This is a genomic window from Enterobacter sp. 301B (assembly GCF_003850715.1).
GTDB classification, from domain to species: domain Bacteria; phylum Pseudomonadota; class Gammaproteobacteria; order Enterobacterales; family Enterobacteriaceae; genus Enterobacter; species Enterobacter intestinihominis.
The window spans coordinates 1-230,686 of the sequence record NZ_PQTC01000002.1; the positions used below are offsets into that span (position 1 = coordinate 1).

At 55.6% G+C, this 230,686-nt stretch carries 205 protein-coding genes, 8 tRNA genes and 1 pseudogene (1 of these 214 cut by a window edge); 89 read left to right on the forward strand and 125 right to left on the reverse strand.

Annotation, left to right across the window (positions count from 1 at the left end):
• Window positions 1-590: 590 nt before the first annotated feature.
• The 4 genes from C3451_RS24480 (at window position 591) to C3451_RS02415 (ending at window position 5,700) form a co-directional block, all read left to right on the forward strand.
• Window positions 591-1,877, forward strand: a complete 1,287-nt coding sequence (locus C3451_RS24480; RefSeq protein ID WP_233161964.1) for a YadA C-terminal domain-containing protein — start codon at window positions 591-593, stop codon at window positions 1,875-1,877.
• 206 nt (window positions 1,878-2,083) lie between these two features.
• The gene (locus C3451_RS02405) at window positions 2,084-2,527 is read left to right on the forward strand and encodes a hypothetical protein (RefSeq protein ID WP_022648666.1); all 444 of its coding nucleotides are present in this window, start codon (window positions 2,084-2,086) and stop codon (window positions 2,525-2,527) included.
• 311 nt (window positions 2,528-2,838) lie between these two features.
• Window positions 2,839-4,215: a diaminobutyrate--2-oxoglutarate transaminase gene (locus C3451_RS02410; RefSeq protein WP_063139296.1), complete on the forward strand. Its 1,377-nt coding sequence runs from the start codon at window positions 2,839-2,841 to the stop codon at window positions 4,213-4,215.
• 18 nt (window positions 4,216-4,233) lie between these two features.
• On the forward strand, window positions 4,234-5,700 hold the full coding sequence (locus C3451_RS02415; RefSeq protein WP_038416407.1) for an aspartate aminotransferase family protein: 1,467 nt from the start codon (window positions 4,234-4,236) through the stop codon (window positions 5,698-5,700).
• A gap of 52 nt (window positions 5,701-5,752) precedes the next feature.
• Here C3451_RS02415 and C3451_RS02420 read toward each other — a convergent pair whose 3' ends face one another.
• The 3 genes from C3451_RS02420 to C3451_RS02430 are packed head-to-tail and all read right to left on the reverse strand — an operon-like array spanning window position 5,753 to window position 9,521.
• Window positions 5,753-7,942 carry a polysaccharide biosynthesis tyrosine autokinase gene (locus tag C3451_RS02420; protein ID WP_045620882.1) on the reverse strand — a complete coding sequence of 730 codons (2,190 nt, stop codon included), beginning with the start codon at window positions 7,940-7,942 and terminating at the stop codon, window positions 5,753-5,755.
• Window positions 7,942-8,391: a phosphotyrosine protein phosphatase gene (locus tag C3451_RS02425; RefSeq protein ID WP_022648670.1), complete on the reverse strand. Its 450-nt coding sequence runs from the start codon at window positions 8,389-8,391 to the stop codon at window positions 7,942-7,944. The genes C3451_RS02420 and C3451_RS02425 overlap by 1 nt, the downstream gene beginning before the upstream one ends.
• The gene (locus C3451_RS02430; protein ID WP_022648671.1) at window positions 8,391-9,521 is read right to left on the reverse strand and encodes a polysaccharide export protein; all 1,131 of its coding nucleotides are present in this window, start codon (window positions 9,519-9,521) and stop codon (window positions 8,391-8,393) included. Before C3451_RS02430 ends, C3451_RS02425 begins: the two co-directional genes overlap by 1 nt.
• Before the next feature lie 455 nt (window positions 9,522-9,976).
• On the opposite strand from C3451_RS02430, the gene C3451_RS02435 reads away from it, so the two are divergent.
• Window positions 9,977-10,309, forward strand: coding sequence for an RcnB family protein (locus tag C3451_RS02435; protein ID WP_022648672.1), 333 nt, complete (start codon window positions 9,977-9,979; stop codon window positions 10,307-10,309).
• On the forward strand, window positions 10,260-10,736 hold the full coding sequence (locus C3451_RS02440) for a GNAT family N-acetyltransferase (protein ID WP_045620917.1): 477 nt from the start codon (window positions 10,260-10,262) through the stop codon (window positions 10,734-10,736). The genes C3451_RS02435 and C3451_RS02440 overlap by 50 nt, the downstream gene beginning before the upstream one ends.
• An 89-nt stretch (window positions 10,737-10,825) precedes the next feature.
• Here C3451_RS02440 and apbC read toward each other — a convergent pair whose 3' ends face one another.
• Window positions 10,826-11,935 (reverse strand): iron-sulfur cluster carrier protein ApbC, encoded by a 1,110-nt coding sequence (gene apbC / locus C3451_RS02445; RefSeq protein ID WP_022648674.1) that lies wholly within the window; start codon window positions 11,933-11,935, stop codon window positions 10,826-10,828.
• A 137-nt stretch (window positions 11,936-12,072) separates the two neighbouring features.
• On the opposite strand from apbC, the gene metG reads away from it, so the two are divergent.
• Entirely contained in the window at window positions 12,073-14,106 is a 2,034-nt protein-coding gene (gene metG, locus C3451_RS02450; protein WP_045620883.1) for a methionine--tRNA ligase, read from the forward strand.
• Window positions 14,107-14,214: 108 nt separating this feature from the next.
• On the opposite strand, the gene C3451_RS02455 is transcribed toward metG, so the two are convergent.
• The 3 genes from C3451_RS02455 to C3451_RS02465 are packed head-to-tail and all read right to left on the reverse strand — an operon-like array spanning window position 14,215 to window position 17,130.
• Window positions 14,215-14,685: a DUF1456 family protein gene (locus C3451_RS02455; RefSeq protein WP_015572337.1), complete on the reverse strand. Its 471-nt coding sequence runs from the start codon at window positions 14,683-14,685 to the stop codon at window positions 14,215-14,217.
• A 46-nt stretch (window positions 14,686-14,731) separates the two neighbouring features.
• The gene (btsR, locus tag C3451_RS02460) at window positions 14,732-15,451 is read right to left on the reverse strand and encodes a two-component system response regulator BtsR (RefSeq protein WP_022648676.1); all 720 of its coding nucleotides are present in this window, start codon (window positions 15,449-15,451) and stop codon (window positions 14,732-14,734) included.
• On the reverse strand, window positions 15,445-17,130 hold the full coding sequence (locus C3451_RS02465; RefSeq protein WP_003859271.1) for a sensor histidine kinase: 1,686 nt from the start codon (window positions 17,128-17,130) through the stop codon (window positions 15,445-15,447). Before C3451_RS02465 ends, btsR begins: the two co-directional genes overlap by 7 nt.
• Before the next feature lie 218 nt (window positions 17,131-17,348).
• Here C3451_RS02465 and mlrA point away from each other — a divergent pair, with 218 nt between their 5' ends.
• Both mlrA and C3451_RS02475 read left to right on the forward strand, forming a co-directional pair.
• On the forward strand, window positions 17,349-18,089 hold the full coding sequence (gene mlrA / locus C3451_RS02470) for an HTH-type transcriptional regulator MlrA (RefSeq protein ID WP_022648677.1): 741 nt from the start codon (window positions 17,349-17,351) through the stop codon (window positions 18,087-18,089).
• Window positions 18,090-18,157: 68 nt separating this feature from the next.
• Window positions 18,158-18,271 carry a protein YohO gene (locus tag C3451_RS02475; RefSeq protein WP_022648678.1) on the forward strand — a complete coding sequence of 38 codons (114 nt, stop codon included), beginning with the start codon at window positions 18,158-18,160 and terminating at the stop codon, window positions 18,269-18,271.
• Here C3451_RS02475 and C3451_RS02480 read toward each other — a convergent pair.
• The 5 genes from C3451_RS02480 to bglX all read right to left on the reverse strand — a co-directional run bounded on the left by C3451_RS02480 (window position 18,246) and on the right by bglX (window position 24,431).
• On the reverse strand, window positions 18,246-18,983 hold the full coding sequence (locus tag C3451_RS02480; RefSeq protein ID WP_045620884.1) for an ABC transporter permease: 738 nt from the start codon (window positions 18,981-18,983) through the stop codon (window positions 18,246-18,248). The genes C3451_RS02475 and C3451_RS02480 overlap by 26 nt on opposite strands.
• On the reverse strand, window positions 18,967-19,917 hold the full coding sequence (locus tag C3451_RS02485) for an ABC transporter ATP-binding protein (protein WP_045620885.1): 951 nt from the start codon (window positions 19,915-19,917) through the stop codon (window positions 18,967-18,969). Before C3451_RS02485 ends, C3451_RS02480 begins: the two co-directional genes overlap by 17 nt.
• Entirely contained in the window at window positions 19,910-21,067 is a 1,158-nt protein-coding gene (locus tag C3451_RS02490) for an ABC transporter permease (protein WP_045620886.1), read from the reverse strand. Before C3451_RS02490 ends, C3451_RS02485 begins: the two co-directional genes overlap by 8 nt.
• Before the next feature lie 12 nt (window positions 21,068-21,079).
• Window positions 21,080-21,997: an ABC transporter substrate-binding protein gene (locus tag C3451_RS02495; protein ID WP_045620887.1), complete on the reverse strand. Its 918-nt coding sequence runs from the start codon at window positions 21,995-21,997 to the stop codon at window positions 21,080-21,082.
• 136 nt (window positions 21,998-22,133) lie between these two features.
• The gene (gene bglX, locus C3451_RS02500) at window positions 22,134-24,431 is read right to left on the reverse strand and encodes a beta-glucosidase BglX (protein ID WP_045620888.1); all 2,298 of its coding nucleotides are present in this window, start codon (window positions 24,429-24,431) and stop codon (window positions 22,134-22,136) included.
• A gap of 189 nt (window positions 24,432-24,620) precedes the next feature.
• On the opposite strand from bglX, the gene dld reads away from it, so the two are divergent.
• Both dld and C3451_RS02510 read left to right on the forward strand, forming a co-directional pair.
• Entirely contained in the window at window positions 24,621-26,378 is a 1,758-nt protein-coding gene (dld, locus tag C3451_RS02505) for a D-lactate dehydrogenase (RefSeq protein ID WP_124304226.1), read from the forward strand.
• Window positions 26,379-26,480: 102 nt separating this feature from the next.
• Window positions 26,481-27,035, forward strand: coding sequence for a GNAT family N-acetyltransferase (locus tag C3451_RS02510; protein WP_022648685.1), 555 nt, complete (start codon window positions 26,481-26,483; stop codon window positions 27,033-27,035).
• A 105-nt stretch (window positions 27,036-27,140) separates the two neighbouring features.
• On the opposite strand, the gene pbpG is transcribed toward C3451_RS02510, so the two are convergent.
• Both pbpG and C3451_RS02520 read right to left on the reverse strand, forming a co-directional pair.
• Window positions 27,141-28,064 carry a D-alanyl-D-alanine endopeptidase gene (pbpG, locus tag C3451_RS02515; RefSeq protein ID WP_006811291.1) on the reverse strand — a complete coding sequence of 308 codons (924 nt, stop codon included), beginning with the start codon at window positions 28,062-28,064 and terminating at the stop codon, window positions 27,141-27,143.
• A 167-nt stretch (window positions 28,065-28,231) separates the two neighbouring features.
• Entirely contained in the window at window positions 28,232-28,819 is a 588-nt protein-coding gene (locus C3451_RS02520; RefSeq protein WP_003859296.1) for a Yip1 family protein, read from the reverse strand.
• Window positions 28,820-28,976: 157 nt separating this feature from the next.
• Between C3451_RS02520 and C3451_RS02525 the strand changes: the two genes are divergently transcribed.
• Window positions 28,977-29,549, forward strand: coding sequence for a DedA family protein (locus tag C3451_RS02525; protein ID WP_022648686.1), 573 nt, complete (start codon window positions 28,977-28,979; stop codon window positions 29,547-29,549).
• Between the two features lie 101 nt (window positions 29,550-29,650).
• On the opposite strand, the gene C3451_RS02530 is transcribed toward C3451_RS02525, so the two are convergent.
• From C3451_RS02530 to dusC, 3 genes are all read right to left on the reverse strand, one after another.
• On the reverse strand, window positions 29,651-30,415 hold the full coding sequence (locus tag C3451_RS02530) for an SDR family oxidoreductase (protein ID WP_022648687.1): 765 nt from the start codon (window positions 30,413-30,415) through the stop codon (window positions 29,651-29,653).
• 50 nt (window positions 30,416-30,465) lie between these two features.
• Complete coding sequence (mdtQ, locus tag C3451_RS02535) at window positions 30,466-31,884, reverse strand: multidrug resistance outer membrane protein MdtQ (protein WP_045308653.1); 1,419 nt, start codon at window positions 31,882-31,884, stop codon at window positions 30,466-30,468.
• Window positions 31,885-32,218: 334 nt separating this feature from the next.
• Entirely contained in the window at window positions 32,219-33,154 is a 936-nt protein-coding gene (dusC, locus tag C3451_RS02545) for a tRNA dihydrouridine(16) synthase DusC (RefSeq protein WP_022648689.1), read from the reverse strand.
• Between the two features lie 168 nt (window positions 33,155-33,322).
• Here dusC and C3451_RS02550 point away from each other — a divergent pair, with 168 nt between their 5' ends.
• From C3451_RS02550 to sanA, 4 genes are all read left to right on the forward strand, one after another.
• Window positions 33,323-33,718 carry a CidA/LrgA family protein gene (locus C3451_RS02550; protein WP_022648690.1) on the forward strand — a complete coding sequence of 132 codons (396 nt, stop codon included), beginning with the start codon at window positions 33,323-33,325 and terminating at the stop codon, window positions 33,716-33,718.
• Window positions 33,715-34,410: a CidB/LrgB family autolysis modulator gene (locus tag C3451_RS02555; RefSeq protein WP_022648691.1), complete on the forward strand. Its 696-nt coding sequence runs from the start codon at window positions 33,715-33,717 to the stop codon at window positions 34,408-34,410. Before C3451_RS02550 ends, C3451_RS02555 begins: the two co-directional genes overlap by 4 nt.
• A gap of 128 nt (window positions 34,411-34,538) precedes the next feature.
• Window positions 34,539-35,423: a cytidine deaminase gene (cdd, locus tag C3451_RS02560; RefSeq protein WP_022648692.1), complete on the forward strand. Its 885-nt coding sequence runs from the start codon at window positions 34,539-34,541 to the stop codon at window positions 35,421-35,423.
• 127 nt (window positions 35,424-35,550) lie between these two features.
• Window positions 35,551-36,261 carry an outer membrane permeability protein SanA gene (gene sanA, locus C3451_RS02565; protein ID WP_022648693.1) on the forward strand — a complete coding sequence of 237 codons (711 nt, stop codon included), beginning with the start codon at window positions 35,551-35,553 and terminating at the stop codon, window positions 36,259-36,261.
• A gap of 127 nt (window positions 36,262-36,388) precedes the next feature.
• Here the strand turns inward: sanA and mglC are convergent, their stop codons facing one another.
• From mglC to C3451_RS02600, 7 genes are all read right to left on the reverse strand, one after another.
• Complete coding sequence (gene mglC / locus C3451_RS02570) at window positions 36,389-37,399, reverse strand: galactose/methyl galactoside ABC transporter permease MglC (RefSeq protein ID WP_022648694.1); 1,011 nt, start codon at window positions 37,397-37,399, stop codon at window positions 36,389-36,391.
• A gap of 15 nt (window positions 37,400-37,414) precedes the next feature.
• Complete coding sequence (gene mglA, locus C3451_RS02575; protein WP_003859320.1) at window positions 37,415-38,935, reverse strand: galactose/methyl galactoside ABC transporter ATP-binding protein MglA; 1,521 nt, start codon at window positions 38,933-38,935, stop codon at window positions 37,415-37,417.
• A 79-nt stretch (window positions 38,936-39,014) separates the two neighbouring features.
• Window positions 39,015-40,013 carry a galactose/glucose ABC transporter substrate-binding protein MglB gene (mglB, locus tag C3451_RS02580; protein WP_022648695.1) on the reverse strand — a complete coding sequence of 333 codons (999 nt, stop codon included), beginning with the start codon at window positions 40,011-40,013 and terminating at the stop codon, window positions 39,015-39,017.
• Window positions 40,014-40,308: 295 nt separating this feature from the next.
• A complete protein-coding gene (gene galS, locus C3451_RS02585) occupies window positions 40,309-41,331 on the reverse strand; it encodes an HTH-type transcriptional regulator GalS (RefSeq protein ID WP_003859324.1) in 1,023 nt (340 codons plus the stop codon).
• A gap of 155 nt (window positions 41,332-41,486) precedes the next feature.
• A complete protein-coding gene (gene yeiB, locus C3451_RS02590; RefSeq protein WP_045620890.1) occupies window positions 41,487-42,644 on the reverse strand; it encodes a DUF418 domain-containing protein YeiB in 1,158 nt (385 codons plus the stop codon).
• A gap of 18 nt (window positions 42,645-42,662) precedes the next feature.
• Window positions 42,663-43,331 (reverse strand): GTP cyclohydrolase I FolE, encoded by a 669-nt coding sequence (gene folE, locus C3451_RS02595; RefSeq protein ID WP_017383384.1) that lies wholly within the window; start codon window positions 43,329-43,331, stop codon window positions 42,663-42,665.
• A 102-nt stretch (window positions 43,332-43,433) separates the two neighbouring features.
• Window positions 43,434-44,582, reverse strand: a complete 1,149-nt coding sequence (locus tag C3451_RS02600) for a YbfB/YjiJ family MFS transporter (RefSeq protein ID WP_045620891.1) — start codon at window positions 44,580-44,582, stop codon at window positions 43,434-43,436.
• A 137-nt stretch (window positions 44,583-44,719) separates the two neighbouring features.
• On the opposite strand from C3451_RS02600, the gene fghA reads away from it, so the two are divergent.
• Together fghA and C3451_RS02610 are read left to right on the forward strand one after the other, a co-directional pair.
• Entirely contained in the window at window positions 44,720-45,547 is an 828-nt protein-coding gene (gene fghA / locus C3451_RS02605) for an S-formylglutathione hydrolase (protein ID WP_045308654.1), read from the forward strand.
• Window positions 45,548-45,808: 261 nt separating this feature from the next.
• Window positions 45,809-47,794: a ligand-gated channel protein gene (locus C3451_RS02610; RefSeq protein WP_032623906.1), complete on the forward strand. Its 1,986-nt coding sequence runs from the start codon at window positions 45,809-45,811 to the stop codon at window positions 47,792-47,794.
• Window positions 47,795-47,848: 54 nt separating this feature from the next.
• Here C3451_RS02610 and C3451_RS02615 read toward each other — a convergent pair whose 3' ends face one another.
• Together C3451_RS02615 and yieE are read right to left on the reverse strand one after the other, a co-directional pair.
• A complete protein-coding gene (locus tag C3451_RS02615) occupies window positions 47,849-49,318 on the reverse strand; it encodes an amino acid permease (protein WP_022648700.1) in 1,470 nt (489 codons plus the stop codon).
• A 170-nt stretch (window positions 49,319-49,488) separates the two neighbouring features.
• Window positions 49,489-50,355: a DNA-binding transcriptional regulator YeiE gene (gene yieE / locus C3451_RS02620; protein ID WP_003859337.1), complete on the reverse strand. Its 867-nt coding sequence runs from the start codon at window positions 50,353-50,355 to the stop codon at window positions 49,489-49,491.
• Window positions 50,356-50,452: 97 nt separating this feature from the next.
• On the opposite strand from yieE, the gene C3451_RS02625 reads away from it, so the two are divergent.
• Both C3451_RS02625 and nfo read left to right on the forward strand, forming a co-directional pair.
• Window positions 50,453-51,499 (forward strand): YeiH family protein, encoded by a 1,047-nt coding sequence (locus tag C3451_RS02625; protein ID WP_022648702.1) that lies wholly within the window; start codon window positions 50,453-50,455, stop codon window positions 51,497-51,499.
• Window positions 51,500-51,563: 64 nt separating this feature from the next.
• On the forward strand, window positions 51,564-52,421 hold the full coding sequence (nfo, locus tag C3451_RS02630) for a deoxyribonuclease IV (RefSeq protein WP_023300589.1): 858 nt from the start codon (window positions 51,564-51,566) through the stop codon (window positions 52,419-52,421).
• A gap of 74 nt (window positions 52,422-52,495) precedes the next feature.
• Here nfo and fruA read toward each other — a convergent pair whose 3' ends face one another.
• Genes fruA through fruB form a run of 3 tightly spaced genes read right to left on the reverse strand, consistent with a single transcriptional unit; the run spans window position 52,496 to window position 56,266 of the window.
• Window positions 52,496-54,181, reverse strand: coding sequence for a PTS fructose transporter subunit IIBC (gene fruA, locus C3451_RS02635; protein WP_022648704.1), 1,686 nt, complete (start codon window positions 54,179-54,181; stop codon window positions 52,496-52,498).
• Window positions 54,182-54,197: 16 nt separating this feature from the next.
• Complete coding sequence (gene fruK, locus C3451_RS02640) at window positions 54,198-55,136, reverse strand: 1-phosphofructokinase (protein WP_006811313.1); 939 nt, start codon at window positions 55,134-55,136, stop codon at window positions 54,198-54,200.
• On the reverse strand, window positions 55,136-56,266 hold the full coding sequence (gene fruB, locus C3451_RS02645) for a fused PTS fructose transporter subunit IIA/HPr protein (RefSeq protein ID WP_045620892.1): 1,131 nt from the start codon (window positions 56,264-56,266) through the stop codon (window positions 55,136-55,138). The genes fruK and fruB overlap by 1 nt, the downstream gene beginning before the upstream one ends.
• 75 nt (window positions 56,267-56,341) lie before the next feature.
• Between fruB and C3451_RS24245 the strand changes: the two genes are divergently transcribed.
• Together C3451_RS24245 and setB are read left to right on the forward strand one after the other, a co-directional pair.
• Complete coding sequence (locus C3451_RS24245; RefSeq protein ID WP_139152663.1) at window positions 56,342-56,521, forward strand: hypothetical protein; 180 nt, start codon at window positions 56,342-56,344, stop codon at window positions 56,519-56,521.
• 103 nt (window positions 56,522-56,624) lie between these two features.
• Window positions 56,625-57,806, forward strand: a complete 1,182-nt coding sequence (setB, locus tag C3451_RS02650) for a sugar efflux transporter SetB (protein WP_032622475.1) — start codon at window positions 56,625-56,627, stop codon at window positions 57,804-57,806.
• Here the strand turns inward: setB and C3451_RS02655 are convergent.
• On the reverse strand, window positions 57,803-58,057 hold the full coding sequence (locus C3451_RS02655) for a YkgJ family cysteine cluster protein (protein ID WP_032622476.1): 255 nt from the start codon (window positions 58,055-58,057) through the stop codon (window positions 57,803-57,805). The genes setB and C3451_RS02655 overlap by 4 nt on opposite strands.
• Window positions 58,058-58,221: 164 nt before the next feature.
• On the opposite strand from C3451_RS02655, the gene yeiP reads away from it, so the two are divergent.
• Window positions 58,222-58,794 carry an elongation factor P-like protein YeiP gene (gene yeiP / locus C3451_RS02660; RefSeq protein WP_003859355.1) on the forward strand — a complete coding sequence of 191 codons (573 nt, stop codon included), beginning with the start codon at window positions 58,222-58,224 and terminating at the stop codon, window positions 58,792-58,794.
• A gap of 116 nt (window positions 58,795-58,910) precedes the next feature.
• Here the strand turns inward: yeiP and uxuA are convergent, their stop codons facing one another.
• Complete coding sequence (uxuA, locus tag C3451_RS02665; protein ID WP_022648722.1) at window positions 58,911-60,101, reverse strand: mannonate dehydratase; 1,191 nt, start codon at window positions 60,099-60,101, stop codon at window positions 58,911-58,913.
• 205 nt (window positions 60,102-60,306) lie between these two features.
• On the opposite strand from uxuA, the gene C3451_RS02670 reads away from it, so the two are divergent.
• The 9 genes from C3451_RS02670 to yejF all read left to right on the forward strand — a co-directional run bounded on the left by C3451_RS02670 (window position 60,307) and on the right by yejF (window position 71,897).
• Window positions 60,307-61,773 carry a fructuronate reductase gene (locus C3451_RS02670; RefSeq protein WP_045620893.1) on the forward strand — a complete coding sequence of 489 codons (1,467 nt, stop codon included), beginning with the start codon at window positions 60,307-60,309 and terminating at the stop codon, window positions 61,771-61,773.
• 123 nt (window positions 61,774-61,896) lie between these two features.
• Window positions 61,897-62,883: a GTP-binding protein gene (locus C3451_RS02675; protein ID WP_045308657.1), complete on the forward strand. Its 987-nt coding sequence runs from the start codon at window positions 61,897-61,899 to the stop codon at window positions 62,881-62,883.
• Between the two features lie 33 nt (window positions 62,884-62,916).
• Window positions 62,917-63,621 carry a phosphatase PAP2 family protein gene (locus C3451_RS02680; RefSeq protein ID WP_045620894.1) on the forward strand — a complete coding sequence of 235 codons (705 nt, stop codon included), beginning with the start codon at window positions 62,917-62,919 and terminating at the stop codon, window positions 63,619-63,621.
• Window positions 63,622-64,045: 424 nt separating this feature from the next.
• A complete protein-coding gene (gene mepS, locus C3451_RS02685; protein ID WP_003859364.1) occupies window positions 64,046-64,615 on the forward strand; it encodes a bifunctional murein DD-endopeptidase/murein LD-carboxypeptidase in 570 nt (189 codons plus the stop codon).
• A 127-nt stretch (window positions 64,616-64,742) separates the two neighbouring features.
• Window positions 64,743-66,296, forward strand: coding sequence for a cyclic di-GMP phosphodiesterase (locus C3451_RS02690; protein ID WP_045620895.1), 1,554 nt, complete (start codon window positions 64,743-64,745; stop codon window positions 66,294-66,296).
• Between the two features lie 75 nt (window positions 66,297-66,371).
• Window positions 66,372-68,177, forward strand: a complete 1,806-nt coding sequence (locus C3451_RS02695; RefSeq protein ID WP_063139295.1) for an extracellular solute-binding protein — start codon at window positions 66,372-66,374, stop codon at window positions 68,175-68,177.
• A gap of 9 nt (window positions 68,178-68,186) precedes the next feature.
• Window positions 68,187-69,281: a microcin C ABC transporter permease YejB gene (locus C3451_RS02700; protein ID WP_003859369.1), complete on the forward strand. Its 1,095-nt coding sequence runs from the start codon at window positions 68,187-68,189 to the stop codon at window positions 69,279-69,281.
• Window positions 69,281-70,306: a microcin C ABC transporter permease gene (locus tag C3451_RS02705; RefSeq protein ID WP_023306620.1), complete on the forward strand. Its 1,026-nt coding sequence runs from the start codon at window positions 69,281-69,283 to the stop codon at window positions 70,304-70,306. The genes C3451_RS02700 and C3451_RS02705 overlap by 1 nt, the downstream gene beginning before the upstream one ends.
• Before the next feature lies 1 nt (window position 70,307).
• The gene (gene yejF, locus C3451_RS02710; protein WP_045620897.1) at window positions 70,308-71,897 is read left to right on the forward strand and encodes a microcin C ABC transporter ATP-binding protein YejF; all 1,590 of its coding nucleotides are present in this window, start codon (window positions 70,308-70,310) and stop codon (window positions 71,895-71,897) included.
• A gap of 3 nt (window positions 71,898-71,900) precedes the next feature.
• On the opposite strand, the gene C3451_RS02715 is transcribed toward yejF, so the two are convergent.
• From C3451_RS02715 to rsuA, 3 genes are all read right to left on the reverse strand, one after another.
• Window positions 71,901-72,245 (reverse strand): YejG family protein, encoded by a 345-nt coding sequence (locus C3451_RS02715; RefSeq protein WP_003859372.1) that lies wholly within the window; start codon window positions 72,243-72,245, stop codon window positions 71,901-71,903.
• A gap of 276 nt (window positions 72,246-72,521) precedes the next feature.
• A complete protein-coding gene (locus C3451_RS02720; RefSeq protein ID WP_022648730.1) occupies window positions 72,522-73,721 on the reverse strand; it encodes a Bcr/CflA family multidrug efflux MFS transporter in 1,200 nt (399 codons plus the stop codon).
• 15 nt (window positions 73,722-73,736) lie between these two features.
• A complete protein-coding gene (rsuA, locus tag C3451_RS02725) occupies window positions 73,737-74,444 on the reverse strand; it encodes a 16S rRNA pseudouridine(516) synthase RsuA (RefSeq protein WP_022648731.1) in 708 nt (235 codons plus the stop codon).
• Window positions 74,445-74,595: 151 nt separating this feature from the next.
• Between rsuA and C3451_RS02730 the strand changes: the two genes are divergently transcribed.
• Window positions 74,596-76,356 carry a DEAD/DEAH box helicase gene (locus C3451_RS02730; RefSeq protein ID WP_063139294.1) on the forward strand — a complete coding sequence of 587 codons (1,761 nt, stop codon included), beginning with the start codon at window positions 74,596-74,598 and terminating at the stop codon, window positions 76,354-76,356.
• A 125-nt stretch (window positions 76,357-76,481) separates the two neighbouring features.
• Window positions 76,482-76,766 (forward strand): 50S ribosomal protein L25, encoded by a 285-nt coding sequence (rplY, locus tag C3451_RS02735; protein ID WP_022648733.1) that lies wholly within the window; start codon window positions 76,482-76,484, stop codon window positions 76,764-76,766.
• 51 nt (window positions 76,767-76,817) lie between these two features.
• Here rplY and yejK read toward each other — a convergent pair whose 3' ends face one another.
• Window positions 76,818-77,825, reverse strand: a complete 1,008-nt coding sequence (gene yejK, locus C3451_RS02740) for a nucleoid-associated protein YejK (RefSeq protein ID WP_017693031.1) — start codon at window positions 77,823-77,825, stop codon at window positions 76,818-76,820.
• Between the two features lie 134 nt (window positions 77,826-77,959).
• Here yejK and C3451_RS02745 point away from each other — a divergent pair, with 134 nt between their 5' ends.
• The 3 genes from C3451_RS02745 to C3451_RS02755 all read left to right on the forward strand — a co-directional run bounded on the left by C3451_RS02745 (window position 77,960) and on the right by C3451_RS02755 (window position 80,117).
• The gene (locus C3451_RS02745) at window positions 77,960-78,187 is read left to right on the forward strand and encodes a YejL family protein (RefSeq protein ID WP_001135586.1); all 228 of its coding nucleotides are present in this window, start codon (window positions 77,960-77,962) and stop codon (window positions 78,185-78,187) included.
• A 19-nt stretch (window positions 78,188-78,206) separates the two neighbouring features.
• Window positions 78,207-79,967, forward strand: coding sequence for an LPS biosynthesis-modulating metalloenzyme YejM (gene yejM / locus C3451_RS02750; RefSeq protein WP_022648735.1), 1,761 nt, complete (start codon window positions 78,207-78,209; stop codon window positions 79,965-79,967).
• Between the two features lie 73 nt (window positions 79,968-80,040).
• Window positions 80,041-80,117, forward strand: a tRNA-Pro gene (locus C3451_RS02755).
• A gap of 66 nt (window positions 80,118-80,183) precedes the next feature.
• Here the strand turns inward: C3451_RS02755 and C3451_RS02760 are convergent.
• Entirely contained in the window at window positions 80,184-80,444 is a 261-nt protein-coding gene (locus C3451_RS02760) for a DUF2534 family protein (protein WP_006811332.1), read from the reverse strand.
• Between the two features lie 202 nt (window positions 80,445-80,646).
• On the opposite strand from C3451_RS02760, the gene eco reads away from it, so the two are divergent.
• A complete protein-coding gene (gene eco, locus C3451_RS02765; RefSeq protein ID WP_032622478.1) occupies window positions 80,647-81,156 on the forward strand; it encodes a serine protease inhibitor ecotin in 510 nt (169 codons plus the stop codon).
• A 134-nt stretch (window positions 81,157-81,290) separates the two neighbouring features.
• Here eco and mqo read toward each other — a convergent pair whose 3' ends face one another.
• Entirely contained in the window at window positions 81,291-82,940 is a 1,650-nt protein-coding gene (gene mqo, locus C3451_RS02770) for a malate dehydrogenase (quinone) (RefSeq protein ID WP_032622479.1), read from the reverse strand.
• Between the two features lie 187 nt (window positions 82,941-83,127).
• Here mqo and C3451_RS02775 point away from each other — a divergent pair, with 187 nt between their 5' ends.
• Entirely contained in the window at window positions 83,128-84,423 is a 1,296-nt protein-coding gene (locus C3451_RS02775) for a SulP family inorganic anion transporter (RefSeq protein ID WP_032624810.1), read from the forward strand.
• Here C3451_RS02775 and mgtE read toward each other — a convergent pair.
• The 6 genes and pseudogenes from mgtE to C3451_RS02805 all read right to left on the reverse strand — a co-directional run.
• On the reverse strand, window positions 84,386-85,822 hold the full coding sequence (gene mgtE, locus C3451_RS02780) for a magnesium transporter (protein ID WP_124304227.1): 1,437 nt from the start codon (window positions 85,820-85,822) through the stop codon (window positions 84,386-84,388). The two genes, C3451_RS02775 and mgtE, sit on opposite strands and share 38 nt — an antisense overlap.
• A 140-nt stretch (window positions 85,823-85,962) precedes the next feature.
• Window positions 85,963-87,606 (reverse strand): multidrug ABC transporter permease/ATP-binding protein, encoded by a 1,644-nt coding sequence (locus C3451_RS02785; RefSeq protein ID WP_003859392.1) that lies wholly within the window; start codon window positions 87,604-87,606, stop codon window positions 85,963-85,965.
• Between the two features lie 76 nt (window positions 87,607-87,682).
• Entirely contained in the window at window positions 87,683-88,333 is a 651-nt protein-coding gene (alkB, locus tag C3451_RS02790) for a DNA oxidative demethylase AlkB (protein ID WP_023300603.1), read from the reverse strand.
• Window positions 88,333-89,391: a bifunctional DNA-binding transcriptional regulator/O6-methylguanine-DNA methyltransferase Ada gene (gene ada, locus C3451_RS02795; RefSeq protein WP_045620898.1), complete on the reverse strand. Its 1,059-nt coding sequence runs from the start codon at window positions 89,389-89,391 to the stop codon at window positions 88,333-88,335. The genes alkB and ada overlap by 1 nt, the downstream gene beginning before the upstream one ends.
• Before the next feature lie 72 nt (window positions 89,392-89,463).
• Window positions 89,464-90,519 (reverse strand): FAD:protein FMN transferase ApbE, encoded by a 1,056-nt coding sequence (gene apbE / locus C3451_RS02800; protein WP_045620899.1) that lies wholly within the window; start codon window positions 90,517-90,519, stop codon window positions 89,464-89,466.
• Between the two features lie 114 nt (window positions 90,520-90,633).
• A pseudogene (locus C3451_RS02805) lies at window positions 90,634-90,921 on the reverse strand (porin); the annotation flags it as partial.
• A 138-nt stretch (window positions 90,922-91,059) separates the two neighbouring features.
• On the opposite strand from C3451_RS02805, the gene rcsD reads away from it, so the two are divergent.
• The gene (gene rcsD, locus C3451_RS02810; RefSeq protein ID WP_124304228.1) at window positions 91,060-93,732 is read left to right on the forward strand and encodes a phosphotransferase RcsD; all 2,673 of its coding nucleotides are present in this window, start codon (window positions 91,060-91,062) and stop codon (window positions 93,730-93,732) included.
• Window positions 93,733-93,748: 16 nt separating this feature from the next.
• Entirely contained in the window at window positions 93,749-94,399 is a 651-nt protein-coding gene (rcsB, locus tag C3451_RS02815; RefSeq protein WP_003859405.1) for a response regulator transcription factor RcsB, read from the forward strand.
• A gap of 111 nt (window positions 94,400-94,510) precedes the next feature.
• Here the strand turns inward: rcsB and rcsC are convergent, their stop codons facing one another.
• Window positions 94,511-97,357 (reverse strand): two-component system sensor histidine kinase RcsC, encoded by a 2,847-nt coding sequence (gene rcsC / locus C3451_RS02820; RefSeq protein ID WP_023300607.1) that lies wholly within the window; start codon window positions 97,355-97,357, stop codon window positions 94,511-94,513.
• 134 nt (window positions 97,358-97,491) lie between these two features.
• On the reverse strand, window positions 97,492-100,128 hold the full coding sequence (gyrA, locus tag C3451_RS02825; RefSeq protein ID WP_023300608.1) for a DNA topoisomerase (ATP-hydrolyzing) subunit A: 2,637 nt from the start codon (window positions 100,126-100,128) through the stop codon (window positions 97,492-97,494).
• A gap of 146 nt (window positions 100,129-100,274) precedes the next feature.
• Here gyrA and ubiG point away from each other — a divergent pair, with 146 nt between their 5' ends.
• The 4 genes from ubiG (at window position 100,275) to yfaE (ending at window position 105,131) form a co-directional block, all read left to right on the forward strand.
• Window positions 100,275-101,003 carry a bifunctional 2-polyprenyl-6-hydroxyphenol methylase/3-demethylubiquinol 3-O-methyltransferase UbiG gene (gene ubiG, locus C3451_RS02830; protein ID WP_045620901.1) on the forward strand — a complete coding sequence of 243 codons (729 nt, stop codon included), beginning with the start codon at window positions 100,275-100,277 and terminating at the stop codon, window positions 101,001-101,003.
• Window positions 101,004-101,352: 349 nt separating this feature from the next.
• Entirely contained in the window at window positions 101,353-103,638 is a 2,286-nt protein-coding gene (gene nrdA / locus C3451_RS02835; protein ID WP_023300610.1) for a class 1a ribonucleoside-diphosphate reductase subunit alpha, read from the forward strand.
• A 108-nt stretch (window positions 103,639-103,746) separates the two neighbouring features.
• On the forward strand, window positions 103,747-104,877 hold the full coding sequence (gene nrdB / locus C3451_RS02840; protein WP_022648802.1) for a class Ia ribonucleoside-diphosphate reductase subunit beta: 1,131 nt from the start codon (window positions 103,747-103,749) through the stop codon (window positions 104,875-104,877).
• Window positions 104,877-105,131, forward strand: a complete 255-nt coding sequence (gene yfaE / locus C3451_RS02845; RefSeq protein ID WP_003859419.1) for a class I ribonucleotide reductase maintenance protein YfaE — start codon at window positions 104,877-104,879, stop codon at window positions 105,129-105,131. The genes nrdB and yfaE overlap by 1 nt, the downstream gene beginning before the upstream one ends.
• Before the next feature lie 542 nt (window positions 105,132-105,673).
• On the opposite strand, the gene glpQ is transcribed toward yfaE, so the two are convergent.
• Window positions 105,674-106,732, reverse strand: a complete 1,059-nt coding sequence (glpQ, locus tag C3451_RS02850; RefSeq protein WP_045620902.1) for a glycerophosphodiester phosphodiesterase — start codon at window positions 106,730-106,732, stop codon at window positions 105,674-105,676.
• An 11-nt stretch (window positions 106,733-106,743) separates the two neighbouring features.
• Window positions 106,744-108,096, reverse strand: a complete 1,353-nt coding sequence (glpT, locus tag C3451_RS02855) for a glycerol-3-phosphate transporter (RefSeq protein WP_022648804.1) — start codon at window positions 108,094-108,096, stop codon at window positions 106,744-106,746.
• 250 nt (window positions 108,097-108,346) lie between these two features.
• On the opposite strand from glpT, the gene glpA reads away from it, so the two are divergent.
• Genes glpA through glpC form a run of 3 tightly spaced genes read left to right on the forward strand, consistent with a single transcriptional unit; the run spans window position 108,347 to window position 112,369 of the window.
• Window positions 108,347-109,975, forward strand: coding sequence for an anaerobic glycerol-3-phosphate dehydrogenase subunit A (glpA, locus tag C3451_RS02860; protein WP_045620903.1), 1,629 nt, complete (start codon window positions 108,347-108,349; stop codon window positions 109,973-109,975).
• Window positions 109,965-111,182, forward strand: a complete 1,218-nt coding sequence (glpB, locus tag C3451_RS02865; RefSeq protein WP_045620904.1) for a glycerol-3-phosphate dehydrogenase subunit GlpB — start codon at window positions 109,965-109,967, stop codon at window positions 111,180-111,182. The genes glpA and glpB overlap by 11 nt, the downstream gene beginning before the upstream one ends.
• Window positions 111,179-112,369: an anaerobic glycerol-3-phosphate dehydrogenase subunit GlpC gene (gene glpC, locus C3451_RS02870; protein WP_045620905.1), complete on the forward strand. Its 1,191-nt coding sequence runs from the start codon at window positions 111,179-111,181 to the stop codon at window positions 112,367-112,369. The genes glpB and glpC overlap by 4 nt, the downstream gene beginning before the upstream one ends.
• A 31-nt stretch (window positions 112,370-112,400) precedes the next feature.
• Here glpC and C3451_RS02875 read toward each other — a convergent pair whose 3' ends face one another.
• The 4 genes from C3451_RS02875 to tctD all read right to left on the reverse strand — a co-directional run bounded on the left by C3451_RS02875 (window position 112,401) and on the right by tctD (window position 116,434).
• Window positions 112,401-113,600: a nicotinamide mononucleotide deamidase-related protein YfaY gene (locus tag C3451_RS02875; protein ID WP_124304229.1), complete on the reverse strand. Its 1,200-nt coding sequence runs from the start codon at window positions 113,598-113,600 to the stop codon at window positions 112,401-112,403.
• A gap of 94 nt (window positions 113,601-113,694) precedes the next feature.
• Window positions 113,695-114,234: a YfaZ family outer membrane protein gene (locus tag C3451_RS02880; RefSeq protein ID WP_022648809.1), complete on the reverse strand. Its 540-nt coding sequence runs from the start codon at window positions 114,232-114,234 to the stop codon at window positions 113,695-113,697.
• A gap of 129 nt (window positions 114,235-114,363) precedes the next feature.
• The gene (locus tag C3451_RS02885; protein ID WP_023306632.1) at window positions 114,364-115,773 is read right to left on the reverse strand and encodes a sensor histidine kinase; all 1,410 of its coding nucleotides are present in this window, start codon (window positions 115,771-115,773) and stop codon (window positions 114,364-114,366) included.
• A complete protein-coding gene (tctD, locus tag C3451_RS02890; protein WP_045620906.1) occupies window positions 115,760-116,434 on the reverse strand; it encodes a transcriptional regulator TctD in 675 nt (224 codons plus the stop codon). The genes C3451_RS02885 and tctD overlap by 14 nt, the downstream gene beginning before the upstream one ends.
• Window positions 116,435-116,586: 152 nt before the next feature.
• On the opposite strand from tctD, the gene C3451_RS02895 reads away from it, so the two are divergent.
• Genes C3451_RS02895 through C3451_RS02905 form a run of 3 tightly spaced genes read left to right on the forward strand, consistent with a single transcriptional unit; the run spans window position 116,587 to window position 119,536 of the window.
• On the forward strand, window positions 116,587-117,567 hold the full coding sequence (locus C3451_RS02895; protein WP_038416442.1) for a tripartite tricarboxylate transporter substrate binding protein: 981 nt from the start codon (window positions 116,587-116,589) through the stop codon (window positions 117,565-117,567).
• An 11-nt stretch (window positions 117,568-117,578) separates the two neighbouring features.
• Entirely contained in the window at window positions 117,579-118,010 is a 432-nt protein-coding gene (locus C3451_RS02900) for a tripartite tricarboxylate transporter TctB family protein (RefSeq protein ID WP_022648813.1), read from the forward strand.
• An 11-nt stretch (window positions 118,011-118,021) separates the two neighbouring features.
• The gene (locus C3451_RS02905; RefSeq protein WP_022648814.1) at window positions 118,022-119,536 is read left to right on the forward strand and encodes a tripartite tricarboxylate transporter permease; all 1,515 of its coding nucleotides are present in this window, start codon (window positions 118,022-118,024) and stop codon (window positions 119,534-119,536) included.
• On the opposite strand, the gene menE is transcribed toward C3451_RS02905, so the two are convergent.
• The 8 genes from menE to C3451_RS02945 all read right to left on the reverse strand — a co-directional run bounded on the left by menE (window position 119,537) and on the right by C3451_RS02945 (window position 127,448).
• Window positions 119,537-120,898, reverse strand: coding sequence for an o-succinylbenzoate--CoA ligase (gene menE / locus C3451_RS02910; RefSeq protein WP_022648815.1), 1,362 nt, complete (start codon window positions 120,896-120,898; stop codon window positions 119,537-119,539).
• Window positions 120,895-121,860 (reverse strand): o-succinylbenzoate synthase, encoded by a 966-nt coding sequence (gene menC / locus C3451_RS02915; RefSeq protein ID WP_045620907.1) that lies wholly within the window; start codon window positions 121,858-121,860, stop codon window positions 120,895-120,897. Before menC ends, menE begins: the two co-directional genes overlap by 4 nt.
• Entirely contained in the window at window positions 121,860-122,717 is an 858-nt protein-coding gene (menB, locus tag C3451_RS02920; protein WP_014832749.1) for a 1,4-dihydroxy-2-naphthoyl-CoA synthase, read from the reverse strand. The genes menC and menB overlap by 1 nt, the downstream gene beginning before the upstream one ends.
• Entirely contained in the window at window positions 122,714-123,490 is a 777-nt protein-coding gene (gene menH, locus C3451_RS02925) for a 2-succinyl-6-hydroxy-2,4-cyclohexadiene-1-carboxylate synthase (RefSeq protein WP_045620908.1), read from the reverse strand. Before menH ends, menB begins: the two co-directional genes overlap by 4 nt.
• A complete protein-coding gene (gene menD / locus C3451_RS02930; RefSeq protein WP_022648819.1) occupies window positions 123,487-125,157 on the reverse strand; it encodes a 2-succinyl-5-enolpyruvyl-6-hydroxy-3-cyclohexene-1-carboxylic-acid synthase in 1,671 nt (556 codons plus the stop codon). Before menD ends, menH begins: the two co-directional genes overlap by 4 nt.
• A gap of 88 nt (window positions 125,158-125,245) precedes the next feature.
• Window positions 125,246-126,541: an isochorismate synthase MenF gene (gene menF, locus C3451_RS02935; RefSeq protein ID WP_045620909.1), complete on the reverse strand. Its 1,296-nt coding sequence runs from the start codon at window positions 126,539-126,541 to the stop codon at window positions 125,246-125,248.
• Window positions 126,542-126,627: 86 nt separating this feature from the next.
• Complete coding sequence (gene elaB / locus C3451_RS02940; RefSeq protein WP_022648821.1) at window positions 126,628-126,933, reverse strand: stress response protein ElaB; 306 nt, start codon at window positions 126,931-126,933, stop codon at window positions 126,628-126,630.
• Between the two features lie 50 nt (window positions 126,934-126,983).
• Window positions 126,984-127,448, reverse strand: coding sequence for a GNAT family N-acetyltransferase (locus C3451_RS02945; RefSeq protein WP_038416448.1), 465 nt, complete (start codon window positions 127,446-127,448; stop codon window positions 126,984-126,986).
• A 71-nt stretch (window positions 127,449-127,519) separates the two neighbouring features.
• Between C3451_RS02945 and rbn the strand changes: the two genes are divergently transcribed.
• Together rbn and C3451_RS02955 are read left to right on the forward strand one after the other, a co-directional pair.
• Window positions 127,520-128,437: a ribonuclease BN gene (gene rbn / locus C3451_RS02950; RefSeq protein ID WP_124304230.1), complete on the forward strand. Its 918-nt coding sequence runs from the start codon at window positions 127,520-127,522 to the stop codon at window positions 128,435-128,437.
• Between the two features lie 64 nt (window positions 128,438-128,501).
• The gene (locus tag C3451_RS02955) at window positions 128,502-129,506 is read left to right on the forward strand and encodes a chemotaxis protein (RefSeq protein WP_023306639.1); all 1,005 of its coding nucleotides are present in this window, start codon (window positions 128,502-128,504) and stop codon (window positions 129,504-129,506) included.
• 99 nt (window positions 129,507-129,605) lie between these two features.
• On the opposite strand, the gene nuoN is transcribed toward C3451_RS02955, so the two are convergent.
• The 14 genes from nuoN to lrhA form a co-directional block, all read right to left on the reverse strand.
• Window positions 129,606-131,063: an NADH-quinone oxidoreductase subunit NuoN gene (nuoN, locus tag C3451_RS02960; protein WP_022648825.1), complete on the reverse strand. Its 1,458-nt coding sequence runs from the start codon at window positions 131,061-131,063 to the stop codon at window positions 129,606-129,608.
• Window positions 131,064-131,069: 6 nt separating this feature from the next.
• Window positions 131,070-132,599 (reverse strand): NADH-quinone oxidoreductase subunit M, encoded by a 1,530-nt coding sequence (nuoM, locus tag C3451_RS02965; protein ID WP_045620910.1) that lies wholly within the window; start codon window positions 132,597-132,599, stop codon window positions 131,070-131,072.
• A gap of 160 nt (window positions 132,600-132,759) precedes the next feature.
• The gene (gene nuoL / locus C3451_RS02970) at window positions 132,760-134,601 is read right to left on the reverse strand and encodes an NADH-quinone oxidoreductase subunit L (RefSeq protein ID WP_022648827.1); all 1,842 of its coding nucleotides are present in this window, start codon (window positions 134,599-134,601) and stop codon (window positions 132,760-132,762) included.
• Window positions 134,598-134,900: an NADH-quinone oxidoreductase subunit NuoK gene (nuoK, locus tag C3451_RS02975; RefSeq protein ID WP_006176506.1), complete on the reverse strand. Its 303-nt coding sequence runs from the start codon at window positions 134,898-134,900 to the stop codon at window positions 134,598-134,600. The genes nuoL and nuoK overlap by 4 nt, the downstream gene beginning before the upstream one ends.
• On the reverse strand, window positions 134,897-135,451 hold the full coding sequence (gene nuoJ, locus C3451_RS02980; RefSeq protein WP_006176507.1) for an NADH-quinone oxidoreductase subunit J: 555 nt from the start codon (window positions 135,449-135,451) through the stop codon (window positions 134,897-134,899). The genes nuoK and nuoJ overlap by 4 nt, the downstream gene beginning before the upstream one ends.
• Before the next feature lie 10 nt (window positions 135,452-135,461).
• Window positions 135,462-136,004, reverse strand: a complete 543-nt coding sequence (gene nuoI / locus C3451_RS02985; protein ID WP_003861491.1) for an NADH-quinone oxidoreductase subunit NuoI — start codon at window positions 136,002-136,004, stop codon at window positions 135,462-135,464.
• A 14-nt stretch (window positions 136,005-136,018) separates the two neighbouring features.
• On the reverse strand, window positions 136,019-136,996 hold the full coding sequence (gene nuoH / locus C3451_RS02990) for an NADH-quinone oxidoreductase subunit NuoH (RefSeq protein ID WP_022648828.1): 978 nt from the start codon (window positions 136,994-136,996) through the stop codon (window positions 136,019-136,021).
• Entirely contained in the window at window positions 136,993-139,716 is a 2,724-nt protein-coding gene (gene nuoG / locus C3451_RS02995) for an NADH-quinone oxidoreductase subunit NuoG (RefSeq protein ID WP_045620912.1), read from the reverse strand. The genes nuoH and nuoG overlap by 4 nt, the downstream gene beginning before the upstream one ends.
• 54 nt (window positions 139,717-139,770) lie before the next feature.
• The gene (gene nuoF, locus C3451_RS03000) at window positions 139,771-141,108 is read right to left on the reverse strand and encodes an NADH-quinone oxidoreductase subunit NuoF (protein ID WP_006811381.1); all 1,338 of its coding nucleotides are present in this window, start codon (window positions 141,106-141,108) and stop codon (window positions 139,771-139,773) included.
• Window positions 141,105-141,605: an NADH-quinone oxidoreductase subunit NuoE gene (nuoE, locus tag C3451_RS03005; protein WP_006176513.1), complete on the reverse strand. Its 501-nt coding sequence runs from the start codon at window positions 141,603-141,605 to the stop codon at window positions 141,105-141,107. Before nuoE ends, nuoF begins: the two co-directional genes overlap by 4 nt.
• A gap of 2 nt (window positions 141,606-141,607) precedes the next feature.
• Entirely contained in the window at window positions 141,608-143,410 is a 1,803-nt protein-coding gene (gene nuoC, locus C3451_RS03010; RefSeq protein ID WP_003861484.1) for an NADH-quinone oxidoreductase subunit C/D, read from the reverse strand.
• An 89-nt stretch (window positions 143,411-143,499) separates the two neighbouring features.
• A complete protein-coding gene (gene nuoB / locus C3451_RS03015; RefSeq protein WP_003861482.1) occupies window positions 143,500-144,174 on the reverse strand; it encodes an NADH-quinone oxidoreductase subunit NuoB in 675 nt (224 codons plus the stop codon).
• Between the two features lie 15 nt (window positions 144,175-144,189).
• Window positions 144,190-144,630 carry an NADH-quinone oxidoreductase subunit NuoA gene (gene nuoA, locus C3451_RS03020; RefSeq protein WP_045620913.1) on the reverse strand — a complete coding sequence of 147 codons (441 nt, stop codon included), beginning with the start codon at window positions 144,628-144,630 and terminating at the stop codon, window positions 144,190-144,192.
• 631 nt (window positions 144,631-145,261) lie between these two features.
• Window positions 145,262-146,200: a transcriptional regulator LrhA gene (gene lrhA, locus C3451_RS03025; protein ID WP_045620914.1), complete on the reverse strand. Its 939-nt coding sequence runs from the start codon at window positions 146,198-146,200 to the stop codon at window positions 145,262-145,264.
• A 936-nt stretch (window positions 146,201-147,136) separates the two neighbouring features.
• On the opposite strand from lrhA, the gene alaA reads away from it, so the two are divergent.
• Both alaA and yfbR read left to right on the forward strand, forming a co-directional pair.
• Window positions 147,137-148,351 carry an alanine transaminase AlaA gene (alaA, locus tag C3451_RS03030; RefSeq protein ID WP_022648831.1) on the forward strand — a complete coding sequence of 405 codons (1,215 nt, stop codon included), beginning with the start codon at window positions 147,137-147,139 and terminating at the stop codon, window positions 148,349-148,351.
• 117 nt (window positions 148,352-148,468) lie between these two features.
• The gene (yfbR, locus tag C3451_RS03035; protein WP_022648832.1) at window positions 148,469-149,068 is read left to right on the forward strand and encodes a 5'-deoxynucleotidase; all 600 of its coding nucleotides are present in this window, start codon (window positions 148,469-148,471) and stop codon (window positions 149,066-149,068) included.
• An 82-nt stretch (window positions 149,069-149,150) separates the two neighbouring features.
• Here the strand turns inward: yfbR and C3451_RS03040 are convergent, their stop codons facing one another.
• The 4 genes from C3451_RS03040 to yfbV all read right to left on the reverse strand — a co-directional run bounded on the left by C3451_RS03040 (window position 149,151) and on the right by yfbV (window position 152,772).
• Window positions 149,151-150,983 (reverse strand): SLC13 family permease, encoded by a 1,833-nt coding sequence (locus tag C3451_RS03040; protein ID WP_022648833.1) that lies wholly within the window; start codon window positions 150,981-150,983, stop codon window positions 149,151-149,153.
• 75 nt (window positions 150,984-151,058) lie between these two features.
• Window positions 151,059-151,718, reverse strand: a complete 660-nt coding sequence (locus C3451_RS03045; protein WP_032623857.1) for a sugar phosphatase — start codon at window positions 151,716-151,718, stop codon at window positions 151,059-151,061.
• An 11-nt stretch (window positions 151,719-151,729) separates the two neighbouring features.
• On the reverse strand, window positions 151,730-152,224 hold the full coding sequence (locus tag C3451_RS03050) for a YfbU family protein (protein WP_008502874.1): 495 nt from the start codon (window positions 152,222-152,224) through the stop codon (window positions 151,730-151,732).
• 92 nt (window positions 152,225-152,316) lie between these two features.
• Window positions 152,317-152,772, reverse strand: a complete 456-nt coding sequence (gene yfbV / locus C3451_RS03055) for a terminus macrodomain insulation protein YfbV (protein ID WP_003861459.1) — start codon at window positions 152,770-152,772, stop codon at window positions 152,317-152,319.
• A gap of 335 nt (window positions 152,773-153,107) precedes the next feature.
• Between yfbV and ackA the strand changes: the two genes are divergently transcribed.
• Both ackA and pta read left to right on the forward strand, forming a co-directional pair.
• Entirely contained in the window at window positions 153,108-154,310 is a 1,203-nt protein-coding gene (gene ackA / locus C3451_RS03060; protein WP_022648835.1) for an acetate kinase, read from the forward strand.
• A 75-nt stretch (window positions 154,311-154,385) separates the two neighbouring features.
• Window positions 154,386-156,527 (forward strand): phosphate acetyltransferase, encoded by a 2,142-nt coding sequence (gene pta / locus C3451_RS03065; RefSeq protein WP_022648836.1) that lies wholly within the window; start codon window positions 154,386-154,388, stop codon window positions 156,525-156,527.
• 111 nt (window positions 156,528-156,638) lie between these two features.
• On the opposite strand, the gene C3451_RS03070 is transcribed toward pta, so the two are convergent.
• From C3451_RS03070 to C3451_RS03090, 5 genes are all read right to left on the reverse strand, one after another.
• Window positions 156,639-157,592 carry a transketolase family protein gene (locus C3451_RS03070; RefSeq protein WP_032623856.1) on the reverse strand — a complete coding sequence of 318 codons (954 nt, stop codon included), beginning with the start codon at window positions 157,590-157,592 and terminating at the stop codon, window positions 156,639-156,641.
• A complete protein-coding gene (locus tag C3451_RS03075; protein ID WP_032623854.1) occupies window positions 157,585-158,415 on the reverse strand; it encodes a transketolase in 831 nt (276 codons plus the stop codon). The genes C3451_RS03070 and C3451_RS03075 overlap by 8 nt, the downstream gene beginning before the upstream one ends.
• Window positions 158,412-159,803: a PTS ascorbate transporter subunit IIC gene (locus tag C3451_RS03080; RefSeq protein WP_045621138.1), complete on the reverse strand. Its 1,392-nt coding sequence runs from the start codon at window positions 159,801-159,803 to the stop codon at window positions 158,412-158,414. The genes C3451_RS03075 and C3451_RS03080 overlap by 4 nt, the downstream gene beginning before the upstream one ends.
• A gap of 21 nt (window positions 159,804-159,824) precedes the next feature.
• Window positions 159,825-160,097 (reverse strand): PTS sugar transporter subunit IIB, encoded by a 273-nt coding sequence (locus tag C3451_RS03085; protein WP_003861447.1) that lies wholly within the window; start codon window positions 160,095-160,097, stop codon window positions 159,825-159,827.
• Between the two features lie 79 nt (window positions 160,098-160,176).
• A complete protein-coding gene (locus C3451_RS03090; RefSeq protein WP_045621140.1) occupies window positions 160,177-160,620 on the reverse strand; it encodes a PTS sugar transporter subunit IIA in 444 nt (147 codons plus the stop codon).
• A gap of 236 nt (window positions 160,621-160,856) precedes the next feature.
• On the opposite strand from C3451_RS03090, the gene C3451_RS03095 reads away from it, so the two are divergent.
• Window positions 160,857-161,876 carry a LacI family DNA-binding transcriptional regulator gene (locus C3451_RS03095; protein WP_003861441.1) on the forward strand — a complete coding sequence of 340 codons (1,020 nt, stop codon included), beginning with the start codon at window positions 160,857-160,859 and terminating at the stop codon, window positions 161,874-161,876.
• A gap of 3 nt (window positions 161,877-161,879) precedes the next feature.
• Here C3451_RS03095 and yfcD read toward each other — a convergent pair whose 3' ends face one another.
• Genes yfcD through yfcF form a run of 3 tightly spaced genes read right to left on the reverse strand, consistent with a single transcriptional unit; the run spans window position 161,880 to window position 163,753 of the window.
• Window positions 161,880-162,446 carry an NUDIX hydrolase YfcD gene (yfcD, locus tag C3451_RS03100; protein WP_006811396.1) on the reverse strand — a complete coding sequence of 189 codons (567 nt, stop codon included), beginning with the start codon at window positions 162,444-162,446 and terminating at the stop codon, window positions 161,880-161,882.
• Between the two features lie 55 nt (window positions 162,447-162,501).
• On the reverse strand, window positions 162,502-163,053 hold the full coding sequence (yfcE, locus tag C3451_RS03105; protein WP_045621141.1) for a phosphodiesterase: 552 nt from the start codon (window positions 163,051-163,053) through the stop codon (window positions 162,502-162,504).
• Window positions 163,054-163,108: 55 nt separating this feature from the next.
• A complete protein-coding gene (yfcF, locus tag C3451_RS03110; RefSeq protein WP_045621142.1) occupies window positions 163,109-163,753 on the reverse strand; it encodes a glutathione transferase in 645 nt (214 codons plus the stop codon).
• 140 nt (window positions 163,754-163,893) lie between these two features.
• On the opposite strand from yfcF, the gene yfcG reads away from it, so the two are divergent.
• From yfcG to C3451_RS03130, 4 genes are all read left to right on the forward strand, one after another.
• Window positions 163,894-164,523: a GSH-dependent disulfide bond oxidoreductase gene (gene yfcG, locus C3451_RS03115; protein WP_038416454.1), complete on the forward strand. Its 630-nt coding sequence runs from the start codon at window positions 163,894-163,896 to the stop codon at window positions 164,521-164,523.
• Between the two features lie 75 nt (window positions 164,524-164,598).
• Complete coding sequence (folX, locus tag C3451_RS03120; protein ID WP_038416456.1) at window positions 164,599-164,967, forward strand: dihydroneopterin triphosphate 2'-epimerase; 369 nt, start codon at window positions 164,599-164,601, stop codon at window positions 164,965-164,967.
• A 13-nt stretch (window positions 164,968-164,980) separates the two neighbouring features.
• The gene (locus C3451_RS03125) at window positions 164,981-165,874 is read left to right on the forward strand and encodes a TIGR01777 family oxidoreductase (RefSeq protein WP_023300635.1); all 894 of its coding nucleotides are present in this window, start codon (window positions 164,981-164,983) and stop codon (window positions 165,872-165,874) included.
• 44 nt (window positions 165,875-165,918) lie between these two features.
• The gene (locus C3451_RS03130) at window positions 165,919-166,428 is read left to right on the forward strand and encodes a GNAT family N-acetyltransferase (protein ID WP_045621145.1); all 510 of its coding nucleotides are present in this window, start codon (window positions 165,919-165,921) and stop codon (window positions 166,426-166,428) included.
• 140 nt (window positions 166,429-166,568) lie between these two features.
• On the opposite strand, the gene hisP is transcribed toward C3451_RS03130, so the two are convergent.
• The 15 genes from hisP to pdxB all read right to left on the reverse strand — a co-directional run bounded on the left by hisP (window position 166,569) and on the right by pdxB (window position 180,664).
• The gene (hisP, locus tag C3451_RS03135; RefSeq protein ID WP_003861426.1) at window positions 166,569-167,342 is read right to left on the reverse strand and encodes a histidine ABC transporter ATP-binding protein HisP; all 774 of its coding nucleotides are present in this window, start codon (window positions 167,340-167,342) and stop codon (window positions 166,569-166,571) included.
• Between the two features lie 9 nt (window positions 167,343-167,351).
• Window positions 167,352-168,065, reverse strand: a complete 714-nt coding sequence (locus C3451_RS03140; RefSeq protein ID WP_003861424.1) for an ABC transporter permease — start codon at window positions 168,063-168,065, stop codon at window positions 167,352-167,354.
• On the reverse strand, window positions 168,062-168,748 hold the full coding sequence (locus C3451_RS03145; protein WP_006811404.1) for a histidine ABC transporter permease HisQ: 687 nt from the start codon (window positions 168,746-168,748) through the stop codon (window positions 168,062-168,064). Before C3451_RS03145 ends, C3451_RS03140 begins: the two co-directional genes overlap by 4 nt.
• Window positions 168,749-168,836: 88 nt before the next feature.
• A complete protein-coding gene (hisJ, locus tag C3451_RS03150) occupies window positions 168,837-169,619 on the reverse strand; it encodes a histidine ABC transporter substrate-binding protein HisJ (protein WP_124304231.1) in 783 nt (260 codons plus the stop codon).
• Window positions 169,620-169,845: 226 nt separating this feature from the next.
• On the reverse strand, window positions 169,846-170,628 hold the full coding sequence (gene argT, locus C3451_RS03155) for a lysine/arginine/ornithine ABC transporter substrate-binding protein ArgT (RefSeq protein ID WP_015572255.1): 783 nt from the start codon (window positions 170,626-170,628) through the stop codon (window positions 169,846-169,848).
• 290 nt (window positions 170,629-170,918) lie between these two features.
• Window positions 170,919-171,488 carry a UbiX family flavin prenyltransferase gene (locus C3451_RS03160; protein ID WP_015572254.1) on the reverse strand — a complete coding sequence of 190 codons (570 nt, stop codon included), beginning with the start codon at window positions 171,486-171,488 and terminating at the stop codon, window positions 170,919-170,921.
• An 89-nt stretch (window positions 171,489-171,577) separates the two neighbouring features.
• Window positions 171,578-173,095 (reverse strand): amidophosphoribosyltransferase, encoded by a 1,518-nt coding sequence (gene purF, locus C3451_RS03165; protein WP_006811407.1) that lies wholly within the window; start codon window positions 173,093-173,095, stop codon window positions 171,578-171,580.
• 33 nt (window positions 173,096-173,128) lie between these two features.
• A complete protein-coding gene (gene cvpA, locus C3451_RS03170; protein WP_000262116.1) occupies window positions 173,129-173,617 on the reverse strand; it encodes a colicin V production protein in 489 nt (162 codons plus the stop codon).
• Between the two features lie 254 nt (window positions 173,618-173,871).
• Complete coding sequence (gene dedD / locus C3451_RS03175; protein ID WP_023300639.1) at window positions 173,872-174,558, reverse strand: cell division protein DedD; 687 nt, start codon at window positions 174,556-174,558, stop codon at window positions 173,872-173,874.
• Window positions 174,548-175,816: a bifunctional tetrahydrofolate synthase/dihydrofolate synthase gene (folC, locus tag C3451_RS03180; protein ID WP_045621146.1), complete on the reverse strand. Its 1,269-nt coding sequence runs from the start codon at window positions 175,814-175,816 to the stop codon at window positions 174,548-174,550. The genes dedD and folC overlap by 11 nt, the downstream gene beginning before the upstream one ends.
• 70 nt (window positions 175,817-175,886) lie before the next feature.
• The gene (accD, locus tag C3451_RS03185; protein WP_022648854.1) at window positions 175,887-176,792 is read right to left on the reverse strand and encodes an acetyl-CoA carboxylase, carboxyltransferase subunit beta; all 906 of its coding nucleotides are present in this window, start codon (window positions 176,790-176,792) and stop codon (window positions 175,887-175,889) included.
• Between the two features lie 154 nt (window positions 176,793-176,946).
• Window positions 176,947-177,606 carry a DedA family protein gene (locus tag C3451_RS03190; protein WP_006811410.1) on the reverse strand — a complete coding sequence of 220 codons (660 nt, stop codon included), beginning with the start codon at window positions 177,604-177,606 and terminating at the stop codon, window positions 176,947-176,949.
• 28 nt (window positions 177,607-177,634) lie between these two features.
• Entirely contained in the window at window positions 177,635-178,447 is an 813-nt protein-coding gene (gene truA / locus C3451_RS03195) for a tRNA pseudouridine(38-40) synthase TruA (RefSeq protein ID WP_001286071.1), read from the reverse strand.
• On the reverse strand, window positions 178,447-179,460 hold the full coding sequence (locus tag C3451_RS03200; protein ID WP_023306649.1) for an aspartate-semialdehyde dehydrogenase: 1,014 nt from the start codon (window positions 179,458-179,460) through the stop codon (window positions 178,447-178,449). Before C3451_RS03200 ends, truA begins: the two co-directional genes overlap by 1 nt.
• 67 nt (window positions 179,461-179,527) lie before the next feature.
• On the reverse strand, window positions 179,528-180,664 hold the full coding sequence (gene pdxB, locus C3451_RS03205) for a 4-phosphoerythronate dehydrogenase PdxB (RefSeq protein WP_124304232.1): 1,137 nt from the start codon (window positions 180,662-180,664) through the stop codon (window positions 179,528-179,530).
• 111 nt (window positions 180,665-180,775) lie between these two features.
• Between pdxB and flk the strand changes: the two genes are divergently transcribed.
• On the forward strand, window positions 180,776-181,780 hold the full coding sequence (flk, locus tag C3451_RS03210) for a flagella biosynthesis regulator Flk (RefSeq protein ID WP_045621148.1): 1,005 nt from the start codon (window positions 180,776-180,778) through the stop codon (window positions 181,778-181,780).
• Window positions 181,781-181,864: 84 nt separating this feature from the next.
• Here the strand turns inward: flk and C3451_RS03215 are convergent, their stop codons facing one another.
• Both C3451_RS03215 and fabB read right to left on the reverse strand, forming a co-directional pair.
• Window positions 181,865-183,043, reverse strand: coding sequence for an MFS transporter (locus C3451_RS03215; protein WP_045621150.1), 1,179 nt, complete (start codon window positions 183,041-183,043; stop codon window positions 181,865-181,867).
• Window positions 183,044-183,111: 68 nt separating this feature from the next.
• Complete coding sequence (gene fabB / locus C3451_RS03220) at window positions 183,112-184,329, reverse strand: beta-ketoacyl-ACP synthase I (RefSeq protein WP_022648859.1); 1,218 nt, start codon at window positions 184,327-184,329, stop codon at window positions 183,112-183,114.
• A 158-nt stretch (window positions 184,330-184,487) separates the two neighbouring features.
• On the opposite strand from fabB, the gene mnmC reads away from it, so the two are divergent.
• Entirely contained in the window at window positions 184,488-186,485 is a 1,998-nt protein-coding gene (gene mnmC / locus C3451_RS03225) for a bifunctional tRNA (5-methylaminomethyl-2-thiouridine)(34)-methyltransferase MnmD/FAD-dependent 5-carboxymethylaminomethyl-2-thiouridine(34) oxidoreductase MnmC (RefSeq protein ID WP_045621151.1), read from the forward strand.
• Window positions 186,486-186,550: 65 nt separating this feature from the next.
• On the opposite strand, the gene C3451_RS03230 is transcribed toward mnmC, so the two are convergent.
• From C3451_RS03230 to prmB, 6 genes are read right to left on the reverse strand one after another with little or no spacing between them, the layout of a single operon-like run.
• The gene (locus C3451_RS03230; protein ID WP_022648861.1) at window positions 186,551-186,826 is read right to left on the reverse strand and encodes a YfcL family protein; all 276 of its coding nucleotides are present in this window, start codon (window positions 186,824-186,826) and stop codon (window positions 186,551-186,553) included.
• A gap of 13 nt (window positions 186,827-186,839) precedes the next feature.
• Window positions 186,840-187,385 (reverse strand): elongation factor P hydroxylase, encoded by a 546-nt coding sequence (locus C3451_RS03235; RefSeq protein ID WP_045621153.1) that lies wholly within the window; start codon window positions 187,383-187,385, stop codon window positions 186,840-186,842.
• Window positions 187,385-188,194, reverse strand: coding sequence for a sulfite exporter TauE/SafE family protein (locus C3451_RS03240; RefSeq protein ID WP_022648863.1), 810 nt, complete (start codon window positions 188,192-188,194; stop codon window positions 187,385-187,387). The genes C3451_RS03235 and C3451_RS03240 overlap by 1 nt, the downstream gene beginning before the upstream one ends.
• The gene (gene mepA / locus C3451_RS03245; protein ID WP_045621155.1) at window positions 188,194-189,018 is read right to left on the reverse strand and encodes a penicillin-insensitive murein endopeptidase; all 825 of its coding nucleotides are present in this window, start codon (window positions 189,016-189,018) and stop codon (window positions 188,194-188,196) included. The genes C3451_RS03240 and mepA overlap by 1 nt, the downstream gene beginning before the upstream one ends.
• Before the next feature lie 2 nt (window positions 189,019-189,020).
• On the reverse strand, window positions 189,021-190,106 hold the full coding sequence (aroC, locus tag C3451_RS03250; protein ID WP_045621156.1) for a chorismate synthase: 1,086 nt from the start codon (window positions 190,104-190,106) through the stop codon (window positions 189,021-189,023).
• Between the two features lie 60 nt (window positions 190,107-190,166).
• Window positions 190,167-191,099, reverse strand: coding sequence for a 50S ribosomal protein L3 N(5)-glutamine methyltransferase (prmB, locus tag C3451_RS03255; RefSeq protein WP_022648865.1), 933 nt, complete (start codon window positions 191,097-191,099; stop codon window positions 190,167-190,169).
• 145 nt (window positions 191,100-191,244) lie between these two features.
• Here prmB and smrB point away from each other — a divergent pair, with 145 nt between their 5' ends.
• Window positions 191,245-191,796 carry an endonuclease SmrB gene (gene smrB / locus C3451_RS03260; RefSeq protein WP_022648866.1) on the forward strand — a complete coding sequence of 184 codons (552 nt, stop codon included), beginning with the start codon at window positions 191,245-191,247 and terminating at the stop codon, window positions 191,794-191,796.
• Between the two features lie 46 nt (window positions 191,797-191,842).
• Here the strand turns inward: smrB and sixA are convergent, their stop codons facing one another.
• From sixA to C3451_RS03280, 4 genes are all read right to left on the reverse strand, one after another.
• Window positions 191,843-192,328: a phosphohistidine phosphatase SixA gene (sixA, locus tag C3451_RS03265; RefSeq protein ID WP_045621158.1), complete on the reverse strand. Its 486-nt coding sequence runs from the start codon at window positions 192,326-192,328 to the stop codon at window positions 191,843-191,845.
• A 209-nt stretch (window positions 192,329-192,537) separates the two neighbouring features.
• The gene (fadJ, locus tag C3451_RS03270; RefSeq protein ID WP_022648867.1) at window positions 192,538-194,685 is read right to left on the reverse strand and encodes a fatty acid oxidation complex subunit alpha FadJ; all 2,148 of its coding nucleotides are present in this window, start codon (window positions 194,683-194,685) and stop codon (window positions 192,538-192,540) included.
• Window positions 194,685-195,995, reverse strand: coding sequence for an acetyl-CoA C-acyltransferase FadI (gene fadI / locus C3451_RS03275; protein WP_023300649.1), 1,311 nt, complete (start codon window positions 195,993-195,995; stop codon window positions 194,685-194,687). The genes fadJ and fadI overlap by 1 nt, the downstream gene beginning before the upstream one ends.
• Before the next feature lie 237 nt (window positions 195,996-196,232).
• The gene (locus tag C3451_RS03280; RefSeq protein WP_022648869.1) at window positions 196,233-196,517 is read right to left on the reverse strand and encodes a YfcZ/YiiS family protein; all 285 of its coding nucleotides are present in this window, start codon (window positions 196,515-196,517) and stop codon (window positions 196,233-196,235) included.
• A gap of 372 nt (window positions 196,518-196,889) precedes the next feature.
• On the opposite strand from C3451_RS03280, the gene fadL reads away from it, so the two are divergent.
• Window positions 196,890-198,173 carry a long-chain fatty acid transporter FadL gene (fadL, locus tag C3451_RS03285; protein WP_022648870.1) on the forward strand — a complete coding sequence of 428 codons (1,284 nt, stop codon included), beginning with the start codon at window positions 196,890-196,892 and terminating at the stop codon, window positions 198,171-198,173.
• 44 nt (window positions 198,174-198,217) lie between these two features.
• On the opposite strand, the gene mlaA is transcribed toward fadL, so the two are convergent.
• On the reverse strand, window positions 198,218-198,970 hold the full coding sequence (gene mlaA / locus C3451_RS03290) for a phospholipid-binding lipoprotein MlaA (protein ID WP_022648871.1): 753 nt from the start codon (window positions 198,968-198,970) through the stop codon (window positions 198,218-198,220).
• A 315-nt stretch (window positions 198,971-199,285) separates the two neighbouring features.
• On the opposite strand from mlaA, the gene C3451_RS03295 reads away from it, so the two are divergent.
• The 4 genes from C3451_RS03295 to ypdK all read left to right on the forward strand — a co-directional run bounded on the left by C3451_RS03295 (window position 199,286) and on the right by ypdK (window position 201,962).
• Complete coding sequence (locus C3451_RS03295; protein ID WP_022648872.1) at window positions 199,286-200,215, forward strand: formate/nitrite transporter family protein; 930 nt, start codon at window positions 199,286-199,288, stop codon at window positions 200,213-200,215.
• A 75-nt stretch (window positions 200,216-200,290) separates the two neighbouring features.
• Window positions 200,291-200,362 (forward strand) — tRNA-Arg (locus tag C3451_RS03300).
• Window positions 200,363-200,610: 248 nt separating this feature from the next.
• Window positions 200,611-201,531: a kdo(2)-lipid IV(A) palmitoleoyltransferase gene (gene lpxP, locus C3451_RS03305; RefSeq protein WP_169806241.1), complete on the forward strand. Its 921-nt coding sequence runs from the start codon at window positions 200,611-200,613 to the stop codon at window positions 201,529-201,531.
• Between the two features lie 359 nt (window positions 201,532-201,890).
• Window positions 201,891-201,962, forward strand: a complete 72-nt coding sequence (gene ypdK, locus C3451_RS03310; protein WP_099458937.1) for a membrane protein YpdK — start codon at window positions 201,891-201,893, stop codon at window positions 201,960-201,962.
• Between the two features lie 57 nt (window positions 201,963-202,019).
• Here the strand turns inward: ypdK and alaC are convergent, their stop codons facing one another.
• Complete coding sequence (gene alaC / locus C3451_RS03315; protein ID WP_023300650.1) at window positions 202,020-203,255, reverse strand: alanine transaminase; 1,236 nt, start codon at window positions 203,253-203,255, stop codon at window positions 202,020-202,022.
• A 386-nt stretch (window positions 203,256-203,641) separates the two neighbouring features.
• Between alaC and C3451_RS03320 the strand changes: the two genes are divergently transcribed.
• A complete protein-coding gene (locus C3451_RS03320; protein WP_022648926.1) occupies window positions 203,642-205,339 on the forward strand; it encodes a sensor histidine kinase in 1,698 nt (565 codons plus the stop codon).
• 13 nt (window positions 205,340-205,352) lie between these two features.
• Entirely contained in the window at window positions 205,353-206,084 is a 732-nt protein-coding gene (locus C3451_RS03325) for a LytTR family DNA-binding domain-containing protein (protein ID WP_023306659.1), read from the forward strand.
• Between the two features lie 35 nt (window positions 206,085-206,119).
• Here C3451_RS03325 and glk read toward each other — a convergent pair whose 3' ends face one another.
• Window positions 206,120-207,085, reverse strand: coding sequence for a glucokinase (gene glk, locus C3451_RS03330; RefSeq protein ID WP_045621161.1), 966 nt, complete (start codon window positions 207,083-207,085; stop codon window positions 206,120-206,122).
• A gap of 205 nt (window positions 207,086-207,290) precedes the next feature.
• Here glk and C3451_RS03335 point away from each other — a divergent pair, with 205 nt between their 5' ends.
• The gene (locus tag C3451_RS03335; protein ID WP_022648929.1) at window positions 207,291-208,526 is read left to right on the forward strand and encodes an ion channel protein; all 1,236 of its coding nucleotides are present in this window, start codon (window positions 207,291-207,293) and stop codon (window positions 208,524-208,526) included.
• Here C3451_RS03335 and ipdC read toward each other — a convergent pair whose 3' ends face one another.
• Window positions 208,527-210,185: an indolepyruvate decarboxylase gene (gene ipdC, locus C3451_RS03340; protein ID WP_045621163.1), complete on the reverse strand. Its 1,659-nt coding sequence runs from the start codon at window positions 210,183-210,185 to the stop codon at window positions 208,527-208,529.
• A gap of 186 nt (window positions 210,186-210,371) precedes the next feature.
• Here ipdC and mgrA point away from each other — a divergent pair, with 186 nt between their 5' ends.
• Both mgrA and ypeC read left to right on the forward strand, forming a co-directional pair.
• Entirely contained in the window at window positions 210,372-211,370 is a 999-nt protein-coding gene (mgrA, locus tag C3451_RS03345; protein ID WP_023300655.1) for an L-glyceraldehyde 3-phosphate reductase, read from the forward strand.
• Between the two features lie 126 nt (window positions 211,371-211,496).
• On the forward strand, window positions 211,497-211,844 hold the full coding sequence (gene ypeC, locus C3451_RS03350; RefSeq protein WP_022648932.1) for a DUF2502 domain-containing protein YpeC: 348 nt from the start codon (window positions 211,497-211,499) through the stop codon (window positions 211,842-211,844).
• A gap of 33 nt (window positions 211,845-211,877) precedes the next feature.
• Here the strand turns inward: ypeC and C3451_RS03355 are convergent, their stop codons facing one another.
• Window positions 211,878-213,116 (reverse strand): Nramp family divalent metal transporter, encoded by a 1,239-nt coding sequence (locus C3451_RS03355; protein WP_032623830.1) that lies wholly within the window; start codon window positions 213,114-213,116, stop codon window positions 211,878-211,880.
• Between the two features lie 345 nt (window positions 213,117-213,461).
• Here C3451_RS03355 and nupC point away from each other — a divergent pair, with 345 nt between their 5' ends.
• Complete coding sequence (gene nupC, locus C3451_RS03360) at window positions 213,462-214,649, forward strand: nucleoside permease NupC (RefSeq protein WP_022648934.1); 1,188 nt, start codon at window positions 213,462-213,464, stop codon at window positions 214,647-214,649.
• A gap of 44 nt (window positions 214,650-214,693) precedes the next feature.
• Here nupC and C3451_RS03365 read toward each other — a convergent pair whose 3' ends face one another.
• The 3 genes from C3451_RS03365 to C3451_RS03375 all read right to left on the reverse strand — a co-directional run bounded on the left by C3451_RS03365 (window position 214,694) and on the right by C3451_RS03375 (window position 217,286).
• Window positions 214,694-216,883: an EAL domain-containing protein gene (locus C3451_RS03365; protein WP_022648935.1), complete on the reverse strand. Its 2,190-nt coding sequence runs from the start codon at window positions 216,881-216,883 to the stop codon at window positions 214,694-214,696.
• Between the two features lie 210 nt (window positions 216,884-217,093).
• A tRNA-Ala gene (locus C3451_RS03370) sits at window positions 217,094-217,169 on the reverse strand.
• A 41-nt stretch (window positions 217,170-217,210) separates the two neighbouring features.
• Window positions 217,211-217,286, reverse strand: a tRNA-Ala gene (locus C3451_RS03375).
• Window positions 217,287-217,503: 217 nt separating this feature from the next.
• On the opposite strand from C3451_RS03375, the gene C3451_RS03380 reads away from it, so the two are divergent.
• Together C3451_RS03380 and C3451_RS03385 are read left to right on the forward strand one after the other, a co-directional pair.
• Complete coding sequence (locus C3451_RS03380) at window positions 217,504-217,866, forward strand: YfeC-like transcriptional regulator (RefSeq protein WP_022648936.1); 363 nt, start codon at window positions 217,504-217,506, stop codon at window positions 217,864-217,866.
• A 1-nt stretch (window position 217,867) separates the two neighbouring features.
• Window positions 217,868-218,254 carry a YfeC-like transcriptional regulator gene (locus C3451_RS03385; protein ID WP_045621165.1) on the forward strand — a complete coding sequence of 129 codons (387 nt, stop codon included), beginning with the start codon at window positions 217,868-217,870 and terminating at the stop codon, window positions 218,252-218,254.
• 51 nt (window positions 218,255-218,305) lie between these two features.
• Here C3451_RS03385 and gltX read toward each other — a convergent pair whose 3' ends face one another.
• Window positions 218,306-219,721, reverse strand: coding sequence for a glutamate--tRNA ligase (gltX, locus tag C3451_RS03390; protein WP_124304233.1), 1,416 nt, complete (start codon window positions 219,719-219,721; stop codon window positions 218,306-218,308).
• Window positions 219,722-219,979: 258 nt separating this feature from the next.
• Between gltX and C3451_RS03395 the strand changes: the two genes are divergently transcribed.
• The 5 genes from C3451_RS03395 (at window position 219,980) to C3451_RS03415 (ending at window position 220,836) form a co-directional block, all read left to right on the forward strand.
• Window positions 219,980-220,055, forward strand: a tRNA-Val gene (locus C3451_RS03395).
• Window positions 220,056-220,096: 41 nt separating this feature from the next.
• Window positions 220,097-220,172, forward strand: a tRNA-Val gene (locus tag C3451_RS03400).
• 29 nt (window positions 220,173-220,201) lie between these two features.
• Window positions 220,202-220,277 (forward strand) — tRNA-Val (locus C3451_RS03405).
• A gap of 4 nt (window positions 220,278-220,281) precedes the next feature.
• Window positions 220,282-220,357, forward strand: a tRNA-Lys gene (locus tag C3451_RS03410).
• Window positions 220,358-220,494: 137 nt separating this feature from the next.
• A complete protein-coding gene (locus C3451_RS03415; protein ID WP_022648939.1) occupies window positions 220,495-220,836 on the forward strand; it encodes a FlxA-like family protein in 342 nt (113 codons plus the stop codon).
• On the opposite strand, the gene C3451_RS03420 is transcribed toward C3451_RS03415, so the two are convergent.
• A complete protein-coding gene (locus tag C3451_RS03420) occupies window positions 220,827-221,768 on the reverse strand; it encodes a LysR family transcriptional regulator (protein ID WP_045621169.1) in 942 nt (313 codons plus the stop codon). The two genes, C3451_RS03415 and C3451_RS03420, sit on opposite strands and share 10 nt — an antisense overlap.
• Window positions 221,769-221,857: 89 nt before the next feature.
• On the opposite strand from C3451_RS03420, the gene C3451_RS03425 reads away from it, so the two are divergent.
• Window positions 221,858-222,853: a bile acid:sodium symporter family protein gene (locus C3451_RS03425; RefSeq protein ID WP_022648941.1), complete on the forward strand. Its 996-nt coding sequence runs from the start codon at window positions 221,858-221,860 to the stop codon at window positions 222,851-222,853.
• Here C3451_RS03425 and C3451_RS03430 read toward each other — a convergent pair.
• The 3 genes from C3451_RS03430 to zipA form a co-directional block, all read right to left on the reverse strand.
• Window positions 222,850-223,065, reverse strand: coding sequence for a DUF3820 family protein (locus tag C3451_RS03430; RefSeq protein WP_003861328.1), 216 nt, complete (start codon window positions 223,063-223,065; stop codon window positions 222,850-222,852). The genes C3451_RS03425 and C3451_RS03430 overlap by 4 nt on opposite strands.
• 1 nt (window position 223,066) lies before the next feature.
• Window positions 223,067-225,082, reverse strand: a complete 2,016-nt coding sequence (gene ligA, locus C3451_RS03435; protein WP_032623825.1) for an NAD-dependent DNA ligase LigA — start codon at window positions 225,080-225,082, stop codon at window positions 223,067-223,069.
• A gap of 68 nt (window positions 225,083-225,150) precedes the next feature.
• Window positions 225,151-226,146: a cell division protein ZipA gene (gene zipA / locus C3451_RS03440; protein WP_022648943.1), complete on the reverse strand. Its 996-nt coding sequence runs from the start codon at window positions 226,144-226,146 to the stop codon at window positions 225,151-225,153.
• A 229-nt stretch (window positions 226,147-226,375) separates the two neighbouring features.
• Here zipA and cysZ point away from each other — a divergent pair, with 229 nt between their 5' ends.
• The 5 genes from cysZ to crr form a co-directional block, all read left to right on the forward strand.
• Entirely contained in the window at window positions 226,376-227,137 is a 762-nt protein-coding gene (cysZ, locus tag C3451_RS03450; RefSeq protein WP_022648944.1) for a sulfate transporter CysZ, read from the forward strand.
• 163 nt (window positions 227,138-227,300) lie between these two features.
• Complete coding sequence (gene cysK / locus C3451_RS03455; protein WP_006811453.1) at window positions 227,301-228,272, forward strand: cysteine synthase A; 972 nt, start codon at window positions 227,301-227,303, stop codon at window positions 228,270-228,272.
• A 317-nt stretch (window positions 228,273-228,589) separates the two neighbouring features.
• Window positions 228,590-228,847 carry a phosphocarrier protein Hpr gene (gene ptsH / locus C3451_RS03470; protein ID WP_000487600.1) on the forward strand — a complete coding sequence of 86 codons (258 nt, stop codon included), beginning with the start codon at window positions 228,590-228,592 and terminating at the stop codon, window positions 228,845-228,847.
• 45 nt (window positions 228,848-228,892) lie between these two features.
• Window positions 228,893-230,620: a phosphoenolpyruvate-protein phosphotransferase PtsI gene (gene ptsI / locus C3451_RS03475; protein WP_022648945.1), complete on the forward strand. Its 1,728-nt coding sequence runs from the start codon at window positions 228,893-228,895 to the stop codon at window positions 230,618-230,620.
• A 43-nt stretch (window positions 230,621-230,663) separates the two neighbouring features.
• Window positions 230,664-230,686 carry the beginning of a PTS glucose transporter subunit IIA gene (gene crr, locus C3451_RS03480; RefSeq protein WP_022648946.1) on the forward strand. Its footprint extends 481 nt past the window's final position, so only the first 23 of its 504 coding nucleotides appear in the window; the start codon lies at window positions 230,664-230,666; its stop codon lies beyond the right edge, outside the window.

Consider the following 230,686-nt stretch of genomic DNA (forward strand, 5'->3'; position numbering starts at 1 on the left):
CTTTAATTGCTTACCTATACGAATAAAACAAGTTTTATTCGAGTAAGTCAAAATCAAAAACATATTTACAAAGAGTAATAAGTAACTCCTGAAGTATTTATGAATTTGTAAGCTTTGCTTACTTTCATTCATTGCTCTCCTGTGTGAATATTCTCTTTTAATATTTAATTATAGCAACACTTGAAAAGGTCTTGGTGCCAGATTTTGTTACTTTTTTTACATTTTATTAAAAAATAGCACTTTTTGTTAAAAGTCTTATATTAACCCGTTTTTCCTCATTCATAATGCTTACTTTCAGCTTCAATTGAAGTTAATTTCATATGAAAGTTATGAATTATGATTCAAAGTATACATTTAAAAAATCCATTGAATGAACTTGAAATATAATTTCATTTATAAACATCAACTTATACATCTAGAAACACAGTGTCTATACAACCCCTTGTTTTGTAATGCTTAAATGCCTTTAATATCACATCCAACCATTTAAGCTATATGTGCTAACTGTGATTTAGATCAACATTCCCAAACGTAAACTATTTATAGTTCAGCACAGTTACCACTTAATTAAATTAATGCGAGTCTTTCAAATGAAATGTATTAACAAATCAGTAATGGCTATTACTGTTTTTGGCATCCTGTTATCTAGTGTTGTTAAAGCTGCTACACCCGCTAGTGATGTAGTTCTTTCCAGTGGTCAGGATCTGGAAACAGCACATAGTAATTTGCAAGGTCAAGTTGATGGTCTATCGAATGATATTGCTGATGTGTATTTTAACAAAATCCCTGCAATCAATCAGGTAAATAGTCAACAAGATACAGCTATTAATACTGCTTCCTCTGCTGCTTCTACTGCACAAGATACGGCGGATCAGGCTAAAACATTAGCTGATAAAAACGCTTCCCATATTGCGGCTTCTGATACTGTTGTAATTGAGCAAGGTAAACGCCTTACCACTGTTGAAGGTAATCAGGCTAGTGATCACGTTGAAATCCTGCGTAATGCACAAACAGCAAATAGTGCATTAACTACTGCAACAGCTAATACTTCTGCTATTGATAACGTCAACAGTGACTTACAAGGGGCTAAACAGCTTCTTGCTGATAAAGCACAGATTGCGCAAGATACAGCTAATCAAGCCGATACAAACGCTAACACTGCTCTTATCATGGCTGGTAATAACTCTACCCGCCTTACAGCATTAGAAAACGCTCCTAAGCCGACTAACGGCGTAGATGGTAAAGATGGTGTTGATGGTAAAAACGGGATCGATGGTAAAGATGGTGCTACAGGTGCGCAAGGTTTAAAAGGTGACGCAGGCGCACAAGGTATAGCTGGGAAAGATGGTGCTCCAGGTGTTAAGGGTGAGAAAGGAGATAAAGGAGATTCCATCAAAGGTGATAAGGGCGACACTGGCGCTAAAGGTGATAAAGGGGATGCAGGTAAAGCTGGCTCTAACGGAATCACAACTACCATCACTAAGAAAGAAGTTGATACTAAAACTATCAATCTGGTTAAGTCACTCAATACCCAAACTACAGCACAAGCTAAAGATCTGAAAGCTGCTCAACAAGTGTTCGCACAAGCGCAAGCTAACACTAACTCTCAATTCAAGAGCCTGAAAGATGAAGTTGATAGCAATAAGAAAGAAGCCCGTTCAGGTGCTGCTAGCGCTGTAGCTATCGCCTCTATGCCTCAAGTAGAGAAAGAACAGGCTGTCATGTTCTCTGCTGGTGTAGGTAGCTTTAAAGACGAGCAAGCTGTTAGTGTGGGTGCATCCTTCCACGTTGGTAGCAACACCATCGTTAAAGCTGGCGTAAGCGATTCTACAAATAATGATCTTGCTATGGGCGCAGGCATCGGGATTGGCTTTTAAGAAAAACACGTAACTCGACTACATTCATAATAGAGGAAGCTTTTCAGGGCGACAGTACTTCGCTGATGGAAAGTATGATGATGGCCAATAACATGCTCAAACACATTTTTATTTCAGCTGCCCTGTATCTATTGCTTATTTCGGTCGGGGTCTGGATCGGCATTATGTACGTTTCTTATTATTTGTGTCGTTTTTAAGGTGATAAAATGAAAAAATCAATGATGCTAGTGTTAAGCGCTGCCGTACTTGCTGGGTGTATTTCGCCTGCACACGCCATTAGCGCACACTATCGTGCTCAGTTAGAGCGCTCGGGATGCACGCAAATTAGCGCTGGCGATGGATCTTGCGATATCAGCAAAACCAAAGCGGAAAACGCGGCACAACACGAACCAACGGCATCCGTTCACGATCCTCTTCGCGAAGCCTCGTTCTCGTCGGATACGGTTAACGCTACCCTTTCTAACGGCTTTTTTAGCGCTACCGTGAACGGCAAAAAAGCCAGCGTTAAACGTCTGAATGCGAATTTCTATGAGATCCATGGTAACGGTTTTGTGATATCGATAAGCCTGGATGAAAACGGTATTACGGACGCGTCATGGAATAAAACAAAGGGACGTGAACACGGCGTTTTACGCGTTACCCAAAAATAAACAGTCTAAGGAGGCTCTCCGCCTCCTTTTAGCCTGCCAGGCGCACAATTTGCCACACTCTTTCATCTGATTTTACAATGCTGACAATCCATATATAAACCACTGTTTTTATTGAGAATAAACTGCATACTTTTGCCGGAAAATGAGGTTATCCCCTCCCCTGTGCCCTGTGTCACAAAACAGTAAACAAATTAACCATTGAGCCCGGTGACAAAAGGCTCTATATTGGCGGCGTTTTTTTCAGGCCCCATCTGTTTTTTAACTTTTTATTCAATCGTTGCTCATAATGAAGCGGCGGTTGTAGGAGTGATATGATGACGGATAAAGTCCGTATTGACACCGTAGATGCCCACAAAAGCAACGAAACCTATCTGGCCCGTCAGGCCGAGTTTGAATCTAACGTCAGGAGTTATCCGCGCAAACTGCCTTTAGCGATCACGAAAGCAGAAGGCGTGTGGATCACCGATGCAGATAATAAAGAATACCTTGACTGTTTAGCAGGCGCAGGCACCCTCGCGCTTGGCCACAATCATCCTGATGTGCTGAAAAGCATCCAAAATGTCATTACCAACGGCTTGCCGTTACATACCCTGGATCTGACTACGCCGTTGAAAGACGCGTTTTCAGAATACCTCCTCTCTCTGTTGCCTGGTCAGGGCAAAGAGTACTGTCTGCAATTCACTGGCCCGTCCGGGGCTGACGCCGTTGAAGCGGCGCTGAAGCTGGCGAAAAAAGTAACCGGTCGCAGCGGTATCATCAGTTTCTCTGGTGGTTACCACGGTATGACCCACGGTGCACTGTCCGTCACCGGTAACCTGTCTCCGAAAGAAGCGGTTGACGGTATGATGCCAGAAGTCCAGTTCATGCCTTACCCACACGAGTACCGCTGCCCACTGGGTATCGGTGGTGAAGCGGGCGTGAAGGCGCTGACCTACTACTTCGATAACCTGATCAACGACGTTGAAAGCGGCGTGCGTAAACCTGCCGCGGTGATCCTGGAAGCTGTTCAGGGCGAAGGCGGCGTGAACCCGGCTCCGGCTGAGTGGTTGCAGCGCATCCGTAAAGTGACTCAGGAACACGGCATTCTGCTGATCCTCGACGAAGTTCAGGCTGGCTTTGCCCGTACCGGTAAATTCTTTGCCTTCGAACACGCAGGCATTGAGCCTGACATCATCGTGATGTCCAAAGCAGTTGGCGGCGGTCTGCCACTGGCTGTGCTCGGTATCAAGAAGCAGTTCGATGCGTGGGCGCCTGGTCACCACACCGGTACCTTCCGCGGCAACCAGCTGGCGATGGCAACCGGTCTGACGACGCTGAAGATCCTGAAAGACCAGAATATCGCGGGCAAAGTTGCCGCACAAGGCGAATGGCTGAAAGGCCAGCTGAAAGAGATGGCGAAACGCTATCCGGTTATCGGCCACGTTCGCGGTCTGGGCATGATGATCGGTATTGAAATCGTTAAGCCACATGAAGCCGCCGACCACATGGGTTGCTTCCCGGGCGATGGCGAGCTGTCTGCACTGATCCAGAAGAAGTGCTTCGAAGCAGGCCTGATTCTGGAGCGTGGCGGCCGTAACGGTATCGTTCTGCGTCTGCTGCCGTCACTGCTGATCAGCGATGACGAGCTGAAAGTCTTCCTGGATAAATTCGAGCAGGCACTGCTTGCTGCGGGCGTTCGCCCGGCGTAACCGGAGTTGTTGATTACGATGTCTGATTCAAACCCAATTTTGTTCTCCTCTGCCCAGAGCATTGAAGCTTACCAGCAGGCGATTGAACAAAGCACTCAGGCTGTGATGCAGTGGCTGAAACAGCCTGAGATGTACCAGGGCAAAACGGTCGCCGAGCTGCGCGACCGTATTAAGCTGGATTTCAACCCGAAAGGGCTGGGCAACGAAGCGGCGATTGAACGCGCCGTGGAGTTCTTCCTGAAAGACAGTTTGTCCGTTCATCACCCGCAGTGCGTGGCGCACCTGCACTGCCCAAGCCTGGTCGTAAGCCAGGCGGCGGAAGTGCTAATTAACGCCACCAACCAGAGTATGGACTCCTGGGATCAAAGCCCGTCCGCAACCATTATTGAGATCAAGCTGATCGAATGGCTGCGTACCCGCGTGGGTTATCAGGCTGGCGACGCAGGCGTCTTCACCAGCGGCGGCACCCAGAGTAACCTGATGGGCCTGATGCTGGCGCGTGATGCGTTCTTCGCGCGTCAAGGCCACTCGGTACAGCAGGACGGTCTGGTGGGCGATCTGCGCAAAATTCGCGTGCTGTGCTCTGAAAACGCCCACTTCTCCGTGCAGAAAAACATGGCGCTGATGGGCCTGGGCTACCAGTCCGTGGTGCAGGTGAAAACTGATGAATTCTCCCGCATGGATCTCACCGATCTGGCGGCGAAAATCGAACAGTGCAACGCGAACGGCGAACAGATCCTGGCGATTGTGGCCACGGCCGGCACGACGGATGCGGGTGCTATCGATCCGCTGCGTGCCATTGCCGAGCTGGCTGCGAAACAGAATATCTGGGTACACGTTGATGCGGCCTGGGGCGGCGCGCTGCTGATGTCTGAGCAGTATCGTCACTACCTGGACGGCATCGAGCTGGTGGATTCCGTGACGCTGGACTTCCACAAGCAGTTCTTCCAGACCATCAGCTGCGGTGCCTTCTTGCTGAAAGAAGCACGTCATTATGAGCTGATGCGCTATCAGGCGGCTTACCTGAACTCTGAGTTCGATGAAGAAGCGGGCGTGCCTAACCTGGTTTCCAAATCTCTGCAAACCACCCGTCGTTTCGACGCGCTGAAACTGTGGATGAGCCTGGAAGCGCTGGGTCAGGAGCAATATGCGGCAATTATCGATCACGGCGTGACGCTGGCACAGCAGGTTGCGGCTTACGTAAAAGAGCAGTCTGCTCTGGAACTGGTTATGCAACCCCAGCTGGCAAGCGTGCTGTTCCGCTTCCGTCCGCAGACCCAGATGGATGACGCCGGTATCGCCCTGCTGAACCAGAAAATTGGCGATGCGCTGCTGGAATCCGGCCGCGCAAACGTCGGGGTGACCGAGCATAACGGCGTCACCTGCCTGAAGCTGACCCTGCTGAACCCAACCGTGACGCTGGAGGACGTTAAAGTCCTGCTGTCTCTGGTTGAGCGTACCGCGCAGGAAGTGATGGCGAAGTAATGCTTTTCCCTCTCCCATCCGGGAGAGGGTTTATTATCCCGTCCTGACGCCCCTATCCTTTTTTCCTCGAAGCATAACCGTAGTCATACTGGCTGTACCCCGAGCTGTAAAACAGCGCTGCGGATTTAACAATATCGTTGAGGATTGTGCCGCTGACCTTCACGCCAACGTGCTGTAGACGTTTAACGGTATTCTCCATCTCTTTCACGCTGGTTTTATCGTAACGGGCAACCATTAGCGTTGTTCCGGCTGCTCTGGCAACCAGCGCAGCATCATTGACGGCAAGAACTGGGGGTGTATCGATGATGACAATGTCATATTGCTCGTTAACCCAGGACATGATGTCAATGAACCGTTCGCTTAACAGCATTTCTAACGGACGCAGGGGTTCCGGGCCGCAGGTGATGACGTCAATTCCCCCTTTTTCAGCATGCTGAATGACCTCCCCAAAGTCGCGCTTCCCTTCCAGCAGGCAGGATAATCCGTGGCGGTTCTCCAGGCCAAAAATATTATGCACATAACCCTGGCGCATATCCGCATCAATAAACAGCGCCCGCTGACCGCTCTGCCCGGCAATGGCCGCCAGGTTCGTCGCCACCAGTGTTTTTCCGCAGTCCTGCGTGGGGCCAGAAATCATCACAATGCGATTCTCAGCCTCCATCATGGTGAAATGCAGACTGGTTCGCAGCCCGCGTACCGCTTCAACAAACATATCAGCAGGTCGATCGACTGGCAGGAAAGGTACATCCGAGGTTTTGTGTGTCCAGCGACGAGAAAACGGATTTTTTCTGCGCAAATGCGTTTTACTCCACAGCCACTGTGAACGTGGTAACGTCGCCAGAACCAGCATCCCCTGCGCTTCCAGCTGTTCGGAAAGCGTGATCCCACGTTTGAACGCCTGACGTACCAGTACGGTCCCCATTGAAAGGATGAGCCCGAACAGCACGCCAAGCGCAATGATTAGCGCTTTTCGCGGTTTTATCGGATCCGGGAGTGTAACCGCCTCATCAATGATCCTCACGTTCCCGACAGCGCTGGAGCGGGAAATATTCAGCTCCTGCTGACGCGTCAATAGCTGTAAATAAATCGTGCGGCCCGACTCAACATCGCGGCTCAGGCGTAAAATCTCCTGCTGCGTGGAGGGCATCGAGGACACACGGTTATTAAGACGATCCCGTTCCCGCACAAGGGTTTGTCTTTTTTCATGCAATGCACGGTAGGTAGGGTGACTCTTTTTAAAGAGCTGGGAAATTTCTGCCTCCCGGAACGTCAGCTCATTTAGCTGATTCTCAACGTTCACAACCTGATCCAGGACGGATTTTGCCTCTAAAGACAGATCCACAGAGTCGCGCTGCGCCCGGTAGGCATTCAGCCGCGCTTCAGCCTGATCCAGGTCCGCTCTGATTTTCGGTAACTGCTCCTGTAAAAAATCCAGACTACGCGAATCCTGAGCCTCCTGGCGCGCGATATTTTGCTGAAGATAATTTTCAGCAATCGCATTCAGCACCCGGGCGATTTTGTCAGGATCTTCACCCGTCAGGGTTAAGGTCACAATACCGCTCTGTTTCTCCGATTCCACGACCGTCAGACGCTTCTTCAGCGTGTTGATCGTCTCCAGGCGCGTCAACGACTTAAGCGAAAACTGTGTGCCTGGCGTCGCCTCAATCGAGGTCACCCGCAGCACGATCCCTTGCGTAACCAGCGTTTTACCCACCTGGCCGTCTGCCTCAATGTTTTCGCCCGTCAGGTGATACCTTCCCGCTTCCTGTACGGTCAGCGTGAGTTCTTGCGCTTTGCCCTCCACCTGCGGGATCTGGAGTTCGCCTAACGTTATGTTGCCCTGCCCACGCCCTTGCAGACGCTGCCAGAGACGCCCCACCACAGGCAAAACGCGCTGCTTTGCCTGATACGTCAGATCTAATTTGTCGACGGTCTCGCCGAGGATCATGCGAGATTTCAACAGTAAAATTTCAGGGGCAACATCCGGCGAAATATCGGTGCCCAGCTGGCTCAAGCCTTTGAGCAGGCCGTTATCCTGTTTGCTTTCTATTTGCACCATAGCATCCGCCTGATAAACAGGTGGCGTAACCCAGGCATAGAGGCCCGCGCATAAAGTGAAAAGGAAAGTCACGCACAATATCATCGTGCGGTGGTCGATCATTTCGCCGAGCAAACGAACGAGATCGATTTCATTTTGTTCGGGTGCCCCTGCACCATAATTGTCTGTTGTGTAAGACGACATTAATGCTTTATTCCTTTCTGTCCTAAACGACGTGCCCATTCCTGGCTGGCTTTACCCAATAGCCCGAACACATATTCAAACGCTTCACGGCTTTTACGATAGGGGTCTGGGATATCCTGCGGCTCCAGCCACTGCCCAAAAAGCAGCGACTTCCCCCTGTTTTCCGGTGCCATGGCTGCAATGAAGCGAAGATGTTCCGGCTCCATAACCAGGATGAGATCGGATCCCTGCATCAGCCTGCGTGTCAGCCTGCGCGCCACATGACCGTCGAGGGAGATCCCATGCCGCCAGGCCACGTCCTGGGCGCACTCATCCGCCGGATACCCCTCAAGGCCGAGTATTCCCGCCGAGGTGATGTGTCTGTCGGGCAAGTGCTGGCGCAAAAGCCGTTCTCCAATCGGAGAACGGCAGACATTTCCGGTACATACCACGAGTATTGATTCGAACATTATTGCGGCCACGATCTGATATAACGAACCGTTTCGGTGAGGTCATGCACCCCGCTGATTGTCGGAACAAGCTGTGTTATTACGCGATTCCAGCGGGAGAGTGGAGCAGTGGTGACATAGACAATGTCGTAAGGCTCAAGCTGAAACTCGGTGCCCAGCACCATGGCCGAAGCGTCTTTTGCATTCAGTTGATAGATATTCGCAATTTTCCCGGACTCGCGTACCGAGCGGATAACAAAAATACCCGTCGCATCAGCCATATTCTGGTCCAGGCCACCGGCATTGCCGAGCGCTTCGGCCAACGTCATGCCGCTGCGATCCATCTTCAGCGTGCTCTGTTTAACAACTTCGCCCATCACGAATACTTTCAGCGCATCGTTGCGGGGAATAAACAAGATGTCGCCAGGGTTGAGCAGCTTATTCTGGGTTAAATCGCCATGCTGCATCAGGGCATAAAGGGAAATTCGGGAATCCTGACCGTTGTGAGTCAGCACCACGTTCCGCCAGTCCGCATCAGCAGTAAGCCCACCTGCGGCATTAACGGCATCCATAACCGTCAGCGGAATGTTGGTGATGGCCTGCTGGCCAGATTTCGCCACTTCTCCCGTAACGTAGGCTTTTTGCGAACGGAAAGCGGCAACGCTGACGTCGACCTGGGGGCTTTCAATGACGTTATCCAGCCGCGCAGTGATCTCCTCGCGCACTCTGGAAACCGTTTTTCCCGCCACGTGCAGTTTACCCACGTAAGGATAAAAGAGCGTGCCATCGGCATTGACCCAGTTTCCCGTATCGCTTGCGCTACGATACTGTCCCGCGGGCGTAGTCAGCTCCGGGTGATCCCAGACGGTGACCGTCAGGATGTCACCGATTCCAATACGGTATTCCCAGTTTTTGACCTGCTCATCAAGATTAGGATTTGCCTGAGATTTAGCTGCTGCGGGACGTAGTTTCTCAATTAATCCGGGCGTAAGTGGATAAATTTCGATTTGTTTATCTAAACTATTATTGAGATCAGCCGGCGCAATTATTTTTTTGCCTGCGGAACTTAACGTTTGGCCGGGAGAAATTACGCACCCCGCCAACTGACTTATTGCTAAGAATATTACAGATAATGCTGTTGTGTTTTTCATTTATATATACTTATCATCCCTGCTCGTAGCGAACGCCCGACGGGGCGCAGCCCTGCGCTAACCCACGCTTGAAATAAGTTTCTTTTCAAGGGAATACTAAAACGTAATCTAAAAGTGAAGACACGAATTGCCCGATCTGTGACGGGCAATTAATTAAAATATAATCTTCCTGAAAATCTTAAAGCCTGTGGCAAAAAAAAGCACGATCTACAGTTTATAAAATTACGGCAACAATGTATTTTCAGAATTAATTCAGCAAAACGATAGTTACAATGAATTATTCCCGTCAGCACGCATTCATATCAAAAATACTCACAACCGCTGGCACTACACAAAACCGTTCACTTTTGTTACATTTTTTTTCAAACACACCCTGTTTTGATACTTAAAATGGGCTGTCTGCCGCACTGTCCCCCGCAGACAAGCGTATCCGTAACGATATCACTGGAGAAAAAATGGCTAAGCGTAAATTGGTGCTTCTGGGTGTATTACTGTCTCTGGCGGGCTCCGCATTCGCAGCCCCGCAAACGGCCGCCGCGCCTTCCGGCATTAAGGCTTATGAAGAACAGGAGTTCATCGCCGACTTCACCAAATTTAAGATTGGCGATACCGCGCCCGCGCAGTATCAGACGCCAGAGTACACCATCAAACAGTACCAGCTACGTAACCTTCCCGCGCCCGATGCCGGTACGCACTGGACCTACATGGGTGAAAATTATGTTCTGATTGGCGATGCTGATGGCAAAATCTACAAAGCCTATAACGGAGATATTTTCTATCACCGCTGATACGATGATCCGGCCCTGGCAGGAGGACGACCGGCCATTTCTGCGCACGCTGTACCTGCATGCACGACGCGTGGCCTGGCCATGGCTGGACAATTCTGAATGGCAGCTTGAGGATTTTGACGCCGCAACGCGTGACGAGCAGATCTGGGTTGCGATTCACGACGGTCACCGGGTAGGTTTTGCCTCCGTCTGGGAAAATGATAACTTTTTGCACAATCTGTTTGTCGACCCGCTGTATCAGCGTCTGGGAGTTGGCCGTTTGTTACTGGAACAAGTACAGAGGACGTTTACCAGTACAGGCGCGCTGAAGTGTCTGGTGAAGAATGAGCGGGCGGTTGCGTTTTACCAGCGCCACGGCTGGCACATTGAGGCGACGGGGGATTCTCCGGAAGGAGAGTATTATTTGATGCACTATCGGCTTGGGTAAAGTCAGGTGGCGCTACGCTTACCTGACCTACAAAATCGAGGTAGGCCGGGTAAGGCGAAGCCGCCACCCGGCACTGACGCGCAGAGGCGTTACACCGCGCGGAAGGCGATCTCGCTCGGGATCACTTCCCCCTGCCAGTACAGTTGCGCCGCAACGCGCCCCGCCAGCTGACGATAGATTTCCGTGAATTCGCTATCAGGACGGCTGACCACCGTCGGCTTACCGCTATCCAGATCTTCACGCAGTGTGATATGCAACGGCAGTTGCCCCAGCAGCTGGGTGTGATATTGCGCCGCCAGCTTCTCCGCACCGCCGGTACCGAAGATCGGCTCATGGTGTCCACAGTTGCTGCAAATGTGCATGCTCATGTTTTCGACGATGCCGAGTACCGGCACCTCCACCTTCTCGAACATCACGATGCCTTTTTTGGCGTCGATCAGCGCGATATCCTGCGGCGTGGTGACCACGACGGCGCCGGTGACCGGAATGTTCTGCGCCAGCGTCAGCTGGATATCACCGGTGCCCGGCGGCATGTCCAGCACCAGATAATCGAGGTCAGGCCACATTGTCTCCTGCAACATTTGCAGCAACGCTTTGCTGGCCATCGGGCCGCGCCAGACCATTGCGTTATCGTCCGTGACCAGGTAACCAATGGAGTTGGTCGCCAGACCGTGCGCCACGATCGGCGCCATGTGGGTACCGTCCGGCGAAGTTGGACGCTGGTTTTCAGCCCCCAGCATGTTCGGAATGGACGGGCCATAAATATCCGCATCCAGAATGCCGACTTTCGCCCCTTCTGCCGCCAGAGCAAGCGCCAGGTTCACGGCGGTCGACGATTTACCCACCCCACCCTTGCCAGAACTGACGGCGATGATGTTCTTCACGCCGTTAACGCCCGGCTGATTTTTCACGCGCTTGAGCGTGGCGATGCTGTGGCTTAGCTTCCAGTCAATTGCTTTTGCGCCAGTAATGCGCAGCAGCTCAGAACTGGTTTGCTCTTTCAGGGCATCAAAGGCGCTGGTCCAGACGAACGGCATCTGCAGCTCAATGTGCAGCGTATCGTCCAGCCATGCGACATGATGAAGCGCTTTCAGCGTCGTGAGATTGTGCTTCAGGGTTGGATGCTGAAAATTAGCCAGCGTCCCGGCGACCATTGCTCGTAAGGCTTCCGGTGATTTGGCCTGGGATTGAGAACTCATCCCGACTCCTTTGTTCTTGTGAATAAGACCTTAGATGAACAAGTTTACCTGAAAGGCCGTGGTTTGTGCTTACTTAATAATGCCCCTTTTGGTAATATCGAAAACCCTTTTCACAGTTAAAAGAAGTAATGCCTACTATGACTCAAGTCGCGAAAAAAATTCTGGTAACGTGCGCCCTGCCGTACGCCAACGGCTCAATCCACCTCGGCCACATGCTGGAGCATATCCAGGCTGATGTCTGGGTCCGTTACCAGCGAATGCGCGGCCACGAGGTTAATTTCATCTGTGCGGACGATGCCCACGGCACCCCAATCATGCTGAAAGCGCAGCAGCTGGGAATTTCCCCGGAACAGATGATCGCCGAAATGAGTCAGGAGCATCAGACCGATTTTGCTGGCTTTGACATCAGCTATGACAACTATCACTCCACGCACAGCGACGAGAACCGCGAGCTGTCAGAGCTGATCTACACCCGTCTGAAAGAGAACGGTTTCATTAAAAACCGCACCATCTCTCAGCTGTACGATCCGGAAAAAGGCATGTTCCTGCCGGACCGTTTCGTCAAAGGCACCTGTCCGAAATGTAAATCCCCGGACCAGTACGGCGATAACTGCGAAGTGTGTGGCGCGACCTACAGCCCGACCGAGCTTATCGAGCCGAAATCCGTGGTTTCCGGCGCCACGCCGGTGATGCGTGACTCCGAGCACTTCTTCTTCGACCTGCCGTCGTTCAGCGAAATGCTGCAGGCGTGGACCCGCAGTGGCGCGCTGCAGGAGCAGGTGGCGAACAAGATGCAGGAGTGGTTTGAATCCGGTCTGCAGCAGTGGGATATCTCCCGCGATGCGCCATACTTCGGCTTCGAAATCCCGAACGCGCCGGGCAAATATTTCTACGTCTGGCTGGATGCGCCAATCGGCTACATGGGCTCCTTCAAGAACCTGTGTGACAAGCGCGGCGATACCCTAAGCTTCGACGAGTACTGGAAGAAAGATTCCACCGCCGAGCTGTACCACTTCATCGGCAAAGACATCGTTTACTTCCACAGCCTGTTCTGGCCAGCGATGCTGGAAGGCAGCAATTTCCGCAAGCCGACTAACCTGTTCGTACACGGCTACGTAACGGTCAACGGTGCGAAGATGTCCAAATCTCGCGGGACGTTTATTAAGGCCAGCACCTGGCTGAACCACTTCGATGCGGATAGCCTGCGCTACTACTACACCGCGAAGCTCTCTTCCCGCATCGACGATATCGACCTGAATCTGGAAGATTTCGTGCAGCGCGTGAACGCGGACATCGTCAACAAGGTGGTGAACCTGGCGTCCCGTAACGCAGGTTTTATCGCTAAACGCTTTGACGGCGTGCTCTCTGCCGAACTGGCCGATCCTGAGCTGTATAAAACCTTCACCGACGCCGCCGCTGCGGTTGGCGAAGCCTGGGAAAGCCGTGAATTTGGTAAAGCCATTCGCGAAATCATGGCGCTGGCAGACGTGGCCAACCGATATGTCGACGAGCAGGCACCATGGGTGGTGGCGAAACAGGAAGGCCGCGACGCCGACTTGCAGGCGATCTGCACCATGGGTCTGAACATGTTCCGCGTGCTGATGACCTGGCTTAAGCCGGTTCTGCCGCAGCTGGCAGCCCGCGCGGAAGCATTCCTGAACACCGAACTGACCTGGGATGCCATCCAGCAGCCGCTGCTCGACCACAAGGTGAACACCTTCAAGGCACTGTATAACCGCATCGAGATGAAACAGGTTGACGCGCTGGTGGAAGCATCAAAAGAAGAGGTGAAAGCGGCTGCCGCGCCGGTGACCGGCCCGCTGGCGGACGATCCGATTCAGGAGACCATCACCTTTGATGATTTCGCCAAAGTCGACCTGCGCGTGGCGCTGATCGAAAACGCGGAATTCGTTGAAGGTTCTGACAAACTGCTGCGTCTGACGCTGGATCTGGGCGGCGAGAAACGTAACGTCTTCTCCGGCATTCGTTCCGCGTACCCTGATCCGCAGGTGCTGATCGGTCGTCAGACCGTGATGGTGGCAAACCTGGCGCCGCGTAAAATGCGCTTCGGCATCTCTGAAGGGATGGTGATGGCCGCAGGCCCGGGCGGAAAAGACATCTTCCTGTTAAGCCCTGACGAAGGCGCGAAGCCGGGTCAGCAGGTGAAGTAATAAAAAAGCCGGATGAGAATCCGGCTTTTTTTTGCCCGGCGGCGCTACGCTTGCACGGGCCAACGAGTTTTTAGGCCGGGTATGGCGAGGCCGCCACCCGGCTAAAAATCACCCCTTCTGGTTATGCACCCGCTGCGTCAACCCACGCAGGAAATAACGCAGAAACTGATCCCCACACTCGCGGTAATTTTTATGATCCGGCGCGCGCATCATGGCGGTGATTTCCGGCATCGACACGCGAAATTTCTGCTCGGTCATGATCGCCAGAATGTCGTCAGTTTTCAGGGAGAACGCAATACGCAGCTTTTTCAGCACCGTGTTGTTATTCACCCGACGCTCCAGCGCCAGCTCAGGCGCAGATTCATCTTTGCCGCGCTTGTCGTAGATCAGGCCGTTCAGGAAGCCCGACAGAATGATGTCCGGGCAGCGAACAAAACCCTCTTCATCTTCTTTAGTCATCCAGGTGTCGAACCCGGCGGACGTGGATTCCATGTCGGAGAGCGCAAGAATGCGCACCATGTCATTATTGTTCGCTTTCAGGGTGTAGCGCAGGCTACGAAGAATATCGTTACTTAGCATAGAGCCTTCGAATGTCGATGATGCAATGGCGCGCAGTGTACCAGTTTTACAGCCCTATCGCCTCTTTCAAACTTTTCAGATAGCGACGACTGACGGGCACGGTTTGCCCTGCACGTAGCACCAGTTCGGCCTGGCCGTTATCTTCCAGGCGGATCTCCTTCAGGTGCGCCATGTTCACCAGATACTGTCGATGACAGCGGATCAGCGGCGTGCGGCTCTCCAGCGTGCGTAACGTAAGCTCGGTAAAGCCTTCGTTGCCTTCAGCGCTGGTGACGTATACCCCGCTCAGACGACTGCTGACAAAGGCAACGTCGTCCATTTGCAGGAGGTAAATCCGGCTGTGCCCGGTACAGGGGATAAACTTCAGGGGCTGCTGATGCTCCGGCAGCAGCGTCACGTCCTGCGCGGTACGCTCCTGGCGCAGACGGGTCAGGGTCTTTTCAAGGCGTTTCTCTTCAATCGGTTTCAGCAGATAATCAAACGCGTGCTCTTCAAACGCCTTTACCGCGTACTCATCAAAGGCCGTCAGAAAGACGATATAGGGGCGGTGCTCCGGGTCGAGCATGCCGACCATCTCCAGACCGCTGATGCGCGGCATCTGAATATCGAGGAACAGCACGTCCGGGCGCAGTTTATGCACAGCACCGATGCCTTCAATGGCATTGGCGCATTCCCCCACGACCTCAATATCACTCTGCTCCTGCAACAGGACACGCAGGTTTTCCCGTGCTAACGGCTCATCATCAACAATCAGCACTCTTAACATGCGTTCTCCTCCAGCGGCAATCGTAAGGTAATTCGGGTATAGCGGTCTGGCTCACAGGCGACGGTGATACCGCAGTCATCACCAAAATGTGCGCGCAGGCGCTTATCCACCAGGCTCATGCCCAGACCGCCTGACGCGGAGGCTTCATACAGCCCCGCGTTATCTTCAATATCCAGCACCAGATGGTGGTTAAAACGGGAAGCGGAAATCATGATTTCTCCGGTTCCCAGCAGCTGCGACGTCCCATGCTTAATGGCGTTCTCCACAATCGGTTGCAGGGTAAAGGCCGGAAGATGCTGATACGCCAGCTCATCCGGGACGGATAACGACACCTGTAATCGTGACTGGAAGCGCGCTTTTTCAATTTGCAGATAGGCGTTTACATGCTCAATCTCGTCCGCGAGGGTGACGATCTCCGAGGGACGCTTCAGGTTTTTGCGGAAAAATGTCGACAGAAATTGCACCAGCTGCGCGGCCTGATCGCTGTCGCGGCGGATCACCGCCTTCAGCGTGTTGAGCGCGTTAAACAGGAAATGCGGATTCACCTGAGCGTGCAGGAGCTTAATTTCTGACTGCGTCAGCAGCGCTTTTTGCCGTTCATACTGCCCCGCCAGGATTTGCGCCGAAAGCAGCTGGGCGATACCCTCCCCCAGCGTGCGGTTGATGGAGCTGAACAGGCGATTTTTGGCTTCGTAAAGCTTAATGGTGCCCATGACGCGCTGGTTTTCGCCCCGCAGGGGAATAACCAGCGTAGAGCCAAGTTTGCACTGCGGATGCAGGGAACAGCGGTACGGCACTTCATTCCCGTCGGCATACACCACTTCACCCGTTTCAATAGCGCGCAAAGTGTAGGCCGAGGAGATCGGCTTACCAGGAAGATGGTGGTCGTCCCCGGTACCGGTAAACGCCAGCAACTTTTCGCGATCGGTAATCGCCACGGCCCCGATATCCAGCTCTTTATACAGCACCTGCGCCACCTTCATGCTGTTCTCCTCGTTGAATCCCTGCCGCAGGATCCCTTCCGTCGACGCCGCAACTTTTAATGCGGTGGCAGAAAATGCCGAGGTGTATTTTTCGAACATGGCGCGTTTGTCGAGCAGAATGCGCATAAACAGCGCCGCACCTACGGTATTGGTGACCATCATCGGTGCGGCAATGCTGCTGACCAGATGTAACGCATCGTCAAACGGGCGCGCGATCAGCAGGATGATCGCCATCTGCGCCATTTCCGCCACGAAGGTGATCGCCCCGGCGGTAAGGGGACTGAACACTTTATCCGGCCGTCCGCGCTTAATCATATAGCTGTGGACGAGACCACCGAGCAGCCCTTCGACAATGGTGGAGATCATGCAGCTTAGTGCCGTCATACCGCCCATCGAATAGCGGTGCAGGCCGCCGGTTAATCCCACCAGACCGCCCACGACCGGGCCTCCGAGCAGCCCGCCCATTACCGCGCCAATGGCGCGCGTATTGGCGATGGAATCTTCAATATGGAGACCAAACCAGGTCCCCATAATGCAGAATATGGAAAATACGACGTAGCAGAGGAATTTGTGCGGCAGACGGACGGTGACCTGCATCAGCGGAATGAACAGGCGCGTTTTGCTCATCAACCAGGCGATGACAAGAAACACGCACATCTGCTGAAGCAACAGCAGCACCAGATTAAACTCGTACATACTCACAAACCGCACATTCTAAAAACGCGTAACATACACTGATGGCGGTTAACTTTCTTTGAAACGTGCCAAAAAAGCGATAAATCGTGTCCGTCATCACACCTTTTGCCGGAGATAACCTGTCTTTCGTATAATTTGTACAAAAAAGAATCAAATCTTCCTGGTTCCGCAAAGTGGGTCTACAGTTAAGCTGGGGACGCGCAAGCCTGGGGGCGAAAATGGCGCTTTACACGATAGGTGAGGTGGCACTCCTGTGTGATATCAATCCCGTTACGCTACGGGCGTGGCAGCGACGGTATGGATTGCTTAAGCCGCAAAGAACGGACGGCGGGCACCGCCTGTTTAACGATGCGGATATTGACCGGATCCGCGAGATCAAAAGCTGGATCGACAATGGCGTACAGGTAGGCAAGGTGAAGTCGCTTCTGAGCCAGGACGATCCTGATACGCAGCATCTCTGGCGCGAGCAGCAGGAAACGCTGCTGAGGCTGTTGCAGACCGGCAATTTACAGCGTCTGCGCGGCTGGATCAAAGAACAGGGTCGAGACTACCCCGCGCAAACCCTGATCACCCATCTTTTTATTCCCCTACGGCGTCGGCTTCAGTGTCAGCAAACCACCTTACAGGCACTGCTCAGTATGCTTGATGGCGTGCTGATTAACTATATTTCCGTCTGTCTTGCCTCAGCGCGGAATAAAAACAGCAAAGATGCGCTGGTGATCGGCTGGAACGTCCACGATACCACCCGGCTGTGGCTCGAAGCCTGGATTGCCACCCAGCAGGGCTGGCGCGTTGACGTGCTTGCACACTCCCTGGCACAGCTCAGGCCGGAACTGTTTGAGGGGCAGACGCTGCTGGTCTGGTGTGGCGAAGTCCCCTCCGCTTCCCAGCAGCAGCTCCTGACGGAATGGCGCGAACATGGTTATCCCGTTTACTCGCTGGGGCCAAATGCGTTGTAACGCATTTAATGGTTCATTAACAGCTGCGCTTCACCGTATAATTGTTCCGTTAACAACAGGAGCACATGATGAAGGCAACGAAACTGGCCGTAATTACCCTTTTTGCACTGATGGCCGTCAGCGGTATCGGTGGCGTTATGCTTGCAGGTTACTCGTTTATTGTTCGCGGCGGTGTTGGCTGAGGTATCCGGCCAGGCGTTCAAACAGGCGATCCACCACAATCGCCGCCAGCGCAACCAGAACCGCCCCCTGAATAATATAAGCCGTGTTAAACCCGCTTAACCCAATAATGATTGGCGTCCCCAGCGTATTGACCCCGACCGTCGACGCGATGGTTGCCGTACCAATGTTGATGATCACGGACGTCCGCACACCGGCAATAATCACCGGTGCGGCCAGCGGCAGTTCAACCTTCAGTAGCCGCTGCCAGGCGCTCATTCCCATCCCTTCCGCTACGCTCAGCACCGATGCAGGCACCGCCGCAATGCCCGCCAGCGTCCCTTGCAGAATGGGCAACACGCCGTACAAGATCAGCGCAATGATGGCAGGCTCCTGCCCAAAACCGATCGCCGGCACGGCAATCGCCAGCACGGCCACCGGCGGAAAGGTCTGCCCCGTTGCGGCGATGGTCTCCACCAGCGGACGGAACTCCCTGCCCGCAGGCCGCGTCACCGCAATACCGGCACCTGTGCCCAGCACGATGGCAATCACGCTTGACGCCGCTACCAGCCAGAAGTGCGCCAGGGTGAGATTAACAAAGCTCTCCTGCTGGTACACCGGGCGCGGCAGCCCGGGAATAAGCGCATCAAACAGCGCCGCGCTGTGCGGCATCAGGTAGAGTAAGGCGATAAACAGCCCTGTCAGCCAGAGTAACGGATCACGGACCCACTTCACGCGTCACCTCCCCCGCCAGCAGATCGCGAAAATGGATCGTCCCGCATGGCGTACCCTGCCCGTCCGCAACGGGTAACACCTCACACTGCTGGGCGACAAACGCCGAAAGGGCATCGCGCAGGCTCATCCCGTCATGCAGCGGTTCACCACCGATTTGCGCATCCTGCGGACGCAGATAGTCCCTGACGGTGCGCAGCGAGAGCAGCCTGACACCCAGCTCACTGCGGCCAAAGAACTCACGCACAAAATCGTTTGCCGGCGACGTTAACAGCTCAAGCGGCGTACCCTGCTGGACGACTTCGCCGTGATCCATCAGTACCAGACGATCGGCCAGCCGCAGTGCTTCGTCGATATCATGCGTCACCAGCACGATGGTGCGCCCGAGAATACGGTGGATGCGGCTCATCTCGGCCTGAAGTGCGCCGCGGGTGACCGGATCCAGCGCGCCGAAGGGCTCATCCATCAGCAGTACCTGCGGGTTAGCGGCCAGCGCGCGCGCCACCCCGACCCGCTGCTGTTGTCCGCCGGAAAGCTGGTGCGGGTAGCGGTCGCGAAGCGACGCGTCCAGGCCCAGCAACGCCATCAACTCGTCGACACGCTCATTGATCTTCCCCCGGGACCATTTTTCCAGCTGTGGCACGGTGGCAATGTTCTGCGCCACCGTCCAGTGGGGAAACAGGCCGATGGACTGAATGGCGTAGCCCATACGCCGCCGCAGCTCCAGCACCGGCAGGCTGCGGATCTCCTCTCCGGCAAAGCGAATCGTCCCGCTGTCGTGCTCCACCAGCCGATTGATCATCTTCAGCGTCGTCGATTTTCCCGACCCCGACGTCCCGATCAATACCGAGAACGCCCCCTCGGCAAAATGCAGATTGAGATGGCTTGCCGCCGGACGGCACGCAAAGGTTTTACTCACATCATGAAATTCAATCATTGGCTCTTCTCCTGAGCAGCGCGAGCCACAGGGCAAACAGGGCATCCAGAACGACCGCCAGCGCAATCGTGGGCACAACGCCCAGCAACACCAGATCCAGCGCGCTGCTGAGCAGCCCCTGGAACACCAGCGCCCCAAAGCCGCCCGCCCCGATCAGCGCGGCAATTACCGCCATCCCAACGGTTTGCACCGTCACCACCCGCAGGCTGCGAACCAGCAGCGGAAGCGCAAGCGGCAGCTGTATTTTCCAGAAACACTGGCGCGCACTCATCCCCATCGCATGGGCGCTTTCCAGCACGTCGGGCGGAACCTGGCTTAAGCCCGCCACCACGCCGCGCACCAGTGGCAGCAGCGCATACAACACAAGGGCAATCAGCGCCGGGGTCAGCCCGGTTCCGGCAATGCCTGCCGCGGCCAACGCAGGGAAGGATTTAACCAGACCGGCGAGGGGGGCAATCAGCAGGCCAAACAGGGCAACGGAGGGGATGGTCTGAATAACGTTGAGCACGGTAAAGACGGCACCCTGGCGGCTGGGATGTCGGTAGCACCACATGCCCAGCGGCACGCCCAGCAGCAGCGCCGGGACCAGCGTCCCGAACAGGATCGTCAGATGTTGCGCCAGCGCGTTGTCAAACACCTCCTGACGGTTGACGTACTCTTTTAACAGCGAGAGTTGATTCAGCTCGCCGCTGAAGAGGATCAGCAGGGGAATCACCCAGAATTGCGCGTTCAGCAGCCAGCGCCACACAGGTATCGGCGTCAGGCGGCGAATGGCATCGCTACAGGCCAGCAGGCAGAGTGCCAGCCACAGCCACAGGCCGCTGCCAATCGACGTGCGCGCCAGCGGGCTTTCAACCGAGGCCATCTGCGTTGCCGCCTGTCCTGCGCTCCAGAACAGTACGATAAACAGCGCTTCGCTGAGCAGAAGCGTCAGCCACAGCGCGGTTCGCCCCGGCCAGAAGGCTAAGACTACGGTACTCGCCAGCGCCGCGCCCAGCAGCAGCGGCGTAAATGCCCAGATCTGCCACAGCGCGCGCGGTTCGCCCGACACCAGACGGTTTGGCGCGACATTCACAAAAGGTAACGCGACCGCCACGATGGCCACACAGACCAACAGCAGCAGGACGCGGTTATGACATTTTATTGGCACAGCCTTATCCCGTTACTTCACAAGCCCTTGTTGTTTCAGGAAGTCGGCAGCCACTTTTTTGGCATCCAGCCCCTCTACGGCAATGCTGGCATTCAGCTGTTGCAGCGTTTTCGCATCCAGTTTTTCAAACACCGGTTTGAGCCAATCGTCGATATCCGGGTAGGCTTTCAGCACCGCCTCGCGCACGACCGGGGTTGGGGCGTAAATTGGCTGAACGCCTTTCGGGTCGGTCAGGGTTTGCAGACCAAGTGCCGCGACCGGGCCGTCGGTGCCGTAAGCCATCGCCGCGTTGACGCCGGAGGTTTGCTGCGCCGCCGCCTTAATGGTCACCGCCGTGTCGCCGCCCGCCAGAGAGAGCAGCTGTGCCTGATCGAGCTTGAAATCATAAGCTTTTTCAAACGCTGGCAGGGCATCAGCGCGCTCGATAAACTCTGCCGAGGCCGCGAGCTTAAACTCGCCCTTCTCTTTCAGGTAGCGGCTGAGATCGTCAAGCGAGGTGAGCTTGCCTTTCTCGGCGATATCTTTGCGCACCGCGATGGTCCAGGTGTTGTTGGCCGGTGCCGGTGTAAGCCAGACCAGCTTATTTTTTTCCGCGTCCAGCTTTTTGACTTTTTCGTACCCGGCTTTGGCATTTTTCCAGGCCGGATCGTTTTCATCCTTGAAGAAGAATGCCCCGTTGCCGGTGTATTCCGGGTAGATATCCAGCTCGCCGGAAGTGATAGCACCGCGCACGACAGGCGTGGTGCCAAGCTGCACTTTATTGACCGTTTTCACGCCGTGGCTTTCGAGCACCTGCAAAATGATATTGCCGAGCAACGCGCCCTCGGTATCAATTTTGGAACCCACCTTAACCGGCTCAGCGGCCTGTAACGGCAGGCTCAGCGCCGCCAGAAGCACCGCCGACCCTGTTATCCCCTTAATAATCGTCATTCTGCTTTCCTCATTATTTTGTGGCCTTTTTCATAGGCTTGAGAGAAAAGCGTAGCTTAAAACAGTGAATTTAACCGTTTTTCGTACCAGATGAGAGGCATCCCCCGCCAGGCGGGGGATAGGGAGAAAGGTAAGATTATTGCAGTTCAAACTCGGCTTTGTTCACGCGGGCGGAATCCACGCCGATGAAGACGTTGAATTTGCCAGGCTCGGCATCGTATTTCATCTGCTGATTCCAGAACTTCAGCGCATTTACGTCAATCGGGAAGCTGACCGTTTTGGTTTCGCCCGGTTTCAGGTTGACCTTTTCGAAGCCGCGCAGCTGTTTCACCGGACGGCTCATGGAGGCCGTGACATCCTGAACGTACATCTGGATCACCGTCGCGCCTTCGCGTTTGCCGCTGTTGGTCACTTCCACGCTGGCGGTCACTTTGCCGTCACGCTTCAGGGTCGGCGCCGACATTTTCACGTCAGAGACCTTAAACGTGGTGTAGCTCAGGCCATAGCCAAACGGATAGAGCGGGCCGTTAGCCTCGTCGAAGTAACGGGACGTGTACTTGTTCGGCTTGTCGGCGTTGTACGGACGACCAGTGTTCAGGTGGCTGTAGTAAACCGGGATCTGCCCGACGGAGCGCGGGAAGGACATCGGCAGCTTGCCGGACGGGTTGTAATCGCCAAACAGCACGTCGGCAATGGCGTTACCGCCTTCGGTACCGGCGAACCAGGTTTCCAGAATGGCGTCAGCCTGCTGGTCTTCTTTCACCAGCGCCAGCGGACGCCCGTTCATCAGCACCAGCACCAGCGGCTTGCCGGTGGCTTTCAGGGCCGCGATCAGGTCACGCTGGCTTTGCGGGATCGTGATGTCGGTCCGGCTGGAGGCTTCGTGCGCCATCCCCTGCGCTTCACCCACCACGGCGACCACCACGTCGGACTGCTTCGCGGCGTTAACCGCTTCGTCGATCATCTCTTTCGGCGTGCGTGGATCCACCTTCACCGCTTCCTCATACTGGTTGAGGAAGGTCACGATGTCTTTATCGTCGGTGACGTTTGCGCCTTTGGCGTAAACCACTTTTGCATTATCACCCACAGCGCTCTTAATGCCTGTCAGCACGGTAACGGACTGATCCGCCACGCCTGCGGCGGACCAGCTGCCCATGACGTCACGCTTGCTGTCGGCCAGCGGACCGACCACGGCAATGGTGCCGGATTTTTTCAGCGGCAGCGTGTCGAGACGGTTTTTCAGCAGCACCAGGCTTTCGCGCGCCACTTCGCGGGCTTCTTTGCGGTGCAGGCGGCTTTCAGCATTGGTGTCTGCCGGGTCAGACTCCTTCGGCCCCAGATGGCTGTAAGGATCGTTAAACAGCCCCATGTCATATTTCACGTTCAGCACGTGGCGAGCGGCATCGTCCAGCTCCGCCATCGTCACCTTGCCGCTCTTCACCAGCCCCGGCAGGTATTTGCTGTAGTATTCGTCGCTCATGCTCATGTTGATGCCGGACTTGAGTGCCACGCGTACCGCATCTTCCGGGTCAGACGCTGTGCCGTGCTTGATCAGCTCTTTAATCGCCCCGTGATCCGAAACGGTGATGCCCTTGAAGCCCCACTGGTCGCGCAGCACATCTTTCAGCAGCCACGAATCGGAGGTGGCAGGCGTGCCGTTGAGAGAGTTCAACGCCACCATCACCGCGCCGCTGCCCGCGTCCAGCCCCGCTTTGTACGGCGGCATATAGTCGTTAAACAGGCGCTGCGGGCTCATGTCCACGGTGTTGTACTCTTTGCCGCCTTCCACCGCGCCATAGGCGGCGAAGTGCTTGACGCTGGTCATCACCGAGTAACGATCTGCCGGACTTTTGCCCTGCATCGCTTCCACCATGGTTTTGCCCATCGTGGCGGTTAAATAAGTATCTTCCCCAAAGCCCTCCGAAGCACGGCCCCAGCGCGGATCGCGGGAGACGTCTACCATCGGCGCCCAGGTCATGTTCAGGCCGTCGTCTGCGGCTTCATATGCTGATACGCGCCCGACGGTTTTCACCGCATCGAGGTTAAAGGAGGACGCTAAGCCGAGGCTAATCGGGAAGACGGTACGCTGGCCGTGCACCACGTCGTAGGCGAAGAACAGCGGAATTTTCAGGCGGCTCAGTTCCATCACCTGATCCTGCATTTTGCGGATATCCTGGCGGGTAACGGTGTTAAAAATGGCTCCTACCTGCCCGTCTTTGATCATCTCGCGAATGGCTTCTTTCGGGTTATCCGGGCCGACGCTGATCAGGCGCAGCTGGCCGATTTTCTCATCGACCGTCATCTTTTTGAGTAAATCCGTGACAAAGGCGTCGCGGGCTTCAGGCGTGAGCGGGTGATTACCAAACAAATCCTCTGCCAGCGCAGGTTGCAGCGCCAGGCTGACGGCGACACCTACATAACATAGCCATTTCATGTTGTTATTCTCTCTCATCAATAACCGCGGGAAGCACCCGGCCAGACCGTGCGAAAAGCGCAGTGTGCCACAAAGCCTGAAAACCTTGCAGGGTTATTCTCTGATTTTTCTCATGAATACCCGACCGCTCAACGGCTAATCGCGCTATGCTTTACAGCGAGAAATTTGCCCCACCACAAGGAGTGGAAGATGTCTTCTGTTCGAACTAACGATAACACTACTTTTATTAACGAACTGTCGCGCCTGGTTGGTCACTCTCACCTGCTTACCGACCCGGCCAAAACCGCCCGCTACCGTAAGGGCTTTCGCTCCGGCCAGGGCGACGCGCTGGCGGTGGTCTTCCCCGGAACGTTGCTCGAACTGTGGCGCGTGCTCAGCGCCTGCGTTGCGGCAGACAAGATTATTTTAATGCAGGCTGCTAACACCGGCCTGACTGAAGGCTCCACGCCGAACGGCAACGATTACGATCGTGACATCGTGATTATCAGCACCCTGCGCCTCGACAAACTGCACCTGCTGGACAAGGGTGAACAGGTACTCGCCTTCCCCGGCACCACGCTCTACTCGCTGGAAAAGGCGCTTAAGCCGCTGGGTCGCGAACCGCACTCGGTGATCGGCTCTTCGTGCATTGGTGCCTCGGTGATCGGCGGGATCTGCAATAACTCCGGCGGCTCGCTGGTGCAGCGCGGCCCGGCCTACACGGAGATGTCGCTGTTTGCCCGTATCGATGAAAACGGCAAGCTGACGCTGGTTAACCATTTGGGGATCGATCTGGGTGTAACGCCAGAGCAGATCCTCAGCAAACTTGACGATGACCGCGTGAAGGACGAAGACGTTCAGCACGATGGCCGTCACGCGCATGACCACGATTACATCACCCGCGTGCGCGATATCAATGCCGATACGCCAGCGCGCTATAACGCCGATCCGGATCGCCTGTTTGAATCCTCCGGCTGCGCGGGCAAGCTGGCCGTTTTTGCGGTGCGCCTCGATACCTTCCCGGCAGAGAAAAAGCAGCAGGTGTTTTACATTGGCACCAATCAGCCGGAGGTGCTGACGGAGATCCGCCGTCATATTCTGGCCGAGTTCACTCACCTGCCGGTGGCGGGCGAGTATATGCACCGGGACATTTATGACATCGCTGAGCGCTACGGCAAAGATACCTTCCTGATGATCGACAAGCTCGGCACCGACAAAATGCCGTTCTTCTTCACCATGAAGGGCCGCACCGACGCGATGCTGGAGAAAGTATCGCTGTTCAAACCGCACCTCACCGACCGCTTTATGCAGAAACTGGGCAACGCCTTCCCGGCGCATTTACCGGAGCGGATGAAGACCTGGCGCGATAAGTATGAGCACCACCTGCTGCTGAAAATGGCCGGGGACGGAATTGCCGAAGCGCAGAGCTGGCTCACCGAGTTCTTCAAAACTGCCGACGGGGATTTCTTCGCCTGCACGCCGGAAGAAGGCAGCAAAGCCTTCCTGCACCGCTTCGCCGCGGCGGGTGCGGCTATCCGTTATCAGGCTGTGCATTCCGAAGAGGTAGAGGATATTCTGGCGCTGGATATTGCCCTGCGTCGCAACGATACCGAGTGGTTTGAACATCTGCCGCCGGAGATTGACAGCAAGCTGGTGCACAAGCTCTATTACGGCCACTTCATGTGCTATGTCTTCCACCAGGATTACATCGTCAAAAAAGGGGTGGATGCGCATGCGTTGAAAGAGCAGATGCTGGCGTTGCTGCACGAGCGTGGCGCGCAATATCCTGCCGAGCACAACGTGGGGCATTTGTACAAAGCGCCGGAGACGCTTAAACAGTTTTATCGCAAAAATGACCCTACAAACAGTATGAACCCCGGCATTGGTAAGACAACGCGGAAGAAATACTGGAAAGAGAGTGCCGAAACAGAGGAGCACAATACGCAAGCCTCTGATGAACGCCTATAGCCAAATTTAAGAGATTGTTAAGCTCTCCTCAATCGTACTAGAGTATCTGCCTGTTGCCAGAGAAACGTTTCTCTGGCTTTCCAAACAAGGAGCGGGCAGAACATGTCGGCTGTAGAGATTTTACCCGAAACTGAAATCGAGGTGCGCGACGCCCTTCCTGACGATGCACATGCCATCTCGGCGATATACGCCTGGCATGTGCTTCATGGCCGTGCGTCCTTCGAGGAAGTTCCCCCCACCGTCGATGAGATGCGTCAGCGGATGAAGAGTGTGACCGACAGCGGTTTACCGTGGCTGGTTGCGCTGTATCGCGGCATTGTCGTCGGCTACTGCTACGCCACGTTTTATCGTCCACGTCAGGCCTACCGGTACACCCTTGAGGAATCCATCTATGTGGATGCCAGCACCACCGGGCGCGGGTTTGGCTCGGCGCTGATGGATGCCCTGATTGCACGGTGTGAGCAAGGTCCCTGGCGGCAGATGATTGCTGTGGTCGGTGACGGAAACAATAATGCGGGATCGTTACGGCTGCATAAAAAACATGGCTTCGAGGTTGTCGGTCAACTGCGCAGCGTGGGGTATAAGAAGGGCGACTGGCGGGATACGTTGATCATGCAGCGTCCACTCAACGATGGTGACTGGACGCTGCCGGAGTAGGCGCTTTCGCCCGGTGGCGCTCCGCTTACCGGGCCTACGTATCGGGGCCGCTTTAGGGCCGTAGGCCGGGTAAGGCGAAGCCGCCACCCGGCACAGACAGGCGACTCAGTCGTTCTGCGCCGTCGCCATCTGTTCCGCTTTCTGCTTTTTATACGCCAGCGCTGAAGCCGGCACCGGCTGCACTTTCCCGGTTTCAATCCAGGTGCGCAGGCGGCTGGCATCCGCAAAGTGGGTATATTTGCCGAAGGCATCCATCACCACCAGCGCCACTGGTTTACCGTTAAACACGGTGCGCATCACCAGGCAGTGCCCTGCCGCATTGGTAAATCCGGTCTTGGTTAACTGAATATTCCAGTTATCGCGATACACCAGATGGTTAGTGTTGCGGAACGGCAGCGTATACGCCGGGTTCGAGAATGTCGCCATCTCCTCACGCGTGGTGCTGAGCTGACCAATCAGCGGGTATTGCTTACTGGCGATCAGCAGCTTGGTTAAATCACGCGCCGTCGAGACGTTATGGATCGACAGACCGGTTGGCTCCACGAAATGGGTATTTTTCATCCCCAGCGCTTTGGCTTTGGCATTCATCGCGCGGATAAACGCGTCGTAACCGCCAGGATAATGGTGGGCAAGGCTCGCCGCCGCGCGGTTCTCTGAGGACATCAGCGCCAACAGCAGCATATTTTTACGGCTGATTTCACTGTTCAGACGCACGCGAGAGTAGATCCCTTTCATCTCTGGCGTGTGGCTGATATCCACTTTTAGCTTTTCGTCCAGCGGCAGTCGTGCATCAAGCACCACCATCGCGGTCATGACTTTGGTTATGGAAGCGATCGGGCGCACCAGATCCGGGTGACTGGCGTAGATCACCTTGTTGGTATTCAGGTCAACGATCATCGCGCTGCCGGACGCAATCTGGGGTTGCGCAGCAGCGGTGGCAACTGCGGGCGTTTTGGCGATGGCTGGCGCGGTAGCGGAGACGCCCAACAGTAGCGCAAGACTAAGGAGTGACACTCGAAATTTCAGCATGATGAGACTTCTGATAATGATTCACGCACGTTATGACGTACACCGCCTGTGTCGACGGATAAACACAGGCTGGCTTCGGCATCATAGCGGTCACCGTGCGTTGTCGCCAGCGGAGAATCATAACCAGATGCTGCATTGCTGGCATTTACGCCAGCAATGCAGGGGACTTAAAAGAGACGGTATCCATAACCCCAAAGAATAACTGTCAGGGCCAGTAGCGCCTCAAGGACCAGCACGCCGATGGCAAGCGTAGAGCTGGAGAAGCTCAGGCCCTCTTCTTTATTGATGTTGAGGAAGGTTGGCACTCCTACATACAGCAGATAACCGGTGTAAAAGAGGGCAACCGTACCGATCAGCGCGCACAGCCAGACCAGTGGATAGAGCGCAACAATACCGCTTAAGAACAGCGGGGTCGCGACGTATCCGGCGAAGACCATACAGTGTGCCAGCGACGGGCGCTGCGGATAGTTGCGCGCCATCCAGTGGATGACCCGCCCCATTACCGCCACCCCGGCCAGCATCAGGCCATAAAACAGAATGGCCAGGTACAGTCCGGTAAACCAGGAAAGCTGAACCACGGTGCCGTCACCAAAGTTCCAGCCTATTTGCGTAGTACCAATAAACGCGCAGACCACCGGCACCGCTGCCATCAGCAGGACGTGGTGGGTGTAGTGATGCGCGACCGTTTCGTTCTCGTTACGGATGACCTGCATTTCACGATCGGGATGGGAGAAAAGTCCCCAGACATGGTTCATAACGCCCCCTTGTTGTCGGCCCGTCAGCGATAGCTAAAGTATAATGCAGGCTTTAGATTATTTTATGTACAGTGGGAAATTTCCGTTGATTGCCGCGTGGTTGATGGATGGGGTATATGATTAACGCAGGCACAGTAAGGGAGACGACATTTACTTAATGGATATCAACGGTCTTATTGAACAATATGGATACGCCGCGCTGGTCATCGGCAGCGTGGCAGAGGGTGAAACTATCACGCTGCTGGGCGGAGTGGCCGCACATCAGGGATTGCTGAAATTCCCGCTGGTGGTCGCCGCCGTCGCACTGGGCGGTATGATTGGCGACCAGCTGCTCTACTTTCTGGGTCTGCGCTTTGGTCCGACGCTTTTACAACGTTTTGCTAAGCATCAAAAGAAAATTCGTCGTGCTCAGCGGCTTATCCAGCGGCATCCCTATATGTTTGTGATTGGCACCCGCTTTATGTATGGCTTTCGCATCATTGGGCCAATACTGATTGGCGCGAGCCGCTTACCGCCGAAAATTTTCCTGCCGCTGAACATTATCGGGGCGATTGCCTGGGCGCTGATTTTTACCACGCTTGGCTACGTGGGTGGCGAAGTGATAGGCCCGTGGCTGCATAATCTCGATCAGCATCTTAAACACTGGGCCTGGCTGATCCTGGTTGTTGCGGTGGTGATTGGGGTACGGCTGTGGCTCAAGCATCGTGAAAAGCGGCGGGATGAAGAGTGAGTGCGGCCTGCTGCCCCTCACCCTACCCCTCTCCCCAAAGGGGAGAGGGAACTCTATACACCCTCTCCCCTTTGGGGAGAGGGCTGGGGTGAGGGGAATGTTTATTCTGCTGGCTTAAACTGCGGATTCGCCAGCATAAAACCGCCGTCGACGATAAACGACTGCCCGGTGGTGTAGCTGGCGTCGCTGTCACACAGCCACGCCACCAGGCTGGCTATTTCTTTGGTATGCCCTGGCCGTGCCAGCGGGATTTCCGGCATTGAACCTTCTTTCACTTCGCTGTCGTCCATATCATTCATCGGCGTGGCGATCGCACCAGGCGCAACGGCGTTCACCAGAATCTTATGTTTAACCAGCTCCAGCGCCATCGATTTTGTTAACCCGCCCAGGGCATGTTTGGCCGCCGTATAGGCGCTGGCGTCCGGCAATGGTGTATGTTCATGCACCGAGGTGATGTTCACGATCCGCCCCCCTTCTCCCTGCTTCACCATCTGACGCGCCGCGATTTGCGAGCAGAGAAACGCGCCGTCCACGTCAACGGTAAATATGTGCCGCCAGTCGTCAAACGACAGGTCCAGAAATGGCGCTTTGTTCATCGCCCCGGCATTGTTTACCAGCACATCCAGCCGCCCGAAACGCGTAATCAGGGTTTCAATGGCCTTTGCGCCTTCCGGCAAATTGCTTAAGTCGAGCTGGATGGCCTCGGCACGCTGCCCGCGCGCTTCAATTTCACGGCAGGTTGCCAGCGCCCCTTCCTCATCTGAATGCCAGGTCACCCCGATATCAAACCCGCGTTCGGCCAGCATCAGGGCCGTCGTTTTGCCAATTCCTGAATCCGATGCGGTAACAATTGCGACTCGCGTCATACTCACCTCCTGAAAATCTGCAAAGAGGTAAGTATAGATAATGCGCGATTTTAGCTGTGATGATATCCGCCACCCAGCGCGGAGGTGAGCTGGAGCGTGGCATCCACGTACTGACCTTTCAGCATCAACCCGGCAATACGCTCTTTGAGCGCCGGAATTTTTGCTTCACTCACCCGCGAGCCGGCAATGATCCCCGCGCTGAAGCGCGCCTGTGCCAGCGCAACGACGCGCGCCGCATCTTTTTCGATCTGCTGCTGGTGCTGATTTTTGGCGGTCAGGGTTTCTACTTCGCTGGCCGTCCGGGCAACCTGGTTTACGGCGTCCACTACGGCCTTGTTGTAGTTCGCCACGGAAAGGTTGTTTTGCGCCTGGGCGATATCCAGGTTCGCATTTAACCGACCGCTGTCAAAAATTGGCAGCGTCAGACCCGCGGTTACGCCCATTTGCTGAGCAGATGAGCGGAACAGGTCGCTAAGGTGCAATGCATCCTGCTGCAAGAACGCCATCAAATTGATGTCAGGGTAGAACGCGGCTCTGGCGGCATCCACTTCGCTCATGGACGCTTCGATATACCAGTGCGCCTCCTGCAAATCCGGGCGGCGAGCCAGCAGCTCATAACCGAGCGTTGACGGCAGCGACGCCTCTGCGTCAGGTAAGGCATGCCGGGCGAGCGTGACTGAAGGGGTATTGGTCAATGCATTCAGACGCGCCTCAATGGCCTTCATTTTGCCGTGCACGTCAGCGAGCTGTTCATCGGTTTTGCTGGCATTGATATCTGTTTCAACGCCTTCCACCGAGGAGGTAATGCCGTGCTGATAAAGCTCACGATCGGCACCGATGATATTTTCCTGCTCCCGTTTGATCTGCGCGAGCACGTCACCCACCGCGGCCTCGGTCTGCCAGTCCCAGTACAGCCGCGCGACGCTGCTGGCGAGCAGCTGTCGGGTCTGCTCCAGCTCCGCTTTTTGCGCATTCACTTTACCGATGCGGGCCTCAATTTGGGCGCGGTTTTTACCCCATAAATCCAGATCCCATCCGGCCGTCAGACCAAAGGTGCCGTTGGTGTACCAGGGTCCGGTTGTCCCCGCCGCCGGGTCAGTCAGGGCGAATGGCCCCATCAGCCCCTCTGCCGACATCTTTTGCCGTTCCACATCTGCGGAAAAATCCATTTGTGGACCATCAGCAGCGACAGCGGCTTTCGCCTGTGCTTCTGCCAGGGTGATGCGTTGCCGGGCAATTTGCATATCCGGTGCATCCGCCAGCGCTTTAGCAATCAGCGCGTTAAGCTGAGGGTCATTAAAATCTTTCCACCATTCGTTTTTTGGCCAGTCGGCATGACTTAGTTGGGTATTTACAGCAGCGGCGGCGGCTTGCGTTTTCACTGGAGACACCGTGGCATGTTCCGGCGCGCAGGCGGACAGCATAAAAATAAGGGGAGCACTCAGAGATAAAGTAAGAGAACGTTTCATTACGCCATAAACTCAAAAAAAATAAAGGCGCAACTTACGCTTACTGACGTTCCGTTTTTTAGTAACGCGTGGCAATCCGCATATTGTTATACATTTTCATATCCGGAAATTTATTCCCCAAGCGAATGATTTAATTTCACCTATTCATACCAATTATGAATTGACTGCTACACTTACTGACGACAGACATACGCAGGAGAGGCGAATGAAAATATTATTGTGGGTTATTTTGATTATATTTCTGATAGGGCTGCTGGTGGTAACCGGTGTATTCAAAATGATTTTCTGATACGTTTGCCCGGCTCCGCGCCGGGCAAACGTATTCACACTTCGCTCAGTGCTTCGACTGGATCACACGGGCAATATCCGCCGACGTCTGTAGCGTACGGATCTCCTGAAATAATCCCAGCGCGTCGTCGTACTCTTTCCGTAAATAACTCAGCCACTGCTTAATGCGCGCGACGTGATACAACCCGGTATCGCCCTGCTTTTCCAGCCGCGTGTATTTTTGCAGGAGTTTCACCACATCCGCCCACGGCATCCGCGGCTCATTGTATTTCACCACCCGGCTGAGGTTCGGCACGTTCAGCGCACCGCGGCCAATCATCACGGCATTACAGCCGGTCTCTTTGAGGCAGGCCTGCGCGCTCTCATAATCCCAGATTTCGCCGTTAGCAATCACCGGAATAGTAAGCCGTTTGCGGATCTCGCCAATCGCCTGCCAGTTAATGCGCTCGGCTTTATAACCATCCTCTTTGGTTCGCCCGTGCACCACCAGCTCGGTGGCGCCCGCCTGCTGCACCGCGTCGGCAATTTCAAACTGCTTGTCGCCGCTGTCCCATCCCAGACGCACTTTGACCGTCACCGGCAGATGCGATGGCACCGCCTCACGCATGGCCTTTGCGCCGCGATAAATCAATTCCGGATCTTTGAGTAACGTCGCCCCGCCGCCGCTGCCGTTGACCAGCTTTGACGGACAGCCGCAGTTAAGATCGACACCGTACGAGCCAAGCGCTACCGCGCGGGCGGCGTTTTCCGCCAGCCACTCAGGATACTGGCCGAGCAGCTGGACGCGCACCAGCGTACCGGAGGGGGTGCGGCTCTGACGATGCAATTCCGGACAGAGACGATAAAATGATTTTTCTGGCAGCAACATATCGACCACGCGCAAAAACTCCGTCACGCAGAGATCGTAATCGTTCACCTCGGTAAGCAGCTCGCGCACGAGAGAGTCGAGCACGCCTTCCATCGGGGCCAGTAAAACACGCATTCTGAGTACCTGTGAAAAAAGACGCGCTATAGTAGCTGCTCTCTATGTATGTTGAAAGCCCGGCGTTCCATTCAGGAATGTCTGGTATGCCCAAAATTCATGATGTGATCCGTGGCACATTTTCAGGTTTAATTGTATGATGAATACGTCTCAGCAAGGACTTTCACCATGAGCAAATCACTGAATACTATCTGGCAATACCTTCGCGCCTTCGTCCTGATTTATGCCTGCCTGTACGCCGGCATTTTTATCGCGTCGCTGCTGCCTATTACCATCCCCGGCAGCATTATCGGCATGTTGATCCTGTTTGTGCTGCTGGCATTACAGGTGCTGCCCGCGAAATGGGTCAACCCGGGGTGCTTCGTTCTCATTCGCTATATGGCCCTGCTTTTTGTGCCTATCGGCGTTGGGGTTATGCAGTATTACGATGTGCTTAAGGCGCAGTTCGGCCCGATAGTGGTCTCCTGCGCCATCAGTACGCTGGTGGTTTTCCTGGTTGTCAGCTGGAGCTCACACATTGTGCATGGCGAACGTAAGGTCATCGGGGAGAAAACAAAAAAATGATGGCGAATATCTGGTGGTCCCTGCCGTTAACTCTGGTGGTGTTCTTTGCTGCGCGTAAGCTTGCGGTTCGTTTCAAAATGCCGTTGCTCAACCCGCTGCTGGTCGCCATGGTGGTGATTATTCCTTTTCTGCTGCTCACCGGCATTTCTTATGAACGTTACTTCGCCGGGAGCAAGATCCTCAACGATTTGTTGCAGCCTGCCGTGGTGGCGCTGGCGTTTCCTTTATATGAGCAACTGCATCAGATCCGCGCGCGCTGGAAATCCATCATTACCATCTGCTTTGTGGGTAGCCTTGTTGCGATGATCACTGGTACCTCGGTGGCCTTATTGATGGGCGCATCGCCGCAGATCGCCGCCTCTATCCTGCCTAAATCCGTTACTACGCCGATTGCCATGGCCGTGGGCGGCAGCATCGGCGGCATTCCGGCCATCAGCGCCGTGTGCGTGATTTTCGTCGGTATCCTGGGCGCGGTGTTTGGTCATACGCTGCTGAATATCATGAAAATCCGGACCAAAGCGGCGCGCGGTCTGGCGATGGGTACCGCCTCGCACGCGCTGGGCACCGCACGCTGCGCGGAGCTGGATTATCAGGAAGGGGCATTCAGCTCGCTGGCGCTGGTGATCTGCGGGATTATAACCTCCCTGCTTGCGCCGTTTATCTTCCCGATTATTCTGGCAGTAATGGGCTAAAATTTGCGATGCGTCGCGCAAATTTCATTTTCATTTCATAAGTTGCATACATAATGAGATTTGGATCACATATAAAGGCCGTACGGCTCCGTACACTACCGATCCATTAACCTTGATGAGGCAACGTCATGCATCCACGTTTTCAAGCTGCTTTCTCTCAGCTTGCAGAGAATTTGCAATCAGCCCTGGCTCCGGTTCTGGCGGATGCGCATTTCCCCGCCCTGCTGACGGCAGATCAGGTCACGACGCTTAAACAGGCAACGGGGCTGGACGAAGACGCGCTGGCTTTCGCCCTGCTTCCGCTGGCGGCTGCTTGCGCCCGCGCTGACCTTTCCCATTTTAACGTAGGCGCAATTGCGCGCGGCGTGAGCGGGACCTGGTACTTCGGCGGGAACATGGAATTTCTCGGTGCGACCATGCAGCAAACCGTTCATGCGGAGCAGAGTGCCATCAGTCACGCCTGGCTGCGCGGCGAAAAGGCCCTGCGCGCCATCACCGTCAACTATACCCCTTGCGGCCACTGCCGCCAGTTTATGAATGAGCTGAACAGCGGTCTTGAACTGCGTATCAACCTGCCGGGACGCGCGCCGCATACGCTGGGTGATTACCTGCCGGATGCTTTTGGCCCTAAAGATCTTGAGATCAAAACCCTGCTGATGGACGAGCAGGACCACGGTTACGCGCTCTCAGGGGATGCGCTCAGCGAAGCGGCCATTGCCGCCGCCAATAAAAGCCACACGCCATACAGCAAATCACCAAGCGGCGTCGCCCTTCAGTGCCGCGACGGCCGCATCTTCACCGGCAGCTATGCAGAGAACGCCGCGTTTAACCCGACGCTGCCTCCGCTCCAGGGCGCCCTGAACCTGCTCAGCCTGAACGGGTATGACTACCCGGATATTCAGCGCGCGATCCTCGCTGAAAAGGCCGATGCACCGCTGATCCAGTGGGACGCGACCGCAGCCACGCTGAAAGCGCTGGGCTGTTCAACCATCGACCGCGTGCTGCTGGCATAATCTGTTCGGCGGGCAAATTTGCCCGCCAGTCTGACGAAAAACCCCTCAGTTGAATCGCTGTTTCTTGCGCTAACCAGGCGGGTACAGTAGCCTGAGGGAAATTTCATCATCGGTAAGAGCCATCTGCATGTTAAAGCGCGTGTTTTACAGCCTGTCTGTCCTGGTCGGCATACTGCTGTTGATCGTGCTGGGTCTCGACCGCTGGATGAGCTGGAAAACAGCTCCCTACATTTTTGATGACCTACAGGACCTCCCCTACCGCCAGGTTGGCGTGGTGCTTGGCACCGCCAAGTATTACCGCACCGGCGTCATCAATCAGTATTACCGGTATCGTATTCAGGGCGCACTGAACGCCTATAACAGCGGCAAGGTGAACTATCTGCTGTTAAGCGGCGATAACGCCCTGCAAAGCTATAACGAGCCGGTGACGATGCGCAAAGATTTGATTGCCGCAGGCGTCGACCCGGCCGATATCGTGCTCGACTACGCCGGGTTCCGCACGCTTGATTCCATCGTGCGTACCCGCAAGGTGTTCGACACCAACGATTTCATCATCATCACCCAGCGTTTCCACTGCGAGCGGGCGTTGTTTATCGCCCTGCATATGGGGATCCAGGCCCAGTGCTACGCCGTGCCGTCGCCAAAGGATATGTTGAGCGTGCGCGTACGCGAGTTTGGCGCCCGTTTTGGCGCGCTGGCTGACCTGTATCTGTTCAAACGTGAACCGCGCTTTTTAGGCCCGCTGGTGCCGATCCCAACGATGCACGAAGTGCCTGAAAATGCGCAAGGTTATCCGGCGGTGACGCCGGAGCAGCTGCTGGAAATGCAGAAGAAGTAATAACTGACGTCGGGTGGCGGCTTCGCCTTACCCGACCTACGATCGCGATTTTGTAGGCCCGATAAGCGTCGCGCCACCGGGCAAAAAAAGGCCCGCTACGTGAGCGGGCCTTTCCATTCTGAAGAACTTATTTCTTACGCGCGTACTTCAGTGAATCCAGGGCAACCGCGAAGATAATGATCGCGCCCTTGATGATGTACTGCCAGTACGGGTTCACGCCGATGTAGGTCAGGCCGTAGTTGATCACGGTGAAGATGATCACACCGGTCACCACGCCCAGCACGGTACCCACGCCGCCGCTGAAGGAGACGCCGCCGACCACGCAGGCCGCAATCGCATCCAGCTCGTACATAAAACCGAGGTTGTTGGTGGCAGAGCCGATACGGCCTGCTTCCAGCATTCCGCCGAAGGCGTAGAACACACCGGACAGGGCATAAATCATCAGCAGGTTCAGAGCCACGTTGACGCCGGAGACTTTCGCCGCTTCCGGGTTGCCGCCGATAGCAAAGATGTTTTTACCGAAGCGGGTTTTGTTCCACAGGATCCAGACGAACGCCACCGCAATCAGCGCATAGAAGGTGATATAGGAGAGACGGAAGCTGCCCAGCGCAACAAACCCCTGCGTGAAGGTCGAGAAGCCGCTTTCGAAGCCAGAGATTGGAGACGCGCCGACGAAATCGTAGTACAGGGAGTTGATACCATAAACGATGATCATCGTGCCAAGCGTGGTGATGAATGGCGTCACGTTCAGGTAAGCAATGATGATGCCGTTAATCAGGCCAATTACCGCGCCGATGGCGCATACGATCAGGATCACCACGAAAATCGGCATGGTCGCCATCTCCGGGAACACCTTGTTGGCGTTTTCCATCGACTGCAACAGGGTTGCCGCAATAACCGCCGCCAGACCCACCTGGCGCCCTGCCGAAAGGTCTGTCCCCTGGGTAACGATGAGCCCAGCCACGCCCAGCGCGATGATAATACGTACGGAAGACTGGGTCAGAATATTACTTAAGTTCAGCAGACTTAAGAACGTTGGGTCCTGGAAAATAATTATCGCCAGCAAGACTAAAAGAACAACGTAAATACCGCCTTCTTTCAGATAAGTGAGAAAACTTTTTTTATTTAACGCACTCATGAGGAGCCCCTGATCTTAAAGGTGCAAAGACGCAAGACGCAAAATTTCGTTTTGCGTTGTCGTTTTGGTTTCAACAATACCGGCAACGAGACCATTGCTCATAACCAGAATACGGTCTGTGATCCCTAACAATTCCGGCATTTCGGAAGAAATAATAATGATCCCTTTATCTTTTTTCGCCAGCTCTGCGATCAGCTGGTAAATCTCGAATTTTGCACCCACGTCGATACCGCGCGTAGGTTCATCCAGCATCAGTATTTCAGGCTGGGTTAATAGCCAGCGACCAATAATGACTTTCTGCTGGTTCCCTCCCGAGAGTGAGCCAATTTGCGTGCGGTGGCCCGGCGTTTTCACGCGCATGGAGTCAATCACCCATTGGGTATCGCTCTTCATGCGGGAATTATCCAGCAACCCGACCTTGTTTTTGTAATTGCGAATATTAGAAATTAACGAGTTAAAGTTAATATCAAGATAAGCGTAAATACCGGTGGAACGCCGCTCTTCCGTCACCAGCGCAAAACCATTATTAATGGCTTCATTGGCGTTGTGGTTGTTGATTTTCTTACCGTGCAGGGTAATGGTGCCCTCGGCTTTCTCACGGATACCAAACAGGGTTTCCACGATATCGGTGCGCTTAGCGCCCACCAGCCCTGCGATACCAAGGATCTCGCCCTTGTGCAAATCGAAAGAGACATCGCGGATGGACGGCTGACGCAGTGAGGTCAGGTTACGCACCTCCAGAATCACTTCGCCCGGCTTGTTTTCTTTATCCGGGAAGCGCTGGTTCAATGAACGGCCAACCATCATGGCGATGATCTTGTCCATGTCCAGCCCTTCCAGCGGCTGGGTGGCAATCCACTGGCCATCGCGCAGGATGGTAATTTCATCGCACAGCTGGAAGATCTCTTCCATTTTATGTGAGATATAGACAATGCCGCAGCCGCGATCTTTCAGCTTACGGATGATGGTAAAAAGGTGGTTAACCTCTTTTTCCGTTAATGACGATGTCGGTTCATCCATGATCACGATTTTCGCATCATAGGAGAACGCTTTGGCAATTTCGATCATCTGCATCTGGGAAACGGATAATGTCCCGACGCGTGCGCGCGGGTCAATATCAATATCCAGCTCATCGAAAATGGCTTTGGTGTCGCGATACATTTTATCCTGATCGACAAAGACACCTTTGGTTGGATAGCGGCCCAACCACATATTATCCATAACTGAACGTTGTAGAACCAGGTTTAATTCCTGGTGTACCATCGAGATACCGTTCTCCAGCGCTTCTTTCGCTGAATGGAAGTCGATCTCTTTTCCCTGAAAAAGAATGCTGCCAGAATCTTTTTGATAGATCCCAAAAAGGCATTTTAATAATGTTGATTTACCCGCACCGTTTTCACCCATTAACGCATGAATAGAGTGAGGACGAACTTTTAAATTAACATTATCGAGCGCCTTAACACCGGGGAATGACTTGTTAACACCGGTCATTTCCAACAAGTATTCACCGGACGACTGAGTAGTTGTGCTGACCATAATTATACCTTGTTGGCCTCGCATATCGCGTTATAAAAGGGCGCAACGAATTGCGCCCAGTGAAGACAATTCAGATAACTTATTTACCGATAAACTCAGCCAGGTTGGACTGGTCTACGCCCACGTAAGGAACGCGAACGATTTTGTTTTCAATTTTCCAGCTGGTGCCGTCAGCAGCGCCTTTACCATCAGCGAGGTTTTTCGCCAGATCGAAGGTGGCTTTCGCCTGGTTGTTAGCATCGTTCAGCACGGTACCGGCCATTGCGCCAGATTTCACCAGCGCCAGCGCTTCTGGCAGGGCATCCACACCGAATACAGGAATGGCGGATTTGTTGTGTGCTTTCAGCGCTTCAACTGCACCCATTGCCATTGCATCGTTGTTGGCGATGACCACTTCAATTTTGTTGGCGTTCGGGCCAGAGAGCCACGCATCCATCTTATCTTTCGCCTGAGCGGTGTCCCACATTGCGGTGTCTAACGCCAGCTGCTGGGTTTTCAGGCCCTTGTCGTTCAGCTCTTTAATAACGTAGGTGGTACGTGCTTCAGCATCCGGATGGCCCGGTTCGCCTTTCAGCAGAACGAACTGAATCTGACCATCTTTGTTCATATCCCAGTTTGGGTTCGCCGCCCAGTGTTTCGCAATCAGATCGCCCTGGATAATCCCGGACTCTTTGGAGTCAGTACCCACGTAATACGCTTTATCGTAGCTGTCCAGCGCTTTACGGGAAGGCTCTTTGTTGAAGAAGACAATCGGCACGTTCTGGCCGCGTGCTTTCTCGATCACCGTACCTGCCGCAGCCGGGTCAACCAGGTTAATAGCCAGCGCTTTCACGCCTTTTGCCAGAAGAACGTCAATCTGATCGTTCTGTTTAGACTGGTCATTCTGGGAGTCATTCATCAGCAGCTGCACGTCTGGCGCTGATTTAGCATCTTTTTCAATTGCTTTACGCACAACGGACATGAAGTTGTCGTCGTATTTATAGATAGTCACGCCAATACGGGTATCCGCTGCGTGTGCTGCTGCGCCAAAAAGCATGCTTGCCATGACAGCAGACAGAGTCAACACCTTCTTATTCATGGTATCTCCGGTTTTTTTTATGCAGGGTAGTTCTTGTGAAAAACGGTCGGCGGGCAGATGTTAATAAAACGTTACTGATCGCCGAAGTTCACTTATAAAATGTCCAGCTTCCGTGTTCGGTAACGCTCCAGAAATGCGTTTTATTCGTTGTTTGAGGCTTTCTGGTAACGGTAAAAGTGAATAATCACCGTTACATTGTGTTTCAGCCCCTAAAACGCTGACATCATAGACAGCGGCTTGTTAAGATACTGTGAATTTACTCACAGATTGAAAACGGTTACATCACGTGATGTTATCAGTTAGTGATCGGAGCCACAGTTTGTCGGATAGCGACCGAATGGCGGCGTACTAAAGTCGGCATAAAACAATGCGTTGCGTCAGGATCTAACAGCCCTGCCGCCCCCTGTAACGCCAGCTCTGTTGCCAGTTTCGCCATCGACGCAATGGGGTAACGCACCGTTGTCAGCTGCGGATCGGTGTAACGGGCAATTGGGATATCATCAAAACCGATCAGCGATAAATGCTGCGGCACCGCAATGCCATTATCTTTCAGCGCGGTAAGCGCACCTGCCGCCATGCTGTCGTTATAGGCAAACACGGCGGTCAGCTGAAGGTTACGCCCCAGCAGTTCAACCATTGCCGCTTCACCGCCCTGCATGTCCGGCGAACCGGTACCTACCCAGCTCTCCAGCGGCGCAATGCCCTGCTCTTTCAGGGCGTTTTGCCAGCCCTCACGGCGCATCATGTCGTCTTCAATACCGTGGCTGGAAGCCAGATAACCAATGCGCTGATGGCCGTTGCTGATGAGCATCCGCGTCGCCATCATCGCGCCGCTGATGTTATCCAGACCGACGCAGCGATGCGCATAACCGGGGACGATACGGTTGATCAGCACCATACCGGGGATCTGCTCCATAAACCCGGCCAGCTCTTCATCGCTCAGGGCTTTTGAGTGCACAATCAGGGCGTTACAGCGCTGGCGGATCAGTACCTCAATGGCATAACGCTCTTTTTCAGCCTCGTGATAGCTGTTGCCAATCAGCACATATTTCTGGTGCTGCTGAGCAACGACGTCCACCGCTTTGACCAGCGCGCCGAAGAAGGCGTCCGACACGTCCATCACCACGACGCCAATGGTATCGCTGACCTGCGTCGCCAGCGCCTGAGCATTGGCGTTTGGCCGGTACCCCAGCTGGGTCACGGCTTTCATTACGGTTTCACGCGTTTCAGGGCTGACCAGCGCACTGTTGTTCAGCACGCGGGAGACAGTAGCAACAGAAACACCCGCCTGGCGGGCGACGTCACGAATGGTGATCATATTCACCACCCTTAAAAGGATTGCAGCAACTCACAGACACCCCCTGTGTTTAGCAAGGTGGCTATTTTGGCAGCGAGAGAGAGGAGACTACGTGAAGAAGCTCACACAGATGAAAACGCTTACATCCGTTTTGTTAATGATTGTGATCCAGATCGTTATCTGGATGTATTACGCAATGACACGCCCGACGCAAGGGCGGTTAACCGTCGCCATACCCACTCCAGCGGGCCCTGGCGGAAAAAACGCAGCCAGATAACTGAAAACACCACGTTAACAATCCAGACCGGAATAACAAACGCCAGCAGCGTCAGGCGGTCGAATTTCATAAACAGGCCGAATCGGTAGAAAAGCGTGGTGCATATCAGCGTTTGCAGGATGTAATTGCTTAACGCCATCCGTCCAACGCAGGCCACCGCACTGACGATCCACAGGCGAGAAAGCCGGGGCCAGAAGCCATAGATCAGCGCCGCATAGCCAATGGTCTGGAACGGCGCGCTCAGCTCTCGCGGCACCTGCAACAGGAAGGCGCACCAGCGGTAATCCCACTGAAGATGCCACTGTACGATCACCGCCGGAAGGTTAATCATCACGCCGAGCAGTACCAGGCCAGCGCCTGTGAGACGATAGTGTCGCAGGCTAAATTCTCCTTTCAGCCAGCCGGTGCGCATCAGGGCTGCGCCCATCAGCATCATCCCCGCCAGCTGCCAGCCGTATTGCGCCCCCAGCGCCAGCAGGTTATCGCCGAGCATATCGGCCCGGTTGCCGATCGCTTCTATGCCGCCTTTCAGCTTCCAGAACTGCTCATATTGCAGATTGGCCGCATCCGGGATCCACGAACGACTGGTGGAAGCATCGGCAATCATGCCAAGCAGCAATAACACGGTCAGTCCCATGACATAGAGCATCACGCCAGTGTTAAAGAGGCTTTTTACACCGGGCGCGTCGCGGATCAGCCGCCAGCAAATCAGGCCCACCAGACCATACGCGAGCAGAATATCGCCGTCCCAGAAAAGCAGCCCGTGAATAAAACCGAGGATAACCAGCAGCGTTAAACGCGACTGGATCCAGCGCGTACCGCGTTTGAGGAGAAGCTGAAGTCCCGCGCCAAACAGAAGCGCAAAGAGGGTCAGAAATTTAACCTGTGCGAAGAGATCAAGGATTGCCCACGTCCAGGCGTCGCTGCGCGTGATGTCGCCATACCATGCAGGGTTCAGATAGGCGGCCTTCGGCAGACCGAAGGCGCTGATATTCAGCAGCAGGATACCGAGAATGGCGACGCCGCGAACAAAATCGAGCGTGACGTTTCGCTCCATGGTCCCTGCCCTGTCTGATTAGTTGTGGTGGCGCACGGCGCGCAGAAACTCCTGGCGGGTGTTCTGGCTCGATTTGAACAGGCCGCCCAGCGAGGTGGTGGTAGTCGCGCTGGTTGCATCACGCACGCCACGTGCTTTCACGCAGTAGTGAACCGCGTCGATAGACACCGCCACGTTGTTAGTCCCCAACAGGGTTTGCAGTGCGGTCAGGATCTGCTGCGTCAGACGCTCCTGCACCTGAGGACGCTGGGCAAAGAACTGCACGATGCGGTTGATCTTGGACAGGCCAATGACCGTATCTTTTGGAATATAGGCCACCGTCGCTTTACCATCGATGGTCACAAAGTGATGCTCGCAGGTGCTGGTCAGCGTGATATCGCGTACCGTCACCATCTCATCGACCTTCATCTTGTTTTCAATGACGGTGATTTTCGGGAAGTTCGCGTAATCCAGGCCGGAGAAAATTTCGTCGACGTACATTTTCGCGATGCGGTGCGGCGTCTCCATCAGGCTGTCGTCGCTCAGATCGAGATTCAGCAGTTGCATGATCTCCGTCATATGGCCGGCGATCAGACTCTTGCGGGTAACATTGTCCAGCTCCTGCACGGGCGGGCGCAGTGGCGTTTCAAGACCGCGCGCAACCAGCGCTTCATGGACAAGGGCTGCTTCTTTACTGAGTGATGACATTCTTTTCTCCTGCAGGTGTGGCGTCTTTTGCCCTCGTTGTGGCAAAAGTGTGCGCTCATTGTGCGTGAGGCGACGCACATAATCCAGTATTCACGTCGATAATTATTGCAATTGCTGTTGCCTTTCAGCCTGACGGTTCCAGACTAACGCTCCGCCAGCGAACAGCGCAATCCCCGCCAGCCCCAGCGCAGGTTCCAGCCGGTGCGTGAGCCAGGTCGAGAGTGCCGACGTGACCGGACCAATCAGCTGACCAATGGCATACCCGGTGGTGAGCAGTCCCGCCATATAACGCGTATGATCTGGCGCCAGCTCGCGACCGTACAGAAGAGAGAGCTGCACGGCGCAGAGGAACCCGCCGCCCACCAGCAGCCCACCCGTCAGCAAGCCGCCAATGCCCGGCAGCAGCCAGGCCGCCAGCACGCCTATCCCCTGTAACCAGAGAACAATCGCCAGCCTGCGGTTAGCGCTTGATGTATGCCGCAGGGCAATACTGATCGCAATCCCCACCACCGAGGCGGCGCCAAATATTGGCCAGACAAACTGGGCAAACAGGCTGCCGGGGAAACGCACCGCCGCCATTTGCGACAGGAAGGTCGCGGGGAGGATATAGCCGAATCCTGCCAGACTGTAGCTCCAGACCAGACGCCTGAGATCCGCGGTCAACAACAGCGGCTCAGGCGCGGTACCGGGGCGATGAAGCTGGCCCGCGCGCGGCAGATAGCGCGCCACCAGCGCAATCAGCACCAGCGCCAGTACGCCGTAGATTTGCCATGCCGCGCCGGCAGACAGGGAGCTCGCCTGAATATAGACCGCCAGCAGGCCACTCAGGGCGATGCCTGCCCCGGGTCCGGCAAAGACGGCTGCACTAAGCCCCGGCTTGCCCAGCTGCCCCAGCCGCTCGTTGGTCCAGGCGGCAATCAGCACCATCGACCAGCCGCTCATGCAGCCGATTACAAAGCGCAGCAGACCGTGAACGACGGCATTATCTGCCGCCGCAGAGAGCAGCGTCAGCGCCACCGCGCCAGTGATGCCAAGCCAGAGACGCGTTTCAACGAAGCGATGAGCGCGCATAGCATCCCATGCCCCCACCAGATAGCCCAGGTAGTTCATTGCCGCCACCAGCCCCGCGCTGGTGAGCGTGAGTTGCCCGGCGGTAATCATCAGCGGCACCTGAGGCGTGAAGGCGAAGCGCCCTATCCCCATCGCCACGACCAGAACCACAAATCCGCTGAGCGCGATACGCAGCGCCATGATCGCTCCAATTGTTAAAGAAAAGTAAATTTATGATGCAACATCTCGCCGTCCTGCGAAAGTGAAAGTTGCTCACAGGTCAATGAAAACTCTGTATTATGCGTTTTATGAATAGTCTTTCGGATAAGGAGCACTGCATGGAACTGCTCGAAGAGCATCGTTGTTTTGAAGGTCGACAGCAGCGCTGGCGGCACGACTCCACCACGCTGAACTGTGCTATGACGTTCAGCATTTTCCTGCCCCCTGCGGACAATCCACCGGTCTTGTACTGGCTTTCAGGCCTGACCTGCAACGACGAAAACTTCACCACCAAAGCGGGTGCCCAGCGTATTGCTGCCGAACTGGGCATTGCGCTGGTGATGCCAGATACCAGCCCGCGTGGCGAGGACGTGGCCGACGATGCCGGATACGATTTGGGTAAAGGCGCCGGGTTCTATCTCAACGCCACGGAACAACCCTGGGCGAGCCATTACCGCATGTATGACTACATTCGCGATGAACTGCCTGCCCTGGTGCACTCTCAGTTCGCGGTCAGCGAGCGCTGCGCGATAAGCGGACATTCGATGGGTGGCCACGGGGCGCTGATAATGGCGCTGAAAAATCCGGGGAAATACACCAGCGTGTCCGCATTTGCGCCGATTGTGAACCCAACGCAGGTGCCGTGGGGGCAAAAAGCCTTCACGCACTATCTGGGTGAGGATGCAGAGAAATGGCAGGAATGGGACAGCTGTGCGCTGTTGCTGGCAAGCCAGCCAGAAGACGCTATCCCGATGCTGGTGGATCAGGGTGATGCCGATCAGTTCCTCGCCGGGCAGTTACAGCCTGCGGTGCTGGCGGAAGCCGCGCGCCAGAAGGACTGGCCGCTGACGCTGCGCATACAGCCGGGATACGATCACAGCTATTACTTTATGGCGTCCTTTATTGAAGATCATCTTCGCTTCCATGCGACACATTTGTTCGCGTAAATACAGCTGTTTGCCCGATAGCCTCTCGCCTGTCGGGCCTTTCCCCTCATTTACATAATCCTATCCGCTTGAATCCAGCCTGTTTTCCGTCGCCCTCACTCAAACACAAATGATTTCAATTATCATTTGTGTTTACAATTCTACATTCTTTTGTACAATTCCAGGCTCTTCTCCATCTCAAAGAGTTCTTACAAGACAAAAACATACAGTTCTCAGGGTTATCCCGATGGAGTTTTTTTCATTTTTATACGGAATGTACAAATGACAATACCACGCATTAAGCTCCTGGCCGTCGCCATTGGCGCTGCCACATGTTCCCCCTTCGTTCACGCAGCCGATCAGGATACCGTTGTCGTTACCGCGACGGGTTTTGAACAAAAGATCCAGAATGCCCCCGCCTCCATCTCTGTGATTTCAAAACAGCAGATTGAAGATAAAGCCTACCGTGATGTTACCGATGCCCTGAGAGATGTCCCGGGCGTCGTCGTCACCGGCGGTGGAAGTAGCAGTGATATCAGTATTCGCGGCATGGCCTCTCAGTACACCCTGTTCCTGGTGAACGGCAAACGCGTCAGTACGCGAAGCACCCGCCCAAACAGCGACAACTCGGGTATTGAACAAGGCTGGCTGCCGCCGCTGGAGTCCATTGAGCGCATCGAGGTCATCCGCGGCCCGATGTCCTCGCTTTACGGCTCCGATGCTATGGGTGGCGTCATTAACGTCATTACCAAAAAAGTCTCGAACACCAAAGCCTGGACCGGTTCGTTGCATGGCGATGCAACCTTCCAGGAAAATCATGACTCCGGCGATATCTTCCAGACCAACGCCTACGCCTCTGGTCCCCTGATTGACGGGCTGCTGGGTGCAAAAGTGACGGGGCTGTTGTCACGCCGCGCAGAAGATAAAATCGTGAACGGCTATAACGAGCAGAAAATGCGTAACGGTGGCATTACGCTGAACTTCACGCCGGACGAGAAGAACGATTTCGATCTCGACTTTGCTCGCGAGCTTCAGGACAGAAACAGCACCCCGGGGATGTCGAAAGCAGCTGAAACCTGCCGGGGAACAACCTGTACGCCAAATACCAAAAGCGACTCGCGCTATGAGCACACGACCTACTCGTTAACCCACAGTGGTTATTACGACGACTTCAATACCACCAGCTATATCCAGCAGGAAGAGACCAATAATCCAGGTCGCAAAATGCGTTCCTACAACACCACCTTTAACAACCAGAACCAGATCTTCCTCGGCGATCATACGTTGACCCTCGGCGGGCAGTACCGCTATGAGAAACTGCGCGACAACGGTAATCAGCTGGAAGCTGCTGACGGCCTGAACAAACTGACGCGCTGGAGCTGGGCCCTGTTTGCCGAAGATGAATGGTCAATGACGGAAAGCTTTACGTTGACCGGCGGCCTGCGTATGGACAAAGACCAAAACTACGGGACGAACTGGACGCCGCGCGGTTACGGCGTATGGCACCTGGCCGATCAGTGGACGTTGAAAGGCGGGGTTTCTGCTGGCTATCGTGCGCCGGATCTGCGTCAGTCGTCTGCCAGCTGGGGCCAGGTGACAGGTGGCGGCCGTCTTGACGGTATCATCGTCGGCAACCCGGATCTGAAACCCGAGAAGAGCCTGAGCGAAGAGCTCGCCCTGCTCTGGGATAACAACGATAACCTTAATGCCGGTGTGACGCTGTTTAATACCGACTTCAAGGATAAAATTACGGAAGTTCGCCGCTGTAACAGCAGCGCCGATCCCGCCTGTACGATTGGCGATCATAGCTATGATTTCGTCAGCGATCGCGTCAACGTGGACAAAGCCAATATGCGCGGTGTGGAGTCCTCCTTCGGCTGGAAAATCACGCGCGATGTGAACTGGACTGCAAACTACACCTATACGGAATCCGAGCAGAAGAGCGGCCAGTTCTCCGGCAAGCCACTGAACAAAATGCCAAAACACATGTTCAACACCACCCTGGACTGGCAGGCGACGCCCGACGTCGGCTTCTGGAGCCGTCTGAACCTGCGCGGTAAAACGTCTGAGTACCTGAGCCGCACGTCTATGTCTCAGGGCACACCGTCCTACACTCAGGTGGATGTCGGTATGCGCTACAACGCCAACAAAAACCTGCTGGTTACTGCCGGTGTATATAACATGCTCGATAAGCAGATTGACTACGATACGTATGACACCGTGCTGGATGGCCGTCGCTATACCGTTGGCATGACTTACAGCTTCTGATCTGCCCATAAAAAAGCCCGCTCGATTGAGCGGGCTAAAAGAGAGGAAGTGCGGTTATTGTTTAAATCGTTCCGGGAAATCCATTTCACTGTAGCGAACGAAGCGCGTTCCTTTCGTCAGTTTGTAGCCAAACCAGATGATCAGGAACAGCGGAATGCCAATATAGGTGGCCGTGACGGCGCCCCAGTCAATGGTGTCCGCAAGGAAGGCCTCATAGTTTTGGCCCAGGGTAATGATCAGGCACAGAACGAAGGCGAAGATCGGCCCCAGCGGGAAGAACCCTGACCGGTACGGCAGGTTATTCAGATCATGACCCTGCTTGACGTACCCGCGACGGAAACGGTAGTGGCTGATGGCAATGCCCAGCCAGGCAATGAAGCCCGTCATACCAGAGGTGTTAAGCAGCCACAGGTAGACCGTCTGGTTGCCGAACATGGAGGTCAGGAAACAGAGACCCGCAATCACCGTGGTCGCATACAGCGCGTTGCGTGGCACGCCACCGCGAGACAGTTTCGAGAAAATACGCGGCGCTTTACCGTCGCAGGCCAGGGTGTAGAGCATGCGGGTAGAGGCGTACATCCCGGAGTTACCCGCAGACAGTACCGCCGTCAGGATCACCGCGTTCATCACCGCCGCCGCAGAGAGCAGACCCGCGTGCTGGAAGACCAGGGTGAACGGGCTGACGCTGATGTCTTTCACATCGTTACGCAGCAGGCTTGGGTCGGTATACGGAATGATCAGGCTGATAATCAGGATCGCGAACACATAGAACAGCAGGATACGCCAGAACACCTGACGCACCGCGCGCGGGATGGTCTTCTCCGGGTTTTCGGATTCACCGGCCGCAATGCCAATCAGTTCGGTGCCCTGGAAGGAGAAGCCGACAATCATCGCCACGCCAATCATCGCCGAGAAGCCCCCGGCAAACGGCGCATCGCCTATTGTCCAGTTACTCCAGCCCGCCGGTTCGGCCCCTTTGAAAATACCAACGATCATCGCCACACCGACGACGATAAAGATGATGACGGTTGCCACTTTAATCAAAGAGAACCAGTATTCCGCTTCGCCGAAACCGCGCACGGAGATGTAGTTCAGCAGGAAGATGACCGCCAGGAACAGGGCGCTCCAGATCCAGCCGGGCGTGTCCGGGAACCACCAGGTCATCACCAGCTGTGCCGCGACCAGGTCAACGGCGATGGTCACCGCCCAGTTGTACCAGTAGTTCCAGCCCAGCGCGAAGCCGAAGCCTTCCTCAACGTATTTTTGTCCGTAGGTCGAAAACGAACCAGACACCGGCATGTATGCCGCCAGTTCGCCCAGGCTGGTCATCAGGAAGTAGACCATCAGGCCAATCAGGATATAAGAGAATAATGCCCCACCCGGGCCGGCTGCCGAAATTGTTGCGCCAGAGGCAACGAAAAGACCCGTACCGATGGAGCCGCCAATGGCGATCATCGTCAGGTGACGCGCCTTAAGTGCGCGACGTAGCGCGGGCGCTTCTGTGGTTTTAGTTTCTGAAACCATGTGAAAATGCTGTCCATTCAATAAATGAGGCGCGATTGTAGCAGACGATCTGCGTTGCTTCCGGCAGAAATGCTCAGTTATAAGAGAGCTTCATGACTCGGCCAGGATTATAAGTAAAGCATAATTTTTCCCTCTCCCCTTTGGGGAGAGGGCCAGGGTGAGGGGCGCTTTTACATCTCGCAATAGCGCAGAAAACGCTGGAGCGAGCTGGAAAGGTGTTTCTGACGATGGTGGATGCACCACAGCGTGCGCACCAGCTTCGGCAGCGGAACGGGGATCTCAACCAGAGAGCCGGTTTCCAGCTGTTCGGCGATCACCCGTCGGGAAAGACAGCTAATGCCCAGGCCATGACGTACGGCATGCTTAATGGCCTCGGAGTTACCTAACTCCATCCCTAGCTGGAACTGCGGCAGATGGGACAGCAGTAGATAATCGACAATCTCACGCGTGCCGGAGCCCTGCTCTCGCAGGATCCACTGCGCCTGCGCCAGACGCTCCAGCGTAACCTCGCCCTGTAGTAAAGAAGAGGCCGGGGAAGCAAACACCACCAGCTCATCCTCAAGCCAGGGCTCCGCAATGATATCGACGTTGTGGCACGGCCCTTCGATAAGACCGATGTCCACGCGGAAATCAATCACCGCGTTAATCACGTCCTGGCTGTTGCCGACGCTCATCTCCAGCGGCAGGGTCGGAAAATCCCGGCGGTAGCGGGCGATCACTTCCGGCAGGATGTAGTTACCGATCGTGCTGCTGGCGTAGACGCGAATAGCGCCGTTGTCCTCGCGGAACAGCTGTTCGATCTCCGTTGCCTGCTCAAGCAAGGCCAGGGCACGCGGATACAGCAGGCGGCCATGTTCGTTCACCACCAGTCGCTTTCCTACCCTGTCGAAAAGCTGGACGCCCAGTTGCCCTTCAAGATCGGTCAAGGCCGCGCTAACGGCGGACTGCGAGAGCGCCAGCATTTGTGACGCCTGGGTTGTCGAGCCGCTTTTCAGCACCTCGGCAAAAACTTCCAGCTGACGCAATGTAATGTGCATGGTTGCTTACCACTTATAAAGATTGATTATAAATATATAATCAATTTTATTTTTAAGCCAGAGCGCCGTAACCTTTAGCCAGACAAAGGAGAAGGTTATGTCAGAAATCACCTTACAACATCATCGTACAGTGTGGCACTTCGTGCCGGGTCTCGCGCTCAGCGCCGTGGTTACCGGCGTGGCCTTATGGGGTGGCAGTATACCGGCAGTTGCCGGTGCAGGGTTCAGCGCCCTGACGCTGGCCATTCTGCTCGGCATGGTGGTCGGGAACACCGTTTACCCGCATATCTGGAAATCCTGCGACGGCGGCGTGATTTTCGCCAAGCAGCATTTATTACGTCTCGGGATCATCCTTTATGGCTTCCGTCTCACCTTTTCGCAGATTGCGGATGTGGGTGTCAGCGGGATTGCCATCGACGTCCTGACCCTTTCGAGCACCTTTTTACTGGCGTGCTTTATCGGCCAGAAGATCTTTGGACTGGACAAACAGACCAGCTGGCTGATCGGTGCGGGTAGCAGCATCTGCGGCGCAGCGGCTGTACTGGCAACAGAGCCGGTAGTCAAAGCCGAAGCCAGTAAAGTCACGGTTGCCGTCGCGACGGTAGTTATCTTCGGTACGCTGGCGATCTTCCTGTATCCAGCCATGTATCCGCTGGTGGCGCACTGGTTTAGCCCGGAAACCTACGGCATTTATATCGGCTCAACCATGCACGAAGTGGCGCAGGTGGTGGCGGCAGGTCACGCCATTAATCCGGAAGCGGAAAACGCGGCGGTCATCGCCAAAATGCTGCGCGTGATGATGCTGGCCCCGTTCCTGATTTTCCTCGCGGCGCGGGTTAAACAGCTGGCTCCTGCAGGCGGCAGCGAGAAAAGCAAAATAACCATTCCGTGGTTTGCGATCCTGTTCATCGTGGTCGCTATCTTCAACTCTTTCCACCTGCTGCCAAAAGCGATGGTGGATATGCTGGTCACGCTGGATACGGTCCTGCTGGCGATGGCAATGGCGGCGCTGGGCGTCACCACGCACGTCAGCGCGCTGAAAAAAGCCGGGGCGAAACCGCTGCTGATGGCGCTAGTGCTGTTCATCTGGCTGATTGTTGGCGGCGGTGCGATTAACCTTGCGGTACACAGCCTGTTGGCATAAACCATCTCGTCCTTCTCCTGTTAACCCGCTATCATAGGCATTTCGGGTTAACAGGAGTCTTTTTATGAAATATGTTGGAGCGCACGTCAGCGCTGCCGGTGGCCTTGCGAATGCCGCCATTCGCGCCGCCGAAATCGAGGCGACCGCTTTCGCCCTGTTCACCAAAAACCAGCGGCAGTGGCGCGCAGCTCCCCTCACCGCGGAAGTGATTGATGACTTCAAAGCCGCCTGCGAGAAATACCGCTATGGGCCTGGGCAGATCCTCCCGCACGACAGCTACCTGATTAACCTCGGCCACCCGGTTGCTGAGGCGCTGGAAAAATCCCGCGAAGCATTCCTGGATGAGGTTCAGCGCTGTGAACAGCTGGGGCTGACGCTGCTGAACTTCCATCCCGGTAGCCATCTGATGCAAATCGACGAAGACGCCTGTCTGGCGCGCATCGCCGAGTCCATCAACATGACGCTGGATAAAACCCAGGGCGTGACGGCGGTGATTGAGAATACCGCCGGTCAGGGCAGCAACCTCGGCTTTAAGTTTGAGCATCTGGCGGCGATCATCGACGGCGTGGAAGACAAATCCCGCGTGGGCGTGTGCATTGATACCTGCCACGCGTTTGCCGCCGGGTATGATCTGCGCACAACCGAGGCCACAAAAAATACCTTCGAGGAGTTCGAGCGTATTGTTGGCTTTAAGTATCTTCGCGGTATGCACTTAAACGATGCGAAAAGCGCGTTCGGCAGCCGCGTAGACCGTCACCACAGCCTGGGCGAAGGTAATATCGGCCACGATGCGTTCCGCTTTATCATGCAGGATCCCCGCTTCGACGGCATTCCAATGGTGCTGGAAACCATCAATCCGGATATCTGGGCAGAAGAGATTGCCTGGCTGAAGGCACAGCAGACCGCTGAACAGGCGGCATAAAAAAAGCCGGGCGCTTAACGCGACCCGGCTTTTTTGTAGGTCGGGTAAGGCGAAGCCGCCACCCGACACCTCTTTTAGGCTGCTTTTGCGACCACTTCCGCTTCCGGACGCTTCAGCACCGCGTAAGACAGACCCGCCACCAGCGTACCGGCAACAATCGCCAGCAGGTAGCCCAGCACCGGCGTGATGGCGCCAGGGATCAGCAGGACGAACAGACCGCCGTGCGGTGCCATCAGTTTCGCACCTACCGCCATGGAGATAGCTCCCGTTACCGCACCGCCGACGATACAGCATGGCAGAACACGCATTGGATCGCGCGCCGCAAACGGGATTGCGCCTTCGGTAATGAAGCACAGACCCAGCACCAGCGCCGCTTTGCCGCCTTCCTGCTGCGCTTTATCGAACTTACGACGGGCAATGATTGTCGCCAGGCCAAGTGCCAGCGGAGGCACCATACCTGCCGCCATGATCGCCGCCATCGGCGCGTAGGTCTGGGTACTCAGCAGGCCAACGCCGAACGCGTATGCCGCTTTGTTTACCGGACCGCCCATGTCGGTACACATCATACCGCCGAGGATTGCGCCCAACAGCACCGCGTTCGCCGTCCCCATGGTTTGCAGCCAGTGGGTCAGACCTTCCAGAATGCCCGCGACCGGCTTACCAATCAGGTAAATCATCGCCAGACCGACCACCAGGCTGGAAATCAGCGGGATGATCAGGATAGGTTTCAGCGCCTCCATACTCTGCGGCAGCTTCAGCTTAGAGCTGATGAGCTTCGCCACGTAACCGGCAAGGAAACCGGCAATAATACCGCCGATAAAGCCAGAACCAGTGCTCACGGCCAGCATACCGCCGATAAGACCCGGCGTCAGACCCGGACGGTCAGCGATGGAGAAGGCGATAAAGCCCGCCAGCACCGGCACCATCAGCGCAAACGCGGAGCCGCCACCAATCTGCATCAACGCTGCCGCCAGCGTGCCCTGCTCTTTAAAGGCTTCGATACCAAAGGCAAAGGAGAGCGCAATACACAGGCCGCCCGCCACCACCATCGGCAGCATGTAGGAAACCCCGGTTAACAGGTGACGATAGGCACCCGCAGACTCTTTCTTACCTTCGCCAGGCGTTTTAGCCGCACCGGTCGCCTGATAAGGTTTGGCTTCCGCCAGCGCTTTATCAAACTCCTGCGCAGTTTTCTTCAGCGCCAGGCCGGTTGAGGTGCGGTACATCGGCTTACCGGCAAACTTCGCCAGATCCACTTCGATATCGGCCGCCACGATCACCAGATCGGCTTCGGCCACCTCTTCCGGCGTGATGGCATTACCCGCGCCAACAGATCCGCGAGTTTCAACCTTCACCCACCAGCCGCGTTTTTTCGCTTCGGTTTCAATGGCTTCAGCCGCCATAAAGGTGTGAGCCACACCTGTCGGGCAAGCCGTTACCGCAACAATGCGTTTCGGCCCAGCGGTTGCGACCGGCGCGGCCTCAACGGGTGCACTGTAAACCGTCGCATGACCTTTTGCTTCGCTCAGAAACAGTTCAGGGTGTGCCACCGCGCGATTAATATCGCCCAGCCACACTTTTTTGCCGTTCAGGGCGCTGTCCGCGGGGATTTTGTCGCCCAGAACAATCGCCATTTCAGCATCACCCGGGTTATCAATGATATCCAGGTGCGCTTTTTGTGCCGCCGCGCCCAGCAGGGTCTTCGCCATATAGGCACGAGCCTGTCCGAGACCGGAGTCAATGATCAGCAGCGTTTTCATTATTCCTCTCCTGCTGTTAGTTAAAAGGTTTTAAGTCAACGCGCGCCATCATCGCGGCTAACTGGGTACGATCGGTAATACCGACATTGCTCTGGCTCACGGCCAGGGCCGCAACGGCGGTAGCAAGGCGTAGGGTATGTTCACTGGATTCGCGCATCAGCAGACCGTAGATCAGGCCGCCAACCATCGAATCCCCGGCACCCACGGTGCTGACCACTTCCATAGAAGGCGGTTTGGCAATCCATTCCCCGGAGGCGTTAACCCACAGGGCACCTTCTGCACCCAGCGAAATCACCACATGAGCGATACCCTGCTCGCGCAGCGCATGGGCAGCGTCAATCACATCCTTTAATTCTGGCAGCTTACGGCCCGCCCAGATTTCCAGTTCACGGCGGTTAGGCTTAACCAGCCATGGCGAGGCTTTCAGACCGGCGACCAGCGCGTCGCGGCTGCTGTCAAAAATAATGCACGGGCACTGGCTGCGCAGGCGCGTCATCCAGTCGGTGAACGCTTCCGGGCTGACGCCGGACGGCAAGCTGCCGCTGACGCACACCATGTCAAACTGGCCCAGCCAGCTCAGGGAATCGGCAACGAAGCGCTCCCAGTCAGCCGGGGTCACTTCGAAGCCGGAGAAGTTCAGATCGGTCACTTCACCGTCTTTCTCGGTCAGCTTAACGTTAATACGGGTACGGCCCTGCACAACCTGAAAACGGTTGGCGATGCCCAGTTCACTGAACAACTGCTGAAAACCGTCCTGGTTGTCTTTGCCAAGGAAGCCGCCAACGGTGACGTCGATGCCGAGATCTTTCAGCACCTTCGCCACGTTAATCCCTTTCCCTGCAGCATGCAGGCCGGTGGTTCGCACCAGGTTAACTTCGCCACGCTCAATTTCCGGGCAGAAGCCCACCAGATCGTAAGCCGGGTTCAGCGTAATGGTCGCAACACGTCTGCTCATTATGCGCCCTCCCCCAGACCGGCCGCGATGGCGTCGCCAATCGCTTTCAGCGCCTGTTCAGCATCAGCACCCTGCGCGGTAAAACGCAGACGATGGCCTTTCTTCACACCCAGCGCGACAACTTTCATCAGGCTGCGCCCGTTGGCTGGTTTACCCGAACCGTCCAGATTGGTCACGGTGATCTCACTTTCAAATTGTTTAATGGTATTCACCAGCATGGTGCCCGGACGGGCATGCAGGCCGTGTTCGTTACGCACCACGTACTCCGCGCTCAGCAGGTCGTCCGTCAGCGCATCGTCGCTGGTCAACACGGCCAGCACCGTCGCCGCGTCTGCGTTCAGCAGTTTTTCAGCTTTATTGTTCAGCAGCAGATCGCCAAGGCGCTTCAGCACGGAAACCGGCTGATCGTCAGCCATGGCAACCGTTACCAGCATCGCGGCGCGTTCGCCGTCTGTCTCAAAGGCAACCGCAGCACGGCTGACCGCGATAGCACTGCGCAGGTTGCCTTCAGCACTGTCGTTCAGCCAGATGCCCTGACCCAGGTTTAAAGGCTTATCATTGATGGTGCGGGTCACAAAGGCGGTATCAGCCGCCCCCACCTCTTTCAGGCGAGCCGCGTTCAGCGCCTGGAGCGTCACCAGATCGGACGCAACGACGTCCAGCATCAGGGTTTCATTATCCAGCTTCAGCGCTTCGCTCTGTTTTTCGCCCATCAGCAGGGCACGCAGCTCTTCAGCAGTGGTGGCGGATTTAAGCTGTTCCGCGACGGCATCATCGCTCAGCACGTGCGTCAGCTGACGCAGCAGGCCCAGATGTTCGTCACCGCTGGCCGCGATACCGATCGCCACGTAAGCCACCTGCCCCTCGCCCCAGAGCACGCCCTGCGGGAACTGGTAAACCTGCACGCCGGTTTTCAGCACCTGATCGCGGGTGTCCGTGGTGCCGTGCGGAATTGCAATACCGTTACCGAGGAAGGTGGAGGTCTGCTGTTCACGCGCCAGCATGCCGTTGACGTAGCCGTCCGCCACGTTGCCAGCCTGCACGAGCGCAGCGGCGACCTGGCGAATAGCCTCTTCTTTATTCCCGGCCTGTTCGCCCGGGTGGATATCCTGAACAGATAACTGGAACATGATTCTCCTCTCCTGCTGAAATTGAATCGTTTCAGCTTAACTGAGAAAATATGCGCTAACCTGCTTCTACAGGACATGCAAGATAGCGCTGAAACGTTTCAAGAAGTCTTGTCTTTTCTACAAAAGGTTGCAAGAAAAGTTACATTTCTTGTTGCAGAATTTAGAAGTGCAGCACATTTCTTCTTCAATAGGGAGGTTTTTGCTGATGTTCAGCAAACAGGTTCAGCACGCTTCAGCGAAACAGCGTTAAACTGAAATGCTATTTTGATTTATTGTGGCAATCTTGATTTTGCCCTCTGTTTATTTAATGACAGGCGGCGTAAACTCCGCCTCTCTCTGTTACTCGCAAAGACTGAACATGCATAACACCCCCGCTGCCGCCTCACCAAAGCCCTTTGATTTGACGTCAACGGCGTTTTTGATTGTTGCTTTCCTCACCGGTATTGCCGGTGCGTTACAAACGCCTACGCTGAGCCTGTTTCTGACCAACGAAGTCCACGCGCGTCCGGCGATGGTTGGCTTCTTCTTCACCGGGAGCGCCATCATTGGCATCCTGGTCAGCCAGTTTCTGGCCGGGCGTTCCGACAGAAAAGGCGATCGCAAAAGCCTGATTGTTTTTTGCTGTCTGCTGGGCGTTTTCGCCTGCGTGTTGTTTGCCTGGAACCGCAACTATTTCATTCTGCTGTTTGTTGGGGTGTTCCTGAGCAGCTTCGGCTCGACCGCCAACCCGCAGATGTTCGCCCTTGCCCGCGAGCATGCCGACCGCACCGGGCGGGAAGCGGTGATGTTCAGCTCGATACTGCGCGCGCAGGTATCGCTTGCGTGGGTGATTGGCCCCCCGCTCGCCTACGCGCTGGCAATGGGTTTTGGCTTTACGGTAATGTACCTCAGCGCGGCGGTAGCCTTCGTGGTGTGTGGCGCAATGGTATGGTTCTTCCTGCCTTCCATGCGTAAAGAGCCGAAAGTGGCGACCGGTACGCTGGAAGCACCGCGGCGTAACCGGCGCGACGCACTACTGTTATTCATTATCTGTACGCTGATGTGGGGAACGAACAGCCTCTATATCATTAATATGCCGTTGTTTATTATTGATGAGTTGCATCTGCCGGAGAAGCTGGCCGGGATCATGATGGGAACCGCCGCGGGGCTTGAGATCCCCACCATGCTGATTGCGGGCTATTACGCGAAGCGCTTCGGCAAGCGCTTTTTGATGCGCATCGCCGCCGTTGCCGGGCTGCTGTTTTATGTCGGCATGCTGACGGTCCATACGCCAGCGCTGCTTCTTGCTTTACAGCTGCTGAACGCCATTTATATCGGCATTCTGGCCGGTATCGGCATGCTCTACTTCCAGGATCTGATGCCGGGTCAGGCAGGCGCTGCCACCACCCTTTATACTAATACCACCCGCGTGGGCTGGATTATTGCAGGCTCACTGGCGGGCGTTGTGGCTGAAATCTGGAACTATCATACGGTGTTCTGGATTGCGCTGGTGATGTGCGTCCTGACGTTGAGCTGCCTGACGCGGATCAAAGACGTTTAAGGCGCGGTGAGCGCTTCCAGCTCAAGCAGGTAAGTGATGGCCTGCTGGCGCGTACTGCCGCACATTTCGGCGTCAGGCTGGAGCCCGGAGCACACCTTCGGGCGTAAAGGCGAGCCAAAGATCATGCACAGGTTGGAGTCAGAGAGCTGAACGCAGCGGGTATTGGCAGGCTTGCCTTGTGGCATGCCTGGAATGGGGCTTGAGATGGACGGTGCGGTACAGCACGCGCCACAGTCGGAACGACAATCCATACATGCTCTCTGTTGGTGGCAGATGCCCGCGCAGTCGGGCATCGCGCGCACAGTAACACCTTTTATGTATTGATAGCAAAACCCACGAATTCCGCTTGCCTGAAAGGCCGCGCGCGAGTAATTTGGCGCGATATTTTTTACCTCCCGTAAACAGGATTACTGCAATGCCAAGAGCGAACGAAATCAAGAAAGGTATGGTACTGAATTACAACGGCAAACTGCTGATTGTGAAAGATATCGACATTCAGGCACCAAGCGCCCGTGGCGCAGCAACGCTGTATAAAATGCGTTTCTCCGATGTCCGTACCGGCCTGAAAGTGGAAGAACGTTTTAAAGGCGACGATATCGTGGATACCGTGACCCTGACCCGTCGCTACGTTGATTTTTCTTATATCGACGGCAACGAATACGTGTTCATGGATAAAGAAGATTACACCCCGTATATCTTCACCAAAGATCAGATCGAAGAAGAGCTGCTGTTTATTCCTGAAGGTGGAATGCCGGACATGCAGGTGCTGACCTGGGATGGCGTGTTGCTGGCGCTGGAGCTGCCGCAGACCGTTGATCTGGAAATCGTTGAAACGGCACCGGGCATCAAAGGCGCGTCTGCAAGCGCGCGTAACAAACCGGCTACCCTGACTACCGGTCTGGTCGTACAGGTGCCAGAATACCTGTCAGCGGGCGAGAAAATCCGTATCCATATCGAAGAAAAACGCTATATGGGTCGCGCTGACTGATTGTGGCGTTTGCCGGGTGGCGGCTGCGCCTTACCCGGCCTACAAAAACACAAAAACCGGCCTCAGAGCCGGTTTTTCGTAGGCCCGGTAAGCGTAGCGCCACCGGGCAATCAGGCTTACAGAAGCTCTGGATACTTCGTCATTTTCAGCGCCAGCTCGATACCGCGCACTTCCGCCATCCCTTTCAGACGGCCAATCGCCGAATACCCTGGATTCGTTTTCTTGCGCAGATCGTCCAGCATCTGATGCCCGTGATCCGGACGGAACGGGATAGGACGTACATCCCCCGCCTGCTTACGACGTACTTCTTCAGAGAGAATGGCATCCACCACCGCAACCATGTTCACGTCGCCGCCAAGGTGGGCTGCTTCATGGAAGGTTTTTGGATTCTCTTCACGGCAGGTTGCACGCAGGTGAGTGAAATGAATGCGATCCCCAAAGGTTTCGATCATCCGCACCAGATCGTTATCCGCACGCACGCCGTAAGAGCCCGTACACATGGTAAAGCCGTTGTAGATGCTGTCCACCGTCTCTTTTAGCCACTGCATATCCTCAATGGTCGACACGATACGCGGCAGGCCAAGGATTGGGCGCGGAGGATCGTCCGGATGAACCGCCAGCCGCACGCCCGCTTCTTCTGCCACCGGCACGATAGCGCGCAGGAAGTGCGCCATGTTTTCACGCAGCTGGTTTTTATCGATATCGCCATATTCCGCCAGGCGCGCGCGGAACTGATCGAGGGTATAGCCCTCTTCCGCCCCCGGCAGGCCCGCGATTATATTGCGAACCAGCTTCTCAATGTCCGCTTCACTGGCGGCATTGAACCACGCCAGCGCCTGCTGCTGCTCTTCGGCGGTGTAGTCTGCTTCCGCCCCCGGACGCTTCAGAATGTGCAGCTCGAAAGCCGCAAAAGCGATTTGATCGAAACGCAGCGCCTTCGAACCATCGGCCATTTCATATTCCAGGTCGGTACGCGTCCAGTCCAGAATTGGCATAAAGTTATAGCAGACGGTATCAATACCGCAGGCCGCCAGGTTACGAATGCTCTGCTGATAATTCGCAATCCAGGTTTCACACTCACCGGAGTGGGTTTTGATATCTTCGTGAACCGGAATACTTTCCACGACAGACCAGGTTAGACCCTTCTCTGCCAGCTGTGCCTGACGCTTTTGGATTTCCTCCACCGGCCACACCTGACCGTTCGGAATATGATGCAGCGCCGTGACCACACCCGTTGCGCCAGCCTGACGCACATCATCAAGAGAAACCGGATCGTTCGGCCCGTACCAACGCCAGGTTTGTTCCATTGCCCCACCCTCTCAAGTTGTTATACCAATATGGATTACCTCAATGACGACTACCATACATGTTTAATCGAAGTGGTCAACACAGCGCGCGACATTGATTGATCAAACTCACATAACCGGGATATTTACGGCTTACCAATTTAATTTGTTGTCATATAACTTTACACTGGCATTGTTAATTAATGGTTAATCAGGTGTGTACTACATGAAGACTATTGCCTCCACCGCGCTTCCTGCTCATGTCCAGCAGCCCCGCTACGATCGCGAGCAGTTACGCTCCCGCATCGTCCATTTCGGCTTTGGCGCGTTCCACCGGGCGCATCAGGCGTTGTTAACAAACCGGGTGCTGAACGCCAAAGGAGGCGACTGGGGTATTTGTGAGATTAGCCTCTTTAGCGGCGATGTTCTCATGCGCCAGCTCCGCGCGCAGGATCATCTGTTTACCGTGCTGGAGAAAGGTGCCGAAGGCAATCAGCCCATTATTATCGGTGCGGTAAAAGAGTGCCTGAACGCAAAACTCGACTCGCTGGCAGCCATTATTGAGAAGTTCTGCGAACCGCAGGTGGCCATTGTCTCCCTCACCATTACCGAAAAAGGCTACTGCATCGATCCGGCGACGGGGAAACTGGATATGCACAACAGCCGCATTCTGCACGATCTTGAGCATCCGTCTGAGCCGCATTCCGCGCCGGGTATTCTGGTCGAAGCGCTTCATCGCCGCCGCGAGCGCGGCCTGCCGGCGTTTACCGTGCTCTCCTGCGACAACATTCCCGATAACGGCCACGTGGTGAAAAATGCCGTTCTCGGCATGGCCGGAAAGCGTTCCGCAGAGCTGGCCGGATGGATCGAGGCGCACGTGAGCTTCCCTGGCACCATGGTCGACCGAATCGTGCCCGCCGCCACTGACGCCTCACTCGCGGAAATCACCCAGGAACTTGGCGTTGAAGATCCCTGCGCCATCAGCTGTGAACCGTTCATTCAGTGGGTAGTGGAAGATAACTTTGTCGCCGGGCGTCCGGAATGGGAGGTTGCAGGCGTACAGATGGTTGAGGATGTCCTGCCCTGGGAGCAGATGAAGCTGCGGATGCTGAACGGCAGCCACTCCTTCCTGGCGTATCTGGGCTACCTTGCCGGCTACGCGCACATAAATGAATGTATGCAGGACGACAGCTTCCGCGAGGCTGCCCGCAGGCTGATGCTGAATGAGCAGGCCCCTACGCTGCGTATCACCAACGTCGATCTGACAGCCTATGCTGACAGCCTGCTTGACCGCTTCGCCAACCCGGCGCTACAGCACCGCACCTGGCAAATCGCTATGGACGGCAGTCAGAAGCTGCCTCAGCGCATGCTGGATGGGATCCGCATGCATCTTGAGCGTAACACCGCCTGGCCATTACTGGCGCTGGGCGTCGCAGGCTGGATGCGCTACGTCAGCGGGACGGACGACCAGGGCAACGCCATTGACGTGCGCGATCCACTGAGCGACAAGTTTCAGGCCATTGTCGCTTCCAGCAGTGACGCAGAACGCGTTAGCGCCCTGCTGACGCTAAAAGAAATCTTTGGCGACGACCTGCCGCAAAACCCTGTCTTTGTCGAGGCAATCACCGGCGCGTACCAGCGCCTCGTCCGGCTCGGCGCGCGTCAGGCCGTTATCGAAACGTTAAAAATTTAGCGATTATTGCGTTTAAGGCGAACGGTTTTACGCTCCGTTCGCCCTCCCTCTTCTCAATGCCCGATTTTTTCGTCAGGATGATAGATAGTTGTTACTACATCACAATTATTTATCGGAGCGCACGTGACCAAAACCAACCTGATCACCGGTTTTCTCGGCAGCGGTAAAACTACGTCCATTCTGCATTTGCTGGCCAATAAAGATCCGGCGGAAAAGTGGGCCGTGCTGGTCAACGAATTTGGCGAAGTGGGGATCGACGGCGCGTTGCTCGCCGACAGCGGCGCGATGGTGAAAGAGATCCCGGGCGGGTGTATGTGCTGCGTGAATGGTCTGCCGATGCAGGTCGGACTGAATACGCTGCTGCGTCAGGGCAAGCCTGACCGTCTGCTGATTGAACCCACTGGGCTGGGTCATCCGAAGCAAATTCTTGATTTACTGACCGCCCCGGTCTACGAGCCGTGGCTTGAGCTGCGTGCGACGCTTTGCCTGCTCGACCCCCGCCAGCTGCTGGATGAAAAAGCGATCAATAACGACAATTTCCGCGACCAGCTCGCCTCGGCAGACATCATCGTGGCGAATAAATCCGATCGCGCGACGGCTGAGAGTCAGGCCGCGTTCAATGCCTGGTGGCAGCAGGCTGGCGGTGGACGTCAGTACGTGCAGACCACCCAGGGCAACATTGATGGCGCCCTGCTCGATCTTCCCCGCCTCAACCAGACGCAACTGCCTGCCAGCGCTGAGCATTCGCATAGCCACGGCGCGAAGCAAGGTCTGGCAGCGCTGAGCCTGCCGGAACATCAGCGCTGGCGTCGAAATCTGAACAGCGGCCAGGGACACCAGGCCTGCGGCTGGATCTTCGATGCCGATACGGTTTTCGACACCATTGGTATACTGGAATGGGCGAGACTGGCGCCGGTTGAGCGGGTAAAAGGGATCATGCGCACCCCGGATGGTCTGGTGCGCATTAATCGTCAGGGCGAGGATTTCTTTATAGAAACCCAGAACGTCGCGCCACCCGACAGCCGGATAGAGTTAATTAGTGCGGTTAATACCGACTGGAATGCCCTCCAGTCAAGCCTGTTGAAGCTTCGTTTAAGTTTGGGCGGCTAACGTTGCCCCTGATTTCACACATTGCTGAAGACTATGACGACTCGACTTCCTGCTATTTTATTGCTCAACGCTGCCGGTCTGGCGCTCTTTTTCTCCTGGTATATCCCGGCGGATCACGGATTCTGGTTCCCGCTGGATTCCGGGCTGTTCCACTTCTTTAACCAGGCGCTGGCGAAGAGTGAAGCCTTCCTGTGGCTGGTGGCGATCACCAACAACCGCGCGTTTGACGGCTGTTCGCTGCTGGCAATGGGCTGTCTGATGCTCTCCTTCTGGCTGAAGGAAGACAAAACGGGTCGTCGCCGTATTCTGATTATCGGCCTGGTCATGCTGCTGGCAGCCGTGATTATCAACCAGCTGGCGCAGCATCTGATGCCGGTTAAACGCGCCAGTCCGTCGCTCTCTTTCCCGAATATTAACCGCGTCAGCGAGCTGCTTCATATTCCAACCAAAGACGCGTCGAAGGACAGCTTCCCGGGCGACCACGGTATGATGCTGCTGATTTTTGCTGGCTTCATGCTGCGCTATTTCGGTAAAAAAGCCTTCGCCATCGCCCTGGTTATTGTGGTGGTATTTGCATTCCCGCGGGTGATGATTGGCGCTCACTGGCTGACAGATATCGCCGTAGGCTCCCTCACGGCGGTGTTAATTGGTTTACCCTGGGTGCTGATGACTCCCCTGAGCGATCGCGTAATAGGTATTTTTGATCGCTATCTTCCCGCCAAATTTAAACAAGTCTGAAACAAATAAATAACGCTAATTAACACCATTCATCAGGGATCGTTTTCGATCCCTGAGTCACTTCTTTCCGGCATCATTCAGCGCTGTCATCATTCCGTCATACAATTCGTGATAAAAATGAAGCAATTGCAGGGATTACCGGTATGAATGGCGGCATTTTGAGCAATTCCGCGCTGTAACGTTGTGTATCACATTTTCTTATAAAAAAACGGTCTTTTTTGCTCGCAATGCCCTTTGCAATCGGTTAACCTCGAACTCGTTTTGCCCCATTGAGATAATTATTATCGTGGTGAATAATTTTGTGCGTTGTGCCACAGATTTCACCATAAAGAATTGTCTCATTGTGAACAGATAATTAGTCTCGTCACGGTTGGCATTTTTATAACGATATTTTCGTTAAGGACTTCAAGGGAAAACAAACAAAATGGTCAAATCTCAACCAATTTTGAGATATATCTTGCGGGGGATCCCGGCGATTGCAGTGGCGGTTCTGCTTTCGGCATGTAGTACGACGAACACCGCGAAGAATATGCATCCTGAGACGCGTGTTGTGGGAATGGAAGATTCCTCTTCACTGCAAGCCTCTCAGGATGAATTTGAAAATATGGTACGTAATCTCGACGTTAAGTCGCGTATTATGGATCAGTATGCTGACTGGAAAGGCGTGCGTTACCGCCTGGGCGGCAGCACCAAGAAAGGCATCGATTGCTCCGCATTCGTACAGCGTACTTTCCGTGAGCAGTTTGGGTTAGACCTTCCGCGTTCTACTTATGAACAGCAGGAAATGGGCAAGTCCATTTCGCGCACTAAACTGCGTACGGGCGATTTAGTCCTGTTCAGAGCAGGTTCAACCGGTCGACACGTTGGCATCTATATCGGTAACGATCAGTTTGTCCATGCTTCCACCAGCAGTGGTGTGACGATTTCCAGCATGAACGAACCTTACTGGAAGAAGCGCTACAACGAAGCTCGCCGCGTTCTGAGCCGTAGTTAATATTGCTGTCGTATCGTTGGTTATCCCTTGGCTGGCGATACGATTAAAAAAGCACTGCTCCGGCAGTGTTTTTTTTTGCCCGTTACACTGATAGACATCCCGCGTCATTTCAGGAATCACGACATCTATGTTTACCCGCTACTTCTCCAGCAACCGCAAGATACTGTTTCTCAGTATTCTGACGGGGTTGTTTACCGCCCTGCTTCTGAGTGCGTTACAGTTTTACTGGAGTTATCACAAGCGAGAAGTCAGGTACGATACCCTCATTACAGATTTAAGCGTCTACATGGAGAGCTTTTTCGACGAGCTTAAAACCTCTATTGATACGCTCCAGCCGCTCACGCTGAACAGCTGTGAAGAGGTCAGTGCGGCGCTCACCTCACGCGCGGCCTTCAGTATTAACGTGCGCGCCTTTTTGCTGGTCCGGGATAAACAGGCCTTCTGCTCTTCGGCAACAGGTCCGATGAATACCCCAATGGAAACGCTTATCCCTCAGCTACACATCAGCAAACCTGTTGATATCGCGCTCCTGCCGGGCACACCCATGCTGCCGGATAAACCCGCGATCGCTATCTGGTATCGCAATCCGCTGGTAAAAGACGGCGGCGTATTTACCTCCGTGAACATCAACCTGACGCCTTACCTTCTTTATACGTCACGTCAGGATGAATTTTCCGGAATATCGATCGTCATTGGCGACTCCGCGTTATCCACCCAGTCCGGAATGCTGGTTCAGGCGCGGGATTTGCCTGACGTCCCCGCTCGCACCGCCACGCTGAAAAATATTCCTCTGACCGTTAACGTCTATGCGCAAGCCTGGAAGACCGATGAGCTGCTCTACGCCGTGTTCTTCGGCCTGGTCTGCGGTATTGCGGCAGGTCTGCTGAATTTCTATATTCTCACTATCCGTCTTAATCCCGGGAAAGAGATCCTTACGGCCATCAAGCGCGACCAGTTCTACGTGGTCTATCAGCCCGTCGTGGATGCGCAGTCGCTCAGAATGACCGGGCTGGAAGTCCTGATGCGCTGGAAGCACCCGGTGATGGGCGAAATTCCACCGGATGCCTTTATTAATTTTGCTGAAGCGCAGAAGCTGATTGTCCCGCTGACGCTGCATCTTTTTGACCTGATTATCCGCGATGCCCCTGTCCTGCAAACGGTGCTCCCGCCTGGGGCCAAGTTTGGGATCAACATCGCGCCCGGTCATCTGCATGCGGAAAGCTTTAAGGAGGATATGCGCGCGTTTGCCGCTGCCCTTCCGCCCGATCACTTCCAGATTGTGCTGGAAATAACCGAGCGCGACATGATCAACCACCGCGAGGCAAATCAGCTGTTTGAATGGCTGCACAATGAAGGTTTTGAAATCGCCATCGATGATTTTGGCACCGGCCACAGCGCGCTGATCTATCTGGAACGCTTCACGATGGATTACCTGAAAATTGACCGTGGCTTCGTGAATGCCATCGGGACTGAAACCGTTACCTCGCCAGTGCTTGACGCGGTGCTGACGCTGGCAGAACGCCTGAATATGTTAACCGTCGCCGAGGGTGTTGAAACGCCCGAGCAGGCGGCGTGGCTGCGCGAGCATGGCGTGAACTATCTTCAGGGCTACTGGATCGGCCGACCAATGCCGCTGGAGCAGTTCAGGACGTGGCAACCCGACATCACGCTCGGGGAATAATTTCACAATCACGGCGCTGTCCCTTATTATTCTCCTCAACCGAGCCTGCCTGTGAACAAAGGGATCCGCCGCACTATGATTATGCGCGTTGTATTGATGCTGTTGGCGCTGGTGAGCCTGTCGGGCCAGGCGCAGACCATCAAAGAGAGCACGGCCTTTGCCGTCATTGGCGAGCCGAAGTATGCGGTCAACTTTACTCACTACGATTATGTGAACCCCGCCGCCCCGAAAGGCGGGAACGTGACGCTTTCCGCGACCGGAACGTTTGACAACTTTAACCGCTTCGCCCTGCGCGGCGTGGCGGCAGCGCGTACCGAATCCCTCTATGACACGCTGTTCGTCACCTCCGACGACGAGCCCGGCAGCTATTATCCCCTGGTCGCTGAGAACGTGCGTTACGCCGATGATTTTAGCTGGGCAGAAATCGCGATTAATCCGCGGGCGCGTTTTCACGACGGTACGCCGGTTAGCGCCCGCGATGTGGCGTTCACCTTTCATAAATTTATGACCGAAGGCGTGCCGCAGTTTCGTCTGGTGTACAAGGGCACCACGGTGAATGCCATCGCCCCGCTGACCGTGCGAATCGAACTCCCTGAGCCAAACAAAGAGAATATGCTGAGCCTGTTCTCCCTGCCCGTCATGCCCGAATCATTCTGGAAAAACCATAAGCTGAGCGATCCCCTCTCTTCCCCGCCGCTGGCCGGAGGACCGTATCGCATTACCGACTGGCGAATGGGCCAGTACGTGATCTATTCCCGCGTGAAAGATTACTGGGCAGCCACGCTGCCGGTAAACCGGGGCCGCTGGAACTTCGATACAATCCGCTACGACTACTACCTGGATGATAACGTGGCCTTCGAGGCGTTTAAGGCAGGCGCATTTGATTTACGTGTCGAGAACAGCGCCAAAAACTGGGCGACCCGGTATATCGGAAAAAATTTCGCGAAAGGCTATATCGTTAAAGACGAACATAAAAACGAATCCGCGCAGGACACGCGCTGGCTGGCGTTTAATATTCAGCGCCCGGTTTTTTCCGATCGTCGGGTGCGTGAAGCTATTACCCTGGCGTTTGATTTCGAATGGATGAACAAAGCGCTGTTTTACGGAGCCTACAGCCGGGCGAACAGCTATTTCCAGAATACTGAATATGCCGCCCGTGATTATCCCCACGCGGACGAGCTGGTTTTGCTGGCGCCAATGAAAGCGGAGCTCCCGCCGGAAGTGTTCACCCGCCTATTTGAACCGCCAAAATCCGACGGAAACGGGTTCGACCGGGACAACCTGCTGAAAGCCAGCAAACTGCTGGATGACGCTGGCTGGGTGTTGAAAAATCGGCTACGAGTAAATGTTAAAACTGGTAAGCCGCTCAGCTTCGAACTGCTGATTGCCTCCGGCGCAAATGATCAGTGGGTGCTGCCGTTTAAGAAGAACCTTGCCCGTCTTGGGGTGACCATGAATATCCGCCAGGTCGATATTGCCCAGCTGACCAACCGCAAGCGCAGTCGCGATTACGACATGATGCAAACCCTGTGGGCTGCCCAGCCGTGGCCGAGTTCAGACCTGCAAATCTCCTGGGCATCGGGGTATATCGACTCCTCCTACAACGCTCCGGGGGTAAAGAGTCCGGTGATTGATGCGCTGATCGCGAAAATCGTTGCCGCTCAGGGCGATAAAGAGAAACTTCTGCCGCTCGGGCGCGCGCTTGACCGGGTGTTAACCTGGAACTATTACATGCTGCCGATGTGGTACATGGGTGAAGATCGCGTGGCCCGCTGGGACAAATTCTCCCTGCCCGCCGTTCGCCCGGTTTATACGCTTGGTTTTGATACGTGGTGGTATGACGTGAATAAAGCCGCAAAACTGCCCGCAGCGCGGCGTTGAGGAGTGACGATGGGCGCTTATCTTATCCGCAGGCTGCTGCTGGTTATCCCGACGCTATGGGCCATCATTACCATTAACTTTTTTATCGTGCAGATTGCCCCCGGCGGCCCGGTGGACCAGGCGATTGCGGCCATAGAATTTGGTCACGCTGGCGGCATGCCGGGCGGCGGCGGTGAAGGAATGGGGGCCAGCCATGCCCGGACGGGCGTGGGCAATATCAGCGAAAGCCACTACCGGGGCGGTCGGGGACTGGATCCGGAGGTGATCGCCGAGATCACCCATCGCTATGGTTTTGACAAGCCGCTGCACGAGCGTTATTTCAGGATGCTCTGGGATTATGTCCGTTTCGATTTTGGCGACAGCCTGTTTCGCAGCGCCTCGGTGCTAACCCTGATCAAGCAAAGCCTGCCGGTTTCCATCACGCTCGGACTGTGGGGGACGCTGATTATTTATCTGGTCTCCATTCCGCTGGGGATCCGCAAAGCGGTCTACAACGGTAGCCGTTTTGATATCTGGAGCAGCACGTTCATTATCATCGGCTACGCTATCCCGGCGTTTCTGTTTGCCGTGCTGCTGATTGTCTTTTTCGCTGGCGGCAGTTATTTCGACCTCTTCCCGCTGCGCGGGCTGGTCTCTGCGGATTTCAGCACGTTGCCGTGGTATCAGAAAATAACCGATTACTTCTGGCACATCACGCTTCCGGTGCTGGCGACGGTTATCGGCGGTTTTGCGGCGCTTACGATGCTGACCAAAAACGCCTTTCTTGATGAGATCCGCAAACAGTACGTCGTCACCGCGCGCGCCAAAGGCGTCGGTGAAAAGCAGATTATGTGGAAGCACGTTTTTCGTAACGCCATGCTGCTGGTGATTGCCGGTTTTCCCGCCACGTTCATCAGTATGTTTTTTACCGGCTCTCTGCTGATAGAAGTGATGTTCTCTCTCAACGGTTTAGGGCTGCTCGGCTATGAGGCCACCGTCTCCCGTGATTACCCGGTGATGTTTGGCACACTGTACATTTTCACCCTGATCGGCCTGCTGCTGAATATCATCAGCGATATCAGCTATACGCTGGTCGATCCCCGTATCGATTTTGAGGGCCGCTGATGTTGCGTTTAAGCCCCGTCAATCAGGCCCGCTGGGCGCGCTTTCGCCACAACCGTCGCGGCTACTGGTCGCTATGGATCTTCGCCGTCCTGTTTGCCTTAAGTCTGTGTTCCGAACTGATTGCCAACGATAAACCCCTGCTGGTGCATTTCAAAGATCGCTGGTACGTGCCGGTGCTTACTACCTATAGCGAAAGCGATTTTGGCGGTCCGTTTGCGACGCCAGCCGAGTATCAGGATCCCTGGTTACGTGAACAGATCGCGCAGCACGGCTGGGCGCTTTGGGCACCGATTCGTTTTGGCGCGAACAGTATTAACTACGCCACGTCCACCCCCTTCCCTTCCCCGCCTTCCTCGCAGAACTGGCTGGGAACGGACGCCAACGGCGGCGATGTGCTGGCGCGCATCCTCTATGGCACCCGCATCTCGCTCCTGTTTGGGCTGCTTCTGACGCTCTTTAGCAGCGTGATGGGCGTCGTGGCGGGCGCCATGCAGGGCTATTACGGTGGAAAAATCGATTTGTGGGGGCAGCGCGTAATTGAAGTCTGGTCCGGTATGCCGACGCTGTTTCTGATTATCCTGCTGTCCAGCGTAGTACAGCCTGGCTTCTGGTGGCTGTTAGGCATCACCGTCCTGTTCGGCTGGATGGCACTGGTCGGCGTGGTGCGCGCGGAGTTTCTGCGCACGCGAAATTACGATTATATTCGCGCCGCGCAGGCATTAGGCGTGAGCGATCGCGCAATTATCTTCCGTCACATGCTTCCCAATGCGGTGGTGGCGACCCTCACCTTCCTGCCGTTTATTTTGTGTAGCTCCATTACCACCCTGACGTCGCTTGATTTTCTTGGTTTCGGTTTGCCGCTGGGCTCACCGTCTCTTGGCGAACTGCTGTTGCAGGGCAAAAACAACCTCCAGGCCCCCTGGCTGGGCATCGCCGCATTCCTCTCCGTGGCTGTGCTGCTTTCCCTGCTGATTTTTATTGGCGAAGCCGTGCGCGATGCCTTCGATCCCAACAAGGCGGTATGACATGACCCGGCCTCTTCTGAGCATAGAAAATCTGTCGATTGCGTTTTCAAAACAGGGCGAATCTCGCCCGGTGGTGACGGATTTATCGTTGCAGATCCAGCGCGGAGAGACGCTGGCGCTGGTCGGGGAATCCGGCTCCGGTAAGAGCGTTTCGGCACTGTCGGTGCTGCGCCTGCTCCCTTCCCCGCCGGTCAGCTATCCGCACGGGGATATTCTGTTCCATGGACAATCCCTGCTGAACGCTGATGAGCAAACCCTGCGCGGCATTCGTGGCAATAAGATTGCCATGATTTTTCAGGAGCCGATGGTGTCGCTCAATCCATTGCATACGCTGGAAAAACAGCTCTATGAAGTGCTGTCACTTCATCGGGGAATGCGTAAAGAGGCAGCGCGGGGGGAAATTCTGGACTGCCTTGAACGCACCGGCATTCGTAATGCGGCGAAACGGCTGAACGATTTCCCGCATCAGCTTTCCGGCGGCGAGCGCCAGCGCGTGATGATCGCGATGGCGCTGCTGACGCGCCCCGAACTGTTGATTGCGGATGAACCCACCACCGCGCTGGACGTCACGGTGCAGGCGCAAATTCTGCAACTGCTGCGTGAACTGCGCGACGAGCTGAACATGAGCCTGCTGTTTATTACGCATAACCTGGGCATCGTGAAAAAGCTCGCTGACGCGGTGGCCGTGATGCAAAACGGCCGCTGCGTCGAACAGAACAGGGCAACTGCCCTGCTGAGCGCGCCTCAGCACCCGTATACACAGCGCCTGCTCGATAGCGAACCCTCTGGCGACCCGATTCCGCTTAACGCTGACAGCGCACCGTTGCTGAAGGTTGAGGACCTGTCGGTGTCATTCCCGATCCGCAAAGGCATTTTGCGTCGCGTGGTCGATCACAATCATGTTCTGAAAAACATGAGCTTCTCTCTGCGTCCGGGCGAGTCGCTTGGGCTTGTGGGCGAATCCGGTTCGGGCAAAAGCACCACCGGCCTGGCGCTGCTGCGCCTGATCGCCTCACAGGGAAGCATTCTCTTTGACGGCATGCCGCTGCAAAACCTGAGCCGCCGCCAAATGCTGCCCGTCCGCCCGCGGATGCAGGTGGTCTTTCAGGATCCGAACTCTTCGCTGAACCCGCGGCTGAGCGTATTGCAGATTATTGAAGAGGGCCTGCGCGTTCATCAGCCCGCGCTGACGGCACAACAGCGTGAAATCGACGTGAAGCGGGTGATGGCGGAAGTGGGTTTAGATCCCGAGACCCGGCACCGGTATCCGGCTGAGTTTTCCGGCGGACAGCGCCAGCGTATAGCGATTGCCCGCGCGTTGATCCTGAAACCGGAGCTGATCGTGCTGGACGAGCCTACCTCTTCACTGGACCGCACCGTGCAGGCGCAAATTCTGGCGCTGCTGAAGGGGCTACAGGAAAAGCATCGGCTGGCCTATATCTTTATCAGCCACGATTTACAGGTGGTGCGTGCGCTTTGCCATCAGGTGGTGGTATTGCGGCAGGGAGAAGTCGTTGAGCAGGGAGAGTGCCAGCGCGTATTCACTGCGCCTGCGCAGGATTACACGCGCCAGCTATTGTCCGCTGACTAGCACTCAGAAAGGATATTGACCGGAGAACGGTTCGGCAATGGCCACGCCGAAGTTTTTCAGACGGCAGGTCGCAGCAAATTCATCCTGGCTGTTAACAAACAGGCACGGCTCACCTTCGCATTCCAGCACGGAGCTGTCTACTTCGATGTCCGTCAGCGCCTGGCTGAGACGTTCCATAACCGGCCACGCATTTTCATCGCTCGGGCTAAGCAGCTTGAGCGCCACCAGACAATTATCCTCCCCGGCAACGCTTTGCGGAATCGGTTCAACTTTCGAACCTGCAAAACCCGTCGACCAGCGATAGCTCTGGGGCAAGCGATGGACAATGGAGAGTTGTAATGTATTCACGTTCAGATCCCCGGAAGCAAATTTACTTCACAATTTATTTACATTTATAGTAACACATCATCGCCAACCTGCACTGTTTAGCGGATTTTATAGGCGTTGCAGGCTCGCGTCGGCGCTATATGTACCCGTTTCTGCGATCTAACTCAACCTTTTTAAATACAATGATGTGACTTTTTACATAAATAGATTTTACATAAAAGAAACAAACACCGGGTAAACGAACCGAGGGTTGGTTGATATGGGTCAACAAAAAGGCCCGTTTCGGGCCTTAAGTGCTCATTTATGCGCCGTCTTACGGGGCCGGCTGGCGTAAAGATAGAAGAGGATGGAGCAAGTCGCGCAGAGGGCAATCGCCCACAGCATCGGCCAGGCAGTATTAAACGTCGCCATTGAGAGCAGTGCCCCGACAATCGCGCCAATCCCGAAACGGAACGTCCCTGCCAGCGACGAGGCGGTGCCCGCCATATGCGGGAATTCGTCGAGGATCACCGCCATCGCGTTGGATGAGACCATCGAGACGCAGCCAACAAACGCCGCCACGCCCACCACCAGCGCCCAAAAACCTACGCCCAACAATGCGCTCAATACCAGCCAGATAGCCATCACGAACTGGATCCACAGCCCGGCGCGGAACATATTCAGCGCCCCGACCCGCCGGACAAAGCGGCTGTTGATAATGGTCATCACAAACAGGAACACGATATTCAGCGCGAAGTAGTAACCAAAGTGCTGGGGTGACACATGGTTCAGTTCGATGTACACAAACGGCCCCGCGCTCAGGAACGAAAACATCCCGGCAAAGCTAAAGCCGCTGGCCAGCATATAGCTCAGCACGCGCTTATGGCGAAACAGCGAGGCAAAGTTGCCAAGCGTGGTGCGGACGTGAAACTTCTGACGGCGCTCGACCGGCAGCGTTTCATCGATAAAGACGAAGATCATCACCGAGGCCAGCAGCGCGGCAATCGCCAGGATCCAGAAAATCGCATGCCAGCTGAACCACACCAGCACCGCCCCGCCCACCATGGGGGCGACCAGCGGCGCAATGGTTGTGACCAGCATGACGAACGACATCATGCGTGAGAACTCTTCCTTCGGGTAGATGTCGCGCATCAGCGCGTTAATCACCACGCTTGCCGCAGCCGCAGCCAGGCCATGGAAGAAACGCATCACGATCAGCTGATCGATACTCTGCGCCAGCGCGCAGGCCACCGCCGCCGCGGCAAATATCAACGTCCCGCCCAGAATAACGGGTTTGCGCCCCAGGCTGTCTGCCATTGGGCCATAAAAGAGCTGGCCGAGCGCAAAACCAAGAATGTAGGTGCTGAGCGTCATCTGTGCGCTGCCTGCCGGTACGCCAAACTGCGCGGAAATCACCGGCAGCGCGGGCAGATACATATCGATAGACAGCGGCATCAGCATGGCCAACAGGCCAAGGATAAATACGATTTTAAACGACGAGTGTGGCCTGGTGGTCACAGGGTTCTCCTGAATTTAGCGTGAAAGCAGCCCGACGCTGGCAATCTCTTCTTCCGTCAGCGGGCGATATTCCCCTGGCGCCAGGTCTGGATCGAGTTCAATCGCGCCGATACGTTCACGATGCAGCCCCACAACGTGGTTGCCCACGGCGGCAAACATCCGTTTCACCTGGTGGTAACGGCCTTCACTGATGGTCAGACGGACGTCCGTTGGGGTAATGACTTCCAGCACCGCCGGTTTGGTCAGATCTTTTTCATTATGCAGCTGAACGCCTTTCGCGAATTGCTCTGCCGTGTCATCCGAGACCGGCGACTCAAGTGTCACCCGATAGGTTTTCTCACAGTGATGACGCGGGGAGGTGATGCGGTGCGACCACTGACCGTCATCGGTCATCAGCACCAGGCCGGTGGTATCAATATCCAGTCGCCCTGCCGCATGCAGCTTGTGCGCCACAGGTTCGTCGAGGAAGTAGAGCACCGTCGGGTGATCCGGATCGTCCGTTGAACAGACGTAACCTTCCGGTTTGTTGAGCATGAAGTAGCGCGGGCCATTCTGCTGGGTCAGCGGGTTGCCGTCATACTCCACCTGGTGGTCAGGCTGGAGTTTAAAAGCGCTGTCTTTCACAATGTCGCCGTCCACGGTTACGCGGCTGGCGCGAATTTCACGCCCGGCAATAGCGCGGCTTACGCCGAGTTGCTGAGCGATAAACTTATCAAGTCGCATGAAATCTTTTTAGCCTTAATGGTGCTGGAAGTCGGACTACGCGTCCGAAAAAGAAGCAGTCAGAAACAGTTCAGTATAATGGTCTGGTTGCGCCACTCAAGGGAAAAAGTTTCGTGGCATACTATATGCGAGTTAACTGAATAGAGAAGCCATGACGTTCACACTACGCCCCTATCAGCAAGAAGCCGTTGATGCCACCCTCGCCTGGTTTCGCAAGCACCGGGAACCCGCCGCCATCGTGCTCCCGACCGGAGCCGGTAAAAGCCTGGTGATTGCCGAACTGGCGCGCCTGGCTCGCGGGCGCGTGCTGGTGCTGGCGCACGTAAAAGAGCTGGTGGCGCAAAACCACGCCAAATATTGCGCGCTCGGCCTGGAGGCCGATATTTTTGCCGCCGGGCTGAAGCGCAAAGAGAGCCACGGGAAAGTGGTGTTTGGCAGCGTACAGTCCGTTGCGCGCAACCTGGACCTGTTTCGCAGCGAGTTTTCCCTGCTGATTGTCGATGAGTGTCACCGCATCAGCGATGACGACGACAGCCAGTATCAGCAAATCCTCACTCATCTGAGAGAGGTGAACCCTCACTTACGCCTGCTTGGCCTGACCGCCACGCCATTTCGTCTGGGCAAGGGCTGGATTTATCAGTTTCATTATCACGGCATGGTGCGTGGCGATGAAAAGGCCCTGTTCCGCGACTGTATCTATGAGCTTCCGCTGCGCTACATGATCAAGCATGGCTATCTGACGCCACCGGAGCGGCTGGATATGCCGGTCGTGCAGTACGATTTCAGCCGCTTACAGGCGCAGAGCAACGGGCTGTTCAGCGAGGCGGATCTTAACCATGAGCTGAAAAAACAGAAGCGGATCACGCCGCATATCATCAGCCAGATTGAAGAGTTTGCGCAAACGCGCAAAGGGGTGATGATTTTTGCTGCTACCGTCGAACACGCGCGTGAAATCACGGGGCTTCTGCCCACCAACGACGCGGCGTTAATTACCGGTGAAACCCCCGGGCCGGAGCGCGACAGCCTGATTGAGGCTTTCAAAGCCCAGCAGTTCCGCTACCTGGTGAATGTCTCCGTATTAACCACCGGGTTTGACGCACCGCACGTTGACCTGATTGCGATTCTTCGCCCAACCGAATCCGTCAGCCTGTACCAGCAGATTGTCGGCCGTGGCCTGCGCCTGGCACCGGGCAAAACCGACTGTCTGATCCTCGATTATGCCGGTAATCCGCACGATCTCTACTCCCCGGAAGTGGGCACGCCAAAAGGCAAGAGCGACAACGTGCCGGTACAGGTGTTTTGTCCGGCCTGCGGGTTTACCAACACTTTCTGGGGCAAAACTACCGCCGACGGCACGCTGATCGAACATTTTGGCCGCCGCTGTCAGGGCTGGTTTGAAGACGATGAAGGCCATCGCGAACAGTGTGATTTCCGCTTCCGCTTCAAAAACTGCCCGCAGTGCAACGCCGAGAACGATATCGCTGCCCGCCGCTGTCGGGAGTGTGACACGGTGTTGGTCGACCCGGATGACATGCTGAAAGCGGCGCTGAAACTGAAAGATGCACTGGTGCTGCGCTGTTCCGGCATGGTCTTACAGCCCGGTGCGGATGAAAAAGGCGAGTGGCTAAAGATTACCTATTACGACGAGGACGGCGCAGACGTCAGCGAGCGGTTCAGGGTCCAGACGCCCGCCCAGCGCACCGCGTTCGAACAGCTCTTTATCCGCCCGCATACCCGCACGCCCGGCGTGCCGCTGCGCTGGATAACCGTTGCCGATATCGTGCGCCAGCAGGCGCTGCTGCGCCATCCTGATTTTGTTGTCGCCCGTAAAAAAGGGCAGTTCTGGCAGGTGCGTGAGAAGGTCTTTGACTATGAAGGACGCTTTCGCCGGGCAAACGAATTGCGCGGTTAACGGGACTTTTCGTTGATGCGCGAGCCATTTGAGTATAAAATGCCGCCCGCTTCACATCCGTGAGGCAGAACACTCACCTGCTGCTGGGTCGCCTGTAGCAGGGTTTTAAATACAGAGAGAAATCAATGTTCACTATCGAAGCAGAAGTACGTAACGTGCAGGGTAAGGGTGCGAGCCGCCGCCTGCGTAACGCTAACAAGTTCCCGGCTATCGTTTACGGTGGCGAAGCTGCTCCAGTTGCAATCGAACTGGATCACGACAAAGTGTGGAACATGCAGAACAAAGCTGAATTCTACAGCGAAGTTCTGACCATCGTTGTTGGCGGTAAAGAAGAAAAAGTGAAAGTTCAGGCTGTTCAGCGTCACCCGTTCAAGCCAAAACTGTCTCACATCGACTTCGTTCGCGCGTAATCGCAAACCTGTCGAGAAAAACCCCGCTTCTGCGGGGTTTTTTTATGGCCGCTACTTACCGCCTGAGGTGCGACGCTGGAGCTGATCGCGCAGATTCGGCGGCGTGCCTTTAATGGTCAGCGTGTCGGTCGCCGGATCCCAGAAGATACGTTCCCCGAGCAGCATGGCATCAAAGTTAATGGTTAACCCACCGCCGCTACCGGCAAATTTCGTCAGCTGACGCAGCGTACTGCGATCCGCCGGGAAGCTCTCTTCCAGCTCATAGCCTTTTTCTGCGGTAAATTCCTGGAAGCTGACTTCGCTGACGCCCGCCAGCTCTTTGGACAGCGACTCCAGCTCAATCTCTTCCCCGGCCTGTAACTGCTCGTTACAGTAGCTGTAAACCTGCTGACGCACGGTCTGACGCTCAGATTTATCCAGCTGCGCCTCAGCGGTAAAGTCATCCACCGCCTGGAGTAGACCTTTGTTCTGCGCTTTGGCGTTCAGCCCTTCACTGGCACCGAGGAAGTCCATAAAGAAATCGGCCACTTTGCGGCCCACGCGGCCTTTAAGGAAGGTCAGGTAGCGCGTCGATTCCGGATTGGTTTCCCATTCGGTTAAATCAATACGCGCCACAATATCCGCATGGTTGATATCCAGATAGTGCGTTGAGCTGATATCCAACTGCTCGTTCACACGCATGCTGCTTAAATTATTCAGCACGGTGACCAGCAGATACTCTACCGCCAGATAGCGGTAGTGGCAGAACAGGACGATACCGCCATCGGCGAAGGGATATTTCGCCAGTTCGTCACGAAGACGGCCGGTTGCAGCGCGGCTGAATGCCAGGAAATCCTCTTCGCCCTGACGTTGCAGGCGCAGGCTATCCGCCAGCTCGCTCTCTTCGCTGAACAAGCCATAGGCTTTATTTTTCGCGCTGTAGACGCGATGCAACTCCGCCATCATCTCGACAACGGTAGGCGTTGGTTCCAGTAACGAATCGCGTAGCACCACTTCAAGGGTTTGCTCATCACGCTTGATAAGCTGGTGCAAGGCAATCTGGTTGATTTCCAGACTCATGATAAACTCTCCTTTTAGACCGGGCGGTATTCAACCACCACCAACGCATGTGTGCAACAGAAGATAAAAAAGGGGAAAAAAAGCTGTTGCTACGGTAATATGTCGCCCTTCTCTCAACAAACTGATTTTGATTTATGCCACAACATTCCCGCTACAGTGACGAACACGTTGAACAACTGCTCAGTGAGCTGGTCAACGTACTGGAAAAACATAAAACGCCAACCGATCTCTCCCTGATGGTTTTGGGAAATATGGTTACCAACCTGATCAATACCAGCGTTGCTCCGGCTCAGCGTCAGGCGATCGCCAAATCTTTCGCCCAGGCTTTGCAGTCATCCGTTAGCGACGACCAGGCACACTAAGGGAAACGAACAACAGTTTATGGTGACGAATCGTCAGCGCTACCGTGAAAAAGTCTCCCAGATGGTCAGCTGGGGGCACTGGTTTGCCCTGTTCAACATTCTGTTGGCGATGGTGCTCGGCTGCCGTTATCTGTTTGTGGCGGACTGGCCAACCACGTTAACCGGGCGTATCTACTCGTGGATGAGCCTTGTTGGTCACTTTAGCTTTCTGGTCTTCGCCACCTATCTGCTGATCCTGTTCCCACTGACGTTTATCGTCATGTCGCAGCGGCTGATGCGCTTCCTGTCCGCCATTCTTGCGACGGCGGGCATGACGCTGTTGCTTATCGACAGCGAAGTTTTTACCCGGTTCCACCTGCACCTGAATCCTGTCGTCTGGGAGCTGGTGATTAACCCGGATCAGAACGAGACCGCCCGCGACTGGCAGCTGATGTTTATCAGCGTGCCGATTATCCTGCTGATCGAAATGTTGTTCGCGACGTGGAGCTGGCAAAAGCTCCGCAGCCTGACCCGACGCCGACATTATGCGAAGCCCGTCGCGGCGCTCTTTTTCGCCTCATTTATCGGTTCGCACCTGATGTATATCTGGGCAGATGCGAACTTCTACCGCCCTATTACCATGCAGCGCGCGAATCTGCCGCTCTCCTATCCGATGACGGCACGTCGTTTCCTTGAAAAACACGGTCTGCTGGACGCGCAGGAGTATCAGCGTCGTCTGGTCGAACAGGGTAATCCGGAAGCGGTCAGCGTGCAGTATCCCCTGAGCGATCTGAAATATCGCGACATGGGGCGCGGTCAGAACGTGCTGCTGATTACCGTCGATGGCCTGAACTATTCTCGCTATGAGAAGCAAATGCCTGCCCTGGCTGAATTCGCTGAGAACAACATCGTATTCACTCAGCATATGAGTTCCGGTAATTCGACCGACGCGGGTATTTTCGGTCTGTTCTACGGCATTTCACCGAGCTATATGGACGGCGTGCTGTCGGCCCGTATTCCGGCTGCATTGATTACCGGGCTTAATCAGCAGGGCTACCAGCTGGGGCTGTTCGCCTCTGATGGTTTCAACAGCTCGCTGTACCGCCAGGCGCTGCTGTCTGATTTCTCACTGCCAGCCGCGCAGAGCCAGTCTGACGATCGGACTGCTGACCAGTGGATAGACTGGCTGAAGCGCTATGCACAGGAAGATAACCGCTGGTTCTCCTGGGTTGCGTTTAACGGCACAAATCTTGATGACAGCAATCAGAAAGGCTTCGCGCGCCGCTATAGCCGTGCGGCGGGTGATGTCGATGCGCAGATCGCTCGCGTGCTGACCGCCCTGCGCGACGCGGGCAAGCTGGACAATACGGTCGTCATTATCACGGCGGGGCATGGCGTGCCGCTCGGCGACGAAGCGAAGGGCATGGACTGGTCGCGCCCGAACCTGCATGTCCCGCTGGTGATCCACTGGCCGGGCACTCCCGCGCAACGCATCAATATGCTGACCGACCATAAAGACGTCATGACCACGTTAATGCAGCGGCTGCTGCACGTTAGCACGCCGGCAATTGAATACTCGCAGGGACAAGACCTCTTTAGCGCCACGCGGCGTCATAATTGGGTCACGGCTGCTGGCGAAAACACGCTGGTGGTGACCACGCCGACGCTGTCCCTTGTGCTGAACAGCAACGGCAATTACCAGACGTACAGCCTCGAAGGTGAGAAGCTGAAAGACCAGAAACCGCAGCTCAGCTTGCTGTTGCAGGTGCTGACAGACGAGAAGCGCTTTATCGCTAACTGATTATTTATGAATCAGTTAGCGTTGCTCCCCCCTTGCAATCAAAAAGGAATCGAGTAGTATTCCTTTTATGCGTCGGCACGTAGCGCAGCCTGGTAGCGCACCGTCATGGGGTGTCGGGGGTCGGAGGTTCAAATCCTCTCGTGCCGACCAAAACTACACAAAAAAACCAGCCGCTTATGGCTGGTTTTTTATTGCCTGTCTTCGCATGCACAATGCTTAGTGCTTCTCACGCCCACCGAGAAAGAAAATCCCCAGCGGAATCGCCAGCAGGACGGTGAACACCAGACTGTAAACAAAGATCATCGCTGATTGCAGGACAAACATGCTGGTTGTCCATGCAGAGAGCGGGATGTTGTACTGCTCGATCACGCCGACAATGGTTGCTCGCCCCACGCATGCAGCAGCAATCATAAACACAACCAGTAACGCCAGCAGGAACTTGCGGCCTTCAGGTGTCTTCAGTTTTTCCCGTACCATCTCTTCTCCCTTTACAGATGAATAACAATAATTAACGCGTAAAATAACACGATCTCTGCACCGACTCCACCTCAGCATTAAACACCAATAAAAGAGCATAAAAGCAGTGCTTTACTCCGTTTAAAATGAAAATGTGAGTAAATTACGCCAACCATTCACATACATTATGTTAGTCTTTCCGGGATCGTTTTAACAAAAAGGAATGACAGTGAAAAACGCACCTAAATTTGCCATCGCCCTTATCGCCGCTGCGTGCGCGAGCACCAGCGCTTTCGCCAGCGAAACCCCAAAAGAGCAGCCGCTGGAAAAAGTTGCCCCGTATCCGCAAGCGGACAAAGGGATGAAGCGCCAGGTTATTCAGCTCCCGGCTCAGCAGAATGAAGGGAATTTCAAAGTCGAGCTGTTAATCGGCCAGACGCTGGAAGTGGACTGCAACCAGCATCGTCTGGGCGGCCAACTGGAAAGCAAAACACTGGAAGGCTGGGGTTATGACTACTATGTCTTCGACAAAGTAACCTCGCCAGTCTCCACCATGATGGCGTGCCCGGACGGCAAGAAAGAGAAGAAATTTATCACCGCCTATCTGGGTGATAACAGTCTGCTGCGCTATAACAGCAAGCTGCCGATTGTCGTTTATACGCCGGAAAACGTGGATGTGAAATATCGCGTATGGAAGGCGGATGAGACGGTAGGACAAGCAGTAGTTCGTTAAAAATAAGTCGGGTGGCGCTCACGCTTACCCGACCTGGAAAGGATGCGTTCTGGTGCCCTCACCCCACCCCTCTCCCGGTGGGAGAGGGAGAAAACACGAAAAACGGTAACGGATGTTACCGTTTTTCGTTTACCTTACAGCGCGATATCCGCAACCGGCTTGTTTTCCGCCTGAGGCTTCAGCTCTGCCTGTGGCGCAGCATCCGCAGCCTGCGGTTTGACGTATTGCAGTTGCAGAACGCGACTGGTGTATTCCAGCTCTTGTTCCGTGGCGTCAACGTTACCGTTCAGCTTCGTACCGTAGGATGGAATAATGGTTTTCAGCTTCGCCTGCCATTCCGGGCTGGATACTTTGTCCTTAAACACTTTTTCCATCAGGTGTAGCATGATTGGCGCAGCGGTAGACGCCCCCGGGGATGCTCCCAGCAGCGCGGCAATAGTGCCATCCTTATCGCTTACTACTTCGGTACCCAGACGCAGCACGCCGCCCTCTTTCGGATCGCGTTTGATGATCTGCACGCGCTGACCTGCCTGCCACAGACGCCAGTCTTCTTTCTTCGCCTGCGGATAGTACTCTTTCAGCGCCTCGAAGCGTTCTTCATCAGAGAGCATCACCTGGCTAATCAGGTATTTCACCAGATCGAAGTTATCCAGTCCCACGTCCATCATTGGCTTGACGTTTGACGTCGTGGTCGCGCTCAGCAAATCCCACAGGGAACCGTTTTTCAGGAACTTGGTGGAGAATGTGGCGAACGGCCCGAACAGCACTACGCGCTTACCGTCCAGCATACGGGTGTCGATATGGGGAACGGACATCGGTGGCGCACCAACAGAAGCCTGACCGTACACTTTAGCCAGATGACGGTTAACCACTTCAGGGTTTTCCGACACCAGGAACTGGCCGCCAACCGGGAAGCCGGCGTAGTCGTCCGCTTCCGGAATACCGGACTCCTGCAACAGTTTCAGCGCCGCGCCGCCAGCACCGATAAACACGAACTTCGCCTTAATCACATGCTCGGCTTCGTTGTTTTTCAGATCGGCAACGGTCACGCTCCAGCTGTTATCCGCGTTGCGCTTGAAACCACGCACTTCGGAGCTGAGTTGCAGGTTAAAGTTCTCTTTTTTCTTCAGAGAGGCCACCAGCTGACGGGTGATTTCACCGTAGTTAACGTCAGTACCAATTTCAGTGCGGGTCGCCGCCACTTTCTGGTTCGGATCGCGGCCTTCCATAACCAGCGGCGCCCACTCTTTGATTTGAGCGTGATCTTCAGAGTATTTCATCCCGCGGAACAGCGTGCTCTGTTGCAGGGCAGCGTAGCGCGCACGCAGGAAGTTGACGTTTTGATCGCCCCACACAAAGCTCATGTGCGGAACGGTGTTGATGAAGGAGTGCGGATTGTGCAACACACCGCTGTTCACCTGGTGAGACCAGAACTGACGTGAGATCTGGAACGCTTCGTTGATCTCTACCGCCTTCTCGATACTAATGGAACCGTCCTTTTTCTGCGGCGTATAGTTCAGTTCCATAAGTGCCGAGTGCCCCGTCCCGGCGTTATTCCAGCCGTTAGAGCTTTCCTGCGCCACGCCATCAAGGCGCTCGACCATGGTCATGGACCAGTTCGGCTCTAATTCCTGAAGATATGTGCCCAGCGTGGCGCTCATGATGCCGCCACCAATTAAAAGGACATCCGTTTCCTGCTCTTTTGGTGCGTCAGCCTTCGCCGCCAGCGAGACGGCGTTCAGCCCCACGGCCAGAGAAAAGAGCACGGCAGTCATTTTTTTCATCATTTATGCCTTAGTTGAATAGTGCTTGATGCGTAGAAATTACAGGTGAAACACGCTGCGGTGGCACGGTAGCAACTTTTAAATATTGTTTAAAGGTTACGAAATTATTGTAATTGTGAAATTTAATGATGGATTGTTTGTAGGGTTTTGGCATACAGGCTGGCACCCGACGATTTTCCTGGCTATGATGCTGCACTTTGTGATCGCGCGCACGGAAGCCTGCCCCTACCAGCGAATTGTTATGTCATTACCTCACTCGTCTGTACCCCAAGAAGGCCATGTCGCCACCGTTTTACGTTCGCCTCAACGTCTGATGCGCGAAACCCTGGCCGGCGTGATTACCGCGCTGGCGCTGATCCCGGAAGTGATTTCGTTTTCCGTGGTCGCGGGCGTGGATCCGAAAGTGAGCCTTATCGCCTCCGTGGTGCTCTGTTTCGCCCTTTCCCTGCTCGGCGGGCGTCCGGCCATGGTGACGGCGGCGGCCGGTTCCGTCGCGCTGGTGATTGGCCCGATGGTCCATCAACACGGCGTACAGTACATTCTGCCCGCGGTGGTGATGGCTGGCGTGATTCAGATCCTGTTCGGCGCGCTGGGAATGGCGCGGCTGATGCGCTTTATTCCCCAGTCGGTGATGACCGGGTTTGTTAACGCCCTTGGCATTTTGATTTTCTTTGCCCAGGTGCCCCATTTCTGGAGCCGAAGCCCGCTGATAGTGGGCCTGTTCGTGCTGACGCTGCTGATTGTGCTGTGGGTGCCACGCTATATTAAAAGCGTACCCTCCCCACTGATTGCCATTGTGCTGCTGACTTTGTTCACCGTCACCAGCGGGCAAATCCTGCCAACGGTAGGGGATGAAGGCTCCATGAGCGGCGGTTTGCCGGGCTTTACGCAACTGCTGGTGCCGCTCAATCTAGAAACCCTGAGCATTATCTGGCCGTGTGCGCTAAGTATCGCTTTTGTTGGCCTGCTGGAATCCTTGCTGACGGCAAAACTGGTGGATGAACTGACCGTTACCCCTTCAAGCAAGCGCCGCGAGAGCATCGGTCTGGGCGTGGGGAATATTATGGCCGGGTTCTACGGCGGCATTGCGGGCTGCGCGATGATTGGGCAGACCATCGTTAACGTGGAGATGGGGAAAGGCAGAAGCCGTATCTCCACCCTTGCGGCGGGTATCGTACTGCTGGTGCTGGTTACGGCGCTCAGCGAGGTGATGGCCAAAATCCCGATGGCGGTACTGGCGGGTATTATGGCCATTGTGGCCGTCAAGACCTTTAGCTGGCATAGCGTTCAGCCCGGAACGCTGAAAAACGCGCCGGTGGCTGAAACCGTCGTGATGCTGGTGACGGTTGTGGCAACGGTTTACACCGGCAACCTGGCGATTGGCGTGCTGGGCGGGATTGTGATGATGTTCATCCTCCCTGCCCGACTTAAGCAAAAAGCACTGGCTACAGAAGAAAAATCGTCGCCAGTCCAAGAAAAATAAAGAAACCGCCGGTATCGGTAATGGCGGTGATCATCACGCTCGACCCCACCGCGGGGTCGCGCCCCAGCCGGGTCATCGTCAATGGGATAATCACGCCCATCATCGCCGCCACCAGCAGGTTCAGCACCATCGCCAGCATCATGACCCCGCCCAGCGCCATATCATCGTACAGCCACCAGGTAATGCCGCCCATGATGCCGCCCCAGACCAGGCCGTTAATCAGCGCGACGGCCATCTCCCTGAAAATCAGCCACGAAAAATTACCCGGCTGAATGTTTTCCAGCGCCAGGGCGCGAACGATCATGGTGATTGTCTGGTTGCCGGTGTTCCCGCCGATCCCCGCCACAATCGGCATCAACGACGCCAGGGCCACCAGCTGGGAAATGGTATGTTCGAAGCCGTCAATAACGCGGGACGCCACGAACGCGGTGCATAAATTGATGGCGAGCCACGCCCAGCGGGTTTTGACGGCCTTGCCGACGGAGGCATGAACATCGTCTTCGGCACTGATACCGCCAAGGGCACGCAGGTCGTTATCGGTCTCTTCATAGACCACGTCAACGATCTCATCAATGGTCAGACGCCCCATCAGCTTGCCCACCGAATCCACCACCGCCGCGCTCACCAGGTCATCACGTTCGAAGGTACGCGCCGCTTTTTCGGCATCGTCTTCCGGCGAGAAGACCATCGGCTCGGTTTCCATGACCTCACTTACCCGCTGCTGGGTGCTGTTCAGCAGGATCGTTTTCAGCTCCAGCTCCCCGAGCAGGGTTTTATCCCGCGAGGTGACGAACAGTTTATCGGTGTTGTCCGGCATACTGCCCAGGCGACGAAGATAGCGCTGCACCGTACCCAGGGTGACGTCCGGACGCACGGTGATGACGCCAAACTCCATGATCGCGCCGACGCTGTTTTTCTCGTAGTGCATCACCTGACGCACGCGCGCCCGCTCCTCGGCAGGCAGGGAAGCCAGCAGGCGTCCGGTCAGGTTGCGCGGAAGATGCTGAACGAGGTAAATCTGCTCATCGATATCCAGCGTTTGCAGGGCGTCAAGAATGTCCCGATCGCTCATCTCATCGATAAGGTCATCCCAGACGTTTTCCGAGGCTTCAAGCAGCACCTGACCGCGCTCATGATCCTGCACCAGCCTCCACAGGGCGTGGCGCTCCTCGGAAGGCAATGCCTCCAGGGTGTCCGCCAGATCCGGAGGTGGTAAATGTGCAACCAGCGCACCTACCTCAGCAATATCGTCGGCCAGCGTGCCGACATCATATTGCTCAGCCAGGGTTAGCTTACCCAATAACGTTGACGTGACCGCTTTATCGGTCGTCAGGAGCCAGATGAGCCGCGCACGCTCCTGGTCACGCTGCCTGGCGCTGTTTTTCTTTAATACCGACATCAATCATAAATCCATTAAATGAGTTGGCGTTAAGCATAGCGCGGGGATATGTAAATAAGAATAAACGGCGGGTCGGGATGGAGAAAAAAACGGCATATATGAAAAATGAGTGTGCCGGGGGCCACCCGGCACAATTGCAATCAGGCCGTGCGCGCCACCGCGTCCCGTGACGCCGCATCGCGCTCATCGCCGGTCAGCTCGCTCAGTTTGCCGTCGCGCATCTCCAGCAGACGGTCGGCGTGAATGAAGTAGTGATCGTCATGGCTGATGGCAAAAATGGTTTTCCCCATCGCCTGCATCAGCGGCAGCAGGACCTGATAAAACTCGCGACGGAAGTGCGGGTCCTGATCGGCGGCCCATTCATCCAGCAGGATGATGTCGCGCTCTTCGGCCAGCGCCAGCAACAGCGCCACGCGCTTCTTCTGCCCTTTCGACAGCTTGAGATTCAGGATTTTGCCATCCTGTAGCTCCAGCTTGTGTGACATTTGCAGATGCGCAAGCCACTTCTCCACCAGCGCCGGATCTGCCTGCTGCCCTTCCGGGCCCAGCAGCCGGTCGAACAGCCAGACGTCGGTAAATACCGCCGAAAAGAGCTTGCGGTAGTCCTCCGGTTTCTCCGCGCTCAGCGCTTTACCATCCAGCAAAATTTCGCCTGACTGCGGCTGGTAGAGGCCCGTCAGCAGCATCGCCAGCGTGGATTTGCCGCTGCCATTACCGCCGATCAGGAACAGCAGTTCGCCCCGGTGAATGGTCAGATTTATCGGCCCCACGGAGAAGGCGTTATCCTGATAGCGGAAGGTCACGTTACGCAGCTCAAGCGTTTGCCAGTTCGGGAAGGCCTGCGGGCGCGGGAACTCAGCCTTAAACGGCGCAAGGTCGAACTTCTTCAGCTTGTTGAAGGCCACCTGTGCGCTCAGCAGCGTCGGCAGTGCGCCAACGGCCGACAGCAGCGGCGTGCGTAAAAACAGCAGCGTCAGGGAGTACGTTGCCGCCACGTTGGTATCCGCCCACCCCAGGCTGTTCGCCATCCAGAACACCAGGCCAATGGCACCCAGCATCATGATATTGGACCAGTTCACGGCGCTCAGGTGGAACGTATCGGCGCGAATAATGTGATGACGATATTCGTGCGCATCCGGGATATAGAGATGGTTGAAGATATGTTCGGCACGCTCGCGGTTCAGCGTCAGCTCTTTGCGCCCTTCCAGCACTGTCTGATAATCGTTATAGAGCTTGTCTTCTGTTTCGCGCAGCACCGCCATGTGCTTATAGACGCGTGATACCAGCAGGAACCCGCCCCAGATGGTAATAACAATCCACAGCGCCGTTACCGCCAGCATTTTGCTGGAGAGCCAGGCGAGATAGGCTGCCGAGCCAAAGGTCAGGATGATCCCCTGCACCAGCTCCGGCAGGCGTACAAAGGCGATGGTAATGGCGCGCACATCGCTGGTCAGCCCCGCCAGCAGAGAAGCACTTCCCAGCTGTTCGATGCGTTCCACTTGAGTATCAAGGATCCGTTTGATGAACTCGCTGCGCAGACGGAAAACGAAGTGGTGGCCGAGCGCGGTCAGCGCCAGCTGTGACCCGAGCGTGACAGCCATCAGCAGCAGCAGTAAACCCAGAAATTCCGGCAGGACGGAGAGTGACGTGTCGACCATTTCGATCAAACGCACGTTAATGAAGGCAATCAGGCCGATCCCCAGCGCCGCGCTGGCAAGGCTTAGCGCCATCACCGCGATAAAAGGCCAGCGATACTGCCGCCAGACAAGAAGAAGTAGTTGCATGCAGAGCAATCCGGACAAGAAAAATCAGCCAGCAGTGTAAACTGCCTTTCACACACATCAAGAATAATTCTTATTTTTATTCTCTGTACGCTGCCTGGCGGAACGTGAGGTTGTAGCGAAACGCGCCCGCCACCGGGTGATCGCCATTTTTAAGCGGCTGAATGCCGTGATAAAAAAGCCGTGATTCACCGCCCCAGACCACCACATCGCCATGCTCCAGCATCAGCCGTTTGAGCGGGTCGTTGCGCCGCAGGCCGCCAAACTGAAAGACAGCGGGCAACCCAAGGGATACCGACACAATCGGCGCGCGCAGGTCAGGCTCGTCCTTATCCTGATGCAGGGAGAGCTTTGCCCCGACGGCATAGCGGTTGATCAGACAGGCATCGGGACGAAAATCAGGATAGCCGGCCGCGACGGCGGCATCGTGACACAGCGCCTGAAACGCCTCCGGCATCGGCGGCCACGGCCTATCCGTCAGCGGGTCGTTCGCGGCATATACATAGCCCCGCTCATTCGTCGCCCATCCCAGTTCGCCGCAGTTGGTCATCGCCACGGACATGGTATACCCGCCCGGCGTGACCATATGGCGAAACGGCGAACGGGCGGTGACGGTATCAATACCGTCGAACAGCGCCGCCGCGCGGGAAAGCGCAAAACGTCTCAGGATCGTCGCCCCCGGCGCGAGCGGCTCCTGCCAGGGTTCAGCATCAGCAAAAAGATCGAGCATTATCCCTCCGGGTTGTTCGCCTCACGTTTCAACAATAGCACCTTACGCGCTGCGCCCCAGCGATAACCCGACAGCGCACCGTCGTTACGCACCACGCGGTGACAGGGGATAACTATCGCCAGTTTGTTGGCTCCGCAGGCTCCTGCCACGGCACGTACGGCATTGGGTTTACCAATGGCCTTCGCCACCTGCTGATAGCTCGCCGTTTCACCGCAGGGGATAGCCCGCAGCGCCTGCCAGACCTGCTGCTGGAAAGCGGTACCCCGGATATCCAGCGGTAACGTCAACGGCGTCGCGCGGCTGTCGACAGAGGCAATCACCTGACGAACACGCCCGGCAAATGCGCCTTCCATCGGTTCACGGACGGCAAGCGGAAACAGTGAGAGCAGCTCAGCCGTCAGCCCGGCGTCGTCATCACCCAGCAGTATTGCGCAGATCCCGCGCTCGCTTTCCGCCACCAGACAGTGGCCCAGCGAGCAGTCGCTGATGGCATAGCGGACCGCAGCCTCTCCGTTACGGTACTGTTTCGCCGTCATGCCCAGCGCGCCGTTGGCTTTACGGTAGTAGCTGCTGCCGTCCGGGAAGCCAGCGGCCAGTACGGCGTCGGTGATTTTACCGCCCTGTGCAAGCAGGCTACGCAGGCGTTGTTCACGCGCGGCCTGCTGCCATGCTTTCGGCGCCATGCCGGTGACGGATTTAAACAAGCGGTGGAAATGGAACGGACTCATGCCAACCTGCTGCGCCAGTGCCTCCAGGTTCAGCGCGGCATCCTGCTCAAGCAGTCGGCAGGCCAGCGCAACGTTGGCCTTTTTCTGCGCCATAGGGTCGACCTGGTCCGGCCTACAGCGCTTACAGGGGCGGAAACCCGCCTGCGCGGCCTGGTGAGCATCAGGATAAAAGCAGACATTTTTACGCAGCGCGTGGCGGGCGCGGCAGGACGGACGACAATAAATGCCGGTCGTCTGCACGGCAAAGACAAACTGGTTATCCGCACGCGGATCGCGGGCCAGAACAGCCTGCCAGCGATCCTCATCGGTAAGATAGGTTGTGTTTTTCATCATCGGCTCCTCTTACAAGCATACGCTCAGCTTGCCTGAACGCCACCGAACAAAAACCCGCAACCTTGCTTTTTAATTTTTTTCGCTCACCAGGAAGCTGTTGAACTGCGGTGAACTCCAGGTTTTAAACCCGTCAGCCTCTTTGGTGATCATATAAACGGCCAGCCCTTCCTGACGCACCACCTCTTTGGCCTTCTCCGTGCCGAGCACCATCAATCCGGTATCCCAGGCGTCGGCTTCCAGCGCAGTTGGCGCTATCACCGTCACGGACACCAGGTTGTGGGTAATCGGGCGTCCGGTTTGCGGATCAATCACATGCGAGATACGTTTGCCATCCAGCTCGTAATAGTTGCGGTAGCTTCCGGAGGTGCTGATACCGTGCCCGTTGATGTCGACAATCGCCTGCACCGCGTTCTGCTGATCGGTTGGTTTTTGGATGGCCACTCGCCACGGCCTGCCGCTGGCGTTCATGCCCCGGCTGACGAGCGCGCCCCCGACGGAAACCAGATAACGGGGAATACCTTCCTGCGCCATCAGGGCCGCGAGATGATCCGCAGCATACCCCTCGCCTACCGTGGAGAGATCCACAAACAGGTCGGGAATGTCTTTTTGCAGGTATTGCTGACCGTACTGGGAGATCACCGCCAGATGCTGTAACCCTGTACGCGCGCGGGCGTCGTCGATGGCGGCTTGATCGGGTGTGGTCACCGGCTGCTTGTTGGGGCCAAATCCCCACAGGTTCACCAGCGGCCCAACGGTCACATCCATTGCGCCGTTGGTTTTGTAGCCCACGCGCATGGCTTCCGTGACGATATCGGCCATTGCTTCGCTCACCGGCCACAGCGAGGTGCTGCTGGAGCGATTGAAACGCATCAGCGCTGAGTCATTTTTATAGGTAGAGAGTAGCTGATCGTCGGCATCCAGCTGCGCCTGAATTTTACCGCGTAGTTCTTCAGCGCGGGATTTATCGATATTCATCACGCTGACGCGCCAGAAGGTCCCCATGGTTTTCCCTTCCAGCACCGTCGCGGCGGGTGCGTCGATTTTTGCGGGCTGTGTAGAAGAGTCACACGCGGTCAGGAGTAAAAAAGTCGCCAGAACGCTGGCGCGTAAAAAAGTCATATCCATTGGTTATTATCCTCATGCCAGGGCGGCAAGAGTACACTAAAACAGCGTATTTGTAAGACCCTAAAAAAGCATGAAAAAAGGGGCCTGATGGCCCCTTTGTTGCTGTATGAGCAATTAGAACTGGTAAACCAGACCCAGCGCGACGATATCGTCAGTACCGATACCTGTCTGACGGGTGAAGTCATTTTCATCCAGCAGGTTGATTTTGTAATCAACATAGGTGGACATGTTTTTGTTGAAGTAGTAAGTCGCACCCACGTCAACATACTTCAGGATATCCTGATCGCCATAGTTTTCGATGTCTTTACCTTTAGACTGCAGGTAAGCCACGGATGGACGCAGGCCGAAGTCGAACTGATACTGAGCAACCACTTCGAAGTTCTGTGCTTTGTTAGCCCAGCCCTCACACGGATGACGTTGAAGCGGGTTGCGACAGATAAAAAGTCAAGGTCATACCGATAACGACGCTGGAAATTCAGTTATTACCCTTTATACTGCCCTATCCCATTACCGCGCGGCCATTACGGGTTAAACACATCGATGAGTCAGACTGAAACTACCGCCCCGAGCAAATTCTCCCTTCTACCGGGCAGCATCACCCGTTTCTTTCTTCTGTTGATCGTTGTGCTGTTAGTCACAATGGGAGTGATGGTTCAGAGCGCCGTGAATACCTGGCTTAAAGATAAAAGCTATCAAATTGTCGATATCACCCATGCGGTGCATAAGCGCATTGATACGTGGCGCTACGCGACCTGGCAAATCTACGACAATATCGCCGCCGCACCTGCCACCTCATCAGGCGAAGGGTTGCAGGAAACGCGCCTTAAGCAGGATGTGTATTACCTTGAAAAACCGCAGCGCAAGACGGAAGCCCTGATTTTCGGCTCGCACGACAGCGCAACGCTTGAGATGACGCAGCGGATCTCCTCCTATCTGGACACCCTGTGGGGCGCCGAGACCGTACCGTGGTCCATGTATTACCTGAACGGTCAGGACAACAGCATGATCCTGATCTCGACCCTGCCGCTTAAGGATCTCTCGTCGGGCTTTAAAGAGACCACCGTTGGCAGCATTGTCGATTCCCGTCGGGCAGAAATGCTGCAACAGGCCAACGCGCTGGACGAGCGCGAAAGTTTCTCGTCATTACGCCGTCTTGCCTGGCAGAATGGCCACTACTTTACGCTGCGAACCACCTTTAACCAGCCGGGCCATCTGGCGACCGTGGTTGCCTTCGATCTGCCAATTAACGATCTTATCCCGCCGGATATGCCGCTGGACAGTTTCCGACTGGAGCCAGACAACAGCACCCAAAATATGCGCACGCCGTCGGATAAAGAAGGCCCGGACAGCGTAGCGATCTCATTTAATGGCTCGAAGATTGAGATTGCCTCATCGCTCAACTCAACCGGTATGCGGCTGGTGTGGCAGGTGCCTTTTGGCACCCTGATGCTTGATACCCTGCAAAACATTATGCTGCCGCTGCTGTTGAATATCGGCCTGCTGGCGCTGGCGCTGTTTGGCTACAGCACCTTCCGTTTCCAGTCGGGCCGCCAGAGCGACTCGACGTCGGTATCAGCCGGGACCAGCAACGAGTTGCGTGTTCTTCGTGCCCTGAATGAAGAGATTATTTCCGTGCTGCCGCTTGGGGTGCTTGTTCACGATCAGGAGGCAAACCGGACGGTGATGAGCAACAAAATTGCCGATCACCTTCTGCCGCATCTTAACCTGCAAAATATTACGGCCATGGCGGACCAGCATCAGGGCGTCATTCAGGCCACCATTAATAATGAACTGTATGAGATCCGTCAGTTCCGCAGTCAGGTCGCCTCGCGCACGCAAATCTTCATCATCCGCGATCAGGATCGCGAAGTGCTGGTGAATAAAAAGCTCAATCAGGCGCAAAGGCTGTATGAGAAAAACCAGCATGGCCGCGCGGCGTTTATGCAAAACATTGGCGATGCCTTTAAACAGCCGCTGAAGTCACTCGCCACGCAGATTGCTGATTTAAGCACGCCGGAAAGCCGACAGCTTAGCAGCCAGGCCGACTCGCTGGTTCGTCTGGTGGACGAAATCCAGCTTGCGAACATGCTGGAGAATGACATCTGGAAGGGCACCCCTACGCTCTTCTCCATCCAGGATCTGATTGATGAGGTGGTTCCGGAAGTCCTGCCGGTGATCAAGCGCAAAGGGCTCCAGCTGCTGATCAACAACCATTTACCGGCCAACGACGAGCGTCACGGCGATCGCGATGCGCTGCGTCGCATCCTGATGATGTTGATTCAGTATGCCGTCACCACGACACAGATCGGCAAGATCACCCTTGAAGTCAGCACCGATGAGTCCACCGACGATCGTCTGACGTTCCGTATTCTGGATACGGGCGAAGGCGTCACCGTGAGCGAAATCGATAACCTGCACTTCCCGTTCCTGAACGATACCCAGCGCGACCACTACGGTAAGGCGAATGCCCTCACCTTCTGGCTCTGCGATCAGCTGGCGCGTAAGCTGGGCGGTCATCTGAACATTAAGGCGCGCGAATCCCTCGGCACCCGCTACTCCTTGCATGTTAAAATGGCGGCGAATCCTCAGGAAGAGGATGAAGAGCGTCTGCTGGATGATGTGGTCGTGATGGTGGACGTGACCTCCAGTGAGATCCGTAATATCGTCGTTCGTCAGTTGGAAAACTGGGGCGCGTCCTGCATTACCCCGGACGAAAGGCTCGCGAGTCAAGAACTTGATCTATTTTTAACTGATAATCCGTCTAATCTTACTGCCTCCGGCTTGCTTTTAAGCGATGATGAGCCAGGCGTGCGGAAAATCGGCCCTGGGCAGCTGCGCGTCAACTTTAATATGAGCAATGCAATGCAGGAAGCTGTATTACAACTGATTGAAGAGAATCTGGCGCAGGAAGAGATCCTGGAGTCACCGTTAGGCGGCGATGAAAATGCCGAACTCCATGCCAGCGGATATTATTCGCTCTTCGTTGATACAGTACCAGATGATGTTAAGCGGTTGTATACTGAGTCCGCTGCGCAGGATTTTGCAGCGCTGGCACAGACAGCACACCGGCTTAAAGGGGTGTTTGCCATGCTTAATCTGGTTCCCGGCAAGCAGTTATGTGAAACGCTGGAACATCTAATTCGTGAGAAAGATGCCTCTGGCATTGAAAAATACATCAGCGACATTGACGCTTACGTCAAGAGCTTGCTGTAGCAAGGTAGCCTTATACATGAACAATATGAACGTAATTATTGCCGATGACCATCCGATTGTACTGTTCGGTATTCGCAAATCACTTGAACAGATCGAGTGGGTGAATGTAGTCGGTGAATTTGAAGATTCCACAGCCCTTATTAACAACCTGCCTAAACTTGATGCGCACGTGCTCATTACCGATCTCTCCATGCCTGGGGATAAATACGGTGATGGGATTACGCTCATCAAATACATTAAACGCCACTTCCCGGACATTTCGATCATTGTTCTGACCATGAACAATAACCCGGCGATCCTGAGCGCCGTTCTGGATCTTGATATTGAAGGGATTGTGCTGAAACAAGGCGCACCTACCGATCTGCCTAAAGCGCTGGCGGCGCTACAGAAAGGGAAGAAATTCACGCCTGAGAGCGTCTCACGCCTGCTTGAAAAAATCAGCGCGGGTGGCTATGGCGACAAGCGTCTCTCGCCTAAAGAGAGTGAAGTTCTGCGTCTGTTCGCTGAAGGTTTCCTGGTTACTGAAATCGCCAAGAAACTGAACCGCAGTATCAAAACCATCAGTAGCCAGAAAAAATCCGCGATGATGAAGCTGGGTGTGGATAACGATATCGCCCTGCTGAACTATCTCTCTTCCGTGACGCTGAGCGCAACGGACAAAGATTGATCGTCGCTGTCTACGCCGGGTGACCCTCGCGGTTACCCGGTCTAAAGACCCCGTAGGCCCGCGCAAGCGCAGTGCCGTCGGACACATAAAAAAGGCCCTTTCGGGCCTTTTTTATTGTCTTGCTTTTCGCACCCGCTCCGCATACACGGATAGCGTCTGCTTCAGTACATCCAGCGTGACCGGCTTCGACAGACAGCTGTCCATTCCCGACTCCAGACAGCGCTGCTTCTCCTCCGCCAGTGCGTTGGCTGTCACCCCCACCACCGGCAGCGTCAGCCCCAGCTGTCGGATACGCTGCGTCAGACGATAGCCGTCCATGTTAGGCATGTTCACATCACTGAGCACAATATCAATATGATTCTTACTTAAGACATTCAGGGCATCCACGCCATCATTGGCCGTTTTACACTGATAGCCCAGAGAGCCAAGCTGGTCTGCGAGCAGACGACGGTTAATCGGATGATCGTCGACGACCAGAATCATCATATCGTCATTCACCGATGCCAGCTCATCAGGGGAAGCCAGCACGGTAGCGCCATCGCTGTCCTCAAGCTGTACGCTGTAAATACGCGCCAGCAAGCCCAACATTTCGTGCGGTGTCGCCACACTGTGCACCCATACCCCGGGCGAACGCTCAATCGGAATACCGATATGACGGCGGCAGAACATCACCACGCCCCGCCCCGCCCACGCCTTGTCTGGCTCAACGTCAGTAATCAGCATGTCATCTGCGTCCGGCGTCTGGCCTTCATAGCGTGAGACCCGCACGCCGCTGCTGGTCAGCATCGAGGTCAGGAAATCATGTAAGGAGGCGTTGTGCACCGCCAGCCAGCAGTGCTTTTCGCTCAGCCCGTCGACCGTGGTTTTCACCGGATAGTGTGCCGAGTAGAGCGGGATACGGATGGTGAACTGGCTGCCCATACCCGGCTCGGTATCGACGGAGATATCCCCGTCCATCATGCTGATAAGCTTCTCGCAAATCGCCAGACCCAGCCCGGTCCCCTGGAAATTACGCTGGACGCCCGTCCCCACCTGGAAGAACGGATCGAACAGGCGAACGACCTCTTTCGCCGGAATGCCAACACCCGTGTCGCGTACGCGAATAGTCAGGTACTCCCCTGCCCGGCAGACATGCAGCACAATACAGCCGATATCGGTGAATTTGATGGCGTTGCTTAGCAGGTTCGAGATGACCTGTTGCAGACGCATCGGATCGCCATGCAGCGTCAGCGGCACATCCGGCTCGATAAAGCAGTACAGCCCCAGCTGTTTGCGCACCACCAGCGGCAGATAGTTGGCGCTGATATGGTTCATCACCTCGCGCGGGGAGAACTCACGCGGTTCTATTTTCAACTGCTCGGATTCAATTTTAGAGAAGTCGAGAATATCGCTGATAATTTTCAGCAGCAGGCTGGACGAGTTGTTCATCGCCGTCACCAGGCGGTCGACCCCTTTCGGCAGCTCTTTGGTCTGGAGAAGATCGAGGTTACCGATAATGCCGTACAGCGGCGTACGCAGCTCATGGCTGACGGTCGCGAGGAACATCGATTTCGACTGGCTGGCCTGCTCCGCCGCCTGCGCCATATCCTGCAATGACTCTTCCATCTTAACGCGCGCGGAGACGTCCACCAGCACGCAAATCGCCACGTTTTCATTGCGGTAGCGCGAATGGACGAAGCTGATTTGCAGGTTGGTGTGGGTGCTGGTCAGCACATCCACAAAGTTAACCTGTTGCCCACAGATGATCTGCGTTAACCGCTGGCGGTCTTCATGCGTGAGCATGTTCAGGTAGTTATGGGCAAGCTCGTTACTGAGGATATTTGTCCCGTCCTGAGTACGCAGGATACAGATCCCTACCGGCGCCGAGGCGACAATCTTACGGTTAAACTGCTCGTGCTCCTCCAGACGCTGAGCATCCGCTTCCGCCGGAATAAAGATCCGCCGCTCATACATTCTCGCCAGCATAAACAGCGCGACGCCTACCGCGATGTTCAACAAAATGGCGTTAAGGATCAGGATGCGAATGCGCTCCAGCACCTTGTCCACCGGCAGCGAATAGACAATGCTCAGCGACGATGGCGGTAAACTTTTCTTCAGCACCAGCTCGCGGAACCCGGAGGTATAGCCAAACCATGACCGCTCCTGCATCCAGCTGGGCTCCACCTTCAGGCGGTTTTCAGGCCCGGTAAGGGAGATGAGTGGGTGGCCGTTCTCATCCAGAATGGTCACGCCCATCGGCAGACTGCCCGGCGTGAAGAAGTTTTCCATGCGGATGGTTTGTTCAATCCCCAGCAGCGCTTGCAGGCGGTTTCCGAGGTAAACCGGAGTCAGGGCATAGAAATAGCCGACGCCCATGCGCGGCCCCTGGCTTATCCAGAAGATGTTGTTCCCGCGCTCTTCCTGAGGCGCATTGCGGTATTTCACTATGCGCTCATGCAGGCTTTTCAGCGCGTCTTCGCGTTCGACGGGCATATCCCGCAGACCGAAGTCCGCCATGCAAAGATTTTCGTTGCCAATCAGGTAGACGCGGTTTAGATCGTAAGCGGCCGAAAAATTATCGCGCCAGTAGCGCATAAACCATGACAGGGACTCCAGTGAGCCACGCCAGGCTTTGCCCATCGCGGAACAATCGGAGTCCGGGAAGAGCGGTTCGAAATCAGGTACTTCGGTTTTTTCATCCCGACCGCGGAGGGCAAGAATGCCGTTCTCCGCCGTCAGTCGATTCTCAGCGATATACTTAAGCTCTTTCATCACATCAGACGTGCGCTGGATATAGCGCTGGGCCTGATCCGAGCTTAAGTTAAACTCCTGGCGGATCTCCGCTTCTTTCTGGTGTAACGCGTTAACGATGTAAAACACCGAGAGCAGTGCCACCAGCAACCATAGCAGTAGCGCAAGCGCCCGAAACAGATAGCGAGAGACTTTTAACGTGGTACGAAAGGAGACGAGGTATTTCAAAGGGGCGAGGCTCCGCCATCGGGGAAAAAAGAATGTGGTTAAGGTAGCGGTAAACGCGGCTTGTCGCAACGTTCACTTGTCTGCTTGCGCAAAACAAAAGGGCCGGAAACCGGCCCTTTATGCGTCAGGAGACGTTACTCGTCAGCGTCATCCGCTGCTTCATCATCGGTGTCCGCTTCCGGGACGATTTCATCATCCCCTTCCGCGACGCTGCCGTCGATAGAGTCGAGCTCTTCGTCATCCACCGGCTCAGCAACGCGTTGCAGACCGACGACGTTTTCATCTTCCGCAGTACGGATGAGGATAACGCCCTGGGTGTTACGACCCACCACGCTGATCTCTGACACGCGGGTACGCACCAGCGTACCGGCATCGGTGATCATCATGATCTGGTCCGCGTCGTCCACCTGTACCGCGCCAACAACGGAACCGTTGCGCTCGGTCACTTTGATGGAGATAACGCCCTGCGTGCCGCGAGACTTGGTCGGGTATTCGCTTTCCGCCGTACGTTTACCGTAGCCGTTCTGGGTGACGGTCAGGATTGCGCCTTCGCCACGCGGAACGATCAGGGAAACCACGCTGTCTTCACCCGCCAGCTTGATACCACGCACGCCGGTCGCCGTACGACCCATTGCGCGCACGGCGTTCTCTTTAAAGCGCACCACTTTACCGGCCGCAGAGAACAGCATCACTTCATCAGAACCAGAGGTCAGATCCACGCCGATCAGCTCGTCGCCTTCGTTCAGGTTCACCGCGATGATCCCGGCGGAACGTGGACGGCTGAATTCGGTCAGGGCGGTTTTCTTCACGGTACCGCTCGCGGTTGCCATAAAGACGTTCACGCCCTCTTCGTACTCGCGTACCGGCAGAATGGCGGTGATACGTTCGTTCGCTTCCAGCGGCAGCAGGTTAACGATAGGTCGACCCCGCGCGCCACGGCTCGCTTCCGGCAGCTGATAGACTTTCATCCAGTACAGACGGCCCCGGCTGGAGAAGCAGAGGATCGTGTCGTGGGTATTGGCCACCAGCAGACGGTCAATGAAGTCTTCTTCTTTAATACGCGCCGCAGATTTGCCTTTACCGCCACGACGCTGTGCTTCGTAGTCGGTCAACGGCTGATACTTCACGTAACCCTGGTGAGACAGCGTCACGACCACGTCTTCGCGGTTGATCAGATCTTCAATGTTGATATCAGAGCTGTTGGCCGTGATTTCGGTGCGACGCTCGTCGCCGAACTGATCGCGAACCAGCTCCAGCTCTTCACGGATCACTTCCATCAGGCGCTCTGCGCTACCCAGGATATGCAGCAGCTCGGCAATCTGCTCCAGCAGCTCTTTGTACTCGTCGAGCAGTTTTTCATGCTCAAGGCCGGTCAGTTTCTGCAAACGCAGATCCAGAATCGCCTGGGCCTGCTGTTCAGTCAGATAGTACTGACCGTCACGCACGCCGAATTCCGGCTCCAGCCACTCAGGACGCGCAGCATCATCGCCGGCACGTTCCAGCATCGCCGCCACGTTGCCCAGATCCCATGGACGCGCAACCAGCGACGCCTTCGCTTCTGCCGGCGTCGGCGCACGGCGAATCAGCTCGATGATCGGGTCGATGTTCGCCAGCGCAACGGCCAGTGCTTCAAGGATATGGGCACGATCGCGCGCTTTGCGCAGTTCAAAGATGGTACGGCGAGTCACCACTTCACGGCGGTGACGCACAAACGCGCTCAGGATCTCTTTCAGGTTCATGATCTTCGGCTGGCCATGGTGTAGCGCAACCATGTTGATACCGAAGGAGACCTGAAGCTGAGTCTGGGAGTAAAGGTTGTTCAGCACAACTTCACCCACCGCGTCGCGCTTGATTTCAATCACGATGCGCATACCGTCTTTGTCAGACTCGTCGCGCAGCGCGCTGATGCCTTCAACGCGTTTTTCTTTTACCAGCTCGGCGATTTTTTCAATCAGACGCGCTTTGTTCACCTGATACGGGATCTCGTGAACAATAATGGTTTCACGGCCGGTTTTGGCGTCCGCTTCCACTTCGGCGCGAGCACGGATGTAAATCTTGCCGCGACCGGTACGGTACGCTTCTTCAATACCGCGACGGCCGTTGATGATTGCCGCCGTCGGGAAGTCCGGGCCCGGGATGTGTTCCATCAGCCCTTCAATGCTGATGTCTTCATCGTCGATGTAGGCCAGGCAGCCGTTAATCACTTCCGTGATGTTGTGCGGCGGAATGTTGGTTGCCATACCCACTGCGATACCGGACGAACCGTTCACCAGCAGGTTTGGGATCTTCGTTGGCATAACGTCAGGAATTTTTTCCGTGCCGTCGTAGTTATCAACGAAATCAACCGTCTCTTTTTCCAGGTCAGCCATCAGCTCATGGGCAATCTTCGCCAGACGGATTTCCGTATAACGCATTGCCGCGGCGGAGTCGCCGTCGATAGAACCAAAGTTACCCTGACCATCTACCAGCATGTAACGCAGCGAGAAAGGCTGCGCCATACGGACAATGGTGTCGTACACCGCGGAATCACCATGGGGATGGTATTTACCGATTACGTCACCAACGACACGGGCAGATTTTTTGTAGGCTTTATTCCAGTCATTGCCCAATACGTTCATGGCGTATAGTACGCGACGGTGTACCGGCTTAAGGCCATCGCGGACGTCCGGCAGCGCACGGCCAACAATGACCGACATCGCATAGTCCAGATAGGAGCTTTTCAGCTCTTCCTCGATGTTAACCGGTGTAATTTCTCTCGCAAGGTCGCTCATCTAACCGCTATCCCTCTACTGTATCCCGGATTCAAAGGTCGCAAATTATAACACAGCCGCGGTGATACAGGTAAACCTATACGCTTTATTCACAGGGATTGCCTGATATACTCATTTGTCTTGCTAAATAAGGAGTAAAAGCGCCCATGAATGCCGAAAAATCCCCGGTGGCTCACAACGTTGACCACGAAGAGATTGCCAAATTTGAAGCGGTGGCGTCCCGCTGGTGGGATCTCGAAGGTGAGTTCAAACCTCTGCATCGTATTAACCCGCTACGTCTGGGCTATATCGCGGAGCGTTCCGGCGGTCTGTTCGGTAAGAAAGTGCTCGACGTCGGCTGCGGCGGCGGCATCCTGGCGGAAAGCATGGCGCGCGAAGGGGCCACCGTCACCGGTCTGGACATGGGCTTCGAACCTCTACAGGTTGCGCGTCTTCATGCGCTGGAGTCCGGCGTACAGGTAGAATATGTCCAGGAAACCGTGGAAGAGCACGCGGCTAAACATGCGCACCAGTATGACGTGGTGACCTGCATGGAGATGCTGGAGCACGTTCCCGATCCGCAGTCGGTCGTCAACGCCTGTGCAAAACTGGTGAAACCGGGTGGACAGGTCTTCTTCTCGACCATCAACCGCAACGGCAAAGCCTGGCTGATGGCCGTGGTAGGCGCGGAATATGTGCTGCGCATGGTGCCGAAAGGGACGCACGACGTGAAGAAGTTCATCAAGCCTGCCGAACTGCTGGGCTGGGTTGACCAGACATGGCTTAAGGAACAGCACATGACGGGTCTGCACTACAATCCTCTGACGGATAAATTCAAACTTGCCCCGGGCGTGGATGTTAACTATATGTTGCACACAACCGCCAAAAACGACTAACGTCATTCGTTATTCTTATAAAGATTGCGCGACATCATGTTGCGCAATTCTGACCTCCCGTTGAAGAAATCAGCACTCGATCAAATTTTGAATTTTTTTTCTGGAATATTGACATCTCTTCCAGGCCTTACGGTACGAGGACTTAGCCTTTTTTACCCTTTCACAACCTCAATTTAACGTCAAAATCAACCCTTGTGCTGAAAAGATTCGATACTAGAATACTCACCATATAGCGTTCTTCTTATCGCAAAACCCCTATATGTAGTATTTATCCACAGAGTTAGTCACAAGACGGTCCTGTGGATAAGCGGGGGATATTTTTTTATTTCACGGACAGGTAAAAACCCACATGAATCAGAGTCTGCTGGTGACAAAGCGCGACGGTACTACCGAGCGTATCAATCTGGACAAAATCCATCGAGTTCTCGACTGGGCAGCAGAAGGACTGAACAACGTATCTATATCCCAGGTCGAACTGCGTTCTCACATTCAGTTCTACGACGGCATCAAAACGTCTGATATCCACGAAACCATTATCAAAGCAGCGGCAGATCTGATCTCCCGCGACGCACCGGATTATCAGTACCTCGCTGCGCGTCTGGCGATTTTCCACCTGCGTAAGAAAGCCTACGGCCAGTTCGAGCCGCCGAAGCTTTACGATCACGTAGTGAAAATGGTTGAGCTGGGCAAATACGACACGCATCTGCTGGAAGACTATACGGAAGAAGAGTTCGAGCAGATGAACGGGTTTATCGATCACTGGCGCGACATGAACTTCTCCTACGCGGCGGTGAAGCAGCTCGAAGGCAAATACCTGGTTCAGAACCGTGTGACGGGCGAAATCTACGAGAGCGCTCAGTTCCTCTATATTCTGGTGGCCGCCTGCCTGTTCTCTAATTATCCACGTGAAACCCGTCTGGACTACGTGAAGCGTTTCTACGATGCGGTCTCTACGTTCAAGATTTCTCTGCCTACGCCAATCATGTCTGGCGTGCGTACCCCTACCCGTCAGTTCAGCTCCTGCGTACTGATCGAGTGTGGTGACAGCCTGGATTCCATCAACGCGACCTCCAGCGCCATCGTAAAATACGTCTCCCAGCGTGCTGGTATCGGCATCAACGCTGGTCGTATCCGTGCGCTTGGCAGCCCGATCCGCGGCGGTGAAGCGTTCCACACCGGCTGTATCCCGTTCTACAAGCACTTCCAGACGGCAGTAAAATCCTGCTCTCAGGGCGGCGTGCGCGGTGGCGCTGCGACCCTGTTCTACCCAATGTGGCACCTGGAAGTGGAAAGCCTGCTGGTTCTGAAGAACAACCGCGGCGTGGAAGGCAACCGCGTGCGTCACATGGACTACGGCGTGCAGATCAACAAGCTGATGTACACCCGCCTGCTGAAAGGTGAAGATATCACCCTGTTCAGCCCATCCGACGTGCCGGGCCTGTACGACGCGTTCTTCGCCGATCAGGACGAATTCGAGCGTCTGTACACCAAATACGAAAAAGACGACAGCATCCGCAAGCAGCGCGTGAAGGCGGTCGATCTGTTCTCCCTGATGATGCAGGAACGTGCCTCTACCGGCCGTATCTACATCCAGAACGTTGACCACTGCAACACCCACAGCCCGTTCGATCCGGTGGTTGCGCCAGTGCGCCAGTCCAACCTGTGCCTGGAGATCGCCCTGCCGACCAAACCGCTGGACGATGTGAACGATGAAAACGGTGAAATCGCCCTGTGTACGCTCTCTGCGTTCAACCTGGGTGCGATTAAGAGCCTGGACGAGCTGGAAGAGCTGGCCGTGCTGGCGGTTCGTGCGCTCGACGCCCTGCTGGACTACCAGGATTACCCAATCCCGGCGGCAAAACGCGGCGCAATGGGCCGTCGCACTTTAGGTATCGGCGTGATCAACTTCGCCTACTGGCTGGCGAAAAACGGCAAGCGTTACTCCGACGGCAGCGCCAACAATCTGACGCACCAGACGTTCGAAGCCATTCAGTACTACCTGATGAAAGCCTCCAACGAGCTGGCGAAAGAGCAAGGCGCGTGCCCGTGGTTCAATGAAACCACCTACGCGAAAGGCATTCTGCCGATCGACACCTACAAAAAAGACCTGGATGCGATCGTCAGCGAGCCGCTGCACCTCGACTGGGAAGGCCTGCGCGAGTCCATTAAAACTCACGGCCTGCGTAACTCCACGCTCTCTGCCCTGATGCCGTCCGAGACCTCTTCGCAGATCTCCAACGCCACCAACGGTATTGAGCCACCGCGCGGCCACGTCAGCATCAAAGCGTCGAAAGACGGCGTGCTGCGTCAGGTGGTACCGGATTACGAAACGCTGGGCAACAACTACGAGCTGCTGTGGGAAATGCCAAACAACGATGGCTACCTGCAACTGGTGGGTATCATGCAGAAGTTTATCGACCAGTCGATCTCTGCCAATACCAACTACGACCCGACGCGCTTCCCGTCAGGCAAGGTTCCGATGCAGCAACTGCTGAAAGACCTGCTCACCGCCTACAAATTTGGCGTGAAGACCCTGTACTATCACAACACCCGTGATGGTGCGGAAGACGCCCAGGACGACCTGGCGCCGTCAATTCAGGATGATGGCTGCGAAAGCGGCGCATGTAAGATCTAATAAATTCCCTCACCCTAACCCTCTCCCACAGGGAGAGGGAACTCTTTCCCCCTCTCCCTGTGGGAGAGGGCCGGGGTGAGGGGAAATAACACCACAGGACTCACCGCAATGGCATATACCACCTTTTCACAGACGAAAAACGACCAGCTCAAAGAGCCGATGTTCTTCGGCCAGCCGGTCAACGTGGCACGCTACGATCAGCAAAAATATGACATCTTCGAAAAGCTGATTGAAAAGCAACTCTCTTTCTTCTGGCGTCCGGAAGAAGTTGACGTTTCCCGCGACCGTATCGATTTCCAGGCGCTGCCGGAACACGAAAAGCACATCTTCCTCAGCAACCTGAAATACCAGACGCTGCTGGACTCCATTCAGGGTCGTAGTCCGAACGTGGCGCTGCTGCCGCTGATCTCGATTCCTGAGCTGGAAACCTGGGTTGAGACCTGGGCGTTCTCCGAGACGATCCACTCCCGCTCTTACACCCACATCATCCGCAACATCGTTAACGATCCGGCGGTGGTGTTTGATGATATCGTCACCAACGAACAGATCCAGAAGCGCGCCGAAGGCATTGCGCACTACTATGACGAACTGATCGAGATGACCAGCTACTGGCATCTGCTGGGCGAAGGTACGCACAACGTGAACGGTAAAACCGTCACCGTAAACCTGCGGACCCTGAAAAAACAGCTCTATCTGTGCCTGATGAGCGTCAACGCCCTGGAAGCGATCCGCTTCTACGTGAGCTTCGCCTGCTCCTTCGCCTTTGCCGAGCGCAAGCTGATGGAAGGCAACGCCAAAATTATCCGTCTGATTGCCCGTGACGAAGCCCTGCACCTGACCGGGACTCAGCATATGCTGAACCTGCTGCGCAGCGGTGCAGACGATCCGGAGATGGCGGAAATTGCGGAAGAGTGCAAACAGGAATGCTACGACCTGTTCGTGCTGGCGGCCCAGCAGGAGAAAGAGTGGGCAGACTACCTGTTCCGCGACGGCTCCATGATTGGCCTGAACAAAGACATTCTGTGCCAGTACGTTGAGTACATCACCAACATCCGCATGCAGGCCGTCGGTCTCGACCTGCCGTTCCAGACGCGCTCTAACCCAATCCCGTGGATCAACACCTGGCTGGTGTCCGATAACGTGCAGGTCGCGCCGCAGGAAGTGGAAGTGAGTTCTTACCTGGTCGGTCAGATTGATTCTGAAGTCAACACCGACGACCTGAGCGATTTCCAGCTCTAATGAGCCGCGTAACGCTGAGCCTTTCGGGTACAGAGGTGTTGTGCCAGGAAGAGCACCCTTCTCTGCTGGTGGCGCTTGAAGCGCATCAGGTAGAAGTCGAGTACCAGTGTCGTGAAGGCTACTGCGGCTCCTGCCGCTGCCGTCTGGTCGCAGGCCAGGTAGACTGGCTGACCGAACCGCTGGCCTTTATCAGTGAAGGGGAAATTTTGCCCTGCTGCTGCCGGGCAAAAGGCGATATAGAGATCGAGATGTGATGTTGTCCTTATCCCCTCTCCCGGTGGGCTGAGGGTTCCCCACAAATTAATGCGAGCACTGAGCAATCCCCTCGCCCCTCCGGGGAGAGGGTTAGGGTGAGGGGAACATACGGCGGTGGTGGTCATTCCGTTCACTTTATGTTCCTTGCTACTCTGTAACGACATGACCGGTGAACGTGCCAGGGTGGCTCAGTCGCCACCACCCTGGCGACCCGGGCTCCCGGCGGTAAATCGCCGCTTCGCGGTGCCCTCGGCTTATTCCTTCCGGCTTATCGGGTACGGGCGGAGGCAACGTCCCTGTAAAGCCGCCCTCTCGGCGCATCCCTGCGCCTCGCCCCGGCCTGCAGGAAACGCCTCAGCGATTTACAGCCGGACCAGGGCATCGCTGACAGCCCTCAGTCATTTAGAAAGCAACTTTATTGCTTCTGCATAAAAAAATTACTGGGGATCCCTCAGCCCGGTGGGAGAGGGTTAGGGTGAGGGCATCAGGCCGCAGAGCCTGATTGTCGGGTGGCGGCTTCGCCTTACCCGACCTACAAAACCTACTTCCGGTGAATGAATTCGACCGCTTTATCCGGGAAATCCGTAAACAATCCGTCCACATCCGCCTGGTTATACAGCACGTCGTAAAGCTGATCCACGTCCGTCGCATACTCCGGCAGCTGGTCTGCACGCACGGTATACGGATGCACCTGCATCTTGCTCGCATGCGCCTCTTTCACCATCGCCGTCAGCTTCACGTGGCCCGGCGTTGAGCCTTCCGCCACCAGCATGTGGTAATCCGGCCCGATGCCGTCGGCGTACTGCGCAATCTGCTTCATCGCGCCCGGCTTAAACATCCAGTCGTAGCTGTAGTTCACCCACTTCCCGTCCGGCTGTTTTTCCTGAGTTTCATTCCAGTCGGTATAGGCAATCAGCTGCACCAGAATGAGATCCATCCCCATCTTCGGCTCCAGCTCAGTTTTGATGCGCTTCAGTTCCGCAGCATCGAAACATTGCAGGAAAATCTTATTCTTCTTGCTGGTGTAGCCGTACTTTTTCAGTACCTCCAGCGTCTTCGCGGCAATGTCTTTTCCTTCCTGATGGTGGAACCACGGCGCTTTGATTTCCGGGTAGATACCGATATTTTTGCCCGTCGAGTGGTTCAGCCCCTGAACAAACTCGATCTCCTCTTCGAAGGTGTGAATACGGAAGTCAGACTTGCCCATCGGGAAACGCCCCGGATAGACCTGCACCTTCTTACCGTTCTCAATCTCGAAGCCCTCGGTAAACTTCAGCGAGCGGATCTCCGCCAGCGTGAAGTCGATGGCGTAGTAGCGGCCATCTTTACGGGCACGATCCGGGAAACGCTCCGCCACGTCCGTCACGCGGTCAAGATAATGGTCATGCAGAACGACCAGCTGGTCGTCCTTCGTCATCACCAGATCCTGCTCCAGATAATCTGCGCCCTGGGCATAGGCCATCGCTTTTGCCGGCAGCGTATGCTCCGGCAGATAACCGCTGGCGCCACGGTGGGCGATCACGATTTTATCCGCCGCCAGCGCGGAGCCTGTCATCAGGCCCGCCAGCAGCAGGCCTGTCGCTAACTGAGTTAATTTCATCGCAATGCTCCTTACTGACGACGCGCCAGCACCTCGGCATGGTGACGTTTTTCACCAATCATCACGACGATCAACAGCAGAACCGCCAGCACGCTGCCGCCAATCATCACCATAAAGCCACCGTCCCAGCCGAAGAAATCGACGGTGTAACCGACGATGGCACTTGCCGCCACTGAACCGCCGAGGTAGCCAAACAGACCGGTAAAGCCTGCCGCCGTGCCTGCCGCTTTCTTCGGCGCCAGCTCCAGCGCGTGCAGGCCGATCAGCATAACCGGACCATAAATCAGGAAGCCGATTACGATCATACAGGCCATATCCACACCCGGATTACCCGGCGGGTTAAGCCAGTAAACGACCGTCGCGATGGTCACCAGCGTCATAAAGAACACGCCTGTCGCCCCACGGTTGCCCTTAAACACTTTGTCCGACATCCAGCCGCAGATCAGCGTGCCGGGAATGCCCGCGTATTCATACAGGAAATAGGCCCAGGAGGATTTATCCAGCGCGAAGTGCTTCACCTCTTTCAGGTAAGTCGGGGACCAGTCGAGGATGCCGTAGCGCAGCAGGTAGACAAACACGTTCGCCACCGCGATGTACCACAGCAGCTTGTTTGGCAGCACATACTTCATGAAGATCTGTTTCGCGGTCAGCTCTTCTTCGTGCTTCTCGCTGTAATCATCCGGGTAGTCGTTTTTGTACTCTTCAATCGGCGGCAGGCCGCAGGACTGCGGCGTGTCGCGCATCAGGGCGAAGGCGATAATCGCCACCAGAATGGCGCCAAAGGCAGGCATATAGAGCGCCGCGTGCCAGTCGTTGAACCAGGCCATCCCCAGCAGGAACAGCAGCGGCGGAAGCCCGCCCCCGACGTTATGCGCGCAGTTCCAGACCGATACAATCCCACCGCGCTCTTTCTGTGACCACCAGTGCACCATGGTACGTCCGCATGGCGGCCACCCCATCCCCTGGAACCAGCCGCAGAGGAACAGCAGTACGAACATGACGGCAATGCTGGAGGTCGCCCATGGCACAAAGCCCATGAACAGCATCACCGCTGCCGCGAGGATCAGACCGGCGGGCAGGAACACGCGCGGATTCGAGCGATCCGACACCGACCCCATAATGAACTTCGAAAAACCGTACGCGATGGAGATCCCTGACAGCGCAAAGCCCAGATCGCCGCGGGAGAAGCCTTGTTCCACCAGGTACGGCATGGCGAGCGCAAAGTTTTTACGTACCAGATAGTACGCCGCATACCCGAAGAAGATCCCGAGGAAGATTTGCCAACGCAGACGGCGGTAGAGAGGATCAATCTCTGCCTCTGGCAGTCGCGCCCGGTGTGGCGCAGGTTTAAAGATACTGAGCATAACAGCCTCCGTGGCCTTTCAAAAAATGACCGGGCATCTCGCGCCCGGCTACAGAGGCGGCGATGTTAAGAAATCACGGTGAATGTTACTGTGAATCAACGCACAGATTGTTACAGAAATATGACAGAATGCGCAAAAAAGCGCATGAAATCACGTTTCACTTTCGAATTTCGCGCGTTTATGTTCGAAATCAAACAAACCACACGATCAATGTGGCTAAATGCTAAAAAACGAACATAGAGGAAAGGCAATGACAATTCACGATCCACGCTTCAGCGATGTGATTATCATTGGCGGTGGCGCGACGGGTGCCGGCATCGCACGCGACTGCGCCCTGCGGGGATTGAGCGTCACGCTTCTGGAGCGCCACGACATCGCCACCGGCGCAACGGGGCGTAACCACGGTCTGTTGCACAGCGGTGCCCGCTATGCGGTTACTGACGCTGAGTCAGCACGCGAGTGTATCGCTGAAAACCAGATCCTCAGGCGCATCGCCCGCCACTGCGTTGAACCGACCAACGGTCTTTTTATCACCCTTCCAGAAGATGACCTCGGCTTTCAGCAAACCTTTATCACCGCCTGCACGGCGGCAGGCATTCAGGCCGAGGCGATCGATCCTGCGCAGGCGCGCCGTCTTGAACCCTCGGTAAACCCGGCGTTACTGGGCGCGGTAAAAGTACCGGACGGAACCGTTGATCCTTTCCGCCTGACCGCCGCCAATATGCTCGACGCGCGGGAACATGGCGCCCAGATCCTGACCGGGCATCACGTCACCGGGCTTATTCGTGAAGGTAATAGCGTGCGCGGGGTGCGCGTGTTTGATGCGCAGTACAACGAACACCGCGAGCTGTATGCCGCCGTCGTAGTCAACGCGGCGGGGATCTGGGGCCAGCGCATCGCGGAATACGCGGACCTGTCGGTGCGCATGTTCCCGGCCAAAGGCTCGCTGCTGATCCTCGACCACCGCATCAATAACCATGTCATCAACCGCTGCCGTAAACCGTCTGACGCCGATATCCTCGTGCCGGGGGACACAATTTCGTTAATCGGCACGACCTCAATGCATGTGGACTACAGCGAAATTGATTACAACCGCGTCACCGCTGAAGAGGTGGATATCCTGCTGCGCGAAGGGGAAAAGCTGGCCCCGGTGATGGCGCAGACGCGTATTCTGCGTGCCTACGCGGGCGTGCGTCCCCTCGTCGCCAGCGACAACGATCCGAGCGGGCGTAACGTCAGCCGCGGCATCGTGCTGCTCGATCACGCTGAACGTGACGGCATGGACGGGTTTATCACCATTACCGGCGGCAAGCTGATGACCTACCGGCTGATGGCCCAGTGGGCCACCGATGCCGTCTGCCGTAAGCTCGGCAACACCGCACCGTGCGTGACGGCGGAACAGGCTCTGCCCGGCTCGCAGCAATCGACAGAAAAAACGCTGCACAAAATCATTTCACTCCCTGCCCCGCTTCGCGGTTCGGCGATTTACCGTCACGGCGACCGCACCCCAACCTGGCTCGGTGAAGGGCGACTCAGCCGCAGCCTGGTGTGCGAATGCGAAGCCGTGACCGCAGGCGAGGTGCAATATGCCGTGGAAAACCTGACGGTGAACAACCTGCTTGATTTACGCCGCCGCACGCGAGTCGGGATGGGCACCTGTCAGGGGGAGCTGTGCGCCTGCCGTGCCGCCGGGCTGCTGCAACGTTTTCATGCCACCTCCTCAACCCAGTCGCTAGCCCAGCTCAGCGATTTTTTAAATGAGCGCTGGAAAGGCATTCAGCCCGTCGCCTGGGGCGATGCCCTGCGCGAAAGTGAGTTTACCCGCTGGGTCTATCAGGGACTTTGCGGTCTGGAGAAGGAGCACAACCATGAAATTTGATACCGTGATTGTGGGTGGAGGGCTGGCGGGCCTGCTGTGCGGTCTCAAACTGACGCAGCGGGGTCTGCGCTGCGCCATTGTCACTCGCGGTCAAAGTGCCCTGCACTTCTCTTCCGGCTCGCTGGATTTACTGGGCGCGCTATCGTTCGCCGATCTGCCGCCTGAACATCCCTACCGCCTGACGGGCGTAGAGAATATGGCCCGCTTTGCCTGCGAAACCGAACACCTGCTTACCGCCTGCGGCGCACGCATGCAGGGTGACGCCGAGCAAAATCATCAGCGCGTCACGCCGCTCGGCACTCTGCGCGCCGCCTGGCTTAGCCCGGAAGAGGTGCCTGTCGCCCCCATCGCTGTCGGGCACGTGCGGGTGGTGGGGATCAGCGGTTTCCTTGATTTCCAGCCGCATCTTGCCGCCGCGTCTCTCAGACAGCAGGGCATTCAGGTGGATACGGCGGAGATTGATCTCCCCGAGCTCGACGTACTGCGCGAAAACCCCAGCGAGTTTCGTGCGGTGAACATTGCCCGCCTGCTGGATAATGAACGCTACTGGCCGCAGCTGTACGCGGCGCTTCAACCGCTCGGCGAGGCCTGCGACGCCCTGTTTATGCCCGCCTGTTTTGGCTTAACGGACAACCGGCTCTGGCGCTGGCTCTCGGCGCGCCTGCCCTGTACGCTCGGTTTACTGCCGACGCTCCCCCCTTCCGTGCCCGGCATTCGTCTGCATACCCAGCTTCAGCGTCAGTTTGTCGCCCAGGGTGGCATCTGGATGGCAGGCGACGAGGTGAAAAAAATCACCCTGGCAGAGGGCGCGGTAAGCGAAATCTGGACCCGCAACCACGGCGACATCCCGCTTCGTGCACGCTATACGGTGCTGGCAAGCGGCAGCTTCTTCAGTAACGGTCTGCTGAGCAGCCGGGATGGCGTGCGTGAGGCAATTCTCGGGCTGGATGTCCGGCAAAGCGCTTCCCGCGCGGACTGGTATCAAAGCGATTTCTTCACCCCGCAGCCCTGGCAGCAGTTCGGCGTGATCGTCGATACCCAGCTGCGCCCGCAGCTGGGCGGGGAACCGGTTGAAAATCTTTACGCCATCGGCTCGGTTCTGGGCGGGTACGATCCCGTGGCACAGGGCTGCGGTGGCGGCGTCTGCGCCGTCACCGCGCTGCATGTCGCGGAGCAGATTATCCAGCGCAGGGAGGGAGCACAATGAACGACACCCGATTTGAAAGCTGTATCAAATGCACGGTCTGCACCACGGTTTGCCCGGTCAGCGGCGTCGATCCGCGCTATCCCGGCCCGAAACAGGCCGGCCCCGACGGGGAGCGTCTGCGCCTGAAGGACGGCGCGCTCTACGACGAGGCGCTGAAATACTGTATCAACTGTAAACGCTGCGAAGTTGCCTGCCCGTCGGACGTGAAAATAGGCGATATCATCCAGCGCGCCCGCGCCCGCTACAGTACGCAAAAACCGACGCTGCGCGACGCGATACTGAGCCACACCGATCTGATGGGCAGCCTCTCGACGCCTTTCGCGCCGGTCGTCAATGCCGCCACCGCCCTGAAGCCGGTGCGCAGGCTGCTGGATGCGACGCTCAAAATCGACCATCACCGCAGTCTGCCGAAATATTCTCACGGCACCTTCCGCCGCTGGTATAAATCCGTGGCGGCAGAACAGGCGCAGTTCGCTGAGCAGGTTGCCTTCTTCCACGGCTGCTACGTGAACTACAACCATCCGCAGCTGGGGAAAGACCTGCTGAAAGTGCTGAACGCCATGGGGACGGGCGTTCAGCTGCTGAGCAAAGAGAAGTGCTGCGGCGTTCCGCTGATTGCCAACGGTTTTACCGACAAAGCGCGCAGGCAGGCAAAAAGCAACGTCACCTCTTTACGTGAGGCGATCGTCGACAAAGGGATACCGGTACTGGCGACGTCGTCAACCTGTACCTTCACGCTGCGCGATGAATATCCGCATCTGCTGGATGTGGATAACACCGGCCTGCGCGAGCACATTGAGCTGGCGACCCGTTTTCTCTGGCGCAAGCTGGACAGTGGGCAGACGTTACCGCTGGGCAAATTGCCGCTGAAGGTGGTGTATCACACGCCATGTCATATGGAGAAGATGGGCTGGTCGATCTATACGCTGGAGCTGCTGCGGCTGATCCCGGGGCTGGAGCTGACGGTGCTGGACTCACGCTGCTGCGGCATCGCTGGCACCTACGGATTCAAGCGTGAAAACTACCCAACGTCACAGGCCATTGGCGCGCCGCTGTTCCGGCAGATTGAAGAGAGCGGCGCAGATATCGTGGTGACGGACTGTGAAACCTGCAAGTGGCAGATCGAGATGTCCACCAGCAAACGCTGTGAACATCCCATTACCTTGCTGGCAAACGCACTGGCGTAACCGTTGCCGGGGACACTCCCCCGGCACATTCTCACTCTACAAACAGCGATTCCACGACGTTGATCCAGCCGTGCTCGCTGGCGACCTCTTTCCCGTTCAGCCAGCGGCGCAGCATGTTCAGCGCCATCATCGCGCACACCTCCTGACGCACGGCCAGGCTGTGGCGGGTAATGCTCATCTTCACCCGCAGGGCGTGCGTCCCTTCCGGCGTTGCCAGGGCGAAGTTGAGATGCTCTTCATCCAGCCCGCCCACAAACAGCGCCAGTCCGGCGAAATGCTTCACTCTGCGCTCGGATGCCCAGCGCGCCGTCTGCGCCAGCGTCCCCTGCTGGAACGGCACCACTTCACTGGCCAGCAGCGGCGCACCCGCCCGGGTAAGCTGAAGCGCCAGAAGCCCACCGGTAAACTGCTCGCTTAACGTCACGCTCAGCTGGCGGGACTGCAAATGCGCTGCGATCTGCGCCGGCAGCCCTTCCGTTCCTTCGAAAATCAGGCTTTCCCCGGCGACGCGCTGCACTTCCGGCCACAGCGCCAGCATAGCGGCTTTCTCAGACGCCGGTCCGGTCAGCTTCAGTTCAATAATCGGCATGGAGGAGCGATAGCCCATCGACACGCCGGGAGGCAGTTGCAGGTGATCGAGGCTCTGGGCCAGGTCGCTTTCCGAGCGGCCAAAGGTGGTCAGACGCAGGCACAGCGGCGGTTCAGGCAGCGTGAAGCGCGCGCGCAGGCGCGGCAGGATCTGCTGCTCGACCATCACTTTAAATTCCGACGGCACGCCCGGGGTGAAGAACATCAGGCAGCGGTTCAGCTGAACGGCAAACCCGCAGGCGGTGCCGACCGGGTTATCAATCAGTTCCGCGCTGGCGGGAATTTCAGCCTGCTTGCGGTTGCTGGGGGCCATCACGCGGCCACGCTCGGAGAAAAATCGCTCCATCTGTGCCAGCCACGCCTCGTGCAGGACCAGGCCTTCACCTCTGGCCGTGGCGGCGGCCAGCGCGCTGAGATCGTCGCTGGTGGGCCCAAGCCCGCCGTTCACAATCAGCACGTCGCAGCGTTCGCTGCGCTCGCGCAGAACGTTGACCAGCGACTCAAGATTGTCACCCACGGTGTTGCGGCGCGTTAACGGTAATCCTTGCTCAAAGAAGAGATCGGCGAGCCAGGCGGCATTGGTATCAATGATTTGCCCATGCAGCACTTCGTCGCCAGTGGATAACATTTCCACGTTTATCATTGTGTTCTCCCATTTCAATGGTCAAAACACTATAGCGCAATCGAAGACCGGGGGAAGAGAGAAACTGGCGCGACTGAACGCCGCGCCGAAAGGATTAGAAACCTGCGCTCACACCGATGTAGGGACCATCTGCCAGCGCGTTGTCGCGGTGGCCGTCTTTACCCGCCAGGTTCAGATAACGATAACCCGCTTCGATGGTGACAGGACGGATGATGGTCCAGCGTCCACCCACGTTGGCTTCCTCATAGCTATCGATACCGCTGGAGAGGGAATCCGGAGAGTAGTAGTACTCACCGAACAGGCCAAAGCTGTCGCCGATTTTCCACTGCAAACCGCCGCCCACTGCCGCCGCATAACCTTCGTCACCGTCGTTCGGGTTGGTGTAAATCCCTTTACCGCCGACTGTCGCCAGGAAAGGACCCAAAGGTACGTTGAAGCCCAGCCCCAGGCTTGCCGCATCCCCATCGTCGTCGTTATGCGTCCAGCCGCCGGTCATCGCCAGGCCTGCGCTATCCGTGCCAAGACCAAAGCCCAGGTGGGTATAATCTTCGCCCGCCGAGCCGTTGAAGGAAATAGCGTTGGCTGCTGCCGATACAAACATCAGGCCTAAGCCCATTAATGCCACTTTTTTCATTGTCGTGATCCCGCACAATATATTCAGAGATGTCCAAAAACCGCGAGATTTTAACCTGACTGTCTGTGGGATCAATGCGCTCAGTGGACATCGGGCAATTAGTTTGTAACGATTTGATAATATCGGTATTTATATCATCAATAAAAAACGCATTTTTACGCACAGGCCGCCCAGATTTTCACTGGGCATCAGCTGAAGATGGCTGCGGTGCAGGCGGGCAATATCGTTGGCCAGCGCCAGGCCAATGCCGGACCCGGCGGCATCGCCCACGTTATCCAGCCGATGAAACGGCAGCATGGCCTGGGAGATCTGGTCTTCGGCAATACCCGGTCCGCTGTCCTCCACGCTCAGCTCAACGGCATCGTTATCCATGCGCAGGTACACCGTCACGATGCCCTGCTCCGGCGTGTATTTGATCGCGTTCTCCAGCAGGTTAGCGCAGAGTTCGCCCAGCAAAACGTCATCCCCCTCAATCATTACCGGCTGCTGTACGCCGTCATAACCGAGATCGATACCCTTGCTGCGCGCCTGTGCCAGCCGCGAAAAGCAGCAGTTTTGCACCACCTGTACCAGATCGACAGGGGCAAACTGTCGCTCCCCCTGCTCTTTCCGCTTCACCGCCGAAAGCTGTAACAGTCTTTCCGTCAGCACGATGGTGTTATCCAGCGTAACGTTCATTGCCCGTAAGCTCTCCTGCCACAGCGCCGGATCGTTACGCGTCAGAGCAACGGATACCTGCGTTTTTAGCACCGCCAGCGGCGTTTTGAGCTGGTGTGAGGCATCGGCATTGAAGCGCTCCTGCCGCGAAAGTACGCCGCGCAACCGGTCGATGTAACGGTTAAACGCCACAATCAGCAGCCGCGTTTCCGACCAGGGCAGCAGCTCCGGCAGCGGGGCCAACAGCCCGGGCTCACGGCGCACCATCAGCGAAGAGAGTTGCCGCATTGGGCGCAGCACGCGGCGCAGCAGCCAGGCGGTCAGGACCAGCGTCAGCAGCACCAGCAGCCCCTGCGACACGAGCGAGGAAAACAGCAGCTGTGTGGCCAGATAGCGCCGCGACTGCAACGTTTCTGCGACATAAATTTCCGCCATCCCGAACACATTATCTTCGTTAACCGGCTGGAGCAGCTTCGCCACGCGGATCGCCTGCCCGCGATACTCGGTATGATAAAACCACGCCAGCGCCGGATAGTGAGTGGTGCGCGACGTGGAGGGAGGCATATTTGGCAGATCGTCATAGCCGGAGATCGTCCGCCCGTCAGGGTCAACCACCTTGTAGTAGAGGCGATCGTTCATGTTCAGCTCAAAGCTGTCGAGCACGACCCAGGGCACGTTCACCAGCAGCTTGCCCTTGTGCACCACCAGCCGCTCAGACACGGTGCGCGCCGAGGATAACAGCGTGCGGTCATAGGCCTGCGTCGCCGCCTGTAGCGCGCTAACGTAGCTGTTAAAGGCTGACAGCCCCCATAACAGCAGCAGCGGCAAACCCAGAAAGAGCAAAAGTTGCAGGTAAAGCGACTGCGGCTTAACCCACTTCATCGCCGCACTCCAGCACGTAGCCCAGTCCCCGGAGGGTGGTGATCCGCACGCCGCTGCCGGTCAGCTTCTTACGCAGGCGGTGAATATAGAGATCGATACTCTCGGGGCTGACGTCGTTGTTCAGGCTGAACACCTGGTCGAAGAGCTGTTGCCGGGAGACGGGACGGGTCCGGCGGTGCATCAGCACCTTCAGTAAAGAGAGCTCGCGCGGCGTGAGGGAAAGAGGTTCATCGCGCAGCAGAAAAAAGCCTTCATCATCGTACTCCAGCTCTCCCAGCCGCTGGCGCTCCTGGGTTCGCCCTTCGCTGCGGCGCAGCAGCGCGCGCAGGCGGGCATCAAGCTCCTCCAGCTCGAACGGCTTCGGCAGATAGTCATCCGCCCCGGCATTCAGCCCTTTCACCCTGTCTGCCACGTTGCTGCGGGCGGTAAGAAACAGCACCGGCAGCGTCTGCCCGCGCTTTCTCAGACGATGCACCACTTCCAGCCCGTCGAAGCCGGGCATGCCGATATCAAGGATCGCGACGGCATAGTTTTCCCCCTGTAAAAGGTGATCGGCCGCCCGTCCATCGTTGACGCAATCCACGGCAAATCCGTTTTGTACCAGCGCTTTCTCCAGCCAGTGAGCCAGCTCACGATTATCTTCCGCCAGTAAGAGACGCATATCACATCCTGTAAAGTTGGTGTCGCAGTGAAAGGGAAATGAAAGGTTATTGTTTTAACAATCACGCAACGGAACCGCTACAAGGTGGTTCACATAATCAGAAAAAAGACACCCGTACCCGTACTCCCGGTTCTCCGGCGTGAGGATAAACGATGAAAAAACAATTACTTTCTACCCTTGCTGCAAGCGTATTGCTGTTGAGTGCCTCTGTCGTCCAGGCGCAGGACACCCCGTCCCGCACCGAGTGTATCGCACCGGCCAAACCCGGCGGCGGCTTTGACCTGACCTGTAAGCTGATTCAGGTCAGCCTGCTGGAGACGAAGGCCATTGAGAAACCGATGCGCGTCACCTACATGCCCGGCGGCGTGGGCGCGGTAGCCTATAACGCCATCGTCGCCCAGCGCCCTGCTGAACCCGGCACCGTGGTGGCCTTCTCCGGCGGCTCGCTGCTGAACCTGTCGCAGGGGAAATTTGGTCGTTATGACGTAAATGACGTGCGCTGGCTCGCCACCGTGGGCACCGATTACGGCATGATCGCCGTTCGCGCCGACTCCCCGTGGAAATCCCTGAAAGATCTGCTGACCGCCATGGAAAAAGATCCGAACAGCGTGGTGATTGGCGCAGGCGCCTCTATCGGCAGCCAGGACTGGATGAAAGCCGCGCTGCTGGCGCAGCAGGCCAAAGTGGATCCGCACAAAATGCGTTACGTGGCCTTTGAAGGCGGCGGTGAGCCGGTGACGGCGCTGATGGGCAATCACGTGCAGGCAGTATCGGGCGATCTCAGCGAAATGGTGCCCTACCTGAGCGGGGATAAGATCCGCGTGCTGGCGGTCTTCTCGGAAAACCGTCTGCCGGGCCAGCTGGCAGACGTCCCAACCGCCAAAGAGCAGGGTTATAACCTGGTCTGGCCGATCATCCGTGGCTTCTTCGTCGGGCCAAAAGTGACCGACGCCGAGTACCAGTGGTGGGTGGATACCTTCGCAAAACTTCAGCAAACCGAGGAGTTCAAAAAACAGCGCGATCTGCGCGGGCTGTTTGAGTTCAACCTGAACGGCAAGCAGCTGGACGAGTATGTGAAAAAACAGGTGAATGACTACCGCGAACAGGCGAAAGCCTTTGGTCTTGCGAAATAACCGGAGGCGCTATGAGCGATCGCATTTTTGCAGGGATATGGCTGCTGCTCTGCATTGGCGGCCTGTTCGTCGCCTGGCAGATCCACAGCGAATACAGCTATGAACCCGTGGGGCCACGCCCCTTTCCCGTCGGCATTGTCGGCCTGATGCTGCTCTGTTCGGTGGCCCTGCTGCTGCGCCATCCGGACACCGTGGAGTGGCCGCCACGCCGCACGCTGCAACGTCTGCTGGTAATGGTGATTGTTCTGCTGATGTACGCGTGGGGCTTTGAGTGGCTCGGCTTCCCGATCGCCACCGCCCTGCTGACGATGGTGATTGGCATACTGTTTAACGCCTCGCTGCCTGCGGCGGGGATCTCCGGGGTCGTACTGGGCATTTTACTCTGGTACGCCTTCGACCGCCTGCTGGACGTGACCCTGCCGCTCGGCGCATGGTTTAACTAACGGAGCACGCTATGGATACCTGGATCTATCTCTCTCAGGGGTTCGCGGTAGCGATGACCCCGGAAAACCTGGTGATCGCCCTGATCGGCTGTTTCGTCGGGACGATCGTTGGCCTGCTGCCGGGCCTTGGGCCTATCAACGGCGTGGCGATTTTACTGCCGCTGGCCTTTGCGCTGCACCTGCCTGCGGAATCGGCGTTGATCCTGCTGGCGACGGTTTATATCGGCTGCGAATACGGGGGGCGTATTTCCTCGATACTGCTTAACGTTCCCGGCGATGCCGCCGCCATTATGACCGCGCTGGATGGCTATCCGATGGCACAGCAGGGACGCGGCGGCGTGGCGCTCTCTATTTCCGCCGTCAGCTCGTTCTTTGGCTCCCTGATCGCCATTGGCGGCATCATCCTCTTCGCCCCGGCGCTGGCCCAGTGGTCGCTGGCATTTGGTCCGGCCGAGTATTTTGCCCTGATGGTATTCGCCATCGCCTGTCTCGGCAGCATGATGGCGCAGAATCCGCTGAAGTCGTTTTTGTCTGCGTTGATTGGCCTCAGTCTGGCCACCGTCGGCGTGGATGCCAACACCGGGGTTTATCGCTTTACCTTCGACAGCGTTCATCTCTCCGACGGCGTGCAGTTTATCGTCGTGGTGATTGGTCTGTTCTCTGTCTCAGAAATCTTACTGATGCTGGAACATACCAGCAGCGGGCAGACGCTGGTGCGTAAAACCGGACGTATGCTCTTTAATGCCAAAGAGGGTGCGCAGTGTGTGGGTGCCACCCTGCGTTCAGCGGTGATCGGTTTCTTCGTCGGCATTCTGCCAGGCGCGGGGGCGACTATCGCCAGCGCCATTACCTACATGACCGAGAAAAAGCTGAGCGGTAACAGCGACAGCTTCGGTAAAGGCGATATCCGCGGCGTGGCGGCGCCGGAGGCGGCGAATAACGCCTCGGCCTGCGGCTCGTTTATCCCGATGCTGACCCTCGGCGTGCCAGGCTCCGGCACCACCGCGGTGATGATGGGCGCGCTGACGCTCTATAACATCACTCCCGGTCCGGCGATGTTTACCGAGCAGCCCGATATCGTCTGGGGTTTGATTGCCGCCCTGCTGATCGCCAACGTGATGCTGCTGGTGATGAACATCCCGCTGATCGGGCTGTTCACCCGCATGCTGACCATTCCCCTGTGGTTCCTGGTCCCGGCCATCGCCGCCGTCTCTGCGGTTGGGGTGTACGCGGTGCACAGCACCACCTTCGACCTGGTGTTAATGGTGCTGCTCGGCGTGCTGGGCTACATTCTGCGCAAGATGCACTTCCCGATGTCGCCGCTGATTTTAGGGTTTGTATTGGGGGAAATGCTGGAGCAGAACCTGCGCCGCGCCCTCTCCATCAGCAATGGCAACATGGCGATCCTGTGGGAGAGCAGCGTGACGAAGATCCTGCTGGCGATGGCGATCATGGTGATTGTCGTGCCGCCGGTGCTGCGCTGGATGCGTCGACGCCAGCAGAAACCGCAGCCGGATATCGGCTGATTAGCCCCTCAACAGGGCATTGACCCACTGCCTTAACGCCTGGCGGGAGATCTTTATCCCGCCATTTTTCAGTTCTGACGGCAGCGCCAGCCAGTGTACCGGCTGCTCAAAGCGCGCCAGCCTGCCCTGAACCCACTCCGGCAACAGCGTGATATCCGTGCCCGGCTCACATTCCACTACCGCCACCGGGCGTTGCCCGTATTCGGCGTCATCCAGCGGGACGATAAACACCTGGCTTACCTGCGGATGTGTGACGATAACGCGCTCCAGCGCTTCCGGCTGGATCCCTTCTCCGCCGCTGAAAAAGAGATTGTCCATTCGGCCCAGAATGGTCAGGCGTCCGTCATGCCACTCTCCGCGATCGCGGGTGGCGAACCAGCCCTGCTCGTTGACAAGCGGCAGTAAGGCGCCGTCTCGCCAGTAGCCCGCCGCCATGCTTTCCGCCCGGATCCAGACTTCACCGTTCACCACCTGAAGGTCTCTGCCCGGCAGCGCGCTGCCCACGTCCGGCGCGCCGTCGGCCTCTTTGGCGCAGACGGTGGAGGCGAACTCGGTCAGACCGTAGCCGCAGAACGTGCGGATCCCCTGCTTGCGCGCCTGTTCGGTCAGCTCAACGGGGATTTCCGCCCCGCCGAGCAGCACGGCTTTCAGCGCAACGGGATGGTGTGAATTGAGCAGCCGCCACAGCTGCGTCGGCACCAGCGAGGCGTGGGTACAGCCCTGCAGGGCCTGCTCCAGCGGCTGTTTTTCACGCACGGTGAGACGGCCTCCGCCCTGCAACCAGCGCCACAAAATCCCCTGACCGGAGACGTGAAACAGCGGCAAGGACAGCAGCCAGTCGTCATCACCGCCATAAGGCATCAGCGACAACACGCCTTTTGCGCTGGCAAGGTGGGCGGCACAGGTGTGCACCGCCGCTTTTGGCAAGCCGGTGGAGCCGGAGGTGAGCGTCATCGAGGCCAGCCGTTCTGCCCGCCACGTCACGCCGCCCTGCTCCTCGCCCTCTCTTAATACCAGCCCAGGCAGACCGTCATACTCACCGTTAAGCACCAGCGCAAAGCGCAGGGTCATCTGCGGCAGGAGGACGTCCAGCAGCGGTCGGGGAAGCTGAGGGTTCACCGGCAAAATGCGGGCGCCGCACTGAAGCAGCGCCAGCCAGGCCAGCAGGGTCTGCGGATGGTTGTGGGCGAGCAGCATGACGCCGTCCCCGTCCCTGACACCCTGAGACTGAAAACCGGCTGCCAGACGATCGATACGCTCGCCCAACTGTGACCAGTTGAGCGTTATATCGTCTAAACGCAGCGCGGGTGTATCGGCACTCCTGGAGCGCCAGTGCCGCCACGGCCAGTCGGTAAAAGTCATTGCAGCGGCTCCAGCGTCCCGACATCGAGGCACGGCAAGGTGCTGTCCGGCCACTGGCGAATCAGCTGGGCCTGCATCAGGTTTAGCGTATCAAGACCGGGAACGGTGTCCGGCGTTAACCATGCAGCGATGCGCGCCAGTTGCGTCAGCCCGAGGCTGGATTCGATGGATGAACTGATCACCGCCGTCAGCCCTGCGGCATGGGCCGCCGCAACCTGCTCGCGCACCTTGTCGAGGCTGCCGGTCAGCGTTGGCTTAATGACCACGGCCCCGACGCCCGGCTCGGCGGCAAACGTAAAACCGGCTTCGCGCAGGCTCTCATCCCAGGCAATGGCAATGCCGGTTTCCCGGGCGAAGGCGCGAGAGTCGTCGCGCGTTTTGCACGGCTCTTCGAGAAACGCGATGCGGTTGCGGTACGCCGGGTTGACGTACTTCGCAAACTGCTGCGCCCTGAGCGGCGTCCAGGCGCGGTTGGCGTCCAGGCGCAGGTGCAGATCGGGAATGGCTTCCAGTAACAGGTTAACCACCATCCCGTCGCGCACCGCTTCGTACAGGCCGATCTTAATTTTCGCCACCTTCTCGCCAGGCATCCCGGAGAGCAGCGCGAAAAGTTCATCGGGATCGCCGGAACAGAGCGGCGCGGCGCGATAATTCGCCGCATCCGGCAAACAGCCGTCCAGCTCTGCCAGCGCGCAGCTGATGCCGAACGCGACGGAAGGAACGTCCGGCAGCGACGGAGCTGCCCCCTCACGCCATTCGTGCGTCCAGGCCATCAGCGCCGCCTGCGCCTCATCCAGCGTTTCCAGGCTAAAGCCCGGAAGCGGGGCGATTTCGCCCCACCCTTCCCGCTCGCCCTGCCGGAGATGCACGAAAAAGCCATCACGGGTTTTTAACCGCCTTTCACGCAGTACCACGCCCGCGTCCATCGGTATCTGCCAGCGGTAAACCTGCGCGCGACGCATTACGGGTTCCGTTTGTATTTGCTGAAGTCTGGCTGGCGTTTTTCGTTGAACGCGTTGCGCCCTTCCTGACCCTCTTCGGTCATATAGAACAGCATGGTGGCGTTACCCGCCAGCTCCTGAAGTCCCGCCTGACCGTCACAGTCGGCGTTGAGGGCCGCTTTCAGGCAGCGCAGCGCCATTGGGCTGTTTTGCAGCATTTCGCGACACCAGCGCACGGTCTCTTTTTCCAGATCGGCGATCGGCACCACGGTGTTAACCAGCCCCATGTCCAGCGCTTCCTGGGCGTTGTACTGACGGCACAGGAACCAGATTTCGCGGGCTTTTTTCTGGCCGACGATGCGCGCCATGTAGGATGCCCCCCAGCCGCCGTCGAAGGAGCCAACTTTCGGGCCAGTCTGACCGAAAATGGCATTTTCCGCCGCGATAGTCAGGTCACACATCATGTGCAGCACATGACCGCCGCCGATGGAATAACCTGCCACCATCGCAACCACCGGTTTTGGACAGGTGCGGATCTGGCGCTGGAAATCCAGCACGTTCAGGTGGTGCGTGCCGGCATCATCCTGGTATCCGCCGTAGTCGCCGCGGACTTTCTGATCGCCGCCCGAGCAGAAGGCTTTCTCCCCTTCCCCGGTGAGGACGATGACGCCGATGTTGTCGTCGTAGCGTGCATCCGCCAGCGCCTGGATCATCTCTTTTACGGTCAGCGGACGAAACGCGTTGCGTACCTGTGGACGATTGATGGTGATTTTGGCGATACCATCGGTGGATTTGTGGTAGCGAATGTCGGTGTAGCCTTCGGAGCAGTCCTGCCATTCAACCGGCGCGTAAAGCATGTTTTCATCAGGATAGATCATAGCGTGTCCTTTGTTCGATAACGTAGTATCTGAGCCAGACTCGCGGCAACCGCTTCCGGGTTGTCCCGGTGGGCGTTGTGTCCGGCATGAGGGATAGCATGACGCATGGCGTTAAGTTCAGCAGCGATGGCTGCAAACTTCCCGTCACGTTCGCCATAGAGATAGTCGAAAGAAAAATCACGCGCGGTGAGCGCGGGACGTAAATCAGGCTGAACGGCAAGCGAGGTGGCTTCCAGCATCTCAGCCAGCCTCGGGCCGTTGTTCCGGCTACGCAGCGCGATCAGCGCGTTGCGCTGTTCATCCGTAAGGGAGGTAAAGACCGGCTGTTGATACCAGTCGGCAAAGACGGCTTCAAGCGGCTCACTGCGAAAACGTGACGCCCAGCGGCGGTCCGAGGTCAGCCGCGCCTGGCGCGCCTCGACGTCTTGCAGCCCAGGGTGTCCACCTTCCACAATCACCCCGTCTAACCCCGCAGGATGCTGGCAGGCATGGAACATCGCAATGCGGCCACCGAGAGAGTACCCTACCAGCCAGTAATTTAGTATGTTGTAACTAATTAAGGTATGCGTGAGCAGTTCACTTACCTCTGCAAACCCCGTCACGCCCGTATCCGCTGAACCACCGTGCCCGGGCAGGTCAAGGTAGAGCCTGGGGTAGTCATGCAGCGACGCCCCAACGGTCTGCCACTCACGACAGTCACCGGAAAAACCGTGCAAGAAAACCAGCCAGGGGTAGCCTGATTTTCCGGGCTGAGTGACGCCAGCGAGGATCACAGGTGACTCACCTGCGCCAGCAGATGTTGCAGCTTCTGCGCGCCGTCAGAATCGTTTACCACCAGCTCAATCAGCGTCGCGCCAGGCTGCCGCCAGGCGGTGTTCAGCGCCGTCTCCAGCGCGTCCCAGTTTTCCGGGCGATGGTACTTCAGGCTGAACATGGCGGCGGCGTGTTCGAACTGCACGTTTTGCGGCATCAGATAGAAGCGCTCACGTTCGCTTTGCGGCGTCGGCAGCAGGGAGAAAATCTGTCCGCCGTTATTGTTAACAACAATCAGCACGAACGGAGCCGACGCCTGACGCAGGAGCGCCAGCGCGTTGAGATCGTAGAGGGCTGAGAGATCCCCCACAATCGCCAGCGTGGATTTTGCGCTGGCCCGCTGTACGCCAGCGGCGGTGGAGATCAGTCCGTCAATGCCGCTCGCGCCCCGGTTGCTGTATACCGGATAACCCGCGGGCAGCTGCGAAAAGGCGTCAATCAGGCGCACCACCAGGCTGTTACCGACAAAAAGTTGCCCCTGCTCGGGAAGATATTTGCGGATACGGTGCGCCAGCCCGGCTTCACTGAACTCCTCGCACTGCGCTTTGGTGAGTTCCCACGCCTGACGCGACAGCGCCGGGATCTCCACCGCCCAGGGTTTGCGTTTTTCCGCCGGATGCAATTCCAGCCAGCTGTCAATATCGCTCACCAGGCGGCGACCGCGATGGTGCGCCGGGTCAAGGCGTCCTTCGAGCGGATCCACCAGCCAGTACTCTTCTGGCGTACAGGTGGCCTGCCACTGGAGCAGTCGCTTGCCCGTCAGGCTCGAGCCCAGCTGGACGACAATTTGCGCCTGCGCCAGCTCGGTGACCGCTTTCGCGTTCCCCAGCCAGAGGTCAGCGCAGGGCAGCGGCTGGCCCGTCTGGGAAAGCACGTCACCAATCAGCGGCCAGCCAAGCGTTTGTGCCCACTCCGCCGCCAGCTTGCCTTCCGCCGCACTCATCCGCCCGGCAATCACCACCCCGCGCTTCTGGCGCCAGAAGAACCAGTCGCGCTGCTTAGCGCTTTCCAGATGCGTCTGCTCACGCAGCCAGGGCTTTTCGCTCTCCCACCATTCTCCCAGCTGCTGTTGCCAGGCTAGGCCGGTCTCGTTCATTTCGCCGTACAGCGGTTCGGCAAACGGGCAGTTAATGTGCAGCCCGCCGCTGCGCAGTGCGTTCATGGCGTGGTCGAGAGTTGAGACCAGCCAGCTGGCGGGAATATCCTGGGTGGGGCGCGGCAACGAGACCGTCTGTGAAGGATGCGAGGCAAAAATGCCAGGCTGACGAATCGCCTGGTTCGCGCCGCAGTCAATAAGTTCCGGAGGACGATCGGCGGTGAGTAAAATCAGCTTTTCGCCGGTTAACCCCGCTTCAATCAGCGCCGGATAGAGGTTTGCCACCGCCGTGCCGGAAGTCACTATCACCGCCACGGGCGCGTTGCTGACTTTCGCCAGCCCGAGCGCCAGGTGGCCGAGACCACGCTCGTCAAAATGGGTGTGATGAATAAAAGCCCTGTTTTCCGCCGCAGCAAGGGTGAGCGGCGTGGAGCGAGAGCCCGGAGCAATACACACATGCCTGACACCATGGCGGGTCAGGGCTTCAAGGATCACCGTCGCCCAGCGTCGGTTAAAAGAACTTACTGACATGAGATTGTCCAGTATCAAGAATGCGACACAGTATAAATAATAGAAAAAGTCAGAATTTTGATATGAATCGGGATTGCACGAATCAGTATTAATCCCTCAGGAGGAGGGAACGCAGCCCGGCGGCCTTATTTTCGATCTCCTGCCACTCCTGCTCTGGATCGGAGCCGCTGACGATGCCCGCCCCCGCATAAAGACGCAGCGCGGCGTCATGAACGCGGGCGGAGCGTAATGCCACGCAGAACTCGCTTTGATCGCGCGATAAATAGCCCGCCGATCCGGCGTACCACTCCCGGTCAAACGGCTCCACTTTCGCAATAAATTCTCGCGCTGCCTGACGCGGCAGCCCGGCCACCGCCGCCGTCGGTTGCAGAATATGCAGACACTGCTCGTCATCAGATTGTTTGAGTTCGGTCCAGATACAGCGGCGTAAATGCTGCACCTTGCGCAGACGCAGCACCTGCGCTGGGAGGATCTCCAGCGTCCGGGTATGGTGCTGAAGACGCTGGCAGATATCTTCCACCACCAGCATATTTTCCCGCTGATTTTTGTCGTCGTTCATCAGCCAGTCGCCCAGACGCTGGGCCTGCTTATCGTCAGAATGGCTGGCGACGGTGCCTGCCAGCGCTTCAGTGCGCAGCAGCATGCCGCGTCGCCGCCAAAGTCGCTCGGGCGTCGAGCCGAGGAACGCGTTGCAGGCGTCAAAGACCATACAAAAATGATAGCAGTTGAGGTTCAGCGCGCGGCTGGCGGCCATTAGCGCGATGGCGTTCACGGGCTGCTGGCACTGCACGTCTGTAGCACGTGCGAGCACCACTTTCTCAAAATCGCCGCGAGCAAGGGTATCCGTCGCCTGACGAATCAACGCCAGCCATTCCGGTTTTTCCGGATGATGGGTTTCCTGCACAATCTGCACGGACAACGGGCGGATCGGCGCGGCGTCGCGCAGGTTATCAATAAACTTCAGTGCGTCACCGGCATCGTCACACAGCGACGTTTCGCTCCACAGTTGCAGGCGCAGCGTGGCGACCCCGCCAGACCGTCGCCAGAGAAGGCGCGGTAAAAACAGCTTTCCCTGTGCCGGGTTGAAGGCGTTCAGGCCGCAGATACGGGTATCATTGGCTACGTCATGGGTGTGCAAAAACCGGGAGGCCGAGGCCAAAGAGTCAAAATGGGCGAGGCTTCCGAGCGCGGCAAGTTCTTCATCACCGCTCCGCTGTTGCCAGTAAAACTGGGGATAGCATCGCTGCACACCCAGCCAGGCCAGCGGATCGAAGGCGTCGTTTAACGGGAAAGAGACATCGAAATGGCGTAAACCGGGTGTAGCGGGTAACGCTTGCGCAAGCTGAGTGCGCAGGCGTTCCAGCGCGATGGAAATCGAATGCACGCGAACCTCTCCCTGTTAAAACCTTACATTATACGGGGTACTGATGATAAATAGCAGTACCCACGTGTAGGGAGGGGTTTACCGGCTTAACGACGGGCTAACAGCAGGCCCAGCACCAGCCCTACGGCCGCACCGACCCCAATGCCCTGCCACGGCTTTTCGTGCACATAATCGTCGGCACGATAAACCGCCTGTTTGGCGCGGTAGTAGTAATTGTCGGATGCGTTGCTGACGCGGTTTTTCACGTCATGCAGCGCCTGCTCGGCGCGGGCTTTGAGCTCAATGTACTTCTGATCGGCAGGATCGCCTGAAGAGCGCAGTACTTCTTCCAGCGTTTCGCTTAACAGCGTTAAATCGTCGTCTGCTCGGGTATCCCAGGATTGAAATGACATATTTTTCTCCATGTTAGTACACCAGTCCGATAACTATAGACAACGTCTCGCTATTGCGCCTGTTTCGCTTCGCGCGCCATACCGATGTGTGGGATGCCATCTTCATCGTAAATGTCCGTGACCGGGGTAAAACCAAAATGGCCATAGAATGATTGCAAATGCGCCTGCGCGCCCAGGTATAACGCCTTGTCTGGCCACCGTTTCTGGCATGCGTCCAGCGTTTTTTCCATCAGCTGATAGCCCAGCTTTTCACCGCGCGCGCTTCCGCTGATAATGACGCGGCCAATGACGACAGGGTCAAAATCCTCTTCGCTTTTCAGAATCCTCGCATACGCCACCAGCTCGTTATCGCGCCAGCCGAGGATGTGCCGGTTCTCGCCGACCAGGTCATCGCCGTCGATATCCTGATACGGGCAGGTTTGTTCAACCACAAAAACTTCGCAGCGCAGTTTGAGCAGGGCGTAGAGTGACTGAATAGTCAGTTCGCTGTGGTGTAGATCTTGCCACTGGATCATGTGTTTCTCCTTCCTGGGGTTCATCACGTTATACTAAACCCCTTCCCATTCGGCAAAGGGCTGATTGCGTTATGGAACTGATTTTTCTGGGTACGTCCGCGGGCGTGCCAACCCGCTCACGAAACGTGACGGCTATTCTGCTGGATCTTAAGCATCCTACCCGCGGCGGGCTGTGGCTGTTTGACTGCGGCGAAGGTACGCAGCATCAGTTGCTGCATACCTCATACCACCCGCGGAAAGTGGATAAAATATTTATCACCCATCTGCACGGCGACCATCTGTTTGGCCTGCCGGGCCTGCTGTGTAGCCGTTCGATGGCCGGTAACGCTAACCCGCTGACCATTTATGGCCCTGCGGGTATTCAGGCATTCGTTGAGACCACGCTGCGCCTGAGCGGCTCGTGGACCGACTATCCGCTGGAGGTGGTTGAGATCGGCGAAGGTCTGGTGTTCGACGACGGAGATTACCAGGTGCGCGCTTACCCGCTTAACCATCCGGTGGAATGCTACGGTTATCGCGTTGAGGAGCATGATAAGCCCGGGGCGCTGAACGCCGCCGCGTTGCAGGCCGATGGGGTGAAACCTGGCCCGCTGTTCCAGCGTCTGAAGCACGGCGAGACCGTCACGCTGGAAGACGGGCGCGTCATCAACGGTCAGGATTACCTTGCGCCGCCGCAGCCGGGCAAAAAACTGGCTATTTTTGGGGATACCGCCCCCTGCCCTTCGGCGCTCCGGCTTGCCGGGGGTGTGGATGTGATGGTGCATGAGGCAACGCTGGAAGCGGCGATGGAAGAAAAAGCCAACAGCCGGGGGCACAGCTCAACGCGTCAGGCTGCGCAGCTGGCGCGCGAGGCTGGCGTCCGGAAACTGATTGTCACTCACGTCAGCTCACGCTATGACGTCCGCGGCTGTGAAAGCCTGCTGGCAGAGTGTCGGGAGGTGTTCCCCGCATGCGAGCTGGCGGAAGATTTTGCTCAGGTCAGCGTTTAGTCCTTCATTTTTCCCTCAGGGTGCCGATAACGATTAAAAGGCCAGCATTTCTCTTGAGGGTAGAATGGATAATTTCCAGAAAGATATTGATGACAGGGCGAACCTGACCCAGTCCAACCGTTTTGAACTGTTGCTGTTCCGTCTTGGCACCTCTCTGAACGAAAATAAATCCGAGCTGTTCGGCATCAACGTGTTCAAACTGCGCGAAATTGTGCCGATGCCGACCTTCACCAAACCAGCGGGAATGAAGTCTCCGCTGATGGGGATGGTAAATATTCGCGACCAGGTGATCCCGGTGATCGATCTGGCCGCCGTCGCCGGCTGCAAGCCAGCCACCGGGCTAAACATTTTGCTGATCACCGAATATGCCCGCAGCGTGCAGGCGTTTGCCGTGGAATCGGTGGAGAACATCATGCGTCTCGACTGGAAGCAGGTGCACGCCGCGGAAACCGCCGTCAGCGGTCGCTACATCACCAGCATTGCCTGTCTGGACGATAAGACCGATACCAACGATCTGGCAATGGTGCTCGACGTGGAGCAGATCCTGTATGACATCACCCCGGCGAACCACGATCTGCACGCCACCCATCTGGAAACCACCAAATTCAACATCAAGCCTGGCTCTGTCGCGATTGTTGCTGAAGACTCGAAAGTAGCGCGCTCAATGCTGGAGAAGGGATTGCAGGCAATGGAGATCCCGGCTCAGTTGCATATCACCGGCAAAGACGCATGGGAGAAAATCACTCAGCTTGCCGCGCAGGCTCAGGCTGAGGGCGTCCCCGTTACCGATAAGATTGCCCTGGTATTAACCGACCTCGAAATGCCGGAGATGGACGGCTTTACGCTGACGCGCAAAATCAAAACTGACCCGGTACTGAAAGATATTCCGGTGGTGATCCACTCGTCTCTTTCCGGCAACGCGAACGAAGATCATATACGCAAAGTAAAGGCTGACGGCTATGTGGCGAAGTTTGAGCTGAATGAGCTGTCGTCGGTGATTGAAGAGGTGCTGGACCGCTCGATGAAGAAGATTGACGGGCCGCTTATAAGCAGGAAGCAGTTAGCTTAGTCGGGTGGCGCTTCGCTTACCCGACCTACAAGACCTGTAGGCCCTGCAAGCGTAGCGCCGCTGGGCAATAAAAAACCCGCCGAGGCGGGTTTTTTGCTTTTACATCAGCGGCATCGCGCGCTGCACAATCTCAATCAGCGGCTGCGGATAGATACCGAAGATTAGCACCAGAAGCGCGGAGATCAGCACCACGATCCCCCCGGCGCTGTACTGCCAGTTGGACGGCGCATCACGGTTGAGCTGCTGAGGCGCACTCAGGTACAGGCTCACAGCCACACGCAGGTAGTAGTAAAGACCAATCGCGGAGCCGATAACGACACCGGCAGTCAGCCACCACAGACCCGCCTGCACACCGACGGCCAGCACGTAGAACTTACCGATAAAGCCCAGCGTCATCGGGATACCCGCCAGAGAGAGCATCATCACGGTCATTACCGCAGACAGAATCGGACGGTGCCAGAACAGACCACGGTAGGAGAACAGGGAATCTGCATCCGGGCCACGGTACGGGCTGGACATCAGGCTCACCACGCCGAACGCGCCGAGGCTGCTGAACAGGTAACCGGCCAGATACACACCCACGGTTTCCATCGACATCTCACCGCTTTGCAGCGCAATCAGCGCCACCAGCAGGTAGCCCAGATGGGAGATTGAGGAGTAGCCCAGCAGACGCTTAATGTTGGTCTGGCTCAGCGCCATCAGGTTACCGAAGATGATGGAGACGAACGCGATAATGCCCAGCACCACGCGAACCGCTTCGCTGTCACCCACCGGGGCGTACAGGAACAGACGCATGACCACGCCAAAGATAGCGATTTTACTCGCCGTCGCCAGGAAGGTAGAGACCGGCGCTGGCGCACCCTGATAAACGTCTGGCGTCCACAGGTGGAACGGCACCAGAGAGAGTTTAAAGCCAAGGCCTACAATCATCATGCCCAGACCCGCCAGCAGCAGCGGCTCGTGCATCATACCGTCGCCGAGGCTCTTACCGAGCGCCAGGAAGGAGAGGTTACCCGTCTGTGCATACAGCAGCGCGATACCGAACAGCAGGAACGACGACGCAGCAGCGGACAAGATGGTGTACTTGATCGCCGCTTCCAGAGAGCGCTTCTGACGGAAAGCGTAACCAATCAGGCCGAACAGCGGCAGTGAGATCAGCTCAATACCGAGGAACAGCGCGGCCATGTGGTTCGCGTTCGCCAGCAGAATGCCGCCGAGCGCGGCAATCAGTACCAGCAGGTAAAACTCTTCTTTGTTGTCGTTATACCCTTCGAGCCACGGGTACGCAAAGGTACAGGTTGCCAGGCTCGCCAGCAGCACCAGACCGGTGTAGAGCATGGCGTAGCCGTCAACGCGCATCAGCGGCGTGACGTCCATTGCGCCCGCCTGGCCAACAAACCAGAGGGAGACTAACGCAGCGTTCAGACCCAGAACGGACAGGGTCGCATTCAGGAAGTGATTGCGTCGCCACGCAATGGAGAGCATCACAACCACCACCGTCAATCCGACGATCAGCAGCGGTAGCAGCGCGATCAGTTGTTGTGGAGTTATTGTCATGGCGAATTACGGCCTTGTAGTAGAAGCAGAATTAACAAACCACTGCTGGATGTTACCCATCGCGGAGTGCGAGGTATCCAGAATCGGCTGCGGATAGAAGCCCAGCAGCACCAGCAGTACGACCAGCAGCAGGATGATGGACAGCTCACGCAGCGACATCCCCGGCAGTTCTTTAGCAGCAATTTCGCTCTTCGCTTTACCGAAGTAGGCGCGGTGCAGCATCGCCAGCGAGTACACGGAGGCGAACACCAGACCAAAGGTGGAGATGACGGTAATCATCGGAACCACTTTGAAGCTGCCGAACAGAATCATAAATTCGCCAACGAAGTTACCGGTACCTGGCATACCCAGGGTGGCAACCGCGAAGAACATGGAGAGTGCAGGCAGCCATTTCATTTTGCCCCACAGGCCGCCCATCATACGCATGTCGCGGGTATGCAGACGTTCGTACAGCTGACCGCACAGGATGAAGAGACCGGCAGCGGACAGACCGTGCGCAATCATCTGGATCACCGCGCCCTGGTACGCCAGCTGGCTACCGGTGTAGATGGCAATCAGTACGAAGCCCATGTGGGAAACAGAGGTGTAAGCAATCAGACGTTTGATGTCGTACTGCGTGAAGGCCATCCATGCACCGTAGAAGATACCGATCACGCCAAGCCACATGGCAATCGGCGCAAACTCTGCGGAGGCGTTCGGGAACAGCGGCAGGGAGAAACGCAGCAGACCGTAGGCCGCCGTTTTCAGCAAGATACCCGCCAGGTCAACGGAACCCGCCGTTGGCGCCTGAGAGTGCGCGTCCGGCAGCCAGCCGTGCAGCGGAACTACCGGCATTTTCACCGCGAAGGCGATGAAGAAGCCGAGCATCAGCAGGTATTCCACACCGTGGGACATCGGGGTCTTCAGCAGATCTTCATAGTTGAAGGTCCAGACGCCGGTGGCGTTGTAATGCACAAACACCAGCGCCAGGATGGCAATCAACATCACCAGACCACTCGCCTGGGTGTAGATGAAGAACTTGGTGGCCGCCGTGATACGCGTTTTACCGTCGGATGCCTTGTGGCCCCACAGCGCGATCAGGAAGTACATCGGCACCAGCATCATCTCCCAGAAGAAGAAGAACAGGAACATGTCGATGGCCAGGAACACGCCGATAACGCCGCCCAGGATCCACATCAGGTTCAGGTGGAAGAAGCCCTGGTATTTTTCGATTTCTCGCCAGGAGCAGAGTACCGCCAGAACGCCGAGCAGACCGGTCAGCACGACCATCAGCAGCGACAGACCGTCAATCGCAAGGTGGATTGTGATACCGAAACGTGGGATCCACGGCAGAATGAACTCAGACTGCCACTGCGGAAGGCCCGCAGACTGGGTCAATGAGTAGCCACCCTGCAACCACATTTGCAGGCCAAGCGCGAGCGTCAATCCCATGGTGATCAGCGCGATCCAGCGCGGCATCTTCACGCCAAAGCGTTCAGTCTGCCAGCACAGGAAGCCGCCGATGAAGGGAATTAATATTAGCCAGGGTAATAACATGGCGATTTTTATTCCTTGTTAAAGTCCCTCAGGGACCGATTTTCAACGAATTCGACAAAATTCACGTGTTAGTGCGGTTTGTGGTGTCGGGTGACGCTCACGCTTACCCGACCTACGGTCTCGTAGGCCCGGTAAGCGCAGCGCCACCGGGCAAAAACCACTATCGCAACACCATCAGCAGCGCCAGCACGACAACCGCACCGATGCTCATGGATGCCACATACCAGCGCAGATAGCCGTTCTCGCTGTACAGCAGGCCTTTACCTGCAAAGCGAGAGAGGATCGCCGGGATATTCATCAGGCTGTTCAGCGGATCGCGCTTCAACAGCCACGCAATGCCCAGGAACGGCTTCACGAAGATCATGTCGTACAGCCAGTCGAAGCCCCATGCGTTGTACCACCAGGTGCCCAGCAGACGGCCCGGCGCGCTGTTGGCAACGGCAGTCACCAGCGTGCGTTTGCCCAGCCACAGCCATGCGGCAATCAGGATGCCCGCGATAGCCACAACGCCCGAGGTGATTTCAAGCGTCAGAACGCGACCGTGCTCAAGCTCGGTTGTTGCCGGCAGTACGCCCTGCAACGGTGGCACAATCATCGCGCCAACGAAGGTGGAGAGTACCAGCAGCACAATCAGCGGCAGGTGGTGGGTAATCCCCTTCCCTGCGTGGGCGTGAATTTGTTCTTTACCGTGGAAGACGATGAAAATCATACGGAAGGTGTACAGGGAGGTCATAAACGCACCGACCAGACCCGCAACCATCAGATTGATATGACCATTCGCCATGGCGCCCGCCAGGATTTCATCCTTACTGAAGAAGCCTGCGGTAATCAGCGGCAGTGCCGCCAGCGCCGCGCCGCCTACCAGGAAGCAGACATAGACCAGCGGGATGGACTTACGCAGTCCGCCCATTTTGAAGATATTCTGCTCGTGGTGGCAGGCCAGGATCACCGAACCGGATGAGAGGAACAGCAGCGCTTTAAAGAACGCGTGCGTCATCAGGTGGAAAATGGCTGCGTCCCACGCCTGCACGCCCAGCGCCAGGAACATGTAACCAATCTGGCTCATGGTGGAGTACGCGAGAACGCGTTTGATGTCGGTCTGCACCAGCGCGGCAAAGCCTGCCAGCACCAGCGTAACCGCACCGACGATACCCACCAGATGCAGAATTTCCGGGGTCATCAGGAACAGGCCATGGGTACGCGCAATCAGGTAGACACCGGCGGTGACCATGGTCGCGGCGTGGATCAGCGCGGAGACAGGGGTTGGACCCGCCATCGCGTCGGCAAGCCATGTCTGCAACGGCAGCTGTGCGGATTTACCCACAGCACCACCCAGCAGCATCAGCGTTGCCCACCACAGCATGTTGTTGCCTGCTTCGAAGTGCGCTGGCGCCAGTTCCACCATTTCGCGGAAGTTCAGCGTGCCCAGTTCGTTGTAGAGAATGAACAGCGCGAAAGCGAGGAAGACGTCACCCACACGGGTCACGACGAACGCTTTCATGGCCGCTGCGCCATTCTTCGGATCGGTGTAGTAGAAACCGATCAGCAGGTAAGAGCACAGACCCACGCCTTCCCAGCCCAGATACATCAGCAGCAGGTTATCGGCCAGCACCAGTACCACCATGCTGGCGATAAACAGGTTGGTGTAGGCGAAGAAGCGGGAGTATCCCTCTTCACCGCGCATATACCAGGAGGCGAACATGTGGATCAGGAAGCCGACGCCGGTGACCACGGAGAGCATGGTCAGAGACAGACCATCCAGCACCAGGTTGAAACCGATGTTGAAGTTACCGACCGACATCCAGTTCCACAGCGGCACGCTGTAGGCCTGACGTCCATTGTTAAAGAAATCGATACCCGCATACGCTGTCACCAGCGCAGCCAGACCGATTGAGCCAATGCCCACGGTGGCAGACAGATTCTCAGACCAGCGGCCGCGAGAAAATGCCAGCAGCACGAAGCCAATCAGCGGAAAAATAATGGTTAAGGCAAGCATGTTCATCCACGCAACTCACTTACTGAATCGATGTTCAGGTTCTGGCGGCGACGATGGAGCTGCAGCAACAGCGCCAGGCCAATACTCGCTTCGGCAGCCGCGAGGCTGATGGCGAGAATGTACATCACCTGACCGTCGGCCTGGCCCCAGTAGCTGCCGGCGACCACAAAGGCCAGCGCGGAAGCGTTGATCATGATTTCCAGACCGATCAGCATAAACAGCAGATTGCGGCGGATAACCAGACCGGTTAAGCCCAGAACGAACAAAATCGCAGCAAGGATCAGTCCATGTGTTAAGGGGATCATGCGCGCTCCTCCGTTTTTCTTTTCGCACGGTCATCAGTGCGGTTGCTCAGCACCTCACCCACACGTTCTTCGCGACCGACGTGGAAGGCAACAACCAGGCCCGCCAGCAGCAGCATAGAGGCCAGTTCAACCGCCAGAACGTACGGACCAAACAGCGCAATACCAACAGCCTTGGCGCTGATTGGCGTGCCGTCAATGCCCTGGTCGTTAACGCCCAGAATAGCGTAAACAATCACCACCAGCATGATGGCCGACAAAATTGCCGGGCCAATCCACACCTGCGGTTTTAACCATTGACGTTCCTGCTCAATTTCAGAGCCGCCCAGGTTGAGCATCATCACCACGAACACGAACAGCACCATAATGGCACCCGCGTAGACGATAATTTCCAGCGCACCGGCAAAATGCGCGCCCAGCGCAAAGAACACCCCGGAAATAGCCAGCAGCGAAATGATTAAATACAGCAACGCATGCACCGGATTGGTATGCGTGATCACTCGCAGCGTAGCCAGGATGGCGATAAGGCCACAGATATAAAAAGCGAATTCCATTGCCCTCTCCTTACGGTAACAGGCTCTTGACGTCGATAGGCTTAGCTTCGTTCTCTGCTTCGCCCTTATCTTTGCCGTCGATTGCCATACCCGCCATCCGGTAGAAGTTATATTCCGGGTATTTGCCCGGACCGGAAATCAGCAGATCCTCTTTCTCGTACACCAGGTCCTGACGCTTGTACTCACCCAGCTCGAAGTCTGGAGTAAGCTGAATCGCCGTGGTTGGGCACGCTTCTTCACACAGACCGCAGAAAATGCAGCGTGAGAAGTTGATGCGGAAGAACTCAGGGTACCAGCGGCCGTCTACCGTCTCGGCTTTCTGCAGAGAGATACAGCCTACCGGACACGCTACCGCACACAGGTTACAGGCTACGCAGCGCTCGGAACCGTCCGGGTCGCGCGTCAGCACGATACGGCCACGGTAGCGCGGCGGCAGATATACCGGCTCTTCCGGATACATCCGGGTTTCGCGTTTGGCAAACGCGTGCAGGCCGATCATCCAGATACTGCGTACCTGGGTGCCAAAGCCTACGAGTAATTCTTTTAAGGTCATGATCTCAAAGCCCCTTATGGCTGCTGCCAGAGAATGACAGCCGCCGTTACCAACAAGTTGACGAGCGTCAGCGGCAGGCACACTTTCCAGCCGAAGGACATTACCTGGTCATAACGCGGACGCGGTAAGGACGCACGAATCAAAATGAACATCATCATGAAGAACGCGGTTTTCAGCGCGAACCAGATGAACGGCGGTAAGAACGGGCCATGCCAGCCACCAAAGAACAGCGTTACCATCAACGCGGAAATGGTGACGATACCGATGTACTCGCCCACGAAGAAAAGACCGAATTTCATACCGGAATATTCAATGTGGTAACCGTCGGCCAGTTCCTGTTCGGCTTCTGGCTGGTCAAACGGGTGACGGTGACACACCGCCACGCCCGCGATAGCAAAGGTCACAAAACCAAAGAACTGCGGGATAACGTTCCAGATGTCGGCCTGGTTGTTGACGATGTCGGTCATGTTGAATGAACCGGCCTGCGCCACCACGCCCATCAGGGAGAGCCCCAGGAATACTTCGTAGCTCAGCGTCTGCGCGGAAGCACGCATCGCACCCAGCAGCGAGTATTTGTTGTTACTGGACCAGCCTGCGAACAGCACCGCGTACACCGCGAGGCCTGCCATCATCAGGAAGAACAGAATGCCGATGTTCAGGTCAGCCACCACCCAGGTCGGGCTGACGGGAACGATAGCAAACGCCAGCAGCAGCGAGGTAAAGGCGATCATCGGTGCCAGCGTAAAGATCACGCGGTCCGAGAAGCGCGGAACCCAGTCCTCTTTAAAGAACATCTTGATCATGTCCGCCACCAGCTGGAGTGAACCACCCCAGCCCACGCGGTTCGGTCCGTAACGGTTCTGGAACAGACCGAGCAGACGACGTTCACCAAAGCTCATGAACGCGCCGCAGGTGACGACCACCAGCAGAATGACGACCGCTTTCAGAATGCTCAGCAGGATGTCGATAAGATCCGGCGTTAACCAACTCATGCTTTTGCCTCCTGAAGGTTATCAAGATGCGCACCCGCCAGGACCGGCGCGATGCCAGGCATACCCATCGGCAGACCCACCTGCCCTGCTGACAGGCTTTCAGAAATAATCAGCGGCAGGCTGATTGTCTGGCCGTCGTAGCTAAAGGCAATGTTCGCACCCGCGTTAACGCCAAGCTTCGCGGCATCCGCCGGGTTGAGCTTGATGTACGGCTGCGGCATACGCTGCTGGAATACCGGAGAACGCTGGGACATTTCGTCGCTACCGAACAGATGGTAGTACGGCGCAATACGCCAGTGGCCTTCCTGTGCCTGGAAACGTTCCGGAACGGTAGAGAAGAAGTCCAGACCGGTTTCGGAGGCTTCAATCAGACGCACGCCCGGATCGCCGTGGCGCAGATGACCACCCACTTCAGCCTGGAATTTGTTCCATGCCTGCGGGGAGTTCCAGCCCGGTGCCCATGCAAACGGGATTTGCGAACGCGGCGCAGACGGCTGGTTGTTCCCTTCCATCGAGAAGGCGAACATGGTGTCTTTATCCTGCGGCTGACGCGGTTCGTGCACGCTGATGTTGGCACGCATCGCAGTACGACCGCTGTAGCGGTGCGGCTCACGCGCCAGTTTCTGGCCGCGAATACGGAAGCTTGCGTCAGGCGCGGCGTCTTTAATGCCCGCCAGCTGAGGCAGTTTCTCAACAACCGCGTCGATAACGTGGTCGAGCTGCGTCCAGTCCACTTCACGGCTCTGCACGGTGCTGTGCAGAGAGTGCAGCCAGCGCCAGCTTTCCAGCATCACGGTGTTGCTGTCGTAGTAGGCCGGGTCATAAACCTGGAAGAAGCGCTGTGCGCGGCCTTCATTGTTGATCACCGTCCCGTCGCTTTCTGCGAAGCTTGCAGCAGAGAGCACCAGGTGTGCTTTGTCCATGATCGCGGTGCGCTGATGGTCGATAACCATCACCAGCGGTGCTTTGGAGAGCGCGGCGTCAACGCGAGCGGCGGAAGCGTGGCGATGCAGGTCATTTTCCAGCACTACCACCGCATCAGCAGAACCGGATTCCAGTTCGCTTAACGCTTCTTCCAGCGAGCCGCCGCCAATCATGCCCAGTCCGATGCTGTTCACCGCACGGGCAATCATGGTCACACCGACGTCAGCGCCACGGCCCTTCAGGGCTTTGGCAACGTTCGCTGCGGCCTGAATGATTTCAGCGCTACCGGCGTTGGTACCGGAAATAATCAGAGGTTTCTTCGCCCCCGCCAGCGCCTGAACAATCACGTCGACCTTGTTCTGCAGGTCGCGATCCAGTTCAACGGCCGGCGAGTTGCTGTCCAGCGCGTGGGCAATGGCAAAGCCGAGGCGCGCCTGATCTTCAACCGGTGCGCAGTAGGTCCACGCGGCGATATCGTCCAGACGGGTGTTGTCGACGTTAGTCACAAACAGAGGATGCTTCGCGCGCTGGCCGATGTTGAGGATCGCCGCAATCTGCCAGTCAGCCACTTTCTGCGCCGCTGCCATTTCACGTGCTTTACCCTTCACCGCCTGACGAACCGCCAGAGCCGCGCGTGCGCCGGTCTGCGTCAGGTCTTCCCCGAGCACCAGAACCGCATCATAGGATTCGATTTCGCGCAGCGCAGGCGTGTGTATACCGCCCTCACGCAGCACTTTCAGCACCAGTTGCAGACGTTCCTGCTCGCCATGGGCGATACCGGTATAGAAGTTTTCCGCCCCAACCAGCTCACGCAGTGCGAAGTTGCTTTCGATGCTGGCGCGCGGGGAGCCGATGCCGATCACTTTCTTCGACTGGCGCAGAATATCTGCCGCGCCCTGCATCGCCTGTTCAGCGTTGAGGGTAATGACGTCGTCGCCACGGCGCTGAACCGGCTGACGCGGACGGTCTTTCAGGTTCACATAGCCATAGCCAAAACGACCGCGATCGCAGAGGAAGTAGTGGTTAACGGTACCGTTGTAACGGTTTTCGATACGACGCAGTTCACCGTAACGTTCACCCGGGCTGGTGTTACAGCCGAGGGAGCACTGCTGGCAGATGCTTGGCGCAAACTGCATGTCCCATTTACGGTTGTAACGCTCGGAGTGGGTTTTATCCGTGAACACGCCGGTCGGGCAGATTTCTACCAGGTTACCGGAGAATTCGCTTTCAAGCGTACCGTCTTCCGGACGACCGAAGTAAACGTTGTCATGCGCGCCATACACGCCCAGATCCTGACCGTCTGCATAATCTTTGTAGTAACGCACGCAGCGGTAGCAGGCGATGCAGCGGTTCATTTCGTGAGAGATGAACGGCCCCAGATCCTGATTTCGGTGAGTACGCTTGGTAAAGCGATAGCGACGGAAGCTGTGACCAGTCATGACGGTCATATCCTGAAGGTGGCAGTTACCACCCTCCTCACACACCGGACAGTCGTGTGGGTGGTTGGTCATCAACCACTCCACTACGCTTTCGCGGAACTGTTTGGCTTCTTCGTCATCAATCGAAATAAAAGTGCCTTCGGTGGCTGGCGTCATACAGGACATCACCAGTCGACCACGCGTGTCTTCCGCGTTTTGATATTGCTTCACCGCACACTGGCGGCAAGCACCGACGCTGCCCAGCGCCGGATGCCAGCAAAAGTACGGAATATCGAGGCCAAGAGACAGACAAGCTTCCAGCAGGTTGTCCGCCCCGTTGACTTCGTATTCTTTGCCGTCTACATGAATCGTAGCCATTAGCATGCTTCCAGTTGGCTCGGCCGAAACCGAGCGTTAATCAAAATTCTGTTTTTACCAGCGTGCTTTCAGCAGGTTCGGCTGAATACCATTGATAGAATGGGTATTGCTGAACGGCTGCTTGATGCCTGCTTCGAATTCGTCGCGGAAATATTTAATCGCGCTCTGCAGCGGCTCGACGGCACCCGGTGCGTGGGCACAGAAGGTTTTACCTGGCCCTAAGAATCGACACAGTTGCTCAAGTGTCTCGATATCGCCAGGCTGGCCTTCGCCACGTTCGATAGCGCGCAGGATCTTCACGCTCCACGGCAGACCGTCACGGCATGGTGTACACCAGCCGCAGGACTCGCGGGCGAAGAACTCTTCCAGGTTACGCACCAGGGATACCATGCCGATCTCGTGGTCGACGGCCATCGCCAGCGCGGTACCCAGACGGCTGCCTGCTTTACCAATGCTTTCGAACTCCATTGGCAGGTCAAGGTGGGCTTCGGTTAAGAAGTCTGTCCCTGCCCCACCCGGCTGCCAGGCTTTGAATTTCAGGCCATCGCGCATGCCGCCGGCGTAGTCTTCAAGAATTTCACGTGCGGTGGTGCCGAACGGCAGCTCCCAGACGCCAGGATTCTTCACGCGACCGGAGAAGCCCATCAGCTTGGTACCGGCATCTTTACTTGATGAGATGCCCTGATACCACTCCACGCCGTTCGCAAGGATAGCCGGAACGTTACACAGGGTTTCGACGTTGTTTACACAGGTCGGTTTACCCCACACGCCGGAGCTTGCCGGGAACGGTGGCTTGGAGCGCGGGTTCGCGCGGCGGCCTTCCAGGGAGTTAATCAGCGCGGTTTCTTCACCGCAGATATAACGCCCGGCACCGGTGTGCACGAACAGCTCGAAGTCAAACCCGGTGCCCAGGATGTTTTTACCCAGCAGTCCGGCTTCAGTGGCTTCGGCAATCGCGCGACGCAGGTTTTCAGCCGCTTCGATGTATTCGCCGCGCAGGAAGATGTAGCCACGGTACGCTTTCAGCGCGAACGCGGAGATCAGCATGCCTTCCACCAGCAGGTGCGGCAGCTGTTCCATCAGCAGGCGGTCTTTATAGGTACCCGGCTCCATTTCATCGGCGTTACACAGCAGGTAACGGATGTTCATGGATTCATCTTTCGGCATCAGGCTCCACTTCAGACCGGTGGAGAAGCCCGCACCGCCGCGCCCTTTCAGGCCAGAATCTTTTACCGCATTAACAATGTCGTCTGGCGCCATGCCGCCGAGGGCTTTACGCGCACCGGCATAGCCGTTTTTGCTCTGATATTCGTCGAGCCAGACCGGCTGTTTATCATCGCGCAGACGCCAGGTCAGCGGATGCGTCTCAGCAGTACGAATTACAGTTTTCATTTGTACTGCTCCAGCAGGTCAGGAATCGCTTCCGGCGTCAGATGGCTGTGAGTGTCCTCATCAATCATCATGGTCGGTCCCTTGTCGCAGTTACCCAGGCAGCAGGTTGGCAGCAGGGTAAAGCGTCCGTCGAACGTGGTCTGGCCCGGCTTAATATTAAGTTTCTTCTCAATCGCAGCCTGAATGCCCTGATAACCGGTAATGTGGCAGACAACGCTGTCACAGTAGCGGATCACATGGCGGCCGACCGGCTGACGAAAGATCTGGCTGTAGAACGTGGCTACGCCTTCTACGTCACTCGCCGGAATGCCCAGCACTTTTGCGATCTCATAGATCGCCCCATCCGGCACCCAACCACGCTGTTTCTGTACGATTTTCAGCGCTTCAATGGACGCCGCACGCGGGTCTTCGTAGTGGTGCATCTCGTGCTCAATGGCGGCACGCTCTGCTTCACTCAGCTCAAAAGCCTCGGTTTGTGGTTGTTGATTCTCGTGCATAATTAGCGGTCCACATCTGACATAACAAAATCGATACTACCCAGATACACAATCAGGTCGGAGACCAGACTGCCGCGAATGGCGGCCGGGATCTGCTGCAGGTGCGCAAAGCTTGGCGTACGCACGCGGGTACGGTAGCTCATGGTGCTGCCGTCGCTGGTGAGGTAGTAGCTGTTGATACCCTTGGTCGCTTCAATCATCTGGAAGGATTCTTGTGCCGGCATGACCGGGCCCCAGGAAACCTGCAAGAAGTGGGTGATCAGGGTTTCGATATGTTGCAGCGTGCGCTCTTTCGGTGGCGGCGTCGTCAGCGGGTGATCCGCCTTGAACGGGCCTTCCGGCATGTTGTTGAGGCACTGCTCAAGGATGCGCAGGCTCTGGCGCAGCTCTTCCACTTTCAGCATCACGCGGGTGTAGCAGTCGGAAACGCCGCCGCCAACCGGGACTTCAAAGTCGAAGTTCTCGTAGCCAGAGTAAGGACGGGCTTTACGCACGTCGAAATCAATACCGGTCGCACGCAGGCCAGCACCTGTGGTTCCCCACTCCAGCGCCTCTTTCGCGCCGTAGGCGGCAACGCCCTGGGAGCGGCCTTTCAGGATGGAGTTACGCAGCGCGGCTTTCTCGTAAGACGCCAGACGTTTCGGCATCCAGTCGAGGAATTCACGCAGCAGGCGGTCCCAGCCGCGCGGCAGATCGTGCGCCACGCCGCCGATGCGGAACCAGGCCGGGTGCATACGGAAACCGGTAATCGCTTCCACCAGATCGTAGATTTTCTGACGGTCGGTAAAGGCGAAGAAGACCGGCGTCATCGCGCCGACGTCCTGAATGAACGTGGAGATGTACAGCAGGTGGCTGTTAATACGGAACAGTTCAGACAGCATCACGCGAATCACATTAACGCGATCCGGGACGGTGATGCCTGCCAGTTTCTCAACGGCCAGCACGTATGGCATTTCGTTCACGCAGCCGCCGAGGTATTCGATACGGTCGGTATACGGAATGTAGCTGTGCCAGGACTGACGCTCGCCCATCTTCTCGGCACCACGGTGGTGATAGCCGATGTCAGGCACGCAGTCGACAATCTCTTCGCCGTCAAGCTGAAGGATAATACGGAATGCACCGTGCGCAGACGGGTGGTTTGGACCGAGGTTAAGGAACATGAAGTCCTCGTTTTCGGTGCCGCGCTTCATGCCCCAGTCTTCCGGCTTGAAGGTCAGCGCTTCCATCTCCAGATCCTGCTTGGCTTTGGTCAGCTCAAACGGGTCGAATTCGGTGGCGCGTGCCGGGTAGTCTTTACGCAGCGGGTGGCCGGTCCAGGTCTGCGGCATCATGATGCGCGTCAGATGGGGGTGGCCGTCGAAGGTCATGCCGAACATTTCCCAGGTTTCACGCTCGTACCAGTTAGCGTTTGGGAAAAGTTTGGTGATCGTCGGCAGATGCATGTCGTTTTCAGACAATGCCACCTTGAGCATGATATCCGTGTTGCGGTCTATTGAGATCAGGTGGTAGAAAACGGAAAAATCCGCAGCAGGGAGACCCTGGCGGTGCGTTCTCAGACGTTCATCCATGCCGTGTAAGTCAAACAGCATGACGTAAGGTTTTGGCAATTTCTTGAGGAAATCGACAACTTCCAGTAATTGCTCACGCTTCACCCAAACAACGGGTACCCCGGTGCGGGTGGCCTGAACAGTAAAGGCATCCGGCCCAAAACGGTTGCGCAGTTCGCCAATGACGGGGTCATCGAGATGATCCCGGGTCTGCCAGGCGGCTTCTTGCGCGGTTAAGTCGGTCATATTGTTCACCATTGCAAATGGTCCGTGGTGACTGTTAAGCCTGGCTTCGCGCTATTTGAGTAGTGATATGCGAAGGTGTTCTCCAGGCCCACAGGCGCAAATTAAATTTCGTCAGGCGTACGCAGGTTGGTGACGGCAATACGTTCACCACGTTTACGCTCGCGCTCAGACTGCATGTTCGCGCGATAGACACCTTGATCGCCAACAACCCAGGAGAGCGGACGGCGTTCTTTACCGATTGACTCCTGCAGCAGCATCAGCGCCTGCATATAGGCCTCTGGACGCGGCGGGCAGCCTGGGATGTACACATCCACCGGAATGAACTTATCAACGCCCTGCACAACGGAATAAATGTCGTACATACCGCCGGAGTTTGCACATGCGCCCATGGAGATTACCCATTTTGGCTCCAGCATCTGGTCATAAAGACGCTGAATAACCGGTGCCATCTTGGTAAAGCAGGTTCCGGCCACCACCATCAGGTCAGCCTGACGTGGAGAAGCACGCAGTACCTCGGCCCCAAAACGCGCAACGTCATGCACCGCAGTGAATGACGTCACCATTTCAACGTAGCAGCAAGAAAGGCCAAAGTTGTATGGCCAGATGGAGTTCTTACGACCCCAGTTGACCATATCGTGCATGGCATGTTCGAGCTTGCCCATGTACACGCTTTTGTTGACTTCTTGCTCCAGGGGGTCGGTTACGATCTCCTGTTTTTGCAGGGGGTAACGGTCATTCTCACCGTTAGGATCTATGCGGGTGAGCGTATAATCCATCTTATTGCCTCGCTGTTACTGCTGACGATTAGAGATACTGTTTTCCGGGTTGATGTGTTCACGGCGTGAACGCACAGGTGTCCAGTCCAGCGCGCCAATACGCACCAGATAAACCAGACCGGCCAGTAACACTAAAATGAAAATTGCGGCCTCGACAAAGCCCCCCCAACCACTTTCGCGAATGGAGGTAGACCACGCGAAGAGGTAAAGCGCTTCCACGTCGAAAATGACGAAGAACATGGCTACCAGGTAGAACTTGGCAGACAGGCGTAAGCGAGCGGTACCTACTGAATCAATACCTGATTCGAAAGGTGTGTTTTTGTGCCTTGCGCGGGCGCGACCGCCCAGGAACCAGCCGCCGACTAACATCAGGCAGCACAGGCCAATGGCTACAATAAGAAAGATTGCGAATGCCCAGTGATGAGCGATGACTTCTGTGGATGTTGACATACTCATTGCTTACTCATCAAAAGTGATACCGACGACACTGCTCTTGCTGGCAGATGGGCATCACATCGATTCATGGGGAGGAACAAAATAACCTTACACTAACTGTCAGAAATGAGACATAGACAGCAAAATGATGGGGTTTTTTACTCCTTTCTATAACCTTTTGTCAACTTTAACAAAGGTTTCTTCACATTAAATTACAACGTGCGATTCTCATTAACATTTGGTGCCCTTTAACCCTGGTGGGTACATGACTTTACGTCAAATGCATCTTGTTGAATCGTGTCCGTTTTGGAAGTAAAAAAAATAACCCTCCTATTTTGACAGGATTTGCCAACGATTCCTCCCCCCAAATGGGAGTATTTTCTTGATCTGAGACACGCTTTTGTTAATTCAATCAAAAAAACAGCAACATATTTCCTGTTTTTTTAACATCGGCGGGGTATTAGGCAAGTTAGAAGAGGTATCGTTTACAACTTAACCAAAAGCATTTTCTGCATTGATAAATAAGCGGTATTTGCTTTAACCCTGCTCCGTTCGCGGTTATGAATAGCAAAAAAAACCACTCGCAGGAAAAAATCATGCGAGTGGCTCTTTTTTGCACTTACATTTTGTTACGAGAATTTTGGGGGAATGATCACTCAAAATCCCTTTCCACAATCAGGGAGTCATCCCCTCCTTCCGGAGTAACAGGCGCGTACTGCCATGGATTGTGGTAGTTTTCCATTGCCTCGAATACCACTTTCGCTAGCTCGTTGTTGCTGGCGGCATTATGGCACAGCAGGTACTCCGTATCCGGCAACGACGGGAGTCCCTCAGATTGACCCAGCACACGCAGATCGGGGCTCATCATCTCCACCGGACGGGCTGTTACGCCAAGTCCGGCCTTCACTGCCGCTCGTACCGCAGGCAACGTTGACGCAACGTACGCCAGGCGCCACGGAATACGGGCTTCGTTGAGCGCAGTCAGCACCATATCGCGGAACGGACTAGGATCGTCCAGCAGGACCAGGGGTATTGGCTCACCTTTTTGCAATACGTACTCCGCGGCACAGTACCAGTGCGTAGGAGAAGTACGCAGCGTCAGGCAGTCATACTGGCCAGGTCGATGCGTGGTGACCACCAGGTCAACCTCGTTTTCTTTCAGCATCTCAACCATGAAGGCATTGCGTTTAACGCTAACGTCCAGGGCAAGCTTCGGATAAACCGAGCTAATTCGGTTGAGAAGGAAGGGCAAAATGGTATCTGCTGATTCATCTGACGCCCCTAATGTTAACACTCCCTGAAGGTTGCTAAACATTAATGACATACAGGCTTCATCATTAAAGCGCAGTATCTTTCTGGCATAACCCAGAAGCTGAATACCATGTTCTGTTAAAAGCTTATTACGTCCATGACGCGCAAAAAGCTCTTTACCAACCAGTTGTTCCAGCCGCTGCATTTGCTGACTCACGGCGGACTGGGTACGGCAAACGGCAGCAGCAGCTGCTGCAAAAGTGTTGAGATCGGCGACCGCAACAAACGTTCTCAGCAGATCGAGGTCGAGATTCATTATCGGACGATTTGCATTTATCATATCTTTTCACTTTCAGGTTGCTCGTGCGGAGCTGCCCGGGTTGAAGCTGTGTGTAACAGTTAAGCAATTCCTTCTGAAGAGTTTCCCTCGCGTCCCGGCCCGGCAGACTGCCTGACAGATAGTTATTGTACTTTGGTATATCAACAGTCAGAAATCACGTTTCATGACGTTATTTTTATTCTCTTGCGTTCAGGATATTTCGTTATCTGAAGGTAGATGTAAATTCCATTAAGAGTAAGACATGTTTTCTGCCATCTATATCGCGGCGTTGCCAGCGTAGCAAGATGTGACTTACCCAATCAGCCAGAGATTACTTTAACAATAACAATCGATTAATACAGGAAGGCAGAAGCTGATATACGTAACAAGCCTATCGCTACGCTGCATTCCCAAAACACATCTTAACCCAAATCCACTATATTTATAAGTCTTATTGCAATATAACGGATTTAACGCCAATGATAAGCAACTACACTCTTTTTATTAAAATTAACGAAAGTTGCATTTTCGTCGTTAATAATAAATAAAGTTTAATTTAGATTCAGGCCATTCATTAATAACACTTAACATTAATTTCACATGAGTAACTTTTAACCTGGCTTTGCTAATAGAGCAAACTGTATCTCAGCATTCAGGTTTTACGAATGGTCACTCAGGGGGACTAACGCTTCAGCCCGGATCGTCTTTTTATTTAAATCAGAATAATATTAATATTTATGTGAAACTTTCAGCATAAAAAACCCAACATTAAGCGTTTTCACGGTAATTTCAGGCGCAAAATCACTCCATCATTAGATTAAGCAATCACAGCAGTGCTGCCTGGTTGGACAAAATCTTCTTCTGTGCGCCCTTCAAAACGAAGCGCGGTGGGAGTACATTGTTCCGTGCTGCTTCCACGGCAGGAAGTTGCAATAATAGCGAAAAGGTTAAAGGTTCATGTCCCCTATCGAAAAATCCAGCAAGCTCGACAACGTCTGTTACGACATCCGTGGCCCGGTACTCAAAGAGGCAAAACGCCTTGAAGAGGAAGGCAATAAGGTTCTGAAACTCAACATCGGCAACCCCGCGCCATTTGGTTTTGAAGCGCCGGATGAGATCCTGGTGGATGTGATCCGTAACCTGCCCACTGCACAAGGCTACTGCGATTCAAAAGGGCTTTATTCCGCCCGTAAAGCCATTATGCAGCACTATCAGGCTCGCGGTATGCGCGACGTCACCGTTGAAGATATCTACATTGGCAACGGTGTCTCGGAGCTGATCGTTCAGGCGATGCAGGCGCTCCTGAACAGCGGCGATGAAATGCTGGTTCCCGCTCCAGACTATCCGCTGTGGACGGCTGCGGTATCGCTCTCCAGCGGTAAAGCGGTGCACTATCTTTGCGATGAATCGTCGGACTGGTTCCCGGATCTGGATGACATTCGCGCCAAAATAACACCGCGCACCCGGGGAATCGTGATCATTAACCCGAATAACCCGACGGGCGCGGTCTATTCAAAAGAGCTGCTGATGGAGATCGTCGAGATCGCCCGCCTGCACAACCTGATCATCTTTGCCGACGAGATTTACGACAAGATCCTGTACGACGCGGCGCAGCACCACTCTATCGCCGCGCTGGCGCCCGATCTGCTGACGGTCACCTTTAACGGACTGTCTAAAACTTACCGCGTTGCCGGTTTCCGTCAGGGCTGGATGGTACTGAACGGTCCGAAAAAACATGCGAAAGGCTACATTGAAGGGCTGGAGATGCTGGCATCCATGCGTCTGTGCGCCAACGTACCGGCGCAACATGCGATCCAGACAGCACTCGGGGGCTATCAAAGCATCAGCGAGTTTATCGTTCCAGGCGGCCGCCTCTATGAACAGCGCAACCGTGCATGGGAATTAATTAATGATATTCCGGGCGTCTCCTGCGTGAAGCCTAACGGCGCGCTGTATATGTTCCCGAAAATCGACGCGAAGCGCTTCAATATTCACGACGACCAGAAAATGGTGCTCGACTTCCTGTTGCAGGAAAAAGTGCTGCTGGTTCAGGGGACGGCGTTTAACTGGCCGTGGCCGGATCACGTGCGTATTGTAACCCTGCCGCGCGAAGACGATCTCGAAATGGCCATCAGCCGCTTCGGGCGATTCCTCTCGGGGTACCATCAGTAACGCTGACTTTCCGCCGGGTGGCGCTGCGCTTACCCGGCCTGTAACATCTGCAAATTTGCATCTTCCCTCCCCTCCCCGCACAATGAAGTCCGTCGCAGTGAAGACATAAGGTAACCTATGAGTCAGAGTCATTTCTTTGCCCACCTCTCCCGCCTGAAACTCATCAACCGCTGGCCGCTGATGCGCAACGTGCGCACTGAAAATGTGTCTGAGCACAGTTTGCAGGTTGCTATGGTCGCTCATGCGCTGGCAGCAATTAAAAACCGCAAATTCAACGGGCAGGTTAATGCCGAACGTATCGCCCTGCTGGCGTTGTACCACGATGCATCGGAAGTGCTGACCGGGGATCTGCCTACGCCGGTGAAATATTTCAACTCGCAGATTGCCCAGGAATATAAGGCCATTGAGAAGATTGCCCAGCAGAAGCTGATCGATATGGTGCCTGATGAGCTGCGTGATATCTTCGGGCCGCTGATCGACGAGCATCAGTATACGGAAGAGGAGAAATCCCTGGTTAAGCAGGCCGATGCGCTGTGCGCCTACCTGAAATGTCTGGAAGAGTTATCTGCGGGGAATAACGAGTTCCTGCTGGCGAAAACGCGCCTGGAGAAAACGCTCGACTCCCGCCGTAGCGAAGAGATGGATTACTTTATGCAGGTGTTTGTGCCGAGCTTCCATTTGTCGCTGGATGAGATCAGTCAGGATTCGCCGCTGTAGTTTTTCGCCCAGCGGCGCTGCGCTTGCAGGGCCTACGAATCACGTAGGCCGGGTAAGGCGTAGCCGCCACCCGGCGATGTTCTCAGAACGGGAATAACACCGGAATCAGCACCACGCATACCAGCATCACCAGCACGGTGAACGGCACGCCCAGCTTTACAAAATCGCTGAATCGATAGTTTCCCGGCCCCAGCACCAGGGTATTGACCGGGGAAGATACCGGCGTCATAAATGCCGCGGACGCCGCCATCGCTACCACCATCGCAAACGGATAGGGCGAAACGCCCATCGATTTTGCCATCGCCAGCGCAATAGGCGCCATCAGCACCGCCGTTGCGGTATTGGAGATGAACAAACCAATGGTGGCGCACATGACGAACAGGCAAACCATCATCAGGTACGGACCATATCCCCCGCCCGCGTCCATTAAGCCTTTTACGATCAAATCCACCCCGCCGGTTTTCTGTAGCGCCAGGGCGAAGGGCATCATCCCAACGATGAGAATGATGCTTGGCCAGTGAATCGCTTTGTAAGCGCTTTCGGCGTCGATACAGCGGAATTTGCCCATTAACAGACAGGCGATTATCGCCGCCACCGGGTTAGGGATCTCGTCCGTCAGCATCAACGCGACCATCAACACCAGGCAAAAAATCGCATGGGGCGCCTGACTGTGCGCCGGTGACGCGTCGCTCTCTTCAATCGGCATATTCAGCACCACAAAATCGCGGCCTTTCTGCCCGAGCTGGCTAATCAGTTTCCAGTTGCCGACCACGAGGAAGATATCCCCCAGCAGGATCGGCTCATCCACCACCGCCCCTTCAAGGGCTACGCCATCGCGCTTCAGGCCCACCACGTTGAGGCCATAGCGGGTACGAAAGCCGATTTCGCGCACGGTTTTGCCCAATAACTCCGATTCCGGGATCAGCGACACCTCGGCCATTCCCACATCCAGCGCCCGGTCGGAGAAATACTCGCCGCGCAGCACCATCGGCTCCAGCAGCTGCTCGCTACAAAACTCTCGCAGATCCACGTCCGCGGTGGACATATCAATCAGCAGGACGTCACGCGCGCGAAACTCTGACACCCCATTCACGTTAACGATTACCCGACGAAAACGACGCCAGCGCTCAACCCCGATGACGTTCGCGCCATAGCGTTCGCGTAGCTTAAGGTCGTCCAGCCGCTGGCCTATCATCGGCGAACCGGGGCGGATAGCCAGCCGACGGGCGCGCCCGGTCAGACGGTACTCTTTGATCAAATCGCGAAAAGTTCGCCGCTTCCAGCCCTCTTTGGCTTTGTCCTGCTTCTCCCCTTTCAGCGCGAAACGGGTCAACAGCATATAGATAATGCCCATCACCAGTACAACCAGCCCGATCGGCGTGACGCTGAAAAAGCTAAACCCCTCAAGCCCCTCACGGATCAGTTCGCTGTTCACGACGAGGTTCGGCGGGGTCGCGACCAGCGTCATCATGCCGCTGATGAGCCCGGCAAAGCTCAACGGCATCATCAGCCGCGACGGGGAGATCTGCATCCTCATGCAGACGCTCAGCACAACCGGAATAAAGATGGCCACGACCCCCGTCGAGCTCATAAACGCACCCAGTCCGGCGACCGTCAGCATCAGGTAAATCAGCATTTTGGTTTCGCTGCTGCCCGCCACTTTAACCAGCCACGACCCCATCATTGTCGCCACGCCGGTGCGTACCAGCCCGTCGCCAATAATAAACAGGGCGGCAATCAAAATAACGTTGGGATCGCTAAACCCGGAAAAGGCTTCCGGCAGGGAAAGGGTACCGCTCAGAACGAACGCGACAATCACAAACAGGGCGACGGCATCCATGCGCACCTTGCCCGTGGCAAAAAGAATGATGGCGATTAACAGCAGGCTCAGGACCCAAATCAGTTCACCGTTCACAACATGTCCTTGTCAGTGGAGGAGAAGCAATTCTGCCATAAAAAAGCCCCGGTAATGCGGGGCTATATCATGGGATTACATTTTTAGCGAGACGGTTACAACGCCGTCTGATGCCTTCGAGACGTCGATGGCGGTCAGAGTATTAAGCACAAAATCCGCCTCCTCCAGCCGGGGGGACCCCGCCGGGACGTTAACGGCAATGACGTGGCTTCCGGCGTTCAGCCCGGCCAGCACGCCTGCCGCCGCGTCTTCCACCACCACGCACTCCGCTGGCGCAAGGCCGAGCAGTTCAGCGCCGAGCAGAAACGCATCCGGTTCGGGCTTGCCGCGCTTTACGCGCTCAGCGGTAATGAAGACGTCCGGCGTCGGTAAACCGGCCGCCTTATGGCGGGCATGCGCGACAGGAACCGAGCCGGAGGTGACGATAGCCCACGGGATCTGCGCTTCATTCAGATGCTCAAGCAATTCGCGCGCACCGGGCAGCGCGGTGATGCCCTCAGTGTCGGTAGCTTCAATCTGCTCCAGATATTTGAACTCCGCCTGAATCTCTTCCTCAGGACGTCCCGCCAGGAAGTACCGCAATGAGGTAATGGCCTGTTTGCCATGGATGAAATTCAGTACATCCTGATGGTCAATGCCGTGCCTGTCGGCCCAATGACACCAGGAACGCTCCACTACCGGCAGCGAATCCACCAGCGTACCGTCCAGATCAAACAGAAAACCTTTACACTGCACACGCACCTCCGTCAGGCATTAATGATTTGTTGAATTTCGTTGCTGCTTAAATGGTACTGACGCGGACAGGCGTGCCAGGCGCTCAGCATACGTTGATACTTATCCCACATTGGGGTCTGGGCGTTGAAGCCGTGCGTACCCGCATCAAAATGAGTGTAGCGCCCTTCGGTGTTCACCATAAAGCGCACATAGCTCAGATAGCGCGCTTCTGTCGCGGCATCAAAGCCCAGGAACGTTACGCGGCGCTCGTCAATGGACTGCTGGTCTTTCAGATTGGTCCAGGACACATGCAGCGCATGGTACATCTCCATGATGTCGATAACGATACGGCAGGTTTCCTCTTTCAGTTCGCCAAATTCGCGATCCAGTTCGCGCATCTGCAAGCCAAAACCACGTTCAACAATGGTTTGCAGGCGGCTGTAGCGCGCAGCGTTATCGGGATCAAGCATAGTCATCATCTTGTACTGGTTAGACAAAATCAGACGTTGAGCATGGGTCATTTCCATCTTTCGACTCCTGTAGCGCATTGCACTGTAAAAAAAAGACACGGTAACTGATTGTTACTGTGCCTTCTTTTGGTCGTCGTTTCGATGATCAATCACAAGTCATCGAGGAATGTTTTATCAAGCTGTTTAAACGCGCGCTTGAGGGTGTCCGCCAGCGCCTGATAATCCGGCTTGCCTTCAACCGGGGCGAGCGCCTGGCCGGCCTCCTCCAGTTTTCCACGCACTTCATAAAACCAGTGTAAAATAGAAGGCGGAAGTGGCGTGACGGAACGTTTACCTAACCACCACAATCCCTGCATCGGCAGGCTTAACGCAAAGAGCGCCGTCGCGACGGCAGGTCCAAGCTGTCCACCCAGCGCAATTTGCCAGCAAAGAGTAAAGACGGCGATCGGGGGCATAAAGCGAATCGCATAGCGCGTGGCGCGAATAGTGCGATTTTCAATAAACATGGGCGCGAGGCGCTTTTCCATCGGCCATGTCTTTGCGTAATGCTGTCCCCGACGAAACAGACTAAAAAAGTTCACGGACGGGATTTCAGGTGTTGACATGGCTGTACCTCAACTTCACATATAAAAATTAAAATTTTCGTGCAAAACCACAACAGGCTATGACAACGTTCAAAATATTTTGTCATCGCTACCCCGTATCGGGTATCCTGTGCCAGCCTGATAGGCCGTAGACGAGAAGCGTTAACTCGTCAAATTATCGCATATTATGCCATTGTCTGAAAAATGTTCAAAATGGCTTAAAATCATAGGTATTTCTTCCATCCTGCCAGAATGTTCGTTTGGCATGATGTTAATCATAAATGTCTGAGTCAGCATGCGTTACGCTTTAGACTCATTGACGTTTTTTTAGCCACGTATCAATTATAGGTACTTCCATGTCGAGTAAGTTAGTACTGGTTCTGAACTGCGGTAGCTCTTCACTGAAATTCGCCATCATCGATGCGCTCAACGGTGATGAGTACCTCTCTGGTTTGGCCGAATGTTTCCATCTGCCTGAAGCACGTATCAAGTGGAAGATGGACGGCAGCAAACAAGAAGCGGCTTTAGGTGCAGGCGCCGCTCACAGTGAAGCGCTGAACTTTATCGTTAACACTATTCTGGCACAAAAACCAGAACTGTCTGCTCAGCTGACTGCGATTGGTCACCGTATCGTCCACGGCGGCGAAAAATACACCAGCTCCGTGGTAATCGACGACTCTGTGATTCAGGGCATCAAAGACTCTGCGTCTTTCGCACCGCTGCATAACCCGGCTCACCTGATCGGTATCGCTGAAGCACTGAAATCCTTCCCGAATCTGAAAGATAAAAACGTGGCCGTGTTTGACACCGCGTTCCATCAGACCATGCCGGAAGAGTCTTACCTCTATGCCCTGCCATACAGCCTGTACAAAGAGCACGGCGTACGTCGCTACGGCGCACACGGCACCAGCCACTTCTATGTGACTCAGGAAGCCGCAAAAGTACTGAACAAGCCGGTTGAAGAAGTCAACATCATCACCTGCCACCTGGGCAACGGTGGTTCTGTTTCTGCTATCCGCAACGGTAAGTGTGTTGATACCTCTATGGGTCTGACCCCGCTGGAAGGTCTGGTGATGGGTACCCGTTCCGGTGATATCGACCCGGCGATCATCTTCCACCTGCACGACACCCTGGGCATGAGCGTTGACGACATCAACAAAATGCTGACCAAAGAGTCTGGCCTGCTGGGTCTGACCGAAGTCACCAGCGACTGCCGTTACGTTGAAGACAACTACGCAGAAAAAGCTGACGCTAAACGTGCAATGGACGTTTATTGCCACCGTCTGGCGAAGTACATCGGTTCTTACACCGCGCTGATGGACGGTCGTCTGGACGCGGTTATCTTCACCGGCGGCATCGGTGAGAACGCGGCAATGGTACGTGAGCTGTCCCTGGGCAAACTGGGCGTACTGGGCTTCGAAGTCGATCACGAGCGTAACCTGGCTGCCCGCTTCGGCAAGTCTGGCTTCATCAACAAAGAAGGCACCCGCCCGGCTATCGTTATCCCAACTAACGAAGAGCTGGTCATCGCGCAAGACGCGTGCCGCCTGACTGCCTGATTCCACACCGCCAGCAATGCTGGCGGTGCTGTTTTGTAGCCCGCCCAACGCGGCGGTAACGAAAGAGGATAAACCGTGTCCCGTACTATTATGCTGATCCCTACCGGAACCAGCGTCGGCCTGACCAGCGTCAGCCTCGGCGTGATCCGCGCTATGGAACGCAAAGGCGTTCGTCTGAGCGTCTTTAAGCCTATCGCCCAGCCACGTGCCGGTGGCGATGCGCCAGACCAGACCACCTCCATCGTTCGTAAGAACTCCAATCTGCCAGCGGCTGAACCGCTGAAGATGAGCCACGTTGAATCTCTGCTCTCCAGCAACCAGAAAGACGTGCTGATGGAAGAGATCATCGCCAACTACCACGCAAACGCGCAGGACGCTGAAGTGGTGCTGGTTGAAGGCCTGGTCCCGACCCGTAAACACCAGTTTGCCCAGTCTCTGAACTTTGAAATCGCGAAAACCCTGAACGCAGAGATTGTTTTCGTGATGTCTCAGGGCACTGACACCCCAGAGCAGCTGAAAGAGCGTATCGAACTGACGCGCAGCAGCTTCGGCGGTGCGAAAAACACCAGCATCACCGGCGTGATTGTTAACAAGCTGAACGCGCCAGTAGATGAGCAGGGCCGTACGCGTCCTGACCTGTCCGAAATCTTCGACGACTCTTCCAAAGCGAAAGTCATCAAAGTTGACCCGGCTAAGCTGCAGGATTCCAGCCCACTGCCGGTGCTGGGTGCGGTGCCATGGAGCTTCGATCTGATTGCCACCCGTGCAATCGATATGGCGCGTCACCTGAATGCCACCATCGTTAACGAAGGCGATATCAACACCCGCCGCGTGAAGTCCGTGACCTTCTGCGCGCGCAGCATTCCGCACATGCTGGAACACTTCCGCGCAGGTTCCCTGCTGGTGACCTCTGCTGACCGTCCAGACGTGCTGGTTGCAGCGTGCCTGGCTGCGATGAACGGCGTGGAAATCGGTGCGATCCTGCTGACCGGTGCCTACGAGATGGACCCGCGCGTCAGCAAGCTGTGCGAACGTGCGTTCGCCACTGGCCTGCCAGTCTTCATGGTGAACACCAACACCTGGCAGACCTCCCTGAGCCTGCAAAGCTTCAACCTCGAAGTGCCGGTTGATGACCACGAGCGTATCGAGAAAGTTCAGGAATACGTTGCGGGCTACATCAACGCAGACTGGATCGAATCCCTGACGGCGACGTCCGAGCGCAGCCGTCGTCTGTCTCCTCCAGCCTTCCGTTACCAGCTGACCGAGCTGGCGCGTAAAGCGGGCAAACGCGTGGTTCTGCCAGAAGGTGACGAACCACGTACCGTTAAAGCGGCGGCCATCTGTGCAGAGCGCGGTATCGCGACCTGTGTGCTGCTGGGTAACCCGGATGAGATCAACCGCGTTGCGGCGTCTCAGGGCGTTGAGCTGGGCGCTGGCATTGAGATCGTTGACCCGGAAGTGGTTCGCGAAAGCTACGTTGCCCGCCTGGTTGAGCTGCGTAAGAACAAGGGCATGACCGAAGCCGTTGCGCGCGAGCAGCTGGAAGATAACGTCGTGCTGGGTACGCTGATGCTGGAGCAGGACGAAGTTGACGGCCTGGTTTCCGGTGCGGTTCACACCACCGCGAACACCATCCGTCCACCGTTGCAGCTGATCAAAACCGCACCGGGCAGCTCTCTGGTCTCCTCCGTGTTCTTTATGCTGCTGCCTGAACAGGTTTACGTTTATGGCGACTGCGCGATCAACCCGGACCCAACCGCAGAGCAGCTGGCAGAAATCGCTATCCAGTCTGCGGACTCCGCGACTGCCTTCGGTATCGAACCGCGCGTCGCGATGCTCTCCTACTCCACCGGTACTTCTGGTGCAGGCAGCGACGTAGAGAAAGTCCGTGAAGCAACCCGCATTGCGCAGGAAAAACGTCCGGATCTGATGATCGACGGCCCGCTCCAGTACGATGCCGCGGTAATGGCTGACGTTGCGAAATCTAAAGCGCCTAACTCGCCGGTTGCAGGTCGCGCTACCGTGTTCATCTTCCCGGATCTGAACACCGGTAACACCACCTATAAAGCGGTACAGCGTTCAGCAGACCTGATCTCCATCGGGCCAATGCTGCAAGGTATGCGCAAGCCTGTGAACGACCTGTCTCGTGGTGCGCTGGTTGACGATATCGTCTACACCATCGCGCTGACGGCGATCCAGTCTTCGCAGCAGCAGTAAGCTAAAAAGCCCGGTGGCGCTAGCGCTTACCGGGCCCAGGGTTTTGTAGGCCGGATAAGCGAAGCGCCATCCGGCAAAAAAAGGCGACCACTCAACGGGTCGCCTTTTTTATTACAGCAACTCACGCGCCGCCGACACAATGTCATGTGCCGTCAGGCCATACTCCTTCTGCAGGAAGTCCTGCGTGCCTACCTGACCGTAACGCTCCTTCACCCCAACCCGCCGCATCGGCACCGGACAGGTTTCCACCAGCACTTCCGCCACCGCCGACCCCAGCCCGTTGTGAATGCTGTGGTTTTCGCAGGTCACAATACGCCTGGTTTTCTCGGCATAATTTTTCACCAGCATCCGATCGATGGGCTTCAGGGTAAACATGTCGATGACCGCTGCGCTTACCCCCTCCTGCTCCAGCTGGCGCGCCGCCTCCAGCGCTTCCGCCACCATAATGCCGTTAGCAATCAGGGTAATATCGATTCCCTCGCGCAGCACGTTGCCCTTGCCGATGGTGAAGGTTGACCCCGGGGCATAGACGCTCGGCGCCTGTTTACGGATGGTCCGCACCCAGTAGAAGCCTTCCAGGTCGATAAGCTGACGCAGCACATCTTCGAACATCACCGCATCGGTCACCTCCAGCACTACTGAATGCGCCAGACCGCGCACGATGCCCATATCCTCAAACGACATATGCGTCCCGCCGTTGTGGCAGGCCGTCACGCCCGCATCCGAGGCAATCACCTTCACATTATTGCGCTGGTAGTCCAGGGACATAAACAGCTGGTCGAAGCAGCGACGGCTGGCAAAGGCGGTAAAGGTATGGACGAACGGCTTACGTCCGGTGAGCGACAGCCCGGCGGCCGTCCCAATCACGTTGGCCTCCATAATGCCGCAGTTGATGACGTGCTGTGGATAATCACGCGCTACGCCGTCCATCGCCATCGAACTCATCAGATCCGCTTCGAGCGCAATAATCTCGCTCCCGGCCTCAATCTGTTTTGCCACAAAACCCGCATAGACCTTACGCATCTCAACCGAATCTTTCTGTCCTGTCGGTGCAACCTTAATCATGTGAAGCCTCCAGTTGGCGAATCGTCTCGTTGAGCGCCGCTTTGCTCTCCTCAGTTAATCGCAGGTGATGCGAGTTGCTGAGCTGTTCCAGGTATGGCACCCCCTGCCCTTTGATGCTGTCGAGGATCACCACCCGCGGACGCGCATCGGTCGCAGGGATCGGCGCGGTCACCTCCAGCAGCGCCGGAATGTCGTCCCCTTTCACCGTCACCACGTCAAAACCAAAGGCCCGGAATTTGCCTTCCAGATCGAAGGCGCTGATGATTTCGTCCAGCTCGCCGTCGAGCTGCTGTTTGTTCCAGTCCACGAACACCGTCAGATTGTTCAGTCGATGGTGAGCAATAAACTGGAAGGCTTCCCAGCACTGCCCTTCGTTCAGCTCCCCGTCGCCAACGATGCAAAACACCCGGTTTGGCCTTTCTGCCAGCTTGTGCGACAGCGCCATGCCGCCTGCAATGGAGATCCCCTGCCCCAGCGATCCGGTGGTGGCATCCACGCCGCGTGTTTTCAGGCGATCCGGGTGGCTTGGCAGACGCGTTCCGTTCTGGTTTAGCGTGCTCAGCTCTTCAATCGGGAAGTAGCCCTTAATCGCCAGCGTGCTGTACAGCGCCGGGCCCGCATGTCCCTTCGACAGCACAAAGTAATCGCGCTCTGGCCAGTCCGGATCGGCCGGGTCTATTTTCATCACCGCGCCGTACAGAATGGCCAGCGTTTCAACGACTGACATGCTGCCGCCGTAGTGACCAAAACCCAGCTGCGTCAGGGATTTCAGCGTCTCAAGGCGGATCTGACGCGCCAGTTCGGTTATTTCATTCTCATTCATGATTTGGCTCCGGGGTTTTCCTGCGCGTTACCGCTTGCAGGTTTGTTTTTAGCGAAGACGTTGTAGGCCACCAGCAGCGCAAACAACACAACAACCAGTCCGGTGATGGCAAGCGGCGACAGGAAGCGCGCCAGGTTGCCGAGCACAATCCCGACGGCGCCAAAGTCGGCGTCCGAGAAGGTCGTATTCGCAAAGCCAATCGCGCCCAGAACAGGCAGCAGCAGGACCGGCAGGAAGGTGATCAGCAGGCCGTTAGCAAAGGCGCCAATCACCGCCCCGCGACGTCCGCCGGTGGCGTTCCCAAACACGCCCGCCGTTGCACCGGTGAAGAAATGCGGCACGACGCCCGGCAGGATCAGCACCCAGCTAAACTGACCGCAGATGAACAAGCCTACAATCCCGCCGAGGAAGCTGAACAGGAAGCCAATCAGCACCGCGTTTGGCGCATACGGGTAGACCACCGGGCAGTCCAGCGCAGGTCGCGCATTGGGCACCAGTTTTTCCGAGAAGCCGGTAAAGGCCGGGACAATTTCCGCCAGAATCAGGCGCACACCCTGCAAGATGATAAACACGCCTGCCGCGAAGGTGATGGCCATAATGATGGCGTACACCAGGTAGTTCTGGCCGCCGCTGAAGGTGGCCTCCACGTACTCACGCCCGGCGCTCACCGCCATAATCAGGTAGATAATCATCATGGTCAGTGAGATGGAGATCGAACTGTCGCGCAGGAAGCTGAGGTTCTTCGGCAGGTTCATCTCTTCGGTGGAGCGCGAGCCTTTACCGACCTTGCTGCCAATCCAGCCGGACAGCACGTAGCCCAGCGTGCCGAAATGACCGAAGGCAATCTCATCGTTGCCGGTAATACGCTTCATATAGCGCTGCGCAATCGCCGGGAAGAAGGCCATAATCAGGCCGAGGATCAACGAACCGGTAAAGACCAGCCCGACCCCTTCGAAGCCTGCGACCGTCAGGATCACGCCAATCATGCACGCCATGTAGAAGGTGTGATGCCCGGTCAGGAAGATGTACTTCAGGCGGGTAAAGCGCGCGACAATAATATTCGCCACCATCCCGAAAGCCATAATGAGCGCGGTGGAGGCACCATATTTTTCCAGGGCAATCGACACAATAGCTTCATTGTTGGGAATAATGCCCTGAATATTAAAGGCGTGCTCAAACATACCGCCGAGCGGATTTAAAGAGCCCACCAGCACGGTTGCGCCGCCGCCCAGTACAATAAAGCCGAGAATGGTTTTAATTGTGCCTTTTACCACATCTGAAAAGGCTTTTTTCTGCGCCACCAGACCAATCAGGGCAATTAACCCGACCAGGACTGAAGGGACTTTTAAAATATCAACAACGAAATTCAGCGTTTCAAGGATAAACATATCCACCTCGCCTTTTCAGGATTATTGTCTTTCGAACCAGGCGCGCAGCTGCGCTTCGAGTTCGTTGATATCGATAATATTGTTGATCACCACCAGCTGGCTTTCCGGCACGCTGGCGCTGGCGGCAATGTCTTTCGCCATTACAAACAGGTCCGCCGCGCCCGGCGTGGCCGAGGAGAGATCGGAGTGTTCAACCTCTGCCTCAATTTCCAGTTTTTTGAGCACCTTTTTAATATTCATTTCGACCATAAAACTGCTGCCCAGGCCGGAGCCGCAAATAGCCATAATTTTCATTGTTATCCCCTTTTTTGAGTAGAGTACGCCCCATCACGCTGACGCGTAATGTTGAGATGAATCGGATTAAATAATTAAATCAGAAGCGATTGATGACGGTTTTTATCTCCTCCAGCGTATTCGCCCGATGTAATTCAGACATATCTTCGTCGCTGGAAAATAATTCTGCTAAGGCGGAGATCATTTCGATATGGCTATGTTTGTCCGGCGCCGCCAGCATCACAATCACATCGACGGGGTCAAACTCACCAGCACCAAATGAGACGCCCTGTTTCAGTTTTAATAATGACAGGCCAAGTCCTTTCGCCCCTTCTTCCGGTCGCGCATGTGGCATTGCCAGCCCAGGAGCCAGCACATAGTAGGGACCTAACCTGTGGTGCTGCTCAATGATAGCCGTGACATATTTCGGCGCAATGACCTGCAAATCCAGCAGCGGTTTCGCGCACAGTTCCAGCGCCTGGGGCCAGCTTTCAACGCTATCCTGTAGGATGATGGTTGTATCATATATCCACTTTTTGAGCATTTTTCACTCCCGCTAAAGACCAGACATGGGCAAACTCTATTCAACCCATCAATTAATGACTGCGATCGCGATCACAAAGATAGCGCTACCAACGACTAACATGCAGAACTGTGATAGCGCTATCAAATTGCTATCCTGGTGCGAAATCACAGCAAAAAAAGGGATTTAAGGCGTATACTGCCTGTCACGTAAAATGAAGGATGAAACTAAATCGCGTCCTGTCAGCAGGAAGATGTATGTCATTAACCCGAAAACGGCGCAGTACCGGAAAAGTAACGCTCGCGGATGTCGCGCAGCTTGCCGGCGTAGGCACGATGACTGTTTCCCGTGCCCTCCGCACGCCCGAACAGGTTTCCGATAAACTGCGTGAAAAAATTGAAGCCGCGGTGCAGGAGCTGGGTTACATGCCCAATCTTGCCGCCAGCGCACTGGCATCGGCATCGTCATGGACGATTGCGATGGTAGTACCCAATCTTTCCGAAGCTGGCTGTTCCGAGATGTTCGCCGGGCTACAGCAGGTGCTCCAGCCAGCCGGATATCAGATTATGCTGGCGGAATCTCAGCATCGTCTTGAACAGGAAGAGAAACTGCTTGAAACGCTGCTGGCCTCGAACATCGCCGCGGCGATACTGCTCAGCGTCGAGCACTCCGATACCGTGCGACACTGGCTAAAAAACGCCTCTATCCCGGTGATGGAAATGGGTGCAATGCGTGCCGATCCTATTGATATGAATATCGGGATTGATAACGTCGCCGCCATGTATGAACTTACCGAAATGGTGATTCAGCGCGGCTACCAGAATATCGGCCTGCTGTGCGCTAACCAGGAGCAGTGGATTTTTCAGCAGCATTTGCAGGGCTGGTACAAGGCGATGCTGCGCCACCACCTGGCGCCAAACAGAGTGATTAATGCCGCCATGCCGCCGAACTTCTCCACCGGTGCGGCACAATTGCCGGAGTTTCTGCTGGCGTGGCCGGAGCTGGATGCGCTGGTGTGCGTATCAGATGAACTGGCCTGCGGCGCGCTGTATGAGTGCCAGCGTCGGCGCATCAAGGTGCCGGACGATTTAGCGGTCGTGGGCTTTGGCGACAGCGACGTCAGCCGCGTCTGTCAGCCGCCGCTAACGACGATGGCAGTACCGCATCGCAAGATTGGGATTGAAGCCGGGAAAGCGTTACTGGAACGTCTGAATGACGGAGACTGGCGCGACCATAAACCCATCGCGTCCAGCCTGTGTCTGCGGGAAAGCTGTTAAGGCTTACTCAGCCTCTTCCTCTTTTTCCGCCTTATTTTCCGGTTTAGCGGATTCGTTTTTGGCGTTGCGGGTCATCCACAGCGCCAGTGCTTTAAGGGAATCCGGCGTGAATTCGTCGCAACGCGCGGTGATCTCTTCCGGCGTCATCCAGCACACTTCGCTCACTTCCTCTTCCTGCAAGGCGAAAGGTCCGTGGGAAACGCAGCTAAACAGCCCGCCCCAGACGCGACAATGCTCATCTTCGAAATAAAACTGTCCGTGCTCGGCAAACGGCACGCCAGCGATACCTAACTCTTCTTCCGCTTCACGACGCGCGGAATCCAGCAATACTTCATCGGCCTGCACGACGCCACCCGCTGTGGCATCCAGCATACCAGGAAGAAAATCTTTGGTGTCGGTGCGACGCTGGACCAGAATCTTGCCCATGCCGTCATGAACAACGATGTACGTCGCGCGGTGACGCAGACGCTCCGCACGCATTTGTTCGCGGCTGGCCTGCGCGATCACTTCATTCTCTTCGCTGACAATGTCAACCCACTCAGTACTTGCCAAATGATTCTGCTCCACCATCGGGAAACCTTCTCGTCTAAGCGCTCTTTCGGCGCGTTTGCAGTTGTGGTGTAACTTACGGATTAATCGCTATCTGCGCAATAACTTGCTGATCATTAAGTGCGATAACGCTTAATGTTCCGTCTTCATACATGCCGTAGCTTGCCGGGTTACCGCCTTTAGGAATGCTGACAGACCCGGGGTTAAAGTGGTAAAACGCCCCGCGTTTTTCCGCCACCGGAATATGAGTATGACCATAAACCAGGACATCGCCAGCGGCGAGTGACGGCAGGTTATCCGGGCCGAACAGGTGCCCGTGGGTCAGGAACAAACGGCTGTTTTCCATCAACACTTGTTGCCAGGGAGCGGTGATGGGAAATTGCAGCAGCATCTGGTCAACTTCGCTGTCGCAGTTGCCGCGAACGGCGATAATGCGCGAGGCAAAATGATTAAGTTTTTCCGCCACCTGCGCGGGAGCATAGCCTTCCGGCAACGCATTGCGTGGGCCGTGGTTTAACACATCGCCCAGGATCACCAGCCATTGCGCCCCGCTTTGGACGAACAGAGAAAGCACGCGTTCGGTCGCGGGCAGCGATCCATGAATATCCGACGCAAACATCAGTTTCATCAGTTACTCCTCGGGAATACAGACTGCCCTATCATACCTCAAGCGCCCCGTCTTATCAGCCCGCGCGCTTAGCAGAGAGTGCCAGATAGCGCTGTACCGACGCGCGTTGCCACTGGAAGGTGGCGTAATCCACCAGCAGCTGTGGGACGTCATCGCCGTTGAGGATCAGGCGATTGAGCATCAGCGCCAGATCGGTGTCGGCAATACACCACTCGCCAAACAGGTTTGGGTTACCCTGTGACAGCAGCGATGACGCGGTATCAATCAGCTTCCGGGCGCTGGATAAGCCTTCCTCGCTGAGGGCGGGCTTTTTGACGCCAGCGAACACCACGTCCGTGGAGCGTTCTGTGCGAATCGGCACCAGGTCGCTACGCAGCCACGCCTGGATCTGGCGGGCGCGGGCGCGCTTTTGCAGATCGTGAGGATAGATGCGTTCCCACTCTGGTGGGGCAAAGCGGTCTTCAAGGTACTCGTCAATCGCTGAGGATTCACTCAACTCAAAACCGTCAATCTCCAGCACAGGGACACGGCGGGTGAGCGCGTAGCCCTGCCAATGAGGTTGCAGATGTTCGCCGCTGTCCAGGTCAACGGTTTTCAGACTAAAAGTTAGCCCCTTTTCTGCCAGCGCCACATAAACGCTCATGACATAAGGAGAAAAAAAGTTCGCATCGGACCACAACGTTATTACAGGCTGGCTCATAACATCCTCATCGGCTGATCGGTTTTCACTCAACATATAATCTCTTTGCCTCGCTGTCACTTGATGAAAACTCACGATTTACAACAAGCACCTATACTGATTTTTCATGGCAACACTATTCGCACTGACAGGAGTTGAGAATGATAGATCTCTATTATGCCCCCACCCCTAATGGCCATAAGATCACCCTCTTTCTTGAAGAAGCCGAACTGGACTACCGGATCATTCGCGTGGATATCAGCAAAGGCGATCAGTTCCGCCCCGTTTTTCTGGCCATCTCGCCCAACAATAAAATTCCGGCCATCATTGATAACCTGCCTTCTGACGGGGGCAAACCGTTAAGCCTGTTTGAGTCCGGAGAGATTTTGCTTTATTTGGCAGAGAAAACCGGCAAGCTCCTGAGCGGGGAGTTGCGCGAGCGTCATCACACACTGCAATGGTTATTCTGGCAGTCGAGCGGCCTGGGGCCGATGCTGGGGCAGAATCATCACTTTACCGCCTATGCGCCGCAGACGATCCCTTACGCCATTGAGCGATATCAGGTCGAAACCCAGCGCCTGTACGGGGTCCTGAACCGTCGGCTGGAAAAATCACCGTGGCTGGGAGGTGAGCATTACAGCATCGCAGATATCGCCTGCTGGCCGTGGATCAACACCCATGAACGCCACCGGATCGACCTGGCCACTTATCCGGCGGTGAACAACTGGTTTGAGCGCATCCGGACCCGCCCGGCAACCGAACGCGCCATGCAAAAAATCCATCAGACTTGAGCCTGTGCCCCGTTGGGTGCAGGTGTTCTCCTCATGTATGATGAGGTAAAAATACTGACACGGAGAAGACCTGCAATGTCCCAGCTTGACGCTATTATTCGTATAAAAAACCTTCGCTTACGTACATTCATTGGTATCAAAGAGGAGGAGATCGCGAATCGCCAGGATATCGTGGTGAATGTAGTGATCCATTACCCGGCAGACAAGGCGCGCGCCAGCGAAGACATCAATGACGCGCTGAACTATCGCACGATCACCAAAAGCATCATCCAGTACGTTGAGAACAACCGTTTTGCGCTACTGGAAAAATTAACTCAGGATGTGCTCGACATCGCACGCGAACACCACTGGGTCACTTATGCTGAAGTGGAGATCGATAAACTTCACGCCCTGCGCTACGCCGACTCCGTCTCCATGACGTTAAGCTGGCAGCGCCAGGCGTAAACCTGGAGGTTGTATGAAGATCCTGCTCACCGGCGGTACGGGGCTGATTGGTCGCCATCTCATTCCACGTTTGCAGGCGTTGCATCACGACATTACCGTGGTCACGCGCAGCCCGGAGAAAGCGCGCCAGGTGCTGGGCACCGGCGTTGAGATCTGGAAAGGCCTGGCGGAACGGCAGGATCTGAACGGCTTTGACGCCGTCATCAACCTCGCAGGCGAGCCTATCGCTGATAAACGCTGGACCGAAGAGCAAAAACAGCGTTTATGCAGCAGCCGCTGGAACATGACCGAAAGGCTGGTTGAGCTGATTCGTAACAGCGAGATGCCGCCCTCGGTGCTGATTTCCGGCTCTGCAACAGGCTACTATGGCGATCTTGGTGAAGTGGTGGTGACCGAAGAAGAGCCGCCGCACAACGAGTTTACCCATAAACTCTGCGCCCAGTGGGAGCGTATCGCCTGCGGGGCGCAGAGCGATAACACCCGCGTCTGCCTGCTGCGCACCGGCGTGGTGCTTGCTCCGAAAGGCGGTATTCTCGGTAAAATGTTGCCGCCGTTTAAAATGGGGCTTGGCGGGCCCATCGGCAACGGTCGTCAGTATCTGGCGTGGATCCATATCGACGATATGGTCAACGGTATTCTCTGGCTGCTGGATAACGACCTGCGCGGGCCGTTTAACATGGTATCTCCCTACCCCGTACGTAATGAACAGTTTGCTCACGCCCTGGGTCATGCCCTGCATCGCCCGGCGGTACTGCGCGTGCCTGCGACGGCGATTCGGCTGTTGATGGGCGAATCTTCGGTGCTGGTGCTGGGCGGCCAGCGCGCGCTGCCAAAACGGCTGGAAGCGGCCGGATTTACGTTCCGCTGGTATGACCTGGAAGAGGCGCTGGGGGATGTGGTGCAGTGAATATGTTAGAGTTATACGCCATCTCTGGATGATATGGCGTAACTATGGCAACCATCACCACAACCCGGCTTCACCTCACCCCTTTCGAACCTTCTGACTGGGCGTTCTTTCGCTCTCTGCGCGAAGACCCCAACATCATGCGCTATATGGCCGCTATCATGCCTGAAAAAGAGACGCGCCGCGTATTTGCCGCGCGCCTGATGGCGGAGCATGTCTTTGTGATCCGTCTGCATAACGACGTTACGCCGCTCGGGGATATCGGCCTGCAAATCAGTGCGGCGAACCGTGAAGAGGCGGATATTGGCTACACGGTTGTGCCTGACGCGCAGGGAAAAGGCATTGCCAGCGAGGCGCTGCGCGCGGTGTGTGAGTATGCATTTAACCAGACGGGCGTGAAGGCGCTTAACGCGTACGTGCTGGCGGATAACGTTGGGTCGGTGCGGGTTCTTGAGAAAGCAGGTTTTGTGCGCACGCAGGTACTGGAGAAGGCGTACGAGATTAACGGCGTACGGTATGACGACTGGGTGTATCGGCTGGAGTGTGGGGCGGTCTGAATGCCGGGCGACACTGCGTTTGCCCGGGCTACGGTTTTTGTAGGCCCGGAAAGCGAAGCGCCACCGGGCAATTGGGCGGCTCTGCGGCCTGATGCCCTCACCCCGGCCCTCTCCCACAGGGAGAGGGAGAAAGGCCAAACCTACTTCAACGAGCCTTTCAGGAACTGCTGCAAACGCGGGCTTTGCGGGTTCGCCAGCACTTCGTCCGGATGCCCCTGCTCCTCAATCTTGCCCTGATGCAGGAAGATAACGTGGTTAGAAACGTTACGGGCGAAGCCCATCTCGTGCGTCACCACCACCATCGTTTTGCCCTCTTCCGCCAGCTTCTGCATGATGCGCAGCACTTCGCCAACGAGTTCCGGATCCAGCGCGGAAGTCGGTTCGTCAAACAGCAATACTTCCGGCTCCATCGCCAGCGCGCGGGCGATGGAAACACGCTGCTGCTGTCCCCCTGACAGGTGCACCGGATATTTGATCTGCTGCCGCTCGTCGATACCCACTTTCGCCAGGTATTTGACCGCACGCTCGCGGGCTTCCTGCTTGCTTAAGCCGAGCACCTGAACCGGCGCTTCCATCACGTTCTCCAGCACCGTCATGTGGCTCCAGAGATTGAAGTGCTGGAATACCATTGTCAGACGCGTACGCAGCAGGCGCAGCTGATTTTTATCCGCCACTTTAAGCTGACCGTCTTTATCACGGACCATGTTGATGTTCTGTCCGCTCACCACAATCGATCCTTCGCTCGGCTTTTCGAGGAAGTTGATGCAGCGCAGGAAGGTACTTTTACCCGAACCTGATGAGCCGATAATACTGATCACGTCGCCCGCGTTAGCCTCCAGCGACACCCCTTTCAGCACTTCATGTTCGCCGTAGCGCTTGTGCAAATCAATTACGTTTAATTTGTTCTCAGCCATCATAAATTCTCAGTGCGTCGACGGTTTTATATGCTGCAACCAGCGTTTTTCAGCCTTACGGAACAGGCTGATCAGAACGTAAGAAATGATCAAATAGAGCACTGCCGCAATGCCAAACGCCGTAAACGGCTGGTAGGTGGCAGAGTTAATATCGCGGGCAATCTTTAACAGATCCGGCACCGTAGCGGTAAACGCCAGTGCCGTCGAATGCAGCATTAAAATCACTTCGTTGCTGTACGCCGGCAGCGCAATGCGCAGCGCTGAAGGCAGAATAATACAGCGATAGAGCTTCACGGACGAGAAGCCGTACGCGCGCGCCGCCTCAATCTCACCGTGCGGCACGGAACGAATGGCCCCGGCGAAGATTTCGGTGGTATAGGCGCAGGTATTAAGGGTCAGCGCCAGCACCGTACAGTTCAGACCGCTGCGGAAGAACGCGTTCAGCATCTCGGTGCCTTTCACGATCTCCAGCGTGTACATTCCGGAATAGAACACCAGCAGCTGCACGTACAGCGGCGTACCGCGAAACACGTAGGTGAACAGCCAGATCGGAAACTGGATAAATTTGTTGTTCGACACGCGGCCAATGGCGAGAAACACCGCCAGAATGCCGCCCATGACCACCGAGGAGATCAGCAGCCACAGCGTGATCGCCACGCCAGTAAAGCGGTAGCCATCCGTCCACAGCAGGGATTTCCAGTACTCCTGAATAATCTCAATCACAGATCAGCCCTCTTCACACCCACGGAGTAGCGACGTTCGAGCAGAAGCAGCACACCATTGGAGACGGTCGTAAAGACCAGATAGATTACGCCGCAGACCACCGCAAAATAGAACGGTTCCCAGGTACTTTTACCCGCCAGCTGCGTGGCCTTCACCACATCTTCCAGACCCAGCAGGGAGACCAGCGCCGTTGCCTTGAGAATAACCTGCCAGTTGTTACCGATGCCCGGCAGCGCGTAGCGCATCATGGCCGGGAACATGATCCGGCGAAACGTTTGTGAGGAGGTAAAACCGTAGGCGGTCGCCGCTTCAATGTGCCCTTTCGGCACGGCCATGTAAGCGCCGCGAAAGGTCTCAGTGAAATAAGCACCGTAGATAAAACCAAGGGTAATAATACCGGCCACCATCGGGTCGATATCGATCTGATCCATGCCGATGGCATCCGTGACGCCGTTAAGTGCGATTTGCAGGCCATAAAAGATCAGCAGCATCAGCACCAGGTCAGGCACGCCGCGAATCAGCGTGGTATAGCCTTCAAATATCAGCGCCAGCGGTCTGTTGGCGGATAACTTTGCCCCCGCGCCCGCCAGGCCTATCAGCACCGCCAGCACCACGGAGCTGATAGCCAGCTCAAGGGTGACAAGCGCGCCCTGTAAAATAACGCCAGAAAATCCGTACAGCATACCGCGTGCCCTGTCGTCTCGTGAGTGGTGGAACCGTGTCTTTTCCCCTCCCGCAACGGGAGGGGCCGCACGTTATCAGACGGGGCGATTAGCCGCCGTAAACATTAAAATCGAAGTACTTTTTCGCCAGCTTGTCGTAAGTGCCGTCCGCGCGCATCTCGGCGAACGCTTTGTTCAGGGCTTCACGCAGTTCGTTGTCTTCTTTCCGCAGGCCCATACCGGTGCCAACGCCAAAGAGTTTTTCGTCCTTAATGGACGGACCGCCGAACTTGTAATCTTTACCCACAGGCTGTTTCAGGAAGCCTTCGATTGCCGCCACTTCATCCTGGAATGCCGCGTCAATACGGCCTGCCGTCAGGTCTGCGTAGATGTTTTCCTGACCCTGGTAAGAGACAATTTCAATCCCCTTTGGCGCCCAGTGCTCGTTACCGTATGTTTCCTGCGTCGTACCCTGCAACACGCCCACGCGTTTGCCCTTCAGAGATTCAAGGGTTGGCTGAATGTCAGAGGATTTCGCCACCACCAGACGTGAGTCAGCCGCGTAGAGTTTGTCCGTGAAGGCAATCTCCTGCTGACGTTTTTCGGTGATAGACAGGGAGGACATGATCACGTCAATTTTTTTCGCTTTCAGGGACGGGATTAGCGCGTCCAGCGGGTTTTCAACATAGGTACATTGCGCTTTAATGCGTTTGCACAGCTCGTTAGCCAGATCGATGTCAAAACCGACCAGTTCCCCCTTCGCATTTTTCGATTCGAAAGGCGCGTAGGTTGGGTCAGTCCCAATACGAATTTTCTGCGGAATTGCTGCGAATGCTGCGGTGGCGCTGGAAAAAGCCAGTACCAGAGAAAGTGACAACACCAGTTTTTTCATATCTGTCCTCAACAAACTGTCTTAATACGAGATTTTTACGACGACGGGGTGTTGTTAATGTGCCATTAATCCCCTCATTCAGGCAAAGATTAATGCCTTTGAACGGGAATTTTTGCATTTTAAATGCTTAACTATGCACACAGCGATCCAGTATGGTGCATGTGTTGCACCATATTGGAACATAACCCTGCCGGAATGCACCACTTCAGTGCATCTCATTCAGGCATTAATCACCGTAGACGTTGAAATCGAAGTATTTCTTCGCCAGTTTGTCGTAGGTACCGTCTTTACGCAGCTCATTAAACGCTTTGTCGAAGGCGGCTTTCAGCTCGGTATCATCCTTACGCAGGCCAATACCGGTACCGTCGCCAAAGTATTTTTTGTCTTTTACCGACGGGCCAGCAAAGGCGTACTCTTTACCCGCAGGCTGTTTCAGGAAGCCTTCGCTCGCGGCGACTTCATCCTGAAACGCGGCATCCAGACGGCCTGCCGCCAGGTCAGAGTAGATCAGATCCTGGTTCTGGTAAGCCACCACATCGACGCCCTTCTCGCGCCAGTTAGCATTGGCATAACCTTCCTGGGTCGAGCCCTGAAGCACGCCAACATGTTTGCCTTTCAGCGAGTCGATGGTCGGCTGGATTGGCGAGCCTTTCGCGGCAATCAGACGTGAGTCGGCAGCGTAGAGCTTCTCAGAGAAGGCGATCTCCTGCTGACGTTTTTCCGTGATGGAGAGAGAAGAGATAATGGCATCAATTTTCTTGGCTTTCAGCGACGGGATCAGCGCGTCAAAGTCACTGCCCACCCATGTGCATTTCACTTCCATGCGTTTGCACATCTCATTTCCCAGATCGATATCAAACCCCACGAAATCGCCTTTCGCATCCTTGGAGGAGAATGGCGCGTAGGTTGCGTCTGTACCGATACGAACTGTCTGTGGTAGCGCTGCATAGCTACTTGCTGCTGCACTCAAGCCCACGAGCAAAGACAGAGCCAGAACCGTCTTCTTCATACATTTACCCTCAAGAACCGTGATTTTATTATGGTTTATGTTGTGTGTTGTGTTGCAGGCTGCTCTTGCAGGTCTTATGCCACATTGTCGTCGGGTTAAAACTACGACGTTAAATATGTTAATAAAACGTTGCGATACTGCCTTAATGGTGAAAGATAGCAGGTCTGCCGAACGAACCGGAAAGAGAAAAAGGGAAAAAGCGAATTAAATGTCGAGGATATGATCGCGGTTGCAGTTTTGCCCTGAAACAGGGCAAACAGTCATTTCATGCACCTTGTTTGTGCACAGCCTCACGCCCCCTGCCAGCGGGTAAAGAGATCTTCCGGCAGGTCTATATCGAACTGATCCAGCACGCGGTTAACGGTCTGGTTGATGACATCGTCCAGCGTTTGCGGACGATGATAGAACGCGGGGACCGGCGGCATTATCACAGCTCCCAGTTCGGCTGCCTGCGTCATTAAACGCAGATGTCCCAGGTGCAGCGGCGTTTCCCGCACGCAGAGCACCAGAGGACGACGCTCTTTCAGCACCACGTCCGCCGCACGCGTCACCAGCGTGTCGGTATAGCTGTTTACGATACCGGAGAGGGTTTTAATCGAACAGGGCAAAATAACCATGCCGGCCGTTTTAAACGAGCCCGAAGAGATGCTGGCGGCGATATCGCGGGCATCGTGGACAACATCAGCCAGCGCCTGAACATCGCGCAGAGAGAGATCGGTTTCAAGAGAGAGGGTCTGACGCGCCGCCTGGCTCATCACCAGATGGGTTTCTACGCCTGCAACGTCACGCAGCACCTGTAACAGCCGGACGCCATAAATCGCGCCGCTGGCACCGCTGATCCCTACAATGAGTCGTTTCATGATTTTTGCCCTTGCTGATTTCAGGGCTGACTGTGCAGGATTTTACGGGGAGTTGCAAGTGAGGGCGAGCCCCCTCACTTGCCGGAGCATTAACCTTCGTTGTGCATCTCTAAGCTTTCGAGATCGTTTTGCAGCTGGACGGCTTTCGCATCGTCGTTACGCAGAGAATCAAGGTAGTCGAGATACTGCTGGTCTACGTCTTTTGTCACGTAGATCCCATTGAATACCGAGCATTCGAACTGCTGAATATCCGGGTTCTCGGCGCGCACCGCGTCGATCAGATCGTTCAGATCCTGGAAAATCAGGCCGTCGGCCCCGATGATCTGGCGAATCTCATCCACTTCACGGCCATGCGCAATCAGCTCATTAGCGGTTGGCATATCAATGCCATACACGTTCGGGAAGCGAATTTCCGGCGCTGCGGAGGCGAGATATACTTTCTTCGCCCCGGCCTCACGCGCCATCTCGATGATCTGCTCAGACGTCGTGCCGCGCACAATGGAGTCGTCCACCAGCAGCACATTCTTGTCGCGGAACTCGGCACGGTTAGCGTTTAGCTTACGACGTACGGACTTACGACGCAGCTGCTGGCCCGGCATGATAAAGGTGCGGCCAACGTAGCGGTTTTTCACGAAGCCCTGACGGTACGGCTTGTCCAGAATACGGGCAATTTCCAGCGCGATATCACAGGAGGTTTCAGGGATTGGGATCACGACGTCGATGTCGAGATCGTCCCACTCGCGGGCAATCTTCTCGCCCAGCTTCGTCCCCATGTTGACGCGCGCGCTGTAAACGGAAATTTTGTCGATGAACGAGTCCGGACGCGCGAAGTAAACGTATTCGAACAGGCACGGGTTGCTCACCGGATTGTCGGCGCACTGGCGGGTAAACAGCTGGCCCTTCTCGGTGATGTAGACCGCTTCGCCTGGCGCGACATCACGCAGGAATTCGAAGCCCAGCGTGTCCAGCGCCACGCTTTCGGAGGCAACCATGTACTCGGAACGGCCATCGCCGAGGTCTCGTTTGCCGAGCACCAGCGGGCGAATGCCGTTTGGATCGCGGAAGGCCACCATGCCGTGACCGATGATCATCGCTACGCAAGCGTACGCGCCACGGATCAGGCGGTTAGTCGCGGCAACGGCGGCAAAAATGTTGTCTGCTTCCAGCGGATAATGGCGGAAGTTATCCAGTTCGCTGGCAAAGATATTGAGCAGGATTTCAGAATCAGAGGTGGTGTTAATGTGGCGACGTTTCTCTTCGAACAGCTTTTTACGCAGCTCGTGGGCATTGGTCAGATTGCCATTGTGGGCAAGCGTGATGCCATACGGGGAGTTAACATAAAAAGGCTGAGCCTCAGAGGCGCTGGAACTGCCAGCAGTAGGATAACGAACGTGACCGATCCCCATATTACCTTGCAGACGCTGCATATGGCGGGCTTCAAACACATCGTTTACCAGGCCATTCGCCTTGCGTAAACGGAAGCAGTTGTTTGCATCAATGGTGATGATACCCGCAGCATCCTGCCCACGGTGCTGAAGCACCGTTAACGCGTCATAAATCGACTGGTTTACCGGCATGAAACCGGCGATACCGACAATACCGCACATTCGTCTTTTCCTCGTTAAGCCACATCTCAGGGTTTATGCCCTGGGCAAGAAACTCGACGAGCTTTGCAGATAGTCAAAGAACCATCTGATGATGAAGCTGAACTCCGGAATGAGCTGCGATTTTTGCCAGTCTTCACTTTTGGAGAACCCGGTAAAGGTATCCAGGAAGAACAGGATCGCGGCCACAATGAGCACGCCTCGCAACGCGCCGAAACAGATGCCGAGCACCCTGTCCGTTCCTGACAGACCGGTTTTCTCGACCAGCTGACCTATCACGTAATTGACGATAGCGCCGACAATCAGCGTCGCGATAAACAGCACCGCGATGGCGATTCCGTTTCGGACCAGTTCATCTTCAAAGCCCGTGAACCAGACAGACAGGTAAGTGTAGTAATGACTGGCAACAAAGAAAGCACAACCCCAGGTTACCAGCGATAACGCTTCACGAACAAAGCCACGGATCAGGCTAACCAGACAGGAAAAACCAATCACCGCAATGATGGCGTAATCAATCCAGACCATATGTGTCCCACGATTAAACGCCCTGTCATCCAGTTCGGGGCGAATTCTAACAGAAAAAGAAAACGTTTGCGTAGGGATTTCCTTCCCACGCGTAAATAAAAAAGGCGCTGAAAAAATGCTCAACGCCACCGCACCTTTGACGTTTCTGTGAACGTCTGCCTCCCCCTCACCCCGGCCCTCTCCCTCAAGGGAGAGGGAGCAAACCATCCCCTCGCCCCTTTGGGGAGAGGGTTAGGGTGAGGGGGTAATTTCTGTCAGTTTGCGCTGTAGTTCATCACCACACCGCTCAGGCCGGAGATTTGCTTCAGCTCGCCAAGCGAACCTTTGAGCTTATCTTTAGACGCATCCGGCCCCACGAGGATACGGGTAATTTTACCCTGTACCGGCGTGGTGGGTGAAGTATAAACACGGTATCCCGCGCCGCGCAGTTTACTCACAATCTCATTGACCTTATCTGCATTTTTCAATGCACCGAGCTGAACGACATAGGCTTTGCCGGTAGGGGCCGCGTCCTGTTTCGCCGGCGGTGGCGTTTCTGAAGCGGCTGCCAGTTGCTCGGCCGCTTTATCCCGCTGCGGTTTCGGCTGCGGCTTCTCCACCGGTTTCGGCTTCTCAACAGGCTTAGGCTGTTCTACCGGCACCGGATCAATCTCGATGTTATTGTTCGTCGCCAGACGCGACGGGTCAAGAGACGGCGCGGCTGCATCACCTGCGCGCACCTCTTCCGCTGCGCCTTCAGGCGGCTGGGCTGGCAGCGCCTGCGTTGCCGCTGGCAGCATATCGGGCTCGTCGCGATCGCCCGGTTTGGGTACCAGCGGAATGGCCGCAAATTCATCCTGGTAATGCTTTTTCTGCCCGTCGAGCAATCCCGGGAGAATAATCACCCCGAGCGCGACCAGCACAATGGTTCCTGTTAAACGGTTCTGAAACTTACTCGCCACCGGTTCTCCCCGCGTCCATCACTTCCATGACATGTGCCACCGTGTGGAATGACCCACACACCAGCACGGTATCTTCTGGTTTAGCCTCCGCCATCGCGGCACGCCAGGCCGAAACCACACTGCTGTAGATTTCGCCTTTGCCGAGATGTTCCATCAACTGCTCAGCAGTCGCGCCGCGCGGCCCTTCCAGAGGAGCACAATACCAGCTATCGACCACACTCTCCATGCAGGCCAGCGTGCCGCCGATATCTTTATCATGAAGCATACCGATAACCGCCAGCACGCGCCCGGTTTTTGGTAACGATTTGAGACGTCCTGCGAGGTACGCCGCCGCATGCGGGTTATGTGCAACATCCAGAATCAGACGCGGTGACTCACTCACAATCTGAAAACGTCCCGGTAACAGTGCGTTCTGAATGCCATCGCGGATTGCCTGCTCGCTTACCGCTAATCCGCTGGCGCGCAGGGCTGCCAGCGCAGTCGCCGCGTTAGGCTGTGGCACCTGCGGCAGCGGCAGATTCTCCAGCACGCCCTGCGCGTCGCTGAAGCGCCAGCCATTGTCCTGCACCTCATACTGCCAGTCCACGCCGCGACGCAGCAGTCGAGCACCCTTCTCTTTCGCCACTTCAGCGATGGTATGCGGCATGTCCGGTTCGCCAACCACGGCAGGCTTATTGGCCCGGAAAATACCGGCCTTCTCACGGCCAATGCTTTCGCGGTCGGGCCCCAGCCAGTCGGTGTGATCCAGCGCGATGCTGGTGACGACGGCGACATCCGCATCCACCATATTTGTGGCATCCAGACGCCCGCCCAGACCTACTTCCAGGATCACCACGTCCAGCTGCGCCTGCTTAAACAGCCACAGCGCCGACAGGGTGCCGTATTCGAAATAGGTTAATGAGGTATGGCCGCGCGCGGCTTCGATAGCGGCAAACGACGCCGTATGGGCCGATTCGGCCAGCTCGGTGTTTTGCACCCGCACGCGCTCGGTGTAGCGCACCAGATGCGGCGAGCTGTAAACGCCTACCTTATAACCGGCGGCCATCAGGGCAGATTCCAGCGTGCGGCAGGTGGTGCCTTTACCGTTAGTGCCGGCCACGGTAAACACGAAAGGCGCAGGTTTCAGCACGTCAAGGCGCGCGGCAACCTGGCTTACGCGCTCAAGGCCCATGTCGATAGTTTTACTGTGCAGGTTTTCCAGATAAGAAAGCCACGCGGCCAGGGGCGACGTGGCTTGAGGAATGCTTTTATTTTCCATGATGCCCGGTTGTCATTAACGGTTTAGAAAGCAAAAGGGCAGCGCCATTTGGCCCTGCCCTTTTCAGTTATCAGGCCTCGGGTTCCTGATCCGGTACCACCACGCCTTCGCGCGGCTCGTCCGGGCTCGGCGACGGCAGATTCATCAGCTTCGCCAGGACGCTTGCCAGTTTGAGGCGCATCTCCGGGCGGCGGACGATCATGTCGATAGCACCCTTCTCAATGAGGAACTCACTGCGCTGGAAGCCCGGCGGCAGTTTCTCACGTACGGTCTGCTCGATAACGCGAGGACCGGCAAAGCCGATCAGCGCTTTTGGCTCAGCGATGTTCAGGTCGCCCAGCATCGCGAAGCTTGCAGAAACGCCGCCCATGGTTGGGTCGGTCAGTACCGAGATGTACGGCAGACCGCGCTCCTGCATTTTCGCCAGCGCGGCAGAGGTTTTCGCCATCTGCATCAGGGACATTAGCGCTTCCTGCATTCGTGCGCCACCGGAGGCGGAGAAGCAGATCAGCGGGCAGTTGTCTTCCAGCGCCTGCTCAACGGCACGCACGAAACGCGCACCAACCACAGAGCCCATTGAGCCGCCCATAAAGGCGAACTCAAACGCGGCGGCAACCACCGGCATCTCATGCAGGGTGCCTTTCATGACGATCAACGCGTCTTTCTCGCCGGTCTCTTTCTGTGCAGAGGCCAGACGATCTTTGTATTTTTTGGAGTCGCGGAACTTAAGCACATCTTTTGGCTCCAGTTCGCTGCCCAGTTCTACCAGAGAACCTTCGTCCAGCAGACTATGCAGGCGGTTGCGCGCCGACATACGCATATGGTGGTCACACTTCGGACACACCTCAAGATTGCGTTCCAGCTCTGCGCGATACAGAACCTGGCCGCAGCTATCACACTTCGTCCATACCCCTTCAGGAATGCTCGCTTTACGCGTTGGGGTAATGTTGCTTTTAATTCGTTCAATCCAGCTCATTGATAACCTTTCTGCCTGAACCTGGTCGTATGCCAGTTTTGCTGTAAGAGGCGAATAATGCCATTTTTGCCTCCAACAGACCATGAATGTTGCACATTAAAACATAACAGCCCGAAACTTTGGATAAAAAAGTGGTCGAACCGCCAGCGTGCATTTACTTCGCTTGTTTTGCCGCCGCGCGTTTGTGACGAATAATTTCGATCACACCCGGCAGAACGGAAAGCACAATAATCGCTACAATCAGTAACTTAAGGTTTTCCTGAACCACCGGCAGATCGCCAAACAGGTAGCCCGCATAGGTAAACAGCAGTACCCACAGCAGCGCGCCCACCACGTTGTACATGGCAAAATGACGATAGGACATGTGACCCATTCCCGCCACAAACGGTGCAAATGTGCGCACAATAGGCACAAAACGGGCAAGGATAATGGTTTTACCGCCATGGCGCTCATAGAACGCATGGGTCTTATCTAAATAACTGCGGCGGAAAATCTTCGAGTCCGGATTACTAAACAACCGCTCGCCAAACACCCGCCCGATAGTGTAGTTGACCGCATCACCAATAATCGCGGCGATGATCATCAGGACGACCATCAGATGGACATTCAGGTCATTCGTTGGCAGTGCGGATAACGCGCCCGCCACGAACAGCAGTGAATCTCCCGGCAGGAACGGCGTAACTACAAGGCCGGTTTCACAGAACAGAATGAGGAACAGAATGGCGTATACCCAGACGCCGTACTGCGCGACCAGCTCCGCCAGGTGAACATCAATGTGCAGGATGAAATCAATCAGAAAACGTATTACGTCCATATTGTCTAAGCCCTAATTGCGCCTTTGTTTAGTCCGCTAAAAACAGCGGGCCCATTGGCGGTTTTGGCAGGTCGAACCGGTCCGGATAATCCACCGAAACCAGATACAGACCTTCCGCTTTCGCCGTTGCTGCCGCAAGCGTTCTGTCCTTCGCTGCCAGCAGTTCTGCAATCCAGCTCTCCGGCTGGTGTCCGGCGCCCACTTCCATCAGGCTGCCTACAATATTCCGCACCATATGATGTACAAAGGCATTGGCTTTGATATCCACCACCACATACGCGCCATAACGACTGACGTTAATGTGCATGACGTTACGCCACGGCGTACGGGACTGACACTGCACCGCACGAAACGACGTAAAATCATTCTCTCCAATCAGACACTGCGCCGCACGCTGCATACGTTCTGCATCCAGCGGTTCATAAAAATGCGTCACGCCCTGGCTTAACACCGCCGGGCGCAGGCGCTGGTTGTAGATGACATAACGGTAGCGCCGCGCCGTCGCGCTGAAACGCGCGTGAAAATCATCCGGCACAGCTTTCACCCAACGCACGGCAATGTCACCAGGCAAATTCGCATTTACACCCAGCGTCCAGGCCGCGTCTTTGCGCACGGCGGTGGTGTCAAAATGCACTACCTGTCCCGTGCCGTGAACGCCGGCATCGGTGCGGCCCGCACAGAAGACGCTTATCGGTTCATTCGCCACCTGAGAGAGCGCTTTCTCCAGCTTCTCCTGGACGCTGCGCACCTCATTCTGCCGCTGCCAGCCATAGTATTTACTGCCATCGTATTCAATGCCGAGGGCAATTCTGTGGACCGGCTTTTGTTCCACATCTGACATCAATACAGATACTCCTGCACCAGTTTTTCCGCGATTTTGACCGCCATCAGCGCGCCGCCAAAACGCACGTTGTCGGCAACGGACCAGAACTGCACCTGCTCAGGCATACCGTAATCGTTACGCACGCAGCCCACAGAGAGATGCGCGCTGCCGGTAGCGTCGCCCACCTGCGTCGGGAATTCACTCTCTTCGGACAGGACAAGGTCCTCTCCGCGGCCAAACGCGTCGCGGGCTTCTTCAGCCGCCAGCGGACGCAGGGCTTCAAACCCGACCATCTGCGCGTGGCCGTAAAATACCGGAGACTGCACGACGTTCGCGGAGATCATCAGACCGTCATCCTGCAGAATTTTGCGTGCTTCATCGACGATACGACGCTCTTCCCGCACCGAACCTTCACGATCCGGCAGCAGCGGCAGCATGTTGAACGCCAGCTGGCGGCCAAAGAAATCATCTTCGTCGATCGGGATACCGTTCAGCAGCTTCGCGCTCTGCCCTGCCAGTGCGTCTACGGCTTTTTTGCCGTTAGCGGAGGCTGACAGCAGGCTGGTCACGGAAATACGCGACAGGCCACCGTCGTCGATCAGCGGCTTCAGCGCGGTCAGCAGCTGGCTGGTGAGGCTGTTCGGTACTGCAATGATATTGCGGTTGCGGTAGTCAGCCAGCACAAACGGGTTGACGTCCGGCACCACCAGCGGCACATCCGGCTCCAGGGAGAACAGGCCGCTCAGGTCGATCACCAGACAGCCTGAATTGGTCGCTTCTTCAATGTAGGATGCCGTGGCTTCCGCACCTGCGGCAAAAAACGCCAGCTGAGCCTGTGTCCAGTCAAACGCGGCGGCATCCTGCACCATCACGGATTTCCCGCCGAAACGCAGATGTTCTCCTGCGCTGTCGGTACGCGCCAGCGCGTAAATGTCGCCCACCGGGAACTGACGCTCAGCAAGGGTTTCAAGCAGGGCTTCGCCCACGGCGCCAGTGGCACCCAAAATGGCAATGTTCCAGCCTTCAGACATGGTGGTTTACTCCAGAAATAAAAAAGCGTCCCTGCCGGAATATCCGACAGGGAGCATTAAGAAGACATTAACGTGCCGGGTGGTGAACGGCGTTAAATCCCAGCTGATGCAACAGCGCCGCCGCGGGGGCGTCATCGCACATCACATACAGGGAGGACCACTCGCGGCGCTCAAGGTAATTTTTGCGCAGCTTGTCAACCTCACCCGGAATACCCGCCACTTTACGCAGCAGCGCGTCATCGCGGCGCACATCATACACCAAATGCACCAGTCTTTTCAGCGTTGCCTCATCCAGCGGTCCATGAAGGGTAATGCGACCAAATTCCGGGGCGGGCAGCAGCGTATCCAGCGCTACCTGCTGCGGATGGCCGATAAAGGCGCTGTAAGCCTCAAACACCTGGGTTGTGCCACGCGCTTTGCCTTCAAGGGTATAACCCGCGATATGCGCGGTACCCACGTCCACCTTATTCAGCAATGCGACGTTGAGATCCGGCTCTGGCTCCCAGACGTCCAGTACGACGCTAAGATCTTGACCCTCGTCGAGACATGTCAGCAGCGCCGCGTTATCCACCACCGGTCCCCGGCAGGCATTTATCAGAATAGTGCCAGCCTTCAGACGGCGGATCAGCTTTTCGTCGGCCAGGTGCAGAGTCTTGTACGGCCCTTCTTTAAAGAGCGGCGTATGGAAGGTGATGACGTCGCACTCGTCGACCAGCTCATCCAGCGTGCGGAAATCGCCCTCATCGCCGTTATCCTTACGCGGCGGATCGCACAGCAGAGTGCGGATGCCCCAGGCTTCCAGACGCTTTTGCAGACGTCCGCCCACGTTGCCCACACCCACAATCCCGACGGTGCGGTCTTTCAGCGCAAAACCATCGCGCTCGGCCAGCATCAATAGCGAGGAGAATACATATTCCACGACGGCAATGGCGTTACAGCCTGGTGCCGCGGAAAAACCAATCCCCGCCTGCTTAAGCCACTGGTCATCCACATGATCGGTCCCGGCCGTTGCCGTCCCGACAAATTTAACCCCTTTGCCGGTGAGCAGCGCCTCATTTACTTTGGTCACCGAGCGCACCATCAGGGCGTCTGCATCGTCCAGTTCGCTGACCGGAATCGGGCGACCAGGGACAGCCTTAACCTCACCCAGGCGGCTGAACAGCTCACGGGCGTAAGGCATATTTTCATCAACGAGGATTTTCACGTCTGAGTACCTGTTTGAGAGGAAGTAAACCTGCCAAGTGTGCCATAATCTCGCCGCCGGGCATATATCTCCGCCCGGTTACGCAGAGTTTGACTTTAAGGATTTTTGACGATGCAGCCCATTTCAGGTACGCCTCCGCGCCCTCCGGGTGAAGGCCCCGTAACGCCCAACACGCCAGGCGAACAACCGCTCTCCACGCAGCAACGCACCGTACTGGAGCGTCTGATCACGCGTCTTATTGCGTTGACCTCACAGCAAAACGCAGAGGTATGGGCCGGCGTTAAGCACGATTTGGGCGTCAGAAACGATGCGCCGCTACAGTCGCGCCATTTCCCTGCCGCCGAACAAAACCTGAACCAGCGTCTTACCAGCGCACAGCAGCAACATACTACCCGCCAGATTATCTCGCAGCTGACCGAGCTGTTGGGCCAGGGGAATAATCGTCAGGCAGTGAGTGATTTTATCCGTCAACAGTACGGTCATACCGCCCTGAGCCAGCTTTCGCCGGAACAGCTGAAAACCGTGTTGACCCTGCTGCAAAGCAATCAGCTTTCTATCCCGCAGCCGCAACAGCGCCCGTCTACAGAACGGCCATTGCAGCCTGCGGAGCATAATACGCTCAAGCAGATGGTCACTAAGCTGGCTGCCGCCACCGGCGAACCGACAAAGCTTATCTGGCAATCCATGCTGGAACTTTCCGGTGTGAAAGCGGGCGAGATGATCCCGGCAAAACAGTTTACCCATCTGGTCACCTGGCTCCAGGCGCGTCAGACGCTCAGCACCCAGAGCGCTCCGACCCTGCACAGCGTACAGGCGGCACTGAAACAACCGCTGGAACCGCACGAGTTCGATATGATCCGGGATTACGCCCAGCAGAGCTGGCAGGCGACACCGCAAACCGTGCTGACCACCGCGCAGGTACAGGATTTACTGAATCAGATCTTCGTTCGCCGCGCCGAGCGGGAAGGCGGCGTGCCGGAGGTAAGAAACATTCAGCCGATCTACAACCCGCTGTTTGCCCCCGTTGTTGACACGTTCAAGACGCTTTCTGCCCGTCCGGGATTGATGTTTATCGCGTTGCTGATTGCGCTGGCGATTTTCTGGCTGGTTGCTTAAAACTGCCGGGTAGCGGCTACGCCTTACCCGGCCTACGGTTCGCGCGGTTGTAGGCCCGGTAAGCGGAGCGCCACCGGGCAAAAACTACGACCTGCGAAACGCCACCAGCGTCACCACAATCCCCACTACCGCTGACACCGCACCGGCGAGAAATACGGAAGGATAGCCAAACGACGTTGCAAGCAGCCCCGCCAGCGGCCCGGTGATGCCGTAAGAGATATCCTGAAACGCCGCATAGCCGCCCAGCGCCGTGCCGCGCACCTGCGGAGCCACGCGCTTCACCACTTCAACGCCCAGCGCCGGGAAGATCAGCGAACAGCCGCAGCCGGTTAACGCTGCACCCAGCAGCGCAACGGATGCGGACGGCGCCTGCCAGAGCAATACCAGACCCGCGGTCTCAATGACCAGTGACGCCACCGCCACCTTCACGCCGCCAAAGCGATCCGGCATCCAGCCAAACAGCACGCGCATCAATACAAACGCGCCGCCAAAAGCCGTCAGCGTAAAGCCCGCCATCGCCCAGCCGCGGCTCATGAAATAGAGGGAGACGAAGGTACCAATAACCGCAAAGCCCACTCCCTGAAGCGCCAGCCCAAGCCCCGGTTGCCAGATTTGCCCCACCACGCTCCACAGCGAAGGACGCTCGCCTTTATGGGCGGGCACCTTGCGCACCGAACCGTTAAACGCCCACGCCAGCAGCGGTAATACCATGGTGGTGCCTGCCAGCGCCGCAAAACCAAACTGGCTGTGGATCAGCAGCCCCAGTGGTGCGCCTGCCGCCAGCGCGCCGTAAATCGCCATCCCGTTCCAGGACATCACTTTTCCGGAACGCGCAGGTCCCACCAGCCCCATTCCCCATGTCAGGGTGCCGGTCAGCAGCTGGCTTTCGCCAAAGCCGAGGATCAGGCGCCCCGCCACCAGCAGCGCGAATTTATACGCTGCATCTATCGGCAACAGCGCCGCCAGCAGCCAGGCTCCCCCCGCCAGCCCGCAGGCAAACATGCCCTGCAACGCCGAGCGTTTTGCGCCGTGCTGATCCGCCAGGCGACCGGCGTAGCCCCGGGTTAAAACCGTCGCTAAAAACTGAATGCCCACCGCAATACCGACCATGGTGTTGCCATAGCCCAGCTCCTGGTGAACGAACAAGGGGATCACCGGCAGCGGCAGACCAACGGTCATGTAGGTCAGAAACACCGCAAAGGCGATGCGGAAAAGGGAAAGGTTCCCGGAAGGAGCGCTCTTCTCAGGGGTAACAGCCGTCATGCATAACTCCGTGTTCAGGCATAAAAAAAGGGAGCCGCGTGGCTCCCTTCTACTATATCTTCAAACGCTTACGCTTTCAGCTTACGCATCACCAGCGTGGCGTTGGTGCCGCCGAAACCGAAGCTATTGGACATAACGGTCGTCAGCTCACGTTCGGTGGTTTCAGTCACGATGTTCAGGCCAGCCGCCTGCTCGTCCATCTCGTCGATGTTGATGCTTGGCGCGATAAAGCCGTTTTCCAGCATCAGCAGAGAGTAGATCGCTTCCTGCACGCCCGCCGCGCCCAGAGAGTGACCGGTCATGGCTTTGGTTGCAGAGATCGCCGGACTGTTGTCGCCGAACACTTCACGGATCGCACCCAGCTCTTTCACGTCGCCTACCGGCGTAGAGGTGCCGTGAGAGTTCAGGTAGTCGATTGGGGTATCAACGCCGTGCATCGCCATCTTCATGCAGCGCACCGCACCTTCGCCGGATGGAGCAACCATGTCAGCGCCGTCAGACGTTGCGCCGTAGCCCACGATCTCAGCGTAGATGTGCGCGCCACGCGCCAGAGCGTGTTCCAGCTCTTCAACCACAACCATACCGCCGCCGCCAGCGATAACAAAACCGTCGCGGTGTGCATCATAGGTACGGGATGCTTTATCTGGCGTTTCGTTGTATTTGGTGGACAGTGCGCCCATCGCGTCGAACTCACAGGCCATTTCCCAGCCCAGCTCTTCGCCGCCGCCAGCAAATACGATGTCCTGTTTGCCCAGCTGGATCTGCTCAACCGCATTACCGATACAGTGTGCGGAGGTCGCACATGCAGAGCTGATGGAGTAGTTCACACCGTGGATTTTGAACGGCGTTGCCAGGCACGCGGAAACCGCTGAACCCATGGCTTTGGTCACAACATATGGACCGACCGCTTTCAGGCCGCGCGGGCTGCGCATGGCGTCAGCACCGAACACCTGAGCTTTAGAGGAACCGCCGGAGCCTGCAATCAGGCCCACGCGTGGGTTGTTCTGGTAAGCGTCTTCGCTCAGACCAGAATCCTTGATCGCTTCCTGCATGGAAAGATAGGCGTAGATAGAGGCATCGTTCATGAAACGAACCACTTTACGGTCAATTAAACCGGTGGTATCCAGTTTAACGTTACCCCATACGTGGCTACGCATTCCAGAATCTTTAAACTCTTCAGAGAAAGTGATCCCGGAGCGTCCTTCACGCAGAGATGCCAGGACTTCCTGCTGGTTATTACCGATGCTGGAAACGATGCCCAGGCCAGTAATCACTGCACGTTTCATTCAATACCTCTGTAAGTCGCACTATAAAAAGTTTCGAGTCGCACAATAGCGTACACTTGTACGCCGAACAAGTCCGATCAGCGATTTTCTGTGGAAATTTGCACCGATGGGCTCACATCGCTAAGATCGTGCCACTGCCTGTCGGACGAGTAACTTACGTGAAACAAAACGCCATACAACCTGCCAACCTCGAATTCAACGCTGAGGGTACACCTGTTTCCCGAGATTTTGATGACGTCTACTTTTCTAATGATAACGGACTGGAAGAGACGCGCTATGTCTTCCTCGAAGGAAATCATCTCAGCACCCGCTTCCCTGAGCATCCGCGCAGCCTGTTTGTCGTCGCGGAGAGCGGTTTCGGCACCGGGCTGAATTTTTTGACCCTCTGGCAGGCCTTCGACCAGTTTCGCGCTGCACACCCCGAAGCTACCTTACAAAGATTACATTTCATCAGTTTTGAAAAATTTCCGCTTACCGCGCACGATCTGCGGCTTGCCCATCAGCGCTGGCCGGAGCTTGCCCACTGGGCGGAACAGCTTCAGGCCCAGTGGCCACCGGCTATCGGCGGCTGTCATCGTCTGATTCTGGACGACGGACGCGTCACGCTCGACCTGTGGCTTGGCGACATTAACGACCTGACCGATAAGCTCGATGACTCAATGCATCAGAAAGTGGACGCCTGGTTCCTGGACGGTTTTGCGCCCGCCAAAAACCCTGACATGTGGAGTCCGCACCTGTTCAGCGCAATGGCACGTCTGGCACGCCCGGGCGCGACGCTTGCCACCTTCACCTCGGCGGGCTTTGTCCGCCGTGGGTTGCAGGAGGCGGGGTTTACCATGCGGAAAACCAAAGGCTTTGGCCGCAAACGCGACATGCTGGTGGGGGTGATGGAGCAGGATCTGGCGATCCCGGCACAGGCACCCTGGTTTGCTCGCCGCCCCAGTGCGTCGCGTGAGGTCGCCATTGTGGGCGGAGGTATTGCCAGCGCCCTGCTCTCGCTGGCGCTGCTGCACCGTGGCTGGCAGGTGACGCTCTACTGCGCTGACGAGGCACCGGCGATGGGTGCATCAGGCAACCGTCAGGGCGCGCTTTATCCCTTATTAAGTTCACACGATCCCGCACTGTTCCAGTTCTTCCCGGCTGCGTTTACGTTTGCTCGTCGCCTTTACGATAGCCTGCCGGTTGCGTTCGACCACGACTGGTGCGGTGTGACGCAGTTGGGCTGGGATGAGAAGAGCCAACAGAAAATCACCCAAATGCTGTCGCTGGGGCTGCCGGAAACCATCGCACATGCAGTGACGGCTCAGCAGGTTGCTGAGACCGCTGGCGTCGACACCGGCTGCGGCGGAATTCAGTATCCACTCGGCGGCTGGCTGTGTCCGGCTGAACTGACTTCTGCGGCGATAGCCCTCGGGCAGTCGCGTGGGTTGACAGTGCATTATGCCCACAAGGTTGAATCGCTTAGTCGCACAGCGCACTGGGAACTGCGTTTTGCTGACGGCAAAGCGTCGCAGCATGCCAGCGTTGTACTGGCCAACGGACATCACATAACTCAGTTTACGCAGACAGCGTCATTGCCGGTTTATCCAGTCGGCGGCCAGGTGAGCCATATCCCGACCGCGCCCGAACTGAGCAAACTGCGTCAGGTGCTGTGTTACGACGGCTACGCGACGCCGCAAAATCCGTCCAACGGCCATCACTGCATCGGTGCCAGCTATCATCGCGGTGAAACAGATATGCAGTACAGCGAAGCGGATCAGCAGCAAAACCGCCAGCGCCTGCTCGACTGTTTCCCGAATGCGTCGTGGGCGAAAGAGGTTGATGTCAGTGAGGGTCAGGCGCGCTGCGGCGTACGCTGCGCGACCCGCGATCACCTGCCGATGGCGGGAAACGTGCCGGACTATGACGCCACGCTTGAAGTCTATCAGGATCTTGCAGACAACAAAGAAACGGCGGTAAGTGCGCCCGTTTATCCGGAACTGTTTATGTTGGGTGGCTTAGGCTCGCGGGGATTATGCTCCGCGCCATTGCTGGCTGAAGTGCTAGCCGCGCAAATGAGCGATGAGCCGGTTCCGCTGGACAGGGTTACGCTCGCGGGGCTTAATCCGAACCGACTGTGGGTGCGGAAATTGCTGAAGGGGAAAAGGGTTAAGTAGGGTGCGGTCTGGTGTCCTCACCCTGGCCCTCTCCCCAAAAGGGAGAGGGAAGAGAAGGCGGCAACTTAGCGTTTAGCCTGCTGGAACAAATTGTCCCACATGCCCAGCACTAAAGACTGGTCGCGTGGAGACAGTTCCCCGGCCAGAATGGCTTTTTCAAGGCTGCGAGTAACTTCCGCGTGAACGGCGTCGGCAGAGTGATCGTCCCCTGCTTCCAGCGCGGCTACCGCCAGCGTCAGGTGACCACGCAGATAACCGCTGGCGAACAGCTCATCATCGCTGGCGTGTTCCACCATGTCATCAATTAACGCCAGAATGCGTGATTCAAATTCTGCGATCATCTTCTTTCCTCTGTTATAAATCTTCCGGCCACGGGAAGCATTCCGCCGTGATCTCCGGCGTATGGTAATAATTTTGTAAAGCCTCGATCAGGCGTGCCGGACGTTCCGGGATGCCTTTCTCAAGATATTCCATCACCTGCGCATGCACGCGGCGCTGGAAGACGATACGGTCTGGCTCGAAGTCGCCTTCAAGGTTGTCACAGCTGACGTTGAACGGGAAACCCGCCGCCACGCAGAACAGCCACTCCAGCGCCTGCGGTTTCACCTCCACATCTTCGAACTGCCCCTGGGTGGCGGCGTCGCGCCCGTCCGGGCAGTACCAGTAACCAAAGTCCACCAGCTCGCGACGCGCTTTCCCCGCGATGCACCAGTGCGAAATCTCGTGCAAACCGCTGGCGTAAAAGCCGTGGGCAAAGACGATGCGGTTGTATGAAACCTGGTCATCAGCAGGAAGATAGATCGGTTCGTCGTCGCCTTTAATCAGACGGGTATTAAAATCATCAGCAAAACAGCTGTCGAAGATCTCAATCAGCTGTTCGTAGTTATGCGTACTGTTCATTAGTTCATCCCCAACCAGGTGAGGATCTCCTGTCCATGGCTGTCATAAAGAAGTTTGGCGCTCATCACCGCCGAGACGACAACAATCATCGGGCGGATCAGCTTTTGCCCTTTGCTTAATACCAGACGCGAGCCTGCGCGCGCGCCCAAAAACTGCCCCGCCATCATCACAAATCCGGTAGCCCAGATAACCTTGCCGCCAATGATAAACAGCAGCAGACCGCCAACGTTGGAGGTTGCGTTGAGGACTTTGGCGTGGGCGGTGGATTTGGCGAGGTTGAACCCGGCCAGCGTCACGAATGCCAGCGCGTAAAACGAGCCTGCTCCCGGACCAAAGAAGCCGTCGTAAAAACCGACGCAGCCACCGGCAATCAGCGCAAACGGCAGGCCGTGCAGTCGCCGCGCCCGGTCTTCCTCGCCGAGCTTTGGCATCAGTAAGAAATAGAGGCCAATACAGATAACCAGAATCGGCAGGATCTGGCGCAGAATGTCGGACTGTACGTGCTGGACCAGCAGCGCGCCCGCCGTCGAGCCAATAAACGTCATCAGGATATTGAGCTTCTGATCGGCGAGATTCACCACTTTGCGCCGAACAAAGTAGAGCGATGAGGAGAGCGAACCGCCGCATGCCTGGAGTTTGTTGGTGGCAAGCGCCTGGGCAGGGCTCATGCCTGCCGCCAGCAGCGCCGGAACGGTGAGCAACCCGCCACCGCCCGCCAGGGCATCGATAAATCCGGCTAACATCGCAACAAAAAAGAGCACCGCCAGCAGCAGCGGTGACACCATAAACAGATCGACGAAATTATCCATTAAAGTACATGCTCATCCAGTAGCGCCTGGCAGGAAGGCGGCAACGGAGGCGGTGTCTTCTTCTCAGGCTTAGAGGTTCCAGGCTTGGCCGGTTCAAACCAGCTTTGCAGTTCGTAACCGCAACCATCGCCAGGCGGTGGCAGCGGCTGATCTTCACATTCCAGGCTGTTCGCCGGGCAGCGCAGGCGAACATGCATATGCGCCCGGTGCTGGAACCACGGGCGCACTTTACGCAGCCAGTCGCGATCCGTTCCCGCATCCAGGCAAAGCTGCTGCTTGATGGCCGGGTTAACAAAGATCCGTGTGACGTCGTTATCCTCTGCCGCCAGCTTAATCATGCTGGAAATTTCCGGCGACCAGCGCGAGGTTACGACCCGTTTACCGTCGGCCGAGACCAGATCCAGCGCCTGCGGTTTCAGCAGCTGCGCTGAGCTCCAGCGCGTTTTCGGCAGTTGCAGGAAGATGTCCACATCCAGTCCGGTCTGGTGGCTGGCGTGACCGCCGTTGAAGCGACCACCTGCAGGCATCCCCATATCGCCAATCAGCATCGTCCCCAGCCCCAGGTTATGCACCTGGTTGCCAAGACGCTGAATAAACAGTACCAGGTCAGGATGGCCGAAGTAACGGCGCTGGTCGGTGCGCATCACCTGATAGGTGTCCGACTGCAGCGGAAGTTCCTGCGCGCCGACGATACACCCGTTGGAGAAAGCGCCAATGGACTGCGCGCTTCCCGCTACCGGGTGGGTGATTTTCTGCCACGGCGTGGCGGCCAGGCTTGCTCCACTGGCCAGCAGCGCCAGCAGAGCGATTGCGGTTTTTTTCATAGTTACCAGCGTGGAATGGTGGTCGTCACATCCGCATTCTGCGCGCGCTGGCGCAGGAAGTGATCCATCAGCACGATCGCCAGCATCGCTTCTGCGATCGGTACCGCGCGGATCCCCACGCATGGATCGTGCCGTCCTTTGGTGATCATCTCTACTTCATCGCCTGAGCGGTTAATCGTGTGGCCCGGCACGGTAATGCTGGACGTTGGCTTCAGCGCGATATTGGCAATAATTTGCTGCCCGCTGCTGATGCCGCCCAGAATGCCGCCCGCATGGTTGCTCTGGAAACCCGCCTTCGTGATTTCGTCGCGGTTCTGGCTGCCGCGAAGCTTAACCACGTCAAAACCGTCGCCGATTTCAACGCCTTTCACCGCGTTGATGCTCATCAGCGCGTGGCCGATGTCAGCGTCGAGGCGGTCAAATACCGGCTCGCCCCAGCCAGCCGGCACACCGTCGGCCACCACGGTGACTTTCGCACCAATGGAGTCGCCCTCTTTTTTCAGGCCACGCATCAGCTCGTCCAGCGCGTCCAGCTTGTCGGCATCGGCGCAGAAGAACGGGTTAAGTTCTACCTGATCCCAGTCTTTGATTGCCAGCGGAATGTCGCCCATCTGGGTCAGACAGCCGCGGATAACGATGCCGAATTTCTGCTGGAGATATTTTTTGGCAATCGCACCTGCCGCCACGCGCATCGCGGTTTCACGCGCGGAAGAACGTCCGCCGCCGCGATAGTCGCGAAAGCCATATTTTTGTTCGTAGGTATAGTCGGCGTGGCCCGGACGGAAGACGTCTTTAATCGCGCCGTAGTCCTGGGAGCGCTGATCGGTGTTTTCAATCAGCAGACCAATGCTGGTCCCGGTGGTACGGCCTTCAAAAACGCCGGAGAGAATTTTGACCTGGTCCGGCTCGCGACGCTGCGTGGTGTAGCGAGAGGTACCCGGACGACGACGGTCAAGGTCATGCTGTAAATCGGCTTCGGTCAGTTCGATGCCTGGCGGGACGCCATCAACGATACAACCCAGTGCCAGACCGTGCGACTCGCCAAAGGTGGTCACACGGAATACCTGTCCAATACTGTTTCCTGCCATCACGGCTCCGATGTTGTTGTTTGTGTTTGAGCGTTGTGAAACGGGCCGAAGCCCGCTGGATTAATCTTTGTAAATGCTGAAGTATTCGCGTGCATCAAGCAGTTGCGTTTTGGTCAGCATAAAGACGCCGTCACCGCCGTTGTCGAACTCAAGCCAGGTGAACGGCACATCCGGGTACTGCTCTATCAGATGTACCATGCTGTTACCCACTTCACAAATCAGAACGCCATCGTCGGTCAGATAATCCGGCGCGCAGGCCAGGATGCGGCGGGTCAGCTTCAGCCCGTCAGAGCCTGACGCCAGGCCCAGCTCCGGCTCGTGACGGTACTCGTTCGGCAGATCGGACATGTCTTCGGCATCCACGTACGGTGGATTGGTGACGATCAGGTCGTATTGCAGCGTCGGCAGGTCGCGGAACAGGTCAGAGCGGATAGGCGTGACGTGATGGATCAGGCCGTGCTCTTCAATGTTATGTTCGGTGACGGCCAGCGCGTCGGTGGAGATATCGACGGCGTCCACTTCCGCTTCCGGGAAGGCGTACGCGCAGGCAATCGCGATGCAGCCGCTGCCGGTGCACATATCAAGTATGTGCTGCGGCTGATGGTTAATCAGGCCGTCAAAGTGGTTGTTGATCAGCTCGCCAATCGGCGAACGTGGCACCAGCACACGCTCATCAACATAGAACTCATGGCCGCAGAACCAGGCTTTGTTGGTCAGGTAAGCCACCGGAATACGCTCGTTCACGCGACGGATCACGCGCTCAACGATGCGGTGTTTTTCACTGGAGGTCAGGCGCGCGGTGCGCATGTCTTCCGGAATATCCAGCGGCAGGTAGAGTGACGGCAGCACCAGCTGGACGGCCTCATCCCACGGGTTATCGGTGCCGTGTCCGTACCAGATATTGGCGGCGCTGAAGCGGCTAACCGACCAGCGCAACATGTCCTGTATGGTATGCAGCTCGTTTACTGCTTCATCGACAAAAATTTTATCCACTCTTTCCTCCAGGGCATGCTCGCATAATTTTCGGCGGCTAGTTTGCCATGAAGACGGCGATAAATCAGCAATGACGCGTGTCGCTTGAGGTTAAAAAATGCGTTTAGTCGGGTACACTATCGGAAATACGAGATGAGAATGACGAATGAAAAAGAAAACATCGCTCAGCGAGGAGGATCAGGCTCTCTTCCGTCAGCTGATGACCGGGACGCGTAAAATCACGCACGACACCATTGTCCATCGCCCGCAGCGTAAAAAAATCAGCGAGGTTCCGGTCAAACGGTTGCTTCAGGAGCAGGCCGATAACAGCCACTATTTTTCAGATGAGTTTCAGCCGCTGCTAAATACGCAGGGCGCGGTGAAATACGTGCGCGAAGACGTCAGCCATTTTGAACTGAAAAAATTACGCCGGGGAGATTACTCGCCGGAGCTGTTCCTCGATCTGCATGGGTTGACCCAGATGCAGGCGAAGCAGGAGCTGGGGGCGTTGATCGCGGCGTGCCGACGCGAGCATGTTTTTTGCGCCTGCGTGATGCACGGTCACGGCAAACATATTCTCAAACAACAGACGCCGCTGTGGCTGGCTCAGCATCCACACGTGATGGCTTTTCATCAGGCACCGAAAGAGTACGGCGGAGATGCCGCATTGCTGGTATTGATTGAGGTGGAGGAGTGGCAGCCGCCAGAGTTGCCCTGACAGGATGGCGGGAGGCACGCGGCACCCCGCCATATCGCACGTCACGTCAGATGGCTTTAGCCATCTTCAGGTTGCATGGACTCATTTGCCAGTTAAAGACCCCTTTGCCGGTTTCGTCGAGGGTGACGTTGGCAATGGCGGACGTTGTGAACATTGGTGGCGTTTCGCCCGGGCACAGCTCAGATACCAGATAGCCGACCAGCGGCAGGTGGGAAATGACCAGTGCGGAAGCGACACCTTCGTCGCACAGCGCCTGAAGGTAAGCACTGACAAGGCCAACATCGCCACACGGCGTGAGTTCAGGGAGAACATCCACACTGGATGGCAGGTTCATACACTCCCCTACCACATCCAGCGTCTGTTCTGCCCGCAGGAACGGACTCACCAGAACGCGTTCAATGTCCACTTTTTGACCTTTAAGCCATGTCGCCATCTGACGGGATTCGTCGCAGCCACAGACGGTTAAAGGACGTACTGAGTCACTGGCGGCATCGAGTGCCGCGTCGCCGTGACGCATGATAAAAACTTGCATATTGCACCGCTTTTGTTAACCAGAATCACCGGCGTTAACTACCCGCGATTAATGCTCTGAGGTAGAAAACCCGATGGCCGGGCATTGTGCCTGATCCATTCGGTGAATGAAACGCTGTTTTTTACCTCAATGGCGTAAGTATAGTCAATCTCTGTTTACAATTTCGCCAGAACAGGTTCCATCACCTCAGGATTTACCCTTCTTTGACTTCAGTTTACGCAATCAGTTTCCCTTGCGGGCCAGAATGTCTGACCCCGTTCCGCCATCTGCAATAACTCGTCACAAGGTGTAAACCGTGGACCGTATTGCGAGGCCAGACGTTGCAGGATCGCAACCACTTCACCCGCCCCGAGGGTATCCATATACCGGAACGGGCCGCCAAGGAATGGCGGAAAACCGATACCAAACACGGCACCGATGTCGCCGTCGCGCGCGCTTTTGATCACCTGCTCACCAAAGCAGCGCGCCGCTTCATTGAGCATCATCATCACGCAGCGCTCAGCACACTGAACCGCCGACAGTTTTCCCTGACCCGTAACAGGAATAAGCGCATAAACCGAAGGGTCGACCTGTTTCTTGCTTTTACGCCCTTTCGCGGCGTAAAGATAGAAACCGCGTTCATTTTTTCTGCCTTTGCGATCGTCCTTCAAAATTGCGGAAACAAAGTTTGCAGGCGGCGCAAAACGATCGCCATAAGCCGCTTCCAGCACAGGGATAATTTTAGTCCCCGTATCAATTCCTACCTCATCCAAAAGTTGGATTGGGCCGACGGGGAAACCAAACTTCACCAGGGCGTCATCGACGTGCTCAATTTTCTCCCCTTCCGTCAGCAACCGCATCGCTTCGTTAATATATGGTGCCAGAATGCGGTTGACGTAGAAGCCGGCTTTGTCCGCGATCACAACAGGAGTTTTGCCCTGTTTTTTCGCCAGCTTCACCACGGTGGCAATAGTTTGCGGGCTGGTTGTGGCATGAGGGATAACCTCCACCAGCGGCATTTTTTCGACAGGACTGAAATAGTGCAGCCCTATCACCTGCTCCGGGCGCATGGCTTTCGCCGCGATGTCGCCGATCGGCAAAGACGAGGTGTTTGACGCGAAAATGGTGTGCGGCGCGCAATGCTGTTCAACGTCCGCTACCATCTGCTGCTTAAGGGCCAGATCTTCGAACACGGCTTCAATCACCAGATCGCGGTGTGCAAACCCACTGTAGTCGGTGGCGCCAGTGATCATCGCGAGGGTTTTATCGCGATCGCTGGCCTTGATATGGCGGCGTTTCACTTTGCGATCAAGGTTCTGCCAGCTGTACTGCAACGCGTGGTTGATGCCCTTAGGATTGATATCTTTGATACGTACGGGCAATTTGCCTTTGCTGGCGGTGACAAACGCGATGCCGCCGCCCATCAGCCCACCACCCAGAACCCCAACGGCGCGCAGCGGAGCCGGTTCAGCTTCACTGCCCGGATCTTTTTTAACCTCCGTGCTGGCAAAGAAAATGCCGCGCAACGCCTGCGACTGCGGCGTCATCGCCAGCTCGCCAAACGCTTTCGCTTCCGCGGCATAACCGCTGCTGCTGCCCTGCGATAAACCGGTTTCAATCACCTTCAGAATGCGCGTCGCTGCCGGATAGTTCCCTCTGGTTTTTTGCTCGGTTTTTTTACCCACCATATTAAACAGCAGCGTGCGCCCCAGCGGCCCGGCGAGGATACGCTCACGCACCGGCAGGGGGCGTTTCGCCTGACGACCTTTCAGCGCCCGCTCAACGGCAGCCTCAAGCAAGATTGCGTGCGGAACGACCTCATCAACCAGACCCGCCTTTAACGCCTGACGGGCGCGCAGCTGTTTACCGGTTAAAATCATCTCCAGCGCAGTACTGACGCCCACCAGCCGCGGCAAGCGCTGCGTGCCACCTGAACCGGGCAGCAATCCAAGCTGTACTTCAGGCAGTCCGAGTACGGTTTTCGCATCGTCGGTACAAATGCGATTGTGGCAGGCCAGCGCCAGCTCAAGCCCGCCGCCCAGGCAAGCCCCGTGGATCGCAGCGACAACGGGTATCGACAGCGCATGGATCTCCGCCATCACCTGCTGCCCCTGACGCGCCAGATCTTCTGCTTCCTGAGCGCTTGTCGCCCGGGCAATCATGTTGATATCGGCCCCGGCAATAAAGTTATCCGGCTTTGCCGAGATAAATACCAGGCCACGTATCGCTTTGTTTTCGCGGATCTGTCTGAGCATCGCACGCACCTGAACGCCGAACTCCGCCTTCAGGGTATTCATTTTTTCGTCGGGCACATCAATGGTGATAACGGCCACGTTATCAAGGCGAACAGCAAGGTTAAATGCAGATGTCGTTTCCATTATTCAGCCTCCAGAACCATTGCTGCGCCCAGGCCGCCCGCCGCACAGGCGGTAACGAGACCAAAGCCGCCGCCACGGCGACGCAGTTCGTGCAACGTCTGGGTGATCATTCTCGCCCCGGTCGCTGCAAACGGATGACCGTAAGCAATGGAGCCACCCAGCACATTGAATTTACTTTGATCCACTTCGCCTGTGGCATGTGCGCGGCCCAGCACGTCGCGGGCAAAACGTTCGCTCGCCATAAGCTGCACGTTTGCCAGCGTTTGTGCGGCAAAGGCTTCGTGCATATCAATTAACGTGAGATCGGAGAGCGTTAGCCCCGCGCGCTCCAGCGCCAGCGGCGTGGACCAGGCCGGTCCGAGCAGCATGTCCTGCCAGACATCGATGGCGGTAAAGGCATAGCTGCGCAAATAGCCCAGCGGTGTAATACCCAGCTCTTTCGCCCGGGATTCCGTCATCAGGATCACGGCGGCGGCACCGTCCGTCAGCGGCGTACTGTTGGCCGCCGTAACGGTGCCATGTTTACGGTCAAAGGCCGGGCGCAGTTTTGCGTAATCTGCCAGGGTTGAGGTGCCGCGAATGTTGTTATCTTCCGCGAGCGGTTCCCGGTAAGGCGGTACATAGGCGGTCATCACTTCGTTGGTCAGTTTGCCCTCCGACCAGGCTTTCGCTGCCAGCTGATGCGAGCGATGCGCCAGCGCATCCTGCTGTTCGCGGGTAATACCATAGGTTTTTGCCATCTGCTCGGCTGTATCGCCCATGCGCAGGCCGGTGGAGTATTCAGCAACGGCAGGTGGCACAGGCATGAGGTCGCGCAGGCGTAAACGCGAGAAGAGTTTAAGCTTTGCACCGGTAGTGCGAGCTTTGTTGGCATCCACGAGGATGCGGGCCAGCTGTTTGCTGACGCCGATGGGCAGCACGGAGGAGGAATCAGCGCCGCCGGCAATTCCCGCGCGAATGGTCCCCGCCATCAGGCTTTCCGCCACGTTCGCCACCGCCTGGAAACTGGTAGCGCAGGCGCGGCTGACGCTGTAGGCGTCGGTATGAACATTCATGCCGGTACCCAGCACGATTTCACGCGCGATATTGGGTGCTTCCGGCATCTGCACCACCTGGCCGAAAACCAGTTGCTCAATAACCTCTGGCGGGATCTCGCTGCGAGCCAGCATCTCCCCCACCACCATTTTTCCCAGATCGACAGCCGGTATACCGTGAAACGCGGTTGCCTGACGTGCAAACGGCGTACGTAACCCGCTGACAATGGCGATGCGGTCACCGTGTCGGGTGATAAGCGGTAATGCCTGACTCATAACACTCCCCTGTAAAAAAATTTTGCGCGCACGTTAAGTGGTCTGACCTGATAATAGTCTTAACTATTTTTTTACATTGAGCCAATCGGGCAAGCGAAAAATTGCGAGCTAAGGCACAGAGAAGAAAAAGAAAATGCCCAGGGTAAAAGCAAAACGGTAACCCGTGGGTTACCGTTTTTAGTGTTTGCGCCCTCTCCCGTGGGAGAGGGTTGGGGTGAGGGCACCAGACCGCAGGAATTAACGCAGGCCCAGCTGGAAGATCAGCGTTTCTGCCTCGCAGGCGAACACAAAGTCGATATCCAGCTGTACGCCGCCTTCCACTTCCGTGAAGGTAGATTTGATTTCACATGGATCGGATTCGACTTCACGCGCACGCTTGCTCAGCGCGGCCAGCGTCTCTTCCGCTTCAGCGCGGTTAGGGAATACGCGGCTGTAAGAGGCGGTGCAATCGGTGTTGTCCATAATGGTGCCAACATCCATACAGCAGCAAACCGGGGTTTCATCAGCACTGCATTTACTCATAGCTCAATTTCCTCTGTATTCGCGCAGCGCGCGAGATAAACACGATGCGACTATTTTACGCCCCCGGACGAGCCCCCTCCAGCCGTTAATGGCGCAAAACCGGATAAGTGAGCAATATCACACTAAAAAATGATCTAAAACAAAATTCACCTTTTCGGATGAATCGTACTGGTCACAATTTTGCCAACCAGATCTCGTTTCATGAAACATGTTTGAAAATATTAATAAACAAACTTGCAACATCCCAGCTGGTCAGACCTATACTCTCGCCACTGGTCTGATTTGTATGTCATACCTCAGACCCTACACTTCGCGCTCCTGTTACGGTATGTAACAATTATTGAATAAAAATAACTCAATGAGGTTATGGTCATGAGCCAGAAAACCCTGTTCAAACAAACTGCTTTAGCAGTTGCAGTGGCAATCGTCTCAACGTCCGCCTGGTCAGCGGGCTTCCAGTTAAACGAATTTTCTTCCTCTGGCCTTGGCCGTGCGTATTCCGGGGAAGGTGCGATTGCCGATGACGCAGGCAACGCAAGCCGTAACCCGGCGCTTATCATGATGTTTGATCGCCCTACCTTCTCTGCCGGTGCGGTTTACATCGATCCTGATGTCAACATTTCTGGCAAATCTCAGTATACCGGCGCAGATCTGAAGGCGGATAACATTGCACCAACGGCGTGGGTGCCTAACCTGCACTTTGTTGCGCCAATCAATGAACAGTTTGGTTGGGGTGCCTCTGTCACCTCTAACTATGGCCTGGCAACGGAGTTCAATAACAACTACCCGGCCGGGGAATACGGCGGTAAAACCGACCTGACGACCCTGAACCTTAACCTGAGCGGCGCATATCGTCTGAACGATAACTGGAGCTTTGGTCTGGGCTTTGATGCTGTCTACGCTGATGCAAAAATCGAGCGTTATTCCGGGGAGCAAACTGCTGCGCTGCCGAAAAACAGCAATAAAATTGCCAGCCTGAAAGGTGACGAGTGGGGTTACGGCTGGAACGCCGGTATCCTGTATGAACTGGATAAAAACAACCGCTGGGGTCTGACCTACCGCTCAGAAGTGAAGATTGACTTCGATGGCGATTACAAAAGCGGCATCCTGAGCCCAGTCAACGGTATGGTACCGGGTGCAGGCACCACCATTCCATGGGGTACCTCGAATCAAACCGTACCGGGTTCACTGTCACTGCATCTGCCAGAAATGTGGGAAGTGTCAGGTTATAACCGCGTTGCGCCGCAGTGGGCTATTCACTACAGCCTCGCGTATACCAGCTGGAGCCAGTTCCAGGAGCTGAAAGCCACCGGCAGCAACGGCCAGACGCTGTTCTATAAAGACGAAAGCTTCCACGATGCTTACCGTATCGCACTTGGTACGACCTATTATATGGATGACAACTGGACGTTCCGTACCGGCGTGGCATTTGATGACAGCCCGGTACCGGCAGATAAGCGTTCTATCTCCATTCCGGATCAGGACCGTTTCTGGGTAAGTGCGGGGGCAACCTACGCGTTCAACGAGAATGCCTCTATCGACGCGGGCGTGTCGTACATGCATGGACAGAAAGTGACCTTCCAGGAAGGCCCTTACGAGTTTACCTCTGAAGGTAAAGCCTGGCTGTTTGGTACCAACTTCAACTACGCGTTCTAATCCCAACACGATTAAAAAAGGTGAGCATCGCTCACCTTTTTTATTTATTCCGAATCGATATCTTTTAATTCGTTCTCGATGGCTTTCGCGTTCGGATTATCTTCCGGCTTCAGCTTACCGCCGTTGGCAATAAAGTCATGGTTCTGGAAATAGGCCTCGCGGACCATGATGTACGGATCGGAAGACTGACGCAGCAGACCGTCAGAGTCCAGCAGTTGCGCACGCGTTTCAATCCCTTCCACGGTCCATTTACCAATCGACAGCGGCCAGGTGAGCCATGACAGCACCGGATACAGCGTATCCACCATGTCGCCGCCATCATCACGCACGGTAAAGCTGCCGTAGAATGGCAGGTGCACATACGGCCCATAACCTACGCCATAATGCCCCAGTGTACTGCCGAAACGATGCGGCTGTTCACGCTGTAATTTCGGGTTCGCCATGCCTGCGACATCTATTAAGCCGCCCATACCCAGCAGAGAGTTCAGGAAGAAACGGGTGAAATGCACCATCCCCTGATACGGGTCGCCCTGGAGGAAGTAGTTCACCATCACCGCTGGCTCTTCCAGGTTACTGGTAAAGTTGCTCAGCCCGTTACGCGCTGGCTGCGGAACGTAGTCACGCCATGCCACGGCAACCGGACGAACCAGATATGGATCCAGCACATTATAGTTAAAGTTGTACATTGAACGGTTAAATCCTTCGAGAGGATCGGAGCGTCCCGTTTGCTCGCCAGAGCTGGCGCAGCCCACAAGCATCGTTACGCCCAGCGCAAGCGCCGACAGCCGAAGCTTCATATATTTCTCCCTGTTCAATATGGCTATCGTTGAATGCCATCTGTGACGGAGCCTATGAGGCTCCGCCTGAAACGTGCAAGTGATTGTAACAGCACGCTTACCGATGTCTACGAGGACAATGACGACCCGCTCGCGTCATCACGCTAATTTCAGCATAGCCTGTCTTTAAGAATTCGTTTCGCTGGCAATTTTATATTGGCTTTGAAAGAGATGTCTCACCTTTATTGCCATTTTCAGCAATTTAAGAGCTTCCCCACGGGCAAGGCGCCAAAAGCCGCTACGCTTAAATGAGCGATTACCCCCGAAGGAGCAGTTATGAAAGATATTAACGAAGAAAAAATTGGCGAGAACAATGAGGAACATGAGATTGAAAGTGAGGAGAAAGACCGGGGAGAAGAGATAGAAGTCGATGAGGATCGCCTGCCGTCGCGTGCCATGGCCATTCATGAGCATATTCGCCAGGATGGCGAAAAGGAGATGGAGCGTGACGCAATGGCCCTGCTGTGGTCGGCCATCGCAGCCGGTCTGTCGATGGGTGCCTCTCTGCTCGCCAAAGGTATATTTCACGTTCAACTGGAAGGCGTGCCGGGCGGTTTTTTGCTGGAGAATTTAGGCTACACGTTCGGCTTTATTATCGTCATTATGGCGCGACAGCAGCTTTTCACGGAGAACACCGTCACTGCCGTACTGCCCGTCATGCAAAATCCGACCCTTGGTAATTTTGGTTTACTGATGCGCCTCTGGAGCGTCGTGCTGCTGGGGAACCTGATCGGTACGGGCGTTGCAGCCTGGGCCTTCGAGTATATGCCAATTTTTGATGAACCGACCCGCGACGCATTCGTGAAGATTGGCATGGACGTAATGAAAAATACGCCGGTTGAAATGTTCTCTAATGCCATTATCTCCGGCTGGATCATCGCCACTATGGTCTGGATGTTCCCGTCAGCGGGCAGCGCGAAAATCGTGGTGATTATCCTGATGACCTGGCTTATCGCACTCGCCGATACCACGCACATTGTTGTCGGGACCGTTGAAATCCTTTATCTGGTATTTAACGGCACACTCCACTGGAGCGACTTTTTCTGGCCGTTCGCCCTGCCTACTCTCGCAGGCAACATTTGTGGCGGAACCTTTATCTTTGCACTGCTGAGCCATGCGCAAATCCGTAACGACATGTCCAACAAGCGTAAGGCCGAACTTAAGGCTCAGGAAAAAAAGGATAAAACTGCCGAAAAATCGGCGTGAACGGTGACTCTTTGACCAGTCAGGCGGCAATGCGCTTAACGAGAAGTGTAAATAACGCTATACTCTTGCCGCTTCGTCCCCTTAGTTAAATGGATATAACGAGCCCCTCCTAAGGGCTAGTTGCAGGTTCGATTCCTGCAGGGGACACTTTTAATTTCCCCCTATAATGCCTGATTTATCAATCCGCTTTGCAATTGCCGCTTTTTTAAGCAAAAACGAGTAATAGCTCATAATGTATAACGGTGCTACATTAAGCCGCCCACCCAAGTCAGCAATGGCCAGGCAACGTCGTAAAGAACGGTAAAGCCTGCAACCATGACCTCGTCCTACGGTCTCAATGGCACGTGGTATCGCGAAGTCTGCGCTACCTTCACAGGCTTTACAAAGGTTCCACTATTTTGTCTCAATCCAAATTTCAGCGGGCGTTTCTGCACCCGCGCTACTGGTTTACATGGTTCGGCCTTGGCGTACTTTGGCTGCTGGTCCAGCTTCCTTATCCCGTGATTCGCTTCCTGGGTTCGAAGCTCGGCAGCGCATCGCGTCACTTTCTTAAGCGTCGCGAGTCCATTGCCCGAAAAAATCTTGAACTTTGCTTTCCGCATTACAACGCTCAGCAGCGTGAAACGCTGATCGCTGAAAACTTTAAATCTATCGGTATGGCGCTGCTTGAAACCGGTATGGCCTGGTTCTGGCCAGACGAGCGTGTCCGTAAATGGTTTGACGTTGAAGGTCTGGATAACCTCAAACATGCCCAGATGCAAAAACGCGGCGTGATGGTTGTGGGTGTGCATTTTATGTCGCTTGAGCTGGGCGGCCGCGTTATGGGTCTTTGTCAGCCGATGATGGCAACCTATCGCCCGCATAACAGCGCACTGATGGAATGGGTACAAACGCGGGGCCGCATGCATTCAAATAAGGCGATGATCAGCCGTAACAATCTGCGCGGTATGGTTGGCGCCCTGAAAAAAGGTGAAGCCGTCTGGTTTGCCCCGGACCAGGACTACGGCCCTAAAGGCAGCAGCTTTGCCCCTTTCTTTGCGGTTAAAGATGTCGCTACGACGAACGGTACCTTTGTGATTTCACGTCTCTCTGGCGCCTCGATGTTAACGGTGACCATGGTCAGAAAAGCGGATAAGTCAGGCTATCGTCTGCATATCTCACCGGAGATGGCGAACTATCCTGAGGATGAGAGTGAAGCCGCGACCTTTATCAATAAGGTGATTGAGTTTGAGATTATGCGAGCACCTGAGCAGTATCTGTGGATGCACCGCCGCTTTAAAACCCGCCCTCTGGGCGAAGCCTCACTTTATATCTAACCCCTTTCGAAGGTTAGTTTCGCTAAGAAACTAACCTTTTCAAGCACCTGTAATCGCAGTGCGTAACGGCTTTTTTCGACCGTCGCTCAACAGGCATTTATTGCGTACTGAAATCAAACTGTCGCCGTTCCACGACACTCGTAAGTATCGGAAATTATTTGAAAAAATGCCTCTTGTCACTCCTGAAATTTAGGCGTACATTAGCGCCTTCTGGCGACAGGAAAGCACAGAATTCAGAGCTGAAGTTAGCGACGTAACGGGATAATTCCGATTTCCCCTTTCGCATGATTTCAACTCTCTATACTCAGGTGGACTCTGTTTTTTTAATGCGTACCGGAAGATACGCGGAGCGATGAAACGTGAAATATTTCTTTATGGGCATTTCGGTTATTGTTTTAGTTTGGGCCGGAACGTTTGCTCTGATGATCTAGTTAAGAAAATGCAGTCAAAAAAACAGGCGCCGTTGGCGCCTGTTTTTTTGGTGTCCGTTACGACTCGGGTTGTTCCACGACGCTCTTCACTGCGAGCAGGCCATCCGCGCGGAACATGCTTTTAATCCCCCGCACAGCCTGACGGATACGGTCGCTGTTTTCGATCAGCGCGAAACGCACATGCGTGTCACCGTAGTCACCAAAGCCAATGCCTGGAGAAACGCAAACCTTCGCGTCCTGAAGCAGTTTTTTGGCAAATTCCAGAGATCCCATCGCCGCATACGGCTCGGGGATTTTCGCCCAGACGTACATGGAAGCTTTAGGCATTTCAACCATCCAGCCCGCTTCGTGAAGCCCTTTTACCAGCACATCACGGCGGCGCTTGTACTGGGCGGCAATATCAAGCACGCACTGCTGATCCCCTTCCAGCGCCGCGATGGCCGCGACCTGCAATGGCGTAAACGTACCATAGTCATGGTAACTTTTAATACGCGCCAGGGCGCTCACCAGCGTTTTGTTTCCCACCATAAATCCAATTCGCCAGCCCGCCATGTTGTAGCTTTTCGACAGGGTGAAAAACTCAACCGCCACATCACGGGCACCCGGTACCTGCATAATTGACGGCGCTTTCCAGCCATCATAAACGATATCAGCATAGGCGAGATCGTGTACCACCAGCACGTCGTAACGCTTAGCCAGCGCGACCACTTTCTCAAAGAATTCGAGTTCGACGCATTGTGCCGTTGGGTTGGACGGGAAACCGAGGATCATCATTTTCGGCTTCGGATAGCTTTCACGAATCGCCCGTTCCAGCTCGTTGAAGAAGTCGACGCCTTCCACCAGTGGAACAGAACGCACCTGCGCGCCAGCAATCACCGCCCCATAAATATGAATTGGGTAGCTCGGATTCGGCACCAGGACGGTATCGCCGTGATCGAGCGTCGCCAGCATCAGGTGGGCCAGCCCCTCTTTGGAGCCAATGGTCACAATCGCTTCGCTTTCAGGATCGATATCCACCTGATAACGATCCTGATACCAGCGGGAGATCGCCCGACGCAAGCGTGGAATGCCGCGTGAGGTTGAATACCCATGGGTATCGGGACGCTGGGCAACTGTGCAGAGTTTCTCAACGATATGCGGCGGCGTTGGTCCGTCAGGGTTACCCATACTGAAATCGATAATGTCTTCACCGCGCCGACGCGCAGCCATTTTCAGTTCAGCAGTGATATTGAAAACATAAGGGGGGAGACGATCGATACGCGTAAAACGGCGTTCAGGACTGAATTCAGCCATAGATTCCTCAGAGTCACGTTAGCGCCCGGACCGTCCGAGCGACGCTGCCACCTGTGTGGCATGCTTAGAAAATAACCTGAAGAAAAAGACGCTGTCGAGGGGATAACGGCAAAACAATATATTGCGCTAAAACGGGAATGCGATTGCAGTGAAAAGCGGAACTCTTATCGTGAACAGGCAGTTTTAAGCGCTGCGATTTAACACAATATTTTCAGTATCGTTACCTGACGCTTCTCCCCAAACGAAAAAGCAGCGACTTTCAGTCAAAAGCCAGCAATCCCCTTTGAGAATTATGGTTTTTCCCCATTTGATAAATCTGATGGATAGCTGGTCATCTGGCCCTATGTTTTCTATCATAGATTTTTCCCGTTTTCCCAGGCCTGACCGTGCACGAAATCTTCAATATGCTCCTGGCGGTGTTCGACCGCGCGGCATTAATGCTGATCTGTCTCTTTTTCCTTATCCGCATCCGCTTGTTTCGCGAACTGTTGCATAAATCTGCCCACTCGCCAAAAGAGCTGCTGGCCGTTACGTTTATCTTTTCGATGTTTGCCCTGTTCAGCACCTGGTCCGGCGTGCCGGTAGAAGGCTCGCTGGTGAACGTGCGCATCATCGCCGTAATGTCGGGCGGGATCCTCTTTGGTCCCTGGGTCGGGATTATCACAGGCATTATCGCCGGCACCCATCGATACCTGATTGATATTGGCGGCGTGACGGCAGTCCCCTGCTTTATCACCAGCATTATTGCCGGGGTACTCTCCGGCTGGATTAACCGCAAAATCCCGAAAAAACAGCACTGGCGTGCGGGGATAATCGCGGGGATGGTCTGCGAAACGCTGACCATGATCCTGGTCGTCGTCTGGGCACCGACCACTGCGCTGGGGCTGGATATCGTCTCGAAGATCGGTATTCCGATGATCCTCGGTAGCGTCTGTATAGGCTTTATCGTGCTGCTGGTGCAAAGCGTGGAAGGCGAAAAAGAGGCCAGCGCCGCGCGTCAGGCGAAGCTGGCACTGGATATTGCCAACAAAACGCTGCCGCTTTTCCGACACGTTAACACCGAATCTTTACGTCAGGTTTGCGATATCATCCGCCGGGATATTCACGCCGATGCGGTCGCCATCACCAATATTGACCACGTGCTGGCCTATGTTGGCGTCGGTGAGCACAATTATCGCGACAGCGACGATACCATCAGCCCGACCACCAGACAGGCGATTAACTACGGAAAAATCATCATTAAAAACAATGATGAAGCCCACCGGACGCCAGAGATCCACTCAATGCTGGTGATCCCGCTGTGGGAAAAAGGCGTGGTCACGGGGACGCTGAAAATTTACTACTGCCATGCGCACCAAATTACCTCCTCGCTCCAGGAGATGGCGATTGGCCTGTCGCAGATTATCTCCACCCAACTCGAAGTTTCGCGTGCGGAGCAGTTGCGCGAGATGGCAAATAAGGCAGAGCTGCGTGCCCTGCAAAGCAAGATCAATCCCCATTTCCTGTTTAACGCGCTGAACGCTATATCCTCTTCCATTCGTCTTAATCCGGATACCGCGCGGCAGCTGATTTTTAATCTGTCGCGCTATCTGCGCTACAACATTGAGTTAAAAGACGACGAGCAGATCGACATCAAAAAAGAGCTGTATCAAATCAAGGATTACATCGCGATTGAGCAGGCACGCTTTGGCGATAAGCTGACGGTCATTTACGATATTGATGAAGAGGTCAACTGCGTGATCCCAAGCCTGCTGATCCAGCCGCTGGTGGAAAACGCCATTGTTCACGGCATTCAGCCGTGTAAAGGAAAAGGCGTGGTCACGATTAGCGTGACGGAAAGCGGTAACCGCGTGCGAATCGCCGTGCGCGATACCGGACACGGCATCGATCCAAAAGTGATCGAGCGCGTCGAATCAAACGAAATGCCGGGAAATAAAATCGGGCTGCTGAACGTGCACCACCGGGTCAAGCTGCTGTACGGTGACGGGCTGCACATTCACCGCCTTGAGCCGGGCACCGAGATTGCTTTTTATGTTCCGAACGAACGAACGCCCGTTAATGCCCCCATATCCTTGTTGCCGTAGGCCGGAGTAACAGATGAAAGTCATCATCGTAGAAGATGAAATTCTGGCTCAGCAGGAGTTGAGCTGGCTTATCAAAACCCACAGCCAGATGGAGATTGTTGGCTGTTTTGAGGATGGCCTGGACGTGCTGAAATTTTTGCAGCATAACCGGGTCGACGCGATTTTTCTCGATATTAATATTCCGTCTCTGGACGGCGTTCTGCTGGCGCAAAATATCAATCAGTTCGCCCACAAGCCGTTTATTGTGTTTGTCACCGCGTGGAAAGAGCATGCCGTGGAAGCCTTCGAGCTGGAGGCGTTTGACTATATTCTCAAGCCGTATCAGGAGTCGCGTATTATCAGCATGCTGCATAAGCTGGAAGCCGCATGGCAGCAGCAGTCGCTGCCCGCCAGTGCCAATCCGGTAGCGCGGGAAAACGACACCATTAATCTGGTCAAGGACGAACGGATCATCGTCACGCCTGTCGACGATATTTACTATGCTGAAGCGCACGAAAAAATGACGTTTGTCTATACGCGGCGTGAGGCCTACGTAATGGCGATGAACATCACCGAATTTTGCAACAAACTCCCGGCAGCGCACTTCTTCCGCTGCCACCGCTCGTTCTGCGTCAACCTGAACAAGATCCGCGAGATCGAACCCTGGTTTAATAACACCTATATTTTGCGGCTGAAGGATCTGGATTTTCAGGTGCCGGTAAGCCGCAGCAGAGTGAAAGCGTTCCGCCAGCTCATGCACCTGTAGCGCGTTCCCTCTCCCGCAGGAGAGGGAGACGGATGTCAGAGGATCTGGCCAAGTACCTGACGCAGATGCGCCCCGGAGCCAAGCAAGCCCGGATTGTCGTGGACAATCAGGTAAACCGGAATGTCCTGCACGTAACTTTTGAAGCGGCCTTTGTCTTCAAAGCCACCACGGAAACCGGAGGCGGTAAAGAAATCGAGGAAGCGCGGCACGATCCCGCCCGCAATATAGACCCCGCCAAAGGTGCCGAGATTCAGGGCCAGGTTGCCGCCGAAACGCCCCATAATGACGCAGAACAACGACAAAGCACGACGGCAGTCAATACAGCTGTCGGCCAGCGCGCGTTCGGTCACATCTTTAGGCTGCAGATTTTCCGGCAGACGTCCGTCTGATTTTACAATCGCCCGATACAGGTTCACCAGACCCGGGCCAGAAAGCACGCGCTCGGCCGACACGTGACCAATTTCGGCGCGTAGCTCCTCAAGAATAATGCCCTCTTCTTCGCTGTTCGGCGCAAAATCCACGTGACCGCCCTCACCCGGCAGGCTGACCCAGCGTTTGCCGACGTGAACCAGGTGCGCCACCCCCAGACCGGTTCCGGCGCCGTAAACAGCAATGGGTTTGCCTTCAACCGGGGCCGTACCGCCGAACTGAATCAGATGCTCAGGTTTAAGCATTGGGATAGCCATGGAAACCGCAGTGAAATCGTTGATAATTTCAAGGTGCGAGAAGCCGAGGTTTTTCCGCATTTCGGCAATTGAAAAGGCCCACGTGTGGTTGGTCATCGCCACCCAGTCGCCAGTGATCGGACAGGCGATGGCGATACAACCGTCTTCAACGCTCACTTTATGCTCTTCAAGATAGACGCGAACTACCGCTTCCAGGCTTGGGTAATCCAGCCCTGAATAGGTTTTCGCCTGAGAAATTTCACCGCTGTTTACATCGCACAGGGCAAGGCGCGCGTTGGTGCCGCCTACATCACCTACCAAAGCATACTTTGTCATTCTTCTACTGCTCCGCTAAAGTCAGAATAAATCTTTGGGACACTGTAAATTCAAGGCGTGATAACAACAACGACCAGAAGGTGACTGCCCATGGATTATCGATCTTCGTCACATAATAACTTTACCGTTTCAGCACCTTTTGCACTATTGCCACAATGCTGATTGTGCAAAGTAACGTTAAGCCGTTTTGTACAAGGAAATCATCATGCTCCATCCGCGAGCCAGAACCATGCTGTTATTGGCTGTCCCGGCGCTAATTATTGGCGTAGCGTCGAGCCTGGTGCTCATCGTCGTCATGAAAGTAGCGGCAGTGCTGCAAACGATTTTATGGACCGCGCTGCCGGTTAAACTTGGCATCAGCACTGACTCGCCAGGGTGGATCATGATGATGCTGACCCTGACCGGAATTGCCGTAGGTCTGGTGATCCGCTATAGCCCGGGCCATGCCGGGCCGGACCCGGCACTGGAACCCTTGATTGGTGCGCCAGTATCTCCCTCGGCTCTGCCGGGGCTTGTTATCGCGCTGATTATCGGTCTTGCGGGCGGCGTAAGCCTCGGGCCTGAACATCCCATTATGGCGGTTAATATCGCGCTGGCGGTCTTTCTGGGAGCGCGTCTTTTCCCGCGCGTTGGCGCGCTGGACTGGACGATTCTGGCTTCCGCCGGTACCATCGGGGCACTGTTTGGTACCCCAATAGCGGCTGCGCTCATCTTTTCGCAAACGCTCAGCAGCGACAATGATGTGCCGCTGTGGGATAAACTCTTTGCGCCATTGATGGCCGCCGCAGCAGGGGCCCTCACGACCAGCCTGTTTTTCCATCCTCATTTTTCACTCCCCATCCCCCACTATGGCCAGATGCAACTCACCGATATTGTCAGCGGTGCCGTCGTCGTCGCGATAGCCATTGCGCTGGGAATGATCGCAGTGTGGTGTCTTCCGCGCCTGCATCGTCTGATGCACAGGCTGAAGCATCCGGTGCTGATTCTGGGTATGGGCGGTTTTATTCTGGGCGTTTTAGGCGCTATCGGCGGGACGGTTACGCTGTTTAAGGGTCTGGACGAGATGCAGCAGCTGGCCTTCAGCCAGGTTTTTGGCGTCTCCGATTATCTGCTGTTCGCGCTGGTAAAACTGGCGGCGCTGGTGATCGCTGCGGCCTGTGGTTTCCGGGGAGGACGGATCTTCCCGGCGGTATTTGTTGGCGTCGCGCTGGGGCTGATGCTGCATGAGCACGTCGACGCTGTCCCTGCGGCGATTACCGTCTCCTGCTCCATTCTGGGGCTGGTACTGGTGGTAACGCGCGATGCATGGCTGAGTCTGTTTATGGCGGCCGTTGTGGTGCCGGATACCACGCTTCTGCCGCTCCTTTGTATCGTGATGTTGCCCGCCTGGCTCCTGCTGGCGGGCAAACCGATGTTGATGGCATGGCGAAACGACAGGTAATCAGGCGTTATTGCGCGCCTCCAGCGCTTTGGTCAGCGCGCTCAGCAGCGGCGGAATATCGGCTTTCGGCAGCATCACCTCGATCAGCGATAGTCGCTCGTGGTGTGCTACTTTATCCAGCACCTCCGCCAGTGTTTCCGCTTCGCTGACGCGCCAGCATTCTGCTTCTGGCGCCAGGCTCAGCGCCTGCGGGATCTGCGTCCAGTTCCAGAGGGCAATATCGTTATAGCGCTGCTCCGGCCCGTGGATGGCTCTCTCAACCGTGTATCCCTCGTTGTTAAGCACCAGAATAATCGGGCGCTGCTTGTCGCGCAGCATCGAGCCCAGCTCCTGAATGGTCAGCTGCGCGGCGCCGTCGCCCGTCAGGACAATCACGCGTCGGTCCGGACACGCCGTTTGCGCGCCAAAAGCCGCCGCCAGCGTGTAGCCAATCGAGCCCCACAGCGGCTGGACGATAAAGTTGACGTCTGCCGGTAAACGCAGATCGATAGCGCCAAAAGCAGATGTTCCCTGGTCAGCCAGAATGATATCGCCGGGACGAATAAACGCTTGCAGGGTACGCCAGAAGCTCTCCTGAGTCAGCGCCCCTTCGATAGTGGGGAAAGAAGAGCTGCTGTGATCAGATGGCGCTCGCGTATCACACACATGCGTTTTACACAGCGCTGTCAGCGTTTCAATGGCCTCCCTCATCGGGATACCCGTAAACCAGACGTCACCGACGCGGGCAGCGTGGGGCTGAACCTCTATCGTCTGGGCTGGCGTCAGCTGATGGGTAAATCCGGCGGTGAGCGTATCGGTAAAACGCGTGCCAATGCACAGCACCGTATCGGCACCCTCGATCGCCTCTTTAACCTGTTCGGCGCTTGCCGACCCGCTATAGGTGCCGTAAAAGCCGCTCTGGCGTTCATCAAAAATGCCCTTACCCATCAGCATGGTGGCGTGGGCCATTGGCACCGCTTTGACCCACTTCTGAACGGCGTCTCTCAGGCCGTGGCGCAGCACCAGGAAATCCGCTAGCAGCGCGGTGCGTTTGCTCATGGACAGACGCTTTTCGGCAGCCTCACGGAACGCCTGTAAACAGGCTGAATCAGCGGGTGCGGGATGCAGAGTGAGAGCGCTTACAGGGGGCGTAGCGGCTTTTTTCGCCACATCGGCGGGCAGCATCAGGTAGCCCGGACGGCGCTCCCGCAGCATGGTGGTCAGGACTCTGTCAATTTCATAGCAGGCGTTTTGTTCGGTAAGCACCGCCTGTGCAACGGTGATGGGTTCGCTCATGTGGTAGAAATGGCGGAACTCGCCGTCGCCTAAGGTGTGGTGCAGTAACTCTCCTCGCTGCTGCGCCGCCATACCCGGAGCCCCCACAATATGGAGCACGGGGACATGTTCGGCAAAGCTGCCCGCCACACCGTTCATGGCGCTTAACTCCCCAACGCCGAAAGTCGTCAGGAGTGCGGCAAATCCCTTACAGCGGGCATAGCCGTCTGCGGCGTAAGACGCGTTCAGCTCGTTGGCACAGCCCACCCAGCAGATGTCCGGGCTGTCTATCACATGGTCGAGAAACTGCAGGTTATAGTCGCCCGGCACGCCAAACAGATGATCGGCACCGCAATCTGTTAGTCGGTCCAGCAGGTAATCGGCGACGCAATAGGGGGTACGCATATTATAGGTGTCCTTCTGACGTTGACCTCACTCTGAGTATTAAATAAGCGTGAAGGGTGTCCAGAATTGGCGACAATCAGGAGCTGGAAAGAATGCTTTACGAAAAAAGCTGAGCTATGCTCATTTTCTTCAGGTTAGTGTAAACGCATACACTGATTTTTCTTTCCAGCGCCAGAGGTCTCGCTCATGGGTTATCAACCTGACAAAAATCGTTACCAGACAATGCAATATCGCCGCTGTGGACAAAGCGGCCTCAAGCTTCCCGCCATCTCGCTGGGGCTTTGGCATAATTTTGGCGACGCGACGCTGCTCGAAAACAGCCGTCAACTTTTACAGCGCGCCTTCGATTTGGGTATTACACATTTTGACCTTGCTAATAATTACGGCCCACCTCCTGGTTCAGCCGAACGCAACTTCGGGCGCATCCTGCAGGAGGATTTCCTGCCCTGGCGCGATGAGCTAATCATCTCCACCAAAGCGGGCTACACCATGTGGGACGGGCCTTACGGCGACTGGGGCTCGCGTAAATATCTGATTTCCAGCCTGGACCAGAGCCTCAGGCGTATGGGGCTGGAGTACGTTGATATCTTCTATCATCACCGCCCCGATCCACAAACGCCGCTGCGTGAAACGATGAAAGCGCTTGACCATGTGGTGCGCCAGGGCAAAGCACTGTACATCGGCCTGTCCAACTACCCGGCGGAACTGGCGCGGCAGGCGATTGAAATACTGGAGGATCTGGGCACGCCCTGTCTAATCCACCAGCCGAAGTACTCCATGTTTGAACGTGCGCCTGAAGAGGGGTTGCTGGACGTGTTGCAGCAAAATGGGGTGGGATGTATCCCCTTCTCTCCCCTGGCGGGCGGACAGTTGACCGATCGCTATCTGAACGGCATCCCGGCAGATTCTCGCGCAGCAAGCGGCAGTAAGTTCCTTAATCCGGAACAGGTCACCGACAAAAAGCTGGAAAAGGTACGCAAGCTGAATGCGCTGGCGGAAAAACGGGGGCAAAAGCTTTCGCAAATGGCACTGGCCTGGATCCTGCGCCACGATGCGGTGACATCCGTGCTCATCGGCGCAAGCAAAACCGGACAAATTGATGATGCTGCAGGCATGCTTGAAAATCGTCATTTCTCCGCAGAAGAGCTGAAGACGATAGAAGCGATCCTGTCCAGTTCAGATTAAAAACACTTTTAGCAAAAAGTGCTCTCGTTCATGATTTAGGAGTTGAGGCGATGAAACGAATGTTTACCAACTCGTAAAATTGCGTTAACAGGTCGCACAGCGGCCCCGATCGTGAAGGAGAAGAGTATGTTCAGGTCACTGATTCTTGCAGCGGTACTACTGGCTTCGGCCCCGCTGGTCGCCAATGCGGGCGAAATCACCCTGTTGCCATCGATTAAATTACAAATTGGCGATCGTGATGACTACGGCAGATACTGGGACGGTGGCTACTGGCGCGACCGTGACTACTGGCACCGACATTATGAGTGGCGTAAAAACCGCTGGTGGAAACACGATAACGGCTATCACCGTGGCTGGGATAAGCGTAAGGCCTACGAGCGCGGCTACCGCGAAGGCTGGAACGATCGTGACGACCGCCGTGGCGGCAGGGGTCACGGAAAAGGCAGAGGCCATGGTCACGGCCATCACCATTAACAGCTAAAAGGAGCCTCACGGCTCCTTTTTCTTTTACAGGCCTGCTGCTGTGCCTAACAGCAACCACATGTTTAACGCCACCACCACGACCACAATGGCCCACCCGGCGCGTTTCACCCACGTCGAATTCACCAGATCGCCCATCAGCGATTTGTTGCTGGTGAATATCAGTAGCGGCACCAGCGCCAGCGCAATACCGAAACTCAGCAGCACCTGACTCATCACCAGAATGCGGGTCGGATCCAGCCCCATCAGAATTACAATAAAGGAAGGCAGCATCGTTACCGAACGGCGAACCCACAGTGGAATATGGAAACGTACGAACCCCTGCATCACCACCTGCCCGGCCAGTGTCCCCACAACCGTAGAGGAAAGTCCCGCAGCAACCAGGCTTAAACCAAAAATAGTGGCAGCGGCATGGCTCAGCAACGGCTCCAGCGTCAGGTACGCCTGGTCGAGATCGGCAACCCCGGTATGCCCGTTAAAGTGAAACGCGGCGGCGGCAGTCGCCATCATCGCCAGATTCACAAATCCGGCAATGGTCATCGCAATTGCCACATCCCATTTCGAGGCGGAGTAGCGCTCTTTACTCGTCCCGCCGTGCAGATTTTGGGTTAAAGAAGAGTGCAGATAAATTACGTGCGGCATAATGGTCGCCCCCAGCACCCCGGCGGCCAGAAATACGGCTTCAGAGGTGGGTAACGACGGGATCACCATCCCTTTCGTCAACTGCACCAGATTCGGCTGGGAGAAAATCAGCTCAACAATATAGGCGGCAGCGACGAACAGCAGCAGGCCGCCGATGACTTTCTCCAGCGGTTTTTGTCCCCGCCTCTGGAGCATCAAAATAAGGAACGTGGCGATACCGGTCAGCACGGCGCCCTGTAGCAGGGAGACGCCCAGAATAAGCTTAAAGCCGATCGCCGCCCCGATAAACTCGGCGAGATCGGTGGCCATGGCGATAATTTCCGCCTGGACCCAGTAAAACCATACCGCCGGACGCGGATAATGATCGCGGATTTGCTCCGCCAGGTTTTTCCCGGTAGCAATACCCAGCTTCGCGGAAAGCATCTGAATCAGCATCGCCATCAGGTTGGCCCACACCACAACCCACAGCAGCTTATAGCCGAAACTGGCCCCGGCCTGAATATTGGTCGCAAAATTACCCGGATCGATGTAGCCAATCGCGGCAATGAATGCCGGTCCCATTAATGCGAACCGCAGCTTGCGTGCCGCTCTGCCGCTGCTACTCTCTACGCGACTATTCGTCATTTCTGCCTCTGGAAATATAGCCTTTGCTATGTTTTATGCTATCAAAATGAGAATGATTATCAAGTTCATTTGTAATTGTTAACATGATTACTCTGATAGCCAGGGACAATAGACAGGCAGGTGGAGCAAGGTCACAGAATGTGAAAATGCGCAGACATTTGTGAAGCGTAGCACACAAACTTAACTTTTCACTCATTTACCTAACATAACAAAAATGTATTGGTGATCACTATTTTTGAGACTCGTCACAGGATGTAACTATAGTGTGGGCTTGATCTCGTTTTCTTTGTGCTTGTTACATAGAATGTGCACGGAAATTAAACCTGCCTCATATTTGGAGCAAATATGGACCGCGTCCTTCATTTTGTCCTGGCACTCGTTGTCGTTACTGCACTCGCATTGCTGGTCAGCACTGACCGCAAAAATATTCGTATTCGCTATGTTGTCCAGCTGCTGGTCATTGAAGTTTTACTTGCGTGGTTCTTCCTGAACTCCAACGTAGGCCTCGGCTTCGTGAAAGGCTTCTCCGAAATGTTCGAAAAACTGCTCGGATTTGCCAACGACGGGACTAACTTTGTCTTTGGCAACATGAACGATCAGGGTTTGGCCTTCTTCTTCCTGAAAGTGCTCTGCCCTATCGTCTTCATCTCTGCCCTGATCGGGATCCTCCAGCACATTCGTGTTCTGCCGGTGGTTATCCGTGCAATCGGCTTCCTGTTATCGAAAGTTAATGGCATGGGCAAGCTGGAATCCTTTAACGCAGTCAGCTCGCTGATCCTGGGTCAGTCTGAGAACTTCATTGCGTATAAAGATATCCTCGGCAAGATGTCCCGTAACCGCATGTACACCATGGCGGCGACAGCAATGTCTACCGTTTCCATGTCTATCGTGGGCGCGTATATGACTATGCTGGAACCTAAATACGTGGTTGCAGCGCTGGTTCTGAATATGTTCAGCACCTTTATTGTTCTTTCGCTGATTAACCCGTACCGCGTGGATGCCAGCGAAGAGAACATTCAGATGTCAAACCTGCACGAGGGACAGAGCTTCTTCGAAATGCTGGGTGAATACATTCTGGCGGGTTTCAAGGTTGCGATTATCGTTGCCGCGATGCTGATTGGCTTTATCGCACTGATCGCTGCGCTGAACGCCCTGTTTGCGGCCGTACTTGGTATTTCGTTCCAGGGTATTCTGGGCTATATCTTCTACCCGGTCGCCTGGGTAATGGGTGTGCCCGCTCACGAAGCGTTGCAGGTGGGCAGTATCATGGCAACGAAACTGGTATCCAATGAATTCGTGGCGATGATGGATCTTCAGAAGATTGCCAGCACGCTCTCCCCGCGTGCGGAAGGGATCCTGTCCGTCTTCCTGGTCTCCTTCGCGAACTTCTCTTCCATCGGTATTATCGCTGGTGCGATTAAAGGCCTGAACGAAGAGCAAGGTAACGTCGTTTCTCGCTTTGGCCTGAAGCTGGTTTACGGTTCAACGCTGGTGAGCGTCCTGTCTGCCTCTATCGCAGCATTGGTGCTGTAATCCATACCGCTCAATGAAAACCGGGAGCCATCGCTCCCGGTTTTTTATGTCTCCAGCGCCGTCAGGGGCAGTGGTTTACCAATCAAATAGCCCTGCAAATAATCAACGCCGTATCGCAGCAACATCTCGCGTTGTTCAGCCGATTCCACATATTCAGCCACCACACAAAGCGATTTCGTTTTTGCCATGTTGCAAATGGACTGCACGATCATCGCATCCATGCTGTCGGTGCAGATATCTTTCACGAAGCAGCCATCGATCTTAATGATATCGGCCTCCAGTCGCTTCAGGCGCTCAAAGTTGGCATAGCCGGTACCAAAGTCATCGATAGCAATGCGGAAGCCATAATCCCGCAGCTGCTGGATATTGTTGATGCTGCTTCCCGAGTCAGAGAAAGCCTGTTCCTCGGTGATCTCAATGACGATATCTTGCGGTGCAACGGCGTAGCGTTCAAAAAGCGCGATGATCTCAGCTGCAATCTCGTTCTGCATCAGCGTCAGCGGCATCAGATTAACGGAGAACCGCGTTCCGGCCCGTCCGGATGGATGACTGCGCATCCACATCAGCAATTTTTCCACCACGTTCAGGTCGAATCGGTGGCTCAGGTTGAACTGAGCAATCAGCGGAATAAAGCGGTCAGGGGTGATGATCTCACCATCACTTTCAAGACGCGAAAGGATTTCAAAGTACCCTTCTCCGCGCGCGTTGTGAATTGGCTGCGCGTAAAGATGGAGACCACCGATATCAAGGGCGCGTTTTATACGGGCCAGCATTAGCACCCTGTCAGTCGTATGACCAGAAACATCATCCAGACTGTTGGTTAACGCAAGGACGTTATGCCCGGAACAGGACTGCTCGGACAGCCAGCTCAACTGACCCAGCGTGTGATGCACGCTTTCTCCATTTGGCACTTCCCCCCAGGAGGCACCAAACTCAATGTCGAGCTCAGTCTTGTTCCAGATAATTTTACGGCTGTTCAGATGGTCAACCATAAATTGCAGACGTTCAGCCGTGCCCGGTCCCAGCAAGACCAACATCAGTTCACTGCCTGGTAACTGGAAGAGCTTCTCGTCTTTTTGCAATAACGGCTGCAGCGACGCGGTGATCATCTTTTTACAGTGCACGCGCATGAGGATGCCGTAGTGACGGCTCAGGAATTCCAGATTATCCAGACGCAAGCAGCAGACTTTGGCCTCAGGATGATGCTGTAGAAAAACTTCCAGCGCACGAATGTTAGGCAGACCGGTGAGCGGATCGGTAAGCGCCCTCTCCTGCCACCCCTGTTTCAGCCATTCACTTTTCTGATAGATCTGCGACATGTAAAGCAGGCAGATAGCGAAAGAGATGAGTACCGACAGAATAAAGGAGAGCGAGTGGCCCGATTCAACGCCATTGAGAAAATTATAATTATAGGTCAACAACATGAGCGCTGAGGCTGCCCAGAATAAAGAGATGAGCGCATAGCTCAAACGACCAATACCCAGGGTAAAAAGAATGAAAACGGTCGGCATCAAATAACCCGCAATAAACTGCGACTCAAAAGGTGCGCATAAAATAGCGATCATTGAGACCAACAGCATCAGCCACACAACGATAAATAACGCTTTTTTGTTGCAAAAGAGGGGCTTCACGCTTCGCCGCCAGAATGTTCGGGCATAGCGAGGATTAATAATCATTCTTAATGGATAATAGAACATCATGGTGAAAATCAGGGCGGCGCAAATCAGACTCTGAATATCGATAACGTTATAAATTGCAGAGCCTTCGCCGAAATAGGAGGAGATTGTTACCGGGAAATCAAATAAATACCCCGCCAGATACATCGATAATTTGATGCCCACAGGCACCATAAATCCGAGCCATAAAATACGTATACCAATGTACTTATTCGGCATGCTGTGGCGCCAGCGCTTGCCCAGCATCAAACGGATAACGCCACAGGCGGCGAAGACGGAAAACGTCTGACAACATAATAAAACGATAGATTGTAGCGGGGCTAAATCAAAGTAATAAGCATTAGTAACACTAAAACTTAGCAACAAAGGAATGATTGCCCGTCGTCCAAATAACAACACGATGGCGAGCATGGCGCTTAAGGGCAGCCACGCTAAATAAACATCATTTTCGTTAACGATAGCGCGCGGAGAGATATAACGGGAAAAGGGGATCGCAATCAGGCTTAGCGCCAGGGCAATCATAAATATTTTTACATTATTGTAAATTTTTCTATTCATTAATCCGGGTAATCTATTTAACCATCGTCTTATTGACCGGATCGATAATAGGTTTATTAATTGGACGAATCAAGTTTAGGTCTATTTATGGACTTATTTATTGATTTGGATTGAGGTGAGGTATAGAAAATGACGTTAATTGCAACAAAAACAGTCTAAATATTTTACAAGATATAAAAAACCCCCGTCTGACGACGAGGGTTTAAATTTTGGTGGAGCTAAGCGGGATCGAACCGCTGACCTCTTGCATGCCATGCAAGCGCTCTCCCAGCTGAGCTATAGCCCCACATGTTACTTTACCTACCGTACTCTGTTGGGTTCAGAGTTTGGTGGAGCTAAGCGGGATCGAACCGCTGACCTCCTGCATGCCATGCAGGCGCTCTCCCAGCTGAGCTATAGCCCCATCGTAAAGCTGTCATGTTGACGGGCGGCATAATATGAATTCCGCCGCACAGTGTCAACGGCAAATTCAACCTCAGCCTTTCAACCGCCGAAAAATCATGCAAATGAATCACTTTGCGAGTCTGCTCGCAGCCAGGAGTTAAGCTTGTCACGTTTTCACGTAAAACGGTGCTATAAAATGAACCACTAATTAACCCCACAGATATTCAGGAAATTGTATGATCAAGGAACGAATGACGCCAGAAGAGTTAGCCCTGCTGACTGGCTATAGCCGACAGACCATCAATAAATGGGTACGCAAAGAGGGTTGGATTACATCGCCAAAACCAGGCGTTCAGGGCGGCAAGGCGCGTCTGGTACACGTCAATGAAAAAGTGCGCGACTTTATTCGCAGCGCACGCAGGGTAACAGAGTCGCCGGAAATGCCAGAAAAGGCGTACCACGAAGGCTCGCTTCACGCCCTGCTCCTGACGCTGGCGAATGAAATGACGCCGGATGAGCAAAAGCAGATGACATCTCTGTTACTGCGGGAAGGGATTACCGGATTGTTACAACGCTTAGGGATTCGCGACCAACGCTAATATGAAAAGATTACGCAGCAAAATGACCACGGAAGAGCTGGCGGACAGTCTGGGCGTCGCCCGACAAACCGTTAATCGCTGGATACGACAGAAAGGATGGAAAACGGAGGGTATCAACGGTGTAAAAGGCGGAAGAGCGAGGGTGATATGTATTGATGCGCACGTTAAGGAGCACATCATTAGCCTTCCCGCCATTCGTAACAGTCGGGCTGTTTACCATGCGGCAGAAAGCCCTTCACTCTATGGCGTGGCGACCTCATCCAGCCTGCTTCCACAAATTATCGACTCGCTGGAAAACATGACAACTGTCGAACAGGAACGTTTGCACAAGCTGCTCGCTCGCGAAGGTTTGCAGGGTTTTCTCACGCGTCTTGGTATTGCTGAATAACAGACATAAAAAACGGCAGGTTACCCTGCCGTTATTTGTATTTCACGAGCATTACTGCTGGCTTTCGCGCTCAGCAATAAAGCCCAGCGCCTTGTTGATACGCGCAACGCTACGTGATTTGCCAATGGCATGAACGGTCACGTCCAGCGCCGGAGACTGGCCTGCCCCCGTCACCGCAACGCGCAGCGGCATACCGACTTTACCCATGCCAATTTCCAACTCATCAGCGGTTGCCTGAATCGCGTGGTGAACATTTTCTGCAGTCCATTCGGTAATGGCTTCGAGTTTATCTCGCACCACTTCCAGCGGCTGACGCGCAACCGGACGCAGGTGTTTCTTGGCCGCATCGGCGTCGAACGCGTCAAACTCTTCATAAAAGTAGCGGCAGCTCTCGGCGATCTCTTTCAGCGTTTTGCAACGCTCGCCAAGCAGCTTCACCAGATCCGCCAGTTCAGGGCCCGTACGGGTATCGATGTTTGCCTGCTCAATGTGCCATTGCAGATAAGTCGCCACATACTCTGGCTGCATGGTATTGATGTAGTGATGGTTCAGCCACAGCAGTTTGTCAGTGTTGAACGCGCTGGCTGATTTGCTTACCGAGTTCAGAGAGAAAAGCTCGATCATCTCTTCGCGGCTGAAGATCTCCTGGTCACCATGAGCCCAGCCCAGACGCACCAGATAGTTCAGTAGCGCTTCCGGCAGATAGCCGTCATCACGGTACTGCATCACGCTCACCGCGCCATGACGTTTTGACAGCTTTTTACCGTCGTCACCGTTGATCATCGATACGTGCGCATACACCGGTACAGGCGCGTTCAGCGCTTTCAGAATGTTGATCTGACGCGGGGTGTTATTGATATGGTCTTCACCACGGATCACGTGAGTGATTTCCATATCCCAGTCGTCCACAACTACGCAGAAGTTATAGGTTGGCGAGCCGTCAGTACGACGAATGATGAGGTCATCCAGCTCCTGGTTGCTGAATTCGATCGGGCCACGGATCTGGTCATCAAAGATAACAGAGCCATCCTGCGGGTTAGCAAAACGCACTACGCAAGGCTCATCAGCAGCATGCTCGCTGTGGTCATGACGGCAACGACCGTCATAACGCGGTTTTTCGCCTTTTGCCATTTGCTCTTCGCGCAGCGCATCCAGACGCTCCCTTGAGCAGTAGCACTTATAGGCCGTGCCTGCGACCAGCATCTCGTCAATTACGGCGTTATAGCGGTCAAAACGTTTGGTCTGGCAGTATGGGCCTTCGTCCCACTCCAGATTCAGCCAGTTCATCCCATCCATAATGGCTTCAATTGCTTCCGGCGTTGAGCGCTCCAGGTCGGTGTCTTCAATACGCAGCACAAACTCACCTTTGTTGTGGCGTGCGAAAAGCCAGGAGTAGAGAGCAGTACGTGCACCACCGACATGCAGATAGCCTGTCGGGCTCGGCGCGAAGCGAGTTTTGATTTTCATGAAATGGCCTTACGTTATAAAGATGCCGGTAATCGGCAAATCCTGGGAAGAAAACAATGGGCAATATTCTATCACTGTGGGCCGATTCCTCAATGTCGATCACTTTATCCGGTTCGAGATTGCTGTTTTTGTTTAGAAATCATGCACCACAGTCCGTTTTGCGATCGTTTTGACTAATTTTACGACGAACGAATAAAAACTTTAGAAAATGCGTTGACTCATTTTCAACTCTCCCTATAATGCGACTCCACACAGCGGGGGTGATTAGCTCAGTTGGTAGAGCATCTCCTTTACACGGAGGGGGTCGGCGGTTCGAGCCCGTCATCACCCACCATCTACTTCGGTAGACTCGCAGTGTAGATAAGAATTGAGATTGGGCGATTAGCTCAGTTGGTAGAGCATCTCCTTTACACGGAGGGGGTCGGCGGTTCGAGCCCGTCATCGCCCACCATTCTCACCTTATCGTAGCAGTTCCGAAATGGGCGATTAGCTCAGTTGGTAGAGCATCTCCTTTACACGGAGGGGGTCGGCGGTTCGAGCCCGTCATCGCCCACCATTTCGGGTCGTTAGCTCAGTTGGTAGAGCAGTTGACTTTTAATCAATTGGTCGCAGGTTCGAATCCTGCACGACCCACCAATGTAAAAAAGCGCCCTAAAGGCGCTTTTTTGCTATCTGCGATATAGCACATCCCCATTGCAGCCAAACCGCTTGTTTTACTCAAGCTCACGCCTTCTTTGCCGATACCTCTATTTTATGGCGAAAAGGATCTCAATATGACAACTCTTAAGCCCGTTTCTCTGTCGGCGATGGAAATCGGCAGCGTAGATAACAGCTCCGGCGGAAACGACATTGCTTCCCAGATCACCCGTCTGACCAAACAGATAACGAAAGTCACTCAGCAACTCAAAGAAGTCGCCATGGGTGATGCCACAGCGGAAGAAAAGCAAAAGCAGCAAGAATTGCTCGAATCTCAGCTGGCAATGTTGCAGGCACAGTTGGCGCAATTGCAGCGTCAGCAGGCAGAAGAGGCGATGCCAAAACAGGAAAGCGGTCAGGCCGTGGCGGAAGGCGTCAATAAACCCTCCGCAGAACATCAGATTGATATCTATATCTGATCATTGGTTTCGTTAAAAAGTGGATCGCGCGTGCGGGCCTCCATCAGACGCCTGGCCTGCATACGCACCACATCCCAGCAGGCATGAGCCGCTCCGGAAAGAGACCTGTTTTTACGGCGTACCAGCATCAGCTGGCGTTCGACACAGGGTACGAAACGCTTCACCGTTAAACGACTCCCCTGCGGCAGTGGCAGCGCCAGCGCCGGCAGAACGCTGATGCCAATCCCCGCTTCGACCATCGGGAAGAGCGTGGCAGGATGCCCAATCTCCTGCACAATGGTTGCCTTTACGCCCTGTGCGGCCAGTGCGGCATCTATTAGCGGGCGGCTACCTGATGCATAATCCTGTAACACCAGGTTTGCCCCCTGTAAGGCTTGCCAGGCCACCTGCGACAGCGATGCCAGAGGATCATCATCGCGGCAGAGCAATAAAAAGGGTTCCGAGAGTACCACTTCACATTCCAGGTCGCTTACCGCTCCGGGATCGATAACAATCCCGAAATCCACATCCCCCTGACGAATACTTTCCAGTACCCACTGCTGCGGCCTGTCGTGCAAAACAAAATCGATATCCGGATAGCGGTGATTACTTTCAGCGATGCACTGGGGAATAAGATGCGCCGAAATCGTCTGGCTCGCCGCCACTCTCACGGTACCGGAAAGCTGTTGTCCAAGCCGTCCGACGTCTCTCAGCGTACTGTTCAGTTCATCCAGCAGCCTTTCCAGACGCGTTGCCAGCTGATGTCCCGCTTCGGTGAGCACCACTTCGCGCGTAGTGCGGTCGAGCAGTTTCACGCCGGTTTGAGTTTCCAGCTCTTTCACGCTATGGCTCACCGCCGACTGGCTGAGGCCAATCATCTCCCCTGCCCGACTGAAGCTGTGGGCCTGCGCGACGGTGACGAAAACACGAAGCTGACGTAGTGAATAATTCATCTGTTTAATTCATGAATGGATGCAATAAATCAATTTTATTTCTCAAAGGGAAGAAAGCACAATAGCGGCATCTGTTTTCAGGAGTGATTATGAAACTTTTTCGTATCCTTGATCCGTTTACGCTGACCCTGATTGGTGTCGTCTTGCTGGCCTCGTTCTTCCCGGCGCGGGGCGGTTTCGTTCCGGTCATTGAAGGGCTGACCACGGCAGCCATTGCCCTGTTGTTCTTTATGCATGGCGCCAAACTCTCCCGGGAAGCCATTATTGCAGGCGGTAGCCACTGGCGACTGCACCTCTGGGTAATGTGCAGCACCTTTATCCTCTTCCCTGTTCTGGGCGTGCTGTTTGCCTGGTGGGCGCCGGTGAATGTCGATCCGGCACTCTATACCGGTTTCCTTTATCTGTGCATTTTGCCGGCCACCGTGCAGTCTGCTATTGCCTTTACCTCGCTGGCGGGCGGCAACGTCGCGGCGGCGGTCTGTTCTGCTTCGGCTTCCAGCCTGCTCGGGATCTTTGTTTCACCGCTGCTGGTCGGTCTGCTGATGAACATGCATGGTGCAGAAGGTAATCTGGAGCAGGTGGGTAAAATTTGTCTGCAACTGCTACTGCCGTTTGTGCTCGGACACTTATCCCGCCCCTGGATTGGGGCGTTTGTGGCGAAACACAAAAAATGGATCGGGAAAACGGACCAAAGCTCCATTTTGCTGGTGGTTTACACGGCCTTCAGCGAAGCCGTGGTGAACGGCATCTGGCACAGGGTGGGTGCAGGATCGCTGCTGTTTATTGTGGTGGTAAGCATTGTTCTGCTGACCATTGTGATCGCGGTTAACGTCTTTGTGGCCCGCAAATGCGGCTTCAATAAGGCCGATGAAATCACCATCGTATTCTGCGGATCGAAAAAGAGCCTGGCCAACGGGATCCCGATGGCCAATATTCTGTTCCCGACGTCGGTCATTGGGATGATGGTACTGCCGCTGATGATTTTCCATCAGATCCAGCTGATGGTGTGTGCGGTACTGGCGCGGCGTTACAAGGCACAGACTGAAAAGCTGGCGCAGGAAGAGACCCGCGCCGCGAAAGTTTAAGGACGTTTCAGGGGCTGCACCAGCTGGGTCAGCCCCTCTGTTTTGATCAGTAATGTGATAGCCATCAGCTCGCCAAGACGCCCGGCAGGAAACTCATCCTTACGGGCAAACCACAGCAGATATTCTTCCGGTAAATCAATCAGCCTGCGGCCCTTATATTTACCGAACGGCATCTCCGTATTGGCGATCTCAACGAGCTGCTCTTTTTCCACATCACTCTCCTAAAAGGCGCATCATTTCCGCTTCATCGATCACCTCGATGCCGAGCTCCTGCGCTTTTGCCAGCTTCGAACCGGCCGCTTCCCCGGCGATCACCAGGTCGGTTTTCTTTGACACGCTTCCCGCCACTTTTGCCCCAAGCGCCACCAGGCGCGCTTTCGCGTCATCACGCGAGAGCTGGCTCAGACTGCCGGTCAGCACCACCGTTTTACCGGCAAACGGGCTGTCGATCTCTTCTGCATTAACCACTACCGGTGCGGGCCAGTGAATGCCCTGTTCCAGTAATTTACCGATCACTTCACGGTTGCTCTCTTCGGCGAAGAAGTTGAAGACGTGGGTAGCGACCACTATACCAACGTCAGGGACTTTCTGTAGTTCGTCGATGGTGGCTTTCTCAAGAGCCTCCAGCGTGCCGAAATACGCCGCCAGCCCTGCCGCCGTCGCCTCTCCGACTTCACGAATGCCGAGCGCGTAAAGGAAACGGGCAAAGGTAGTATTTTTGGCCGCCTCGAGCGCATTGACCACGTTCTGGGCAGATTTCGGCCCCATACGATCAAGACCGGTCAGCTTACCTGCCGTCAGGGTAAAGAGGTCCGCTGGCGTATGGACATACTCTTTCTCAACTAACTGGTCGATGATCTTGTCACCCATTCCGTCGACGTCCATCGCCCGGCGGGAGACGAAGTGCTTCAGGGACTCTTTACGCTGCGCGCCGCAGATTAACCCGCCCGTACAGCGCGTTACCGCTTCACCTTCCACGCGCTCAACGTCCGAACCACATACCGGGCAATGGGCAGGAAACTCGATGGCACGGGTATCGGCAGGACGTTCTGATTCCACTACGTTAACCACCTGCGGGATCACATCGCCCGCGCGGCGAATCACCACTTTGTCACCAATTCGCAGCCCCAGACGGGCAATTTCATCGGCGTTATGCAGCGTAGCGTTACTGACCAGCACGCCAGCCACCTGCACAGGCTCCAGACGCGCCACAGGCGTAATCGCACCCGTACGTCCTACCTGAAATTCCACGTCGCGAACGAAGGTCATCTGCTCCTGCGCCGGGAACTTAAAGGCCACTGCCCAGCGTGGCGCCCGGGCAACAAAACCCAACTGTTCCTGCAATGCCAGGGAGTTAACCTTGATCACTACGCCATCAATATCAAACCCAAGCGTGGGACGATCTTCTTCAACCTTGTGATAGAACGCCAGCACCGCCTCTGGAGAGTCGCAAAGCTGCACGCGGTTGCTTACCGGCAAACCCCACTCTTTGAACTGCATTAAACGACCCAGGTGGGTATCCGGCAGGTCACCGCCTTCCAGGATCCCGACGCCGTAGCAGAAGAAAGTAAGCGGTCGCTTCGCGGTGATACGCGGATCGAGCTGGCGCAGCGAACCTGCCGCCGCGTTACGCGGGTTTGCAAACACTTTACCCCCGGTACGACGCGCTTCTTCATTGATCTTCTCAAAGCCCGCCTGCGGAAGGAAAACTTCCCCGCGCACTTCCAGCCGCGCAGGAATGTTATCGCCACGCAGCTTCAGCGGGATCGCACGAATGGTGCGCACATTGGTGGTGATGTCTTCCCCGGTGGTGCCGTCGCCGCGCGTTGCGGCACGTACCATCACGCCGTTCTCATAAAGAATGCTGACGGCCAGACCATCCAGTTTTAGCTCGCAGCACCAGCTCAGATTGTCGACGCTCTTCAGGCGATCCTGCACGCGCTTGTTGAAAGCCAGAAAACTCTCTTCATCAAACACGTTATCCAGCGACAGCATCGGCACTTCGTGGCGCACCTGGCTGAAAGCACCCAGCGGTTCCGCGCCGACGCGCTGCGTTGGGGAATCGGGCGTAATCAGTTCGGGGTGCTGCGCTTCCAGCTCGCGCAGTTCACGCATCAGGCGGTCATATTCCGCATCCGGCACTTCCGGTGCGTCCATAACATGATAGAGATATTCATGATGGCGAAGCGTGGTTCGCAGTTCAGTAAGTTGTTGTTCGATTGAGTCCATATCGCACCATCAATGAGAAAAACCCCCGACAGGCGGGGGTTGAGGAGGAGTTGAAGTAAACGCGACGATTACGCGTTAGCTTCCTTAACTTCGCGGATGCGGTCCTGATATTCGCGCAGTTTCTGCGGCGTCATCATACGACGCTGATCGTCGAGCACCACACCGCCCACTTCGTCGGCGATGTGCTGAGCGGACTGTAGCATCAGCTTAAAGTTTTGCAGCTCGTCACCGTAGGACGGCACCTGCATAAAGATCGTAACCCCAGGCGTGACGAAATCACCGGTCATTTCCGGGTCAAACGTGCCTGGATTGACCATATTGGCCAGGCTGAACAGCGCCGGACCGCTGCCGTCAGGACTCAGGTGGCGATGGAAAATATTCATGTCGCCGAACTTGAAGCCTGCCTGTTGGATGCTGTTAAGCAGCACGTCACCGTTCAGATGGGTGCCATGATGAGCAGCCACATTCATGATGATTACCGCTTCTTTACGCTGCGGCTTTTCAACAACCGGTTCTGGCTCAACAACAGGCTCAGGCTCAACGCGCGGAGCGGGCTGTGGCGCAGGCGGTGCAGATTCAGGCTGCGGTTGTTCTACCGGCTGCGGCTGTTGCACTGGCTGTGGCTGATGCACTGGCTGTGCAGGCTGTTGCACAGGTTGCTGCTGTACAGGCTGTGGCGCAACGGGCTGCTGTTGCACAGGCTGCTGCGACGGATGACGAACAGGTTCTTCCACTGGCGGCGGCGCTGGCTGGCGCGGCTGGGCAGAGGCATACGGTGGTTGATACTGGTGCTGCGGAGCGCGGGGAGCTTCATGCTCTCCATGCGCTGCGCCGGGCGCAGTATTGACCCGATGAACACGAACTTCACCCACGCCGTCGTCGTCAAGACCGTCGATGTCGTCTTCAACGTCATCGTCTTCGCGACTGGACTTCATGCGCTTCAGTGGACGATCGCGAAACATAGAGGAACGCTCTTTACGGCTGGTCCAGAAACCATGTACCAGTAAAGCGATTATGGCGATCGCGCCAACAATGATTAATATCAGACGCAAATCCTGCATCATTATATTCTCTGTTGTTCTAACACCTTGCCACCACGGCAAACATTTACTCACTAAGAGTATTTGCCGTTTACGTCAAGTGCAAGTGTATGCAGAGCATTCACAGCATAAAGATGAACTAAATCGTGCTTTTTGCTGGTTTTTCGAACATTTCCGAACTGGTCATTGGCCCGTAACTGGATAATATAGGCGGGCAATTCCACTGGTTGTGTAAAAAGGAGTACAGCCTGGTATGGTTTCAACATCTTCTTCTGCCCCACGTAGCGGGGTCTGGTACTTTTCTCAGGGCTGGAAACTGGTCTCCCTGCCGGGCATTCGACGCTTCGTTGTTTTGCCGTTACTGATCAACATTATTCTGATGGGGGGCGCGTTCTGGTGGCTGTTCACCAGACTGGAAAGCTGGATCCCTTCCCTGATGAGCTATGTGCCGGACTGGTTACAGTGGTTGGACTACCTGCTCTGGCCGATTGCGGTTATCTCCGTGCTGCTGGTTTTCGGCTATTTCTTTTCGACGATAGCTAACTGGATAGCCGCGCCGTTCAACGGTCTACTGGCCGAACAGCTGGAAGCGCGCCTGACCGGTGCGGCGCCGCCTGACACGGGCGTACTGGGGATCGTGAAAGATGTCCCCCGCATCATGAAGCGTGAATGGCAGAAATTCGCGTGGTACCTGCCGCGGGCGATTGTGCTGCTTATCCTTTATTTTGTACCCGGGATCGGCCAGACGGTCGCACCCGTGCTGTGGTTCCTGTTCAGCGCCTGGATGCTTGCTATCCAGTACTGTGATTATCCGTTCGATAACCACAAAGTGCCGTTTAAAGAGATGCGCACTGCCCTGCGCACTCAGAAGGTTGCCAATATGCAGTTTGGTGCCCTTACCAGCCTGTTCACCATGATCCCTTTCCTGAATCTGTTCATCATGCCCGTTGCCGTTTGCGGCGCGACGGCGATGTGGGTGGACTGCTACCGTGCTAAGCACGCGTTATGGAAGTAATGCAAAAATGTGTAAAAGAGGGGTGGCTTATGCCGCCCCTTATTCCATACTGATCCCCATTATTTCCTTGCAGCATATAGATATGCGATTTCCTTACTTCCCCATACCTGTTCAACAGGTATGCTGGGTCGGTATCCCAATTTCATACAGTTAAGGACAGGCCATGAGTAAGATTTATGAAGACAACTCGCTGACTATCGGTCATACGCCCTTGGTTCGACTGAACCGTATCGGTAATGGACGCATTCTGGCGAAGGTCGAATCTCGTAACCCAAGCTTCAGCGTTAAATGCCGTATCGGTGCGAATATGATTTGGGATGCTGAAAAGCGTGGCGTGCTGAAACCTGGCGTTGAGCTGGTTGAACCCACCAGCGGCAATACCGGTATCGCCCTGGCCTATGTTGCGGCGGCGCGCGGCTATAAGCTGACGCTGACTATGCCTGAAACCATGAGTATTGAGCGCCGTAAGCTGCTGAAAGCGTTGGGTGCGAATCTGGTCCTCACGGAAGGCGCGAAAGGCATGAAGGGCGCGATTCAGAAGGCCGAAGAAATCGTCGCCAGCGATCCTGCAAAGTATCTGCTGCTCCAGCAGTTCAGCAACCCGGCCAACCCGGAAATTCATGAGAAAACCACCGGCCCGGAAATCTGGGAAGATACCGACGGTCAGGTTGATGTGTTTATCTCCGGCGTAGGCACCGGCGGTACGCTGACCGGGGTGTCTCGCTATATTAAAGGCACGAAAGGTAAAAAAGATCTGATTACCGTTGCCGTTGAGCCAACCGACTCTCCGGTTATCGCTCAGGCGCTGGCAGGCGAAGAGATCAAACCAGGTCCGCACAAAATCCAGGGTATCGGCGCTGGCTTTATTCCAGGCAACCTCGATCTGAAGCTGATCGATAAAGTGGTCGCAATCACCAATGAAGAAGCCATCTCCACGGCGCGTCGCCTGATGGACGAGGAAGGCATTCTGGCGGGTATCTCTTCCGGTGCGGCGGTTGCTGCAGCTCTCAAACTGCTGGAAGACGAAACCTTTACCAACAAGAATATTGTGGTTATCCTACCGTCTTCGGGTGAGCGTTACTTAAGCACAGCACTGTTTGCCGATCTCTTCACAGAGAAAGAACTGCAACAGTGATGCCAGCATGTTAAAAACGCGTAAAAAAGCACCTTTTCAGGTGCTTTTTTGTGGCCTGCTTCAAAGTTTTACCCCTCCTGGCATTGCTTCACCCCGTTGGGTCTGGTATTTAAACCAGCAATTATTTTGATGCGCGAAATTAATCGGTGAACGAAATAGCGCTGCTGAATCGATTTTATGATTTGGTTCAAGTCTTGCTTTCACTGCATAATGTTTAATGACGATTGAAACGTCAGCGCTAACTATACAGGCTAAAGTTAAGTCGCCAGGCTAGACTTTAGTTCCACAACACTAAACCTATAAGTTGGGGAAATACAATGTTCCAGCAAGAAGTTACCATTACCGCTCCGAACGGTCTGCACACCCGCCCTGCTGCTCAGTTTGTTAAAGAAGCGAAAGGCTTCACTTCTGAAATCACTGTGACTTCCAACGGCAAAAGCGCTAGCGCAAAAAGCCTGTTCAAGCTGCAAACTCTGGGTCTGACTCAGGGTACCGTTGTTACCATCTCCGCTGAAGGTGAAGACGAGCAGAAAGCAGTTGAGCATCTGGTTAAGCTGATGGCTGAACTCGAGTAAGTTTACCGGGTTCTTTTCAATATCAGTCACAAGTAAGGTAGGGTTATGATTTCAGGCATTTTAGCATCCCCGGGTATCGCTTTCGGCAAAGCATTGCTGCTGAAAGAAGACGAAATCGTCATTGACCGGAAAAAAATTTCTGCCGACAAGGTTGATCAGGAAGTTGAACGTTTTCTGAGCGGTCGTGCCAAGGCATCTGCGCAACTGGAAGCGATTAAAACTAAAGCTGGCGAAACTTTCGGTGAAGAAAAAGAAGCCATCTTCGAAGGGCACATTATGCTGCTCGAAGATGAGGAGCTGGAGCAGGAAATCATAGCCCTGATTAAAGATAAAGGCATGACGGCCGACGCGGCTGCGCATGAAGTTATCGAAGGTCAGGCAACTGCCCTGGAAGAACTGGACGATGAATACCTGAAAGAGCGTGCGGCTGACGTACGTGACATCGGTAAGCGCCTGCTGCGCAACATCCTGGGTCTGGCCATCATCGATCTGAGCGCGATTCAGGACGAAGTCATCCTGGTTGCCGCTGACCTGACCCCGTCTGAAACCGCACAGCTGAACCTGAACAAGGTGCTGGGTTTCATTACTGATGCAGGTGGACGTACCTCCCACACCTCTATCATGGCGCGTTCTCTGGAGCTGCCAGCCATCGTGGGTACCGGTAGCGTCACCTCGCAGGTGAAAAACGACGACTATCTGATTCTGGATGCCGTAAACAACGTGGTTTACGTCAACCCAACTAACGATGTGATCGAGCAGCTGCGTTCCGTTCAGGAGCAGGTTGCTACCGAGAAAGCGGAACTCGCTAAACTGAAAGATCTGCCAGCCATCACGCTGGACGGCCATCAGGTTGAAGTGTGCGCTAACATCGGTACCGTACGTGACGTTGACGGCGCTGAGCGCAACGGTGCGGAAGGTGTAGGTCTGTATCGTACTGAATTCCTGTTCATGGACCGCGACGCCCTGCCAACGGAAGAAGAGCAGTTTGCAGCGTACAAAGCGGTTGCGGAAGCGTGCGGCTCGCAGGCCGTTATCGTCCGCACCATGGATATCGGTGGCGACAAAGAGCTGCCGTACATGAACTTCCCGAAAGAAGAGAACCCGTTCCTGGGCTGGCGTGCCGTACGTATCGCCATGGATCGCAAAGAGATCCTGCGTGACCAGGTTCGCGCTATCCTGCGTGCATCCGCTTTCGGTAAGCTGCGCATCATGTTCCCGATGATCATCTCTGTTGAAGAAGTGCGTGCACTGAAGAAAGAGATTGAAATCTACAAGCAGGAACTGCGTGACGAAGGTAAAGCATTTGACGAGTCAATCGAGATCGGCGTGATGGTGGAAACACCGGCAGCCGCGACCATTGCACGTCATTTAGCCAAAGAAGTTGATTTCTTTAGTATCGGTACCAATGATTTAACGCAGTACACCCTGGCAGTTGACCGTGGTAATGATATGATTTCACATCTCTACCAGCCAATGTCGCCGTCTGTACTGAATTTGATCAAGCAAGTTATTGATGCTTCTCATGCAGAAGGTAAATGGACTGGCATGTGTGGTGAGCTTGCAGGCGACGAACGTGCTACACTTCTGTTGCTGGGTATGGGTCTGGACGAATTCTCTATGAGCGCCATTTCCATCCCGCGCATCAAGAAGATTATCCGTAACACGAACTTCGAAGATGCGAAGGTATTAGCAGAGCAGGCTCTTGCTCAACCGACAACGGACGAGTTAATGACGCTGGTTAACAAGTTCATTGAAGAAAAAACAATCTGCTAATCCACGAGATGCGGCCCAAATTACTGCTTAGGAGATAAGTCTAATGGGTTTATTTAGTAAACTGTT

What these genes read in the sequence shown, in the direction of transcription:
- C3451_RS24480 (WP_233161964.1), top strand. Translation starts at nt 591, where the DNA reads ATGAAATGTATTAACAAATCAGTAATGGCTATTACTGTTTTTGGCATC.
- C3451_RS02405 (WP_022648666.1), top strand. Translation starts at nt 2,084, where the DNA reads ATGAAAAAATCAATGATGCTAGTGTTAAGCGCTGCCGTACTTGCTGGG.
- C3451_RS02410 (WP_063139296.1), top strand. Translation starts at nt 2,839, where the DNA reads ATGATGACGGATAAAGTCCGTATTGACACCGTAGATGCCCACAAAAGC.
- C3451_RS02415 (WP_038416407.1), top strand. Translation starts at nt 4,234, where the DNA reads ATGTCTGATTCAAACCCAATTTTGTTCTCCTCTGCCCAGAGCATTGAA.
- C3451_RS02420 (WP_045620882.1), bottom strand. Translation starts at nt 7,942, where the DNA reads ATGTCGTCTTACACAACAGACAATTATGGTGCAGGGGCACCCGAACAA.
- C3451_RS02425 (WP_022648670.1), bottom strand. Translation starts at nt 8,391, where the DNA reads ATGTTCGAATCAATACTCGTGGTATGTACCGGAAATGTCTGCCGTTCT.
- C3451_RS02430 (WP_022648671.1), bottom strand. Translation starts at nt 9,521, where the DNA reads ATGAAAAACACAACAGCATTATCTGTAATATTCTTAGCAATAAGTCAG.
- C3451_RS02435 (WP_022648672.1), top strand. Translation starts at nt 9,977, where the DNA reads ATGGCTAAGCGTAAATTGGTGCTTCTGGGTGTATTACTGTCTCTGGCG.
- C3451_RS02440 (WP_045620917.1), top strand. Translation starts at nt 10,260, where the DNA reads ATGGCAAAATCTACAAAGCCTATAACGGAGATATTTTCTATCACCGCT.
- apbC (WP_022648674.1), bottom strand. Translation starts at nt 11,935, where the DNA reads ATGAGTTCTCAATCCCAGGCCAAATCACCGGAAGCCTTACGAGCAATG.
- metG (WP_045620883.1), top strand. Translation starts at nt 12,073, where the DNA reads ATGACTCAAGTCGCGAAAAAAATTCTGGTAACGTGCGCCCTGCCGTAC.
- C3451_RS02455 (WP_015572337.1), bottom strand. Translation starts at nt 14,685, where the DNA reads ATGCTAAGTAACGATATTCTTCGTAGCCTGCGCTACACCCTGAAAGCG.
- btsR (WP_022648676.1), bottom strand. Translation starts at nt 15,451, where the DNA reads ATGTTAAGAGTGCTGATTGTTGATGATGAGCCGTTAGCACGGGAAAAC.
- C3451_RS02465 (WP_003859271.1), bottom strand. Translation starts at nt 17,130, where the DNA reads ATGTACGAGTTTAATCTGGTGCTGCTGTTGCTTCAGCAGATGTGCGTG.
- mlrA (WP_022648677.1), top strand. Translation starts at nt 17,349, where the DNA reads ATGGCGCTTTACACGATAGGTGAGGTGGCACTCCTGTGTGATATCAAT.
- C3451_RS02475 (WP_022648678.1), top strand. Translation starts at nt 18,158, where the DNA reads ATGAAGGCAACGAAACTGGCCGTAATTACCCTTTTTGCACTGATGGCC.
- C3451_RS02485 (WP_045620885.1), bottom strand. Translation starts at nt 19,917, where the DNA reads ATGATTGAATTTCATGATGTGAGTAAAACCTTTGCGTGCCGTCCGGCG.
- C3451_RS02495 (WP_045620887.1), bottom strand. Translation starts at nt 21,997, where the DNA reads ATGACGATTATTAAGGGGATAACAGGGTCGGCGGTGCTTCTGGCGGCG.
- bglX (WP_045620888.1), bottom strand. Translation starts at nt 24,431, where the DNA reads ATGAAATGGCTATGTTATGTAGGTGTCGCCGTCAGCCTGGCGCTGCAA.
- dld (WP_124304226.1), top strand. Translation starts at nt 24,621, where the DNA reads ATGTCTTCTGTTCGAACTAACGATAACACTACTTTTATTAACGAACTG.
- C3451_RS02510 (WP_022648685.1), top strand. Translation starts at nt 26,481, where the DNA reads ATGTCGGCTGTAGAGATTTTACCCGAAACTGAAATCGAGGTGCGCGAC.
- pbpG (WP_006811291.1), bottom strand. Translation starts at nt 28,064, where the DNA reads ATGCTGAAATTTCGAGTGTCACTCCTTAGTCTTGCGCTACTGTTGGGC.
- C3451_RS02520 (WP_003859296.1), bottom strand. Translation starts at nt 28,819, where the DNA reads ATGAACCATGTCTGGGGACTTTTCTCCCATCCCGATCGTGAAATGCAG.
- C3451_RS02525 (WP_022648686.1), top strand. Translation starts at nt 28,977, where the DNA reads ATGGATATCAACGGTCTTATTGAACAATATGGATACGCCGCGCTGGTC.
- C3451_RS02530 (WP_022648687.1), bottom strand. Translation starts at nt 30,415, where the DNA reads ATGACGCGAGTCGCAATTGTTACCGCATCGGATTCAGGAATTGGCAAA.
- mdtQ (WP_045308653.1), bottom strand. Translation starts at nt 31,884, where the DNA reads ATGAAACGTTCTCTTACTTTATCTCTGAGTGCTCCCCTTATTTTTATG.
- dusC (WP_022648689.1), bottom strand. Translation starts at nt 33,154, where the DNA reads ATGCGTGTTTTACTGGCCCCGATGGAAGGCGTGCTCGACTCTCTCGTG.
- C3451_RS02550 (WP_022648690.1), top strand. Translation starts at nt 33,323, where the DNA reads ATGAGCAAATCACTGAATACTATCTGGCAATACCTTCGCGCCTTCGTC.
- C3451_RS02555 (WP_022648691.1), top strand. Translation starts at nt 33,715, where the DNA reads ATGATGGCGAATATCTGGTGGTCCCTGCCGTTAACTCTGGTGGTGTTC.
- cdd (WP_022648692.1), top strand. Translation starts at nt 34,539, where the DNA reads ATGCATCCACGTTTTCAAGCTGCTTTCTCTCAGCTTGCAGAGAATTTG.
- sanA (WP_022648693.1), top strand. Translation starts at nt 35,551, where the DNA reads ATGTTAAAGCGCGTGTTTTACAGCCTGTCTGTCCTGGTCGGCATACTG.
- mglC (WP_022648694.1), bottom strand. Translation starts at nt 37,399, where the DNA reads ATGAGTGCGTTAAATAAAAAAAGTTTTCTCACTTATCTGAAAGAAGGC.
- mglA (WP_003859320.1), bottom strand. Translation starts at nt 38,935, where the DNA reads ATGGTCAGCACAACTACTCAGTCGTCCGGTGAATACTTGTTGGAAATG.
- mglB (WP_022648695.1), bottom strand. Translation starts at nt 40,013, where the DNA reads ATGAATAAGAAGGTGTTGACTCTGTCTGCTGTCATGGCAAGCATGCTT.
- galS (WP_003859324.1), bottom strand. Translation starts at nt 41,331, where the DNA reads ATGATCACCATTCGTGACGTCGCCCGCCAGGCGGGTGTTTCTGTTGCT.
- yeiB (WP_045620890.1), bottom strand. Translation starts at nt 42,644, where the DNA reads ATGGAGCGAAACGTCACGCTCGATTTTGTTCGCGGCGTCGCCATTCTC.
- folE (WP_017383384.1), bottom strand. Translation starts at nt 43,331, where the DNA reads ATGTCATCACTCAGTAAAGAAGCAGCCCTTGTCCATGAAGCGCTGGTT.
- C3451_RS02600 (WP_045620891.1), bottom strand. Translation starts at nt 44,582, where the DNA reads ATGGCGCTGCGTATCGCGCTCAGCGGATTTGTGGTTCTGGTCGTGGCG.
- fghA (WP_045308654.1), top strand. Translation starts at nt 44,720, where the DNA reads ATGGAACTGCTCGAAGAGCATCGTTGTTTTGAAGGTCGACAGCAGCGC.
- C3451_RS02610 (WP_032623906.1), top strand. Translation starts at nt 45,809, where the DNA reads ATGACAATACCACGCATTAAGCTCCTGGCCGTCGCCATTGGCGCTGCC.
- C3451_RS02615 (WP_022648700.1), bottom strand. Translation starts at nt 49,318, where the DNA reads ATGGTTTCAGAAACTAAAACCACAGAAGCGCCCGCGCTACGTCGCGCA.
- yieE (WP_003859337.1), bottom strand. Translation starts at nt 50,355, where the DNA reads ATGCACATTACATTGCGTCAGCTGGAAGTTTTTGCCGAGGTGCTGAAA.
- C3451_RS02625 (WP_022648702.1), top strand. Translation starts at nt 50,453, where the DNA reads ATGTCAGAAATCACCTTACAACATCATCGTACAGTGTGGCACTTCGTG.
- nfo (WP_023300589.1), top strand. Translation starts at nt 51,564, where the DNA reads ATGAAATATGTTGGAGCGCACGTCAGCGCTGCCGGTGGCCTTGCGAAT.
- fruA (WP_022648704.1), bottom strand. Translation starts at nt 54,181, where the DNA reads ATGAAAACGCTGCTGATCATTGACTCCGGTCTCGGACAGGCTCGTGCC.
- fruK (WP_006811313.1), bottom strand. Translation starts at nt 55,136, where the DNA reads ATGAGCAGACGTGTTGCGACCATTACGCTGAACCCGGCTTACGATCTG.
- fruB (WP_045620892.1), bottom strand. Translation starts at nt 56,266, where the DNA reads ATGTTCCAGTTATCTGTTCAGGATATCCACCCGGGCGAACAGGCCGGG.
- C3451_RS24245 (WP_139152663.1), top strand. Translation starts at nt 56,342, where the DNA reads ATGCAAGATAGCGCTGAAACGTTTCAAGAAGTCTTGTCTTTTCTACAA.
- setB (WP_032622475.1), top strand. Translation starts at nt 56,625, where the DNA reads ATGCATAACACCCCCGCTGCCGCCTCACCAAAGCCCTTTGATTTGACG.
- C3451_RS02655 (WP_032622476.1), bottom strand. Translation starts at nt 58,057, where the DNA reads ATGGATTGTCGTTCCGACTGTGGCGCGTGCTGTACCGCACCGTCCATC.
- yeiP (WP_003859355.1), top strand. Translation starts at nt 58,222, where the DNA reads ATGCCAAGAGCGAACGAAATCAAGAAAGGTATGGTACTGAATTACAAC.
- uxuA (WP_022648722.1), bottom strand. Translation starts at nt 60,101, where the DNA reads ATGGAACAAACCTGGCGTTGGTACGGGCCGAACGATCCGGTTTCTCTT.
- C3451_RS02670 (WP_045620893.1), top strand. Translation starts at nt 60,307, where the DNA reads ATGAAGACTATTGCCTCCACCGCGCTTCCTGCTCATGTCCAGCAGCCC.
- C3451_RS02680 (WP_045620894.1), top strand. Translation starts at nt 62,917, where the DNA reads ATGACGACTCGACTTCCTGCTATTTTATTGCTCAACGCTGCCGGTCTG.
- mepS (WP_003859364.1), top strand. Translation starts at nt 64,046, where the DNA reads ATGGTCAAATCTCAACCAATTTTGAGATATATCTTGCGGGGGATCCCG.
- C3451_RS02690 (WP_045620895.1), top strand. Translation starts at nt 64,743, where the DNA reads ATGTTTACCCGCTACTTCTCCAGCAACCGCAAGATACTGTTTCTCAGT.
- C3451_RS02695 (WP_063139295.1), top strand. Translation starts at nt 66,372, where the DNA reads ATGATTATGCGCGTTGTATTGATGCTGTTGGCGCTGGTGAGCCTGTCG.
- C3451_RS02700 (WP_003859369.1), top strand. Translation starts at nt 68,187, where the DNA reads ATGGGCGCTTATCTTATCCGCAGGCTGCTGCTGGTTATCCCGACGCTA.
- C3451_RS02705 (WP_023306620.1), top strand. Translation starts at nt 69,281, where the DNA reads ATGTTGCGTTTAAGCCCCGTCAATCAGGCCCGCTGGGCGCGCTTTCGC.
- yejF (WP_045620897.1), top strand. Translation starts at nt 70,308, where the DNA reads ATGACCCGGCCTCTTCTGAGCATAGAAAATCTGTCGATTGCGTTTTCA.
- rsuA (WP_022648731.1), bottom strand. Translation starts at nt 74,444, where the DNA reads ATGCGACTTGATAAGTTTATCGCTCAGCAACTCGGCGTAAGCCGCGCT.
- C3451_RS02730 (WP_063139294.1), top strand. Translation starts at nt 74,596, where the DNA reads ATGACGTTCACACTACGCCCCTATCAGCAAGAAGCCGTTGATGCCACC.
- rplY (WP_022648733.1), top strand. Translation starts at nt 76,482, where the DNA reads ATGTTCACTATCGAAGCAGAAGTACGTAACGTGCAGGGTAAGGGTGCG.
- yejK (WP_017693031.1), bottom strand. Translation starts at nt 77,825, where the DNA reads ATGAGTCTGGAAATCAACCAGATTGCCTTGCACCAGCTTATCAAGCGT.
- C3451_RS02745 (WP_001135586.1), top strand. Translation starts at nt 77,960, where the DNA reads ATGCCACAACATTCCCGCTACAGTGACGAACACGTTGAACAACTGCTC.
- yejM (WP_022648735.1), top strand. Translation starts at nt 78,207, where the DNA reads ATGGTGACGAATCGTCAGCGCTACCGTGAAAAAGTCTCCCAGATGGTC.
- C3451_RS02760 (WP_006811332.1), bottom strand. Translation starts at nt 80,444, where the DNA reads ATGGTACGGGAAAAACTGAAGACACCTGAAGGCCGCAAGTTCCTGCTG.
- eco (WP_032622478.1), top strand. Translation starts at nt 80,647, where the DNA reads ATGACAGTGAAAAACGCACCTAAATTTGCCATCGCCCTTATCGCCGCT.
- mqo (WP_032622479.1), bottom strand. Translation starts at nt 82,940, where the DNA reads ATGAAAAAAATGACTGCCGTGCTCTTTTCTCTGGCCGTGGGGCTGAAC.
- C3451_RS02775 (WP_032624810.1), top strand. Translation starts at nt 83,128, where the DNA reads ATGCTGCACTTTGTGATCGCGCGCACGGAAGCCTGCCCCTACCAGCGA.
- mgtE (WP_124304227.1), bottom strand. Translation starts at nt 85,822, where the DNA reads ATGTCGGTATTAAAGAAAAACAGCGCCAGGCAGCGTGACCAGGAGCGT.
- C3451_RS02785 (WP_003859392.1), bottom strand. Translation starts at nt 87,606, where the DNA reads ATGCAACTACTTCTTCTTGTCTGGCGGCAGTATCGCTGGCCTTTTATC.
- alkB (WP_023300603.1), bottom strand. Translation starts at nt 88,333, where the DNA reads ATGCTCGATCTTTTTGCTGATGCTGAACCCTGGCAGGAGCCGCTCGCG.
- ada (WP_045620898.1), bottom strand. Translation starts at nt 89,391, where the DNA reads ATGAAAAACACAACCTATCTTACCGATGAGGATCGCTGGCAGGCTGTT.
- apbE (WP_045620899.1), bottom strand. Translation starts at nt 90,519, where the DNA reads ATGGATATGACTTTTTTACGCGCCAGCGTTCTGGCGACTTTTTTACTC.
- rcsD (WP_124304228.1), top strand. Translation starts at nt 91,060, where the DNA reads ATGAGTCAGACTGAAACTACCGCCCCGAGCAAATTCTCCCTTCTACCG.
- rcsB (WP_003859405.1), top strand. Translation starts at nt 93,749, where the DNA reads ATGAACAATATGAACGTAATTATTGCCGATGACCATCCGATTGTACTG.
- gyrA (WP_023300608.1), bottom strand. Translation starts at nt 100,128, where the DNA reads ATGAGCGACCTTGCGAGAGAAATTACACCGGTTAACATCGAGGAAGAG.
- ubiG (WP_045620901.1), top strand. Translation starts at nt 100,275, where the DNA reads ATGAATGCCGAAAAATCCCCGGTGGCTCACAACGTTGACCACGAAGAG.
- nrdA (WP_023300610.1), top strand. Translation starts at nt 101,353, where the DNA reads ATGAATCAGAGTCTGCTGGTGACAAAGCGCGACGGTACTACCGAGCGT.
- nrdB (WP_022648802.1), top strand. Translation starts at nt 103,747, where the DNA reads ATGGCATATACCACCTTTTCACAGACGAAAAACGACCAGCTCAAAGAG.
- yfaE (WP_003859419.1), top strand. Translation starts at nt 104,877, where the DNA reads ATGAGCCGCGTAACGCTGAGCCTTTCGGGTACAGAGGTGTTGTGCCAG.
- glpQ (WP_045620902.1), bottom strand. Translation starts at nt 106,732, where the DNA reads ATGAAATTAACTCAGTTAGCGACAGGCCTGCTGCTGGCGGGCCTGATG.
- glpT (WP_022648804.1), bottom strand. Translation starts at nt 108,096, where the DNA reads ATGCTCAGTATCTTTAAACCTGCGCCACACCGGGCGCGACTGCCAGAG.
- glpA (WP_045620903.1), top strand. Translation starts at nt 108,347, where the DNA reads ATGACAATTCACGATCCACGCTTCAGCGATGTGATTATCATTGGCGGT.
- glpB (WP_045620904.1), top strand. Translation starts at nt 109,965, where the DNA reads ATGAAATTTGATACCGTGATTGTGGGTGGAGGGCTGGCGGGCCTGCTG.
- glpC (WP_045620905.1), top strand. Translation starts at nt 111,179, where the DNA reads ATGAACGACACCCGATTTGAAAGCTGTATCAAATGCACGGTCTGCACC.
- C3451_RS02875 (WP_124304229.1), bottom strand. Translation starts at nt 113,600, where the DNA reads ATGATAAACGTGGAAATGTTATCCACTGGCGACGAAGTGCTGCATGGG.
- C3451_RS02880 (WP_022648809.1), bottom strand. Translation starts at nt 114,234, where the DNA reads ATGAAAAAAGTGGCATTAATGGGCTTAGGCCTGATGTTTGTATCGGCA.
- C3451_RS02885 (WP_023306632.1), bottom strand. Translation starts at nt 115,773, where the DNA reads ATGAAGTGGGTTAAGCCGCAGTCGCTTTACCTGCAACTTTTGCTCTTT.
- tctD (WP_045620906.1), bottom strand. Translation starts at nt 116,434, where the DNA reads ATGCGTCTCTTACTGGCGGAAGATAATCGTGAGCTGGCTCACTGGCTG.
- C3451_RS02895 (WP_038416442.1), top strand. Translation starts at nt 116,587, where the DNA reads ATGAAAAAACAATTACTTTCTACCCTTGCTGCAAGCGTATTGCTGTTG.
- C3451_RS02900 (WP_022648813.1), top strand. Translation starts at nt 117,579, where the DNA reads ATGAGCGATCGCATTTTTGCAGGGATATGGCTGCTGCTCTGCATTGGC.
- C3451_RS02905 (WP_022648814.1), top strand. Translation starts at nt 118,022, where the DNA reads ATGGATACCTGGATCTATCTCTCTCAGGGGTTCGCGGTAGCGATGACC.
- menE (WP_022648815.1), bottom strand. Translation starts at nt 120,898, where the DNA reads ATGACTTTTACCGACTGGCCGTGGCGGCACTGGCGCTCCAGGAGTGCC.
- menC (WP_045620907.1), bottom strand. Translation starts at nt 121,860, where the DNA reads ATGCGTCGCGCGCAGGTTTACCGCTGGCAGATACCGATGGACGCGGGC.
- menB (WP_014832749.1), bottom strand. Translation starts at nt 122,717, where the DNA reads ATGATCTATCCTGATGAAAACATGCTTTACGCGCCGGTTGAATGGCAG.
- menD (WP_022648819.1), bottom strand. Translation starts at nt 125,157, where the DNA reads ATGTCAGTAAGTTCTTTTAACCGACGCTGGGCGACGGTGATCCTTGAA.
- elaB (WP_022648821.1), bottom strand. Translation starts at nt 126,933, where the DNA reads ATGTCATTTCAATCCTGGGATACCCGAGCAGACGACGATTTAACGCTG.
- C3451_RS02945 (WP_038416448.1), bottom strand. Translation starts at nt 127,448, where the DNA reads ATGATCCAGTGGCAAGATCTACACCACAGCGAACTGACTATTCAGTCA.
- rbn (WP_124304230.1), top strand. Translation starts at nt 127,520, where the DNA reads ATGGAACTGATTTTTCTGGGTACGTCCGCGGGCGTGCCAACCCGCTCA.
- C3451_RS02955 (WP_023306639.1), top strand. Translation starts at nt 128,502, where the DNA reads ATGGATAATTTCCAGAAAGATATTGATGACAGGGCGAACCTGACCCAG.
- nuoN (WP_022648825.1), bottom strand. Translation starts at nt 131,063, where the DNA reads ATGACAATAACTCCACAACAACTGATCGCGCTGCTACCGCTGCTGATC.
- nuoM (WP_045620910.1), bottom strand. Translation starts at nt 132,599, where the DNA reads ATGTTATTACCCTGGCTAATATTAATTCCCTTCATCGGCGGCTTCCTG.
- nuoL (WP_022648827.1), bottom strand. Translation starts at nt 134,601, where the DNA reads ATGAACATGCTTGCCTTAACCATTATTTTTCCGCTGATTGGCTTCGTG.
- nuoK (WP_006176506.1), bottom strand. Translation starts at nt 134,900, where the DNA reads ATGATCCCCTTAACACATGGACTGATCCTTGCTGCGATTTTGTTCGTT.
- nuoJ (WP_006176507.1), bottom strand. Translation starts at nt 135,451, where the DNA reads ATGGAATTCGCTTTTTATATCTGTGGCCTTATCGCCATCCTGGCTACG.
- nuoI (WP_003861491.1), bottom strand. Translation starts at nt 136,004, where the DNA reads ATGACCTTAAAAGAATTACTCGTAGGCTTTGGCACCCAGGTACGCAGT.
- nuoH (WP_022648828.1), bottom strand. Translation starts at nt 136,996, where the DNA reads ATGAGTTGGTTAACGCCGGATCTTATCGACATCCTGCTGAGCATTCTG.
- nuoG (WP_045620912.1), bottom strand. Translation starts at nt 139,716, where the DNA reads ATGGCTACGATTCATGTAGACGGCAAAGAATACGAAGTCAACGGGGCG.
- nuoF (WP_006811381.1), bottom strand. Translation starts at nt 141,108, where the DNA reads ATGAAAACTGTAATTCGTACTGCTGAGACGCATCCGCTGACCTGGCGT.
- nuoE (WP_006176513.1), bottom strand. Translation starts at nt 141,605, where the DNA reads ATGCACGAGAATCAACAACCACAAACCGAGGCTTTTGAGCTGAGTGAA.
- nuoC (WP_003861484.1), bottom strand. Translation starts at nt 143,410, where the DNA reads ATGGTGAACAATATGACCGACTTAACCGCGCAAGAAGCCGCCTGGCAG.
- nuoB (WP_003861482.1), bottom strand. Translation starts at nt 144,174, where the DNA reads ATGGATTATACGCTCACCCGCATAGATCCTAACGGTGAGAATGACCGT.
- nuoA (WP_045620913.1), bottom strand. Translation starts at nt 144,630, where the DNA reads ATGAGTATGTCAACATCCACAGAAGTCATCGCTCATCACTGGGCATTC.
- lrhA (WP_045620914.1), bottom strand. Translation starts at nt 146,200, where the DNA reads ATGATAAATGCAAATCGTCCGATAATGAATCTCGACCTCGATCTGCTG.
- alaA (WP_022648831.1), top strand. Translation starts at nt 147,137, where the DNA reads ATGTCCCCTATCGAAAAATCCAGCAAGCTCGACAACGTCTGTTACGAC.
- yfbR (WP_022648832.1), top strand. Translation starts at nt 148,469, where the DNA reads ATGAGTCAGAGTCATTTCTTTGCCCACCTCTCCCGCCTGAAACTCATC.
- C3451_RS03050 (WP_008502874.1), bottom strand. Translation starts at nt 152,224, where the DNA reads ATGGAAATGACCCATGCTCAACGTCTGATTTTGTCTAACCAGTACAAG.
- yfbV (WP_003861459.1), bottom strand. Translation starts at nt 152,772, where the DNA reads ATGTCAACACCTGAAATCCCGTCCGTGAACTTTTTTAGTCTGTTTCGT.
- ackA (WP_022648835.1), top strand. Translation starts at nt 153,108, where the DNA reads ATGTCGAGTAAGTTAGTACTGGTTCTGAACTGCGGTAGCTCTTCACTG.
- C3451_RS03070 (WP_032623856.1), bottom strand. Translation starts at nt 157,592, where the DNA reads ATGATTAAGGTTGCACCGACAGGACAGAAAGATTCGGTTGAGATGCGT.
- C3451_RS03075 (WP_032623854.1), bottom strand. Translation starts at nt 158,415, where the DNA reads ATGAATGAGAATGAAATAACCGAACTGGCGCGTCAGATCCGCCTTGAG.
- C3451_RS03080 (WP_045621138.1), bottom strand. Translation starts at nt 159,803, where the DNA reads ATGTTTATCCTTGAAACGCTGAATTTCGTTGTTGATATTTTAAAAGTC.
- C3451_RS03085 (WP_003861447.1), bottom strand. Translation starts at nt 160,097, where the DNA reads ATGAAAATTATGGCTATTTGCGGCTCCGGCCTGGGCAGCAGTTTTATG.
- C3451_RS03090 (WP_045621140.1), bottom strand. Translation starts at nt 160,620, where the DNA reads ATGCTCAAAAAGTGGATATATGATACAACCATCATCCTACAGGATAGC.
- C3451_RS03095 (WP_003861441.1), top strand. Translation starts at nt 160,857, where the DNA reads ATGTCATTAACCCGAAAACGGCGCAGTACCGGAAAAGTAACGCTCGCG.
- yfcD (WP_006811396.1), bottom strand. Translation starts at nt 162,446, where the DNA reads ATGGTGGAGCAGAATCATTTGGCAAGTACTGAGTGGGTTGACATTGTC.
- yfcE (WP_045621141.1), bottom strand. Translation starts at nt 163,053, where the DNA reads ATGAAACTGATGTTTGCGTCGGATATTCATGGATCGCTGCCCGCGACC.
- yfcF (WP_045621142.1), bottom strand. Translation starts at nt 163,753, where the DNA reads ATGAGCCAGCCTGTAATAACGTTGTGGTCCGATGCGAACTTTTTTTCT.
- yfcG (WP_038416454.1), top strand. Translation starts at nt 163,894, where the DNA reads ATGATAGATCTCTATTATGCCCCCACCCCTAATGGCCATAAGATCACC.
- folX (WP_038416456.1), top strand. Translation starts at nt 164,599, where the DNA reads ATGTCCCAGCTTGACGCTATTATTCGTATAAAAAACCTTCGCTTACGT.
- C3451_RS03125 (WP_023300635.1), top strand. Translation starts at nt 164,981, where the DNA reads ATGAAGATCCTGCTCACCGGCGGTACGGGGCTGATTGGTCGCCATCTC.
- C3451_RS03130 (WP_045621145.1), top strand. Translation starts at nt 165,919, where the DNA reads ATGGCAACCATCACCACAACCCGGCTTCACCTCACCCCTTTCGAACCT.
- hisP (WP_003861426.1), bottom strand. Translation starts at nt 167,342, where the DNA reads ATGGCTGAGAACAAATTAAACGTAATTGATTTGCACAAGCGCTACGGC.
- C3451_RS03145 (WP_006811404.1), bottom strand. Translation starts at nt 168,748, where the DNA reads ATGCTGTACGGATTTTCTGGCGTTATTTTACAGGGCGCGCTTGTCACC.
- hisJ (WP_124304231.1), bottom strand. Translation starts at nt 169,619, where the DNA reads ATGAAAAAACTGGTGTTGTCACTTTCTCTGGTACTGGCTTTTTCCAGC.
- argT (WP_015572255.1), bottom strand. Translation starts at nt 170,628, where the DNA reads ATGAAGAAGACGGTTCTGGCTCTGTCTTTGCTCGTGGGCTTGAGTGCA.
- C3451_RS03160 (WP_015572254.1), bottom strand. Translation starts at nt 171,488, where the DNA reads ATGAAACGACTCATTGTAGGGATCAGCGGTGCCAGCGGCGCGATTTAT.
- purF (WP_006811407.1), bottom strand. Translation starts at nt 173,095, where the DNA reads ATGTGCGGTATTGTCGGTATCGCCGGTTTCATGCCGGTAAACCAGTCG.
- cvpA (WP_000262116.1), bottom strand. Translation starts at nt 173,617, where the DNA reads ATGGTCTGGATTGATTACGCCATCATTGCGGTGATTGGTTTTTCCTGT.
- folC (WP_045621146.1), bottom strand. Translation starts at nt 175,816, where the DNA reads ATGGAAAATAAAAGCATTCCTCAAGCCACGTCGCCCCTGGCCGCGTGG.
- accD (WP_022648854.1), bottom strand. Translation starts at nt 176,792, where the DNA reads ATGAGCTGGATTGAACGAATTAAAAGCAACATTACCCCAACGCGTAAA.
- C3451_RS03190 (WP_006811410.1), bottom strand. Translation starts at nt 177,606, where the DNA reads ATGGACGTAATACGTTTTCTGATTGATTTCATCCTGCACATTGATGTT.
- truA (WP_001286071.1), bottom strand. Translation starts at nt 178,447, where the DNA reads ATGTCAGATGTGGAACAAAAGCCGGTCCACAGAATTGCCCTCGGCATT.
- C3451_RS03200 (WP_023306649.1), bottom strand. Translation starts at nt 179,460, where the DNA reads ATGTCTGAAGGCTGGAACATTGCCATTTTGGGTGCCACTGGCGCCGTG.
- flk (WP_045621148.1), top strand. Translation starts at nt 180,776, where the DNA reads ATGCAGCCCATTTCAGGTACGCCTCCGCGCCCTCCGGGTGAAGGCCCC.
- C3451_RS03215 (WP_045621150.1), bottom strand. Translation starts at nt 183,043, where the DNA reads ATGACGGCTGTTACCCCTGAGAAGAGCGCTCCTTCCGGGAACCTTTCC.
- fabB (WP_022648859.1), bottom strand. Translation starts at nt 184,329, where the DNA reads ATGAAACGTGCAGTGATTACTGGCCTGGGCATCGTTTCCAGCATCGGT.
- C3451_RS03230 (WP_022648861.1), bottom strand. Translation starts at nt 186,826, where the DNA reads ATGATCGCAGAATTTGAATCACGCATTCTGGCGTTAATTGATGACATG.
- C3451_RS03235 (WP_045621153.1), bottom strand. Translation starts at nt 187,385, where the DNA reads ATGAACAGTACGCATAACTACGAACAGCTGATTGAGATCTTCGACAGC.
- C3451_RS03240 (WP_022648863.1), bottom strand. Translation starts at nt 188,194, where the DNA reads ATGGATAATTTCGTCGATCTGTTTATGGTGTCACCGCTGCTGCTGGCG.
- mepA (WP_045621155.1), bottom strand. Translation starts at nt 189,018, where the DNA reads ATGAAAAAAACCGCAATCGCTCTGCTGGCGCTGCTGGCCAGTGGAGCA.
- aroC (WP_045621156.1), bottom strand. Translation starts at nt 190,106, where the DNA reads ATGGCAGGAAACAGTATTGGACAGGTATTCCGTGTGACCACCTTTGGC.
- smrB (WP_022648866.1), top strand. Translation starts at nt 191,245, where the DNA reads ATGAAAAAGAAAACATCGCTCAGCGAGGAGGATCAGGCTCTCTTCCGT.
- sixA (WP_045621158.1), bottom strand. Translation starts at nt 192,328, where the DNA reads ATGCAAGTTTTTATCATGCGTCACGGCGACGCGGCACTCGATGCCGCC.
- fadJ (WP_022648867.1), bottom strand. Translation starts at nt 194,685, where the DNA reads ATGGAAACGACATCTGCATTTAACCTTGCTGTTCGCCTTGATAACGTG.
- fadI (WP_023300649.1), bottom strand. Translation starts at nt 195,995, where the DNA reads ATGAGTCAGGCATTACCGCTTATCACCCGACACGGTGACCGCATCGCC.
- C3451_RS03280 (WP_022648869.1), bottom strand. Translation starts at nt 196,517, where the DNA reads ATGAGTAAATGCAGTGCTGATGAAACCCCGGTTTGCTGCTGTATGGAT.
- fadL (WP_022648870.1), top strand. Translation starts at nt 196,890, where the DNA reads ATGAGCCAGAAAACCCTGTTCAAACAAACTGCTTTAGCAGTTGCAGTG.
- mlaA (WP_022648871.1), bottom strand. Translation starts at nt 198,970, where the DNA reads ATGAAGCTTCGGCTGTCGGCGCTTGCGCTGGGCGTAACGATGCTTGTG.
- C3451_RS03295 (WP_022648872.1), top strand. Translation starts at nt 199,286, where the DNA reads ATGAAAGATATTAACGAAGAAAAAATTGGCGAGAACAATGAGGAACAT.
- alaC (WP_023300650.1), bottom strand. Translation starts at nt 203,255, where the DNA reads ATGGCTGAATTCAGTCCTGAACGCCGTTTTACGCGTATCGATCGTCTC.
- C3451_RS03325 (WP_023306659.1), top strand. Translation starts at nt 205,353, where the DNA reads ATGAAAGTCATCATCGTAGAAGATGAAATTCTGGCTCAGCAGGAGTTG.
- glk (WP_045621161.1), bottom strand. Translation starts at nt 207,085, where the DNA reads ATGACAAAGTATGCTTTGGTAGGTGATGTAGGCGGCACCAACGCGCGC.
- C3451_RS03335 (WP_022648929.1), top strand. Translation starts at nt 207,291, where the DNA reads ATGCTCCATCCGCGAGCCAGAACCATGCTGTTATTGGCTGTCCCGGCG.
- ipdC (WP_045621163.1), bottom strand. Translation starts at nt 210,185, where the DNA reads ATGCGTACCCCCTATTGCGTCGCCGATTACCTGCTGGACCGACTAACA.
- mgrA (WP_023300655.1), top strand. Translation starts at nt 210,372, where the DNA reads ATGGGTTATCAACCTGACAAAAATCGTTACCAGACAATGCAATATCGC.
- ypeC (WP_022648932.1), top strand. Translation starts at nt 211,497, where the DNA reads ATGTTCAGGTCACTGATTCTTGCAGCGGTACTACTGGCTTCGGCCCCG.
- C3451_RS03355 (WP_032623830.1), bottom strand. Translation starts at nt 213,116, where the DNA reads ATGACGAATAGTCGCGTAGAGAGTAGCAGCGGCAGAGCGGCACGCAAG.
- nupC (WP_022648934.1), top strand. Translation starts at nt 213,462, where the DNA reads ATGGACCGCGTCCTTCATTTTGTCCTGGCACTCGTTGTCGTTACTGCA.
- C3451_RS03365 (WP_022648935.1), bottom strand. Translation starts at nt 216,883, where the DNA reads ATGAATAGAAAAATTTACAATAATGTAAAAATATTTATGATTGCCCTG.
- C3451_RS03380 (WP_022648936.1), top strand. Translation starts at nt 217,504, where the DNA reads ATGATCAAGGAACGAATGACGCCAGAAGAGTTAGCCCTGCTGACTGGC.
- C3451_RS03385 (WP_045621165.1), top strand. Translation starts at nt 217,868, where the DNA reads ATGAAAAGATTACGCAGCAAAATGACCACGGAAGAGCTGGCGGACAGT.
- gltX (WP_124304233.1), bottom strand. Translation starts at nt 219,721, where the DNA reads ATGAAAATCAAAACTCGCTTCGCGCCGAGCCCGACAGGCTATCTGCAT.
- C3451_RS03415 (WP_022648939.1), top strand. Translation starts at nt 220,495, where the DNA reads ATGACAACTCTTAAGCCCGTTTCTCTGTCGGCGATGGAAATCGGCAGC.
- C3451_RS03420 (WP_045621169.1), bottom strand. Translation starts at nt 221,768, where the DNA reads ATGAATTATTCACTACGTCAGCTTCGTGTTTTCGTCACCGTCGCGCAG.
- C3451_RS03425 (WP_022648941.1), top strand. Translation starts at nt 221,858, where the DNA reads ATGAAACTTTTTCGTATCCTTGATCCGTTTACGCTGACCCTGATTGGT.
- ligA (WP_032623825.1), bottom strand. Translation starts at nt 225,082, where the DNA reads ATGGACTCAATCGAACAACAACTTACTGAACTGCGAACCACGCTTCGC.
- zipA (WP_022648943.1), bottom strand. Translation starts at nt 226,146, where the DNA reads ATGATGCAGGATTTGCGTCTGATATTAATCATTGTTGGCGCGATCGCC.
- cysZ (WP_022648944.1), top strand. Translation starts at nt 226,376, where the DNA reads ATGGTTTCAACATCTTCTTCTGCCCCACGTAGCGGGGTCTGGTACTTT.
- cysK (WP_006811453.1), top strand. Translation starts at nt 227,301, where the DNA reads ATGAGTAAGATTTATGAAGACAACTCGCTGACTATCGGTCATACGCCC.
- ptsH (WP_000487600.1), top strand. Translation starts at nt 228,590, where the DNA reads ATGTTCCAGCAAGAAGTTACCATTACCGCTCCGAACGGTCTGCACACC.
- ptsI (WP_022648945.1), top strand. Translation starts at nt 228,893, where the DNA reads ATGATTTCAGGCATTTTAGCATCCCCGGGTATCGCTTTCGGCAAAGCA.